This is a genomic window from Anaerosoma tenue (assembly GCF_023161965.1).
GTDB classification, from domain to species: Bacteria; Actinomycetota; Coriobacteriia; order Anaerosomatales; family Anaerosomataceae; genus Anaerosoma; species Anaerosoma tenue.
On the sequence record NZ_JALNTY010000001.1, the window covers coordinates 775,515 to 1,006,200 of the forward strand.

The window sequence follows — 230,686 nt, forward strand, 5'->3', positions numbered from 1 at the left end:
CGCCTTGTCGGCCAGCCGCGGCGTGAGGTCCTCCTTGGTGAGGAGCTTGATCACGTCGTTCATCGTCTGCAGGATGCCGTGCGGCCCCACGTGCATCGGGCCGAGGCGGATGTGCAGGTGTCCGAGCACCTTGCGCAGCAGGTAGATCATGAACACGCCGTTGGTGAGCATCAGGCCGATGATCGACACGAGCTTGACGACGACCTCGAGGGCGGGACTCATCGATCCACCTCCCCGAGCATGATGTCGGTGGAGCCGATCATCACGCAGCCATCGGCGATCAGATGACCCGGGATGATGTCCTCGAGCGCCTGGAGCGCGTAAAGCGACGGGCCATGGTAGTGCATGCGGTACGGTGACATGCCGCCATCGGTGACGAGATGGACCCCCACCTCGCCTCGTGCCGACTCCACCGACGCGTACACCTCTCCCGCAGGCGGTCGCAGGACCTTGGGCACCTTGGCGGTGTGCTCGCCCTCGGGCATGCCCTCGATGCACTGGCGGATGATGCGGTTGGACTGCCGCATCTCCTCCATCCGTACGGAGAACCGGTCCATCGCGTCACCCGTGGTGCCGAGCGGGACATCGAAGTCCATCTCGTCGTAGGCGTCGTAGGGGCGCCGCTTCCGCAGATCGAAGTCCACGCCAGCGGCGCGAAGGTTGGGGCCCGTGAGGCCGAAGGCGAACGCCTTCTCGGCGTCGATGACGCCGATGCCATTGAGGCGGGCCTGGAAGATCTCGTTGCCCGAGAGGATGGCGTCGTGCTCCTCGACGTACGTGTCGAACGCGTCGCAGAACTCGCGGATCTTCGTGTCGATGCCCACGGGGAGGTCGGCCACCACGCCGCCGGGGCGCACGTAGTTGAACATCATGCGGGCGCCGCTCACCGCCTCCAGGATGTCGAGGAGCGACTCGCGGTCGCGCATCGCATACAGGAACGGCCCCATGGCGCCGGTATCGAGCCCCATCGTGCCGTACCAGAGCAGGTGGGTGGCGATGCGGTTGATCTCGGCCATCATCACGCGTATCCACCGCGCGCGGCGTGGCACCTCTATCTCCATCAGCTGCTCCACGGCGAGCGCCACGGCGGTCTCACCCATGATGCCCGACACGTAGTCGCCGCGATCCATGAGGGTGCCGATGGCGTCGAACCGGCGGTGCTCGGCGAGCTTCTCGATCCCGCGATGCAGATAGCCGAGCGTGACCTCGGCGTTCTTGATCTCCTCACCGTCGAGCTCCACGAGCAGGCGCAGCACGCCGTGGGTGGAGGGATGCTGGGGGCCCATGTTGACGATCAGGTGCTCGGTGGCGAGGTCGTCGACGCCGGTGGGCGCCCGTCGGATACCCGCCGGTGGCGTTCCGGGATCGTGCGTGCCCTCGGCAAGAAGGCCGACGGTCACGATGTCGTCGCGCGCGTCGCTCACCGGTTCTTCACCTCCTCCTCGCTGCGGATGGCAACGTCCTTGCGCAGCAATGGAGGGATACCGTCGGTGGTGAAGAGCCGCTTGGGGTTAGGATGCCCCGCGAGACGGAGGCCGAGAAGCTCGGCGGTCTCCCGCTCGGGCATCAACGCCGAGGGGTAGACGTTCCAGGCGGAGTGGATCTCCGCGTCATACGCGACGGTGGTCTTGAGGTACGCCTCGCAGTCCATCGAGTAGGACCGCAATCGCCACGTGAGTTCGATCGCCTCACCGGTGTCGATACCGTCGAAGTCGACGAGCGACTCGTAGCCGCCCGCGCTGAACGCCGAGAGCGCATCGATCGCATCGTGAGCCGCCACGCGGGCCACGACGCCGAGAGCGGCGTCCTCCGCCTCGACCGCCACACCGGCCGCCGCGACAAGCGTCCGGATGTCATCGATGCCGGGCCGCATTGCGCTCCTCCGTCTTCGCTCTGATCTTCTTGCGCAGTTCGATGAAGGCGTACTGCACCGACTCCGGGCGCGGTGGGCATCCGGGGATGTAGACATCCACCGGGAGAACCTTGTCCACGCCCATCACCACGTTGGGGTACTCGCGGAAGGGGCCGCCGGTGGACGCGCACGCCCCCATCGCCACGACCCACTTCGGCTCGGGCATCTGTTCGTACAGGCGGCGGACTGTTTCGGCCATCTTCACGTTCACGGTGCCGGCCACGATCATCACGTCGGCCTGACGCGGCGAGTTGCGGAAGAACACGCCCGAGCGGTCGAAATCGAACCGCGGGCCCGAGGCGCTCATGAGTCCTTCGATCGCGCAGCACGCGATGCCGAAGGAGATGTACCAGAGGCTGTTGGTGCGCGCGAGGTCGAAGAGCTGCTCGCTCTTGATGAACAGCAAGGAGTTCTCGCCCGTGAGACGGTCTAGCGCCATCTGAGCGCGCCCTCCTTCCAGGCGTAGGCCAACCCGGCAGCGAGAATCGCGATGAAGACGACCATCTCCACAAGGATGAAGAGCGGGAGCTGGCCGTAGGCAACGGCCCACGGGTACAGGAAGACGGTCTCGATGTCGAAGACCACGAAGAGGAGCGCGTAGACGTAGTAGCCCACACGGAACTGCACCCACGATGGACCCACCGGCTCGGAGCCGCACTCATAGGGCTCGAGGCGGTCTGGCGCATCTGCTCCCTTTGGCGAGAGCAGGTTCGAGACCCATACGACGAGCACGACGAAGGCGACGCCGAACAAGAGGAACACACCCACCGCCAGATGATCCAGCCCGGTGGCACCCGTCAACGTCCCGCCTCCTTCCCGCTCTCACACCCGGCACCCTGAGGTGGCAGGTGGCCCGTGGATACAGCGGCGCCCTCTCAACGGGCAGAGCATACATCCCGTCAGGGGCGCGTCGCGACAAAGTAACACGAGTTACATTCTCGCGCAAGAGGCGTGTGTGAGGCGTTTGACGCTAGGGTACGAGGGCGCTCACCGTAGCGGGAATGGCAGCCGAGAGCGCGCTCGTACCGCCGAAGTACTCGACCTGCCGCACTGTCTCGCCGTTTGCCGCGATCAGCCCGGCAACAGGAGCCGAGAGAGCGCTCGGTGCCGTGAGCAGGAGCGGTCCGCCGCGGTGGGCCATGACAGCGCCACCCGCCAGCGCATCGGCGTAGCCGGCGCCCGAGGCGAGACCGATGTCGGCCATCGGGATATCCCACACCTCCATGGAACGGATCACGACGGTCACGCCGGTCGAGTACCGATCGCTCCCCGCCCATCGGACCACGGTGACGCCCGGGAGCGCGTCAACCGTCGCCTGCACCGCGGCTCCCACCGCAGCCGTACCGCCGGCGATGTACACGTCCCGGGTGCCTGCGTTCACGAGAAACGTCCTGGTCTCCGCGCTCAGAGCGTCCGATGGCGTGAGAAGGACGGGTACTTTCTCCTTGGCCGCGATCGATGAGACCGCGAGCGCGTCGGCGAAGTCATCCCCTCGCACCAGGAACGCCTGGCCCGTGACGGCGCCCAGGCTGACGGCTTTCTCGGCCACGGCGCGCGCGGTGGCGTAGCGGTCCCGTCCGGCGATCCGCTCGGCGACGATGCCCGAACCACACAGCCGCTCGAGCACGGCATCCGAGACGACGCTCCGGCCTCCCACCACGTACACCTTCTTCACGCCGAGCGTTCGCAGCGCGGCGGAAGTCGCACCGGGCAGCACATCGGTGCCCGCGAGCAGGATGGGTCCGTCCACGGCGCCGGCGAGCGGCGCGGCGGCAAGCGCATCCGCGAACGAGCCCCCGCACGCGATCACGGCGGTCGACGCGCCATCCGAGAACGAGTCGATCGCCGCCTCCGCCGCAGTCTCATAGCGGTCGTCTCCCGCATACCGCGTGGAGATCGGGCCGGCAAGCGTGTCGCCAGGTGGGACCACCGGCGCCGCGAACGTCGTAGCCGGACCGGTCAACGCGCCGAAACTCGTGCGGAAGACCACATCCACGGCGGCGCTTGTCCCCTCGGCGTAGATGTCGCCGGAGAGGCGGACGTCATACTGCTCCCCCGCCTGGAACTCGCACAGGTCGTCGGGGTCGGGGCGGAAGATGAACGCGTTGCGCGCGTCACCGTAGTAGCTGAAGTCTGTGGTGAAGAACTCGCCCCATATGTCGGTGTCGGACGCATCGAACGTCCAGGTGCGCCCGTCCGAGACGCGCCTCAGCGTCACGACGTACGCGAGCCCGTCCCCGTTCTTGTCGGTCCAGTCGTACCGATCGGGGTTGAGCGTGATAGACCACGGCGTGACGCCAGACGAGCGGATCCCCTCGGCGAACTCCACCGGAAAGATGCCGGGGGACGGCCAGGCGATGAAGTCGTAGGAGACGTCGTCAGCCCGGGAGCGGTCCGTGGCGTATGTGGTGATCCTGGTGGTGTAGCCGTCACCCGCGAAACCGATGCCGGTACGCATCATCGACGGGTTGAGCAACCACCGCCGGTGGCCGAGCGCGGGGATGTTGCTCGAGCTGGAGTCGTCGAGGCACGCACGCTCGAAACTCTCGGCGTCCGGGTAGCCCAGCCCGATGTTGCTCTTGGAGGTGGCCTGATAGCCGCGCTCGTAGAACTCGTCGCCCATATCGTCCGGCTGGGCCGGATAGTGCGTGAGGGACGTGCAGGTGGCCAGCAGCACGGCGCCGTACTGCCCGTCGAGGTTGAACGTCGGGTCGGCCACCACATCCGAGGGCAACCCGGCGAGGTAGCGCCCGTAGTTGATGATCCCGAGCCCGTCTTCCACGAACGCCTGCGTGGTCTCGCCGGGCGCGTACGGCGCCACTATAGACGGGACCCGCACGTACGGCGTCCCCTCGTACGTCGGCGCGAGCGCCTCCCAACGGGTCCGCAGATCCGCCTCCGTGCGCGCGTACGTGTCAACGGACCAGACGGCGGCGTGCGCCGCCGGCGCGAGGGCTGCGGGTGCGAAAAGCGATGCAACGGTGACCGCAAGTGCCGCCAGACGCAGACGGCGCGGACCGAGGATGGGTCGGCTGTGCGAGATCATGGACCTCCCGGGGGTCATCGCCGACAAGGGTAGCAAGGATAGTGCCGCCCGCGGGACCCAGGGGGCACCCATCCGACAGACGGTCGGAGCACGGGCAGGAAAACGAAGACCCGCGGGAGGCGAACCTCCCGCGGGCCGGTCTTCTGTGGAGCCGACGAGCGGATTCGAACCGCTGACCTGCGCATTACGAGTGCGCTGCTCTACCAGCTGAGCTACGTCGGCATGACGCCTATTCTGCCGGAGCGGACCCGCTCTCCGGACGCGGCCGGCGGCGTCTCCGCCTCCGCCCGCTACTGCTGGTGGTACCACCCTCCGTGGAGGGCGTCGTGCCCTGCTGCTTCTGCGAACGATCGGTCCGCTTCTGCGTATCCTGCCCGGACCGTCCGGACGACTTGCCGCTCTTCTTCTGACCGCCCTGCTTCTGCTGCCCGTCGCTCTTCTGGGCGTCCGGCTTCGACCCGGGCTGTTGGCCGCCGCTTTTCGAACTCCGCCGCTTCCGCCGAGACGACTTGGGGCGCTGGGAGGACTTCTCCTCCGTGATGCGCTCCGCCTCTCGCAAGGTCGGCGTCGTCCCACGAGCCACCGCAACGGCCGCTGCCTGCTGCTCCACTACCGCGGTGTCGAGCTTGCACGGACATCCTCGCCCGGCGCTGCAGTCGAGCGCCGTGAGCGGGACCGTCAGCTCCGGTCCGCCCTGCTGCCGGACCGTCAGCGTCTCCCTGGGTACGTTCATCGACGAGATCTTGCCGAACGTACCGTCGGAGAAGTCCACCTGCGTGCCACACTTGGGCGCCCGCTGCTTGAAGTCCTTGTACGCCTCGTACTCGTACCGCAAACAGCACATGAGTCTGCCACACAGCCCGCTGATTTTCAACGGGTTGAGCGGCAGGTCCTGTTCCTTGGCCATGCGGATCGAGACCGGCTGGAACTCGCCGCCGAAACGCACGCAGCATAGCTGCTGACCGCAGTGGCCCAGACCGCCCACCATGCGCGCCTCGTCGCGCACGCCCACCTGCCGCATGTCGATCCGATTGTGTATCTCGGATGCGAGCTCGCGTACGAGCTCGCGGAAGTCGACCCGCTCCTCCGCGGCGAAGTAGAAGATCACCTTGGAGTCGTCGAAAAGGTGCTCCACGCCGATGGGCTTCATGTCGAGGCCGTGCTTGCGCACGAGTTCGCGGAACCGCTCGAACTCCTCGGCCTCACGTGCCCGGTGGCCCTCCTCCGTCGCGTCGTCCTCGGCCGTGGCGATGCGAAGCACAGGCTTCAGCGCCGCGGGGACGTCCTCGTCGTCGACGTCGCGCGGCGGGAGGACCACCTCCCCGTACTCCTGGCCTCGCTCGGTGGTGACTATGACGTTGTCGCCCTCTTCGGGCTGCGTACCGGCCGGGTCGAAGTACAAGACCTTGCCGGCGTATCTCAAGCGGACTCCCACTACCGTGGGCATCGTAGAACCTCCTGTATGTCGAACAGCATGGCCTCGACGGCCAGCTGGGGGCTCACATTATAGGCCATGCGCTGTCGCGCGCGACCCACCGCATCCAGCGCGCGCAGCGCGGCGGGCGTGCTCAGCACCCGCGCCACCTCGGCGGTAGCGTCCGCGGCATCCACGTTGTCTACCAGCTCAGCCGCGCCCCGCGCCATCACCAGGCAGTCGCGCACCCAGCTCTCGGTGACGCTCATGATCTCGGTGACGCCTTCTCGCTCACGTGCCGTGAGCTCACGCTTCTGACGCTTCTCGAGATCGCTCATCACGCCCCGGGAGAGGAACTCGCGGACGCGCTCCGCCTCCTCGGCCTGAGCCGACTTCATCTCCTCCACAGGCGCACGCACCGCACCAAGCAATTCCCGGGCCGCCATGAGCACGTCGTGCCCATCCATCACCGCGAGCCGCTTGAGGATGCCGAGTATCGTGGAGCGCGCGTTGCGCCTGCCCGGGGAACCGAGGAACTCGATCGCCCGCGGGATCACACCGTCCGATGCCGCCAGCGCGGCCTGCGCCTCGGTCTCGCCGGCTCCGCTTCGCTCCATCACGAGGGCCCGCGCCACCGATGGCGGCACCGGCGCGAACCGCACGATGCGGCACCGCGAGGCGATCGTCGGCAGCACGTCCTCGAACTCCCGGGCGATAAGCACCATCACCACGTCGGCGGGCGGCTCCTCCAGCGTCTTGAGGAACGCGCTCGCGCTCGCGTCGTTGAAGCGGTCGGCGCCCTCGATGATGTACACCTTTCGAGACGCCTCGGCGGGCCTGAGGTGCACGTCGCGCACGATGTCGCGGATCTGCCCCACCACGTAGGTGACGCCCTCGGGGGCGAAGATGTGGAGGTCGGGGTGCGACCCGGCGCGCACACGCCGGCAGTCGCCGCACGAACCGCATCCGCCGTCGTCGCAGAAGAGCGTGCATGCCAACGCTCGCGCCGCGCTCTTCTTCCCGGCGCCGGTGGGCCCGACGAAGAGGTACGCGTGGGCGACCGTGCCGCTCTCGGCGGCCCCTCTCAGGTGCGACACGACCCGCTCCTGGCCGATCAGCCCGTCCCAGACGCAGCGCGTCATGGCGTCAGCCTCGCGAGCAAGGGCTCGACATGCCGCCACACGACCTCGGCCACCGATGCCTCCGAGCTGCGCGGAACGACCTTCACACGCCCGGGCTCCGCCTCGGCGATGCGCAGATAGCCTACGCGCACGCGCTCGTGGAAGTCGAGCCCTGCGGCCTCCAGGCGATCCATGCCTGCCAGGGCCGCCTGCGCGAGACCAGCGGCCGGGTCCACATCGAGCAGCAGCGTGAGGTCGGGCACGAGCCCGCCGGTGGCGATCCGGTTGAGCTCGTGCACCTCCTCGACCGACAAGACGGCACGGCCGTACCCCTGGTAGGCCACGCTGGAGTCGGCGTACCTGTCGCAGAGCACGATCGCGCCCGCCTCAAGGGCCGGACGATAGTGTGCCGCAACGAGCTGCGCCCGGCTCGCCTCGTACAGCAGCAGTTCGGCGCGAACGCCAAGCTCGACATGCACCGGATCGAGGAGGATGTCGCGGATGCGCTCGCCGGGATCGCCCGGGGCCACGCCGCCGGGCTCGCGGTACGTGCGCACCTCATGGCCGAGCGACCTGAGACGCCCGGCGAGCAGGGCGATCTGGGTCGACTTGCCCGAGCCGTCGCCGCCCTCGAAGGTGATCATCAGTCCGCTCACTGGTCGTCCACCCCCTCTCCGGTGGTTGCCGGTCGTTCAGCCGCGCCGTTCGAGCCGATGCGCGCCTCCTCGTACAGGTCGTTCCCGGCTGCGTCGAGCGCCACCCACGCCGGGAGCTCCTCGAGCTCCATCCTGACGAGCGCCTCGGTGCCGAGGTCGCCGTAGGCGACCGTCTCGGCGGAGACGACCTTCGTGGCGAGCAGGGCGGCGACACCGCCCACGGTGGCGAGATACACCGCGCCATGCTCCATGCACGCCCGTCTCACCTCGGCTGAGCGTGTCCCCTTGCCGATCGTGGCAGCGATGCCCGCCTCCAGCAGACGGGGCGTCCATGCGTCCATGCGGCTCGCCGTCGTGGGCCCCACGGCGCCCGCGGAACGCCCCGCAGACGGCGGGGTGGGACCCGCGTAGAAGAGCACCTGGCCTTCGAGCCCGAACGGCAGCGTACCCGCCGCCCCGAGGTCCTCGATGAGCCGTACATGTGTCGCGTCACGGGCCGTGTACACGGGTCCCGAGAGCAGCACGCGGGTCCCCGCACGCAGGGTTCTCAGGCGGCCGGCGTCGTCCGGCAGCCGTATGCGGACCGCCTCACTCATCGGCGATCGTCCTCTCCTCGTCTCCGGCCGTCGACGTACGCCAGTCGAGCGTCCGGTACGCATAGTATGCCGCGCCGAGGACGATCAGTGACGCGAGCTGAAGCGTGACACGGGGCCCGCTGAACCATGACGGATCGGCCATGCCTTCACTCAGACCGCCGATCAATGCGGCAAGCAGGTCGGCAAGGGGGGCCACGACCACCATCGACAGGAGAAGCGAGACCCTGATCACCGACTCCATCGCAGTGAACACGCGGCCCCGGAGCTCGCCGGTGACGGTACGGGCCACATAGGTGTTCCCGGCGACCGTGAGCGAAGCGATGCAGAAGCCCGCCGTGATGGCGAAGAGCAGCGATACCCAGTACAGGCTCACGCTCGCGAACACGAACATCCCCACCCCGAAGACGGCCACCGCCCCGAGGAACAGCAGCTGCAGCGACACCCGATCGGCGATCTTCGGCGCTATCACGGCGCCGGCAGCCATCCCCACGGCCATCAGCACCAACACGAAGGTCTGCGGCGCGGCCACCAGTCGCTGTATCGCCTCGAACTGCTCGAGGATCGGCACGCCGCGGGCAAGGATGTCCTGTACGTACGCGAGACCGACGGTGATGATCGAGCCGCCGCCGAGTATCGCTGTCGCGATCGTGATGAGCAGACCGCGGAACTCGCGGTGCTCGCCCATGAACCTGAACGACTCCAGCATATCCTTGCCGATGAGCGAGAACTGAAAGCGCCCGGTTGCGTCCCGCCGGGCTCGCGCATCCACCTTGATCCTGCGCAGAAGCAGCGCCGAGGCGACAAAGGTGAGGCTGTTGAGGATCACGCCCGCACGCGGCCCGAGGAGCGCGGGAGTGAACGGTCCGACGAACACGTCCACCAGCGGGAATCCGCTCTCCAGGATCCACCGCACGAGCGCCTCGAAACCGGCAAGGATACCGCCGGACATCGTGAGCCCGATGAGCATGCTCGCCTGCTGTGTCGTGTACGCAAGTCCGTTCGCGACAGCCACCTCATGATCGGCGACGAGATCCGGGATCAGCGCATTGCGCGCCGGCGAGAAGAACAGCGAAGCCACCTCCATGAGCAACACCACGAGGTAGATGACGGCCAGGCTGTTGGTGGTGAGCAGCAACAGCGTGAGCAACGCGCGGATGATGTCGCAGGCGATCATCAGACGCCGTCGGTCGAAATGGTCCACCAGAGCGCCGATGACCGAAGAGAACAGCAGCGACGGGATTATCTTGGCGATCATGATGCCCGCCACCGCGAACGCCGACCCGCCGGAGAGCGTGGTCACGAGCGGGATCAGAAGTCCCACGACCAGCCAGTCGCCCAACCCGCTCACGAACTGCGACAGCCAGAGCATGCGGAAGCGTTTGTTGCGCAGGACCGCTGTGTACGGCACCTTACCGGGCCGCACCGCGCCTCCGACGCCTGTTGACGTGGCGGCCACTCAGCCGATCTCCACGGTCACGGTGCGCAGCGATGAACAGCCGAGGTTCACCGCGACCGGCAGCGCGGCGATATGGCACGGCGCGGTGACCACGTGCACGGCGAGCGCCGTCGTTGCCCCACCGAGACCGGCCGGACCGATGCCGAGCGCGTTCACGTCGGCCAGGAGCGCGGCTTCCAGCGATTCGGTCTGCTCGTCCAGTGAAGCGGAGCCCACCTCACGGAGCAGCGCCTTCTTGGCAAGCTTGCCCACCGAGTCGAACGTCCCTCCCACACCCACGCCCACCACCAGCGGCGGACAGGCGCTCGCTCCCTTGGCGGACACCGTGTCGAGCACGAGACGGCGCACGCCCTCGATTCCTGCCGAGGGCTCGAGCATACGCACCACGCTCGCGTTGTCTGATCCGCCCCCCTTGAGCATCACGTGCACGGTAGCTCCCGTGCCCGGTCGAAGCGTCACGTCCAGGAACGCAGGCGTGTTGTCGCCGGTGTTGCGCCGGTCGAAGATCGCGTCTCTCACAACGCTCATCCGCAGAGCGCCCTCGCGGTACGCGGTACGCACGGCCTCATCCACGGCGGCGGCAAGATCGCCGCCCAGCCGCTCCTCGAGACTGAGCTCCACCCACACCCAGGTGGCACCCGTGTCCTGGCACAGCGGCACGCCATCGCGCTCGGCTATGGCTGCATTCTCCAGCATCTGGGAGAGCACCTCGCGACCACGGGCGGACGATTCCGAGACAGCCGCCCGCTCGATCGCCGAGCGCACGTCGGCGCGGAGCGACGTGGCGGCGATGCCGATGGCGCTGCGGACAGCCTCCCCTATGTCCCGCGAGGAGATCACGCTCATCCCTCGGCGCGGCCGACGGCGTCGGCGATAGCGGGCACCACGCGCTCGTCGAAGATCGAGGGGACGATGCGATCGGGCGATGGATCCTCGATGAGAGTCGCGAGCGCCCGGGCAGCCGCGAGCTTCACTGCGGTGGTCACGTGCGACACGCGATGGTCGAGCAGGCCGCGGAACAGGCCCGGGAAGACCAGCGCGTTGTTGATCTGGTTGGGGAAGTCCGACCTGCCCGTAGCTACCACGGCAGCGCCTCCGGCGCGAGCCTCATCGGGCATGATCTCCGGCACGGGGTTGGCGAGCGCGAACACGACCGGCTCCGACCTCATGCGGCCGATGTCCTCAGCGTTGAACAGGCCGGCTTTCGACACTCCGATGAAGACGTCGGCGCCATCCAGCACGGTGCGCCCCTGCTCCCACGTCTGGTCGGCGGAACTGAGCGCCAGCACCTCGCGCTGGTCGGGATTGATGTTCTCCCGGTCGGACGTGAGCACGCCCTTGCTGTCGCTTATCCTGATGCACGTCATTCCGTACGCCACCAGCAAGTGCGCGATCGCCAGACCGGCCGCCCCCGCTCCCGATATCGCTATGCGGACATCGGAACCCTTGCCGGTCACCTTGAGCGCGTTGATCAGTCCTGCCAGGACCACGATCGCCGTACCGTGCTGGTCGTCGTGGAACACGGGGATATCGAGCTCGGCGGTGAGCCGCCGCTCGATCTCGAAGCAGCGGGGGGCCGAGATGTCCTCCAGGTTGATGCCGCCGAAACCCGGGGCGAGATAACGCACGGTGTCGACGATGGCCTGAGGATCCTTCGTGTCCAGGCAGATCGGCACGGCGCTCACACCAGCGAACTCGGAGAAGATGGCGGCCTTGCCCTCCATCACCGGCAGTGCTGCCTCCGGACCGATGTCACCCAGACCGAGGACGGCCGAGCCGTCGGTCACGATGGCGACCATGTTCTGCTTGCCGGTGAGGTCGCGCACCGTGCTGCGATCCTCTGCGATGACCCGCGACACCTCTCCTACGCCTGGCGTGTACACGATGCTCAGGTTGTCGCTGGTGAGTGTGAGCGTGGACACCATGGCGACCTTGCCATGGGCATGCCGGTGGAACGCGATCGGGTCGGACGGCTGGACCATTGATCTCCCTCTTCTGACGACGCCCGTCCCCGGTGGGATGAGCAGGATGCGACGTGGAACGACCCCCGCGATTCTACCATCCGCCCGCGTGCGCCGATTCAGCCGAGATCGGCGGGGTAATCCACCTCGAGCTTCCGTCCCTGATGGGATGCCACACGCTGCGCCAGCAGCGGCGGAACCTGGGGCATGGGGTCGGGAGACTCGGGCGGTCCCACGGGACGATCCACATCCGCATACAGAACGTCGTCGCCGGTGAGCGCCTCGGCCAGCACCTCGCCCAGATAGACGGCCGCCGAGCCGCCGTGGCCCGGCTCGCCGGGGTCGGCGCCGTCGGTGCCTACCACGATCACCAGCGATGCGAGCGATGTGCTGAGCGCGATGGCGAACTCGAGCGTCGCCTCGGCCTGGATGTCCGACTCGGCATGCGGCGCGAGCACGAGCACACCGGGGGCATGGGCACGCGCGCATGCCAACGCCTCGGGGGTGAAGCATGAGTCGCCGGTGAGTATCGCAGTGACTCCCGGGGTGTCCTGATCATCGAGGGCCGAGCACGACTCTCCCGGCTCGACGTATGCGGCGGTGACCGCCACCCGCGGCGCATCCTCTTCGAGCCGCCGCCAGAGTTCGTCGTTGAGCGGACTTTCGGCGACCGCCGGGACCTCGGGTAGCACTACCCACTCCGCACCCCTTGCCCCGGCCCGGACCACGGCGCCAACCAGCGCCTCGAGGTCCTGGGCGGGCGCCGGACGTACAGCGTGTTGCACGACCGCGATCCTCACGTCACGCTCCTTCCGGTTCGGCCACCATGGGGTTCATCCCCCGGCCGGGCCATCGGGTCACGCGTCGGACGGCTTCTTACGTGCAGCCCGCTTGGCGCCGGTGGTCTTCTTCGCGTCCGCGGACGATTTCTTCCCCGCCGAGGACTTCCTGCCGCCCGAGCCCCGCTTGCCCGACGAGGAGGAACCCTTGCCGCCGCGAGCGCCGCGGGAGCGCTCCGGCTTGAGCGGGCAATCAGGATCGACACAGATCTTCCACGGGCCCTTGCGGGTATGGACGATGACTTTGGGCGAGCCGCACTCGCACCGCTCCTCGGTGGCTTCGATCTCGCCCTGCTGCGGCAACGGGTACGCCGTCTTGCACTCCTCGTAGTTCGTGCACCGGACGTACCGGCTCCCCACCTGCGAGTACGCGACCTTGAGATCCCCGCCGCACGTGGGACATCCTCCGGGCGCCACCATGATCTCGGGGCCCTTCTTGGTGGGGCAATCGGGATTGAGGCACATGATCCTCGGCCGCTTCTTGAACTGGATGACACGCACCTGGGGCGTGCCGCACACCTCGCACAGCTCGTCCACCGCCTGGTACTTGGCGTTCTTCGGCAGCGGGTAGGTGACGGCGCATTCGGGATAGCCTGAGCACCCGACGAAGTAGTTGCGGTTGCGGGGCGAGTACTTGATCAGCAGGTCGTGCCCCGACTCGGGGCACTTCCCCACCTTGGCATCCTCGTCGACGGCGCCCTTCAGCAGCTCGGCGATCGCCTCGACGTTCTCGAGCAGTTCGTCCACAACCGTGGCGAGCGCGTTCTGGGAGTGCCCCACAACGACCGGAAGCGAGGAGCGGCCGTTGGCGATCGCGTCCATCTCACGCTCGAGCGATCCGGTCATCTCCGGGGTGGTGATCTCCACCGCGTACGTGGACAGCGCCTCGATCACGGTGCGCCCCTTGTTGGTGGGCTCGATGGGGTCGTTCTGCACATACTTGCGGTCGTAGAGTGTCTGGATGGCGTCGTGTCGTGTCGCCTTGGTGCCCAGGCCCAGCTTCTCCATCTCCTGGATGAGCTTGCCCTGCGAGTACCGGGCGGGAGGCTGGGTCTGCTTGCCTTCCATCTCCGCTCCACGGAACTCGATCTCGTCGCCCTCGGCGATCGTGGGAAGATTCTCGTCCTTGCGCGACCCATACGGGTAGATCGCCCGGAAGCCCGGTGAGACGACGACGTCGCCCTTGGTCTTGAACTGCTCCCCTGCCACGTCGAGCGTGACCTTGGTGCTCTCTACGACGGCAGCGTCGGAGAGCGTCGCCATGAACCGCCGGGCCACGAGGTTGTAGAGTTTCCACGCACGAGGCTCGAGCTTGTCGGGATCCGGCGCGCCTGTGGGATGGATCGGTGGATGGTCGGTCGACTCCTTGGAGCCCTTCGTCGGCTCCAGCTTGCCCTTGGCGAGCAGCCGCTGGGCGTGCTCATGGTAGAAGGGCACATCGGACAGCGTCTTGAGGATGCCGCGCAGATCGAGGCTCGGTGGATAGACGGTGTTGTCCACGCGTGGATACGACATGTAGCCGCTCATGTACAGAGACTCGGCGATGCGCATCGTCTGCGCGGGCGTGATGCCTTCCGAGGCCGCGGCGGCCATGAGCGCGGTGGTGTTGAATGGCGCCGGAGGCTGCACCTTGCGCCGCGAGCGGTCGACCCCGGTGACCTGCGCAGTGGAGGCGCCCGCGATGGCGTCCATCACAGCCCTGGCGGCGGCCTCCTTCTTGAACTTCTCGGTCGCATGTCCGGCAAGGAACTCCTCGTCGGCAGCGGCGAACGCACCGCGCACCACCCAGTAGTCCTCGGGAACGAAGGCGTCGCGCTCCTTCTCCCGGTCGACGATCAGCTTCAGCGTGGGCGTCTGCACACGTCCTGACGACAGCACATCGCCGAACGGCTTGCGGGTCTTCGTCTGGAGCGCGAGCGTCAGGTACCGCGTGAGCACGGCGCCCCAGATGAGGTCGATATCCTGGCGCGTCTCACCCGCCTGCGCGAGTTCCTCGGACAGCGTGTCCTCCTCGGCGAATGCGCGCTCGATCTCGTCCTTGGTGATGGCCGAGAACCGCACGCGCGATACCGGGACGTCCTTGTTGACCGACCGGACCACGTCGCGCGCGTCGGCGCCGATGAGCTCGCCCTCGCGGTCGAAGTCGGTGGCGATGATGACCTTCTCCGCCTTCTTGGCGAGGTTCTTGATCGACTGGATGATGCCCTTCTCCTTGGGCACCTTCTCCACGTGGACCCGAGTGAGCACGGGAAGGGTCTCCAGGCGCCACTTCTTGAGGTCGATCTCGCCGTTGGCCTCAAGCAGGTCTTGCGCTCCGGCGCCCAGGACGCGCGGGTCGTTCGACGCGAGCTCGCGCACCGCCGTCTCGTCGAGCACCGGCGCGAAGTCGACCTCCATGATGTGGCCCTTGAGGCCGATGGAGACCCAGTCCTCACCGTCGCGGCGGAACCGGTAGACGGGCGTCGTGTAGACCTTCTCGGCCGTCGGCTTGCCCACCGCCAGGATCTCTGCGATGCGGCGCGCTGCTATGTTCTTCTCCGAGATGATGAGCTTCATGAAGGCGTTCTCCGCCCGGTCGGTGGCGACTCCTGCCGAGTATATACGGGGCGTCAAGCCGGAACCGGAACGGATCCTTACCGGAGACGGATCACGGGCTAGAGCCCGACATCCCCGGAACGCGCCTTCATGGCGTCGAGAGCCAGGGCCAGGAACTCGTCGCGCTCGAGGCCGATCTCCTCGCAAGCGGCCATCTGCTCGCGGCTCGCTCCACGGGCGAACGCCTTCTCCTTCCAGCGCTTCCTGAGCGACCTCAACTCGACGTTGGCAAGCGCCTTGTCAGGCCGCACGAGCGCCGCAGCCACGATGAAGCCGGTGGTAGGGTCGGCGGCGTAGAGAGCCGCGTCCATGACCGTCTCCCGCTCGACCTTCCCGGCGTGCGCAAGGATGGCGTGGATCTGCTCGTCGTCGAGTTCGTCCGCCAGCAGCTCGGCGGTCACCACGCCGTGACGTTCGAAGTCCTCCGCCGTCTCGGCGTAGTCCAGGTCGTGCAGCAGCCCTGCAAGCGCCCAGCGCTCCACGTCCTCATCAGGCAGTCCAAGGTGGCGGGCGAGCGCCTCCATGATGATCTCGGTCGCCACGCAGTGGTTCACGAGATTAGCCGAGGGGATCCGCTCGCGTACGAGCTCCAGCGCCGCGGCCCGGTCCATCATGACGCGTCACCGTCCCTGGCGGCATCGATACGGGCGGCAAGCCACTCGGTCCACGCCGCCACGCCGTCACCCGTGGTGGCCGACATCGGGAACACCGGCACCTGGCCGTTGAGACTGCGAACGACCTCACGGAACTCCGTCTCGTCGAAGTCGAACACGCTGAGCGTGTCGTACTTGTTGAGGATCACGGCCTCCGAGACCTGGAAGATGTTCGGATACTTGTACGGCTTGTCGTGCCCCTCGGGCACGGACAGGATCATGACCTTGGCACTCTCTCCGAGATCGAAGTCGGACGGGCAGACGAGGTTGCCCACGTTCTCGATGATGATGAGGTCGATCTCGTCGAGGTCGAGCGTCTCCACTGCCCGACGCACCATCGCAGACTCCAGGTGACACGCGCCTCCGGTGTTGATCTGCACCGCCGGGATGCCGTGTGCCCGCACCTTCTCGGCGTCCACCTTGCTTGCGATGTCGCCCTCGATCACCGCGATCGAGTAACGGTCGCGCAGCGCAGCGATCGTAGCGAGGATGGTGGAGGTCTTGCCGGCGCCGGGAGACGCCATCAGGTCCAGGACGAACACGCCGTGCTCGGCGAAGAGCCGCCGGTTGGCTTCGGCGAGCTCGTCGTTGACCGCGAGGATGCGCTGTTCGATGTCGACCTTCACGCGTCGCCCTCCTCATCGATATCGATGCTGTCGATCTTCAGCTCCCGCCCGCGAAGCAGCGCCACGACCCATCCTTCGCATGACGGGCACTGCGCGCCGGAGTAGCGGTCGTGGGCCCACTCGTGACCGCAATCGGCGCAGCGCGACACCGGTGCAACCATCGTGACCGTGAGCGCAGAGCCCTCGGCCATCGTCTCGGGCGTTATCGCCTCCCACGCGAACTGCAGCGCATCCTCCATCACCTCGGTGAGCTCACCGATGGTCACGAAGACGCGGGTGATACGCGTGGCGCCAGCGTCTTCCGCCGCGTCGAGCGAGGATGTGAGGATGCCTTCTGCGATGCCCATCTCATGCATGCGATGACCCGCTAATCGTCTTCGTCTTCGTGTTCGATGTCCGGTATGGCTGACGCCTTGATCTTGCGGCGGAGCATCAGCCGCACGATGAGCATGCTGGCCTCGAAGAGCGCGATCATCGCTCCGGAGAGCGCCGCCATGCTCCAGGGGTTCCAGTCGGGGGTGATCATCGATGCGATGATCACGATCGCCACCCACACGACCCGCCAGTTCTTCCGGAGCTTCGCGTAGGGGACCACGTTGAAGTAGACGAGATAGAAGACCACCACGGGGACTTCGAACGCGAGGCCGAAGCCGGCGAGGAACCACATCGCGAACGTCATCGCGCTCTGGGCGCGCAGCATCAGCTGGAAGGTCTCGCCGCTCTGGTCCACGAGCCACTGGGCGCTCGGCTCGAGGATGAACGCGTAGCAGAAAGCGACGCCCGCCAGGAACAGGAGACCCGCCGCGATCGCCGTCCACCCGAACCAACGCCGTTCTTTGCTCTTGAGCGCCGGAACGAAGAACGCCAGGGCCTCGTAGATGATGAGCGGGCTGCTCACCACGACCGCCCCGAAGATGCCGAGCCGGAACCGGTTGGCCATGGCCTCGAGGAGGTCGATCGTGTAGCCGCCCTTGTCCCCCATGACCGGGAGCATCGGCCCCAGCAGGAGGCGGTAGATCTCATCGGAGTAGTAGTAGCCCACCAGGGTCAGTACGCTCAGAACGGCTATGACCACGGTGAGGCGCTTGCGGAGTTCGTTCATGTGCTGCATGAACGGCATACGCTTGGGAGAGATGGGCATGGTGTCGCGGGGGAAGGCTAGGCCTTCTCCGCTCCCTCCTCTCCGTCGTCGGAGGCTTCCGGCTTCACATCAGGCGCAGCCGTGGCCGCTTCGGCGTCTTCCGCCGATGAGGTGGACCCGGAGGCCCGGTCCGGGCTCTGCGCGGCAGGCGCCTCGTCAGACGATGTGGCGCCCTCGGCGGCAGGAGTCTCTTCAGACGAGGTAGCACCCTCGGCGGCAGGCGTCTCGTCAGACGCGCTCTCCTGCTTGGCCTCGGTGGGACCCGGACGCGTGAAGCCGCCGCTGCCCACCTTCTCCCCGAACTCCTTGCCCTTCTTGAAGGGGTCCTTCTGGAGCTTGGGGTCAGCGGTGAACACCTCTGCGCGGATCGTCGACTCCATCATCGACTGATAGCGCCGGAAGTCGCGCATGAACCGGCCGATGGTACGGGCGAAGTCCGGAAGCTTGTCGGGGCCGAACAGCAGCAGCGCCAGCACCGCGATGATCATGAACTCCCAGCTGCCGATGCCGAACAAGGGTCAACTCCTCTGTGTAGTACCTGGCCGGTGCACGGCCCTGACGTGAGTCACGAAGCCTGCTGAGCGCGCGAGCAAGACCCGCGAACTAGAAGCCTCTGGCCTCCTCGACGCTTGCGAACAGCGGGAAGACCTTGTCGAGTCCGGTGATCCGGAAGATCTTGAGGATCGAATCGGCGGTGCACACGAGGCGCATGGTGCCGCCTTGTTCCTTCACGGCCCGCAGCGCGCTCACGAGCACGCCCAGACCGGAGCTGTCGATGAAGCCTATCTTCTCGAGATCGACGATCACGTCTTCGCAGCCATCGTCCATCACCTGCGCGATCTCCCGCTTGAGCGTGGGCGACGTGTAGACGTCGACCTCACCCGCAACGGTGATCACGCAGCTCCCGTTCTCGCGTTCAGTCTTGATGTCCAGTTCCATGACCGGGGCACCGCTTTCTCCCGAAGGCACGTGCGTGCACGATTGTACCCGCACCCCGTGCGAGTGACCAGCGCACCCCCGCAATCGTGTGAACGCATGTGGCAAGGGGTAGTAACAGGGTGGCCGGTTCGCCGTTCTGGGGGTTGTGTATGTCGCTTACGATCCACCTCGATCAGGAAGAGCAGCGGTGGACTCTCTCGTTGCAGGGAGAGCTCGACTACAGCGAGTGCGCCGCATTCCGCATGACGATCGACCGCATACTCAAGCATGCGCCGCCGGCCACCGTCGTGGATCTCTCCGAGTTGGACTACCTCGACAGCTCCGGCCTCGGACTGTTGTTGGCCCTATCGAAGGAGTACACCGCGCTCGGCGGGAGGCTCATCCTCGTGACCAACGAGTCGGTGGACAACATCCTCGACCTCACGCGGCTCTCGGGCATCTTCTCCTGCGCCTCAACGGTGGATGAAGCGTGCCTGATGCTCGAAGACGTGGACGACTGAGATCGCTCCGGGATCATCGCGTACATGAAGAACGGCCGGCCCTCATGGACCGGCCGTTCCTGCTTCTCAGGTGCGATGATCAGGGTGTGGTGGTCGTTTCGCCCGATGCTTCGACCTCGGCAAGCATTCCGCGGGCGTTCTCCACCTGCTGCGCCAGGTCGGCGTTGTCGGCCGCCCCGTCGATGAACGCGCGCAAGCCTTCTGCGGCGCTCTCATCCTGCGCGTAGTACAAGGCGAACGCCTTGTTGCCGAGCGCGATGTCGTTGCCCGGATCCAGGGCGAGCGTCTGGTCGTAGAAGCTCACCGCCGCCAGCCACATCGGCACCGAAGCCGGGTACTGGCCGCTCTCGTACAGGGCCACCGCCCACTCGAAGTACGCGTGCCCCACCTGGATCACGATGTCCGGGTTCTCCGGGTTGGACTCGACGGCGACCAGCGCCGCGTCCACTCGCGGCTGGAACTGCGACGTGATGGTGTCACCGCTCGCGGCGCCGCCGTCGGCAGGGGCGGCGCTGCCGCCGATCCCTGCGGCGACCACGGCCACACCGCCAAGACCGAAGGTGATAGCCAGCAGGATGACCACCACGCGCATCCACGCCGGGGTGTTCGACTTGTCCACGGCCATCGGTGTGCGTGTCGACTTCTTCGCCATTGCGCTCCTTACACGATCACAGGCGTGGACCGTCCGGCCCCGCCCTCTGATATCACTACTCGCCGGTGGTCGGCGCCTCGTCCGTGGCCGACGCGTCCGTCGATCCGCCCATGTCGCCGACCGGAGGATGTCCTTCCGGCAGTTCGCCAGTGTCCAGCTGGTCCGGACTGAGTTGTGGCGCTGTAGAGCCCGTAGCAGGCGTCGCGGTCCCTGAAGACGAGACCGTGCCGCCGTCGGGGATCACGAACCCGATGATGACACCCAGAAGCAGACCGATGACCGTCATCAGGGCCGCCACGGTCAGACTCACCTGCTTCTCGATGAGGCTTCCACCTGCGGCAGGAGCTGCAACGGCTGCCGAGCCGCGCGGCGCCGCCTTGGGTTCGCTCTTGCCTGAACGCTTCGGGGCGCTTTTCTGGGGCTGACGGGACGAGGGCTTCGGGGCCTTCTCGGCCACCTCTTCCTCCTCGTCGAAGAAGAAGTCCTGGTCGCTCAACGTACCGATACCTCCTCGATAGTAGGACGACCGCCAGCTCACGTATGGCTGCGGTCCCGCGAGATTATAGCACCGACCTTCGGGGCGAACGCCGCGTCCCCGGCCAGCCTGTGCTCCGCGTTGCGGATGCCCAGCATGGCGATGGTGGCGGACACGAGCGCTCCCACGACCCCGGCCGTCTCCGGCTCGAGACCTGCCCACGGTCCAAGCAAGAAACCCGCCAAGTAGCCGGCGAGAAGCGAGAAGACCGGCACCAGGAAGACGGCGGCGGCGGCGCGCGCGCGGATCGTGTCGGGGATCACCACGTCCACCACGTCGCCGACAGTGGAACCCAGCGCGTCGGCGACCTCGTGCATCACCGTCTCCCCGCCCTCTTCCCTCGAGCAGAGCGTGCACCCGCCGCATCCCGCCGAGACCTGCATCAGGACGTCCACCGACCCGTCGTGGACGGTGATGACCTTGCCTCGCTCACGCATACGTGTCAGTCCCTGATCTTCCGCCGGATAGCCTGGAAGCGTTCGCGCATCGGCTCGGTCTCCACAGACAGGTGTTGACCGCGCTCGTAGAGCGCCCTGCCGTCCACCATCGTCAGCAGCACGTCTTCCTGGTTGGACGTGTGCACGACAGCGCTGTACGGGTTCTCGGTGGGCACCTGATAGCTATGCGAGAGGTCCACCGCGATGATGTCGGCACGCTTCCCCGGCTCAAGCGAGCCGGTGATGTCGTCGAGCTTGAGCGCTTGCGCACCGCCGATCGTGGCGAGACGCAGGAACTCCTCGGCGGTGAAGAAGCCCTTGCTGCCCAGCAAGCTGCGCTGGACGAGCAGACCCGTGCGCATCTCGGCGAAGAAGTCGATCGTGCTGTTCGACGCCGGTGAATCGGTACCGATGCCCACGCGCAGCCCCTTGGCAAGGAAGTCGCCGAGGGGGGCGGTGCCCATGGCGAGCTTGGCGTTGCAGCGAGCGCACAAGGCCACCGCCACGTCTGTGCGCTCAAGGATGGCGATATCATCCGAGTCGACGTGCACGCAGTGGACCGCGAGCACGTTGGGGAGCTCGAGCACGCCCCACTGGTACACGTACCGCACCGGGCTCACGCCCGTTGGCATCCATGCCTCTTCGCCCCATCCGGACTGTGTTCGGAAGTCCTGCCCGAGCGGAGACGATCCGTACTTCACGAAGTCGTACTCGTCCCTGCTGCCGGCCAGGTGGAGCGAGACATGCGTGTCGTTCGTTCCCACAGCCTCCGCCACCGCCTGGAACAGCCGCGGGTGGCACGTGTACGGGCCATGCGGCGCGATACCGATCGACATGCGCGCCGAGTTCGATCGCGCCTCCCATGCCCGCATGTCGTCGAACGCGGCGGCCACCTCGGCCTCGGCCTTCCCGGCGTCCATCGACGAGACCTCGCGATAGATGACCGCACGCAGGCCGGCGCTGTCCGCCGCCTCAAGGGATGCGCCCGAGTACGTCACGTCGGCGATGGTGGTGATGCCCGAGCGGATCGCCTCTGTCGAACCGAGCACGGCCGATTCGCGCCAGTCGTCCTCGGTCAGCCGATCCTCCAGCCGCTGCACCTCCATCTTCCAGCGCGTGTACGGCAGATCGTCCACGACACCGCGGAAGACCGAGTACTCCAGGTGGGTGTGCAGGTCCACGAAGCCGGGCATCAGAGCCGCAAGACCGTAGTCGGTGACCCCCTCGTCCGGATACGCGGCGAGGAGTTCCGCCCGCGTGCCCACCGCGACGATGTCGGAGTCGCGGATGACGATGCCCCCGTCCTCGATGTACGGAGCGCTCATGGGAAGAACGTATCGCGCCAGAAGAAGCATCGTCACGACCTCCGCAGGTGGGTTCGCCAGGCTCCTATCCTACATGCTCGCGCACGCGCGCTCCAACGCGGAACGGCTCGCGTCACTTCACCGCCACATGCACCGCCACGATACCGAAGGTGAGGTTGCGCCAGGTGACCTCCGAGAAGCCCGCCTTGTGAAGCTCGCCCGCGAGAGCCACCTGTCCGGGGAACGAAAGGATGGACTCGTTGAGATACTCGAACGAGGCGCGGTCGCCGGTGAGCTTCTCGCCGAGGAGCGGGATGACCGTGCGCAGGTAGAAGTGGTAGAGCACACGGAACGGCGGGAACAGCGGGCGGCTGAATTCGAGCACCACATAGCGCCCTCCGGGGCGCAGGACCCGGAACACCTCGCTGAAGTTCGCGGAGCGATCGGGCATGTTGCGCACACCGAAGCCGACGGTGACCACGTCGAAACTCTCGTCGGGCATCGGCAGCGCCTGTGCGTCGACCACGTCGAACTCGATGGTGGTGGGGCCCTCGTAGACCGCGACCTTGGTCTTGGCGACCTCGAGCATCTCGGGGACGAGGTCGGTGGAGAGGACCCGCGCCGGACGCCCTTGCTCTGCGAGGGCGAGCGTGAGGTCGCCCGTGCCCGCCGCCAGATCGAGCACCTCTGATGAGCGCCTCAAGCGCGCGAGCCGCACCGTCGTCCTCCGCCAGAGGCGATCGAGCCCCATGCTGGAGTACTTGTTGAACCGGTCGTACTCGGATGCGATCGTGGAGAAGATGTGCCTGGTGCGCTCCTCGCTCGGGCGCCCCGCCTCGGACGCGTGCCGTCCGCGCGCCATCACGCACCCTGCTTCATGTAACGCGTGTCGCGCTCACGGAGCGCCGGGATGAGCGTCTCGGCGATGACCCTGAAGAGCAGGCCGGCGTTGTTGAAGATGTGGCCGGCGTTCATCTTGGCGGGCCAGTTGAGCTCGGTCTTCTCGCACACCGTGCTCTCGTTGAGGAGGGCGATCTCTTCCTTGTACTCACCCAGCAGCCGCCCGCGCTCCGGCTCCTCGTGGCGCATGATGTCGTCGATACGCGCCATGGCGATCTGCGCCTCGAGGATGCGCCGCTCGGTGGCCATCGCGGTCTTCTGGTCGATGGCGCCCACCTTGGCCTTCACGCGGTTGATGCCCACGGCGGCCTCATAGGTGGCGTCCACCATCTCGTCGAGCGTCATGGCGTCCGGGATGTAGTTGAGGATGTGCTTCCACGAGGGCTGAAGGAGCAGCTGGCGGTGCTCCTCGAGCGTGCGGGCGCGGAGCGTGTACCCGAACTCCTCGGGGTTCTCGAAGACACGCGATCCCGGATCCAGGAACGGAGCCATCGGCCCGATGAACGGCAGCAGCTTGGGGTTGTTCCCGATGCGCGCATAGAGTTCCTCAACGGCCGCCGCCGTACCGAGCACCGACTCGGCCGTCTGGGTGGGGATGCCGGTCATGAAGTACAGGTCGAAGCGCTGGCAGTTGTGCTTGAAGGCTTGCTCGATCGACTCCGACAGCGCCTCCCACGTGTACGGCTTGCCGAAGGCGGCGCGCACCGCGTCGTCGTGGCTCTCGGCCGAGACCTCCACCGAGTAGTCGTTGAGGTTCTCATCGAGCAGCGCGTAGAAGTCCTCGCTCGGCGGCGTGAAGAACTCGAAGCCGATCGGATTCTGGAAGTCGATCTTCCGGAGACCCGTGATGAACTGCTTCACGTAGTCCTCGCCCGCCTGGCGGAAGTCGTTGAGCACGAAGACCGGCCCCGGGATGTGCTTGGCGATGTGCGCGATGTCCCTCACCAGGAGGTCGGGATCGCGGAACGCCACTCGATCGCGGCCGAAGTGCTCGCGGAACGCGGTGGCCGAGCCGCCGCACGTGGCGCAGTTGCGCGTGCATCCGCGACAGGTGAGCGACGCGGAGACCGGGTAGCTCAGCCAGCCCTTGAACGGCAGCGACGAGGACATGTCAGCCGAGCGGATGACCGAGCGCATCGAGAAGCTGTAGTCGAGCTTCACGTGATCGAACTCCGGGGGCACGCAGGTGAAGGGGTTCACCACCACCGCGCCAGAGGCGTCCTTGTGCGTGAGGTTGGGGATGTCGGCCACGCTGCCTTTGCGCTTGAGCGCATAGACGAGCTGCGTGAAGGGGTCCTCGGTGGAGTCGCCGCGGATAACGTAGTCCACGCAGTCGTACCGCACGAGCTCCTCGTGGAAGTACGACGCGCTGAGGCCGCCGAACACCACCGGCGTGTCGGGATGGTGCTTCTTGCAGATGCGCGCGATCTCGATGGAGCCGTGCGCGTGCGGCGCCCAGTGCAGGTCGATGCCGAAGGCCACCGGGTCCATCGATGCGATCGCCTTCTCCACATCGAACTTCGGCTTGGTGAGCATCAGTAGCGCGAGGTTGCTGACCTTCACATGCAGGCCGTGCCGCTCGAGGTACTCGCCGATGGTGGTGAAGCCGAGCGGATACATCTCGAAGATGGGGCTCGAAGGCACGAGATCGGAGACCGGTCCGTACATGATGGACGTCTCGCGGAAGTCGTACACGCTCGGCGCATGGAGCAGGATCAGGTCCGGCTTCGACATCGGATAGGGGCCTCCTCGGGCCATAACACGGGCGGCGATGCCGCCCGGGAAGAGACAACGGCGCAGTATAGCACAGGCGCACGGCACGCCTGCCGCGGCGGACAGCGCCCTGCTAGCGGAGCTCTCCTTGTGCCGAGGCCTCCACGCGATCCACCAGCCAGCCGCTATCGTCCTTCACCAACGTGTACGTCGTCTCGTAGCTGACCGCGAGCGGCTCCGTGAGATACGTCAGCGTGTCCAACGAGAAGTACCGGTAGGTCCAGTCCTCACGAGCCGCCACCACCGCGGTGGTGGCCTCTTCCGAGACGGAGCGCACCTCCATGTTCTCGATGGACTGCTCTATCCCTTTGCCGTCCATCAGGTTGAACTGGATGTACGCATCTACGCGCACGAACTCCTCCGGGGTCATCGTGGCGGTCGGGATGCTCGAATCCGCCATGCGATACGAGTAGCTGATCCAGTCGAGATACGAGCGCACAGCCGATTCCGGCGTGCCAAGTTCGTGAGGCCGCGGTGCCACTGGCGCCGGAACCTCGCTCGCGGCCGACGACGCGGAGTCGCCGGGGTCGGTAGCGGCGCAACCGCTCACCAGGAACGCGAGCGTGACAGCGGAGCACAGCAGCACAGTGCGGCGGAGCAGGGCGGCCGGGGTCAACGTGCGGCCTATCTCGTCCCGACAGCGCCGGCGGAGACCCGGCAACGGCACGCGAGGCTCTTGAGGTCGCATGGCATGCGGAGCTGCGTGACGCTCATGCCCTCGGGCTTGCGCAGGCGGATGATCGGCGTGAGAAGCAACGCTCCCGTGACTCCCGCGTTGGACAGCAGGTCGAGGGTGATCTGCACCCATCCGGGCGAGCATGCCACAAGCGCCACGCGCGCGTTCAGCTCCGGGTCCAGACGAGGGATGTCGGTGAGATGCCGCACCGTGAGGTCGCCGATCACGGCGCCGGCGTCCTCCGGCAGCTCGGAGAAGTACGCCACGGGCTTCACGCCGTACTGCTCGGAGGGGAACACGACCTGGAGCGCCTGGAGCATCTCGGCGGTCCCTACCTTGATGACCGGGTACTCCTCGGACAGGCCGAGGAACTTGGTGATCTCGGCGTACAGGAGCACGGGGTCGTACCCGGCGCCCGGCCGCCCGATGTCGCCGACGAACGATATGTCGCGGCGTACCGTCTCCTCCTTGATGTTGAGCTCCTCGGCTATCTGGCGCGAGGTGATGCGCTCGGGGGCGCCCACGCGGAGCAACTCCCCGAGGTAGCAGTGGTAGAGCGAAAGGCGATACAGCGTTGCGTCGGGCGTGTTTTGCGGGTCAGCCATGCCCATCCCCCTCGAGTGAAGCCGATGATTCGTAATCTTACCGCGTCTTTACGAATCCGTGAACGAGTCATCGGCCTGACGTGGGATGATTCTTGAGCGAGCGATGGGCAAGCCGTTAACTGCGAACGGACTCAGCCACGTTCAGGTTCGATGGGGGCCGGTTCACGGGATCCGGCAGGCCCGGATGCGACCGCTAGTGGAAGTACTCGGAGTGGAGTGATGTGGTGAGGAACGAGGTGAAGAACAGCGACAGTATCGCAAGAACGAACCCCAGCAGGAGGAGCATCGCCGCGCTGCGGCCCTTCATGCCGTAGAAGCGACGCGCGTGGAGGTAGATGCCGTAGACGAACCAGGTGACGAGCGACCACGTCTCGATCGGGTCCCACCCCCAGAAGCGGCCCCAGGAGTAGTACGCCCATATCGCGCCGGTGAGCATACCGATACCCCAGAACGCGAACGTGAGCCCGGCGAACCGATATGACTCACGATCGAGCGTAGCCGCATCCGGCACGTTCGCGATGCGTTGCACGAGCGTGGTGTCGCGAGCGATGTACAGCACCCCGTGGCCGAGAGAGATCAGCGCCGCCGCGAACGCCACGAAGTAGAAGCACACATGCAGCACCAGCCACACCCCCCTGAACGTGAGGGGCAGCATCTGGACCTCAGGACCGGTGTAGACGGCGAGTCCGAGCAACAACAGGACCGCCGGGTAGATCAGCGTGGTGAGGTACGCGCTCCCGGGACGCCGCCAGCGCAACGCCTGCATGAACGTCATCGCAACCCAGGCGTTGGACGACAGCACCTCGTAGCGGGTGAGGTACGGCCCGTGCCCGGTGCCGTACCAACGCAGCCCGAGCGCCACGGAGTGCACCGCCAGCCCCACGAGCGCCAGCGTATGACCCGCGCGTGCGACACCCGGCTTCGACATCGTGACCCCGAAGACGACGCATCCTGCCGCGATCGCATAGGCCACGAGCGCGAACACGTGCAGCGGAGTCTCGATCGCGAGGGCCTGCTCCATCACACATCCTCTCCCGGACCGGCATCGAGCCCGAGTATCGCATCCCGCTCGGCCACGTACGCGCGTGACATCCTCGCCGCATGCCAACCGTACAGCACACCGTCGCCCGTCTCCACGAGCACGAGTTCGCGGGGGATCCACCCGTACAGCATCAGCGAGCCCAGCGCGATGATGCTGAAGCCGATCAAGAGGACGGTCATCCCCGGCTCGCGTTGGATGATGAAGCGGGCCCACTGCGCGGTCCCGATGTACTCGACGGTGAGCCCGGCCACAGTCCCGGTCCCGCCTTCGGCCAGAGTGACCGGCTCGGAGGAGTCGTCACCCGCCGGGCGCAGGCCGAGCGGCTCGGCCGCACGCACCGCGTACGGGTCCCACCGCGCTTCGACCGCCACGCCTCCAACGTCGTACGGCTCCTCCGTGTACGCGACATCACCCTGCTCGATGAACGGGAACTCGATACGGACGGGGTGCTCGACGCCTTCGTCCGTGCGGAAGACCACGAACGCAGCATCGCCGAACTCGCCGGGCTGGGCGTAGATGGTGTGGCCGTTGAGGCGGAGCGGATGATTCACGCTCACGACCCGGGGCGTCCAGGAACCCCTGCCGTCGCGCGTGGACAGCGTGGCGCTCACCTCACGAAGGCCGCCGCCCGGCCATGTCGCCACCGTCACGCCATCGAACCGGATCGGCACGCCGATCTCGGGCACCGCCTGCGCATCCTCCACGGCCCAGTATGCGTCTCCCGGAGAGTGCACCTCGCCCTCGGACAGGTCGAGGATCGCCCCCCGAGTGGACCCGAGAGCCACCGCAGCGGCGATGAGTGACACGAACATGCCCACGTGAAGGATCGCCGACGCCCATACGCCGACACGATGGCGTGCGAACACCCGCGCATCACCCGCGACCCGACGCTGGCGGTACCCGGCCGCCCGCGCCCGTGCCGCGATGTCATCAGCAGAGACCCCCGCGATCGCCGTGCGCGCGACGCGCCCCTCCCCCGACCAGGCGCGCCATGCGCCGGCAAGCATGCGGTGGGTCGCGATGCCCAGGACCACAGCGAACACGGCAAGCATCGCGAGGAACCACCAGGAGCTGAAGATGGCGTGCAGCCCGAGCGCGTCCGCGACACCCGCGAGCATCGGATTGCGCGCCCGCCAGGCGGCGATCGTCGCCTCACGCCCGGGTGACGACTGCGGGATGTACGCGCCGATCGCGCCGCAGACGGCAACGAACGCCATCAGGGCGATGGAGGTGCCACGGGAGGTCAGGACGTCCAGTAGTCTGCGCATGCGGATGATGGTAGCAGGTGGCGGCACGGACGCATGCGGAACAGCCGGCTACCAGTTCTCCATCCCGGTCGCGGTGTTGCTCATCGTGTGCTTGTTCGCCCCACCGGAACACCCGCTCGAACTCGAAGAGACGAGGCAGTCCGAGAGCACGTAGTCGCTCGGGTTCTGGCGCTTGTTGAACCCGCTCACCCACATGTTCGAGAGGTTCCCCTGATACGCAAGCCTGCTTGGCATCGTCTGGGCGTCACCGATCAAACGGGACACCTTACCGCCGTGCGGCACCAGGATGTGGCACCGGATGCACGGGTAGTTGGAGTGGGCGCCCTTGCGATGGACGATGTTGTCGCGCACCTTGTCGGCCGGATGGCAGTTCGTGCAGAAGACACCACCCGAGGTGCCCGAGAAGTTCTGCATCGAGCTGATCGTGATCAGCGTGCCCTCAAGGGCGCCGGTGCCGGGACCCCATTCGGGCCAGCTGGTATGCGGTCCACGGAGCGAGAACCGCACGGTCGCGCCATGCGGACCCTGCGGGACCGTGACGGCCGCGGGGTTGGTGACCCAGTTGCCCGAGCCCGCAGGGCTCTCCACCATCGCGTACGGAGCGGTGGAATCGCCGTGGCAATCGGAGCACATCATCGTGTCGCCGGGATCCCAGCCATACGCGACCTGGTCGGCGATGAGCGTCGATGTCTGGTACGTTGCCGGATCGGACAGCTTGTCGAGGTAGCCGGGAATCCTCACCTTCGAATCCGTGGAGAAGCCGTTGGCGAGGTCGTACTCATAATCGGCCTCGGACTCGTAGTAGTAGCCGTCGAGTGTTGCGAAGACCGGGTGCCGCGAGTTGTTGCCCACGTTGAAGTCTTGGGCGACGTTGGTCCAGTTGTCGACGGCCGCATTCGTGCCCACGGTCCACGACGACCCCGTCCAGGAGTCCCACACCATGTCCCCGCCCCAGCCGGCGAGGTCGGTGTTGGCGCTCGAGTGGCACTTGAAGCAGACCTCGTACTCGTACGCGGCCATCTGCCTGTATACGAGCTCCACTCCCGCTCCACCGTCGTGTGCGTAGTCGATCGTAGCGGGGTAGTTCTGCGTGAGCAGCGTACCCAGCGTCGTTGAGACCGCAGCCGCGTCAACACCGAACCCGACACCGCGCACGCCCTTGAGGGCGTCGGACACGAGGTTGGTGGTGCCGTACACGTGACGCGCCTTGCCCACGATATGGTGATTGTGGCAGTCGGCGCACTCCACGTGTTTGTTTGCGCTGATGTAGTCCTGGGTCTCATCCACCGACGAGATCAGGTGCTTCATGTAGTAGTCGGCGGGCTTGTGCCCGAACGGGCTGTTCGCGGGATCCATCTGGTCGGCTATGGCGCGGTTCGCCGCACCCATCGCCTGCGAGCCGTAGTAGTCGTAGTTGCTCGCGCCGATCTTGTCCGTTGAGTTGCTGTGACACCGGAAGCACATGTCCTCTTCGTTGATCGCCGCTTCAGAGGCGTCGCGGATCTGACCGAGGGCGTTGAGGAGCCGCTGCTCGGGTGAGTAATGCACCGTGAACGAGAACGGTGTCGTCTCCGTGTACTGCCCGGGCTCGAGCGTCCCGTGGCACTTGGTGCAGTTGCCGTGGAACTCCGACCCGTCGGCGAAGTAGGCGGTCGCCGAGTAGTTGTGCGGGGAGTCCGCCCAGTAGTCGTCTTCAACGCGCATCACCGCGGTCGCCGGGAGCGCGTTGTCCGCCTGGCCCGGCGGCGTGGGGGTGATGCCGTCCACCGAGCGGAGGATCCTGAACGGCAGCGTGTACGAGTGGCAGCTCAGGCAGAGGCCCTCGTCCGTGTTCGATGCTGTGGGGTTGGCATCAAGGCCGCTGCTGCGCAGGTTGTACGAGTTGCCGAGGCCCTCCCATTCGGTGTGGTCCACGTGGCAGCTGATGCACGAGAGATCCTGCGTGGTCTCGCCGAAGACCGGATACAGGCCATCCTCGCCGGGCGCCTGATCGGGGTCCGCCGCGTTGAGCACGTGATGATACGACAGGGTGGAGTCCACCATGTCGTGCAGCGCGCTGTGACACGCGCTCTCGAAGCAACTGGTCTGACCCGCGGGAGAGCCCATGGGAGCATGGACGTCGCCGTGGCAAACAGTGAGACAGTTCTCGGTGTCGTCGCTGTCGTGGCCGGAGCGGATGTCCCACAACCGCAGCTGGTTCCTGTCCGGATCGCCCTCGGCCTTAGGTGCGGCCCGCAAGAGCCCTGCCACCTCGGCGGATGCGCTCACGGGCACGTAACCGCCGGCGCCGGAGTTCGCTTCGCTGTCCCAGCCGTACGGCCTCCCCGTGCCGGCATCCACGTCGGCGGTGGTGTGACAGGTGAAGCAGAAACGCCGCACACCCGCGTCGGTGCCCGTTTCGAGCGACGAACCGAGCACGTCCGAGAACAGCGTGGCGTTGCCCCGCGTGGAGCCGTGCGGATTGTGGCACTCGTAGCATGGGAGCGGCGAGCCCACGGGCAGGTCACCGCCCGCCGTCATGATGCGGTGGCCGTTGGTGTCGTTGGCGTTGTGGACCGTGGTGAGAGCCGAGCTGGCGATATCGGCCGCAGCGGACGGCGTGTCGAAGGTCATCCCGCTTGCCGGTGTGGCCGAGTGGCAGCGGAAGCACACCGCCGCGTAGTCGCCGTCCACGGTATCCGCCGCGGTGCCGCTCGAGCCGCCGAACGTATCGATCAGGCCGTCGTACTCGCTCACGCCACGATGTCCTGAGTGGCACCAGAGGCAGTCGCCGGCCACGCGTGTCGCCTCACGACTGGCGAACACCCAATCGTCCATGGAGCCCGACGGGATCGCCGTGTGCGGATTCGCCACCGGGTCCGCGTAGGTGGTGGCGCCAGGGAACGTGCCGAGGGTGGGATAGCCGGTGGCGTTGCGTGTAGGAGCCGCAAGACTCGGATAGACTCCCGTGCCGCGCGAGCGATACCAGCTCTGATCGTCGTCATGGCACGCGTAGCACCATGTGTTGTCCGCACCCGTCACGGTGCGGGTCTCCACCGTGACCCCGTCCGGCAGCGTCACGTCTATCGACCGCTGCGGGATGCGGAACCACTCAGTGGAGTCTTCATGCGGATAATGGCAACTCGCACAGGTGTCGGTGAGATCGGCGCTGCCGCCGGTGCATGCCGCCGCCTCGAGCGCATGACCGCTCGTGCCCGCGAACGAAGCGTTGCTGGATCCCGTCTTCACGTTGACCGCTGCGGTGCCGTCGTGGCAACCGTAGCAGAACGTGACCCCGTCGAACTCGCCCGTTCCTCCGCCAAGGTCCCTGAGGATGTTGTCGCCGGCCGCCTGGTGAGGCACGTGACACTGGGTGCACGCGTCGGTCTCGCTCGAGTACGTGGTATGCGGCGTTGCCGCGAGGGCCGGTGGGGAATCGATCGCAACGAGCGCCAGGGCCCACACCGCCGCGACGATGACGGCACGCAGAACCCGGCGAGAGCGCGTCCGGGAGTCTGCCCCCGCAGTACACGCGCTATCCCCCAGCTGTGCCGATGGAACCTCTATGCAACGGTCGATATGCTGCAATCCCCAGCTCCTGTGCCGCACTGCACGCGCATGTGGCGCGCCGCCCCCGAAGCGCGCAGCGAACGGGACAAGCTCGATGCCTGCCTTCACTGACATTGTGACAGAGCCCACACGGCTCTGCCAGACGTCACGACCACTCATGGGGAGCCGCTTCACCGCGCTTCCCTGATCCCGTAGACCATCACACGCCCCGTGCCGGCGTCCGTGATGTAGAGACGGGAGTCCTCAGGCACCCACGCCATACCTCGTGGCGACACGAGGCCCCCCGACGGGACCGACACCTCGTCGATGGAGTCCACGATCATTCCATCGGCATCCACGATGGCCACCCTGAGAGCGAGGGCATCGAGGACCGCCATCCGGCCGTCTCCAAGCGCCGCGATCGAACGGGGGGTCATGTGAAGACCCTCGTGCAGAACCACCCGTTCCCCCGAGTCGGGATCGAGAACGATCAATCGACCGGCACCGGGGTCGGTCACCACGAGCCCCTCGGCCGTCACGGCGAGCCCCGCGGAGAATCCCATCGGGGCCTTAGCGTCGGCTCCCAGTACGCGGGTGTAGGCGCCCCCGGTGTCGTACACCTTGACCGTACCGTCGGCAGCGTCGGCCACGAAGAACTCGCCCTCGGCATACGTGACTGCGGTGGGCTGGCCAGGCGCCTGACCGCTTGAGCCGAGAGTAAGCGTGATCGTCGCGGGTGTGGCGGGCTCGGCATCCACCACCACCGCACGGTCCGCGGCGTTGTCTACCACGACGATCCGGCCGTCCGCCACGGCGACCACCGACGGATACGCGGAAGCGACGCTGCTGGCCGAAGGGATGACGATAACGCCCGCGTCACCCCCCTCGGCATCGAATATGCGCACGACCCCCGCATCCGACTCGGCCACGTAGAGGAACTCGCCGTCCCAGGCTATCCCGATGGGGTTGGCGAGCGGCGGCTGCTCCGCTCCGGGGAACATGCCCGCAAGCATCACCGTGGCCATGGTATCGCGTGAGAACTCCGCGAGCTCCACCTGCCCCGGCCTGCTCTCCTGCAGCAGGATCGAGACCGTCACCGCCACGGCGACGAGCACTATCACTGCGAGCATGGCGAAGACGACCGTGCGTGGACGCACCGCCCGTGGAACCCCCTGAGGCGCCATCAGAAGTCGACACCCACGATATCCCCGGGGGTCACCGCATGGCAGATGAGGCAGTTCCCGTCGAGCGGGGAGTCGTAGTAGCGGAGCATGTGGTTGTGATCGGTGCCGTGAGGGCCATGGCACGTGGTGGTGCAGGTGAGATCGGTCTTCGCGTTCACGTCGTAGTAGACCGGCCGCACCGGATGGTTCTTGTAGCCGCCCGCATGATCGTCATAGTCCGCACGTTCGTGACACGGGAAGCACACCTCCGGCTGTGCGGCCTTCAGCAGCGGACCCCAGTCCGAGCCGTGCGGCGTATGGCAGCCCCAACATGGCGTGTCCACATGCATCGAACGGTCGTAGCTCGCCTGGATCGGCGTGGCGTGGCAGTCGTAACAGATGCCGTTGTCATCGTCGTAGAGCAGCGCGCTGTAGTTGGTGGCGTGCGCATCATGACACCCCGTGCACTGCAGTGAGATCGTCCCCACCGGGTGGTGGCTCGCCTTGAGGAAGTCGGTCTCGATCCCGGGGTGGCACATGTAGCACAGACGTGGCTCCTCGGCGCGCAGGAGCGGCATGTGGTCGGAGCCGTGCGGTTCATGACAGTCGGTGCAAGCGTCGTTGAGGTAGGGCCCGTGCTGCACCGCCATGCCCGAGAGCCGGGCCACCGACGGATGACAGGTGAAGCACAGGTCGCGCTGTGCATCCACAAGGATCCCCTTGTAGGCCGAGCCGTGGGGGTTGTGACAGTCGGTGCAGTGGAAACCCTGCACGGGCGCGTGCACCTGCATACGTGAGAGTTGCGGACCGAGAGGATGACAGGTGATGCACAGCGACTCGACATCGGCCGTGAGCATGCTCGCGAAGTCTGACGCGTGCGGATCGTGGCAGTCGACACAGTGACCGTTGGTGAACGGCGCATGCGAATAGGCGGTGTTGCGCATCGATCCCATGTCGCCGTGGCAGATCCAGCACAGCTCGTTGCCCGGCAGGACGAGCTCGGACCGCTCACCCTTCACCGGCGTCTCGGTGACGCCCTTGATGTCGCCACCCTCGGACCCGCCTGCGTCATCCTCGGCGTCGAACACGTCAAGCGCGATCTTGAGGGGCAGCCATTGGACGAGCGTGCGGGTGCGGTTCCAGAACTGGGAGACACCCTCTATCACCGTCTCGGCCTCTATCAGCCCGTGCGGCGTGTGACACGTGGTGCACTGCTCGGCCATGAACGGGTTGTGGACCACATCGCGATCGAACTCCGGGATGAGCTCGGCGTGACACTGGAGACACTCGAGGTTCTCGATGACTCCACGCACCACCTGGTCGTCTCCCTGCAGGACATACGTCTGCGCGATCGTGGTGACGGCGCACAAGAGGAGCAGGAGCAGCACGACGGCGGCGAACACGCCCCGTCCACGGCGGTCGCGCCCACCCTCTGTCACCGCTCCATCCGCGGCGTTCTGTACCGCCTCAGCGTCCTGTTCGCTCAACACGCCTCCCCCGGCGATCTGGTCGTGCATCGTGTCCGTGCATCATTCGTGTCGCGAGCACGCTACCCTCGCGGCTGAGTGTGACAGTTCAGGCATAGGTCGTCATCGGTTTCCACGAGGAAGTACGGATTGTCCGACTCGTGAGGGAACACCTGATAGCGAGGGTTGTCTCCCTCGACGGCCCCATCGACACCGGTGATCGCGAACACCTCGGACGCATCGATCGTCTGGGCTGTGATGTCACCCACGCTCCGTGCGTCCTCGTGACACTGCTGGCAGATCGGATCGTGTCCGTTCTGGTTGCTGGTGCGTGGATGCGGCATCACGTAGCCGTTGTTGTTGTAGCCGAGAGTACCCATCGTGTTGTCGGGGTACACGATGTTCTCGTACGTGTAAGGACTGGCGGGGTCAGGCTGCGTGATCTCCGAGTCGACCGGATGGTTGTGGAGCGTGGTCTTCGACAGCCGGCCGGCATGGCACGATCCGCACCAGTCGGAGCCGTAGACGTCGATGGCGGCCAGGCCGCCGGTAGGCTCTTGCCGGAGCAGACGGTTGGAGACGATCTCGTTGCCTGTGGCGCTGGGCACGCTCGTTCCCGAACGCGCGCGATCCCCGGTGAACGCAGCGACCGTGCTCGCGCCGTGCGGGCTATGACAGTCGGTGCATGTGAGGCCTCCGGCGGTGCCGGAGAATGCGGCGGTTCGAGAGCCGCCGCTGGTCCCATCGCCACCAGGGATCGACGTGATGGGATCCACGGCCGTGTCGAGCATCGTGTGCTCAGCAGCCGGCGCTACGCCGGTGCGCGCCTCGATCACGCCGTACACGCCAACGCCGCCGGTCCCGTCGTGACACGTCTCGCAGGTCGCCAGGACGGTGGCGGCGGGGAGGAGCACGATGCCCCCGGCAGGCGCCTTATGGACCGAGTGGCAGGCTGAGCATTTGTTGCTGGTGGTGGTGTAGTCCGCATGAGGACCGTACGGCTCCGACTCCGCGAGAGCGGCCGACGTCCCGTGACAGGTCTCGCATGGCGTCTCCGACGTGGCCGCACCCGAGGGATCCTCCGTGTAATACGCATGCGCAGGCGCCGCGATGCACAGCATCGCGGCGGCGATCATGCTTACGGAGAGTATGCGCCTCATGGCCACATCCCGGTACGACCGCCTCCCCCAGTCAACGGCGTGTGCGAAAGATCACATCGATGATAGCAAACGAACAGGTCGGAGACAGCACCGGTCAGTCGATCAGACGTACGAGTTGGATCCGCTCATTACCCTTATCGGCAACGACCAAGAATCCCCTGAAAGCAGCGGCGTCGTTCGCGAAGTTCCACTGGCCGGACTCCACACCGCGCTCCCCGTATCTGACCAGCACCTCTCCCTCGGCGGATATGCGTACGAGATCGAACCCGAACGCGTCCACCACCAGGAGCGATCCGTCCGCCATCACCTCGATGCCACGGGGCAGCTGCAGCTCGGCATCGCTTTCGGCACTCATGCCTTCAGGCGGCGAACCCACCTGCCACAGCACCGTTCCGTCCACGCTGAACGCGGTGACGCGCGCGTGATTGGTGTCCGACACGTACACCGTGCGCCCGTCCTCGCTCACCGCGATGCCGTTGGGGTGGTCGAGGTCTCCCGGACCCGCCCCGGGCTTGCCCCACTGGTCGAGCAGCTCGCCGTCGGTGGAGAAGACCAGCACCTGATAGGTGTCGGTGGCGTAGACGCGGCCGTCGCGCACTGCTACATCGGTGACCGCGATACCCCGGCCACCGAAGCCGGAGCCTCCCCGACCCACGATGATGTCGGGATCGGGGAACCGCCGGAGCGGCGTTCCGTCGGCGGCGTACACTTCGATCGAGTCGTTGTAGAAGCTCGCAACGTAGACGTTGCCGTCCTCATCCACGTCGATCCCCACCGGATAGTTGAGCTCGCCGGGATCATAGGTGGCGGGATTACCCGCCGAGGGCTTCGCGACCCCGAATCCGCCGAACTCGAACCGGAAGCGGCCTTGTTCGTCGAAGACGCAGACCCGGTTGTTCCCCGAGTCGGTCACGTAGATGCGATCATCCGCGCCGACCGCGACACCCATCGGCCCGGCGAACCGCGGCGTCTCCCCTTCGCCGGGGCCGTACGTCTCCCAGACGCCCTGCACACCGGCTACCGAGTCGCCGGACACACCCGGAAGAGCCTCGGGTCTGCCGAGATACCAGTACAGGTAGACGACCAGCCCGACCAGGACCAGCGTCAACAGCACGGCGAGCGCGGAGAACGCCTGCCGCGCCGTGAAGGCCCCCCTGCGGATCCCGGGCGTCGTCATCGGTCGTCCTCCAGCCTCTCGAGACCCTCGCGCGCCTCCACGTGGTCGGGCACGTACGTGACCGCGCCCCGGTAGTAGGCGATCGCGGGGTCCGTCAGGCCGAGCTGCTCGCAAGAGTATCCCGCGAGGTACTGGAGGTCGGCGAACTCGGGCCGCATCTCGATCACCGGCTCGAGCGCGGTGAGTGCCGACTTGTAGTGCCCCCGGCCGATGTAGTACTCGCCGAGCGCCTTGGCTGCGAGCACGTGGTCGGGCGTCACCTCGAGCACGTCCCACAGCACGACCTCGGCCTCATCGCCCCGGTCGAGCGCAAGGAGCGCCACGCCCTTGTTGTAGAGCGCCCCGGGGTTGCCCGCATCGAGTTCGAGGGCCCGATCGTACATCTCGAGCGCCCGGTCGTAGTCGCCGCCCTGCTGGTACGAGTAGCCCAGGCCGATGAGCGCATCGGGGTCAGAAGGATCCGCCTCGACCTCACGTTGCCAGTCCTCCAGCGCCATCTCGGCCACGCTGGCGGGCGGCTCATCGACGATGAGACCGCGGATCACGAAGCCGGCGAGAACGGCCACGGCGAGCAGCAGCGCGAGGACGAGCAGGGCCAGCCACGCCGGCACGAGGTCGGCGTCCGGGCCGGATGCGATCTCGTCCGCATGCACGAGATCCGGGTCGTCGCTCACGCTCACGGCGTCTCCGTTCCGCTGGTCATCGCGGCCTCATAGGCCTCGATCGCCTCGAGGCCCGAGCTCGCGGCCGCGTTGCCCGGCTCACGTTCCAGCACGTACTCGTACGCCGTGCGGGCGTCTTCCACGCGACCCGCAACCCGGTAGGCGTCGCCCAGCCGTGCGTAGGCGGCCAGGAACCGGGGGTCGAGGTCCGTGGCGAACTCGAGATGCTCGATGGCGAGCGCGTGGTCGCCCAGGGAGAGCGCCGCCGATGCCAGCTGGAACCGCACCGCCGGACCGTACTCCTCCACCTCGATGCCGGCACGGGCCACCTCTATCGCGTGCGTGAAATACGCCGGATCGAGGTATGTGCCGGCCTCATTGTAGAGGCTCGCATAGAAGACGTACGTGTCATACTCCTCCGGCTCGTACGCCATCATCTCCTCGTACGCCAGCGCCGCATTCTGCAGCGCCGTCAGAGCGGCTGCCCTGGCCTGTTCGTCGGGCGTGCCCGCGTCCACGGACTCGGAGTACACGCGCGCGGTAGCACGCATGACGTCCTGCCACGCAACGCCGAGCTCGAGCCGGTACATGTCGTTGTACGGGTTCAGCGAGATCGCTCGCTGGATCGTCTCCACCCGGTCGTACCCCTGCTCGACCATTCGGCCACGGAGGTACACGTTGTCGGCAACGATGAACCGGACGTTCAGGACGCTTCCCGCCACCACCAAGGCCACGATGGCCGATGTCAGAAGGACCGGCCTACGCGCGGGAGCGGCCTCGTGCTCCGTGGCTCCCGGGCTGAGCAGCAGTCCCATGGACAGCCAGAGGAAGATCGTCGACCCCGTCACCGAGAGACCGAAGAGCAGATGCACCACGTATCCGGCGATCGCGGCCCAGAAGCCGGCGAGCAGCATCCGCTTGGCGCCCTGACCCCGCCCGAACACCATCCGTGCCGAACGCGCGAGCACCCATACGATGAGCCCGTACATCAGCAGGACGCCGGGGATGCCGATGCCGGTGGCCAGCTGGAGCGGGTAGTTGTGCACGTTGTCGGCCACCGACAGATAACCGGCAGCCTTCACGTACTCCGCCGGCTTGAACATCGGGAAGAGCAGTCTGAACGTGTCGGCGCCCCACCCCAGCAGCGGCCGCTCGGCGATGGCCGCAAGGGCCGCCTCCCATATCTGGAACCGCGTGAGCGCGCTCCCTTGGTCGAACTGGAAGATGGAGACCACGCGCGTAAGGACGTTCCTCACGGCGTCTGGCCTGAGCGAACTGGCGATCGCGGCCACTCCGATCGTGGCCGCGCCTGCCCCGATGAACGCCTTGTCGATGGTGGAAAGACGCGTCTCGGTCCCCGAGCGTGACCGCAGATACGAGACCACCAGGAGGATGAGCGACACGGTGGCGCCGATCCACGCGCCACGCACATAGGATGTCACCCCCACGAACGCGTTGAAGAGCGTGAACACCCAGTAGATGGCACGCCACAGCCGGTGATCCTCGGACAGCGCGAGCCCGATCACGACGGCCCACGGGAAGATGAGGTAGCCGCCGAGAAGGTCGGGATTGCCGAAGGTGGAGAACGCGCGGTGGGTCTCGAAAGGCAGGGTCCCCCAGCGGACGGGGTCCAGTGCCACCACCGCGGCGCCCGATTGCACCGCCGCATCGAGGTTCTGCGCCAGACCGGCCGAGAAGAACACGCCCCCCACGGCGGCCAGCGCGGCGCCGATGAAGGCGGCCTGCCGGGCCTGGGGGTCGTCGTGCAGCTTCGTGAGAGCCAGCGTCACGAGGGCGACAGGCGCCCCGATCGTGAACAGCACGCTGACCGGCTGGAGCACGCGCGCCACGCCGATACCCACGGTACCCATCACCTGGATGGCGCCGTACAGGGCGACCACGAAGCCCGCGACCCCGAGCGAGCGCGCCAGCGAGCGGATACGGGATGCCCGGTCGCCGAGCTGCAATGCTAGGAAGAAGACGGAGGCATACGTGAGGAAGGAGATCAGCCCCTCGAACCGCCGGTACTTGCCGAAGATCGCCGTCGGCACATGCACGGAGAACGCGGTGGTGAGCACCAGCCAGGCGACGAACGCCAGCACCAGCCATCCCACGCGCGTGGTGCGGACCTTGCCGCCGCGGAGCACCAGCCCGATGATCCACGAGCCGAGCGCCAGGAGCACGAGTCCTCGCTGCACGAAGACCTTCAGGATGTCGAACTGGTCGTAGGTTATCGGCAGGCCGTTGCCGCTCAGTGGACCGAAGTTCGACATCGCGAGCGGCACCAGGACCACGAGCGCATGGAGGAATATCCACGCGATCCTGTCCCACACGTCCATCGTGCTCATGGGGGATACGTGCGTCGGCCGCTTCGCAGCCGCGCCGGACCTGGCCGGCTTCGCGCCTGCCGGTCGCTTCCGCTTCTTCGCCACTCGTTCTCCTATCGCGCACCGCGGCCGGTAAGGACCACGCGGATCGTCTCGGCCATGATCTGCACGTCCATCAGCAGCGTCTGATGATACAGGTAGATGAGGTCGAACTTCAGCTTGCGCTCGGGTGTGGTGGCGTAGCCGCCGCTCACCTGCGCGAGCCCGGTGACGCCGGGCTTCACGCGGAAGCGCTCGCGGTAGCCGGGGATCTCGCGCTCGAACCGCTCCACGAAGAAAGCGCGCTCGGGACGCGGCCCCACGAAGCTCATCTGGCCCACGAGGATGTTCACGAGCTGGGGCAGCTCGTCGATGCGGTACCGGCGGAGGAAACGGCCTACCGGCGTGATGCGCGGGTCGTCCTCGGTTGCGAGCACCGGACCCGACGCCGCCTCGGCATCGCGCACCATAGTGCGGAACTTGTGGACCTTGAACGGATGCATGTCCCGTCCCACGCGCTCCTGCGAGAAGAAGACCGGCCCGCCCATCGTGAGCAGGACCGCCAGCCCGGCGATCAGCAGCACCGGGCTGAGCAGCACGAGCAACAGCGCCGAGAGGGCCACATCGCCAAGCCGCTTCACCAGCCGGTACCAGCCCGGCACCGAGGAGTGTGTGAGCGCCATCAGCGGGATGTCGGCGATCGTGCTATCCACCGTGCCGATGAGGATCTCATAGAGGTCGGGGATGACCTCAACGCGAACGTCGCTCTCGTTGCCGATCGCCATGTCCTCGATCAGCTCTCGCAGAGCTACGGGACTTGCCACTATCACGCGGGTCACGCGCTCGGCGGCGACGAGCGCGGGCACGTCGGCCACGGTCCCGAGAACGGGCACGTCGCAGTCCGAGTCCTCGGCCTCGATATCGTCGCGGCGGACGAGGCCCACCACGTGGTAGCCCCATCCCCGGCGCTCATCGATCTCACGCGCGAGGTCGCATGCGAGCGGCGTGGTGCCCACCACGAGCACCCGCTGTTCCGGCCACTGGATAGACGTGGTCCGGAGCACGGCGAGCCGCCACAGCGTCAGGAGCGCGGCATCCAGCGCCCACGCGATCACGATGGCCAGACGTGAGAAGCTGAAGAAGCGCGGTCCGGCGAAGAACGCCACCGCCGCCACCAGCACGGTGCCGAGCGTGACCGCCTGAACCGCACCCCGCACGATCCCCCAGGCGCCTTCGATCCGCTCGGGCTCGTAGAGCCCGTAGATGTACGCGGACGCGAGGTAGAGCAGCGTGATGAGCGGCCACAGCCCCAGGTACGCACCGAAGTTGAACCGGGGGAGCTCCCCGCCGAAGCGGAGCACGAAGGCCGTCACGATGCCCGCGTTCACCAGGATCGCGTCGAGCACCACCGAAAGCGCTATGAACCGGCCGCGGGACACCTAGACACCACCCCGGGCCTCATCGTAGACGGCGCGCGTGTCGGCGACCATACGCGCGATGGTGAAGTCGCGCGCCGCCCGCTCCGCCGCCTGTGCTCCGAGGCGAACGCGGAGCGCATCGTCGGAGACGATCTCGTGAAGCGCCTCGGCCAACGCGCGTGCGTCGCCGGGCGGGACGGTAAGGCCGGTGACGCCGTGCTGGTTGACGAACGGCACTCCTGTGGTGAGACGCGTGGAGACCACCGGCGTGCCCGCAGCATGCGCCTCGAGCTGCACAAGCCCGAACGCCTCGGATCGGGCGACGCTCGGCAGACAGAAGACATCGGCTGCGTGGTACCAGGCCGCGAGCTCATCGTCACCCACCGGGTCGGTGAACCGCACGCGATCCTCGATGCCGAGCGACGACACCAGCTCGTCAAGCTCGGCGCGGAGCGGCCCGCTCCCGATCATCACGAGGTCGGCGTCGACCTCGGCCATGGCGCGCACAAGCACGTCGGCGCCCTTGTAGTAGATGAGACGGCCCACGAAAAGCACGACCGGCCGTTCACCGCGTGACGGTGTGCCCTCCGTGCGGAGCTCGGCGGCGCGGGTGGTGCGCTCGGGGGTGGCGGCGAACCGCTCCACGTGGATGCCGAAGGGCACCACGCGGCACTTGGACGCGACGGGCGCGAGGTACTCGCTGTGCTCGACCATGTCGGGCGATGACGCGATCACCAGATCCACGCGGTCGAGCACCCGCCGCAATAGCGGCGCATAGGCGCTGCCGAGCACCTTCTGGCGCACGATGTCGCTGTGATAGGTGAGCACGGTGGGGACGTCGCTCCGGGGACGCCAGCCCGAGAGGGCGCCGCGGCCGCCACGGGCGGCGAGCCACGACACCTCGCCCCACGGATACGGGAAGTGCAGGTGGAAGACGTCGGGACGATCGGGGCGCGCAGCCTCCTCGGCGATGGCGCGCTTCATGCCGGGGGCCACCGGCGTGGACGCATAGGCGAAGAGCCGGGGCAGACGCGTGACCGCCACGCCGTCGAGCGTCTCGAAGACCCCCTCGGGGCCTTCGTTGGCGACGATGACGTGAACGCCGTGACCGGCCTCGGAGAGCGCAACCGCGAGATCGCGCATGTGGTATTCGATCCCACCCAGATGTGGCGGGTAGTACTTGTTGAGCATCGTGATGCGCATGCGCGCCGGATCCTCCGTCTTCCGCTACGCGTCGTTGGCGAGCAGGCGCCCCGCGGCCAGCAGCTCGTCCACGAGCTTGAAGTCGGCGGCCTCGGCGTACACGCGTACGAGCGGCTCGGTCCCCGAAGCGCGCAGCAACAGCCAGGCGTCGTCGGGCAACAGGAACTTCACGCCGTCGGTGCGAATCACCTCGAGCACCTCCATGCCGGCCAGTGTCGTAGGCGCGAGCGTGGGCATGGCCTCCACGAACCGGGACATCGCTGCGGGCTCCAGGCGCATGTCGAACCGGCCGTACTCCATGGCGCCCACGGTCTCGAGCAGGTCGTCAACGAGCGCGCCGAGGCCCTTCTCGTGACGCGCCATCATCTCCACGAGCAGGAGCGCCATGAGCAGGCCGTCACGCTCCCGCACGTGCGACGGGATGCCGATGCCGCCGCTCTCCTCCCCGCCGATGAGCACGTCGCCCTTGAGCATCTCCTCATAGATCCACTTGAAGCCCACGGGCGTGGTGGTGACCTCGCTGCCGAGGTGACGGGCGATACGGTCCACGAGCACGCTGGTGGAGAGCGTCTTGACGATGCGGCCGCTCATGCCGCGACCCTCCACGAGGTGCCGGGCGACCAGCGCGATGATGCGATGCGGATTGACGAACGTCCCGTTGCGATCCGCCGCGCCGATGCGGTCGGCGTCGCCATCGGTGATGAACGCGGCGTCGAGCCCGTGCTCGCGCACGTACTCCTGCGCCTCGACGATGTGCGGCGGGATCGGCTCGGGGTGCAGACCGCCGAAGCCGGGGTTGCGCTCGCCGTGCAGCTCGGTCACCTCCACACCGAGTCCGCGCAGGGTCTCGGCGAGGTAGGTCTGGCCCGCGCCGTACAGCGGATCCACCACCACGCGGAGCCCGGCCTCGGCGATTACCTCGGCGTCGACCATGGCGCGGAGCGCATCAAGGTACGGGCCCATCAGGTCCACGGTCTCAACGAGATCGTCGGCATCCGCCGGGGCCGCTGGCGGCTCGGCGGCGAGGGCGGCCTCAACGCGGTCGCTGAAGGACTTGGGGCTCGCTCCCCCGTCGGCCATCCGCAGCTTGAAGCCGAGGTACGGAGCGGGATTGTGGCTCGCGGTGAGCATCACACCGCCGATGGCCGCCTCGTCGTGCGCCACCGCCCAGCAGAGCGCCGGCGTGGGCAGGTAGCGGTCCGAGAGCCCCACACGCAGGCCATGCGACGCCAGGACCTCGGCGGCCGCCCGAGCGAAGCTCTCGGCCTCGAACCGGGTGTCGTAGCCCACCAGAACGAGCCCGCCAGGATTCTCGGCGGCATACACGCGCCCGGCCGCATCGGCGACCCTGCGCAGGTTGTCGTAGGTGAAACCGGCACCGATCACGGCGCGCCAGCCGTCGGTGCCGAAGCGGATGTCGCTGGTCATGGTCCCCTCCTCGTGTCGGGTGGCCTCCACAGCATACCCGCACATTGTCGCCTATCGTGCGCCGGATGCCCAATCGCGACGCAGCGGCCCGCACCGCCGGCGGCTGCGCGCACGCGGCGCGGTATACTTCACTCCTGTTCCATACACGTACCGGTTCCACGCACATCGGCACGCGGAGGCCCCATGACCGAGCGCACACGCATCCCGCACCTGCACGCCCTGATCCTCGCCGGCGGGAGCGGTACCCGGTTCTGGCCGCTCTCGCGCGAGCTCTCCCCCAAGCAGTTCGTGGACATCTTCGGCGGCGTGAGCCTCATCACCCAGGCGGTCACCCGCGTCTCCCCGCTCGTGGCCGAGGACGGCATCCACGTGCTCACCAACGAGCGTCTGCTCGACGAGCTCCGCAACCACCTCAAGTCGCAGCCGTCACTTGGCGACATGAGCGTGGAGTACCTCGCCGAGCCCACGCCCCGCAACACGGCGCCCGCGATAGCGCTCGCCGCCGCGTATCTCGCAGGCATCGATCCCGACGCGGTGATGGTGGTACTGCCGTCGGACCACGTGCTGGAGAACGGCGAGCGGTGGGAACGCATCATGCGTGTGGCGGCAGGTCTCGCCGCGCAGGACTTCCTCGTGACGATCGGCCTGGAGCCCACGCGGCCCGAGACCGGTTACGGCTACATCCGCATGGGCGAGCGGATCGCCACGCCTGCCGAGAACGGCACGACAGGCCATCGCGTTGCCGCATTCGTCGAGAAGCCCGACCGCGCCACCGCCGAGTCGTATCTGGCCGAGGGCGGCTACCTCTGGAACTCGGGCATGCTCGTGGCCCGCGCCGCGACCGTGCTCGTGCAACTCGAGAGCGCCGGGAAGCGCGCGTCCACTCCCGACAGCGCGCCGGCCGCCGCTATCGCCGCAGCCGCACGCGACGTGGCGGCGATGCCACCTGCCGAATGGACCTCGGTGGCGGTGCGCGAGGCCTTCGAAGCGCTGCCGTCGGTGCCGTTCGACAAGGCCGTGCTCGAGGTCAGTGACGCCGTGGCCGTGGTGCCCGCCGACCTCGCGTGGTCGGACGTGGGCTCGCTGGTGGCGCTGGAGGACGTCGCCCCCGCAGACGAGCGGGGCAACGTGCTCGCGGGCAACGTTGTGGACGTTGATTCGCACGACACGATCGTGTACTCGGCGGATCGGCTTGTGGCTACGATCGGGCTGAGCGGCCTCATGGTGGTGGACACCGCTGACGCCACGCTCGTGGCGCCCAAGGACCGCGCGCAAGACGTGCGGCTGGTGGTGGAGGAGCTGCGTGGCCGTGGCGCGCGCGAGATCGTGGAGAATCGCTCGTCGCTCCGCCCGTGGGGGTCGTGGACGATGCTCTCCAAGGGCGCCGGCTTCCAGGTGAAGACGATCGAGGTGATGCCCGGCCAGCGGTTGTCGCTCCAGAGCCACCGGCACCGCAGCGAGCACTGGGTCGTGGTGGAGGGAGTTGCGCTGGTGGAGGTCGATGGCGAGACGTTCCGCGTGACAGCGAACGAGTCCAAATACGTGCCGTGCGGCTCGGTGCACCGGCTCACCAACGACGGCGACTCGGTGCTGCGCGTGGTGGAGGTGGCGGTGGGCGACTACCTCGGCGAGGACGACATCACCCGCTACGAGGACGACTGGGCTCGATAGGAGCCGCTCTCTGCGTCACGCACGACCGGCAACGTCGCGATAGACCGCAACGAGCTCGTCGGCCATCCGCTCCAGCCCGAAACGCTCGCGTACGATCCGTTGCCCCGCCTCCCCCATGCGGGCACGCATGGCAGGATCTTCGAGCAGCCGGACGATAGCGTCGGCGAGTCCAGCAGGGTCGCGAGGTGGGACGAGGAGGCCGCTCACGCCGTCTTCGACGACTTCGGGCAGACCGCCGGTGTTCGTGGCCACAACGGGCTTGCCCAGCGCAGACGCCTCGGCGGCAACGAGGCCGAACGCCTCGGACAGCGACGGCACCACGACGACATCGAGCGCGTTCAGGAAGCCGGGTGCGCACGACACATCGCCGATGAGCGTGACGTCGGCTTCCGCCGCGAGATGCTCCAAGCGCGAGCGCTCGGAGCCATCGCCCGCGACTACCAGAGCAGCCTCCGGCACGAACTCATGCACGCGGGCCGCCGCAGCGATGAAGGATCCGGTGCCTTTGACCGGCTCGAGGCGGCCCAGCATCCCCACCAGCGGATGGCCCTCCGGAAGACCTGCAGGAGGTTGCTCGCGCGCACTGGCGATGAGCGCATCGACATCGACAGCCGGGTATATTGTGCGGATCCGCTCGGTCGGTACGCCGGCCTCCACGAGCCCGCGCTTCACCGCATCGGAGACCGCTATGAAGCGGTCCGTGCGCCCCCGGGCCACACGCCCGGCCACCGCACGCGCCCAGGCGCCGAGCACGCGACCGTCGCTACGCGCCGCATCGGGCAGTACCTGCACGGTGTTCACCACAGCAGCCGTGCAGGGAGCGATCATCCGCACGAGCAGGTTGGTGAGCATACCGCTCCCCTGCACGATGTCCGGGCGAGCGTCTCGGACGAGCCGTCGGAGCGCGGGAAGCCGCGTGAGCACGCCCGGCGGCAACAGGTCATAGTACACCACCGACGAGCCCGCCGCGGCAGCGCGCCTTCCCACCTCCGCGTCGGGCAGGCACACCAGAGTGGTCTCGGCCCCCGCGGCCCGGGCCGCCTCGATCATCCGCAGCAGCACCACCTCGCCGCCACCGACAGTGGGTCCGCCGAAGACGTTCAGATAGAGGATGCGCACACCCTCGAGGAGGGATGCATCTGTGCCGGTTGCATGCGGGTGGGCCACAGGCGCGCTCCTATGGTATGCGCTCCATGCCGCGCAGAGCGGCTGCAACGCGATGGACGGCCGACATCCACAGTCTACCGCTCGCGTCCTGACGCAACGAGAGGCCGCATGGCATGGTCCCGGTGCCCGCAGAGGCCGGCAACGGCATGCACCGAAGCGATGCAAGGGATGCCAGGATCACCGCTCCGTGGACACGTATCGTGAGAGGGCATTCTTCCATGGGAGCGACACTTCGCCAGACTCGATCGAGCGTGAGCCGAGCATGGTCTCGATCTGGACAGCCAACCATCTCGAGTGCTTCTCAGCGCCCCGCGTGTTCAGGTGCGTCCCATCATAGAAGTCCGTGGCGTAATCGAGTCCGAAGTCATCAGTGAAGTCCTCGGCGTTCAGGATTCGCACTGAAGGGTAATCCTCGGCTAGATCAGCGCTGAATCCTTCCATCCATTCATCATGCAGGTGTGGACGGGAGCTCGGACTGACGAACAGCAGAACCTCAGCCTCTGCCGCGTGGGCCCGCTCGATGATTCGTGAGACGTACTCGTAGTTCTCCTCGTACAGCGTGTCGTCGTATGGCTTACGGGTGCTCGAGACCACCTGCGCCTCCACCCTGTCCGTGCTACGGAAGCCAAGGTACAAGTTGTCTCGCGTCCGGGTCCACTTCGCCGGATCGAAATCGGAACGTCGCAGCTCTGACCAACGCGAATGGAACTTCTCCAGGGGAATCAGATACCTTGTCCACTCGGTACTCGGAAGCGCTTCAACCACAAGCCGCAGCTTCGCCTCACCGAGCGGCATCATCGTGAGACTGCTGTTCTTCTGGATCTCGGTGAACTCGTGATTCTGACGGCTCAGCATGCGGAGCTCCAGAACCACGAGATCAGGCGATTGGGTCGTGAGCGCCTCCTCGAGATGCCAGTAGGTGAACAAGAGGGTTTGCGCAGAGCCAGACAGATCGTACGAGCGAATACCGGTCTCCTCCCAGATGATCACCGGATTGATGTTGGAGTGCACCGGCGAGGCGCCCAGGAAGAGCACCTCGACCGACCCCGCCGGAAGGCTTTCGTACTGCGCCCAGACCAGGTCACGGTCGTAGCGTGGGGTCATGATGAACTGCAGCGCCGCCATCAACAGCGTCAAGAGCGCAAGGAACAGGACCGGCCTTGCGAATCGACGGATCTTAGAACCGGAAGTAGACGAAGTCTGCCGCATTGTAGGTGCCTCCATAGTGGCCGAACACCACTACCACGAGAATCAGGCCATAGTAGACGAGCCAGCGGAACAGCAGGTGCTGACGGTTGAAGTGTAAGAGCAGGTCGTAGCGGAGCGACAGCCAGTCGGTGATCCACACCACACCGATCGATGCGAGCGCCACCAACAAGTCAGCGTAGCCGAGTCCCTGCTTGAGCAACGTGCCGTCAGTGAAGATCCAGACGGTGGGGATGAACATTCGCGGCACTATATACGCCGCGTCAGCGAGCGAGTCGGCCCGAAAGAAGACCCACGCGAAAGTGATCAATCCGAAGGTCAGGACCGTTTGAGTGACTCGATGAGCGAATGTCGATCGGTCCACTCTCATGAAGTCGAGCACTCGCTGACGCACCGGCGCCAACAACTCCCCGGTGATCATATAGAGCCCGTTCAGCGCGCCCCAGATGATAAAAGTCAGGCCTGCTCCGTGCCAGATCCCGGAAACCAGGAACACGGCCATGACGTTGATGTAGCGCCGACGTACTCCCCTGCGGCTCCCGCCCAACGGGATGTAGATGTAGTCGCGCAACCAGTCCATCAAGGAGATGTGCCACCGGCGCCAGAAGTCGCGGACATCACGAGCAAAGTACGGTGCCCGGAAGTTCAGGGGGAGATCCACCCCGAACAGCCGGGCCGAGCCGCGGACGATGTCGGTGTAACCCGAGAAGTCGCAGTAGAGCTGGATAGCGAAGAACACCGCGGCCACTGAGAACAGCAAACCATCGACGACGCCAGAATGGTCGTAGGGATTGTCGAAGACCGTGTTGACGAACACTGCGATACGGTCAGCGACCATGAGTTTCTTGAAGAAGCCCCGGCCGATGAGAAGCAGACCCGACTGCATCTTGGAGGCGTCGAATCGGTGCTTCTCCTTGAGCTGCTGAAGAAGCACATGCGCCCTGGTGATGGGACCCGCAGTGACCACCGGGAAGAACATGACGGCCAGCGCGTAGTAGAACGGATTGCGCTCGGGGGTCACAACGCCGCGATATACATCCACCAAGTAGGCGATCGTCTGGAAGGTCCAGAAGGAGATGCCGATCGGCAGCGCAAGTTGCAGCACAGGCAGACTGACCGGGGCAGGCAGGATCTGGAGGAAGCCATTGCCAAGCTCGGACAGGAAGCCCAGGTACTTGAAGACGATCAAGGCCCCGACCACGGGAATGATCCCCACAGTGAGCAAGATCCTGTCTCGTGCTCCCGGCGGCGCGTCGGCACGCGCTGAACCACGCGCGCCGATCACCCGGCCGATCACATAGGTGTACGCCGTCACCGCGATGAGGACCCAGAACCATCGTGGCGAAAGCGCCAGATAGAACAACGCGCTGAGACTCAGCAGCCATGCCGTCCGGGTCCTCACCCCGGGAAGAGCGAAGTACACGACGACCGCGAGTGCGAGGAAGGCCAGGTACGCGATACTGGCAAACTGCATCAAGCCCGTAAACCCCTCGAAGAACTGCAGCACGCATCGCCTCCATCTTGCGGGTTCCTGGCATCACCAGCATGGACACTCGAGACCTGTCAGCAGAGATGAGGCGGTCATTGCGCTGGCATGCACCCGAGCGCCTCGCCGCGCTAGATTCTCACTCCCGATACCCGAGCGCAACTCGTGGAAGCCCGGGCACCGCCGCGGGCCAGCGAGAACGACGCCGTCCTCTCACGTATACTGTGAGAGCATTTCATGCCCCCACCATTAGGATCAGCCAGTGCCCAGCAGGATCATCCACTCGATCAACGAGTACCTCCGCATCAACGCCATCCGGCGGATGCTCCGCATAGTCGATGTCACCCGCATCGAGGTCACAGGACTCGTGATCTTCGCCGTGCTCTTCGCAATCTTCGAAGGCATCGGCATCTCGCTGCTGCTTCCCATCCTCCAGTTCGCCGAGAGCGGCGGCGCATCGGCTTTCCAGGGATCAGGTTTCATATGGGAGGCACTCGACCGATTCATGGTCGTCCTGGGGCTACCGGTGACACTCCCCGTCTTGCTCGCCCTGGCCTTCCTGCCGATCCTTATGCGCCAGGTGGTCTTCTACTTCAAGACATGGTACTCGGCCGTGGTCTCCAGCCGCATCGGCATCCGGATGCGGATGCAGACGCTCGACACTGTACTCGACGCCGACCCGGAGTTCTTTGGACGCCACTCTGTGGGCAAGCTCGTCAACGTGCTGATCACCCAGACCAATGCGGCCGGAACGGCGATCCTCAACGTGATCGGACTGCTATCGGTGGGGCTTCTGATGGCGCTCTACATGGCGATCCTCCTCGCAATCTCGGCCCCCTTGACGCTCGTGACACTAGTGTTCGCGCTTGTGGTGTCTCGCCTGATCAAGACGATCATCCGTCATATCCGCGAATTCGCCGTCGAATCCGCAGCGATCAGCCAGGAGATGATGGGCAAGATCGTGGAGCGCATGGGCCTCATGCCCCTGATCAAGCTCCGCGATATGAAACGTCATGAGTCGGAGAACATCCGCGAGTACTCCGAGGAGATGCGCCAGCTCGGCATCAAGAAGTCCCGCCTAGGAGCGCGCATCGAGGTCACGACCGACCCGCTTCTCATGCTCTCGGTCTTCATCACGCTCTACATCGGCATCAGCGTGCTGGGGATGACACTCGCCGAGCTTGGCCTCGTCGTGTTCGTGCTGAGCCGCCTGAACGCCAAGATCAAGGAGTTCAACAACGGCCGGCAGGAGATCTCCAAGAACATCGCTGGCCTGCTGCTCGTGCAGCAGACGGCCGAGGAGGCCGAGCGCTCCAACCGCATCATGAGCGGACCCGTGCCCTTCGAAGGGCTGCGGCAGGAGCTGGCGCTCGCCGATGTGTCGTTCGACTACCCCGACTCATACAACGCAGAGGGCAAGATGCTTTCGGCCGGCAAGCAGGTGTTGCGCGGCATCTCGCTCGAGATCCCCGCCGGCTCCTTCACCGCGCTCGTGGGACGCTCTGGGGCCGGCAAGTCGACTCTCGTGGAACTGCTGCCGCGGCTGCGGGACGCCACGAGCGGCACCATCACGTACGACGGCACCGACATCCGCGACTTCAATGTCGGCTCGCTCCGCAAGGGGATCGGCTACCTCACGCAGCAGGCCATGCTGTTCAATGACACGGTGCGGGCGAACCTGGTCTACGGTCTCGACACCGAGCCGACCGAAGAGCAGGTCCGCGACGCACTCGAAAGGGCCTACGCAACCTTCGTCTACGACTTGCCCAACGGCCTCGACACACACCTGGGCGACCAGGGCGTGCGCTTCTCGGGCGGCGAGCGCCAACGGATAGGCCTGGCGCGCGTCCTGCTTGCCGACAGCAGCGTCCTCATCCTCGATGAGCCCACAAGCGCACTGGACTCGGAGTCTGAGGCGTACATCCAGAAGGCGCTGTCAGAACTGCACGGAACCAAGACCGTCATCGTGATCGCCCATCGACTAGCCACCGTGATCAAGGCCGACCAGTTGCTGCTCATCGACGACGGGCGCATCGTGGAACGCGGCACTCACGAGGAGCTCGTCGCCATGGGCGAGACCTATCAGAAGCTGTTCGAGACGCAGCTGCTCGCGTAGGGACCGGGACTACCTGGCGCTCTCCTCTGCCACCCGCTCCAGGGGCTCCGAATAGCGCGCAGCCGAATCTGAGCGATCGAACTCGGACACGACATGCTGACCGGGTACCGGCAGATTCCCTTTCTGCCACTGGGTATGCAGGCGCTCCAGCGCGGCAACGGTACCGACCGTGTCGTCGGGGTACACCGCCCTCGGCAACGCTCGTGCGCGGCCCCCACACTCCTGTCCCGCGCGATCTAGAACAGTATCACCTAGGAGCCTCCCTGCCCCGAAAAGCCCTCGAGGCCCCTACCGGGATGCGCCGTCCAACACCCTCCCCACCTCGCGCAGCACGATCTCGAACCGAGCATCCCAGGAGTTCTCGCGGGCATATTCGAGTCGGCTCTCGATCTCCCCTGACGAGGATCCCAGGCCATCGAGCAATCTCCGCAGCCGTTCACAGAACTCGTAGCGTTCGCAGAGATCCACCGGCGCCTTCATCGCTTCTAGCTCCGGCCAGCGTATCGCTACGACCGGCAATCCTGCTGCAAGGTACTCGTAGACTTTGATGGGATGGATCGCGTCCACCATCGTGCTGCGCACGAACGGCACGATTCCGACATCGCAATGGCGCATATAGCCAGGAACGCCCGCGTACGGTCGGCTGCCGAGGAGATGCACATTGCCGAGTCCTTCGACGGCCTTGGTCACACGCGCCGACTCCGGCCCCAGCAGCACGAACGACACGTCAGGCAGCTCGCGGGCACACTCGGCTAATAGCGCGGCGTCGAACCAGTACTCCATCGCACCTACGTACAGCACACGCGGCCCGGGAATCGAGGCCAGGTCGGTCGGCTCGGCTACATCAACGTCGAAGCGTTCGAACTCCACGCCGTTCGGCAGATGCACGACGTTGGCGAAGCGTTGCGCGAGGCGATCGCGCACCGAGGAGGCCACCGCAAAGATAACGTCTGCGGCGGCAAGCGCTGCTTCTTCGAGTTCACGCAGCGATTCGGGCACGTTCTCGAACGCGGTGGCGTCGTCAGCGACACGCACGACGCGACATCCCGCCTGAAGACGCTCAGCGAGCGGCTGGTAGATGGGGTTGGTGAGCCAAACGAGGTCAGGAGCGTCGAACCCGCGTCTTCGGAGCATCCGGTACGCGCTCGGCACTGTCAGCCTCACGCTCGTACGCGCCACCCCACGCGAGCGCAGTAGTGGGAGCGGAGCAGGAGGCAGCAGCGCCATCGGGTTGTAGTAGGTGAGTCGTCCGTAGTCGAGCGGACCGGCTCGCCACGAGCGCATGCGGACCTCAAAGTCCCGCTTGACCGGATGGACGACGTGCAGAGGTGATAGCGGGTGTGAGAGCCACATCGCGTCCCAGTCGTGCGCGAGCAGACGTGCCGCATAGTGATGGCTGCCCACACGGAACGCGCTCTCGTACGGGAGCGACTCGAGGAGAACGGCTCTCACTGCGCACCACGCTCATCGCTCTCGCGCCAACCGTAGCCCGGCGAGAACGACGGAGTTGCCTGCGTATCCGGAGGCAGCAACTCGACGCCTGAATCCTCAGCCCAGTCGGTCACCACGACCTGACCTTCGTCGAACTCTACAAGTCGCCAGACCCGCACCCCATAGCCGTCGTGATACCCAGCGAACCCCTGGTCCCCGAAGTAGACGCACCGCGCCGCCGGATCGTCCAGACGGAAGACGTCGAAGTCCAGCGACGCGGGCTCGCGACCGGCAATGCGCGGCGCGTTGTGCGCGTGTACGGACCGATACCGATTACGTCGCTCAGGTAGCGGCGTGTAGACGTAGCTGCCCGGATCGCTCGCCTCGAGACGCCCGTCGACCTCGAGCACGATACCGAGTTGATCGTTGTGCGCATGTCCACCGCGGCCACCCTGACCTACCGCCCCGCACCGCACCGCACAGTATGCGCGATCACCCCGGAAGACGTACAGACCGAACGCCGGATAGCCACAAAGACTCGGAAACGGTGAGGCATGCTCCGTGCCGAGAGAGAAACGCTGTACCACACGCCTTCCCGCACCAAGGTCCTCGCACACCTGCACCGCGCGATCAAAATCGGCTCGGTCACCGATGCGTACCTGCCCAGCCACGTCCCGCTCCGCCACAGGGTCCAGCCGCCCCCCTGCCAAGCTCACCACAAGATGCCGGTCGACCCACCGGTCCTCACGCTCCGCGAGGTCGTGGCGCGCCACTAGGCCCGCGACCGCCGCAATCACGTGCCGATGGTCGCGCTGCTCTTCAAGCCAGTAGCGCGAGTCGGGCTCACCGTCCATGCCACGCAGGTTCTCATAGCGCGCCTTCGCTTCTCCGAGCGTGTCCCACCGATATCGCACACCCATCTTGAGCAGTCGGCCACTATCGGCATCCCCGATCTGTGGATCGCACCCGCACGCCATCGCGCTATCGCGCACGAACTCCGCCATGCGTTCCAGACGGGCCACCGTCGCAGAGGGCACAGCCTCCGTCCCTTCGATCCTCACGATGAGCGCGATCGCCCAGACCGCCATCTCGGCTGCAAGGCGATGGTAGCCCGTGGATGCCTCGAAGCTCGTCCCTTCATCGTGAAACTGAGCTTCGATCTCAACGAGCACGGCAGCGGACGCGAACGCCCACCACTCACCAGTCTCTCCGGTTCGCGGCAGATATGCCGCACAGAACAGCAAGCCGACGAGGTCAGCGAGATAGTGATTGCCGCGGAACTCATCATCGCCTTCCAGGTTCCCCCGGACATGCCGCCCGTGTTCTAGAACCGAGCGCTCGAAGACGTCCTCGAACCCGTCGTCGAACTCCATGCCCGCAGCCCGGAAGAGCTCGTATGCCATGAGCCAGTTCGTTATTCGGATACCCACGTCCATTGCGCACGCCCAGTTCACGCCGAACCGGGGCGGGTTCGTTGCGATGAAGTCGAGCACCTGATCACGAAACTCACGGGCAAGGTCGTCGCGCTCTCCAGCATCGGACCACGCGGCCAGCAGCGCCATCTGTGGGAGGTGATGGCAGCGTGCCAGCTCCCACGGCACCTTGATATCGGCACCGCGATCGGGCGCCGCCACGATGTCACGGTACCAGGTGCCCTCGTCCCATCGGTAGCCGGACTTGATGTCGAGGTACCAGTCGATGGGCTCGTGAACCTCGCTTACGAGCGCCCATATCCGCCTGCTTTCCTCCAGGTTCGCCGCCGTGACTCGCCCAGTCAGCCATGAGCCGGAGCGAGCGGCCACCAGAGGTGCTCCCTGCTGGAACACCACGCCCTCGAGCCCGCGGCATCGCATGCCGTGGCGCACGTGCGTCCAGCCGGAGCCGAGCACGTCGAAACGGTGCGCCATGTACTCCTCACAGACCGGCTCGAGCCACTCAGTCCCCGACACGCGCGAGGGTACTGATACCAGCAACCGAGCGAGCGGCCCTTCGGGTGCCTTCGCTGCGTACGTTGTCGCGTTCGCGTCCGCCCGTCGCTGCTCACTGTCACGACTGGCGGCGCCTAGGCGCTTGAGCGCCTTCGCGCACACCACCCTGAGCGGCAACTCGCGCAGACGATGCAGGATGTAGGCGGGACGTGGGATCACTTGGCGCCGCCGTCGTTCACACGCAACCCCTCGTACATTGCGATGAGCCGACCTGACTCAACCCCCCAGTTATAGCGCTTCTCGGCAAGACGCCGAGCCCGCCGACCCATCCGGTATCTTGACTCCGCATCACCGATGAGCGTTGCGAGTGCAGATTCAATCGAGTCCTCGTCGGCCGGATCGAACACAACGCCGACTCCTTGTCCGGCAACCACATCATGCAATCCCGGGAAGTCGCTCGATGCTACCGGGACACCAGCCATCAGGTATGCCCACAGCTTGTTCGGCGCGGCGTAGTAGTTGTTGAGAGAGATGTCCTCGTAGATGACGACGCCGACATCCGCGCCGCACGCATACGAGTGAAGTTCGCCAGGTGCTATGTGTCCCATGAAGTGGACTCGGTCGAGCACACCCGCATCGGCGGCAGCCTGACGCATGGGTTCACCCAGAGGACCCGAGCCCTGGATGACGACGTGTACGCCAGGAATCCGCGCCGCGGCGCGCACAAGCCGCTCAAGCGCACGCCCGACAATGAGGATTCCCTGGTAGAGGACGATGGGCGAGCCCTCGCCAATATCCAGCTCGTCTCTGAGACGATCGGATCCTGACAAGGGCTCAATCTCAGGAAGGTTGAGGAGGGTCTCGAAAGGCACACCGTAACGCTCGCTCAGCAAACGCGCACGAATCCCGTTTGCGGCGATGCAGAGGTCGCAGCGAGGAATCCAGCGACTCTCCACGCGGCTCCAATGTGCTTGCGCGAATCTGCCCCTAGCGTGACCTCGAATCTGTTCCAGGAAGAGTTCGTGGGCATCATAGACCAGTCTCGCGTTCGCCGCGCGGGCCACCGCTCCGCCTGCAGGCAGCGTATCGGTATCGTGGCAGTGCACGACATCGGGAGACTCACGAACGGCAGCGGCAATGAGCGCACGGTTGCGACGACGCATCTCTGTGAGCTTCCCGAGCAAGTCGCCCGGAGGTGAGGATGTTGCATCGGCCACGCGTCTGATCGTGTAGCCGTCGCGAACCTCGACCTCGGGCAGACCTTCGCCTCGCAGGCACACCACGGTGACCCTCCAATTCGCCGAGGCGAGCGTCATGACTTCCTTCATCACGCGAGAATCAGCAGTGAAGTCGTTCAGGAGAAGCATGACGACGTGCTGCCTGCGGCCGACGTGTCCGCGCTCACACGCCACGCGACTCATCGCCCATCACCGACTCAACCACCTCTACGAAGCTCTTCCCCTGCCTACCGGCGGCATACCGCGCACACGCAGCAACCGAGTTGGCCTTCATCATCTCAATAGCGTCACGATCCGAAGCGAGGGAGCGGATCGCGGCGGCGACCGCATCCGATCCTGTCGGCTCGAACAACATGCCGCAACCCTCAGCCTCGACTATGTGCCGAATCCCCGGCAGGTCCGACGCCAAGACAGCTAGCCCCGCCGCCATGTAGTCGAGGAGCTTGATGGGCACTGTCATCTGCAGATTCAGGGTGTCTCCCCGATAGTTGATGACTCCGACATCATGGTCCGACGCGCACCTCACCACTCTACGTACGTCACAGGGGGGGATGAACTCGATCCTGTCTTCTGCCTTGAGTTCCGAAACCAGCCGACGCAAACGCGCTTCCTCGACCCCGAAGCCCTGCAGGGCGAGCGTCACCTCGATGTCGTCGAGACCCGCGACGCCGATGATCAACTCATCCAGTCGACGGTTTGGTGCGAAATTGCCCTGAAAGAACAGCCTCAGCGGATGATGCACGGGCTGCGGCTCATCAACGCACTCAAACGCTCCACTGTAGATGGGCACCAGGCACGGAGCTGAAGGGTAGCGCGCGTGGAACACCTCGGCGAACAGTGGACTGACCGTGGTCATGGCATCGGCGCGACGCACCATGAACGCCTCAACACGCCGATAGAGGCTCACGAAGAGCCCGGGGTAGGGTCGTCCAGAGTCAAGCGCCAGGTCGCGCACGTCTAAGACGAGCGGGGTCCTGACTCTTCGCTTCACGATGTATCCGGCTATCCATGCCGTGAGGTCTGATGCGATTACGACGTCGGGTTTCGCTTTGACGGCGGCACGGGCGAGCAAGTGGTTCTCACGCAGCCTGCCCATGAACATACGGATACCGAGGAGGACCGCACTTTGCCTTTCGGGCTGGCCACTCGACATGGCTACCGTGAGCTCCCGCTCCGCGTGGAGGTCTTTCGTGGTACGAACACGCACTACCCGCCCGAACTCATGCTCCTCATGAAGGGGTTGGGATGAGCGAGTCATTATCCCGATAAGGGTCACATCGAACCCGGCCACATGAAGCGCATCCGCCTGCTTGAAGACGCGCGAGTTGTGCGTCATGTCATGGAGTGCGAGGATCACGGCTCTGCGTGGCGTACTCGGATTCGGAATGGGTGGGCCTGGGCTCACAAGTGTCTCCCCGTGTCCGCGTCAGTTCTAGCTTTGCCGCATCCGCGTTTCGAACGCATTCTCGCACAGCGCCGTGGACACAAGACCGACCGGTCACACGATCATGGCTCCGTGGCGGATAACAGCGCGCGGCAGACCGCTCAGCTCCGCTCGAAATCGAACACGTACACGACTGTCGTGCGCGCATCTCTTACAAGCCGGTCCGGCACCCACACCGGCAAGACATGATCGCGCAACCTACCCGAACGCGGTACGAGGAACCTTCTGACAGGCCTGACGCCTAAGGTCCATTCCTGGAACACGCGGTGAGTAAGGCCGTGATGATGTGGACTGTGCGGAGAGTGCCATAGATAGGGGAAGGAGAGTATGGCCTTGCGGCTCACTCGGACAACTTCACGAAAGGCGTCCTGTTGCCCCCCCTGCAAGTGCTCCCACACCTGCAGCGCGACGAACAGGTCGTACTGCTGATCGGGTATGGGAAACGGTTCTCTCGCATCGTGCTGGTAGGTCAACCCCGGATACGGCTTGATGTCCATCGTGTCGGAGTCTTTCACCAAGCGGAACCCATTCGTCCCGAGCTCAAGGCATGATTCGAATTCGATTCCCCTCATCACGTCAATCACCGCGCTCATATATCCCCAGCGCCCCACGAAGTACTTGTCATCCAACTTCTCGAAATCCTCGCGCGTGGCAAATCGCTCCATGTCGACTCCTACATCGATCCGGTAGCCACTCCCCGTACGATGCGACCGGTGTCGCACCGTCGAGGATGTCACTCGACTGGACCCCACAGTACACACACGACCAATGAAGACGCTACCCATGAGCTGTAACATCAAGGTCCACCCGGGGAGATCGAGGAACTGGGCAGCGGCTGAGACTCATCCTCGCCGGTACGGTTGACCGGCTCCCCGGCCTGACCGTAGAGTGGGCAGCGCGCCGTCATCCGACTTCACCCACCCTAGGACCATGACCATCGACGCAGTGCTCATAGTGGCCTTCAAGTACCCGCCGTACGCCGAGGTGGGCGGTCGGCGCTGGGCTCGACTTTCGCGTCACTTCGCAGATGCTGGCATTCAGGTTCATGTGCTCACCGTGAACTGGGGTGATGACGGCTTCGGGGCCATGGATCTGGTGAGACACCCCAACATCCACATCCATCGCATCCCGTCGCTCTGCTTCCACCGCCTGAGAAGCAACAGGCTCCACCTGCCGAAGAGAGTCCACGGACGCCTGGTGCGCCTCCTGAGGAAGCACGAGATGCTCGAGGATGCACGGCACTGGGGACTCGTGATGGTCCCTCACGCCCGACGTCTGATACGTCGGCACGGCATCAAGCATGTAATCACCACCGGGGCTCCATACTGGGCGAATTGGTGGATTCTGAAGCTTAAGAAGACCGATCCCCATGTCGTCCTCACCCAGGACTTGCGTGATCCCTGGACAGATCACCCCTTCCGAATGCGAAGCTACTCCCAGCGGGCGATTCTTCGCGCGCACAGGATGGAGGCTGAGGTTCTGGCAAAGTCGGACCTCATCGTCACGATAACGAATGCAGTGCGCGACCTGCTCTCCGCCAAGAGCGCCGCTCCCGTCCGAGTCGTGGAGAACGGATACGAGCCAAGAGAGTTTCCCGAACCTGGACCTGCCGCGCCAAGGCCGTTCTGGCTGATGCATGCCGGCACTCTGGCGAGTGGACGTGACAAGCCTCTGCGCAACTTCCTGCGTGCGGTTCGCACCGTGACTCCCGAGATGCCCGAACTGCGCATCCGCTTCTGGGGGCCGATGCGCCCAGACGTGACCGCGGAGTTTGCGGACCTCATCGAACGCCGTGTGCTCGAGTTGCACGACTGGGCCCCGGTGGACGAGATCACTGAGGAGATGCGCGTCAATACGTACGCCTGCCTGCACTTCATCTCCCGGGAACTGTCCCCTTTCCTCCAGTCCATGAAGGTATTCGAGTATGCGTTCTCCCACCGTCCTATTCTCAGTATCGATTACGGTGGAGAGATGAGGCGACTGGTGGAGGAACACAGACTGGGATGGAGCGTAGATGGGGACGATCAGTCCGCGATGCAGGCAGCACTGAGGCTTCTTCACCGCGCGTGGGCCGATGATCCTAGCGCAGAGAATCAGCCACTGGACCTGGATAGATTCGCATACTCGAATCTATCGAAGAGGTACCTCGCACTCCTGGAGGAGGCCGAAACCGGTGGGGCCCAGAAGACCCTTGGCGTATCCAGCTAGACGGCCTCACGGTTCAGGACACCTTCATACACACGAACGAGCCTGCCCGCCTGCACTGACCATTCGTGGCGCCGCGCTGTCTCCAACGCAGCCCGCTTCATGCCTGTGATGCGCTCGGGATCATCGATCAGGCGCGCCAGGTCGCGCGCGATCGATCCTGCGTCGCTCGGGTCGATGAAGATGCCGGCTCCCGTGCCCTCCAACACGCTTCTGTGCCCAGGCAGGTCGCTCACCGCAAGAGCTAAGCCCGCGCCGAGGTAGTCCATGAGCTTGTTGGGCACCGTCGACTCGAGGTTCAGCGAGTCGCCCCGATAGCAGATGACTCCCACATCGTACTCTGCGGCGCTCCTTACGACATCAAGCGGGGCGGCGGGCGGCACGAAAGTGACAACGTCACTCAGCGACAAGCGGGCGACCATGTCGCGCAACTCCTCCTCGACTCGCCCAAAGCCCTGCAGAGTGAGTGTCGCCCGTCCCTCAAGAATGCACATGGCTTCGATCAATGAACCGAGATTCCGGTTGCGCCTGTAGGCACCTTGGAAAAACAGCCGTACTGGTTCATGCACTGGACGCGGTGTGGGCACCACCTGATCCGGTCCGTTGTAGATGACTGTCGGCCGCGGGATTCCGTATCGCGAGCTGAGAATGTCGGCGAACACCTCAGAGACCACGATGGTCTGATCGACCTCATGTATCGACGCCGCCTCTGCGCTGCGGAGTCGCTCCCGCGTCTCTTCATCGTAGTACTCGACATCAGCAAAGAGGTCCCGACAGTCATACACGACCCTCGCGCCCGATATCCGCTTAGCTCTCGTTCCAACAGCGATGGTGTGGATGTTGTGCGCGTGAATCACATCCGGCCTGGCCGCTATGGCGGCGTCCAGGAGTGCCGGACCGTTGAGCGTTGCCAGACTGGATGCCTTGCGCAAGTACCACTTCTCACGCGCCTTCGTGTAGGTGAGGTTCACTGCGACACGCAGCGGCCACCAGATGTCTGCCTCGCCAAGCCGGGGCACCCTGAAGCGCTCGATGATGCGGACGTCGTAGCCGGCCGCCACCAGATCCTCAGGTGCCGAGGGGCCTACCCATACGATGGTGACCTGAGCACCGGATCGAGTGAGCGCTGCCGCTTGTTTGCGGACCCGTGCATCGACATGAAGGTCGGATACACCAAGCATACAGACCCGGACACCACTGAGGGGTCCGGCCCCACTTGTCGGCGGCTCCTGTGCATATGGACTCTCTTGACTCTGAGACATTCGCTCCCTGTTTCGCCTCGGAAGACGACTCCGGTGCGCCTACTCCTCGCACAGGCAGACGATCACCCACCACGTGCTGACTGGCATCCGGCAAGCGGCAGCTATAATGGTTGCACCGCTGTGCGGATCATTGTGCTGTACTGATTCTATCAATGCCCTGCGACAATACCCTCCGAGACCTGGTGAGGCCATCATGGGAAGACCGAACCATCAAGGTACTTCGAACCTGCGGGGCGGCGCGTACAGAGTACTGAAGGACGCCTATGTTCGGGCCAGTCTTAGACTGGCGAGACCGGTCTCGCGCGAGATTCATGACGACGTATCACGCATAGTCGAGCGACACACCAATCGCCAGATGCGCCACACGCACGCGGTGGCACGGGAGTCGTACCGACAGGTCGAAGCACTTGTGGGGCTCTATTCGACTCTCGGCTTCACGCTGCCGCTCCCACCGATGCGCGGATACGCTCTTTCTCCCGATGCCGCAGTTGAGATCGTTAGACTGATACATGAATCGAGACCGTCTACCATCCTCGAACTCGGCAGCGGCGTCTCAACGCTGATCACAGCATATGCGCTTAGGAGATTCGGTGGTGGGCGTGTCATCTCTCTGGAGCACGATGCCGCATGGCACGAGATAGCCACTGGCTACATCGTGGAACACGATCTTAGTGACTATGCTGAAGTCCGGTACGCTCCGCTGGAAGAGATTGAGATCCAAGGACACCCCTGGAAGTGGTACGACCCGTCAGCACTTCAGGGAATCGACTCCGTTGACATGCTTGTCGTCGATGGGCCGCCACGCAGTACCCAGCCTCTTGCACGATACCCGGCATTACCGCTGGTGGGTCATCTTCTCACACACGAGGCTATGATCGTGCTCGACGACACGGTTCGCGAAGATGAGCGGAGCATCATCAGAATATGGGACTCAGAGTCGGGGCCGTTCCGCATAGAGGAGTTTGCCGCTGAAAAGGGTCTCACCGTGATGCGCCGCTGAGTGCGCCACAAGCGGGTCGTATCGGACAGACCGGGCGTCCGAGAAGTGTCTCGCTAGCCAGCGGGGACAGCATGTGCGGGATCTGGCTGTTCACTTGCCTGCGGCCCTGCTGCGTTTCCGTAGCCGCACGTTCTCAAGGACGGGGAACACCCGGCGAAGCCGCCTGATCGACTCGGCGACAAGTGCGCGCGCACGCACCTCAGCCGCGTCCGGTATCGCCTGTCGGGCGCGGAAGGCGTCCCTGAGGAGATGCGTGCGGTCTCCGGCAGCCACTCTCCGCTCGAGATCGGCCCAACGCCTTGCGGCGATCCAGCGCCGCATGTCACGGTTCTTCGCCCTGGCGATCGCGATCTGCCGTCGACTCAGTGATCCCGACGCGATGAGATCGTTGCGCGCCTGGATGGCGCTAGCCTCGATCCGCATCCTATCGGAGGTCATCTGCCCTTCGCTCACCCTGTAACGGGCGAGCACCTTCGGAAGGTAGATGTGGGTCGCCCCGTGCGCCAGGGCCCGGATCCACAGGTCGTAGTCCTCAACGTAGATGTCGGACCGGATCCCGCCGACGAGGTCGAGGATCGAGCGGTCGAACACGGCAGTAGTGAACACGCGGTTCCACGCGAGCATCTCATCGAGATCGACAGAGACCACGCGCTCGAAGCGTGGTCCACGCAACCGGAGCATGGCCGAGCCGTCCGGATGGAACCGCTCCCCGTTGCACGAGTAGATCCCGTGACCGGGGTGAGCCTCGATGAACTCGGCGAACTCGGCCATGTACTCCGGCAGGTACAGATCATCGGAGTCGAGCCGGGCGATGTACGGTGCTCGAGCGATGCTGGCGCCAGCCCCGCGCGCCGCACCGCAACCGCCATGCTCCACACGTAACACGCGGATGCGTGGGTCACGACTGGCATACCCGGTCGCGATCTCCCACGTTTCGTCAGTCGAGCCGTCGTCAACGACGATGAGCTCCCAGTGACTGAACGTCTGCGCAAGCACGGACTCGATCGACTCGGCGATAGTCTCCGCCGAGTTGTACGCGGGCATCACCACCGAGAAGAACGGTGTGTCATTCGTTGCCGGGATGGTGCTCTCCTGCGATCTCGGTGCGGCTTCGGCGCACCTGTCGACATCTCCTGCCCATCTCTGCCGCGCCCGCCAGCCGCCTCTACTCGACCCGCGGCTCCACTGACTCCGTCACGGCTCCACCGAGCACCCGCTCGAGGCTATCCCGCAACTGCGAGCCGAACTCCTCGGTCTCGAGGGCGAGCGACACGTTCGCCTCAAGCCAGGAGAGGATGTTGCCCGTATCGTATCCCGTGGAGTCCATCGTCACCGCATAGACCTCCTCGTGCTTGAGAAGGTCCCTCAGGGCGTCGGTTAGCTGGATCTCGCCTCCCCTGCCTTCTTCCACGTGAGGCAGCAGCTCCATCACCTTGGGAGTAAGGAGGTATCGCCCGAAGATGGCGAGGTTCGATGGCGCCTCGTTGGCCGGAGGCTTCTCCACCAGATCGGTGACCTCCCACACGCCGGGCTCGACCTCACGACCCGCTATCACGCCATAACGGCTCACGTACTCCCGCTCCACGGGCTCCACTGCGATCACAGAGGCGCCGTACTTCTCATGGATCTCCTGCAGCCGGGGGAGCACGTTGTTGTCGGGGACGATCACGTCGCCCAGCATCACGAAGAACGGCTGGTCGAGCGTGTGCGGGGCGGCGCATAGCACCGCGTGGCCAAGCCCGCGGGGCCGGCCCTGCCGCACGTAGAACACGTCGGCAAGCTCTGAGATCTGACGCACCTGACGCAGCTTCTCGGTGTTGCCGGCCCTCTCCAGAAGGTCCTCAAGCTCCGCCGAGCGGTCGAAGTGGTCCTCGATGGCGCGCTTGCCGCGCCCGGTCACCACCAGCACGTCGTCAACACCGGCATCCACCGCTTCTTCGACCACGTACTGGATCACCGGCTTGCCCACCACCGGCAGCATCTCCTTCGGCTGCTCCTTGGTGGCCGGAAGGAACCGCGTGCCGAGACCCGCCGCTGGGATGACCGCTTTCATCACATCTCTCCTTCGCTCCGCCCTGTGCGAAGCCGCCGGAACGCATGGCGCGGCACGGGTGCCCCGTGCCGCGCCCACTAGCCTACACCACGCGGCGCGGACTGCAAGAGAGAAGGGCCGCCTGAAGGCGACCCTTCCAGCCTGTGCGAGTACGCCATGCGTTACAGCCCCGCGAGCACCTCGGCCGCCGCTGACGTCATCGCATCGATATCGTCGTCGCTGTGCGCGAGGCCCACGAACGTGGCTTCGAACTGGCTCGGAGCGAGTACGATGCCGCGCTCCATCATGCCGCGGAAGTACGCTGCATAGCGGTCCGTGTCGCTCGTGGACGCCGTCTTCCAGTCGCGGACCTGCTCGGCGGTGAAGAACATCGTCGCCATGGCCCCCACACGCGTGAGGAACGCGTCGATGCCCGCCGCCTCGACTGCTGCGCGAAGCCCGGCCTCGAGCCGCGCGCCCTTGCGCTCCAGCTCGTCATACACCCCGGGCTTGGCCAGCTCGGCCATGAGCGCGAGACCGGCAACCATCGCGATCGGGTTGCCCGAGAGCGTTCCCGCCTGATAGACGGGGCCGATGGGCGCGAGGTGCTCCATGATCTCGCGCTTCCCGCCGAAGGCGCCTACCGGGAAACCGCCGCCGATGATCTTGCCGAGCGTCGTAAGGTCCGGCATGACGCCATAGCGCTCCTGCGCCCCGCCGCGGGCCACGCGGAAACCGGTGATCACCTCGTCGAAGATGAGCAGCGCGCCGTGCGCGGTGCAGAGCTCGCGCAGCCCCTCGAGGAAGCCGCCGGCCGGGGGCACCACGCCCATGTTGCCGGCCACGGGCTCCACGATGATCGCGGCGATCTGCTCCGGATACGCCTCGAGCGCCTCGCGGACAGCGTGGATGTCGTTGTACGGCAGTACGATCGTGTCGGCCACAGCGCCCTGCGTGACGCCCGGCGTGCCGGGGATGTTGAGCGTGAGCAGACCGCTGCCCGCCGCCACCAGGAGCGAGTCGGAGTGGCCGTGATAGTTGCCGTCGAACTTGATGAACTTCTCTCGGCCGGTGTAGCCGCGGGCGAGCCGGATCGCGCTCATGGTGGCCTCGGTGCCAGAGGAGACCATCCGCACCATCTCGATCGACGGCACGGCCTCCACCACGGCTTCCGCAGCGAGCACCTCAACCTCGGCGGGCGCGCCATAGCTGGTACCGCGATCGAGCTGCTCACGCACCTGGTCGAGCACCACGTCCGGCGCATGGCCAAGGATCATCGGGCCCCACGAGGCCACGAAGTCGATGTACTCGTTGCCGTCGGCGTCCCACACGCGCGAGCCCTTCGCGCGGTCGTAGAAGATCGGATCGGTGCCCACGCTCCGGAACGCGCGAACAGGCGAGTTCACACCGCCCGGGATCGTCTTCTGGGCGCGAACGAACAGATCCGAGGAGTGTGCGTGCTGCATGTGTGCGATACCCCCTGAGGAGTGGTTGACGGTCGAAGCGCCAGTATATCAGCCAGCGAAGCGGACAGATGCCGAGGTCTCGAGCGAAGCCTCCGCAGGCGCGGTCCGTGCGCCGAGGACAGCGAGCGAGAGGCCTACGGCATCGGCTCCGCGAGTCAGTCCCCTTCGGAGAAGAACCGCATCGACGCGCGCTTCAGCTCCCGCAACGGATACGCGATCCGGGGCGCGTCCAGGTTGGCGGCGCTGCGGATACGCTGGACGGTGCGGTCGAGAGCGGTCCGGTCGGGCGTCTCCACGATCGCCACGATCGCCCTGCCGCTACCGGGCACCCTGCGGTCGAAGCAGTGCAGGACTTCCGGGAAGGCGGAGATGAGCGCTCCTGCCTCACCGGCGTCGTGCGGGTTCACCCACACGGTGAGCGCTATGCGCCAGGGCTCCGTGCGCTCACGAACGGTGGCCGAGAATCCCCGGACCACCCCGGCGTTCACGAGCTCCTGCACATCCCGCAGGACCTGCTGCTCGTCAGCGTCGTAGCCGCAATCGGCGAGCGTGGCAGCCATCCGCGAGAACGGACGCTCCACCAGCGGCAGGTCGCCCTGGAGAAGACGCACCAACGCCCGGTGGTCGTCGTCGAGCGGCTCGACCGGCGGCACGTCAAGCCGCTCGGGCTCCGGGGCGCCGTCGGCGTCGAACGACGCCGTCACGCGATACTCCTCGCTCCGGAGTACCCGGAAGCGGTCGGCGGCGCCCAACCGCGCCGCCAGTTCGCTCTCGGCGATCTCCAGCCGCGCGGCCGACGGCGCGGAGAGCACGAACCAGAGCCGGTAGCGATCGTCCATCTCGAACGCATGCGTCACGTTCGGCACGTCGGCCAACAGCGAGATCACGTCATCGACCCGCTCCTCGGATACTGCGACGGCACACAGGCTCGCCTTGTAGCCGAGCGCAGCCGGCGCCAGCGTAGCGCCCACGCGCCGTATCGCGCGCGCATCGCGCATCGACCTGATGACGGCGAGCACCTCTTCGCCGGTCATCCCGATGCGTGCGCCCAGATCCGCGAACGGACGGAGCGTGACGGGAAACCCGTCCCCGAGCACGGCTCGGAGTTGCCGGGCTTCTGTGTCCAGCTGGTGATGCATGAGAACCTCCGGGGCCGACATGCGACCCGTGTACGTCCTTACTGTGCAGGTGTGGAGCCATCCTCGCCAGCATCCGGATCCCAGCCGGGCGGCTCGTAGATGCAGTACGGCTCTGACGCGAGGTAGTCGCCGGTGACCTCGAGGGCCCGGGCGCGGCATCCGCCGCAGACGGCCTTGTACTCGCACGCGCCGCACTTGCCCTTGAGTAGCGAGTAATCCCGGAGCTCGTTGAAGACCTTCGACTCGGTCCAGATCTGCGAGAACGGCTGCTCTTTCACGTTGCCGAGCTGCATGTCGAAGTAGCCGCATGGCTGGATGTCGCCCACGTGGCTGATGAAGCAGAACGTGATGCCGCCGAGGCAACCGCGGGTCATCGCGTCGAGACCGTACTCCTCGCGGGTGACCTTCTTGCCCTCGGCCTTGGCAAGCTGCCGGATGATCCGGTAGTAGTGCGGCGAATCGGTGGGCTTGAAGTGGAGCGGGCTCGTCTTCTGTCGGTGGTACGCCCAGGTGAGCACGCGCTCGTACTCCTCGGGCGGAAGCTCCTTGTCGAGCATGTCGCTCCCCCGACCCGTGGGCACCAGCATGAAGATGTGGAACGCGTCGATGCCGAGCTCCTCGGCGAGATCGTGAACGTCGGCCACCTTGGTGTGGTTGAGCGTCGTGACCGTCATGTTGATCTGCACGCCCACGCCGTGCGCCTTGGCCATCTTGATGCCGCGTATGGACGCGTCGAACGCCCCCGGCTCGCCGCGGAACGCGTCATGCTCCTCGGCCGTGGGGAAGTCGATGGAGACCGAGATACGCGGGATCCTGTGCTCGGCCATCTTGGCCGCGATGTCCTCGGTGATGAGCGTGGCGTTGGTGCCGATGACCGGCATCGCGCCCTTCTCGTGCAGGTAGTCCACGATCTCCCAGATGTCGGGCCGCATCAGCGGCTCGCCGCCGGTGAGGATCACGATCGGGTTGGAGATCGTGACGATGTCGTCGATCGTCGCCTTGATCTCGTCCAGCGACAGCTCGCCCTCGTATGCCCCGAACTCCGCCGCCGCGCGGCAGTGTGCGCAGCTCAGGTTGCAGCTGCGCGTGATCTCCCAGGCGATGATGCGCGGCGCCTTGATGCCCGTGCGCTCCTCGTACGCGAGCGCCTGCGGACCGCCGCCGGGCCTGAAGCCCACCGAGCGCGCGCCGCCGTGGCGCTGGCGGTCCATGGGGATCCCCGCAGGGTGCCCGCCGGGGTGCCGCGCCGGGGAGGCCGGGAAGTCCGACGAAGCCTCTGCAGCCGCCGAAGGCGGCGAAGCCAGCGAGGAGGGCTTTCCGGCCTCCTCGGCAGAGGCCGTCAGCGGGATGCCCACACCCACCTCGCCGCACCCGGCGCCGGCATCGGCAAGCGTCTGCTCCAACTCGATATCAGCTCGCGTATCCGCATTGCCTACGTTCTCCGCCATCTACTCGCCTTCCTTCAGCCACCGCGCCGCGTCCTTGGCGTGGTACGTGATGATCATGTCGGCACCGGCCCTCCGCATGCTGGTGAGCGTCTCGAGCACGACGCGCTTCTCATCGATCCAGCCGTTGCGCGCGGCGGCCTTCACCATCGCGTACTCGCCGCTCACGTTGTACGCGCAGGTGGGATAGCCGAACTCGTCCTTCACCCGACGCACCACGTCGAGGTATGCGAGCGCCGGCTTCACCATCACGATGTCGGCACCCTCGGCGATGTCGAGCGCCGTCTCACGGAGCGCCTCATCGCCATTGGCGGGATCCATCTGGTACGCACGGCGGTCGCCGAACGACGGGGCGCTGTCGGCCGCATCGCGGAACGGGCCGTAGTAGCCGCTCGAGTACTTGGCCGAGTAGGCCATGATCGGCACGTTCTCGAAGCCCTCGGCATCGAGCGCCGCGCGGATCGCGCCCACACGGCCGTCCATCATGTCGCTGGGCGCCACCATGTCGGCGCCGGCCTCGGCATGGCTCACCGCGGCCTGTGCGAGCATCTCGAGCGTCACGTCGTTCAGAACGCAGCCCTGGTCGTCGAGGATGCCGCAGTGGCCGTGGCTCGTGTACTCGCACATGCACACGTCGGTGATCACGGTGAACCCGGGGTCGTGCGCCTTGATCGTGCGGATCGCCTGCTGCACGATCCCCTCTTCGGCATAGGCGCCGCTGCCGGCCTCGTCCTTCGTATCGGGGATCCCGAACAGGATGACCGCCGGGATGCCGAGAGCCTTCAGCTCGTCGACCTCGGCGGGCAACTGGTCGAGGGAGACGTTGAACACGCCGGGCATCGACGAGACCTCGCGGCGAACGCCGGAGCCGAACTCCACGAAGATCGGATAGATCAGATCGTTCGCGTCCAATGACGTCTCACGCACCATCGCGCGCAGCGTCTCCGTGCGGCGCATGCGTCGTGGGCGATAGATTGGGAACTCCATTCTCTGCCTCCTTGATCTGCTGATCGTGTTCGCGGTGGCGCTACTCGGCGCCTGTGGGCTCTTCGTCCGCGGCGGCCTGCGGTTCGCCCTGCTTCGGCGAGCCCTGACGGACGGCGGCCATGAACTCAGCCTGCAGGCTGTCGCGGACGATGTCCTCGGCCGAACGACTCTCGCCGGTCATGTGCTTCACGTAGTCGGAGTAGCGGCGCACCGCCACTACCGCTGCACCGGCGAGGACGACCCAGAACGCCATCTGCACGAACACGTACATCATCTGTCCGTACTGCGCGAACCAACCTACGAAGCCCGTTGCGGTGGTCACGTGCGATCACTTCCTCCCGCTTGGAAACCCTGTCCTAAACGACCGGGGCGCCGCATGATCGCGGACGCCCCGGCATGGTATGTCTGGTGGAGATGAGCGGGCTCGAACCGCCGACCTCCGCGTTGCGAACGCGGCGCTCTCCCAGCTGAGCTACATCCCCATCTTCTGCGGCCGACCCCATCGGGGCCGAACGCAGATGTATACAATGCCGAGCCATGCTCGCTTTGTCAATCGCACCGCCGCACTCTTCGCGGCGGCGCGTCACGCTCTCACCCGTAGTACTCCTCCAGCGCCGCCACGAGCGCCGGTGTGGTGTACTCGGCAGGCTCCACGTCCACGCGCAGCCCTACCGAGCGCGCCTCTCTCGCGGCGATCGGGCCGATGACCGCTACCACGAGATCGGACAGGTCGAGTCCTGCGGTGAGCTCGAGGAACCCTCTTACCGTGGACGGAGACGTGAACGTCACCGCGTCGGCCTCCCCTGCGCGTAGCCGCTCGAGCACCGCCGGGTCGCCCGGGCCGGTCACCGTCTGGTAGGCCGGCACCACGTCCACCCGCACGCCGCGCTCGCGCAGCCCGTCGGGCAACACCTCGCGAGCTTCGAGCGCCCGAGGAAGCAGCACCCGAGTGCCCTCTCCCACCCCGCGTTCGCACAGCCCCTCGAGCACGCCTTCACCCACATGCTTGGCCGGCACGAAGTCGGCGACCACACCGTGGCGCTGGAGCGCACGCGCCGTTGCCGGGCCCACCGCCGCCACGCGCACGCCGTACAGATGCCGCGCGTCCTTGTCGGCAAGCGCCATGCGGGAGAAGAAGCGCCCAACCGCGTTTCTCGAGGTGAACACGACCCAGGAGTACACGTCCAGACCCTTGATCGCCGTATCCAAGGGACCCACATCGGGCGGTTCGACGATCTGGATCGACGGGAACACGAGCGGCTCGGCGCCGGCAGCCTCGAGCAGGGCCCCGAGCGTACCCGCCTGCTCGCGTGCCCGCGTGACCACCACGCGCTTTCCCGTCAGTGCGCCCATGGTCTCACCGGCCTCCGGTCACGTGCCGAGGAGCGAGTCGAGCGAGCCGTCGGGAGCCACTTCGCGGATCTCGGCGAGTATCTCATCCGCGCCGAGCGACCGCAGGACCTCCACCATCGCCTCGCCGAGCGCCTCCGGCTCGCCCGCGTCGCCGCACATCTGGTGCCGGATGATGCGCTCGCCGTCCACCGAGCCCACCATCGCGTCCATCGTGAGGGTGCCCTCTTCGTAGCGCGCGTACGCGCCGATCGGGACCTGGCATCCGCCCTCGAGCTTGCGCATGACCACCCGCTCGGCAGTGACGCACTCCATGGTCTCCGGATGGCCGATGCGCTCCAGCGCATGGAGCATGAACTCGTCGTCCTCGCGGATCTCGATGCCGATGGCGCCCTGGCCCACGGCCGGCACCATCTGGGTGACCGGCACGTAGCTTGTGATGCGGTCTCCCCAACCCATGCGCGTGATGCCCGCTGCGGCGAGTATCACCGCATCCACCACGCCGTCCTCGGCCTTGCGCATCCGGGTGTCGAGATTGCCGCGCACATCCACGATCTCCAGGTCGGGCCGGAGGTGCACCACCTGCGAGCGGCGGCGCAGGCTCGAGGTGCCGAGTTTCGCCCCCTGCGGCAGCGTGGTGACGTCATAGCCCGCGCCCGAGACGATCACGTCGCGCGGGTCCACCCGCTCCGGCATGGCCGCGATGACGCACCCGTCGGGCAGCTCGGTGGGCACGTCCTTCATGGAATGCACGCACAGGTCCACGGTGCCAGCCAGCAGTTCGACCTCGAGCTCCTTGGTGAAGAGACCCTTGCCGCCGACTTTCGCAAGCGGCACGTCGAGGATCTTGTCGCCCGTGGTCTTGATGACCTTCAGGCTCACCGGAAGCCCGGTGACCTCCTCAAGCTTCGCCTTGATGTACTCCGACTGCCACAGCGCGAGTTTGCTCCCGCGCGTGCCGATGACCAGCTTTCTACGCTCCACAGTCGCCGATACCCTCCCCTGTCTCTTTCTGCTTCTCTACGATCTCGCGCGCACGAAGGTTGAGCAGGTTGCGGAATGCGCCGGGACCATGCTTGTCTTCAGAATCCTCCAGCCCGTACAACATCCGGGCCGCCTCCACGTACATGTAGCCGTCCTTATCCGACGACACCTTCTTGAGCCGGGCCGTGGGCCCGTGGAGCATCTTGTTCACGATCGCGCACGTGAGCGCCTCCACGGTCTTGCGCTCCTTGTCGGTGAGGTCCAGCCTCTTGAGCGCCTTCTCGAGCTCCATCTTCCGGATGACCTCGGCCTTGGCCCGGATCGCCGTGACCGTGGGCACGACCTCCATCGACTCCACCCAGGTGAAGAACGCCGCCATCTCCTCGTCGATGATGGCTTCGGCGCGCCGCGCCTCGGCCATGCGCTCTTCGAGGTTCGCTTCCACCACGCCGGAGAGGTCGTCGATGTCGTACAGGAAGACGTTGGGGAGGTCGTTCACCGCAGGGTCGATGTCCCGCGGCACCGCGATGTCGATCAGGAACAGCGGTTGCGCGCGATGTTTCGCCGAGGGTGCAAGAGCCGCTTTGGTGATCACGTGATCGGTGGCCGCCGTGGACGAGATCACGATGTCCGCGTCATGCATGCTGTCGTAGAACTGCTCGAACGGCACGGCCGTGCCGCAGAAGCGCGATGCCATGTCCTGCGCCCGCTCGAACGTGCGGTTGGCCACCAGCACGCCGGTCACGCCGTTGGACACCAGATGCCGCACCGTGAGCTCGCTCATCTCGCCGGCGCCGAGCACCAGCACCGTGCGACCGTCGAGCGTGTCGAACACCTTCTTGGCGAGCTCGACCGCCGCATAGCTGATCGACACGGCCGATTCACCGATCGCGGTCTCCGTGCGTACCCGCTTGCCCACTTCGAAGCTCTGACGGAACAGCTTGTTGAGCACCCTGGCGGTGGCTCCGGCCCCGAGCGCGTGCTCGTAGGCGGACTTGGCCTGGCCGAGGATCTGGGCCTCGCCCACAACCATCGAATCAAGCGACGCCACGACCCTGAACAGGTGGCGCACCACGGCCTCACCGGTCTCGATGTAGAGGTAGCGCGCAAGCTCGTGGCGGTCGGCGTCGCAGTGGTCGGCGAGGAAGTCGATGACCGAGTCGACCCCGATGTCGGTGTCCGACGCCACCGCGTAGACCTCCGTGCGGTTGCAGGTGGACAGGATCACCGCCTCGCGGATCTCCTCGATGCCCGTGAGCGTCGCGAGCGAGCTCTCCTGCGCGTCGGCAGGGAAGGTGAGCCGCTCCCTCACGACGACGGGCGCTGTCTTGTGGCTGAGGCCAACGAGTACGAAGTGCATCAGGAGCGGATCGCCTCCATTGACGGACTGTGGGCGGATGGTCTCGTGCGCTGTGCGCACGTTCGTGGGCTGGGACGCCCCCGCCGGTGCGGTGCGTTGTTGTTCAGGCAAGCAGGCCCGGCGGGGGCGATGTGGTGAACCGTACGCACCACCTGCGCATGCCTGAACGTGATCCGGGTAGTGCAGACTGCGGGCGCCATCGGGCGTGTCTGGCTAGTGCGCTGCATCGGAGCGCACCCCCTCACGCCTCGCTGCGGCGACCTTGCCGTCGAAGAGCCGGTAGAAGAGCTCCGGCCAGACGCCCTCGATGCGGTAGAGAAGCCGATTCGACATCCCGTGAAGCACAAGGAACCTGCCGCGCTCGATGTCGCGCACGAACTGCCGGGCGACCTCCGACGGGTCGATGGTCTTGGCGATCCCGTTGATGGCGGCCGTCTCGCGGGGCTCCGTGGCCACCTCCCGCGCGTAGCCAGGAGTGTCCATGTTGGGTGGGCACAGCAGCGTGACTCCCACGCCGTGCGGCCTGAGCTCGCTCCGTAGCACCTCGGCCAGTCCGGTCACGCCGAACTTTGCCGCGCTATACGCCGAGTAGCCGTACACGCCCACCAACCCGCCCATCGACGACACCAGCCCGATGTGGCCGCTCCCCCGCTCGATCATCGACGGTACGACGGCCTTGGCCGCGTACACGCTGCCGAGCAGGTTCACATCCAGGTGTCGCTGGAACTCCTCGACGGGGGTCTCGACGAACCTCCGGGGCTCGCAGAAGCCGGCGCACGCGGCCAGCACGTCGACCGGACCCAGTTCGGCGGTCACACGGCCCACGACATCGTCGACAGCGGAGCGGTCCGAGACGTCGCACGCATACGACAGCACGCGCTGGGAGCCGGTGGCGCACCGGGCGCTCACCGCCTCGCGGGCGGCCTCCAGGCGAACCTCGTCGCGCGCCACCAACGCCACGTGAGCGCCGGCGGCGGCCACGAACTCCGCGGTCGCAAGACCAAGCCCGCTGGAGGCGCCGGTCACAAGGACGTTCTTGTCAGCCCAGTACGACACTATCCTCCCGTCACAGCCCGAACACGTGGAAGCCGGCCGGGATCGTGCGAGCCACCACGGCGAGAACGACGACGAGCACGAAGCCCGCGAGCAGGAGATACGCGCCGCGCCGGCCCTGCCATCCATGGCGCCAGCGGAGGACGAGGTAGGCGGCGAACACGAGCCACACGAGCCCCGAGAGGACCACACGGATGTCGGCCCACCACAGGCTCACATCGGTCTCGATCGCCCGCAGGACGCCGAGTATCAGGCCCGCCGAGTACAGGGGGAACGCCCACAGGACGGAGCGCCAGGCAACGCGCTCGGTCTGGGCGAGCGAGGGCAGACGGCTGAACAGCTTCGTGGCCTTGCGCGCCTTGAGTTGCCGCTCCATCAGCACGTACATCAGAGAGGCGGCGGCGCCGATCGCATATCCGGCGTTGGCGAACGAGATGAGGGCGACGTGGATCCCGACCCGCCAGTTGTCGAGCAACACCGCCTGCTCGGGCGTCACGTCGGCAAGCACGCCCCTGCTCACGCCGAGCACCTGCGCGATGAGCATCATCACCAGCGCGGCAGGCACCAGGAGCGCCCCGTACGTCTTCACCTTCATCAGATGCTCGACCAGGAAGTAGACGAGCACCAGCGCCCATGCCATCAGCACGAGCACGTTGGCGCCGGTGAGCTCCGTGCCATCGGTGGCCGACGAACGAAGTCCGATGGATGCGGTGTGCAGAAGGAAGCCCGCGCCCGTTGCGAAGGTCGCGTACCACGACAGCACGGCACGTCTGGTGACCACCTGATAACCGTAGAGCACGGTCGCGGCCACATAGAACGCCATTGCCAGCCAGAATGCGACGAACGCTACCTCGAGCACGGTGCCTCCTCAGTGATGCGCGGTGCCGGTGCCATCACTCGTTGCCGGAACGACGGGCCACTGCGGCCTCAAGCACCTCGAGCTGCCGCGAGAGGGCGCCGAGGCGCTTGAGCGCCATGCCCACGTACACGACCATCCCCGCCCACAGAAGGGCGTAGGCGCCGGCCACGAGCGGCCACTGGGTCAGAACGAGCGAGTAGACCTCTTCGAGCGTGGGATTCACAGCGATCACCTCTCCAGCAGGGTCTTGGCCTGTTCGATACGGTCACGCAGCTGCACTTCACCCATCCGCAGCTGGTAGATGGCGTAACCGAGCGCGATCATCCCGATCTGGGCGACGATGAACGAGATCAGCATCGGCCCCTCGAGCCCGCCGCGTTCGATGACGGGATGGTTCGACGGGATCAGCCGGGTGATGAAGAACGAGATCGGCACGTCGATGAACGCCAGGATCGAGAACACCGCCCCGTACACCGCCCGGCGCTCCTCATCCTCGACCGAGTTGCGCAGCACGAAGTACGCGACCACGAGCAACGTGAGGATGAAGTAGGTGGTGAGCCGCGGCTCCCAGTCCCACCACACGCCCCATGCCGCCTTGGTCCACAGGATGCCGGTGGCCATCGTGAGGCCCACGAACACCAACGTGACCTCCATCGAGACACGCCCCTTGGTGTCGTACTCGCGGTTCCGTGTCATGAGGAACCGGACCGCGTAGAACGCGGCGAAGGCGAACACGATGAACGAGATCTCGGCCACCGGGACGTGGAAGTAGAAGATCTTCTGACCCCAATCGGGACGGCCGTACTCCGAGCCGAAGACCGTGGCCGTCTCGAATGTGGCAGCGACGACCGTGACCGTCCCCGAGTCTGTATCCAGCGTCAGGGAGTCTTCGTCGGCGGAGGTGAGCTCGCCCCTGAACGTCTGGCCGCCGTCCCCCACCACTTCGACGCGATATCCCACGTAGTTGCCGAGGTACCTCGCTTCGTCGATCGTCTGCTCGAACGGCCCCTTGTACCGGACCGAATCAACCTGCTCGGCCGTTCTCACGAAGCCGAAATCGGGCACACCGGCCCAGAAGAACGCGCCAAGGAACGCGCCGAGGGTCAGCACGCCTCCAAGCACGAGCGCGATCATCGCTCTCGTCGTGAGGGACTTCACGGTATGGTCAGCCTCCTATCGAAGACGCGCCGACGCTCATGCGCCGACGATGAACTCATACAGACCGTACGATGCGAGGAGCATGATCACGTCGTATCCTACGACCCACCCCATGCCGGTCCAGAACACCCCCACACCCTCGGCCCCGCCCACGATCGCGCCTCCGGTGGCGATGACCGCCCCGAGCAGCAGCGGATACATCAACGGGATGAACAGCATCGCGAGAACGAAGTCCTTGCCCGATGTGTTGACCGACATCGTGGCCAGGAGCGTACCCACGCCGGAGATGCCCACCGAACCCGCCAGCAGGATCAGTGGCAGCAAGGCGAGCGAGGACGCATCCATCTGCTCACCCTGCAGGAACAGGAAGCCGAACACCGGCAGCGTCAGCAGTTCGACCGCCAGCAGGAAGATGAGGTTGCCGCCTGCCTTGGCGAAGAAGATCACCGGGCGGTCCACGGGCGAGAGCAGGAGCGCCTCGAGGCACCCCTGATCCTTCTCGTGGACCAGTGAGCGGTTGAGTCCGAGCATCGATGTGAAGATGAAGGCGAGCCAGAGCAGTCCGGCGGCGATGTCACGCGGATCGAAGCTCGAGCCCGCCTGCGACAGCGCCACGAAGTAGACGACCATCGTGAGCAGGGCGTAGAGGCCCATCGACATGATCATCTCCTTGGTGCGGAGCTCCATGACGATGTCCTTCCGGAGCATCGCCCGCAACTGCCGTCCGGAGAGTCCGGCCATCTACGAGACCCCCATTCCAACGGTGGAACGGTAGGTCTGCCGGAACGCGGCGTCATCGATGTCCTCGCGCCGTTCGAACATCACGACACGACCCTTCGCCAGGATCAGCGCGTGGCTGCAGAGCTCCAGGCCCTTGTCGAGGTCGTGACTGATCATGACGAACGTGTGGTTGCCGCGGATCTGCGCGATGAGACCGTCGAGGATGTCCATGGCGTGCGGGTCGAGGCCCGAGTACGGCTCGTCCAGGAAGAGCACCTCAGGCCGGTGGAGCAACGCGCGCGCGATCGAGAGACGCTGCAGCATGCCGCGCGAGAACGTCCGCGTGAGGTCGAGCTTGCGGTGGTCCAGCTCCACGGCCTCCAGGAGCTCGGCAACGCGCGCCTCCGGCTGTTCCACGCCGTACATGTCGGCGAAGAACAGCAGGTTCTCCTCGGCGGTAAGGTCCGGATACAGCAACGGGTTATGGCTGATCAGCCCGATGTGCGTGCGCAGTTCGACGGCATCGCTGACGACGTCCATCCCTAGGACCTGCGCCGTGCCGTTCGTCGGATTGAGCAGCGTGGTGAGCACCTTGATGAGCGTGGTCTTGCCGGCGCCGTTGGGGCCGAAGACCGAGAGGAAGGCGCGCTCCGGGAGGTCGAGGTCGACCCCGTCAAGCGCCTTGCGCACGCCAAAAGCCCGGGTGAGTCCCCGGACCTCCAGCGCGTTCTTCTGGTCATGAACCTCGCTCACACGACCACCCTCACGCCGCGAGACGGGACTTCTTGGGCCACGAGGCGATGCCGCTGCCGATGATCAGGATGGCGAAACCGGACCATACCCACCACTGCATCGGGAAGAACTTGATCGTCACCACAGCGCTGCCGGTGTCATCAACGCCCGAGAAGGAGATGAAGACGTCCTTGAACACCTCGCTCAGCAACGAGACGTGCTGCGTGCTCTGGTTCTGCTGCGCCAACTGCTGCGGGAAACGCAGCTGCGGACGCATCGTCTTGATCGCCCGGCCGTCCTTGCTCACGTCAAGGTTCACCGTGTAGACGGTGTCGCCCTGGGTGGCGCCCACCCGCACGTTCTCCTGCGTCTGGTCCAGGGAGACGAACGTGAACGTGTACCCCTCGGCCTCATACGTAGCGCCCGGCTGCTGAGGGATCTGCGCGTTGTGCGTGCGAACGAACATGGTGGAGCCCACGAGCCCGATCAGGATGATGCCCATGCCCAGGTGCGCCAGATAGCCGCCCGTCTGGGTGCGGGCCTTGGTGACGATCCATCCGAACGCCGCACCGAGCGACTCGCCCCTGGCGGCGGCACGCTTGCGCGCGCCATCGAAGAACAACCAAAGCGGAAGACCGATCGCATACCCTGCCACGATCACACCGCTGACGGCGAGGAAGTGGTGCCACCACTCGGCCGTGGCGCCCGTGGGCGTGAAGTACGGAAGCATCGCGAACACGTAGACGGCGAGGAAACCGACCGCGATCGGCGTACCCACGGCCAACGGGCCTTTCGCCTTCTCCCACAGCTTCTTCATGTCGCCGCCGCCCCACGCGAGGATCGGGCAGAGCGTCATGACGAGGATGTAGAAGATGCCCAGTGGACGAGCGAGCGCGTCGTAGGCCGGCGCCTTGATCGACTGGCCGCCGAGCGGCATCCACTCAGGGAACGCCGACGCCATGGTCATATACGCCACGAGCACGGCCGAGATCAGCATGAGCACGTTGTTGAAGTAGTACGAGCCCTCCTTGGACATGATCTGCTCGAACCCGTCGGCCTCGCTGCTGAGCCGGTTGCGCCGCATGATGACGCCGGCCGCCATGACCGCTATCGAGCCGATCATCATCAGCAGGAAGAGCCAGAACGAGAGCGGGTCCTCCTGGAACGCATGCACCGACTGCACGATGCCCGAGCGGGTGATGAAAGTCCCCAGGAGCACGAACACGAAGGTGAACGCCGCCATCATGAAGGTCCACATGCGGAAGCCTTCACGCCTGCGGTACACGGTCATCGAATGGATCAGGCCCACACCGGTCAGCCACGGCAGCAGGGAGGCGTTCTCCACCGGGTCCCAGGCCCAGTAGCCGCCGAATGCGAGCTCGTAGTACGCCCACACCGACCCCAGACCGATGCCGATGCCGAGCAGCAGCCAGGAGAAGACCGTGATGCGGTCGGTGAGCTTGACCCAGGTGGCCGACACGTCTCCCGTGAAGAGCGCCGCCAACCCGAATGCGAACGGGACGGTGAGGCCCGCGTAGCCGATGAAGAGCGTCGGCGGGTGCAGGACCATCGCCCATGTCTGGAGCAGCGGGTTCATCGCGGCGCTCGTGAGCAGTGCCCCGGTGGCCGGATCCACGAGGCCCGCGGGAGCCGCCTTGAAGGGGTTGTTGGTGTCGATGAACAGGGCCGCCAGGAAGAACAGCTGCACGAAGTTCACGATGGCAAGGCCGGTCGCGCCGAGCTTGCTGTCGTTCTTCATGAACTTGCCGGCAAGGAAAGCGCCGTAGATGGCGAGGATCCACTCCCAGAACAGGAGCGAGCCTTCCCGGCCCGCCCATACGCCGGAGAGACGGTACACCCACGCCCACGGCCCGGTGACCGTCGGATGGTTATAGATGACGTACTGGAGCGACCAGTTCTCCGAGAGGAACGCAGTGGCCAGCAGGATGATCGCCAGCGAGATGAACCCGAAGACACCGAAGGTCATGAGATGTCCCGCAGTGCGGGTGGCGCCTCCCTCACGGCTGCTGAATGCGTATGCGCCGATCGAAGCGATCGCCGAGACGCTGGCCAGGCCGAGCAGAAGGTTGCCGATGGTCCCGAGGTCCATGCATGAGCTCCGTTCTTGAGAGAGACGATCCTACGTTCTACTGAGCCGCCTGATCGAGCGCGACCTCCGTGCACTGGAAGATCCCATCCGCCTCGATCGAGCCGGTGATGACGGCCTTCGCGCCACCAACGAAATCGTCGGGCAGTCCGCCGCCCCACGCGACGGACAGCGGGTTGTTCGCCGCGGCGTCATCGGCGAGCTGGAAGCGCACCGCCGAGCCGGCCGGCGCGATCGAACCCTCCACCACGAAGCCGGTGACCTTGACGGTGACCCCCAGGAGCTCGTCCTGGCGGTTGATGGTGTCGTTCACCGTGAGCGCACCGGTAGCCGACTCGTACTTGGAGGGGCACTTGGTGACGAGGTACTTGGCGTCGATCGAGCCGTCGTCGGCGAGGACGCCTGTGACGGTGGCCGTCGTGCCGTCGCCGAACGAGCCCGGCACGACATCGTTCCAGACGATGCGCACGCGGCCCGCGTCTGGCTCTGCACTGTCCTCGATCTCGAAGACGAACGGCGAGGATCCGGAGACCCAGGATCCGGCCACCACCTCACCGGAGACCTCCACCTGCTTGCCTACCAGAGACTCGTTGGTGAGCGCCTCGGCGACCGATGCCTTCGTGGCCGTCCCGCCGCTGAAACCGGCGAACATGATGAGTGCACCCACGGCTACGAAGATCAGGATGGTCACGCCGATGAGACGCTGCTTGGCTCGCTTGTTCACTCAGCAATCACTCCCTGCCCGCCGCGCGGGCGCGCGGCGACACGATGATGGAGCGCGAGCGGGGCCGGAACCGGCCGCGTGGCGCACCGCGACTACCTTTACTTGCCTGAACGTTCGAATCGTACCACACGCGCGCTCGTGAGCCACTCACGAATGGAGAGCGGCGTCGAGCCCGCAGGGCTGCCATGAGCAATCCCTGTGCCGGGGGAAACGAACGGATCAGGAGTTGCGCTGCCAGACGAGCGCCAGGCCTCTGAGCGTGAGATCGGCGTCGACCTCGCCCACCGTCTCGCATAGCGGAGCGATCATGCCGGCGAGACCACCGGTGGCGACGACCGCGCACTCGCCCCCCATCTCATCCCACACACGGCGCACGAGTCCGTCGATCATGCTCGCGTGCCCCATGAGGAGCCCCGCCTGTACCGACTCGCGGGTGTTGCGGCCGATCGCCCGTGACGGCGGCTCGAGATCCACCGCCGAGAGCCGCGCCGCCCGTCGGAACAGCGCCTCGGCGCTCGTCTCGATCCCCGGCGCGATGGCGCCCCCGAGATAGGCACCCGACCCGTCCACCACATCGAAGGTGGTGGCGGTGCCGAGGTCGACCACGATGACCGGGGCCCCGAACCCGTCCACGGCTGCCACCGCGTTGACGATCCGGTCGGCGCCTATCTCGTGCGGATTCTCGTATGCGATGGGCATGCCGGTCTTCACGCCCGGCCCGATGACGAGGGGCGGCTTGCCCGTGGCGCGATGGGCGAGATCCTCGTACGCGATCGTCAGGGCCGGCACGACCGAGGAGATCACCACACGTTCGATACCGTCCCACTGCTGCCCGTCGAGCACGAACAGGCCGCCGATGTGCACCCTGATCTCGTCGGCGGTGAGCGTAGGGTCGGTCGAGACCCGCCAATGGCTCTCGATCCCCGAGGGACCGATCAGACCGAGGACGGTCTGGGTGTTGCCGATATCGACGGCGAGGATCATGGTCCATCCTTTCCCTGGCGGCGCCGGCGCGAGGAGCAGACCGGCGGAGCCGAAGCGTGACGACCCGGCAACAGCGTGGACGGCGCCCACGAAGCCCGGTGGTATCATCGCGTATGACCTCGATACCCGGAGGACGTACCGTGACAACGACACCAGCCCGGATCCTCGTCGTCGATGACGAAGAGTCGATCCTCCAGTTCGTATCCTACAACCTCCGCAAGGAGGGTTACGAAGTGACCGTGGCCGCCGATGGCGACACGGCCCTCGCGCTTGCGGCCGAGAACCCGTTCGACCTCATCGTGCTCGACATCATGTTGCCGGGCACCGATGGCTATGAGGTGTGTCGGCGACTCCGCGCTTCGAGCGATACTCCCGTGCTGTTCCTCTCGGCCCGGGACACCGAGCTCGACAAAGTGGTGGGGCTCGAGCTCGGCGGCGACGACTATCTCGCCAAGCCGTTCGGCGTACGGGAACTGATCGCCCGCGTGAAGGCCCTGCTGCGCAGGAGCGCCGGGCGTGCGAAAGAGGGTGCCGATGAGGCGCGCACGCTCAAGGCCGCGGGCATCAAGCTCGACGAGGGCTCGCACCTCGCCTATCACGGAGACACCGAGATCGACCTTACCCCGCGGGAGTTCGAGCTTCTGGCGTGCCTGATGCGGCACGCAGGCCGCGTCCTGTCGCGGGAGCAGCTCCTGAAAGAGGCGTGGGAGTGGCAGTACGTGGTGGAGACGAAGACGGTGGATACCCACATCAAGCGCCTCCGTGACAAGCTGGCCGCCGCCGGAGTGGACCCCGCCGTCGTGGAGACCGTGCGCGGCTACGGGTACCGTCTGGCAACGTAGCGGCGGATCGGTATGTCCATCCGCCGCCGCCTCATCGCAGCGTTCCTCGCGGTAGCACTGACGGTAGCGGCTGCGCTCTCCGTCTACTTCCTCACGGAGCTCGAGGACTACAGCCTCCGGAAGATGGAGGAGCGGCTCACCAGCGAGCAGATGCTGCTGTCGGCCACGGTGAGCGCACAGATGGCCGCCGCCGGCCGCAGCTCGCTCACCGATGGCCAGGCCGCCTCGCTCGGCGCGGTCCTAGAGTCGGTCGACCAGACGGCCGTCTCACGGGTGCGCATCCTCGACAGTGACGGCGTCTCGTTGGTGGACTCGGCCAACGAGGACGTGGGCGTGGGATATGCCGAGACCCCCGAGGTGGCTCGCGCCCTTGTGGGCGAGCGGTCATCGACGCAACGCGCGCTGCCTGACGGGAGGGTCGGGATCTCGGTGGCCGGCCCCATCGTCGTTGACGGACGGGTGACCGGAGCGGTCTACACATCGGGCGCCACCTTCTCCATCACCACGCTGCTGCGCGAGTACCGCACGGAGGTCGCGATCGTCGCCGCCGTGTTCGTGCTGGTCACGATCGTGCTCACTGAGACGCTCGCGCGATGGCTGTCCCGTCCTCTGCAGTCGCTCGCCCAGGGCGCTGTGGCGTTCGCCGACGGCGACCACTCAGTGCGCGTCCGGCCTACCGGCTCCGCCGAGATCCGCGCGCTCGCCGACGCGTTCAACGCGATGGCCGACGAAGTGCAGGCGGCGCTCCTTGAGCTTCGCGAGGAGGAGAGACGTAAGTCGCGTTTCGTGTCAGACGTGAGCCACGAGCTTCGAACACCGCTCACCGCCATCCGCGGGGCGGCGGAGACGCTCCTCGACGGCGACGTGCCGGAGGAGGACGCGCGTCAGTTCCTCTCCACCATCGCTCGTGAGTCGGAGCGGCTCACACGCCTGGCGAACGATCTCATCACGCTGCAGCGTATCGAGGGGGCCACGGGCGAGTTGCCGCTCTCGAAGATCGACCTGGAGGTCGTGGCCCGCCAGGCGATCGAGAGCCTTGCGCCCCTCACGGAAGCAAGGAACGTCCGGGTGGAGGTGACGGGCACCGCCGAACCCGTCCTGGGCGACCGCGACAGACTGCAGCAGGTGCTCGGCAACCTGCTCGACAACGCATCGCGCGTGACTCCCGAGGGCGGGACCATCGCGGTGGAGCTCGCCACGGAGGACGGCAGGTCGGTCATCCGCGTGATCGACGAAGGTCCGGGCATCGCCGAGAAGGACGCCGAGCGCATCTTCGACCGCTTCTACCGGGCGCAATCGAGCCGCGATCGCGGCTCCGGAGGAGCCGGCCTGGGACTCGCGATCGTAGCGGCGATCGTGTCATCGCATGGCGGCACGATTACAGCGGCCGCCCGTCCCGGGAAGGGCACGGTGTTCACGCTGAAGCTGCCCACGATACCGAAGGACTGACCGCTAGCCGATGCGGTCCAGCTCGATCACGGCGTGATCGCCCGCGACCTCGGAGAACACCGCGGCCGTCTCAGGATGGCACGTGAAGAACACGATCTGGCGTTGCTCCGCGAGCTGGGACACGGCCTCGGCGGCGCCTCGCCTACGCTCGGGATCGAAGTTCACCAGGACATCGTCCATCAGGACCGGCAGGGCGGCGCCCACGTCACCGAGACGGGCGATCAAGCCGAGACGGATGGCAAGGTAGAGTTGTTCGGCCGTGCCGCGCGAGAGCAGGTCGGAGGTGTGGGCGGCGGAGTGCGCGTCGAACGCCTCGATACGGCCGTCGTCGAGCGGCACGCTCAGGCTCGTGTATCGGCCATGCGTCATCGTTGCGAACAGACGACCGGCCTCCCGGACCACCTCGGGCTGCCGCTCGCGCTCGTACCGCTCCTGCGCCTCGGCAAGGATGCGCGCCGCACAAGCGCGGACGAGATACCGGTCCACGGCGTCGTGGATACGCTCCACCGTACCGGCCTCGGCGAGGTGAAGCTCCGCCCTCCGCTTCTCGCGAGCGGCCTTCTCGAGACGCCCCTCGAGCCCGCTGATCTCTGAGACGACCTGCTCAAGGGCCTGTGACGCCTCGCCCTCCTCCTGCCGGGCGGCCTCATGGAGAAGCCGCAGGTCATCGGCGCTCCCGCCCTCGGCAAGATCGAACCGCTCGAGTATCCCGCGAAGGTCTGCGGCGGCGTTCTCCGCGCGCTCCTGCTCTGCCGCGATACGGGCGTCCGCGTGACGCAGATCCCGTGAGAGGTCCTCCATGCGCGCCACCGCAGCACGCTCGGCCGCGATGCGCTCCCGCAGGCGGCTCGCCATCAGCGGGAGATCGTCGCGTCTGGGCTGCTTGGACACCGTCACGAACGGCGACACGGCGGCCGCGAACCGGCCGGTGAACTCGTCCGCGGCGGCCCTGCGCCGCTCCAGGTCCTCCCGGCGCTCCGCCGCAGCGGCCTCGGCGATCCGCGCCTCGCGTGCGTACCCGAGCACCGCCGCGACCGCGCCAGGCGTGAGGTCACCGTCGAGACCGCGGTCGGCGAGCCATGACGTCCAGAGCGCCATGCGGGTCTCAACCGCCCCTTCAGCCAGCTTCGCGTCCCGCGCCGCCTCTTCGCGTACCTCGGCGGCCCGCTCGACCGACTCCACCGTGCTCCGCGCCAACTCGAGCGAGCGGCGCATGCGCGCGAGATCGAGCGGTCCCGCGCTGGCATCCAGACCCAGGATCCGCAGGTAGCCTCGTGCGTCGTCACCGGGTGAACCGGTCGCGCCGGTCCGGGATCTGTACAGGAACCACGCACCGGCGAGAACGAGCACGACGCCGATGCCGACCGTGACCCATTCGCGCAGGTAGACACCCGTGGCCACTGCGGCCAGCCCCGAAACGAGCATCACCATCGACGGGAAGTCGAGGCCGTGCCCGGACGGCGCACGCACGGACGCATACAGCGTTTCGAGCGCATCGAGAGCAGAGAGCCGTTCCGCGATCGCGTCTTTCGCGTCGGGAGCCACGATGCCGAGCGGCCGCAGCGTCTTCTCAGCCGCCGCCGTTGCCTGTGCCAGCGCTTCTTCGGCCCGCCCGAGCGCCTCGGTGCGACTCTCGAGCTGCAACCGGAGCCTCTGCAGGTCTTCCCTCGCCTCTTCGATCTCTGTTGCGTCCAGATGCGCGCTGCCGAGCGCGTCGAGCGATTCACGCGAGAGACCGCTCCTGCGCGCGGCTTCCTCCGCCTGAGCGGCGGAACGGTCGACGATCGCCTCGGCTTCGACCAGCGACCTGATCGCCTCGATGTGCGCGGGGGCCTCCTCCAGGAGTGCCTCAAGATCGGGTATCGCGGCGCGCAGCGACTCGTCGATGTCGAGCGACCGCGACTCCTCGTCCAGACGTTTGCGCTCCTGACGGAGGTGCAGGAGCGCGTCTTCCTGCGCCTCGATCACCGCTCGCCGCTCCTCGGCACGCTCCACCGCAAGCGCGAACTCGGTCGACCGCGCCCGCGCCCGCTCCAGTCCCTCCCGGAGCTCCGGCAGCCTCGCGCTCAGCGCCGCAAGCGTCTGCTGCTCGCCGACGAGCTGCTCGGCCTCGGCCTTCGAGGAGCGCAGATCGGATCGCGTCGAGCGGACGTCGGCCAGCAGCAGGTTGAGCTCTCGCTTGCGGCCGGAGGTGACGTAGATGTCTCCGGCCTCCTTCTCGATGGCCGTTCGGACCTCGTGCGGGCTCACACGCAGCCCGGCGCTCGCCGCGTACAGTCGCGCCAACACGTCGTCGCCGGCAGCGCGCTGCTCCTCGATCGCGGCCATCTCATCCAGGCCGAAACCGAAGACGACCCGATAGGCCAGGGCGCTCACGCCCTCGGTGATGTCGCCGAGAAGACCGGGACGATCGTCGCCCCACAGCGTGTTCGTGTTAACCACGCCGCCGTGCGCGCCCTCGCCCCGCTCGATCACCCACGCACCGTCCGCGTCCTCCATCACGAGTCGCGCAAGCCGGCTGCCGCCGCCCGGGACGAAGTACCCGGGCTCCTTCATGGCCGCGGTGGGATATCCGAAGAGGACGTGGCGTACCAGCGAGGTGTACGTGGACTTGCCCGCCTCGTTGGGCCCCAGGACGACGGTCAGCCCGTCGCCCAGGTCGCCGAGCGTGGCGCCCGTGAGACGCCCGTATCGCACCGCCTCTATGCGCCGGAGCCTCATCGCCGCTCCTCCGCGAGCAGGCGGTCAAGCGCCAGGTCCCGGGCGCGCGAGATGATGTCCCGACTGTCGACCGGGGGCACGTCCCGTGCGTCGAGAGCGCCGAGCACCGGGCGCATCACGCCGTCAAGGCACGCTGCTGCCGCTTCCTCGTCCGCCAGCAGGGCGTCGGTGAGCCGGACCAGATCCGCCGCGAAGTCGGATCCCTCGCGTACGAGATCGAGGTCGAGCGCCGGACGCGTGCGGTCGGTCAGGCGATCGACCCACACCCACGGCTCGCGTTCGAGGCCCGCCGACCGTACATCGGCGAGCAGGTCGTCAAGGATGCCGCGGCGCGCGAGGGTGGCGTGTGTCTCCGAGCGCCCGTGAAGCTCCAGCCGCACGACTGCGGGGATGCCGTCCGCATCCTGAGTTGCCCCGTCCATCGCGGCGACGAGCGCTTCACGGAGATCGTCCACCGTGAGCAGGTCGTCGGCCGCGACTGACGCGGCGTCCCAGATCAGGCGAGCTGTGGACACCCTCTCGACTGCGGCTCCCGATCCGTCGAGCGTGACGACGAAGCACCCGCGAGGGCCGTGTTCTCCGGGATGCAGCCCCTGGGTGCAGCCGCTGTACACGATCGGAGGGTCTTCCAGGAGGACTTCGGGCTTGTGGATGTGCCCGAGCGCCCAGTAGTCCATCCGGGCCGCGCGGAGGTCGTCAAGCGAGCACGGTGCGTATGGCTCATGCCCCGGACGGCCGCCCACGTTCGTGTGGAGCACGCCCACCGCAAGCGCGTCATCGTCCTGCCGGGCGAACCCTAGCGCGAGATTGGCGGTCTCGGCAGCGGTGCGGAACGAGCGGCCGTATACCGAGCAGATCGGCTCGCCGTCGCGCTCCACCACCACGCGTTCGACCTCATCAGCCGGGAACACGTGTACGTTGGACGGCATCGCAAGCGCGGCAGAGCGCCCGCTCGCAGGATCGTGATTGCCCCGGGCGATGAAGACCCTGATCCCGGCTTCTTCCAGCCGCTCGCACGCGTCGCGGAACGCGAACTCCGTTCTGAGCGACCGCTCGGCGCTGTTGTACACGTCGCCTGCGAGCAGCAGGAAATCGACCTCGCGATCAAGACATGTGGCGACCACCGCGTCGAGCGCCCCGAGCGGCGCCGCCACCAGGTCCTCCCGGACGCGTGGATCGCTGGCGTCGATCCCCTTGAAGGGGGCATCGAGATGCAGGTCTGCGGCGTGTACGAACCGCACCGGACCGCTCACTCGCTCTCCCTCCCCGATCGTCAGGCCGACACGACTCCCATAGTAACGGCGTACCCTGACACGCGACAGACCGAGCTGTCGCTAGCCGGCACGGGAGACGCCGATCGGACGGTGCGATGCATCCCCGAGCCCGGCGGCCCGCACGCCGCGGGCGACCATAAGGGCCACGGCCGCCTTGAGGATGTCCGGAACCATGAACGGCGCGACCGCGACCGGGAACGCCTCGGCCATGGTGGTGCCGGTCACCGTGGCGAACCGCGACCACCCACAGATGTAGGTCACCGCGATCAGGACCGTCATGGCCAGCAGGTCGCCGGCCACGGCACGGGCGGGCATGGCGTGGGCCACGGCCCGGCGGATCGCGGCGCCCAACGGAGCGGACACGATGAACCCCGCGATGAACCCGCCCGTGGGGCCGAGCAGCACGCCCGCACCGGATGCACCACCCGAGAACACCGGCAGGCCGAACACACCCAGTGCCACGTAGACCGCCATCGCCGCGAAGGCCTCCACCGGCGGGAGGACGAGGGCGGCCACCGCCACCACGAGGACCTGCAACGTCACGGGGACCGGCCCGAGCGGAATGGTGATAAGCGCCCCCGCCGCTACGAGTGCGGCGACCAGCGCGGGTCGTATGAGTGCCGAGGTGCGACGGGGCGCCATGGATAGCCGATCGTCAATAGGCGTACATTGAGGGTTGACGATAGACGTCCGCCGCCGTGACCGCCAATCGCGGAGCGTGACCTCTCCCGATACGATCCGCCGCTGGCCATCCTGTGCGTGAAGGACGAGCGCCCCGTCGGGGCCGACTCCCGCCACCCTGCCCTCGGCCACCAGCGAGCCCATGTGGTCTTTCACGCGCACATCGCATCCGGTGAGCGATGATCGCGCCTCGTACTCCTCCAGGAGCGGCTCGAACCCGCGCGCCAGGAACTCGCGGTACGCCCCGGCGATCCCGTCGAGGACCGCCGCTGCCACGTCGGCGGAGCCGACCGCCGGCGCAACGTCCCGCACGCGCGTCGCGCCGGGATGCGGGACGTCCGCGACGTTGATGCCGCACCCGACCACCACCCACTCCACCCGGTCGCTCTCGGCGGCCATCTCGACGAGGATGCCGGCAAGCTTGCGCCCGCGGGATTCCACGTCGTTCGGCCACTTCAGCAGCACGTCCATGCCGAGCGTGCCGAGACCTCGCGCGAGACCCACCGCCGCGGCAAGCGGCAGCGCGCTGAGCGCCGATGGCGGCAGGGTGGGGCGCAGGACACACGACACGTACGCGCCGCCGCGGGGAGACTCCCACTGTCGCCCCATCCGTCCGCGACCCTGGGTCTGCGCTGCCGCCGCCACCACCGTCCCTTCGGCCGCGCCGGCACGCGCGAGCCGCTTGGCTTCGTCGTTGGTGGATCCGGTCACAGGGCCGCCGAGGCACGACACCCACAAGGCGTCCGCGAGCCGCGGCCACACTTCCTCCGGGATGCACAGATCGGGGGCGGAAAGCAGCCGGTACCCCACGCGCGGTGACGATGAGATCTCGTACCCGAGCCGCCGGAGCGCCTCCACATGGCTGTGGACGGCAGCGCGCGAGATACCCAACCCGGCGGCCACCGCCTCACCCGAGACGCCCGCCGTACCCGCCTGTGCGAGCGCTGCGGCCACTGCCACCCTACGGGACGTCGTGACCATGAGCCTCGCCATCGCCCGACGAGTCCGCACGGGCCTCGTCCGCCTCGTCCTTGGCGGCCCGCTCGGCTAGCAGATCCACCTTGCGCTCGATGTAGCGGTGGCGGCCCCAGAGCACGAGTCCCACCATCACGACGAGCAGGAGCAGCCCGAACCAGGTGATGTTGCGGGCCACGGCGATGGCGCGATCGAAGTTGTCGGCGAATATGCGGCCGAGCATGACCATCAACGTCGTGTACATCAGCGCGCCGATGAACGTGTACAGCTCGAAGATCCATACGCGCATACGCGACACGCCCGCGATCACCGGCACGAAGTTCTTGAAGCCGGCCGCGAAGCGGGAGATGAGGACCGTCTTGTTGCCGTGCTGCTCGAAGTACTCCTCGGCCGCTACTATGTGCTCCTGGTCGAAGAACTTCCCGCCCCACTTGATGAGCGCCGCGCGGCCCCCGCGCCGCCCGAACCAGTACGAGAGGTTGCTCCCGGTCAGAGTCCCCACCATCGAGGAGACCCCCACCAGCCAGGGGTTCAGATGCCCTCCGGCCGAGACGAACCCGGCCGCCATGACGACCGTCTCGCCCGGGGTGAACGAACCGATGACGAACAGGTTCTCGGACACGGTGAACGCGATGACGATGAGATGCCCCCAGACATCGAGGAGGCCGAGGAACCAGTCGAGAGGCGCGAAGCCGGTCTGGGGCATCAGGCGCTCCCCTCGGCGGTGGCGGCCCACGCCACCCACTGGTCGTATCGCGGGAACAGCAGCCACAGACCGACGAGAGTGACCACGAGCATGGCGTAGTAGTCCCACACCTGACGCGTCATGATCGAGAGCACTGCGCCTATCACCACGGGAGCGATCGCGTAGACGACGAGCTTCCACGACAGCGAGGCCATCGCGGCCACATCCAGGGGCGTGCTGGCAGTGTCACGCGTGCGGATGTTCCTGCCCACGACCACCGAGGCGACCGCCACCGAGATGAACAGGTACCGCATGGCCCCGCCCGCGGGCACCGGGTCGTCCCACCACGCGGCCGTTGATGCCGCTTGTACGAGCGCGGTGGTCGCAAGCGGCAGCGCCAGCGTCGGCGCGGCACGCCGCAGCCAGCGGACGTACCCTTCACGAAGGTCCGGCGAGGTCACTGGTCTCCCTACCCTGCGCAACGGGGCGGATCCCCGATGCGTGTGCAGAGCGTATCATCCCTCACTCCGCATCGAGACCGAAGTCGAGCGGACGCGCCATGGTGAGAGCGCTCGATGAGACGCGGTCCACCCCTGTGGCCGCGAGCGTCGAGAGCCGCTCGAATGTGATACGCCCCGACGCCTCGGTAAGGCAGTCCCGGTCCCCTGCGGCCTCACGGACCGCGGCCGCGGCACGGGTCAGCATCTCGTCGTCCATGTTGTCCAGCAACACGTAGTGGGCCCCCGACCGGGCCGCCCCCACGGCCTGCTCGACCGAGTCGGCCTCACACTCCACGAGGAGCTCCGGGTGCATCCGCCGCGCCGCCTCCACCGCTGCCGCGACGCTGCCCGCATGCGCGATGTGATTGTCCTTGATGAGCACCATGTCGTACAGGCCGGTCCGATGGTTCGCCGCACCGCCCACCCTCACCGCGTACTTGGAGAGCGCGCGCAGCCCGGGCATGGTCTTGCGCGTGTCGGTGACCACGAGGGACGGACCCGCTTCACGCTGCCACCGCCGCGCCTCGGTGGCGATACCCGAGAGGATCATCAGGATGTCGAGCGCCGTGCGTTCCCCGGCAAGCACCAGCCGCGCTGAGCCCGTGATCTCAAGGACCGCCTCACCGGGCACGACATCGGCCCCCTCGGCCACGAGCGGGAAGCACTCGGCGGGCGCCACATCCGCCGCCTGTGCGAGCACCGAGAAGACGCGTTCGACGAGGGGCAGTCCGCAGACCACGCCCGTCTCCCGGGCCACAACGCACCCAGAGAAAGTGACACCGGCGCCTACAGTCGAGGTGGTGGTGACATCCGCATCGAGCGGCGACCGTGCTCCACGCCGCCCCAGGAAGCGTTCGGGCTGCATCCCCAGGTCCTCCGCGAGCGCCATGGCGACCAGGGTGTCGCTGGGAGGGATCGGCGGGTTCATCGGACATCCTCGGCGTTGGGGATCGTCTCCGGGCCTTCCACCGGCTCCAGCCACGGCGCCTCGCCGCGCCGCCAGACCACATGGACCCTCCACGTGGCGTCATCACGGTCCGGATGGTCGGTGCGGAAGTGCGTCCCCCGGCTCTCCTCCCGCAACCGTGCCGCACCGGTCACCAGCGCGGCGTTCACGAGCAGGTTCCGCGTCTCGATGTCGTGGGGATGCTCTCCGCCGAGCAGGGCCGAGAGGTTCTCGAGTCCCTCAGCGGCCTTCGCGAGCCCTTCGGCGCTCCGCGTCACCGCCACGTGGTCGCTCATGAGCTGCTGCAGCGCGGGGCGCACGGCACGCGAGTCCGCTGAAGCGAGCGGCGCGCTCACCCTCGCGTAGATGCGTCCTGGTCGCTGTCTGACACGCTCCCCCTCGAGCACCCGGACGATGCGACGCGAGAACACCAGGCCCTCCAGGAGCGAGTTGCTCGCCAGCCGATTGGCGCCGTGCAGGCCCGACGCCGCGCACTCTCCCGCAGCGTAGAGCCCCGGCAGCGAACTGCGCCCGTCGATGTCGGTACGCACGCCGCCCACGAGGTAGTGAGCGGCCGGGGCGACCGGTATGAGGTCGCTCGACAGGTCGTACCCCGCTTCCCTGCAGCCTTCGGTGATCGTGGGGAACCGGCTTGCCAGGAACCCGGCGCCGAGGTGACGCGCATCGAGCCAGACGTTCGGGCGGCCGCAGCGGTGCATGACCTTCTCGATCTCACGGCTCACCACGTCGCGCGGCGCAAGCTCGGCCAGCGGATGGAGGTCGGGCATGAACCGTCTGAGCTCGCAGTCGAGCAGGTGTGCGCCCTCGCCGCGAAGCGCCTCGGTGATCAGGAACCGTACCGCCGCATCGCTGTCGAGCGCCGTGGGGTGGAACTGGATGAACTCCATGTCGGCGATCTCCGCGCCGGCCCGCCATGCCGCCGCCACGCCGTCCCCGGTGGCGACACCCGGGTTCGTCGTCACGCGGTAGGCCTGACCGGAACCGCCCGTGGCGAGGATGATGGCGTCGGCGATCAGCGCCATGGTGGCATGGCTGCCGCGATCCATCACCACGGCGCCCACGCACCGGTCTCCCTCCGTGAGCAGGTCCACCAGGAAGGCGTCTTCGACCAGCCGGATACCCTCGGTGCGCCTCACCACGGCGGAGAGCGTGTCCTGGACCTGAGCGCCCGTCGCATCCCCTGAATGCAGCACCCGCGGCAGACTATGACCGCCCTCACGCGCGAGTGCGACCTTGCCCGTGACGCCGCGGTCGAACCGGACACCGAGGTCCTGGAGCTCCGCTAGCGCCTCGGCGGCCTCTCCCACCACCGCGCGCACCACCTCGCTGTCACACAGCCCCTGCCCCACCACCAGGGTGTCGGCCAGGTGCAGGTCCACGGAGTCGGCCTCTCCCACCGCTCCGGCGATCCCGCCCTGCGCGTACCACGTGTTGGCGTCGGTGACCTCGGACTTCGTCACGAGCGTGACGCCGCCGAGCCGCGACGCGTGCAGGGCTGCTGTGAGCCCGGCGATCCCGGACCCGATGACGAGCACCCCCGTGCGTTCCACGGGCATGGCATCGGTATCGAAGGAGACGACGTAACGCGTATCCAGCACCGCGGGAACGGTGTCCATGACGCGCCCCTATCCGATCGACGTCATACGCTCCAGTGACGCACGGGCGGCATCGGCCACGTCGCGTGGCACCGTCACACGCCCCGTCATGCCCTCGAGGGCGTCGCGCACGTCCTCGAGCCGTGTCAGCTTCATGTCGGCACAGACCATCGGCGGCGTGAGGCCCACGAAGCGCTTCGCGGGCGCCACTTTGGCGAGACCGGTGAGCAGTCCCGCCTCGGTCACGACGATCACGGTATCCGCATCGCTCACCTCCACCCACCGCAGCATCTGGCTCGTGGAGAGCACGGCGTCAGCCTCGGCGCTGACCTCAGGCCTGCACTCGGGATGAGCGATGACCGGTGCACCGGGATGCTCCTCCCGCGCCCTGAGGACGGTCTCCAGCGAGACCGTGTCGTGGACCGGACAGCAGCCGTCCCACACGCTCACCTCGACCTCGGACACCTGTCCCGCGACCCAGCGCCCCAGATTCCTGTCGGGGCCGAAGAGCACGCGCGACACGCCAAGCGAGCGCACCACCTCGACCGCGTTGGCCGACGTGCAGCACACGTCGGTGAGCGCTTTCACCTCGGCCGAGGAGTTCACGTACATCACCACGGGCACGCCGGGGTTCCCGGCCTTCCACGCCGCAAGCTGCTCCGCGGTGATCATGTCGGCCATCGGGCAGCCCGCCTCCGGCACCGGCAGGAGCACCGTCTTGTCCGGAGCCAGGATGGCCGCCGTCTCGGCCATGAACCGCACGCCCGCGAGCACGATCACCTCGGCGTCCGAGGCCGCCGCGAGCCGGGCGAGCTCGAGCGAGTCGCCCACCACGTCGGCGACCGCCTGCACCTCCGCGGCCTGATAGTTGTGCGCGAGGATCGTGGCGCGACGCTCGCGCACCAATGCCCGGACCTCCGTCATGAGCGCTTCAGCCGAGCCGGACACCTAGCCCACCTCCAGTGCGATGTTGTCGATGAGACGCGTCCCGCCCACCCGCGCAGCCACCAACGCGCGAGCCGGGCGGTCGCTCAAAGCCGTGATCGGCTCCAGCGTGACGGCGTCGACCACTGCCGCGTACTCGATCTCGGCCAGCTCTTCCGAGGCGACCGTGTCACGCATCGCGCCCGCCACCACCGCCGCGTCGCGCTCGCCGTCGAGCACGAGCGTCTCGGCCGTACGGAGCGAGCGGTAGAGCACGGTCGCCGCATGCCGTTCCTCAGAGGAAAGGTAGACGTTGCGGCTGGAGAGCGCGAGTCCGTCGCACTCGCGAACGGTGGGACAGCCGATCACCTTCACCGGCAGGTCGAGGTCGCGAGCCATCGCGCGGACGATCGTGAGCTGCTGGTAGTCCTTCTCGCCGAAGAACGCCAGATCGGGGAGCGCGATCGAGAACAGCTTGGTCACCACGGTGCACATGCCGGAGAAGTGTCCGGGCCTGACCGCTCCTTCGAGCACTCCGCCGAGCGGCCCGGGGTCGACCGTGACCGCTGCGTCGGAGGCGTACATGATCTCGGGGGTGGGGGCGAACACGAGGTCCACGCCTTCCGCGCCGAGCAGGTCCATGTCGCGCTCGATGTCGCGCGGGTACGCCTCGAAGTCCTCCTCGGGACCGAACTGCGTGGGGTTGACGAACACCGAGACGACCACGTAGTCGGCACGGTCCCTGGCGGCGCTCACGAGCGACAGATGCCCCTCGTGCAGCGCACCCATCGTGGGAACGAGCGCCACGCGCTTTCCCTCGCGGCGCGCCTCGGCCACCGCCTGCCGGACCTCCTGCTTCGACGCCAGGCGCTCCACGTCACTCCCCCTCGCCGGTGAACGGCACCATGCGGTCGAGCTCGGCGGCCACTTCGGCGTCCAGGTGCGTCGACTGCTCCTCGGCCGGGAACGCACCCGAGCGCACGTCGGAGGAGTACTCCGCAAGTGCTGCTGTGATCGCCTCGCCGATCTCCGCATACCGCCGTGCATGACGTGGCGTGAAATCGCCGATGCCGAGGAGGTCATGGAAGACCTGCACCTGACCGTCGCACGCGGCGCCGGCGCCGATGCCGATCGTGGGGATGGTGAGCTCCTCGGAGATGAGACGCGCAAGCTCGACAGGCACCAGCTCCAGCACCACGGCGAACGCGCCCGCGGCCTCGAGCGTCAGGCAGTCCTCCACGAGATCCACCGCGCTCTCGGTGTCCTTGCCCTGCGTCTTATAGCCGCCGAAGACGTTGACCGACTGCGGCGTTAGGCCCACGTGACCCATCACGGGGATGCCCGTGTCCACCAGGACGTTCACGAGGTCGGCGACCTCCACGCCGCCTTCGAGCTTCACGGCCTGCGCGCTGCCCTCCACCAGCAGCCGCCCGGCGTTGCGCACGGCCTCGTCGATGCTCACCTGGTAGCTGAGGAACGGCAGGTCCGCCACCACGAGCGCGCGCGATGCGCCCCGCGAGACCGCCGCCGTTGCGCGCACCATGTCGCTCATGGTCACCGGCAGGGTCGAGTCGTATCCGAGCACGGTCATGCCGAGCGAGTCGCCCACGAGGATCGCGTCGACGCCGGCGGCGTCCGCCGCACGGGCGCCGGGCGCGTCGTACGCGGTGACCATGACGATGCGCTCACCCGCGGCCTTCATCTCGGCAAGCCGTGTCGTCGTGACGCGCGCAGCGCGCTTGTTCGACGGTGTCGTGCTCATAGCGCTCCTTCCCTGCGGTACCGGCCCTCCCGGGTCCGGGCCGCCTTCTGAGATGGAGCACGAGTATACACCGCACCGTATGCGGGGCCGGTCTCAGTCGCCGTCGGGCCCGCCTCGCACATCGTCCTCGTCGATGACGACGGGCGCCGAGCGGACCTCGTCGAGCAGCGTCCGCGCCCGGTCGGCATAGCGTGACGGCACGAGCAGCTTGTACGTGCGCGGCATGAGGTAGAGGTTGTACTCCTCGGCAGGTGGCAGCGGGTCCCACGCGATGGGGATCCCCTCCTGCTCGAGTACCGACGCTTCGAAGCGGAGCTGTGTGGCGTAGGTGAGACCGCCCGCCACGTTGAACTGCGAGGACGCCACCTGCTCCCAGGAGTCCTCGCCGCCGCCATCGGCGGCATGCACGCGTGCGGGCAGCGGCGTACGGTCCTCGTAGCCCGGCACCGGGCCGAGCACGCGGGACACACGGCCCTCCGTCGCCCCCTCGCGTGCGATCGCCGAGCCGTCGGGCCACCGTACGTCGGGCGCTATCTCCAGCAGCGGCGTCACCGCGAAGTCGCGCTCCGCGAGCCGCGGATGCGGGATCTCGAGGGCGGGCGTCTCCCACTCCTCGTCGCCGTAGAGCAGGATGTCGATGTCGATCACACGCGGACCGTAGCGCACGCCCGCTGTACGGCCGAGTCCCGCCTCCAGCTCCTTGAGCGCCACGAGCAGGCGATCGGCGGGGATCGCCGTGTCGACGCGCGCCACCGTGTTGGCGAACGCGGGCTGATCGGTCACACCCCACGGCTCCGACTCCACCACGTTGGCCACTGCGAGCACGTACGTGGCGTCCAGCGCAGCGATCCCATCGAGCGCGCGCCCGAGCGTGGCCATGCGATCGCCCAGGTTGCAGCCCAGTCCGAGGAAGACGTCAGCGCTCATCGCCGACCCCCTCTACGCCCGTGATCGCTCCGAGCATCGCAAGCGACTCGGCGGTGGCGGAGACGTCGTGCACGCGCACCACGTCGGCGCCATGGCTGGCCGACCACAGCGCCACGGCCGTGCTCCCGTGCACCCGCTCGGACGGCGTCGCCACCCCGGTGACCTCACCGATGAACCGCTTGCGCGACGCCCCGACGAGCACCGGATAGCCGAGTGAGGCGATCTCGTCCAGCCGCCGCAGCAGCTCAAGGTTGTGCGCTGTGGTCTTTCCGAACCCCAGACCGGGGTCCACCGCGATGCGCCCGGGCGCCACGCCGGCCTCCTCGAGCATCCGCGCCTGGACGCCCAGGTACTCACGCACCTCGGCCACCACGTCGTCGTAGCGGGGCTCGGCCTGCATCGTCTTAGGCTCGCCGAGCATATGCATCACCACGAGTCCCGCATCGCATGCGGCGGCCACCGCCACCATGGCGGGGTCGCGAAAACCGGAGACGTCGTTCACGATGCTCGCCCCCGCGGCAACGCACGCCTCGGCCACCTCGGCCCGGCGGGTGTCCACCGAGAGCGGGACGTCGAGGCCGTGCGCAAGCGCCTCCACCACCGGCACCGTACGCGCCAGCTCGTCGACCACGCTCACCGGGTCGGAACCCGGACGCGTCGACTCGCCGCCCACGTCCACTATGTCGGCGCCCTCAAGCGCCAGCCCTTTGCCGTGCCGGAGCGCCGCGACCGCGTCGGCGTGCTCACCGCCATCGGAGAAGGAGTCGGGAGTGACGTTGAGGATGCCCATCACCAGGCAGCGGTCGAGGACGAGCGAGAAGCGCCCACACCGCCAGACGCGCGCGCCGGGGACGCTCATCGGCCTACCTCGCGCCCTTGATGAGGCTCATCGCCTCGGCCCTCGTTGCGGCGTTCCGCTCGAAGATGCCGCGCACCGCCGAGGTGGTGGTCACCGTGCCCGGCTTGCGCACGCCCCGCATCGACATGCACAGGTGCTCGGCCTCGATCACCACGAGCACGCCGGTAGGGTCGAGCTGATCGAGGAGCGTGTCCGCGATCTGGGAGGTGAGCCGCTCCTGCACCTGCGGGCGCTTGGCGAAGACGTCCACCACGCGCGCGATCTTGGAGAGCCCGCAGATGCGTCCGTGCTTGCCCGGGATGTACGCCACATGCGCCTTGCCGAGGAACGGCACCAGGTGATGCTCGCACACCGAGTACAGCGGGATGTCCCTGATGAGCACCATCTCCTGATGGCCCTCGTTGAACGTCACCGTGAAGTGCTCCGCCGGATCCTGCTCGAGCCCTGAGAAGATCTCCTCGTACATGTTCGCCACGCGGCGCGGGGTGTCGAGAAGCCCTTCACGCGCCGTGTCCTCGCCGATGCCTTCGAGGATGAGTCGGACGCCTTGCTCGATACGGATGCGGTCCATCGGGGCTCCAGAGTGGTCGGGGGTGTCGGAACCACCAGTATCCACCATCTGACAAGCGCGGCGAAAGGCTGCCTGTCGCACCCGCTGTCGCGCGCCCGGGTGTGCGCCGATCTAGAAGAGCGCCTTCGCGATGGAGACCACGGCCGGGCCGAGGATCACGATGAGCGTGGCGGGGAGGATGCACAGCACCAGCGGGAACACGATCTTCACCGGCGTCTTCTGCGCCTGCTCCTCGGCCCTCTGGCGGCGTGTCAGGCGCATCTCCTTCGACTGCACGCGCAAGACGTTGGCGATCGGTATGCCGAGCTGCTCGGCCTGCACCACCGCGGTGGCGAAGGTGTTGAGCTCGGACACGTCGGTGCGCGCCGTCAGACGCTTCAGCGCGTCTCCACGCGAAGAACCGGCCTGGATCTCCTGGAGCATACGCGCGAACTCGTGCGCCAGCGGCCCGTGCGACATCCGCACTATCTTGGCGATCGCCTGATCGAACCCGAGCCCGGCCTCCACGCTGATCGTCAGCATGTCGAGCATGTCGGGCAGCTCGATCCTGATCTGCCGCTGTCGCCGTGACACCGCGGCAGAGAGCCACGCATCCGGAAGCCAGTACGACGCCACGCATACGACGATGCCCACGAGCCACGCGAATGCCGAGGCGCGTGAGAGCACCGCCAGCGCCAGCACGAGTCCGGTCACGAAGATAGCGGAGAGGGCCTTGAGACCGAGGAACCGGCCGACGTCTATGCCGCCGGGGTTACCCGCGAGCGTCAACTGGGTGCGGATGCGGTCGCTCACACCCTTTGGCGCCGCCGCCGCGACACCGTCTCGCACACGTGACCATCCGGGCGACAGCACGCGGTCGGCGAACGGTCGCAACTGCGGGTGAGCCACACCGGCCTCGACCGTCTCGTAGGCGGTGAGTCCGGCCAATCGCTTGCTGACCGACCGCTCCTCGGAGAAGAACGTGGACAGCACGACCCAGACGATCAGGCCGATCGAGAGGAACAACAGCAGCGCGACCGCGTACTCCATATCACACCTCGATCGTCACGATGTTGCGAAGCCACACGGCCCCGACGACGAGCAACGTGGACCCGATCGCGATCATGACCAGGCCGGGCACGGTGGTGAAAAGCCCGAGCATGTACGCGGGATTCAACACGGAGAGCGTGAACACAAGCACGAACGGCAGCACGAGCAGGATCCAGGCCGAGAGCCGCCCCTCGGCCGTGAGGCCCGAGATCTGCCGCTTCAGCGCACCGCGGTCGCGGATCGTGGCGGCTACCACGTCGAGGACCTCGGCGAGATTGCCGCCCACGTCGCGCTGTATGCCGATGGCGGTGACGGCCCATGAGAAGTCCTCGCTCTGCGTGCGCCGCGCCACTGTCTCCAGCGCCTCTTCCACCGACCTGCCGAGGCGTACCTCGGTCTGCGCGCGGGCGAACTCGGAGGAGACGGGAGGGCTCATCTGCTCGACCACGAGATCGATGGACTGCTGAAGACCCCATCCTGCCCGGAGCGCACCTGCGATGAGGTTCAGCACGTCGGGCAACTGCGCCTCGAACGCGGCGTGGCGACTCCTGATGCGCGCATCCACCACGATCAGCGGCACGATCACGGCTGCCACCACCACGAGGATGCCGACGAGCACGCTGCCGCTCACCCACATCGCCAACACGCCGGCGACGATCACGATGGCCAGGTGCATCACGATGTACTCGGTAGGCCGCAGCGGCCAGCCCGCCCGGTCGAGCTGCTCGTACACGAACGTGTTGATGCCGCGTTTGCCGGCAACGTAGTCCACCGCTCCCATGACCGAGGACGTCACACGGCTCGAGTACTGCTCGGCCACGTCACCGCCCTCGGCGCCCTCCTGCATCTGGTCGTAGTATCTGATACGGTCGAGCGCGCTCTTGGGACGCACGAGCACGAGCGCCACCCCCGCTACGAGCGCGAACACCGACACGAACACGAGGGCTCCCGCCCCCGCCAACGTGACGATGCTCGCCGGCGGCACCGGATCGAGCGTTCGAACCTCCCGCTCGGAGGACGCGTCGAACAGCGGGTTGGGCACGAGCGTGGAGCCGGTACGGGCGCTATCGCCCTCACCGAAGGTGATCTGCACGTCGATATCCTTGGTGGACGGCCTGCGGCTCACGAACGTGACGTCCCACGTGGTCTGCAGCCCGCGCGCCAGGTCCTGGTACACCTCCGTGAGCGCGTCGGCTTCCGCAACCCCCACGAAGCGCCCACCGGTCTGCGCCGCGATCGTCTCGAGCACCCCGGCGTCGGCCTCGGCAGAGGGGAGCGCCACCACCAGCACGGGTACGCCCGCCGATCGGAGCGCTTTGACCGCGTCGTCCAGCGTGGTCCTGCTCACGGTGTCACCGCCGTCGGACAGCACCACCGCGATGGGCCGCTCCACGCCGGCAAGCGCGGCTTCGTCGGCCGTGAGGCGCAGCGCGTCGTAGAGGGCGGTCTCACCGCGCGCTTCGAGCGCGTCCACACCCGTGCCCACCGCTGCGGCGTCCACGCCTCCGATCGGCGCCACCACCCGCGCCGTCTCGGAGAAGGCCAGCACCGCCACGCGGGAACCGTTCTGCAGCTCCTCCACGAAAGCGAGCGCGGCCGACTTGGCCGCGTCGAGCGAGGCGCCGCGCATCGAGCCGCTCGTGTCGACCACCAGGAAGACGTCCATCGGGTCAGCCTCGACCGCCTCGGCCGAGAGGATCTCGGCTTCATGCCCGTTCTCGAGGATGCGGAAGTCGCCGGCGTCGGCGCCGTCGCCCGCTGGCACGTCCACCTGCATCCACACGCGGGGGAACTCCGCCACGCTCACGTGGCGCACCACGAGGCTGTCACCCTGCGCGAACGCGACACCCGCGCTGCACACCAGAGCCGCCACGAGCGCGATGGATGCGATCCGCCGACGCACCGCTATCGCCTCGCCGGCGCCTGGTACTCGAAGAGGTTCGCGGGGAGCGCGATACCCATGTCTTCGAGCCTGCGGGTGAACTTGGGCCGTAGGCCCGTGGACTTCAGGTGGCCGAGATGCTTGCCCGCTTCATCAACCCCCATCGAGTAGTCGAAGTAGAAGATGTCCTGCAGCACGATCGTGTCGCCTTCCATGCCCTCCACCTCGGCGACCTTGACCACGCGGCGACTGCCGTCGCGGAGTCGCGCGAGGTGCACGAGGAGGTCGAACGCAGAGGCCGCCTGCTCGCGGATGGCACGTACGGGCAGGTCGTAGCCCGCCATGAGCACCATCGTCTCGATGCGTGAGAGCGCGTCGCGCGGGGAGTTGGCGTGGACCGTGGAGAGCGACCCGTCGTGGCCCGTGTTCATCGCCTGCAGCATGTCGAGCGCTTCCCCGCCGCGCACCTCGCCCACGATGATGCGGTCGGGACGCATACGCAGGGTGTTGCGCACGAGATCGCGTATCGTGACCTGCCCGGTCCCTTCGATGTTGGGCGGACGCGACTCCAGCCGGAGCACATGCTCCTGGTGCAACTGAAGCTCGGCGGCGTCCTCCACCGTGATGATCCGCTCGTCCCCTGGCACGTACTGCGAGACCACATTGAGCAGCGTCGTCTTGCCAGTGCCGGTGCCGCCGCTTATGAGCACGTTCAGACGGCCGCGCACGCACGCCTCGAGGAACTCGGCCAGGCTCTCGCTCATCGTCCCGAACCCGATGAGATCCTCGATGGTGAACGGCTCCCGTGAGAACTTGCGGATCGTGAGCATCGGTCCGTTCACCGCGAGCGGCGCGATGATCGCGTTCACGCGCGAGCCGTCGGGCAGCCGCGCGTCCACCATCGGGGACGCCTCATCGATGCGTCTGCCCACCTGGCTCACGATCTTGTCGATGATGCGCAACAGGTGTCGCTCGTCGAGGAACCGGCGCTGCGTCTCGTGGATACGCCCCCCGCGCTCGATGTAGATGCTGTCGGGGTTGTTCACCATCACCTCGGTGATGGTGGGGTCGTCGATCAGCGACTGGATCGGACCGTAGCCGAGTATGTTGTCGAGCACGTTCCCGGCGATCTCTCGACGGTCTGCGGCCGACAGCGGCGCCGTCTCCTTGGCCAGGAGCTCGTTCAGCTTCCGCTCGATCTGCTGCCGAAGTCCCACGTCGGATTCCGTGGTGGCCTCGAGACGCGGACCGAGTTCCTCCACGAGCAGGTAATGGATGTTGCGCTCGATCTCGTCGCGCACCGAAGCGCTCATGTCGGTCGACTCGGGACTCCCGTTCTCTATCTGCTCGATCCCGCTTGCCGTGAGCCGCGATCTAAGCGACATCGCCCTGCGCCCCCTCCCGCTCCGCCACGATCGCTTTCGCGGTCTCCTGCAGCACACGCGCCGGCTGGCTGCGCGGCGCGTCCAGCACCACCGGCACGCCCTTGTTCACCGAACGCGGCACCTGCAGGTCGGATGGCAGCCGGTACTTGATCGGCATGCCGATGGCGTGCTCGACCTCCTCGACCTTGAGGAACACCTTGCTGTCGGCCCTGTTGAGCATGATGTCCACGAGCGTGCCGTTGTATCCGAGCTGCCGTAGCTTCTGGAGCGACACCCGGCTGTTCTTCACCGAGGCCACGTCCATCATCGTCACAACCACCACGCGGTCGCTACGGTCGAGCGCGGTCAGCACCGCCTCGTCCAGCGAGGGCGGGGTATCGATGATCACGTAGTCGAACATGGTCACCAGCAGCCCGATGATCCGGTCTATCCTGCTGGCGGTCACGATCTCGGCGTCTTCAGGAAGCGTCGGCGCCAGGAGCGCGTGCACGCCCGACGAGTGCTCCACCATGAAGCCGCGGAGCATCTCGGCATCGAGGCGGTCACCGCTCTGCACGGCGCCCACGATCGTCTGTACCGGCTCGAGGCCGAGCATGATACCCACATCGCCGAACTGGAGGTCGAGATCGACCAGCGCGACCGACTTGTCGAGGCCGGCGAGCGCCACCGCCACGTTCGACGCCACCACGGTCTTCCCCACGCCGCCTTTCATGCTGAGCACCGTGACGACGTGGCCTTTCTGCGGCGTCGCCCCGGGCTCATCGCTCGCGCCCAGCCGCCGACGCGCTCTGCGGAGCGCCTCTTCGAGCACCGACGTGGTCTCGACCGAAGGCGCACCGGACGGCACGACGTCGTCCACCCCGGCGCGGAGCGCGGCGTGAAGCAGCTCCCGTGTGACTTCCGAGGGCGCGAGCACCACGCCGATCCGGCTTCCCTCGTCCCTGATCTCGCGCACCGAGACGAGTGCGTCGTCGAGGTCGACGCCCGGGCCCACCACGAGCAGGTGGACGCCGCCCGCGCGCACCTGCTTGCATGCCTCGGTCAGTCCCGACGCTCTCGTCACCTGGGTGTCCGGAACCTGCACGAGAGCCTTGGAGACCGTCTGCGCGTAGGCGGACTGCGTGTCGCATACGAGGATCGACATCATCGCAGCCCCCTACTCGAACAGCGTCGTGAGCGACCTGCCGGGCGCCTCGGGGGGCGTTTCGGCGGTGGCCGGCAGGAGCGTAATCCAGACGCTCCCGACCTCCTCACCGAAGATGAGCTTCTCCGCATCGGCCGGAGAGACGGCGAGCGTCATGACCGAGGGGACTTCGTTCGGCGTGTTCGACGAGACCAGCGCGCCTCCTCCGTCCCCTTCCGCGTCCTGTGTGGCGGTCTCCGCCGTGAGAGCAGCGCCCATCGCAACGACTCTCGCCTCGGGGAGCAGCAACCTGGTGACCTTGCCGCCTTCGCTCTCTTCGTCGTCTTCATCCGCGTTCTCGATGGTCACGAACACCGCGACACGGTCGCCGGGACGCACCATGCCCGAGATGCCGCGGACCTCGTCGACCGGTATCGCGATCGCGACCTGATCACCCGGGACCGAATACGCAAGACCGGCTGCACTCGGCAGGGAGAAGCGAGCCGTGGTCACCTGCTCGCCCTTCGAGAGCGGGGTGTTGAGCACCTGCCCCTCGATCGCTCGTGCGCTCGAGATGGCATCAGCCGCCACGTAGCGTTGGGGCACCTCCTCGAGGAGGATCATCTCTCCCGCCACGAGCTCCTCGGCGGAGAGGCCGCGCGGGATGTCCTCCTGCGCTACCAGCACTTCCACCGGCTCGCTCGATGCGGCCACCTCGCTCCGGGCGCTGTTGATGTAGTCCACCGCGAGCACCGTTGCCACACCCGCCAGGACCAGGGCTATCACGATCACGATCGCTTTGGCCCGCATTGTGCCTCCCCCCGTCATCCGTGTGCCCGCTTAGAACTCCAGATGCTCGCTGGTGAGATGGACCGCCTCGATCACGAGCCCGCCAGCGGGCGGGTCGTCGGTGACGAGCCACCCCGGCGCCGTCCACTCCACGAACCTGCCCACTACCGGATCTTTGTGGCCGGGCAAGGGCTCCTCGATCAGGAAGGTCGCGAAACCCACGATGCGCACCGGCTTGCGGCCCAGCACGTCCTGCATCCGCTCCACGACAGGGACGATCATCACCTGTTTCGTGTTCGGCCGATCCGCCGCCTCCCACTCCGCGAGGGTGAGCATGTCCACCCCGGCGAGCCGGTCCGCGATACCCTTGCTCGTCTTCTGAGCCATGTCACCGGGCTCGACGTCGACCATGTCGTTGATGTGCACCGCGAACTCGATGTCCCCGACGATGCAGTCGCCGTAGGCATCGGCGCCAGGCCCGAACGGTGGAAGCGGCGTGTCCGGATACCCGCAATCCGAGTGATCCAGCGTGCCGAACGCAAGGGCCCCGAAGCTGCCCGGCGTGATCGACTCACCGCCCTCGACCTTGAGCTCGTACTGCACGTTGTACTCGAAATCGAGCGTCTTCACGCTTACGGCCACGCTCTCACCCGGGCGGACCGCAGCGGGATGCGCCTGGACGTCTTCAAAGATGTAGCTCGACGGCCGCAGCAGCAGCGTGCATGCTGCGGTCTCACCCTTCTTGCCACCGAGCTGGACCGTGAGATCCTGGTGCTCGGCGGGGTGGAGCTTGGCCGGATAGGCCACGGGCACGTTGGCTTCATACGCACCCGAGAGCTGCAAGACCAACTGCACGGAAGCCGCGCCCGCCTGCGCCGTGAGGGTCTCCCCGGGCTCGAGCGGCTCGCTGAGACGAACAGTCACACGCACCGACGGATCACCCTCGGTGAGCGTGGTGCTGTCCACATCCATCGCGATGATCCGGCCCGCCGGGTCGAGGGCGCCGACGGTCACGATCGCCGGGAACTCCTCGGTGAAGCCCTGGGCGTTGGTCGCGCGCAGGTCGAGCGGGCCGGGGCTGACCGATGAGAAGGTCCTGGTCCAGTAGCCGTCAGCACCCTCTGAGAACTCCAACCACGGACCACCGCCGATGCTCCCGGTGAGCTCGCCGATCCGGAGGATGGTGAGCCCGAACGGCACCGGCGACTTGGCGCCTGCCAGGAATCCCACCTTGGCGACCGACTGCGCCCGAATGAGCGTCGTCCCCCGGTTGAGGATGAAGTGGGACAGGAACACGGGTGCGTCAGTCTCACACGTCACTTTCACGTAGTCGGCGCCGATCTCGGTCTCGGCGACTCGTGAGACCGGCGACGCATCGAGCGGGGTGGTGAAGTTGCCGTCAGCGAACGAGCTCACCGCCTGCTCGATCGCGACCGTTCCCGCCGCCTCCGAAAGCTCCCGGCATCCGGCGAGCGCCGCCGCGTCGGCCGCCGACTGCAGCTGGCGCTTGGCCGTGTACCAGAACCCAACGTCCACAGCGAGAGCCGCGAACGCCACGATGACGAGGAGCACGATGGCGAAGGTCACCGCCACAGCGCCCGAATCGTCTGAGAACCACCGCCTGGACATCGTTCTCACTCCAGTCTCTGAACGGCTGCGCTGCTGATCGAAGCAGGCAGCACCACGTCCGGGATAGGCACGAGCTGGGTCCGGACGTACGTGATACGAACGCGAACGGAATCGCTCGCGGGATTGTCGATGGCAAGAGTGACGCGTGCGGGATCCAGGCCGGGGGCCGCGCCGATCGCGTGCGCCTCCACCGTTTCCGCTGTGGCGCCGAGCGCCGCCCACCGCACGCCCTCGCGGGCGGCATGGGCGACTGAGACGTATTCGAAGAACGTGTAGCCGAACTGGATCACCGCGAAGATCAGCGTGAAGAGGAGCAGCGCGACGAGCGCGAACTCGACGGCGGCTGCACCGTCGTCATGGTGACGCGTACGTCCTTCTGCGCTGCCCATGGTCCCCCCAAGGACCTCGTCGGCCTCATGACCGGGGCCCAGTCGTAGCCGGATGCACCGATAGCGACGACTGGGCCCCACTCAACACGCGCCAGCGCCCGAAGGCGCAGGCACTGTCATCAGGTGCTGATCGCGAGCTCCTCTGCAATGAAGTCGAAGATCGCGTCCAGGTTCGTCCCTACGAGCGCTACCGCAGCAATAATCACCACGGCGATCAGCGCGACCATCAGGCCGTACTCGACTGCCGTCGCGCCCTCGTCGCGCTCAAAGAAGTTCCGCGTCCGGACATACAGCTTGGTCAACATGCGAAACACCTCCCCCCGCTCCCGCGAGTCTGTCAGACACCTCCGACGGCTCCGATCGGGAGCCGGCGGAGCGCCGCGCTTCCCAGAAGACCGTCCATCTACTAGAGAGTGTCCCCCGTCACAGAGTGCTGACTAGCCGCTTATGGTATGAGCAAAGGATGAGATCGGCTCATACCGATGGGGGATGCCGAGGCTGCGAACGGCCTACCCGGCGTCACCGTCCGGTGACGCGACCAGCCCTGCCCGCACCGCGACGAGCGCCGCCTGGGTGCGATCGGGGGTCCCCATCTTGCGGAGGATGTGGCTCACGTGCGTCTTGACCGTGGCCTCGCTGATCCACAGGGCATGCGCGATCTGCTTGTTGCCCATCCCCTCGGCCATGAGTTGCAGCACCTCGAGCTCGCGGTCCGAGAAGCGCGACCGCAACTCCTCGTCAGGGTCGGGACCCCGATCGGGCTGCCCCGCGATCACCCGGGCGGCGATCTTGGAATCGAACACGGCCTGTCCCTCGGCCATAGCACGCACCGCCTGGACCACCAGCTCCGGGCGTGTGTCCTTGAGGATGTAACCCCCGGCGCCCGCAGCGAGCACCCCGAAGACCTCGTCGTCGTCACCGAAGCTGGTGAGCACCAGCACCGACACGTCCGGCTCGCGCTCCTTGATGAGTCTGCACGCTTCGATCCCGCCGATGCCCGGCATCCTGAGATCGAGCAACACCAGGTCCACCTGCTCGGACCCCACGGCGGCCACAGCGCCCTCACCGTCCGGCGACTCCCCCACGACCTCGATGTCCGACTCGTCCTCAAGCAGCATGCGCAGCGCATACCGCACCAGTTCGTGATCATCGGCGATGAAGACACGGATCGGATCCATCACTCCTCCTTCAGAGGAAGCACCGCACGGACCACCGTGCCCGTACCGGGCTCGCTCGAGACCTCCAGCCACCCGCCTTCGGCGGCCATCCGCTCCCGCATGTTGCGCAGCCCTGTGCCGGTCCCCTCGAGCCGGGGCTCCGTCCCCCCGTGCACGATCCCGTTGCCGTCGTCGCTGACAGTGAGCGCCACCACGCCCGGCGCGTAGACGATCCGCACCGCGATCCGTCCGCCACCCGAATGCCGCACCGCGTTGCTCACGGCCTCCTTGCCCACCCGGTACAGACACGCCTCGTGCGACGGCCTCAGACCGCATGCCTGCCCCTCCACCTCCACGACTCCCCGCACGCCGCTCCCGCGGGTGGCTTCGCTGACCCAGTTGCGCACCGAGTCCACCAATCCCATCTCCTGGAGCTTCACGGGCCGGAGATCGTAGATGAGGCGACGCAGGTCGCTCGCGCTCGCGCTGAGCTGCCCCTCCAGGTCCTCCAGGGTCTGTCTGGCCTGCGCGGGATCCTTCATCACCTGCTTCTTGGCGAGTTCGAGTCCGAGCGAGACCGAGAACAGCGACTGGGAGATGCCGTCGTGCATCTCGCGTGCGATGCGTTCACGCTCGCCGGCCAGCATCGCGTAGCGTCCCTCCTCCGCCAGACGCGCGTTCGCTATGGATACGGCAGCGAACGCGCCGAGGATGGAGAGGAACGCCGAGTGCTCGGGCAGCAGCGAGTGGTCGAGAGCGTTGATCGCGATGAGGATGCCGAGGGGCTCGCTGTGCACGCGCACGGGTACGGCGAGCAGCCACGCCCCCCGCTCACGGTCCACCTCGAACGTCGGGTGGCCCTCGCTGAAGACCTCCTCGGCGATCTCCGTGAGATGCTGCCCCCACCACGCCTGGACGTGCGTGTCGCGAGCGCCACGGACCACCAGCGTGGCCTCGTCCATCACCGGGCCGTCGGCGTACTCGTCCACGAGGCAGATGGCCACCTTCTCGGTGCTCGTGAAGGACTTGGCCGCATCCACGATCACCGTCATCACGTCACGGACGGTACGCGCCGAGGAGATGGATTCAGACGTCGAGGTCAGCGCATCGACCAACGCCTGCTGCGCTACGGGGGTCCTGGGCAGCAGGTCACGCTCCCGCGCCCGGATGCGGTTCGGCCAGATCCTGTGGATGGTCCCGCGCAGATGCCCCTGCTCCGCCACGCTTTCACGGCCCCTCTCCGCGCCGTCTGTATGTTGGTACCCAAACGCGCGGAAGGGCTTCGTGATGGCGGTGGCCTAGCTGCCGACGCCCATCCTCTCCGCCAGCCATGCGGCCGTCGCTCGGACACCGTCCATACCCGGCGTGTCCGGGAAGGCGAACTCCTCACCGCGAGCGAGCCGCTCGGGCAACGCCGCCAACTCGGCATCGAACGGGACCTCGGCCACGAGGTCGAGTCCCTCGGCGGCCATCCGCTCACGTATCCGGCGAGCGCCTGAAGCCGAGAGATCCGCCTTGTTGAGCACGACGGCCACGGGCAGATCGAACCGCCGAGCAAGCGTCACGAGCCTCATGAGGTCGTGTTCCCCGGAGAGGGTCGGCTCTGTGACGGCTACCACCAGGTCCGTGCCGGTGAGCGCGGCGATAGCAGGACACCCCACGCCGGGAGGGCCGTCGATCCACATCCGGTCGATACCGTGCTCCACGCCGATCGCGTCGGCGCGTGTGCGCACCTCGGTGACCAGCTTGCCCGAGAGATCCTCGCCCGCAACGAGCTGGCCGAACGCCATCGGGCCGATGACCGTCTCGGCCGTGTGGACCTCACCCGCACGCGACTGCTCCATCGTGATGGCGTCGTGCGGGCACGCCGGCACGCACGCCCCGCATCCCTCACAGGCCCACGGGTCGATCACAAACGCGCGCGTGCGCCAGAAGTCTTCATCAGCAGCGATCGCCTCGAACCGGCAGACCGGCTGGCAGGCGCCGCATCCCCGGCAGGCATCCGCATCGATCACGGCCTTCGAGCCGCCTGCGAACGGCTCGCTGCCGGTCACGGTGGCCCGGAGCGCGATCGGCAGGTTGGCCGCCTCCACGTCGCAGTCGGCCAGCACCAGCGGCCCGTCTTCCGCGGCAAGACGGGCGGTGATCGCCGTGAACGTGGTCTTGCCGGTGCCTCCCTTGCCCGACGCGAACACCACTCGCCGCATCACGCCTCCTCCTCCGCGAGCTCGCGAACGGCGCTCAGCAGCCCGCCGAACCAGGCGGCTCCGTCCGGATGCTCGTCGATCACCAATCCACCGTCCGCGTACACCTCGGCGACACGCCGGTCGAACGGTATCCGCGCAAGGATGGGGATGCTCTCTCCGGCGCAGTAGGCCGCCACGTCGGCCGAGCCGGCCCCGTCCCGGTTGATCACAACGCCGAGCGGGATACCCATGTCCCGGCCGAGGGCGACCGCGAGCTCAAGGTCATGCATGCCGAACGGCGTGGGCTCGGTCACCAGCACCAGCACGTCGGCATCGCGCACACCGGCCACGGCCGAACACGCCACCCCCGGCGACGCGTCGAGTATGGTGACCGCCCGGTTGAAGACCGCGGCCCGCTTCCGTGCGGCCCTGATGACCGTGGGCGCCTTCACCTCACCGATGTCCAGCCTGGCGGTCACCACGTCCACGCCTGTCGGCGCCGTCAGCGCACCGCCCACGGACCCCCACTCCACCTCGCCCACCCTGGCGGGCCGTTCGCTCAGAGCACCAGGACGGCACACGCGAACGCACGCGCCGCAGTTGTGGCACAACTCGGGGAAGACGATGACCTTGCTGCCGAGAATGCGTATGGCGCCGTACGCGCATGTGCGACGACACGCGCCGCAGAGCGTGCACGCGCTCTCGTCCACCACCGGGAGCGGCACTTCCACGGGACTCGCCTGTGGCGCGTCAGGCGCCAGGAACAGCGCGTCGTTGGGTGCGTCCGCATCGCAGTCAACGAGCGCCACAGGCGAGCCCGATCGGGCCGCGGCTACCGCGAGGTTGGTGGCCACGAGCGTCTTGCCCGTGCCCCCCTTGCCCGACGCGATCGCTACGGTGATCCGCCCCACATGCGGTGCCGAGTGTGCGGTCATGCTAGTGCCCGCCGCACACGAACGAAGGGTCGATCACGTCCACCTCGCCGGTGGCGACCTTCTCCGCAACGGCCCCGACCTGCGGGATGGTGGTGTCGAAGTACACGGTGATGCCCACGTCGTTGAAGCCCGCGAGCGGCCTGCCGCCGATACCGCCCACCACGAGCGCGTTCACACCCTCGCCCTTGAGCAGGTTCACCGGGCGGAGACAGCCGCCCTCCATGTGCGGCGGGTTGTCCACCACCCTCGTGGCCACGATCGAGCCGCCCTCGATCTCCACGATCGTGAAGCAGTCGCAGCGGCCGAAATGGCCCGACCGCTCACCCTCGAGACCGCCCGCGCCGTTGGTGGGCACCGCCAGTACGATCCGTCCGTTGTCGCTCACGTGTGTGTCCCTTCGTCGGCCGGCGTCAGCCGGCGTGCGCTTCCCCTGCCTCGGTCAACTCCCGCAGCTCTCCTGCTTCCAGCGCCGTGAGAGCGTCCTTGACGGTCTTGCCGCTACCCTCGTAGCCCGGGATGCCCGCCGCCTTGAGGGCGTTGAACGCGTTCGGGCCGAGGTGACCGGTCACGACCGCCTCGACCTGATGATCAGACATCAACTCGGCCGCACCGATGCCCGCACCGCCCGTGGCGCCCTTGTTCACCGCGTTGTCCACCACCTCGATGCCGTCGCTGCCGGTGTCGGCGATGATGAAGTACTGTGCGCGCCCGAAACGCTGGTCCACCATGGCGTCGAGAGTGGATCCGAGAGCCGAGACCGCTACCTTCATGACAACCTCCCTGTCCGTGACCCGGCTACGCCGGGGATGAAGCGGAGCGAGCGACATCGATCAGCACGTCGAGTGCGTGCCGCCGCTCCTCCAGATGACCGATCCAATGCTCGAGCAGCAGGCGCCCGTCTTCCGTGATGCTGTACGAGCGGCGCTGGGGGCCCGAGTCGCCCTCTTCCCATCGCGACACCACGAACCCGTCACTCTCCAGACGGCGAAGGATGCGGTAGAGGCCGCCGATATCGGGCACGACCTCGCCGTCCGTCATCTCCTCGACCGCGTGCGCGAGATCGTAGCCGTGTCCCTCCGATCGCACTAGGGCTGCGAGCAGCGCGGGTTCCACGAAGGCGCCCCGCCCGCCGGCCGCGCCGCGACGTGTGCCATCAACCGACTCGCAACACCTGCGGCGCCTGCAGCCGTCGTCCGTGGCCGCCGCGTCTCCAGGCGCTTGCGTCGCGGGTGCGTCTTGCTGTCGTCCGGTCAGATCGCCGGGGCACATGATCGTCCTTCCGTGGACTCGAACTGCTATATGTATAAGACATATATCTGACGGGGTCAATCGAATCGCTGTGCACCGTCGGGTGAAGTGCCCGGAGCAACGAGCGAGGCGCCGCCCATCGGACGACGCCTCGTCTGATCACATCCTGTGGCGCCCGTCACGCACGCCAGCGCGCGTCACGCTCCGCCGGGGTCGCCGAGCGGCGGCGGCACATCGACGATGGGCCGGTCGTCGGAGGGCGCCTCGGCCTCAGGTTCCTGCTCCTCGACCTGCTCCTCGACCTGCTTCTTGGCGCCACGCTTAGGCTTCTGTTCCTTCGGCCGCTCAGCGGCCTTCGCTTTCTCCTGCTCCAGGAACGCGGCCCACGTGCCCTCCAGCAGCGCCTCGAGCTCGTCCTTGTCCACGGTCTCGCGCTCAACGAGCACGTCGGCCATGAGGTCGAGTTGCTCACGCCGCTCGGTGAGGATGCGGTACGCGGTCTCGTACGCCTCATCGATCAGACGACGCACCTCTTTGTCGATCTCGAACGCGATCTCCTGCGAGTAGTTCGGCGTCGCCGAGAAGTCCCTGCCGAGGAAGACCTCGTGCTGACCCTCCCCGAGGGTCATCGGCCCGAGCTTCTCGGACATGCCGTACTGGGTGACCATCTGGCGCGCGAGCTTCGTGGCCCGCTCGATGTCGTTGCTGGCGCCCGTGGTGATATCGCCGATGGCGATCGCCTCGGCGACCCGACCGCCCAGCATCATCGCGATCTCGTCGAGCATCTCGCCCCTGGCGGAGAGGAACTTGTCCTCCACCGGGAGCGCGAGGGTGTAGCCGAGCGCCCGTCCGCGGCTGATGATGCTGATCTTGTGGATCGGATCGGTGTTGGGCAGCACGTGCCCCACGAGCGCGTGACCAGACTCGTGGTAGGCGATGACCCGCTTCTCCTTGTCGGAGATGATGCGGCTCTTGCGCTCCGGGCCGGCGATGACCCGCTCGATCGCGTCCTCGAGCTCCACCATGTCGATGGCCTTCTTGCCGTGACGCGCGGCCAGCAGCGCCGCCTCGTTCACCAGGTTGGCCAGGTCGGCGCCGGTGAATCCGGGCGTGCGTCGGGCCAGGACCTCGAGGTCGATGTCGTCACCGAGCGGCTTGCCCCGGGAGTGGATCTTGAGGATCTCGTGCCGGCCCTTGAGGTCGGGACGGTCGACCATGATCTGCCGGTCGAAACGACCGGGGCGCAGCAGCGCCGCATCAAGCACGTCCGGGCGGTTGGTGGCCGCCATGATGATGACGTTGTCCTTGATGTCGAAACCGTCCATCTCCACGAGCAGCTGGTTCAGCGTCTGCTCGCGCTCGTCGTGACCACCGCCGAGTCCGGCGCCGCGCATGCGGCCCACGGCATCGAGCTCGTCGATGAAGACGATGCAGGGGCTCGCGGCCTTGGCCTGCTCGAACAGGTCGCGCACGCGGCTCGCGCCCACGCCCACGAACATCTCCACGAAGTCCGAGCCGGAGATCGTGAAGAACGGCACGCCGGCCTCGCCGGCCACGGCGCGCGCCAGGAGCGTCTTACCGGTACCCGGAGGGCCTACGAGCAGCACGCCCTTGGGGATCTTGGCGCCGAGGGCCTGGAACTTGCCGGGGTTGGCGAGGAACTCCTTGATCTCCTCGAGCTCCTCCACCGCCTCGTCCACGCCCGCAACGTCCTTGAACGTGATGCGCGGCTGGTCACGCGTGATGCGCTTCGCCCGGCTCTTCCCGAACGACATCACCTTGGAATTGCCGCCCTGCATCTGGTTGATGAGCCAGAACATCACGATCACGATGATCACGATCGGAACGAACGAGGTGAGCAGGCTCAACCAGATCTGGTTGTCCTGCATGTTGACCGTGTAGCCCTCGTTCGGCTCGTAGCGCTTGAGATCCTCCGTGAGCGCGGCGCCGTCCAGGTAGTTCGTGACGAACACCTTGTGCTCGCCCTGTGCCAACGCGTCGTCGTCGGGATAGTACTCCCCTTCGATCTCCTGGCTGCGCGCGAAGACCTCGGCGCTCACCACACGCCCAGCCTTCAGCGCGGTGGTGAACTCCGAGTAGCTCAACTCGTCGGTCACACCCGCGGGCTGCAGCGTGTTCGCGAGGAACAGCAGGCCGAGCACGATGAAGAACAGATAGAGCAGGGCCGTCCTGAGATTACGGTTCACGCGTAACGACTCCTTGTCCGCCGTCAGTCGGCGTAGATCTCATGTTTCAGTACCCCGATATACGGAAGGTTCCTATACCGCTCGGCATAATCCAGACCGTACCCCACCACGAACTCGTCGGGCACGGTGAATCCAACGTACGCGCACTCGATAGGCACCTGCTGCTTGTCTTCCTTCTCGAGCAGCGTGACCACCTCTAGGCTCTTGGGCTTGCGGGACGCGAGGTTGCGCAAGAGATACTTGAGCGTAAGGCCGGTGTCGAGGATGTCCTCGACCACGAGCACGTCGCGTCCCTCGATGTCCTCGTCGAGGTCTTTCAGGATCCGCACCACGCCCGACGACTTGGTCGTGGATCCGTAACTGGAGACGGCCATGAAGTCCAGCTCCACCGGGCCTTCGATCGCGCGGGCCAGGTCGGCCACGAACAGCGACGCGCCGCGGAGCACGGCCACGAGCAACAGCGGACGGTCACTCCCGGCATACCGCTCCGAGATCTCCTGCCCGAGCTCGGCCACCCGCCGCGTGATCTCCTCTTCGGCGATGATCACGCGATCGATGTCGTCGTGGATGCTCATGCTCACTCCCCGTCACGCTGTCGGACCGTCACTACCCGAAGATGGCCGCCGCCACACGATATCGGCCACGCGGCGCGTCTCCGGCGTCACCCGGCACTGGTCGGCCGGCCGCACGCCCGCCAACCACACGATCTCTCCTGCGCTTCTCACCACCGGCGTCGCCTGCCGCAGGCGCCTCGGCACCTTGGCATCCACCAGGATGTCCGAGACCTTCTTCGTACCCCACATGCCGAGCGGACGCATGCGATCACCTTCAAGCGGCACGTCGACCACAAGCGGCCAGACGACCGCATCGGCGTCGATGGACACCTGGTCGGGCCCGGTGACGTGCGCACCCGCCTCACCTTGTGTGCATTCCAGCGTGCCCGCCGGGCCCAGATCGAGCCTGTCCGGACAGTGGAGCAAGCCCGGTACCAGAACGGGGACATCGGAGTCCTTGCGAGAAATTCTAAGTGTATCGTACTCGACCTCCGCCCGCAGACCGAACGGCAGATCGCGGGCGAAGCCCGGATCGCCGATTCCGTCCACCAGGGCCTCTGAGTGCTCGAACTCCAGACGTGATGCTTCCGGGAAGGCCGCGAGCACCGCCGCCCGCACGGTGCGTCGCGCCATCGGCCGCGAGAGCGTCTGCACGGGCGCGCGGTCGATCACCAGCACGCCATGTTCGACCCGGGTGAAGTCACGGGCGAACGCGTCGGCCATCTCGGCCAGGAGCGCATCCTCATCGGCAAGCACGGTCATCGTCCGCAGGGCCGAGCGGGCGAACCCCGGATCGCGCTCTTCGATCACCGGAAGCAGCTCGTGCCGGACCCACGAACGCTCACGGCTCGTATCGGCGTTCGTGGCGTCCTCGCGCCACTCCTGGCCGAGCGATGCGAGGTATCCGGTCACGTCGGTCCGGCGTGCATCGATGAGCGGACGAACCACGCGCCCGCGAACCGGGGCGATAGAGCTCAGGCCGCCCTTCCCCGCCCCCGACACGAGGCGGGCGAGGAAGGTCTCGATCCGGTCGTCCGCGGTGTGCGCCACCGCGATCCGTCCGGCCGTGCGCGGCGCGCCGAAGGCGTCGCAACGCGCGTCGAGCTCGCTCTCTGCGAACCGGTAGCGGATGCGCCGCCCGGCGTCCTCGAGATTGAGCCCCTCGGCGTCGGCGTATCCACTAACATCGTGGCGCACCACCGTGCACTCCACGCCCAGCCGCGCGCACAGCTCGCGCACCCAGGCCTCATCGGCGTCGGACTCCGATCCACGGAGGCCGTGGTTCACGTGCAGCACCGACAACGCCGCGACCTGCCGGAGCTCGCCTGCGGCGAGGAGCCGTAGCAGCGCGACCGAGTCGGCTCCCCCGCTCACCATGGCCAGCACGACGCAGCCGTCGTCGAACATCTCGTGACGGTCGACGCTGGCGCGGGCGATATCGGTGATCGTCGTCATAGGACCAGGGTAGAGTGCCAGGACGATAAGCGCCACAGTCGCGCGGGACGCGCCGCACGATGACCAGTCACCGGGCAGGATTCGTAAGCTCGGATAATGATGCATAAGATGTGGCACTGTACGAATATTGAAGGGTTCACCGTATGTGGAACGAATAGCCCGGATTGGGGGCATTCTGTAGCGCAGACACTTTGCAACTTCTGTTACACATGTGATACGCTCTGCGCCTGGTAAGGGGGTAGCGTGAGAGTCGGCATACTCTGCGCATCGAACAGGACAGTGCACGACGAGCGTCACGGTCGCGCCGCATAGGCGGCTGCCCGTGGCGTTTTTTTGTCGTGCACTGTCCGGCGGGCACCCGGCCGCCGCGTTCTCTCTTACCACGAGACCTTGTCATGACGGGGGTCTGCACGCAGACCCATGCAGCCCGGGGCCCAGGGGGGCCGTCCGGGAAGCGTGATGCGAGCGAGGAAGGAGGTGCAGCGAGAACGCTCCAACGTGGTTCGACACATTCGAATCCGATCACAGACGTGAAGTAGGGAGGGAAAGCGTGAACCTTTCGAGGCGAGGATTCTTCAAGCTCACCGGTGCGTCATTCGCCGCCGGTGCGCTGGCCGAGCTGTTCGGCCCCTCGAACGCGTTCGCTGCTGATGAGGTTCCGGAGATGCGTATCGCCGGGGCCACGGAGTCGACATCGATCTGCTGCTACTGCGGTGTCGGCTGCGGGATGGTCCTGTCCGTCAAGGATGGCGAGCTCATCAACCTTGAGGGCGACCCGGACCACCCCATCAACAGAGGCGCGTTGTGTTCAAAGGGCAATGCCCAGTTCAACATCCGCAACGTCTACGATCCCGAGACCGGTGAGCTCATGCTCAACCCGGCTCGCGTCACCAAGGTGAAGTACCGCGCACCTAAGGCGACCGAGTGGGAAGAGGTCGAGTGGGATTGGGCGATCACGGAGATCGCGAAGCGCGTCAAGGCGACCCGTGACGCGAACTACACCGCCGTCGATGAGAACGGCGTGACCGTCAACCGGTGCGAAGCCATCGGTAACCTCGGCGGCGCGGCGCTTGACGGCGAAGAGGGCTACGTGGTGCAGAAACTCGCGCGCGCGCTCGGCGTGACGTGGATCGAACACCAGGCCCGTATATGACACAGCGCCACGGTCCAAGGTTTGGGCCAATCATTCGGGCGCGGTGCCATGACGAACCACTGGGTGGACCTCAAGAACTCTGACGTCGTGATGGTCAACGGCAGTAACGCCGCAGAGAACCACCCGATCTCCATGAAGTGGGTGCAGGAAGCGAAGAACGCCGGTGGCAAGCTGATCGTGGTCGACCCGCGCTTCAGCAGGAGCGCCGCGGTCGCCGATCTCTATGCCCCGATCCGTACCGGCACCGACATCGCCTTCTACGGCGGCTTCTTCAATTACATCATGGAGAACGGTCTGTACCACGAGGAGTACGTCAAGAACTACACGAACGCGTCCTACATCGTGAAGGAATCGTACTCGTTCGAAGACGGCCTCTTCTCGGGCTACGACGACTCCAAGCGCAAGTACGACGCCACCGCGTGGGCATACGAGGTGGACGAGGAAGCGCCATGGGACACGTCGGAGACAGGCGCGTACTCATGGGTCAACAAGCCGGGCACGCCGGCTTTCGCTCCGCCGGTCTACAAGAAGGCGAAGACCGACCCCACGCTCCAGGATCCGCGCTGCGTCTGGCAGCTCATGAAGAAGCACTTCTCCCGCTACACGCCGGAGCTCGTCTCTTCGATCACCGGTATGCCGCAGGACGTCATGCTCCAGGTGTGGGACCTCTATGGCAGCACCGGTCAGCCCGGCAAGGCCGGCACGATCATGTACGCGATGGGGCAGACGCAGCACACGTACGGCTCGCAGAACGTGCGCTCGATGGCGATCATGCAGCTCCTGCTCGGCAACATGGGTATCTGCGGCGGTGGCGTGAACGCGCTCCGTGGCGAGTCGAACGTTCAGGGTTCGACCGACATGGCGATGCTGTTCCACATCATCCCCGGCTACAACCCCACGCCGAAGGCTGCTGATCACCCCACGCTAGCCGCGTACTTCGAGAAGACCACGGTGCCCAACGGCTACTGGACCAACCGGCCCAAGTTCATCGTGAGCTACCTCAAGGAGCTCTACGGCGACTACGCCACGCTCGAGAACGACTACGCGTATGACATGATGCCCAAGCTCGACGGCACCAACCACAGCCATATCGCGATGTTCGAGCACATGGAAGCCGGCAAGATGGAGGGTCTGTTCCTCTGGGGTCAGAACCCGGCCGTTGGTGGCCCGAACTGCTCCCAGGAGCGCAGGGCCATGGAGAAGCTGAAGTGGATGGTTTCGATCGACCTCTGGGAGACCGAGACCGCCATCTTCTGGAGCGACAAGGCCAACGTCGATCCCACCACGATCGACACCGAGGTCTTCATGCTCCCCGCCGCTTGCCACTACGAGAAGTCGGGCGAGGTCGCGAACTCGGGTCGCTGGATCCAGTGGCGCTACAAGGCCGTCGAGCCTCCCGGAGAGGCCAAGGACGACCTCGAGATCGCAACCGAGATCTACCTCAAGATCAAGGATCTCTACGAGGCCGAGGGTGGCGCGAACCCCGAGCAGATCACCAAGCTCAACTGGGACTACCTGGACGCAGACGGTCACGCCGACGTCCGCAAGGTAGCCCGCGCGATCAACGGCTACACCGTGGCGGACAACACGTTGGTGGCGAACTTCACCAAGCTCGGCGCCGACGGCACCACCGCATGTGGTAACTGGATCTACAGCGGCTACTACAACAAGGAGGAGAGCTGGGAGGATCCGTCCACCCAGCCCACCGGTGCACGCGACAACACCGACAACCCGGGCGATGGCCTGGAGAAGCCGATCGGTTCGTATCTCGGCTGGTCGTTCGCGTGGCCTGTCAACCGCCGCATCATCTACAACCGCGCTTCAGCGGATCCCTCGGGCAAGCCCTACAACGAGGACAAGGTCATCGTTGCGTGGGATGGCGAGAAGTGGCTCCGCAACGACGTGCCCGACTTCGGCTGGAACAAGGTGCTGCCTGACGGCACCAACCAGGCGATCCCGCCCAACACCACCGCGTTCATGATGAACGCCGAGGGTGTCAGCCGGTTCTTCGCCTCGGGCAACGCCGATGGTCCCTTCCCGGAGCACTACGAGCCCTTCGAGTCCCCGGTGGAGAACCAGATGTCGAGCACGCAGTTCAACCCGGCCGCAGTGGTGGTCGAGTCGGCTGCGAAGACGCGCGGCACGTACGAGGACTTCCCGATCGTCATGACCACCTTCCGTCTCACGGAGCACTGGCAGACCGGCGGTCTCACCCGCAACCTGCCGTGGCTCGTCGAGACCATGCCCAAGATGTTCGTCGAGCTCTCCAAGGAGCTCGCCGAGGAGAAGGGCATCGTCTCCGGCGATAACGTGGTCATCCAGAACAACCGCGGTGCGATCACGGCGTTCGCCATGGTCACCAACCGCATCAAGTCGCTCGACGTTGCGGGCAAGAAGATCCACCAGATCGCCGCTCCGTGGCACTGGGGCTACGGCTCCACCTGCTCCGTGGGTGGTATGGCCAACGACCTGACCCCGAACGTCGGTGATGCGAACACCTGGATCCCCGAGTACAAGTCGTTCCTGGTCGATATCCGGAAGCAGGAGGTGTGATAAATGGCTGAGACGGCAATCATGTACGACAGCTCCAAGTGCACCGCCTGCAAGGGTTGCCAGGTGGCGTGCAAGCAGTGGAACCAGCTTCCTTCTCCACTGTCGAGTGAGTTGTTCGAGTACACGGAGAGCTTCCAGGCTCCGAGAGACCTCGGTTCGAACACCTGGCTGATCATCAACTTCAGCGAGGAAGACAAAGAGATCGGGATCGACTGGAACTTCATGCGCAACTCGTGCTTCCACTGCACGGATGCCGCGTGTGAGATGGCCTGCCCCGTGGGCGCCATCTCCCACAAGGACAACGGCGCGGTCGTGATCGATCAGGACAAGTGCATCGGATGTCGCTACTGCGTGGCGTCCTGCCCGTTCGATGTCCCGCGCTGGGACGAGGCCAAGAACAAGACCTTCAAGTGCTGGCAGTGCTTCGACCGCACCTCGGCCGGACGCGCGCCCGCATGCGTGAGCACCTGCCCCACCGACGCCCTGCAGTTCGGCGATCGTGCGGAGATGCTCGGTCTGGCCAGGGAGCGTGTGAGCGAACTCAAGGCAGCTGGATTCGACAAGGCTGAGATCTACGGCGAGGACGAGCTCGGCGGCCTCCACACCATCGTGGTGGCTCACCGGGGTCTCGAGGCCCACGGCCTCATCCGCGACCCGAAGATCGGTCTCACCGACTTCTGGCAGTTCCTTAAGCCGCTCGGCGCCATCGGCGCTGGCGCGACCGTTCTCGGTCTCGGCTTCTCGTACTTCATGGCACGCGACTACGATCGCGGCGAGTACTCGTACGATGAGGCGACCGACACCGTGTCCGTCAAGGAGGTGGAATAGTGAGGTACATCCAAAGGCATAGCGCGTTCGCACGCGGCCTTCACTGGATCCACACCATCGCCTGCTTGTCGCTGTTCGCGACCGGACTGATCCTCTTCATTCCGTCCGTGGCGGCGGCCGTTGGCACGGCTACGGTCCAGGGCGCGCGCATGGTCCATCGCGTGATGGCTGTGATCTTCATCGTGGCTCCGATCGTGTCCATGATCATCAGCCCCAAGGGCTTCGTCCACCTGTGGAACAGCCTGTTCTTCAAGTGGGATGCTGACGACAAGGAGTTCATGAAGAAGTTCTTCCCGTACTTGCTCTTCGGCGCGAAGCAGCACATGCCGCCGCAGAAGATCAACAAGTCGGGTCAGGGTGCTGTCGACGGCGTGCTGATCTTCGCCTCCGTCTTCATCTCCCTCACCGGTGTGGTGCTGTGGTGGCCGGAGTTCTTCGGCGGCCCCACCAGCGGGCTGTTCCAGTGGAGCCTCGTGCTGCACTCCGGCCTCATGATCCTCATCGGGGTCATCATGCTCGCGCACATCTACCTGGGCGCTGGCATCTTCCAGCCGTACAAGGGTTCCGGCAAGCTGATGTTCGGCAACGGTCGCGTGACCGAGTCGGATGCTCTGTACCACTGGGGCCACTGGGCCAAGGACGAGCTCAAGAAGGGCGACAATGTGATCGTGGAGTAACCCTCCACAACGTTCGCCCAGCACGACGAGAGGGCCGGATCCCGACGGGGATCCGGCCCTCTCCCTACGCCCCCCTTCGGGGAGCGATACGCGTGCTACTCGGCCTCGGTGCCGCCCGTCGTGGGAATCTCCTCGCGGGGACCTGCCGATTCACCGGTGACATCGGCGATGCCACGCTCGATGAAGGTCACCATGTTCTCCTCGGTGGCCGCCCCTGCAACGCGGTCGAGCTCGTTGCCCTCACCATCGAGCAACACGAACGTCGGAGTGATGAACACGCCGAACTCATCGGCCTTCGCAAGGCCTTCGGGCGTGGAGACGTCCACGATCTCGAACTCCTGGATCTGGGGCTCATACTCCTCGCGCAGACTGTCCACCGTGGGCTCCATGGCCTGGCAGAACGGACAGTCCGGGTCGAAGAACTGGATGAAGTGCAGCGGCGCCTTCTCCTCCGCCTCGGTCCCCGACCCGTCACACCCGGCGAGTCCGAGCACCAGCATCGCGGACAGGGCCAACGCCAGCACAACGATTACCGATCGCCTCATGACACCCTCCCATCGTGCCGCGCAGCGCGCGGCGTCCCCTTACCATTCCTTCTCCGGCCCTGGCTACTGGCCCGACTGCTCTTGGTACAGGTCGTCGACCTCGACCTTCATCGCCTCCACGTCACGCGGCTCGTTGAGCCCTGTGTGCTGCGTGAAACGCACCACACCCTCCTTGTCGATCAGGAAGCTCCAGCGATTCGCGATCTTGGTTCGGGGACTGAACGCTCCGTATGCCGGCATGACCGTCCTGTCCCAGTCGGACAGGAGATCGAACGGGAGCTCCAATTGCTTACGGAACTCGGCGTGCGAGGCCCATCCGTCAGCGCTGATGCCGAAGACCTCTGTGTCGCGCTCCTGGAAGTACTCGTAGTTGTCACGGTACCCGGACAGCTCCCCTTCTCAAACAGGAGTGAAATCGGCGGGATAGAACACGAGGATCACGTTCTTCACGCCCTTGTAGTCAGACAGCGCGACGGTGGACTGCTCCTGGTTCTTGAGACGGAAGTCGGGCGCCACCGTGCCCACTTCCAGCCCGTTCTGCTCGCCGACATCGCCGTTGTCGGCACTGCCAGATCCGCTCTCTCCCGCGCTGCAACCACCGATCGCCAGTACGGCGGTCACAGCAACGGCGACGATGAGAACGACCGACTTCGCCCTCATGCCCCATCACCCCCTGCCAAGGTGTAAAATGGCCCGGTTGGCCTGTTTCTCATTGTAACCCCCTGGACCCGCATCCGGCACATGCGACTCGGCTTCACCAGGGTGGTACCGGCCAGGGTAAGGGACCCAACAGAAGCCATTGGAGGTACTATGACCAACGCCGCACGCAGTAAGGCGATCGAGCACTACGTCGCCGCACGACCCGACTTCGAGCAGCAACTCGGATTCTTCGAAGCACTGTGGGCCGCCCAGGACGAGATCGCCACAGACGCGGTCGAGTACGCGCCAGCTTCCACCGAGGAGACCGTCAGCGCGCTGCGCAAGACGCGCACGCTCTTCTCACTCGTTCCACCCACGATCCCGCTCGAGCCCTATCGCGCCGCAGTGCGGCGCATCGCGGGACTGATGGCCGAGCGCGCCGGACTCCCGGAGGAGCAGAGCGCGGGCCTCGTAGAGGCGGATCTCGCGGACGCCATCTCCGAGGAGGGCCTCGATGCGATGCTCTCCGGCTTCGACGCCTTCGTGAGCGCTGTGATGGCCGAGGTTGATGACGACCGCCTTACCGAACCGCTGGTGTTCTTCGTCCTGTCCGAGGCGGCCACGCCGTTCTTGCGTCAGCCCGCCGCCGATGCGGTGAAGGCCGCCGGCGACTTCGACTGGCTCCAATACGACTCCGGACTGTGTCCCGTATGCGGCACTCCCGCTGCCTCAGGCGTGGTCCGCGATGAGGGCGAGCTGCAGGGTGGCCGCAGGTGGCTGAGCTGCCCCACCTGCCGCACGCAGTGGGAGTACGCCCGCGTGCGCTGTGCGCGATGCGGCCATCGTGAGCAGGCCAACCTCGAGTATCTCTACGACGAGCACGACCCCGGACACCGGCTCCACACCTGCAAGAAGTGCAACGGGTACATCCCGGTGACGTTCGAGAAGCAGACCACCGTGATCGCCGTCCCAGAGGTCGAAGAGGTCATCATGGTCCCGCTGGAGCAGGTGGCCACGTCGCGCGGCCTCTCCCCTCTCGGCGACGATGTGACCGAGACCGCCAACTAGGACCAGCGCGAACGCGCATGACGAACCGCCTGCGGCCAGCCTGCGGGCGGTTCGTTCTTGTGCTCTCTCGGGTACTCTTGTGTAAGTACCTCTGACAAGGAGGAGTCGCATGGACGTGTGGTTCTGGATCTGGGCCGCGCTTGCGGCCGTATTGATCGTGGGCGAGATCTTCACCGCCGGGTTCTTCCTGCTGCCGTTCGGACTGGGCGCGGCCGCTGCCGCGGTCCTGGCGCTCGTGGGTGCCTCGATCGGCTGGCAATGGGGCGTCTTCCTCGCCCTGTCCGCCGTGCTCCTGCTCAGTCTGCGGCGCTTCGCCGACAAGATCACGCACGAACCTCCCGAGAAGGTCGGTGTCGACCGGCTCATCGGCAAGGAGGGCGTCGTCATCGAGACGATCGAGCCTGGTGACGGCACCGGCCGCGTGCGCATCGAGCGCGAAGAGTGGCGGGCCGACTCGGCCGGGGGCCAGAGCCTCGCAGTGGGCGCGCATGTCGCTGTGGAGCGCGTCTCCGGAACGCACCTGATCGTACGAGCGGCACACGAGATCGCCGAGACAAAGGAGTAGCCATGGAAGGCGCGATCGCATTCGTCATCTTCTTCGGCCTGATCGTCCTATCGGTCCTGTTCATCTGGGCGATCGCCGGTATCCGCATAGTGCGCCCGTACGAGAAGGGCCTGATCGAGCGGCTCGGCAAGTACCAGCGCACAGCCGACTCGGGTCTCACCATCATCGTGCCGGTCATCGACAAGATGACCAAGGTGGATATGCGCGAGAACGTCGTCGACGTGCCGCCGCAGGAGGTCATCACCAAGGACAACGTCGTGGTGACCGTGGACGCCGTGGTCTACTACGAGGCCACCGACCCGGTGAAGCTCGTCTACAACGTGGCGAACTTCTACCTCGCGGCCACCAAGCTCGCCCAGACCAACCTGCGTAACGTGATCGGCGAGATGCAGCTGGACGAGTCGCTCACCAGCCGCGAGCAGATCAACGCCGCCCTGCGGCAGATCCTCGACGACGCCACCGACAAGTGGGGCGTGCGTATCGTGCGAGTGGAGCTGCAGCGCATCGAGCCGCCGGTGGACGTGACCGAAGCGATGCACCGTCAGATGAAGGCCGAGCGCACCCGCCGTGCCGTCATCCTCGAGGCCGACGGAGACAAGCAGGCCGCGATCACCCGTGCCGAGGGCTCCAAGCAGTCGGCGATCCTCGAGGCCGAGGGCCAGGCGGAAGCGATCAAGCGCGTGGCGGAGGCCGACAAGTTCCAGAAGCTCACGGTGGCCGAGGGCGAAGCGCTCGCCATCAAGAGCGTGTTCGGCGCCATCCACGAGGGCGACCCCAGCAACGACCTCATCGCCATCCGCTACCTGGAGGCGCTCAAGGCCATCGCCGACGGACCCGCCAACAAGGTGTTCCTGCCGATGGAGGTCTCCGGGATCATGGGCTCGATCGGCGGGATCGCGGAGCTGTTCAAGGAGAAGACGGAGTAGGGCCTCACGCGGAGGTCGCGGGCTACGGCAGCTGCGACATCGGATGGCAGTTGAGGCAGAGATCGTCGTACTCCTCAACGAGCATCCGGCGGTTCTCGGTCTCGTGCGGGAAGTTCTGGAACATCGGGTTGTCCGCGGTCGCGGTCGTCCACTCCGAGAGTGTCCAGTCCCACACGACACCATCGCCATACTCCACAACGAACGGCTCGGCCCGCGCAGAGCCGTCGGCTGCAAGGTCCCCTACGTAACGGCTGTCCTCGTGACACTGCTGGCAGATGGGGTAGTGACCGTCCTGACCGCCGTCCCCGGTGGTGCGTGGATACGGCATCAGATAGCCCCGGTTGCCGAGGTCGAACACGGCGCTCCCGTGCAGTGATGGCGCGACCGACGTCGTCCTGCCGAGTCCGTCGATCACGGTGTTCGACGTCAGCACGTCCACGGCGTCGAGCACCGGGAGCGCGTCATAGACATACGTGGTCTCCACCGGATGGTTATGCACCGGCCCATCGGATCCGCGACCTGCATGGCACGCAAGACACCACTCGCTGCCGTACTCTGCAACGGATCCCGTAGCGCCGCCTGGTGAACGACGCAACAGCTTCGTCGAGGTGGGGTTGGAGAGATGGTAAACGGGTTCGTCGAGCGGAGCATCGTCCCGGTTGGCGGCGCGGACCCTCACGCGCTCTCCCGTGAACGGCGCCACCACATCGGCGCCGTGAGGGCTGTGGCAGTCGGTGCAGACGAGGAAACCGCTCGCGCCGCTGAACACCCGTGTGTCGTCGCTACCGCCAGAGATCGGATCCCCGCCGGGCACCACGTTCGTGACGTCGATGCGATGCCCTCCGCCGGAAGCCGCCCCCGTTCGCGCCGCCACTGTGCCGTACACTCCCCAGCCGCCCGTTCCATCGTGGCAGGTCTCGCATGTCGCCTTGATGGTCGCGGCAGGGAGCAGCAGGACAGCGTTGGCGGGCGACTTGTGGACCGTGTGGCAGTTCTGACACTTGCTCGTGGTCGTCGTGTAGCCCTGATGGGGTCCAGCCTTCTCGGCGAACGAGTAGCCCAGCGAGCCATCGGCGCCGTGACACTCGGTGCAATCGCCCGCGGACGGATCGATGGTCGGAAGAGGATCGAAATCGTCATGGCACGTCCAGCATGAGTACCCGTCACCTGTGATGTCGTTGGGCTCGCGATAGGCGTGCGCGTGCGGACCGCACGTCGCCAAGAGGCCCAGGGCGACAGTGACTATGGCGCACGCCCGTACAACGGGCGTGCGGAAGCGGCTCGCGCTGGTGACCATGTTCCCCCTGTTAGGTGCAGCCCCGCTGCCAGTACCTGTTCGGCGCTGACGTCCGTGCTCCTGCAGGATACCGTAACGTTCGCTCGAAGTCCCTGCGGCTACGCGGCCATCACCACGAACACAAGGCCGTCCCGAGCGACGACCGGATACGTCCGTACATCGGCATCAGGATGGTCCGTGTGCCCCGTTCGGACGTCGTACCGCCAACCATGCCATGGGCACATCACCTCGTAGCCGTCGAGCGTGCCGCCGGAAAGCGGCCCGAACGCGTGAAGGCATACATTGGAGAGCGCGAAGAACTCGTCACCCACGCGGGCGACCGCTATGTCGGTGGTGCCGATCTTCACCAGCTTCATGGAGCCGGACGGGATATCGGCCACCCGGCAGACGGGCACCTCCACGGGCGTGCCGGGCTCGGGCTCCTCGATCACGCCGAGCAGCGCATCGGGGTCCTCCACGTCGCTCCGCACGAACAGCCCGCACCAACACTTGCCCATACCCGCGAACCGCACCGCGTGGAACACGATGCAGGGGCAGACGATGCGCGCATCCTCCTTGGGGTTGCCGGTGCGCATGCGGCACGGGCAGTACACATCGCCGGTCTCCTCGAGGATCTCGAGTTCCGATGAGAGCACGGCATCCACGAACTCGACATCGGGGTTGAACACGTAGCCGAGCGATGCCGCATACGGCCCCATGTACGCCTTGAGGTCCTCCGCCGAGGTCCCGGGCGCGAAGCGTCGGCGCACCGGACGGTCGTCTTCCCCGCTCACAGGTCCAGCTGCTTCTTCATCGCCGCCTTGTTGAAGCCCACGATCACCTCGTCGCCGACCAGCAGCACCGGGAACGAGGTGCCACCCGACAGCCGCTTCACCTCGGCCACCACGGTCGTCCGCTCATCGCCCTCGAGCAGGTCGACGTCGATGGCGTCGTACTCGACCTCGTTGTCATCGAGGTACTTCTTCGTCATCCGGCAGTACGGGCAGGTGGAAAGCGCATACAACATGACGGACACGGCTGCCTCCTTGCGTGGGTCGGCTTGTCAGTTCGTGAACGTGCTGACAGGCGGTTCGTCCTTCTCCATCTCGATCTTGCGCCAATGGTAGAGATACAGAGGCCCTGCGATGACCACGAGCGCGATGTTGCCGGCGAGGTCGAGCACTCCCTGGCGCGTGGACTGCGCCTGCCAGCGACGCTGCTGCTCCTCGATGTCCGCCTCGGTCATCTCCCCGCCGACCTTCACCGGCGCATAGGGGTCGAAGTACGCCCCCGGGTCGGGATACGCAAGCTCGACGGCGGTGCGGACCACGCCGGCGGCCCCGACGATCACCATGATGAGCGTGATCAGGCATACGACGTACAGATAGATGTTCCTCAGCGACCACCGGGCGTCTGACACGGCAACCACCCTCTCACGCCGCGCCGGGGGCGGCAGGCTCTGTGGACCGGGGCTTCTCCAGCTCGATCTTGCGCCAGTGGTAGACGTAGATGGGGCCCGCGATGAAGACGTACGACAGGCTGCCGACGAGCGAAATCACCGCATATCGCCTGGCCGAGTCCTCCTGGGTCTTCTGCTGGCTCTCCCACTCCTCGTCGCTGTAGAGCGGGTCGCCCTCCTCGTCCACAGGCCGCTCCATGTAGTAGCCCGGGTCCGGATAGATCATGTCAACGATGCTCCGCACCGCCGTTGCCGCGCCCACGATCACCATGATGAGCGTGATCAGGCAAACCAGATACAGGTAGATGTTCCTGAGCGACCACCGATCGTTCGCCATCACGCGCTCCTCGTCGTTCCGGGTGCCGGCGCCGCGCACCCCGCGCGGACCGAACGGACGTGTGGATGTCCGTGTTGCGAGTGTATTCCCCCAGCGGGCCGGAGAGCCACACCACATGTCAGGCGGACGCGGTACAATCCCTCGCATGTCCAAGCACATCACCATCGAGGCGCACCGGTGCGCCTGACCATTCTCGCCTCCGGTTCGTCCGGCAATGCGGCCCTCGTCGAGTCGGGCGGACGGGCCATACTCCTGGATGCGGGCATCTCGGCCCGGGAGACGCTGCGCCGCCTCACCGTGGCGGGCGGCGCCGACGCGCGCATCGAGGCGATCGTGCTCACCCACGAGCACTCCGACCACGTGCGCGGCGTCCGGGTGCTCGCACGCAAGCTCGGCGTACCCGTCTACGGCACTGCCGGCACGCTCCAGGCGATCGCGAGCTCGCTTGCCGACGTGCCGGAGACCGTGACGATAGACCGTCGCGACCGGTTCTCCCTGGCCGGCATGAAGATCACGGTGTTTCCGAGCGCTCACGACGCCGCAGACCCATGCGGGTACGGCTTCGAGAGCAGACGGGGGCATCGTGTGGTGGTCACCACCGATACGGGCGTGATCACCGCCGAGGCCGCCGAGGTTCTCGCAGGCGCTCATGTGATCGGCATCGAGGCCAACCACGACCGCCTGATGCTCGACACCGGGCCGTATCCACCGTTCCTCAAACGGCGGATCGCGGGAGGCACCGGCCACCTCTCCAACGACGCCGCCGCGGACGCCCTCAGGGCCGCTGCATGGCGCGGGCTCTCGCAGGTCTTCGCGATGCACATCTCGGAGCAGAACAACTCCCCGCAGGCGGCCCAGACGGCTCTTGCGCGCACGCTCCGCAGCCAGTCGCAGACGGCGCTCGAGATTGTGTGCCGGGGGCAGATCGCGGGCTGCTCGCTCTAGAACTCGATCCCCTTGCGAGCCGCCACGCCCTGATCGAACGGATGCTTCACCAGCGTCATCTCCGTCACGAGGTCCGCTCGCTCGATGACGGGCTCCGGGGCTCCCCGCCCCGTGAGCACCACTTCCACCGTGGGATAGCGTGCATCGAGCACCGCGAGCACGTCGTCGGTCTCCACGAGGCCGTATCGCATCGCCACGTTGATCTCATCCAGCACCACGAGGTCGTACCGGTCGCCGGAGAGGGCGTCTTTGGCGATCGACCACGCCTCGGCCGCAGCGGCACGGTCATCGTCATGGATGCCATCGCCGAGGAGACCGGTGGGGCGCTCGGCAGGACGCTCCACGCGCACGCCCATACGCTCCAGCACGCCAAGCTCGCTCGAACGGTCGCCGCCCTTGACGAACTGCACGAACGCCACGCGCAGCCCCGCACCCGCCGCCCGGACGGCAAGCCCCACCGATGCGGTCGTCTTGCCCTTGGCGTCTCCTGTGTAGACCTGTATCAGCCCGCGCTCGAGCGCTGCCATCACGCCTCCGTCCGTATGAGGCGCTCCACAGCGCCCGCCGCCTCTGCTTCTGTGTCTACCCGCACCGCCCCATGCGCGAGCGCCGTCTCCCAGAGACGGGTCGCCACGCCGCCGGTGAAGTCGCGGCCGCCGTCCATCCCGCCCACCAGCACGAGCGGCCGCCCGCTCGCGACCGCCGCGTCCAGATTGGGCAGGTTGGCGCCGCCGAAGGGTGTTGGACAGACCACGACGCACGCACAGCGGCCGTAGCCCTCGCGGACACGGATCGACTCCGCTTCGCCGATCTGCCCGAACGCGGGCAGCAGCTCGATCACCGCGCCCACGGCCTCGGCCACGGCCTGATCCACGTCGCCCTGGTTGAGCGCGCCCGCGTACAGCGGATGGCCGGCGAGCGCGAGCTGCCGCATGATGCCCGCACCCGTCCCGGAGCCGCAGACGAGACCCACCGGGGGCCCGGCCACAGCCGGAGCGAGGTCGGCGCCACGCACCACCGGGGTCACCGCCACGCTCCCCGTGACAGGATCGGTGCGCACCACGGCCCTCACGCCGAAGACATCGGAGACCACTTGCGCATCAAGCGCTTCGGCCGGGGGCGCCGGAGAGGTGACCCCTCCGTCCGCCACGATGCTTATGCGGTCCGCATAACGCGCAGCCAGGCCGAGGTCGTGGAACACGCCGAGGACCGCCATGCCGTCATCGGTGAGCGAGCGCACCAGCTCGAGCACCTGGAGCGCGTGGTTGAGGTCGAGGTGGCTCGTGGGCTCGTCGAGCAGCAGCACGCGCGGCTGCTGCGCGAGCGCCTGCGCGAGCGTGAGCCGCTGCAGGTCGCCGCCCGAGAGCTCATCGGCGGCCTCATCGGCCAGACGGGCGGTGTCGGTGCGTGCCATCACGTCGTCCACGATCGCACTGTCAGCCGGACCCGGATCCGCCAGCCTCCCGAGGTGCGCGTGGCGTCCCATCTCCACATACGCGCGCGCTGTGAACGCGAAGGACGCGGCCTGCGTCTGCGGCACCACGCCCACCAGTCGCGCCCGCTCCCGCTCGGCCATACGCACGAGGGAGACACCATCCCACGTGATGTCGCCCGCGGTGACCGTGGCGTTGCCCGTGACGGCGCGCAGCAACGTGGACTTCCCCGCCCCGTTGGGGCCCACGAGCCCCACGAACTCGCCGGGGGCCACCGCGAACGAGGCGCCCGTCACCACGGCGCGCTCCCCGTATCCCACTGACGCATCGCGGAACTCGAGCGCGTGGCCGCTCATCGCGCACGCTCTTTGCGAAGCAGGATCCACAGGAAGAACGGGCCGCCGGCGAGCGCCGTGACGATGCCTACGGGGATCTCCACGGGCGCAAGGACGATGCGCGCCAGGAGGTCGGCCACCACGAGCACGATCGCCCCTGCGAGCACCGAGGCGGGCAGCAGCAACCGGTGCCGGGGACCGAGCGCGAGTCGCACCATATGCGGCGTCATGAGGCCCACGAAGCCGATGAGACCCGAGACCGACACGGCGCCTGCCACGACGAGCGAGGCCGATGCCAGCACCACCATCTTGAACCGCTCCACCGACACGCCCAGCTGCCCCGCACGCTCGTCGCCGAGGAGCATGAGGTCGAGCTCGCGATGGTAGAGCGCGGGGACCACCGAGCCGATCGCGAGCATCACCGTGAGCGTGCCCACGTGCTCCCACGAGCGGTTCTGCAGTCCGCCCATCATCCAGAAGACGACGCTCGTCATCGACTCGCGATCCGACACCAGCACGAACGAGGTGAGCGCCGAGAGGATGTAGGAGACCGCCATGCCGGCGAGCAGCAGCGACGTTGGGTCGATACGACCACGGCGCGAAGCGAGCCGCACGACAAGCAGCATCGTGAGCCCCGCCCCCACGAACGCTCCTGCCGGTACGCCGATAGCGCGCAGCGCGTAGCTCGAGCCGAGCGCGTACATCGCGAGCGTGGCGCCAAGCCCCGCCCCCGACGACACGCCGAGGATGTACGGGTCGGCGAGCGGGTTGCGGAAGAGCGCCTGGTAGAGCACGCCCGCCAGCGCCAGCGCGGCGCCCACGAGCGCGGCCAGGAGGACTCGCGGCAGCCGCAACTCCATCACCACGGCGTCGGAAAGCGCGCTCCCCTCGCCCGCGATTGCGCGCCCCACCGCCCCGACGACCTCCCCCGGCGAGATCGGCACCGCGCCGAACCCCACGCCCGCGATGATGGCGAGCGCGAGCACCACGGCGAGCCCCGTGATGACGGCTGCGGTACGCGATCTGCCGGGGACGGGCGTCATCGGCTACTCGTCGAACGCTTCGGGATGGAGCGCCTCGGCGATCAGGCGGAGTCCCTCGGCTATACGCGGACCGGGTCGGCTCACCAGGTTGTCATCGAGCACGTAGACCCTGCCTGATGCCACCGCACTGATGGCGTCGAACCCGGGACGGCCCTCGATGTCGCTCGGGTCGCTCATCGAGCCGAGCGTGGCGAGGTAGACGTCGGGGTCGGCCTGCACGAGTTGCTCCACCGAGTACGCCACGTAGCCCTCCTCGGTGACCACGTTCTCGCCGCCGGCGTGCTCGATCAGGTCGTTCAGCAGCGTCCCTGAGCCCACCGTGAAGAGCGGGTCCTGCGCGATCTCCAGGAAGCACCGCACCGGTGCGCCCTCTACCCGCTCGCCAATGTCCTCCACCTGCAATTCGATGGAAGCCACGGTGTCCGCCGCCGCCTCAGACTCGCCGATCACCTCGCCCACGGTCTCGATCGCGCGGCACACGCCGTCGATGTCCTGCGGGTCGATCACCACCACCGACGCGCCCAGCGCCTCGAGCTGCCCCACCACCTCGGCCTGCACCCCGGTGGTCAGGAGCACCACATCGGGATCGAGCGCCGCGATCGCCTCGAGATTGGGGCCGATGAAGTCGCCCACCTTCTCGATGTCGGCCACCTCAGCGGGATAGTCGCAGTACGTGGTGACTCCCACCAACCGGTCGAGCGCGCCCAACTCGGCCACGATCTCGGTGTTGGCGGGCGCCAGGCTCACGATGCGCGCTGGTCGCGCCGCGATCGTCACCTCACGTCCCACGTCGTCGGTCACCGTCACGGGGAATGCGGCCCCGGGAGAGGCCGCCTCTTCCGGCTCCGCGCCGCCGCTGCAGCCGGTGAGCGCGGTGAGCGCCACCAGGAGCAGTGCGGTCCATACAGCGATACCGGTTCGGACCGTTCGTGCCATCGTTCCTCCTTGCGTCTCAAGCCTGCACTTCGGCCGAAGTACTGACGCGCCCCGGACACGAAGAAGACCCTCGCCTGATGGCGGGGTCTCCGTGTCCGAGGTCTCGGTCTCGAAGCGCTGGCTCGAGCGCTGCGATCATGCCTCGTACCACGAAGGCCGCGTCGCACGGTGTAGGCAGGTCTCCTGGCTCGAGGCTCGTTCGCCTCTCACAGTGGCGGGTCCGCGCCGGACTTGCACCGGCTTCCCTATTCTCCCGGTCTCCCGGGCACCTACGCCGTCTTCGGTTGTCCCGGCCATCATAGACCTCTCGCCGAGGCCTGAGAAGTGCGGACCGTTCGGGCGCGCCGGTGAGCCGACGACCGGCGACATCGGCGCTCGCACAAACCGTTACAATGGTGCGACGGCGCTCTGCCGGGGGGCACATACCCGCACGAAAGGCTCACATGGACATCTTCCAGAAGACTACCGACTTCACCGAGGCGCGGGCGGCGCGGGCGTCGGGCTACTACCCGTATTTCCAGGTGATCGAGTCGGAGTCGGACTCCAGCGTCTTCATCGACGGCCAGGAACTGGTGATGCTCGGCTCCAACAACTACCTCGGCCTCACCACGCACCCGCACGTGCGCGAGCGGGCCGCCGAGGCGCTCGCCGCATACGGCACCTCATGCACGGGATCGCGCCTGCTCAACGGCAACCTCGACATCCACGAGGAGCTGGAGGAGCGGCTGGCGCGGTTCGTGGGCAAGGAGCGCGCGCTCGTGTTCTCCACCGGCTTTGGCGCCAACATCGGCACGATCTCGGCGATCGCGGGCCGGCACGACACCGTGGTGATCGACAAGGACGACCACGCCAGCATCTACGACGGCTGCAAGCTCAGCTACGCCAAAGTGGAGCGCTTCGACCACAACAGCGTCGACGGCCTCCGGGCCGCTCTCGACCGCGCCTCGCGCAACGCCAACGGCAACGGCGGCGCCCTCGTGGTGGTGGACGGCGTGTTCTCGATGGAGGGCGACATCGCGCCCCTGCCCGAGATGCTGCCGGTGCTGCGCGAATATGGCGCTCGGATCATGGTCGACGACGCGCACGCGTCGGGTGTGCTCGGGCCGCAGGGCAACGGCACCGCGGCCCACTTCGGCGTGACGGACGACGTGGACCTGATCATGGGGACGTTCTCCAAGAGCTTCGCCTCGCTCGGCGGCTTCATCGCCGGCGACGAGCTCGTGATCGACTTCATCAAGCACAACTCGCGGCCGTTCATCTTCTCGGCGGCCATGGCGCCCCCCAGCGTGGGCGCATGCCTCGGTGCGCTCGACGTGATGGAGAGCGAGCCGCAACACCGCGAGCGGCTCTGGAAGGTCGTAGACCGGATGCAGGCCGGGTATCGCGAGCTGGGCTTCAACACCGGCACGAGCGAGACGCCGGTCATCCCGATCATCCTCGGCGACGAGATGCTCGTGTTCGAGTTCTGGCGCCGGCTGCTGGGCGAGGGCGTTTTCGTGAACCCGGTGCGTCCGCCGGCGGTGCCCCAGGGGCGCGCGCTGCTGCGCACGAGCTACATGGCAACGCACACAGACGCGCAGATGGAGCGGGTGCTCGAGGCGTTCGCCAAGGTGGGGCGGGAGCTCGGAGTGCTGCCCGCGTAGCGGCTACTCGCTCGTCGGCTGCTCGACGCTGCCCCGGCGCGCCACCAGGATCACGATCGCCAGCGCCGCCACCGCGATGCTGCCCACCATGCCGAAGAACCCCACGATGAACGCCGGGTCGCCCGAACTGAAGACCGGGCTGTCGGGGTGGAAGAGGTTGGGCAGCACGAGCACGAGGTACCAGAGCGTCCCGGCCAGTAGCGCGTCGAGCGCCGCCGGCACCTTGGGATGGTCGAAGATGAGCTGCAGCGCGAGGATCACGATCGCCGCGGCCAGGATGCCGAAGGTCATCAGCAGTCGCGGCTCGTCCCACAGGATGCCGCCCCACAGAAGCTGCATCGACAGGATGCCGAGCACGGTGTTCACCACCCACAGCGGCAGCGAGAACCAGCGGAACGCCTCGGCCCAGCGGACGGCTCCCTTCGCGCCGAGCACGTATGCGATGCCGAGGACGCCGGCCAGCGTGAAGGTGCCCATGTTCACCCAGGTGGACGCGCCGTGGAACATCACGAAGCGCACCATCGTACCGAGCCTCGCATCGGGCGGGATGCTCAGGATCGAGACGGCGCAGCCCACCACGGCGATCGCGATGGCTGCATAGAGCGCGGTGCGGGTGGTCTTGACGAGCGGCACGGGGTCTCCTCCGACGATGGGCGCCGCCGGATCGCGGCGCACAGGTGTGGTGCTGGGGCACGGTCAGGGGCATTCTACCAGGACAGCGGCGCTGACCGGACGCGCGGGTCCCGGGTAAGCGCCGAACGGCCGCCGTGCGGTCGCCACCTGCAGGCTACGCGCGCCTTCGCGCCTTGCGGCGGAGCCGTGGCAGCGCGGCGCGCATCGCGATCTCCCCCTGCTCGACGGCGAACGCGACCCGGCCGTACTCGATGCCGGCGAGGTCGTGGACCTCCGGCGAGATGGCCACGTCGGCCTCGCGAACCGCGTAGTGCGCGAGCCGCCCCTCGAACGCCTCGGACACCGCGCCGAGCACGTCGAGCCCCGACGTGCCCCGTTCCACCGTGCCGTTGCCGGTGACCACGGCATGGAGGTCCTTCAGCTTCACCGCGCCGAGCTCGTCCTTCTCCTGGGGCAGCCCCACCGTGCCCGAGCCGCAGACCTCGACCGCGAGCACGGTCTGTCCGCCGAGGTTCCGGGCGAGACTCACGGGAACCGGCTCGGACACATAGCCGTCGACGAGGAGCATGCCGTCCATCCGCACCGGCACGAGCGCGAGCGGCACCGAGATGCTGGCCCTGACCGCGCTGATGAGGTCCCCCGAGGTGAAACGCACCGGCACGTTGCGCACGAGATCGGTGGCCACGCACCCAAAGGGCATCTCGAGTTCCTCGAACGTCTCGGGCAGATGCTTCCGCAGGAACTCCTGCACCTTCTGTCCCGAGAAGACCGCGCCCTTGCTGAGGGCGATCTCGCCGACGCCGGTCACCGAACCGGGGTCGAAGTCGAGTGCGATCCGCTCGATCTCGTCTGCGGGGATGCCGGCCGCGTAGAAGGCGCCCACGAGCGCACCCATGCTGGTGCCCGCGATCACATCCGGGCGCAGCCCCTCGGCCTCGAGCACCTTGAGCACGCCGATGTGCGCGAGTCCGCGCGCGGCGCCGCTACCGAGCGCGAGCCCGATACGCCTTGGCCCGAACAACGACATCGTCGCTCACTCCCCGATCCTGGCCAACTTCACCGCATACTGCCATGACGTCACGAGGAATACCCCGGACAGCGCGATCGCAAGCACGATGCCGATGATGTCGAAGGGAAGCAGGTCGCCAAGAAGGGGCGCGCCGCTCACGAGAGGCGTGAGGAACCATCCCTCGGCGAACATGATCGCGATGTTCACGGCCACGATGATCGCGCGCATCTCCGTGGGGCCGAACGTGCCGAAGCTGATCTTGAACACACCGTCCACGGCGGTGCGGATGTAGACGTGCACCGACATGAGCAGGTAGCCGATCATGGCGAAAGCCGCGATGTCGAGGCGCAGGAACGGCGACATCCCGATGCCGATGATCGTGAGGAACTCGGTGACCGCGTCCACGGTGTGATCGATGTAGAAGCCGAAGCGCGGACGCTCGATCTTGCGGTAGCGCGCGAGCGTGCCATCGAGGCTGTCGCCCACCCAGTTCACGAAGAAGCCTGCCGAGGCGAACAGCAACCACCACACGCTCTGACCCGAGAGCCAGTAGCCGGCGAAACACATGGCCGAGCCCACCACGCCGAGGCCGGTGAGGAAGTCCGGTGTCACCCACCGCGGGGCGCGGGCGGCCATCCACTGCAGCGCGGGCCGCTCGAGCGGACCGAGGAGCGTCTGGTTCACGCGGGTGTGCTTCTTGATGTCATTGGTCTCGGACATGCAGGCTCTCCTTGCTGGTGGTGCGTGGATGATGATCCGGCGCGGCCGGACGGCCGGAAGCCCTGTCAGAAGCGTACCGCACCCGCGCCCGGACGTGTGCACGGGATCGGGCGGCGGCGCATCATGGCGCCTCCACGTCGGGCCACACCACGTGGGGCATGGACCACTGGACGGGGTCCTCTGTGATCCAGCGCTCCACCGGGGCGAGCACCGCCTCGGCGTTGGCGCGCAAGACATCGGAGGTGGGGCGGTCGCCCACCATCGGGACCGGATCGGCCTGCAGGAGCTCGTAGCGGCCGTCGGGCCTCCGCCGGCCAGTCATGGGAACGACCGGCACGCCCGCGCGCATGGCCAGGCGCACGTGCAGGAGCGGGAGCGGCGCGGGGCGGCCGAAGAAGCGCGGCTGCACCTTGTCGGGCTCCGGCAACGGGCGGTCCAGGCCGGTGAGCACCGACGAACCCGACGCGAGACGCCGCGCCGCGGTCTTGAGCGAGTCCATCGACACCGGGGTGACCTCGAAACCCGCCCGGTTGCGCATCTCGTTCTGCCACTGATAGCTGCCGCCGGGGTCGGCCACGGAGAGCACCTGCATCCGCCATCCGTTTCGGCCCAGCAGGCGTCCCACCAGGTCGAAGTTGCCCATGTGCGCGCCCACATAGACGAACGGACCGTCGGTGCGGTCGCGCTCGATAAACGCGTGGAACGCCTCGTCGCGCACCACCGCGGCGTCCTCGGCGGCGTCCCTGCCGAGGACCCGGTAGAGGTCGTAGAGGAAGAGCGCCATCGCACGCACGTTCTCGGCCACGGCGGCATCGAGGGCGTCGCCCGTGAGCGTGCCGCCAGAGGCGACGTACTGGTTGGTGCGTGACGCCCTCGCGAGCGCGGAGTCGGGATCGCGGGCGATCCGGCGGGCCGCCGCCGACGCGAGAGTGCGGGCGAAGCCGGGTGGCGCCACACGCGCCGCCCCCACCGCAACGCGCATCCCCGCACGACCTATGACAGCTGCCACACGCCTCACGCGTCCTTCCCGGATATCAGCACAGTGTACCAGCACCACACGCAGTGCTACGCTCGTTCGCGACACCTGCGAAGGAGGAGCGATGAACGAGGCGGCCGGCCCGCTCCGGATCGACGAGATCCCGCTCGGGGACCCGCGGATGAAGGAGTTCGTGGCGTTTCACTGGAAGCTCTACGAGGGCAACACGCACTGGGTCCCGCAGTTCGACGCAGACCTCCTCGGCAACAGGCTCCTCGGCCTCACCGGACTTCTCACGCCGCAGCACCCGTACCACAAGTCGTCGGTCGCCACGCACTTCCTGGCCCTGCGCGGCAAGGAGACCGTGGGGCGCATCTCGGTGGTGGTGAACAACCGCTTCAACGAGTACTACGACGTGCGCGTGGCGTTCTTCGGCTTCTTCGAGTTCGTGGAGGACTACGCGGTGGCCGAGGCGCTGCTGGATGCCGCGCGCGAGTGGGCCACCCGCCACGGGGCCACCGTGATGCGTGGGCCGGGCGAGTACTGCAACATCACCCATGAGCGGCAGGGCTGCCTGATCGACGGCTTCGATCAGGACGTGTACGTGGAGCACACATGGAACCCGCCGTATTACCAGGAGTTCATCGAGCGGTACGGCTGCGAGAAGGCGATGGACTACCACGCGTACATCATCGACCTCTCGAAGCCGATCACCGACCGGCTCGACAAGGTGGCCGACGGGGTGCGCCACCGGGGCCACCTCGAGGTGCGCCCGCTCGACATGTCGCGGTTCAACGAGGACCTCAAGCTCGTGATCGACATCTACAACCAGGCCTGGGCGCAGAACTGGGGCTTCCTGCCGATCACCGAGTGGGAAGTGGACGCGCTGGTGGAGGCGCTGAAGCCCATCATCGACCCGGGCCTCTGCCGGTTCGCCTACTACAAAGGCGAGCCGATCGCCGTGCTCGGCGCGTTCCCCGACCCCAACTACGCCACCCGGCCGCGCTGGAAGCTCTACGGCGACAGCGACTACGCCCGCATCGCGCGGCTGTTCGCCACGCGTCGCTCGATCCCCCGCGTGAGGCTCATCTTCTTCGGCATCCTGCCGGGGTTCCGGCGGCTCGGCGCCGACTCGCTCCTCTACCAGGAGGTGCACCGCTACGCGGTCTCCAAGGGGTACAAGGCCGTGGACGTGTCGTTGCTGCTCGAGGTGAACGACCTCGTGATCCGCGCTGCCGAGTTCATGGGCGGTACGCGCTACAAGACGTGGCGGATCTGGGATCTCCCGCTCGAGGAACCCGGCGGGGACGGCGCCGCCAGCTGACGCGGGCTGATCACCGCCCGGCTGCGATGCCCGTGACCCGGGCGACGATCGTCCGGGGAAGATCGCCGGTGTCCACCGTCTCCTCCGCTGCGCCGAGGCCGATCGCGGCCTCGGGCATGCTGGCCGCCGCCGCCGAGCGCGGTGACTCGACGATCGTCCGGCCGCCCGCGCGGCGGATCTCCAGCAGTCCGCGGGCGCCGTCGTTGCCGATGCCGCTCAGCACCACCCCGATCACGCCGTGCCTGAAGACCGCCGCCGCCGAGGTCATGAGCGTGTCGATCGAGGGGACGTAGAACGCATCGCCGCTGTCGGCGTCGAAGCGGATACGGGCCTCGGCCGGGGTGCCCACGATGCGCATGTGCCGGCCGGCCGGCGCCACGTAGACGGTGCCCCGCACGAACCGCTCGTGCTCGCGCGCCTCGCGCACGTCGAGCCAGCAGAGCTTGTCGAGCCGGGCCGCCCACTGGGCGGTGAAGCCGTCGGGCATGTGCTGGCAGACGGCAACGGGCGCCGGAAGGTCCGCCGGGAGTGCGCGGAGCAGCGACTCCACCACCGGCGTGCCGCCCGTGGATGCGCCGATCACCACCGCCTGCATGGCGAAGCCTGTGAAGGCTTCCATCACGGCCCGGCTTTCGAGCGCGGCGTGCGGGCGAAGGCGAGCGTGCCCGCCGTGACCACCGCCGTGAACTGCGCCAGCGGGCCCGCCACGAAGAGCAGCACGAGCCAGGCGATCTTGGAGGGCTGTGAAGCCCACAGGAGGAGCGGTACCCCGAGCTCGGCCGCATCGACCGCAGGGTCGAGGAAGACCGGGATCGCGCCCGCCCACACGAACACCAGGACGACGAGGGTCACCACCGCGAGCGCGGCGGCGTGCGCGAGAAGCGAGCGGATACGCGCGCGTTCCACGGCGGGGCCCCCGGTCTCGGGAAGGCTCTCGGGCAGCACGTGCGGTCCCCGCCTCACGAGCCACCAGCCCACGCCGAAACCGTAGAGGACGGCCAGGATCGGCAGGCTGAGACCGATGCCGATCGCGAAGACGTCGATCAGGGCGATCACGATGTACGGGAAGTTCTGACGCCAGAACGGTGCGCCTGCCATGGGACACCTCACATCGCAGAGGGCGGTCGTCTAGGTTGTAGAGGCCGATCGTCTAGAACGGTAGCAGACCCGGTGACCCCGCGTCGTCATACCCCCGCCTGCCGACGCATCTCCTCAAGAAGGCACACCATCGCGTAGGTATCCAGACCGCAGTACTCCGTGAGGTCGCGGACGGTGGCCGCGACCTCGTGGGCATCGGCCCTACCGGTGACGATGCGCAGATAGCGCACGCTCGCGGTCTGGCCGTCGGCGATCGGCATGTCAGCGTACGAGAGCGTGGGGCACCACGCCGGCAGCACCTGCTTGATGCTCGTGCGTCCCACGGTGGCAGGGTGACGCGTGTTGGCGCTGATCAGGGGCGCGAGGTCCACCAGGCGCTCGATGACGCGCCGGATCGCGGGCGCGAGGCCGGGCAGAGCGGTCGCAAGAGCCTCGAGCTGCGTGCGCTCGTAGCGCGTGTAGTGCGTGACGGAACCCGTCTCTCCGACATCCGCCAGCAGGTGCTCGGCGAGCTCGCGCCGCGGGTCGCCGGGGCCGGCATGCAGGTACTCGCTGTGCTCCACGTCGCCGCCCTCGTGATGCGTGTGGATGGAGTACTGGAAGGGGATCTGTTGATACGGCCGCGTGCCCTGCCAGAGCGGCAGCGCGGGATTGACCGTCTCGAAGTCGAGATGATGCACCGGCCACCGCAGCCGCGCGAGATCACGCGCGAGCCCGGCGGCATCCACGTACGGCTGTCCGGTCTTCACGACAGCCACCACCTCGCGTTGGGCCGTGGTGAGGCCCGGGAACGAGTCGGGCACGTCACGGATGCTCGTGACCCCCGCATCGAGCAACGCGTGGAGCACGGGATCGGAGATCCTCGGCAGCGCTGTGACCGGGTACTCTACGGGCAGGAACGCATGGCAGTAGCCGACGAAATCGCAGGTGTACGGCGACGAGCACTGCGAGCCGATCCGCACCTGCGGCTCGGGGCCCTCGAGCATCGCGCCGAGCCGCGCCAGATCGCCGGGCACCGATGCCATGGCAGCGCGGGCGCGATCGGTCACGTCGGCTATCGTGAAGAGCGCACCGGGGTCGTACCCGCCGCCGTCGTAAACATACGACGTGTCGATGTGGACGATGTTGATGGTGCGGAGCGGCAGACCCGACCCCTCCACTGCGTACGCCTGCACCGCGGCATCAGTGATGTGAACGTCCTTGACCGAGCCGCTCGACTTCACCTCGTAGAGGTCCCATCGGCCATCGCCGGCGGCAGCGAGGATGTCCACACGCGCGAACGCGCCCCCGTACGAGAAGGCCGGTTCGTAGAGCGCGGTGGCCCCTTCGGCCAGCAGCCGGCGTGTGGTGGCGAGAGCCTCGTCCGGGTGCCGGTGGTCCTCGGTGACCTCGACGCCGCCCGGGAACAGCTGCTGCGCCAGGCGGCCGACCTCGCTGCCCTGGTCGAAGATCCACTGCTGCGACTCCGTGACCGGCGCCGCGAGATCGCGCCGGTGCACTGCAAGCCAGAGCGCCTTGGGGCACTGCAACCCTTTCTGGAACCGCGACTTGGAGAGACTGCTCACTCCCACACCCCCTTCATCGCGCCCATCGTACCGCTCGGCTATGACACGGTCCTGCACTCCAGACACCCGGATGCGTTGCCGATACACTTGGCGAACAGTCGTATACGCAGAGCGGGCCGGTGACCGTGGAGACTGCACAACATCAGATGGGGATGCGCCGCTTCACCATACAGTTGGTGGTAGCGGCTATCGTCTTCACCGCTCTCACGTTCACCGCCATCTACGCCCGATCACGCGCGCTCCTCTACGAGTCGCTCCGCGACCAGGCGGCGAACCACTTCGATCTTATCGTGACCGCTCGCGCATGGAACGCGCATCAGAACGGCGTGTGGGTGGTGATGCGCGATGGCGTGGAACCCAACCCCTACCTCGACGACCTCGGCGTGGACGCGGTGATCGAGACGACAGACGGGCGACAGCTCACGCTGCGGAATCCCGCCATCATGGCCGATGAGATATCGCAGCTTCTCAAGACGCGGCGGGGTATCACCTACCACCTGGTGGCGCTCGAACCGGTGAACCCCTACAACACGCCGGATGAGTGGGAGCGGGATGTCCTGCTCGGCTTCGACGACAGTGACGAGCCGCAGTGGACCATCGACCACCAGGAGCAGATGTTCCGCTACATGCGTCCGCTCAAGGTGGAGGGCGCGTGCGTGCCGTGCCACCAGGCGCAGAGCTACGAGATCGGCCAGGTGGCGGGAGCCACCACCGTGGAGATTCCGATGGCGTCGCTCAACGACCGCCTTCGCGGCAACGTGGTGACGCTCGTGATCCTCGGAACGCTCTCGGCGATGGCGGCGACCGGCTCGATCCTGCTGATGACGCGCAGACTGAACGCGCAGGTGAGCGATGCGCGCAACCGGCTCGTGGACGTGGCGCGCACCGACGAGCTCACTGGCCTGCTCAACCGCCGCGGAACGCTCGCCCGGCTGGAGACCGAGGTTGCCCGCTCGGCACGCACGGGCACGCCGCTCGCCCTGGCGATGCTCGACCTCGACCACTTCAAGAACGTGAACGACACGTTCGGCCACAGCGTTGGCGACGAGATGCTCCGCCACTTCGCGCGGCTGGTGGATGACGAGAGCCGTTCGTACGACATCGTCGGCAGGCTGGGCGGCGAGGAGTTCCTGCTCATCGCGCCCGAGACCGACCTGGAGGAAGCGGCGATCGTGGCCGAGCGCATCCGCACACGAGTGGCCGCTGAGCCGCTCCGCATGAACGGCGAGCCCATACCCATGACCGTGAGCATCGGCGTGACCGAGCTGACAGACGGTGAGGATATCGACGCGCTGTTGTTGCGGGCCGATGCGGCGATGTACGCCGCGAAGGACGCCGGGCGCGACCAGGTGGTGGCCGGCTGACGGCGACGGCACGGGCGCATGCGGAAAGCGCTCCGGGGTGCTGCGCGGGGAATCGGCCGAACGGCCTGAGAATAGAGGTGTCCCGAGAAACCGCTCCTACGAAGATCCGGTACTCACTAGCTTCCCGTTTCTTACCATTGGGCGCTGAGAACATCCGGCCAGCTTGCGCGTGCCTTCCGATCCAACTCCCGCCGGCAGCTACTGGTACGCTACCTTTCGCGGTTCTCCCGGCTCGACCTCTCGGGACAACCACGACTCTACGGCATGCAACGGAGCTGCGCAAGGGCAAAATCGCAAAATGTCGAGGATGCTGACGAACGGTATCTACTCGCCGTTCTCCGGCTATCTTGGAACGACAAGCGGTTTCCACCGAGGACGGGCGGGCGACTGCACACGCCACGGGGCGTTTTCGGGGTCTGAACGGCCGCTTCACGCATCGGGAGCCCGCAGGCTACACTCTTCACAGCGTTGGACGACTCTCGCCGAGGAGGCCGCCATGAAGCGGATCGCAGTGTTGGTGCTTTCGCTCGTGCTCGTGTTCCTGGTAGCGGGATGCAGTGGCGGCGCGGAGCCCGCGGACACGGGCGCAGCCGACGACGACGGCGCTCCGGCGTCGTCGGGCGACATCGACATGCTTGCCACGGTCGACGACCTGAGCGCGGCGCTCGAGCGCGACCACGCGGACGCCGAGTGGTACGGCGACATCACCGACATCACCGTCGACACGATGCTCGGCACCCAGGTACTCGTGGTGCATGTGGCGTGGGGCGGCACGGACCCCGACTATGAGACCACCAACCGCAAGGCGCAGGGCATCTCGGATGCGCTCTTTGCCTACAGGCAGACTATCGCGCCCAATTACGCGCTGATGCATGCCGACGGGAAGACGCTCTACATGGGCTCGTCGAGCGACCTCGACGCCACGCCGATGGACTCGGTCTTCACACTCCCGGCGGCGCCACAGACGGCCGAAGAGGTCTCGGCATGGTTGGATACGGTCTACGGGTCCGGTGGCATCGTGACGCTCGGCCCCGATGAGACCTGGTACGGCACGATCGAGTCGATCACCGTCTCACAGAAGGATTGGGGCTCCGGGCCGACAACGGTGCTCGAGGTGACCACGTCGCCAGCATCGCCCACCGACGTGAGCCTGCTTGGCGTCGCCCTGCAGACCACCGGCTCGCCGCTGCTGGCGAACTACAGCATCGTCGTGCCGGACGGCTCCGGCCCCGGCGGATCGGCCACGACCAACGGCCCGGGGACGGCCGGCTGGTTCTACCTGGCCGAGTAGCAGCCGCTGCTGACCGGGCGCGTCCGGCGCCCGGTCGCGCGACCGCCGCTACTTCTTGAACATCTTGCCCACGAAGCCCATCACGTCGTCCACGGCCGAGCCGTCCTTGTCGGCATCGAAGGCGGTGTTGAGTATGCCGAGAAGGTCGGGCGCGTCCTCGGCATCCTGTTGTTTGGCCGAGCCGAGCATGGAAGCCAGTCCGCTCGCGTCGAGCCCCTTCTCACGCTGCGTCTTGCCGAGCATGCCCATCACGAGCGGCGCGGCGATGGTGAGGATCTGGCCGATCTGATCGCCGGACAGACCGGTCTTCTGCGAGAGGCCCTTCTCCACCACCGGGCGCTTCTGCCCGAGCGCGTGCTTGAGGATGCCGGGCCCCTCGCCCGCCTGCGGATCCTGCAGCAGCCCGCCAAGGTCGCCGAGCACGGAGCCGTCGTGGTCTTTCTGGAGCGCGCGGAGCAGGTCGTTGGCGCCGGACGGCTCCGACGCGTTGTTGGCGAGCGCGGAGACGAGCAACGGCATCGCTGCGGAAAGCGCGGACGACGCCTTGCTCTCATCGACGCCCACGGTCTTGCCGATCTCGGAGAGAGCGCCCGAGGAGAGCTGCTCCATGAGGTCACGGGTGAGTACGTCCATATGCGTCCTTTCAGAAGCCCGCTGTGCGGGCACGGCAGTGCTATACGATAAGGAGAGCGGCGCGCTGAAGCGCTAGCGCTTCTTGATCATCCCGTAGACCACGAGCACGAGCACGGCGCCTGCGGTGGCCACGAGCAGCGTGGTGAGGTTGAAGCCCGTGATGGCCTCCTTGCCGATCAGGCTCATGATGCCGCCGCCGAGGAGCGCGCCCACGATGCCCAGGCCCGTGGTGAGGAAGAAGCCGGCTTTCTGATCGCCCGGCATGATCCACTTGGCGAGAAGCCCGGCGACGAGGCCGACGACGATCCATGACAAGATGCCCATGAGATGCCCCCTTTGGGTGGCTTGCGGTTACCTGGAGTACATACCCGAGAAGGGCCGCCGCAGAGTCTCGAGGCGCGCAGACCCGGCAGATCAAGCGGCCGGCACCTCGCCCCCGGCGCTGCCCATCTTCGGGTATATAGGCCACACAGGCGCACCGGCAGCTGTCCGGGAGAACCGGCGCGTGACATCACGACCCACGGGGGGTGGGCTCCATGTCCGATCCTGCAGCCGCACGCGCAGGCGAGATTCCCGGCGTGCGGTCTACGACCACTGTGTTGCGCTCCGGCGCGCGCTGGGCGATCGCGATGATCGTGGCCGGCGCGCTGCTGTATCTGCTCATGGGAGTCTTCTCGCTCGCGGTGCTCGTAGCAACGATCGGTCGACCTGACCCGAGGACCGTGCTGCTCGGCGTCGAGTGGGTGACGATCGTGCAGAATCTGCTCTACCTGGCCGGCGGGATCGTGGTGCTCGTGTGGCTCAGGGGCGTGAACGTGCGCCTGCGTGCAGCCGGACGCCAGGGGATGAAGTTCTCTCCGGGCTGGACTGTGGGGTGGTTCCTCATCCCGTTCGCCAACTTCGTGTTTCCGCCACAGGTCATGCAGGAGCTCTGGCGCGCTTCCGCACCTGAGGCCGGACCCAACACGTGGCAATCATCGAAGGGCTCACCGCTGCCGGCGCTCTGGTGGTATCCGTTCCTGGCGGGCAACATCCTGGGGAACGTGGCGACATCGCTTGCCCCTGTGGTCGGCACGCGCCTGCTGCTGATCGGGAACGTGATCACCACGGTGCTCCTGGGCGTGGGAGCCTTTGCGGCGGTGCGCTACATCCGGCAGGTCGGCGCCAGGATGTCCGCTCTCGAAGGGACAGAACGCGCCGAGCGGCCATCGGCGGGCCTCGCACTCCTTGGCGCCGCGGTCGGCGGCGCAGTGAGCGTCGGCGCGTACACCATCCTGTTCAACACGCTGGGCATCATCGGGCTTCTCCGCGGGTCCAACGTGCTCATGTTCCTGGTCGCGTTCATCGCAGGAGCGGTGGTGGGTTACTGGACCGCCTTTGGCGCAGGCGGAAGATCCCCCGTAATCGCAGCGATCGCCGGTGTGACAGCGTATCTCGCGCTGTCTTCCAGCGAGGTGATCCAGGAGATGAATCGCTTCATGGGATTCGCGTTCGATCTCGAACGGTTCACCAGGTTCTCCGGAACGATCCTCCTGCGAACGTTGACCAACCCTTACGTCATCGGGGCGTCGATCGCGGCCGCACTGGGTGCGGTCGTCATCGCACTCGTGCGGCTGCCGTTCGATCCGTGGCGTGTGCGCCGGGTGGCGTCGACCAGCCCTGCAGCGGTCACGGAGACGCCTGCGCCGATGGCGGCGGCAGTGAACGCCGTACCGCCCGTTGCGCCGAACGAGGCGCAGACCGCTCCGGCCGCCCCGCAAGCCGAGACCACCGCCGCGCCGATGCCGTCGGAGGACCCCGCCGCCATCGCACGCAAGCGGCGCACCGTGATCATCGCCGTCGCCGTCGGCGTGGCCCTGCTCCTGGGGTGCGGACTCTGTGCGACAGCGGCCCTGGTGGTTCCTCAGATCATGGCCGATCGCGGAAGCGCGCCTGCCGAGGTGACCGCGCCTGAGGTCCCGGTGGAAGTGCCCGCCCCCGAAGCGCCCTCCGAGCAGGTGGAAGAGGTGGAGGAAGAGCCGTGGGAGTCTGCCGAGGAACCCGTGGAGCCGGACACGGCGTTCATGGCGACGCTCCTCCCGGATCAACTGGTCATCGTGCTGTATGCGGCAGCGTCTGCCGGCGACATGCCTGTGGTGCAGGCGGCGTTCGCGCAGCCCTCGGACTTCGACCCCGCGATGCTCGCAACCTGGGGCGATCCCGACTTCGCGGTCGAGGAGGTCACCGACGGCGAGGTGGGCGACGAGTACCTGCTGCAGGTCCGCGAGGCGGGCGGCGGGATCTCTGACGAGGACACCGTGACCTACACCGTGCGCCGGATCGACGGCAGTTGGCTCATCGTCGACTGGAGGCCGGGCGGATTGGCCGAGTAGCGAAGGCCGAGGGGTACGCCGGACCCTCCCGAGGGTCGGGGTGAGGCCGGCTGCGCGCCCTGGTATCCTGAGCGCGGACAGCCTCGGACCTTCGAACGGAGACCGCTGTGGGCCTCTACTCGATCGGCTACATCGCGTACGGGTTCCTGCAGGCCGCGCTGGCCGTGTGGGCGTTCACGCTGTGGCGCCGCGACCGCACCGCCGGCGCGTTCATGCTGATGCTGCCGATCGCCACGGTCTGGTACGACAACCTCATCATCGGCCTGGGCAGCACGATCGGCGCAGGCGCCACGCTCGAGGCGCTCACGTTCCCGCGGTTCCTCGGGCACTCGCTCTTCACGCCGAGCTGGATCGTGGCGGCCGTGATGCTGGCCACGCGATTCGGCGCGTTCCGCGGCCGCGAGCGCATCGCGAAGATCGGGTCGTGGGTGCTGTACGCCGCGATGGTGGCCGTGGGATTCCTGAACGAGGTCATCTCGTTTGAGGGCGAGCTCGTGGCCGAGGCCGACGTGCTCTACTACACCAACGTGGGGCGCCTGTTCACGCCTCCCCCGCCCTCGCTCACGATGACGATCGTGGTGCTGCTCGCCGGCATCTACATCGCCATCCGCACCAAGGGCCGCTGGCCGTGGATGGCGCTCGGCGCGGTGCTCGTGCCGGCAGGACAGTTCGTGAACGCCGAGGGGCCGATGTTCTTCGTGGTCAACTTCGGCGAGATCCTGATGTCGGCGTCGCTCGTGGCCACGCTCGCGTACGTGATGCGGCGGGAGCGGGCGGGAACGCGCGAACGATAACGGGTGCGATCCCTCGCATCCGATGTTAGTAACAAGCGATGTTAGTAACGTGCGATGTGAGTGAAGATGCCACGAGCCGGAAGCCATCGCTGCGAGGCCTTACCGGCAGTTGTCGCTACGCCTTCTTCCCGCGCTTGCCCTCACCGGCTTTCTGGCGCTGCTTGTACTCCTCGTACTCCATCGCGCCGACGGCCTCGAACTCAGGCGTGAAGAACGTTTCGTTCGCCAGCAGCGCCGTACCAGCCCGCCGGTAGCCGCGTACATTGCGCGACATCCGCAGCATCGTGGCCGACGCCTGCTCGGGCGTGGCCTCCCAGTTCATGGCACGATCGGGTGCGATGCCGATCCGCTGGCTCGCCGCGTAGGAGTCCTGGTTGGCGCCGAGGTAGATGAACTCGTATCCCTTGTCCTCGCGGCGATCGCTGATCATACGGAAGACCGCACGCTGGTCGAACTCACGGCTGGAGTTCTCCTGGCCGTCGGTCATGATCACGAAGAGGACCTGGTCGGGGTGATGCTGCGCCACGTAGTCGTCGGTGATGCTCATGGTGTGCGCGATCGCGTCGTAGAGCGCGGTCATGCCGTCTGGGTGATACGTCTCATGGTTGAGCGGGGCCACGTGCCGCACCGGCACCGCCGATGCGACCGTCTCGAACCGCGTGTCGAACAGCGTGAGCGTCATGCGTGCGTCGCCGCCCTCGCGCTGCTGATCGCCGAGGAACTCGTCGAAGCCCGAGATGGTGGCCTCCCGGATCGAGCTCATCGACCCGCTCTTGTCGAGCACGAAGTTGATGAGGATGCTCCGCTCCTCCTGGCGCCTCGGTGTCGCGTTGCTGACCATGGTGGACCCCCTTCTTCTCATCCGCCCTGCCGAGTATGGCCGGTCGGTCTGACATCCCTGGCAATAGGTGTTTGCCAACCCTGTCAAATGGATAGTACCCACCCTTTGTCATTTCTGTCAAATCATTTGCCAGAGGTGTAGAATGGGACCGTACGGAGCAGCGAAACGGATGCGGGGGTTGGTGATGAGCGAACTCGAGTTCGGCCGGAAGCTTCGCGCGCTCAGGCACGAACGCAGCGAGACGCTCGAGGACGTGTCTGCGGCCACGGGGCTCTCCGTGGCAATGCTCTCGCGCGTGGAGCGCGGCCAGCGGCTCCCCTCCCCCGAGAGCGTGGAGGCGCTGGCGCGGCACTTCGGTCTGCCCACCGAAGAGCTCATGCGCGAGACGATCGCGAGCAGGATCGTGAACAGTTACGGGCGTGAGTGGACGGGGACTGTAGCCGAGGAGGCGCCGGCCGGGCCGGTCCTCGCCAACAGGCTGGGGTCCTACGGGGACATCCTGCCGAATCGTGCGGTCGCAGCGCCGAGTGTTGCGAGTTCTGCGAACCGGGCGCCGGAGGTTCATCGCATGGAGTTCGCAGATTCGCTACAGCCCAGGTCAGCGGATGTGCGAACCACACCATCGAGACGCGCCGGGACCGTGTTCAGCGCGCGGCCCGTGGAGGAGTTGTTCGAGGGGGACGCCGCGCGCGACTCGCTTGTCGACGCGGCCCGCGTGGCCGAGGTGGCACTCGAGAGTGCGATGCGCGCAGTGCGCCGGGCGCAGGCGAGCGGCGACCCCCGGCAGGTGGAAGAAGCCGGGCGGGTGCTCCAGCGGCTGCGGGGGAAGATCGGCTAAGGGCCTGACGCGAGTCGTGGAGAACAGCGGCTACGGCCCCAGTGTAGTCAGGGCTCCTGCAGTCGCAGATTTCGATGTCAAGATCGGGCGATGGGCACCCATGACCGACCCGCTACTCGTCGCGCATGAGTTTGCGCAGAGCGGCTGTGGTTGGCTGAGGGTTCTCGATCAGGTCCCCCACGGCGTCGTACGACTCCGGCGAAAGCACGAGCGTGTCGACCTCCGACTGCACCTGCCCCCACGCGGCCTGGGCCTCGCGGGCGACCTGGATGGTCTCGATGGATCGCGAGAACTGCGGGTGCGCCTTCAGAACCGCCATCGCGGCATCAAGAATCCGAAGCTCCTCGATAGGCACGACCGCGGCCACGTCCGCGTCGTGGCGCGTCACGATGACGCGCTCCTTGCCGTAGGAGGCGCGGTTGAGGATCTCTGAGAAGTCGCGCCGCGCCTGCGCGGCGGTCACCCGTGTCATGGCTGCCTCTATCCCCAGTTCTGGACATCGAGAGAAGGATAGCACCATTGTACGTTTTGTACTCTTTGCACGTTCCCTTGAGCTTCGTGTGCCGCCAGCCGGCTGGTCCATCACGACACCGCGTGGCGCAGCGCCGGATCAATGAGCGCCCGCGCGACCACAGCGCCCTCCTCAAGTGTCGAGGCCTGCAGGCCGAGATCCTTCGCCAGCGCTCGATACTGTGACTCCCATGCACGCCGCGGTTCGGGAAGGTGAAGTGGCATTTCGCACGACAGGTCAGCCTCGAATGTGGCGATGAGCGCCGCACGCAACTCGAGTGGATCAACACTCGCTGTTTCCGCGATCAGGACGATGTCGACCAGGTCCTTGACCCTGCTGTTGTCCCGCCCACCTCGCGGACGAACGAGGGCATGTACCTTCTCCGCGAGATGCTGGCCGAGCGGGAAGCACGGGAACTCCACTGGCGGGATGCCAGCGAACTCAAGAAGCGACGACACCAGAAGATGCGAGACCGCGCCTATCCGTTCCTCCTCACATCCCAGGTCGACGTGGAAGGACTCGAACACTCGGCCGGCAAGCACGGAACGCACGGCGCACCGTAGCGGCGCGTCCACGGTGGATGGGCGCGCCACTTCGAACCTGAAGTGGTCGCCAAGATCGAGCAGAGCAACCGAGACGAGCAGGTTGAGTGCGGTCTCCGCCCGCTCCCGCGTGTGCAAGTCGATATCCCTGGTCGTGCGCGCCCGGTCCTGAAGTCGCAACTGGAGCGCCAATCCGCCCTTGAGAACCCACGCATCCGGCTCCTGCTCGAGCAGCCGTGCAAGCAGCCGATCGAAAGCGACCGTCTTCCGCAGTCGTGAAAGCGCTACGCCGGTGGCAAGCGATTCGGTTCGCAGCCGTTCTTCGAGCGCCATGCGGAAGCACGACGCGCTCTCGTACTTCATCGCTGCGCGCGTTCCAGCAGAGACCGCATTCGTCCGCCACGCTTACGAGCGTACTCACGGAGTCGTGACGTTGTAGTAAGCCCACGGCCGAGGGCCTCGTCGATAGCCTGCAGGACGATCTCGTCGGAGAGTCCGCTGCGAGCAACGTCTGCGATCGTGCGCTCCACAGTCGTGACCCTCACACCGTCACGTTCCGTGATCTCGCCTGCCTCGAGCCTGCCGGTGTGGAGCCTCAGACCGGGTCGACGCCGCGAGGCGGTCCGGGGCACTGTGACATGCACCTCGCCGGGCAGGATGTCCGAGAGGTCCCACAGCACGAGCGCACTCTCGTGCGAGACTGCCGCCGAATCCCCGGTGCGCAGGGAGGCGACCACGAGATCCGAATGCGGAGATTCGGGGTAGCGCCGCAGGCGGTAGATGCCGTGGTCGACCCGCTCCAGATTCCCGGCGGCCGCGTGATGCGCCAGCAGCGCCCGCGAGTATCCGGCCTCCGCCGCCTGCGCCGTAGTGAAGTAACCGGCGCGAGTCTCAGCAGTGAGGTACAGCGCGTCCTCGCTGGGAGAGCCCTCTGAACCGTTGTGTGCGTAATGTATCGCTTTCTTTGACATACCGCACACATTACTCGCGTTGAGAGCGAAGAGCAAGGCTCATGAAACGCGAAACCCGCCAAGATCGACTTACGGCCTGAACCCCACCGGATTCCGCGGCTTCAGCGGCGGCGCTGTCAGGGCTTGGATTGCTTGGATGATGACTCTGAACTGCTCGTCGTAGCGCAATTCCATGTCGTCGAGCCGACGTGCCAGATCAGCGTTCTCCGCGAGGATTTCGCGGAGCCGCACGAACGCACGCATGATCTGCACGTTCACCGCAACCGCATTGGGGCTACGCAGCACGCTGGAGAGCATGGCGATGCCCTGTTCTGTGAAGGCGAGCGGCGGTGTTCGGCGCCCGCCCCAGCCATCGGTGGTCGATGCCGCGCTCCTGAGGGCCGTCCACTCCTCCGGTGTCAGCTCGAACATGAAGTCTGGAGGGAAACGGTCGGGGTTGCGGCGGCGAGGTCAGCATCAAGGATGACCCGCGTATCCCGGGCGACACGAATGCGCAACTCCGCAGCCTCAACCGGTATCAGGGCGGTTTCGTCCGTCATCGCTCCCCCCAACTTGAAATCACAGTTTGTGATGTCAAGATCGTTTCCCCTGGTCACAGGGTTGACTTGAAATCACAGAGTACTCCCCCGTCGCCCATGATAGAACACGTGTTCGATTGGTCAAGACGCCGAAGATGGTGAGCCGCCCCCGCCCCTCTGCTACCCTGGTCTCAGCCCCATCCGCTCCCCCTCACGGAGCCGCCGATGCTCGTGTACCAGGCCACCAAGCGCGAGTTCATGGACGACGTGGAAGCCGACGCCATCGCCGATGCCATCACGGCGGCCTTCGAGCGCAAGCTGCACCGCGCCAACCCTGCCGAGGTGACGAGCTGGCGCAACTCGATGGAGTACATGTACAAGGTGCTCAACACGCCCGCGCTGCCCGACGGCTGCGGCGTGGCGATCGAGTTCAGCGTGCCGTACACGTCGAGCCGCATCGACTTCCTGCTCACCGGCCGACAGGGCGGCTCGCGCGACGCCGCGCGTAGTCAGAGAATCCGCTCGAGCAGCCGCCTCAGCTCTGCCCTATCGCCCGTCGGCTCCAGCGGAATCGCGCCCACGCCCTCCAGCGCTCCGGGTGCAACCTCGTAGAACCGCTCCTCAGTCCCCGGGTACAGAACCCACACCGTCGCGACCCGCGCACCCTCGCTGCCGAGGGCGTCCTTGTACGCATGCATCTTGTGGATGTCCGCGTTCTTCCACCAGCCCTTGCTGGCCACTCCCGCGCGGTCATCGGCCTCGAGCTTGTCGAGCTCCTGGCTGTCGAGCTCGGTCGGCACATCCCATCGATCGACCCGGAACTTTGCATCGAACAGGTGCAGCGTGTCGCCCACCTTGAGCACGATGTCTGGACGGAGCGGCACTGAGTACGAGCGCCACGTGCTGTTCGACCGGGAGAACGAACGGTTGTAGTGGAGCTCAATGCCACGCGGGAACACGGCCTTGATGCCCTCAGCGAGAAACGAGTGCAGATCATCACCGGAGACAAGCGCCTCGGTCGGGCGTCCGAGCAGTGAGGCCAACTGCTCCGCGAGCTCGAAGAAGCACCAGTACTCGTACAGCAGGCTCGCGCTCTTGGTCTCGATGATGCGGCGCAGGTCCTCTGCTGCCACGGGGTACCGCGAGGCAAGCACAAGTGCCTGGTGATGCAACAGCAACTCGCGATAGCCTGCTCGCTTCTGCAGCACTTGCGAGTGGACCGGGAAGCGCTGCATCTGACCGACATCACGCAGGAAGTCCGCGCCTTCCATCGCGCGCAGCTGGCCAACAAGCTCGTCGGCATCTTTCAGCAGCCGCCGGTCGATGCCCTCAGTAGCCAGGAGCACCGCACGCGCACGCTCCGCTAACTCAAGCGCGAGGTCGACGAAGTACTTCGCGAATCGATTCTCGGGGTTGTCGATGCAGGTCTCGGCGGTGACTTCGACGACCTCCGTGGGGAAGTATGTGCGTCCTCGCAAGTCGGTGAGCTGCGAGCCGAGAGCGGTGGTTGCGAGCGGTGACCCGGCGGGCAGATGTGCCCAGGACTCGGGGTGCGAGGCGATCCGCTCGAGCGTCCTGGGCGTCACGCTACGAGCATCCCACGGCGTCACGCGCCGCTCTTCGCGGATGAGCGTCCGGTGCGGGTCCGCAGCCACCAGCGCCCATGACTCCTCGAGCGATGGCCGCGCGAACCACATCGCCCAACGGAGGTAAACGAGCGCGTGATACAGGCGATCACGCTCATCAAGCGCCTCGCGGGCGAACGGGACGAATGACGGCGAGTTGATATCGAACGGCAAGTTCGACACTCGGTCGGTGATTTGCAGCAGCAGGGACTCGAATCCACCGGAATCGAGCTTGGACGAGCGGACCTCGACCAGCTGATCGCCGAGCCAGAGTAGACCGATGTAGTCACCGAAGTTGACCAGCCCACGCCAGATGTCATCGCCTGGGAGCTCGCGCTTGAGACAGCCCTCCGGCACCGTCGGCTTGCTGTCCGCCTCGATCACATACTCGCTCCAGCAGTCGAGGATGATGCGGCCACTCTCGGAGGGGAGGCACTCCTGATCGGAGCTCTTTCCGGCGAGGATGCGCATGCTACTCGACGAAGCTCACGAAGCCGACCGCGCGAACGGTGGTCAGCATCCGACTGACCTTGGCCGCGGACATATTCAGTCCCTCGCCCTCCAGATGCTCCAATAACGCCTCAAGCGGCTTCTCCAACTTCGCTCTGCTGCCCGAGAGCTTGGGCAGCACTTTCTGGAGCACCTGCAGGTCGAGTGCGAAATCGAGCTGGTCTTCGCCGACGAATTCCTTCGTCAGTGCCAGATATCGCGCAATCTCGTTGGCAACCCGGTAGCCGAAGTGCAGGTTGAACTCGGCCATGAGCGAATGGATCGCCCGGATGCGCTCCTGCGAGCGAGTCGAGATGACGGCCCAATCCTCAGGCCCTGGACGGCGTGACGCAGCGAGCAGTGCTTCAAGCGTCACATCGTCACTCAGACGGAAAGCGTCGGCGAGATCCGCTCCACCACGGCCATACTCGTCGAGATCTACTGAGTTGAACTCGATGGTGTTCGCCCGATCCAGCACCTTGGGACTGAACATGTACGTTGTCTCGTCCACGTTGACCGTCCCGGTGAAGAAGACGTTCGTTGGCACCTTCAGCCTGCGGGGAGGCAGTGGCTCCTCGGCGTCGGCCTCGTCGTCCTCGGCGTCGTGCAACACCATCTCGGTGCCCGACTCCATCGCCGAGAGGAAGTCCGAGAAGTAGTACTCCACCTTGGCCAGGTTCATCTCATCGAGCACGACGAAGTGTGGCTCATCGGGGTTGGCCTCGGCGCGCAACAACAGGCTGAGCAGCTCGGTTCCCTGATAGCGCTGCAGGAGTGGATTGAAGTAGCCAAGAAGAGCGCGATTGTCGGTCCAGTCAGGCCGCACGGACAGGAAGGCTACGCGCTCAGATAGCACGCTCTCCATGCGTCGCTCAGATCGAACGACGCTCAGTTCGAGCTGAAACTCGGGGCTATCCGAGACAGGGGTCGTAGCCAGCTCGAGCAGGTCACCCATCTCAGCGTTTGCCCTGAACCACTCGTACAGTTGCGGCTTCATGTGCACCTGGTAGTTGCGGGCACTCGAATGTGCGTACAGACGCGCCTCGAATCGCTGACCACCCGCACGCACGATGAGGTCGCTAATCGAGTTCGGCTCCGGGACGACCACGCCGTCAAGCAGGACGTTGGGAATCGTCAGGCGCCGGTGCTGGAAGGCACTGGGGCGGATCGAGACTCTCACTGCGCCTTCGAGCTGTGGTGCCCGCGAGGGCTCGATCACCACTTCCCTATCCTGCACTGGTGCCACGAACTCGCTCACCAGCTGCGCCATCTTTGTCTTGCCAGTGCCCGAGATGCCCGAGAGGATCACGAGCGGCTTCGTGGCGAGGGAAAGCACATAGTCTGTCACCAGCCAGGCCGGGAACTGATAGCCCTTGCTGCGGATGTGTTCGTACACCGTCGCTGCGTGTGTGTCAGTCTGCACGCGCTCCCCCTCATCCTCAGCGCCTGCCGTCGCCGCCATCGGCGGCTCACCCGCCCGGTAGGCGACCCAGATGTAGCTCTGGATATCCAGCATCGTCTGGGGCTCGAAGGGCGCGAGCTGCTCTCGCAGATCTTCCGCGGCCTCTAGTATCGATGCGTAGACTTCACCCGATGCTTTCGATCCGAGTTTGAGCGAGACTCCCATCTGCTTGAGGAACCACTTCGTGGCCTCAGGCTTCACGAAGATGTCAGTCTCGGGGTACATCAGCATCAGTAGATACGTCGGTAGCGTCCACTTCACTGGCAAGCCCTGCGCCCTCGCGTACGACGCGTAACGCTCGAGGCGCTCAGGGCTCGACCCCTCGCCATGCAGCAGATCGTAGAGTGCGCGTGAGAACGCTGCAGAATCGAAGTCCTGCCAGTACAGGATCGAAAGGTCGCCCTCACGGGGCATGCGCAGCCAGAGTAGGTTCGTCGACTGCGCGACCTGCTCGACGAGCTGTACCACCTGGTCGTAGTCCTCGCTGTCTATCAACTGCCGAAGCGTATCCGCGCCTAAACGTTCCTGAGTCTTCGCCGAGGCATCCATCTTGTAGGTGGTCTCGTCCCGGATGAAGCGCTCATCGGCGAAGCTCTGCCAGCCGGGGTATGCGGCCCTGAGGCGTTCCAGGAGTGGGGCATTCGCTTCCATCACGCCTCCCTGAAAACGGGAATTCCACTGCACGACCAGCTCCGGGATCTCATAGAAATCAAAGCCGGGGCCATACGTCGGCTCCAGTGACTTCCGGATCTCCAGAATCGCTTTGTCCTCATCCATCGCGGCTGCTGCCTCAGGTCCGCCGATGCGGTCAGCGAAGGCATCGACAAGCGCCTTCTTGTCGTTTCGAGCCACCGCACGTTCGAAGGCCTCGGGGAAGACGAGGTGGAGGAGGGCGTTGCGCTGAAGCCAGGCGCTTCTGTTATCAACCGAGCATATCTGCTCCCTGAACGCCCAGGGCTCAGACAGCGCCTGCACCAGCGTCGAAGGCTCCAGGCGCTTCCAGGCGAGCATCCACTCGATGAAGAACCTCAGATGGGTGTCGCGACGGGTGTAGAAGTGCGTTCCGGGAGAAGCGAGCCCATAGTCCAGCGCTGCGTCTATGTCAGGAGGAATGACCACCGGGTCTCGCATCCAGCCCAACACACGCGAGATGCGCAGCCGCTTGGTATCCGCGCTCATCCCATGAACGACCAGGAGATGCATCAGGAGGAGTTCGGCCATGAGCTGCTTCACTGTGTCGCTCGCACCATCAATCTGACGTTCCAGCTTCTGATCAAAGGAGTCGGACGAGTGGTCGGGGCTCAGCACGAATCGCTGCTCCAAGTCCTCCAGCGCGGGAATCGTCCACACCGCGCGGCCAGGGGTCAGCAACGACCCATCGCGTTCCAGTGCCTGCTCGCGGAACAGCTGGGCAACCGCGTAGATCTTGTCAGCACCTTCACGCTTCAGGATTGCCATGCGAGTCCACCTCCGGCCCATCCGCAGAATCGGTGGGCTTGGGCTCCGTTTCCGCCTCTTCCTCTATCCATTGGTCCTTCACTGCGGCCGCCTTGCGCATGATCAGCTGCCGAATGTCATCAAACTCATCTGCGGCGACACCGGCCTCTTGGATCAACAGCTCCGCGATGCTCTCCGCAATGTGCAAGGTCGCGTAGAACGCCTTGTCCTTCGTGGTGAAGTACGCCGGAAACTCGGTGTTGGTGTAGATTGCGAGCCCTTCTTCGGCGCTGAAACTCCACTGATACCAGGCTTCCTTCTCCCCGAGCGGCGCGAACTCGTGATCGAAGTCGACGCTCTTACCTTTGACCTTCACCGCATGACGGGGTTTCTGGTGCGTGACCCGAGGGACTCTCTCACGACTCGACTCCGTCGGTTGGGTGCGGGGAGCCGACGGCTCAGGATTCTCGGACCTCTCCCTTTGCTCGACCTCGATTTGCTCCTGCGCCTCGTCGCTTTCAGAGCGCTCGTACTCGCTCAGGGTGTGCACGGGGGACGTGAAGGGCTTCAGCTCTCGGGCCATCAGCGCCCGTGCGATCGAATCCTTCCAGCGCTCAAGTTCGTTGCGTACCGCCTTGGTGATGCTGTCCGACGAAGCACGCTGACGGGCCTGCCGCAGGAGGTCCTGCACCTCGATTCGCAGCGCGTCAACAGCAGCATCGTACTCCGCGGTCTTCTCCCACTCCCGCTTGTTGTGCGTCGGCTGCAAGTGGTCCAGATGCACCTCGCCGATGATTCGGGAAATCGTCGGGTGCTCACCGATTGCCATCTTGTCGAAGGTGGTGATCATCCGGCCGAGCCGATAGGTGTGGAATCCGTAGAGTCCTTTGTTAGAACCTTGCTTCAGGAGTCCATACCAGCCGTAGATCCGGTTGCCCGACGCGTCCGCGATTTCGAACTCAATGCGCGTATCCTCGAGCAGATCGAACTCCTCTGGCTTGCACTTGCGCTTGTTAACCCGCAGCTCGACAGTACCGTCGTTGATGAACGGCGCGAATCGCTGCTGCAGGTCGCGTTGCACCACATCCACAACGCCGGCGTAGTACTTGTACAGCTTGGAGATCTCCACGATCGTGTAGTGGCCTCCGGGGTCGGCCAGCTCGGTCTCGAGCTCCATCTGCCACGAGCTCCCCGCGCTCACCCAGTCGTCCTCGTCATAGAACACGGAGTAGGCGTGCGGGTCACCGAGCCGCGACGACATCACCTTGAACCGCCTACCGAGGGCCGTGCACGATGTCTTCAACCCGAGACCGAATTCACCAAGCATGTTCCTCTTCGACGACATACCGAGGATCATCGCCTTGTGAATGTCGTCACGCCCCATGCCGGTGCCGTTGTCCGCGACTGAGATCCCGTGCTTGCCTATCTTGACGGCAACAAGGAGCGGGTACCCCTCGATCCGAGCGTCGATAGCATTGTCCACAAGCTCAGCGATCGCTTGAGGGATTGAGTAGCCCGTCTTGCCAAGCTTCGGCATCAGGGTCTGATGCGGAGTGATGTCTATGACCTCGACGCTCTTCGACACGATGACCTCCTCAGAAGTAACCCTTCAGGTGGTCTGGCACACCCCTACCAGGGTCAGCGGGTGGCTCCGATTGCTCATACTCAGGCTTGGCCGGCGCAAAGAGCCCGCTTAGTCCCTCGCGCCAACTATGCAACGACACACTGACATGCTCGAGTCCGTCGGCCAGCTGGTCGATGTGGTCGACAGTGAGCCGTATGCCTTTGCGAGTCGGACCGGTGTAGTTGTCGCTGGTGACGAACTTGCGCACGTCCAGGAATTGCCCGTCGGGCCGCGTATCATGCACCAGCACCTGGACCAGCCAGTTCGCCGTACGCCCGGCATCAAGAGAGGCGTACTCACAGGGCGGAGCGCACAGACCGCGCTCCAGCTCATCAGACAACCGCCTGAGAACGGGAATCAATGCGTCAACCTGATACCGAGGCATGTCGATCCCCGACTTGGTCGGGCCGCAGTACTTGTGGTTGTTGCGGAAGATCCGGGCAGACCCAAGCCGACGCTTGCCGAGCGAGTATGTTGTGAAGCACAACTCGAACTCGTCATCGATACGTGCCGTATGAAGTAGCTCGACTTCGGTTGGCTCCATACCGCCCCCAGCGTCCGAACCGGTCGCCCCGATGCCACCCAGCCTTCACTCAGTACTTCGGCCTATCCTATGACAAGCTTGACTCCCTACCCGTACACGCCCGCCTCTTCTCGTGCCACCACGGTATCGTACAGGCCGTAGTGCGTGAGCCCGGGATGACTGTCGATCCCCGTGTACCGCAGGGACGCATCCTCGTACCGTCGGAATGCGAACACAGCCTGGTTCATCCGTTCTGTGTTGAACACACGCAGTCTCACGAGCAGGTGGAAGTCCTTCACCGTAAGGCCGGTGACAGCGAGGAACAGGTCGGGCTCGAGCTTGGTGATGACATCTTGGAGGGTGTTCTCGCGGAAGTCCGTCAGATACATGAAAGCGGGAATCCGCGTAGCGAACTTGATCAGCTTCTCCTGGACCAGCTTCCTCTGCGACTTGAACTCCTTCTCCTCCGCGGTAAGCTCACGCTTCTCCTTCGCGGTGAGACCGCTCTCCTTCGCCTTGTTCTTGAGTTCTGTGATCTTCTCGCTCTTGTTGATGATGGTCTCGATGACGTTGTCGCCGAGCGCGCGCCAACCCTCGATGCGCTCCACGGCAGCAAGCGCTTCGGGGTCGTCCAGGATCCGGCGCAGGGTGTCGTTGTCGACATTCACCAGCAACGCAGACTCCCACTTCCGAGCCAGCAGCGTTCCCGAGGTACCGGCCATGGCGATGTCGAGGATGCTACCCGCATCGATCTGCATCATGTTGGCGCCGTCGTAGGCGAGCACCGGCAGGAATGAGATCAGGTCCTTGACGGCGTTCTCCGGGTTGGATTCGCCGGGTGAGAGCCCTAGTCCGTACTCTGAGAGCTGCCGAAGAGCGCGCGTGGGCGCGAAGTCGAACACGAAGCAGACCGGCTTGAGGATCTCCTCCTCGTTCGGGTCGTCTCCGTTGGGATTGCGGATCGACCACGGCGACTGCACCCGGAATGCGGCCTGGAAGTAGGTCTCCGGCGAGGTGAGGTTGCGTAGCATCAGTATCGAGTACCACTGCGGCACGGTCACGCCCGTCGTGAGCTTCCCGCAGGACAGCGTGATGGTCTTCGTCTCGAACCCGCTTCCGATCGCTGAACGGACCGGCGGCAACGCCTCAAGGCCGATACCAGCGGACGCGCCGGCTGCGACCACCACTGCGTAGTCGTGCCAGAACGTGTTGTGCTTCTCCGCGAGCAGGTTCGCCATCGCGTGACACGCAGCGACATCAGGCAGGAACCAGAACGAGTGCTGCATATAGGGCAGCAACCGATCATCCGAATACGGCCAGGGTGGCCGCGTGCCGGACTTGAGGTTCTCGATCCTGTGCGGCGCGTATGAACCGCGGATGATATCCAGCCACTTCTGCACGTCACTCTTGTGCTGGAACTGCGCATTCTTGCCCGTTCCCGTCGCAGTGAAGAACGCGTTCAGGTCGAACTCATCGAACTCCCCTGCGCTGGCTATCGCCAGCAGCTCATCAGGCATCTGGTACGTGAGCAGACGCATCTGTGGCAGCGCACTATAGGGATTCCATGCACCAAGGTGCGCCGCTGCGAACTGCTCCTTCGCGCGCTGCTCATCGGTGTATGTCCAGTTGAAAATCTGCTCCTCGATGAACTCGCCCGTAGCCAGTGCCTTGAAAGGCGTGCCTGACAAGTAAAGGTATGCCTTGGTCGTGATGGGAAGGAACTCCGTCTCCTTCTCGGAAAGCTCGCTCAGGTCCTGGTTCATCTCCTCCAGGCTGGCGGTGTACTCGAGCTTGGCCTCCTTCTTGGCTACCGCGTCATCCTCGCCCTCGAAGAGCTCCTTGGCGGTCTCTCGCCATGCGCCGAAGTGGTACTCATCAAAGACCACGAGGTCCCACTCAACCTTGTGCAGCCATTCGTTCTTCGCCTTGATGTTGCCGGCCTCATCGCGGCCCAGAAGGTCCTGGAAGGAGCCGAAGTAGACAAGCGGCGTCCTGCGACTAATCTTGGTGGGGTCCATATCGGAGTGACGGGACATGTACCGCCACCCGTTGAAGTCCGTGTGGGTCTCGAGGTCTGTCTGCCACGCGTCCTCGACCGCCGGCTTGAATGTCACCACCAGGACGCGGCGCGCCCCGAGCTTCTTGGCCAGCTGGTACGTCGTGAACGTCTTGCCAAAGCGCATCTTCGCGTTCCACAAAAAACGTGGAACAGCGTGCATGTCCTCAGCCCATATCGAGTGGAAGTAGGCGTGCGTCTTCTCCACGGCCTCGGCCTGTTCGCGGCGCATGGCAAAGGTCTGGTGATGGGTACCCGCGAACTTCTGGCCGGTGCGCAGCTCAGCCAGCACGGTCTGCACATCAGCAACCGTGCAGCGCATCCACTCCAGGTCGACGTTCTCGAAACCCTTTCGAACAAGCGCTGCGCGCACCTCGTGGTCGGTGAACACGGTCCCATCGTCACGTTCAGCGGATTCATCTAGCTCAATAGTGAAGTTCTTGATGGCGGCTGTCTTCAGCTGGTCGGCGATGCGCTGCTTCACATCGCGGGTGGTCTGGCCGACTTTGAGAAGACCGGCATGGGCCTCATCGTGGATGGTGTAAGCGTAGATCCGCGGACGCGCCTGCGGCTTGGGTACGAGAATGTCCTCGATCGTCCTGGTCATTCTTCGAGACTCCGCTGGAAGTCCATCGGACGCACGAGCTTCTCGATGAAGGCAATCTCGTCTTCAGAGATGCTGTATTTCTCGTAGAGATCCTTGTCAGTCCACACCCTCGTCCATTCCTGAGTCGGCACGAAGGTGTAGACCTTGCGGCTCGTGTGCTGAGAGGGCTTATGCAGGAGTACGAGGAGGCGGGTCAGTCGGCACGTGAGATACGACAGGGCACTTTCGGCCTCTGCCCGAGTATCGAACGGCCCAATGCAGAGGTAGGTCTCCGAAGACACGGTGCCAGGCTCTCCGACGAATGGAGTGCTTAGCACCCTGTGCGGATAGGTATCCCTGTTGCCGGTCCCGGGCGCAGCGGCGCCGACATAGACCTTCCACTTGTCAATCAAGTTAGTACCCGCGGTGATCGAGGATCGGTCGGCATACCCGATTCCACCGTTCTGATGAACGAGAAGGTCGTCGGGTGACTTGGTTGACTTGCCCTGAAAGAACGTGCGGAGTCCGAAGGGCTTGCTCGAGCTGACCAGCTGGTCAAAGCGCTTGCCCTCGGGAAGGGATATCGAATCTGATTGTCCGCTCTCCGCCGCGACAACCTTCTTGAGGATGGAGAGCCCCTCGTTGAAGCGGATGAACACATCCGCGCCGGGCTCGAGCAGCGCACGAGTGCTGGTAGAGACCGGCCAGTCCTTGAAGTGCGTGGAAACGGTACAGGGTCCGGGGTTGTCGCGGTCCCAGAGGAAGTAACACACGCCGCCCTTGAGCCCGACGCCCGGAAAGACATCCGACGCACTGAGGTGATCGTCGATGGACCGCAGGCGATTATCGGAGAGCATCGATTCCCTGAACTCATCGAGGCCCTTGCCACCGGCGAACCAACGCGCGGGTATGACCATGGACAGATACCGCGGCTCAAGCGCCTTCGCTTGGTCAACGAACAGCTGATAGATCGGTGCTGCGCTGGTGCCGTAGCCACCGTCATCCAGCTGGTACGGCGGGTTGCCGATAATCACATCGAACTGCATGTCTCCTCCAAAGAGTTCGGCCACCCGGGCCTTCGTGTCGTCGGCGTGGATAAGCGCATAGGCATGAGTCTCAAGCTGATCGCCTCGCGCCAGAGTCTTCTTACTGGCGCCGCAGTATCGACAGCGGCCGTCGACCCAGGTGTGCTCGGTGCGCTCGAACCAGATGTTGCCGTGGTCGCTCGAGAACGACGTGACGACGGAGTGCTCGCCCTGGGCGTGCTTCGAGCAGTACAAGCTCCTGCGCGCAAGCAGGCTGGTGAGCTGCGTGATCCCGATCCCGAACACCTGCTTGGTCAGGATGTGGTCGACGCGCTCCTGAAGGTCGGGAATCTGGTCGGCAAGACCCCTATTGAGGCGGCTTGTGATCTCACGGAGGAAGACCCCGGATTTCGTGACCGGGTCAAGGAACCTGACCGACGGGTCCGACCAGATGTCTGCCCCGTTGTTGTCGGCCATCCATGCATTGGCGAGAGTGTCGAGCATCCTGTTAGCGAGCTCGGGAGGAGTGAAGACCTCATCATTCGAGAGGTTCGCAATGCACGTAAGCACATCGGGATTGCGACCGCGGAGTGAGAGGTTCGCCTGACCGTTCATTCCGCCCTCCCAAACGTATCGCTGGTGCCCACCTCGGCCAGCTCACGCACCGTCATTGGTGGGTAGGTCTTGGTCGGCGTGAGGATCTCGTGCTTCTCGAGCTGAGAGAAGAGCGACCCCTCAGCGTGGAGCGCAGCCATCTGGGTGAGGGCGTCTAGCCGGAAGTCACGCCGCTGGAACCTACCTTTGCCCAGGTAGCCCCACTCCGCGAAGGTAATGGCCTGGTCGTCGCTGGTGCGCATCGTGAGCGCGTTGCCACGAACCAGGTTCAGCGAGAGCACGTAGGAGGCGGCGCGGTGCAGGTCTTCCGATTCTTCGAGCCGCAGGTAATCGGACAGGACCTCGAGCATGTTCGCGCGACATTCGGCGACGTTGTCTTCGAGAAGCTCGATGCCGTAGCAACACATCAGGGCGAGTAGGGTGAAGTGGCGCTTGTCGAAGTCGGACTTCTCGAACTTCAGCTCCACGGCGGCGAGCTTGCGCTGTAGAATCCGGACGAGGAAGTTGCCACTCCCGCACGCTGGCTCCAAGAAGCGCGAGTCGATCCGCTCAGTCTCGCCTTGCACGAGATCGAGCATCGCATCGACCAGCCACGCGGGCGTGAAGACCTCCCCGTGGTCGACGACGCGCTGTTGTGACTTGATCAGGCTCATGCGACGCGGACAATCCGTCGTGGATCACACGGGCCGTGCGCGAATATGCTGTGTGAACGCTCAGCCATGGACTGCGCTCCCAGTACGCTGCTGATGTGCCTGGGGAAGTTAGATAGCCTCGCCACCCCGATTGAGTCTACCTCATGCCGGAGTTGGTGATGGCCAAGGCGGCCATGGCAAACATCATAAGTCTTCGTACTGGCGGAAGCTCAAGCGACAATCGAGACCGCCTCTTCGCCCGCCTTGAGAATGCCACGAGCCCAGGCAGGCAGAAGATCCAGGCCTTCGCGCAGACTTCCGAGCACCGTTCGACCAGCACCCAGCATGTCACCCGCGGTTGCTGTCTTGTGAATCCACTGGCCCTTGACTGGAGGCGCGACACGCCTCGCGTCTTGCACTTCATGGAGTGGGTCTCGGTCGGTGACTTCCATGTAGCTGTCGCCGAAAGCTGCAATTTCGAGCCGGAGCAGCCGCTTGAAGGCGTCCTCAACACCGGTCTCCGCATCGTTAGCCGTGAGAGCCTTGTCCAGTTCGCGGATGAATGCGTCCTGGCGCAGGGCACCACACGCTTCATCGATGAACTGCCGGTAAGCGTTCAGATTCGGCTTCCCGGGGCGCCTAAGGCGGACCTCGAGAAGCGCCTTCAGCGTCGCGACAAACAGCAGCCACTCGCGAGATCCGTTAGGTTCCTGCACTTGTGCCTCCATCCGTATCGACAGAACTCGACAGCAACGACATCCGCCTCACCCTCCGGCTCACCGACGGAGTCGCAACTCCGTGCATGGCTCGCTGCCGCGTGACTGTGGAGGCGCTCGCGCTCATCGCGCCTTCTGCTCGCCGCGACCGAGACAGAGAGCGGAGAATCCCGTGTGAATATCCAACGTGTTTGCGCTTCACCTGAAGCGCGCCCCTTCGCCCTTCCTGCCCGAGTCCACCGGACTCGGGCAGGCTTTCTGGCGAAAGCGCGGATTACCCACCCGTCCTGTCGTACGGGCTGGCCTCATCGAGCACGGAGTCACGCCATGCTGATAGCTGAGGGACCAAGTCCCCGAAGAGCGGATAATCCATAGAGGTGAGGATCTGCAGTGCGTTTGTCAGCGGGTAGGAATCCTGAACTCCCAGCGCCACCAAACCATCGTGGGTTCTTTGGGCGCTGCTACTGAGCGGTTCGGACCACTCGTCGCAGTGCTTCCACCAGTTGGCGGCATGGTTTGTCAGCCGGGCAATCGTTGCCCCCGTAGGATGACAACGCCCCACATCAAGAGAGGCGGTCTTGGAGACCGACATCTCTGAACACACGCCCGTGATGTATCCCTGACACGCTGCGAAACCGAGCCCGATCACGTACTCGATGAGCTCGGGAATGTCCAACTGGTCTGCGAGGTCGAAGTCACTCTCGACTCGCTTGTAGTGACGGCGGAGTGCTTGATCGACTAGTTGACACGCGTGGTCGAGGAACTCCATACCGTAATCGAATGACCAGTCGAGCTTGATGGGGACCAACTCACGGTACCTTCCGATCGGAGTGCCCAACGTCTGACCGATAACCTGCGAGCGAGGCGCGTCCGCTCGACCCCCGGGCTAGGACGACACCGTGATCACTCACCGTCGCCGTCGTCCGACCAGTAGTCCTTGTTCACAACTACATCCTCGAGTCTCTCACTTGCAATCCAAGAGATGAAGCACGAGGGCTTCAGCCATTTGGTGCCGAAGTGTCCCGTGTGAATCAGGTAGCAGCGCTTTCTTGTTCGAGTCAGTCCGACAATGAACCTGCATATCTCCATGTCCTTCACGGCAGCGGGATCGCCTGGGAGTTCGCCGTCGTGAAGGCCAGCGATGAAGACATGCTGTGCTGAAAGCCCCTTCGACCCCTCGAAGGACGTGACTCTCACAAGCGGACGCTCGTCCTCATCAGCGGGGTGGCCCTCCACGTCCACGTCGTCTGGCGGCTCGAAAGCCGCGGCCTCTTCCATGCAGGGCTCGCGGTACTCCGCTGGCAACGTGTCTACGAGGGCCACTGAACCGTCAGCGGTGGCAGCAATGGATGCGCTCCCGAACGACGGTTGGTCGCAATGCAGAAGGATTCTCCATCCTAGGCTTGAGCCCGGGTCTTCCTTCAGGATCGCAAGCCCAGCAGCCCGCTGAATCCCGCTCGCAGGCTCGACCCGCGTCTCGATGCGATAGCCGCTCTCTTGAAGGTGCTCAACAATCTGGTCACGATACGGACGTGCGACTATGACAAGAGCAGCCGGATATCCAGCGGCAGCTGCGGCTTGCACCTCATCCGGCGGGATTACATCAACGGCTTGAGCGATGAACCGACCAATGTAGTTGACCTTCTTGCTTTGCACCGAAGTTCGCACATTGGCGATTGTGGGGTACTTGGCGCTGTCCTCGCCCTTCGCCAGCGGAAAGTGTTTGTATGGCTTGTCGATTCTGCCGTCGAGACAATGCTCTTCGCGAGCTCTGGAGATGATGTCGGCGACTGCATCGACCAGCACTTTCGGACATCGCATGCAGTACGGCAGGGTGAAGACCTCATACTCCCCGGCCTGGCTCAGTCCTCTGATGTAATCGCAGCTTGCGTCACGGAATTGGCTGTACAGTGCCTGGTCATCGTCACCAGCGACCAGCATGTTGCTGGTCTCCCCAAGAGCATCAATGATGGAGGCTTCGAGCCGATTGAAGTCCTGATACTCGTCGATCAGAACCAGATCGTACGAATCTGGCGAGGCGTGACCTAAGGCGTACGCCGCGTGCACGCGATACACAGAGTCGTCAAAATCCACCGCATCGTAGTAGTCCCCGCGGGCGAGATAGAAGTCGAGGTTGTTCCCCTCAGCCAGAGCGCGCATTTCTGACACGAACTTGGGCGCCTCCGTCTGGTGGATTATCTCCCAGTCCTCCGAAATCAACGAAGCCAGGTTTGGACAGCATCGTGCGTCTTGGGTCAGCGCACCCCTGAGCGAGGGAGTTCGGTGCAAGAGCCCTAGGCAGAAGGAATGCAGCGTATGGGCGTGTGCAAGGTGACCGAGATCTGCCTCCAGGTCGCTCTTCAGGTTGTTGATGAAGGTGAGGACGATGCGTTTGTCCGGGTCATCGGGTGAGGACTCGAGAATCAACTTGAAGAGCGTCGTCTTCCCGGTTCCAGGGCCGGCGACGACCAGCTTCTTGGGACTCGGCGACTCCACCACCGCGTCGATTGCGGCCTTGAGTTCCGCTTCCTCTGGAGTGAGTCCGGGCTCGTCCGTCACCGGGCATCCCCCTGTGCTTGTCCTAAAGTCACGGCGCTTCAGCTGTGCGCCACTGACTTCCCTTCACAGCTTACCGGTTGTGCCGTCGGCTGAAGCGCTTGTTAGGCAGGCAAATTCAGAAGGGGATTCGGTCGTCCCAGTCCAACGCATGGCCAATCTCGCGATCAACTCGACTCTCAACCGAGCCCAAGAACCAGACGACCGACGAGACATGCGAGAACACCAGCACACTCTCATCGTGGTCCATCAAGTCGTTGTCGTGCGCCAAACTACGCTCGTTGCGAGCGCTATTGAGATCCTCGAGGATTGAGATCGTCGACCGCAGTATCCGAAGCGTAATCTTTGATTCGATGGGACCCTGTTCACGCACTGCCTTGGAGTACTCGCCCATTAGGCTATGGAGGGGCTTGTCCCGGGTCACCTCTATGCCCCGACGCGTGCAGAGCCGACGCAAGTACTTGACCATGAAGGTGTGCAGCCGATCTATTGCGGCCTCAGGCTCATTACGCTCAATCGCTTCGCGAACGTGCCGTGCCACGGTAACAAATGCCTCGTCTGCACCCACCGGGGCCGCAAGCGCGCTCGTGTCCACCACGGGGCCACATCCGCGCAATCGTTCGATGATCGCAAGTGCCTCTCGAGTAGGCGGCTTGAAGCCAACCGTAGGCAAGTATTCCCAGTTCTCCAATAGTGTACCGAGTACAGTGGCAACGGTGTAGTTGGGCTCAAGCTCCCAGAATGCGCGCATGCGATTGGCCTTCGAGGTCCCCCCGCGAGCGTACTTCGCGTCATAGATGTCTATGTGCGCGACATCCGCGAAGAAGTCGCCGAAACTGGCGTTGGAGAACTCCAGCACGTAACCGTTGTGCATACCGAGCAGCCGCTCTAGCTTCCGCTGCTCGATCGCGCTGAGATCACCCACGGCATACTCCCCGATTTGCTCTGTCGAACGTGTTTCGGCACCACCTGCGGCGCGCCGCTCGATGTCGGCGACTGAAGTCTACCGCACGCGCACCTTCGGCGTGGATGCCGGGTTTAGGCCGACTTCCGAGTTGCCGCCGCGACCTCGAGGACTTCGATGGCGTGCCGCCGGAAGCCATCAATCATCGTTTCGATATCAGCAGGACCCCACGGGCCGAACGTGGTCACTTGGTGCGAGAACTCATCAATGGTCGTCGTCCGACTGAGCGGGTCCGGAGCATCCTTCGCATTCCTCTCGGGGAAGCCAGAGTGCTTCAGGTGATTGACAAGCGCACATAGATCGCGGCACTCGGGTGAATCCCAGAGATTCTTCACCGCGGTTGAAACCGCTTGGAGGCTGCTATCCTCCGCCAGCTTGACTACAACATCCGAGGGAAGCTTCTTACTGTCGCGGTCGACACCGAGCTCGAACACTGCGTTCAGAAGTTGGGCTAGGGCATCGATGCCCGCGTGCAGTGAGCGCAGTGTCGCTTCAGTCAGCCACCAATCGAAGTCCCACCGATGCACACCAGTGAGTGTCTCGTGCGGTGGAACCCGGGAGACATCAGCCTCGTTGAGTTCCTGCGAGTTGAGCGCGGAGCGAACCCGATACTCAAGCACCTCGCTCTTGAAGGCCGCATCGATGGCCCGGACGATGCTCTGCATATCCCGACTCACGTCCAGACCGTCCAAGAGGGTTGGCTGCGTTTCACGCCACCGAAGCAAGTCCGAATGCGCTTTCTGGAATCGCGGAACCATGGTCCTCCGCCTCCGGGCATCGTGTGGGAGTACGGCCTGACCCGCACTACTCCACTTCGCATGACACCATACCGCACCACGCTGACACCCCGCTGCTAGCAGTCCATCTCCATCACAAGCGCAATCGCCGCCAGCACATCGTCCATATCATCAGGACTCAACCCGCCGATGCGCTTGGAGAACCGCTCTAGAGCGATACCTCGCAGTTGTAGAACGTCGACGCACCCGTCCTTCGTCAGTCCGTTGGCCTTAGTGGGTCGCACCTGCACGAGCCAGGGATGGCTCGCTCTGCTCGGCGGTCTGCCGGTGATCGGCGCGATGAGTTTGATTGCGAGCACTCCGACATCGTCGGAGCTCAACACCACGACCGGTCGCTTCTTGTTGATCTCATCGCCCCGAGTCGGCTCGAGGTCCGCCCACCAGATCTCACCGCGAATAGGGCTATTCATGCTCGTGATCCCATTCGCCCAGGTCCGCATCCAGCCACGCTTGGTCGATCATGGCGTTGTACTCCGCCGCATGCGCCTCAGCCTGTGCTCGCATGTAAGCCCTGCGCTCGGCAAGCGGCAGCCTCAGGAGCGCACGGCGGTCGATATCCTCCGGTGCTGTTCGACTGCTGACGGCAGGGATGTACTCGGCCAGCGCCTCCCGCGCGATGAGTCCTTCGGCGGCCGCGCGATGCGCGTGTGTCTCCACCCACGTGGAGTGCTCCCGCGGCTCCTCGCCTGGCTCCTCCGTGCGCCAGCCGGCGCGGTTCACGAACATGCACCACCACTTGTAGCTGGTCTCGTCAATCACCTGGAGATCGCGGAGACGGCGAAGCACACCCTGAACGCTCATCCCCCAGCGCTTCTTGGCGGCCAGAAGCTCGTCGACGGTGACGCGGCTGCGGCGTGCACCGAACTCGGTCTGGACTGCATCCGCCGGGTACAGAAATGCCCCCGCGAACCGACGCGCCGTCGCCTCCTCATCAACGCTCTCAGTGACTCGAACGGCCAGGTGACCGAGCTCGTGTGCGTGGCTCATTCTCTGCCTGGCCTGGGATACCTCAAGGCGAGCCGCGATGCCACATGCAACACGCTTGCCGGTCTCGTCCGTCGCGATCACCGTAAGCCCATCGAACTTCCGCTCGGTATCGACATCGATCAGGTGCACACCTTTGGACTCCAGGGTATCCACGACGCTCGCGATTGGGGCACCGCCGAGATTCCATGCGTGGCGTAGCTCCTCGGCGGCATGTTCCACCTCACGAACATCATCCCTGATCTCCAGCGGTTCACTAAATGGGTACTCGGGGGTGATACCGAGTTTGTCCATGAGGGTGAGCCGACGTTCCAGCTCAAGCTCGACCGCGCTCTCGATCGTCTCCTGCTCCTTCTTCGGCAGTGAGGCCAGCGCGCGGTATGCAACGGGCTCGAAGTGGTACCGCGGCTCGGACATGAGATGTGCTGCCCTCACGTCGAGCGCTTTGGCGAGTGCGATCAGCACCGTGGGGCGCGGCGTGGCGCGATCATGCTCGTACTTGGACAAAGCCTGCTTTGAGACAAGCCCGCCCATGCGCTCGGCGAGCTCGTCGAGCGTGTAGTTGCGGGCCGTTCTGTACTGATGCAAGCGCGCGCCGAGCGACATGAAGCCTCCCCTTGGTTGACGTGCAGATAGACTATACCAACTTTTGTCTACCAAACACAGGTGCGCTTCGAAAGGAGGTGCGCGCAGTGGCGAAGTCGCTCAAGCCCGGCCAGGCAACCCCGGCATCCGGCCAGTACGAGGAGATCGGCCCCCGGGGCGGCCGCACCGGGCATGAGGTCACGTCAACGAAAGGTAACCCTCTGCCCCCGACCAGCAAGACGGGCAACGGATTCATCCTCGTCGACAAGACCAAACACTAGGGAGTGAACATGCGCAGGAGGGGGCTCAGGGCCCGCTGACGGACTGTCGGCGGGCTTTAGACTACCCCCGCCACACGCTCTCGCCGTGCCACGCGAGCAGTTCCCTGCTCGGCTGCATCCACTCGGCATCGGGCACCACCACACGCCGATCCCGCTCGGCGTAGTACGTCCTGCCGTTATGGAAATCTTCAGCAAGCGCGTCGGAGACCTTGAAGCGGTACTCGGGCGTGACTGTCACGTAGCCCAGGTCGAACAGGCGGTGGATGTCGCTTCTGAGCAGCAGCCCGTTGGTGACGTCGTGTGTGCCGCCGTCGGCGTACGGCATGATGTGCGCCGCCTCGAGCACCGGCAGCGAGTGCTCGCCCGTGACCGCGCACGCGCGGTCGTACGCATCGAGTACCGACACCCGGAAGATGCCCTGCCCGAGCCGCGGCTTCACGAGCGTCGGCTCGCCGTAGCGGGGGCGGTCCGGCTCGGCGAGAAGCGTCGGAACGCCCAGCTGCTGCGCCCGCTCCAGGCACTCGGTGAAGATGCGCAGACCCTCGCCGCGCGTGAGGTCCTCGCCGCGCCCGCGCACGATGTTGGGTGCCCAGTCGGCCGGCTCGCGCACCCAGAGCTCCTGCGGGAAGAACACCGGGCTTGCCACCATGATGCAGCCGATCGCATAGTCGCCCGGCCGCCCGGGGTCCGTCGCGCCGCTCCTGCGACGGTAGCGCTCGATCCGCGCGCGCATCTCGTCGAAGTCGGCGGCGCCGTTGGTGCGCCCGAAGCTCTCCCACGCGAGCCACGCCGGAAGCGCGCTGTAGCTCGCGAAGTACCCGAAGCCCGCGATCGCGTTGTGAGGCGACTTGAGGCGGAAGAAGAACGGCTCCCCCGGGCTCACCACGCCGAACCTGCCGCCGCCTCCCGACGGCTGCCAGAAGTTCACCTCGTCGATGTCCGGCTGCGCCGCCAAGAAGCGGTACCAGTCGTAGTCGGTGTTCCCGATGAAGCCGCGCATGGGCGGATCCTCTCGGCGGGCGGGGCGTGATGCCAGTGTAGCGCAGGGGATGCGTGGGGTTTGGATTCCGGTGACATTCCGATAAGCGCCTCGTACGAGACTCGGCCTGTCAGCACCGACCGCATCGCTTGACAGGGACCGCGAGCCGATGGAATATCGTCGTATCTTTACCCCGCTGGATCAGCCCTCGGGCCACTGGCGGGGTCAGTCTTTTCTCGGAGCAGAGCGCAGCGCCGCACCTCCCGTGCCGGCCATCCTCCGCACTCATGTCTTCTTCGACGGCCAGAACCTGTTCCGCTCGGTGAAGCACTGCTTCGGCTACTCATACCCGAACTACGATGTGGTAGCCCTCGCGCAGCTGGTATGCACGCGTCAGTGCCTTCAGTGCGCCGGACTTCACTTCTACACCGGCATCCACAAGCCCGGTGAGAACAGGTTCTGGTACGACTTCTGGAGCCGCAAACTCACCGTTCTGGGTACCCGGGGTGTCGACGTTTACTCGCGGAACCTCGCCTACGCAGACGAACCTGTGATCCTGCCCGATGGTACTCGCGCTTCGGTGCGCATCGCCCGTGAGAAGGGCGTCGACGTGCGGATCGCACTCGACATGGTCCGCCTGGCGCGCGAGGGTGCCTACGATGTCGCAGTGCTCTTCAGTCAGGACCAGGACCTCAGCGGGGCGGTGACGGATATCCACAGGATCCGTGCGGAGACCGGTCGCTGGATGAAGGTGTACTCAGCGTATCCCGTGGCCGACGATGGAAGGCACACGCCGGCAATCAAGGGTGCGGCGCCGCTCCCCATCACGCGCGCGGAGTACGAGCGCTGCATCGATCCGCTCGACTACAGGGGCCAGAGGGACGGCCGCCCCTAGATGCCGTACCAGACAGCGTAGCCGCGCTTACGGAGGCTCAGCGCACGCCGCTCCTCGGCGCGCTCGGCCTCCTCGCGCGTGGGGTAGTCCTGCCAGCTGCGATAGAGCCGGGGCATCAGCCGCGTGCCGTACTTGTGCGCGAACGCGTTCGACTTGTAGCCGGCAAGGTGCTGTTGGAACCGCTCCTCAGGCGTAAGCGCTGTGGACCCGACGTACACGCACGGCTTGGCCGGGTTCCAGTCGGGGTTGGCCGTGCGGAACTTGGCGCTGCTGTACACCTCGTCGTCGAGTTGGATCACGTAGACGGTGTAGACATGCTGCGCAGTCACGAACCTGCCCCCTCGGAAGGACTGACCCGAGTCTAGCGCAGGGGCATGCCGCAGCGCGGGCCCCGGTCACCTCTCAGAAAGCGCCGTGCGGGACACCCGGCCAGTCAGCGCCTACCGCGCCGAAGACGGCCGCAAGCCGCCAACGGCGTCACCCCGCCCGCTACGCTACGACGTACCACTCCCCGCGCTCCGCGTGCGGATCGCCCATCCGGCGAGCCCCACGCCGGCAAGCACCCCGGCCACCGCGAGCATCCACCACGGGAAGCCGGACTCGTCGTCTGCAGGCTCGTCGGCCTCGGGCTCGTCGGCGGCAGCCGCCTCATCGGCGTCTTCGGCTTCGGCATCGCCATCATCGGTATCCTCGGCGGGCGCGTCTGTCTCGGTCGCAGTATCGCTCTGGGCGTCCTCATCGGCGGTCGCGCCAGAATCCTGCTCGTCGGGCGACGTCCCGCCGCTGCTGGTCACCGGAGGGCTGTAGGTGCTCGTGGGCGGCTGCTCATCCGCAACCTCGGCCACTGTGATCGTGATCGTTTCGGAGTCCGACGCAGTGCCGTCCGAGACGGTCACGGTGATGCTGTACGTACCCGGCCCCTGCGCCTCGGTGGGCGTCCAGGTGAAGACGCCCGTGGCGCTGTCGATCGCCGCCCCCGCGGGCGCACCCGCGCCGAGCGAGTAGGTGAGCGTGTTCGCGGGCACGTCCGCATCGGTCGCGCTCGCTGTGAACGTGAGCTCGTCGAGCTCATCCACGCTCTTATCGCCGATCGCGCCGAGCACGGGCGCCGTGTTGACCTCGGCCACGGTGACCGTGATGGTCTCGGAGTCGGTCAGCTCCCCGTCTGAGGCGACGACCGTGAAGGCGTGGGCGCCATTCTGGGCCTCAGTGGGCGTCCAGGAGAACACGCCGGTCGTGCTGTCGATCGAAGCTCCGGCAGGCGCACCGGCGCCGAGCGAGTAGGCGAGCGTGTTCGCGGGCAGGTCGGCGTCGGTGGCGCTGGCCGTGAACGTCAGCTCGGCGAGCTCATCGACCGACTTGTCGCCGATGGCGTCGAGCACGGGCGCGGCGTTGACCTCGGCCACGGTGACCGTGATGGTCTCGGAGTCGGACGCGGTGCCGTCCGAGACGGTCACGGTGATGTCGTAGCTCCCCGGCCCCTGCGCCTCGGTGGGCGTCCAGGTGAAGACGCCGGTCGTGCTGTCGATCGAAGCTCCCGAAGGCGCACCCGCGCCGAGCGAGTAGGTCAGCGTGTTCGCGGGCAGGTCGGCATCGGTGGCGCTGGCCGTGAACGTGAGCTCGGACAGCTCGTCGACCGTCTTATCGCCGATGGCGCCAAGCACGGGCGGGGCGTTGACCTCGGCCACGGTGACCGTGATCGTTTCGGAGTCCACGCCGCCCTTGCCGTCGGTGACGACCACGGTGATGTCGTAGCTGCCCGACCCCTGCGCCTCGGTGGGCGTCCATGAGAACACGCCGGTCGTGCTGTCGATCGAAGCTCCCGCGGGAGCACCGGCGGCGAGCGAGTAGGTCAGCGTGTTCGCGGGCAGATCGGCGTCTGTGGCGGTCGCCGTGAACGTGAGCTCGGCGAGCTCGTCGGCCGTCTTATCGCCGATGGCGCCAAGCACGGGCGCGGCGTTGACCTCGGCTACTGTGATCGTGATGGTCTCGAACGCAGACGAGACGCCGTCGGTGACGATAACGGTGACCGGGTAGCTGCCCGGGCCGTGCGCCTCGCTGGGCGTCCAGGTGAAGACACCGTCGGGCGTCATCGCTGCTCCCGCCGGAGCGGGGATGGCGAGCCTGTAGGTGAGCGCCTGCGCCGGGATGTCGGCGTCGGTGGCGCTCGCTGTGAACGTGAGCTCAGAAAGCTCGTTCACGCTCTTGTCGCCGATCGCACCGAGCACGGGCGCGCTGTTCACCTCGGCCACCGTGACGGTGATCGCCTCGGAGTCCACGCCGCCCTTGCCGTCGGAGACGGAAACGGTGACCGGATAGCTTCCCGGCCCCTGGGCCTCGGTGGGCGTCCAGGTGAACACACCGGTGGCGCTGTCGATCGCCGCTCCCACTGGCGCGCTCGCGTCGAGCGAGTAGGCGAGCGTATCGGCAGGCACGTCCGCATCGGTGGCGGTCGCCGTGAACGTGAGCTCGGAAAGCTCATCGACCGACTTGTCGCCGATCGGGCCGAGCGCCGGCGGCGCCGCCAGAAGCGTGGGAGCCGTGAAACGGCTAGGAGCATCCGCACCGAATCCGAGATGGTCCTCGAGGTTGTAGCCCCACAACCAGGCGCTCCCGTCGGTCTTGAGAGCGCCGGAGTCGTTCACCCCTGCTACCGGGAACGCCCAGTCCGTCCCGATGCCGACCTGCGTGGGCACCAAGCGGTTGTTCAGATCGCCGAGACCGAGATTGCCGGCGTAGTTGTTTCCCCAAGCCCACAGCGTGCCATCCGTGCGCACAGCGATCACGTGCCGGGAACCGCCTTCCACTCCCGCCCAGTCGCTGTCCGTGTCCACCTGTGTAGGCGAGGTGCGATTTGCCGTGTCGCCTTGGCCGAGCTGCCCGGCGGTGTTGTCACCCCAGGCCCAGAGCGTCCCGTCGCTTCGGATGCCCATGGCGAAACTCTCTCCACTCTGGACCGTGACCCAGTCGGTGTCCGTGCCCACCTGCGTGGGAGAGGTGCGATTGGCTGTGTCACCGAGACCCAGCTGCCCGTAGTAGTTGTAGCCCCACGCCCACAACGCACCACCGGTCTTGATGGCGTAGCTCGAATAGCCATTGCCAGCCGCCTGCGCCCAGTCGGTGTCGGTGCCCACCTGCGTGGGCGAGGTGCGATTGACCGTGTCGCCTTGGCCTAGCTGTCCGAAGGGGTTGTAGCCCCACACCCACAACGTCCCGTCAGCCTTGATCGCGAGCGAATGATGCCGTCCCACAGTGACTGACACCCAGTCGGTGTCCGTGCCCACCTGCGTGGGAGAGGTGCGATTGGCTGTGTCACCGAGACCCAGCTGCCCATAGTTGTTGTAGCCCCACGCCCAAAGCGTGCCATCGTCTTTCAGTGCGAGCGAATGTCCCACGCCGGCATAGCCGCCCGCGGCGACCGAGACCCAGTCGGTATCGGTGCCGGCCTGCACAGGCACCAAGCGGTCGGCTGTGTCGCCGAGGCCAAGCTGTCCGTTGTTGTTGTAGCCCCACACCCAGAGCGTGCCGTCGCTCCGGATCTGCAGCTTGTGTCCCCCGGAACCCATCGCGAGACTCTGCCCCCCGGGCGCTGCGTGCGCCAACATGGTCGGCGCGACCGCGAGAGCCACTGCCAGGAGCGTGAGGATGGCGAGGCGCATGAACCCCGCCGGGTACAGGGATCGCGCGGAGCGTTCCCCCTGGAAGCCTGTTCGAGTCCTCGTACCAGTCAGCGAGCCAGCAGCCATTGAACTTCCCTTCTTGTGCAGGAGGCCTGTCAACCGGCGGATCTCCCCCACCACAGACGATCTCTTCCCGAGAGTGACAGAGCGCCTCGCGTCTGTCACGCCGGCTGCGCCCAGCACGCCCGCCACGCTTGCCGTGCACCCCGCTCCGTGCGTCAGCCCCACCCCCCGCCTTGGGTACATCCCTTCTGTACGCCGCTCTCACGAGGGGGACTCGCGATGGGATGCTGTCTGGGTGCCGTTCTGCTTGCGGGCGCGCCGCGCCTGGCACTGGTGCTGTGGTGGTTCTTCGACCCGGCGCGCGTGGAATCCACGTTCAGCTGGACCGTCGCTCTCGGCAGCTGGACGGTGCCCGCGTGGCTCTGGGCCGTGCTCGGCTTCGTGTTCTTCCCATGGGTCGCGGTGGCGCTCGTGTTCACCTCGCCCGGCGGGATCGTCGGGTTCGACTGGGCGATCATCGTCATCGCCCTGCTGTTCGACCTCGGCGCATTCGGCAGCGGACGGGAAGCGCAGCGCCGACGGACGTGACCGCGTCCCCTACTGCAGCCCCGGCGGTTCTGGAAGCTCGCCGCTGTAGCTGCCGAGGATGACGACGGCGCCGGCCGTGGCCTGCACCGGGTAGGACTCGGCCACCGGCCCCTCGAACCACGCCTCCACCACCGTGCCCACCGCGATGTCGTCGACTGCTGCGTCGGTCACCGATCCGTCCGCCGCACGAGTGAGGATCTCCGTGGCGGCGTTCGCGGTCACCTGCGCGGCGTCGTAATCTTCCTGCGCGCCGACGGCGTCGTCGTTCATCCACACCACCCGGAACGACGCCCCGTCACCTGCATCCGAGACCGACGTCACCACGCCCCGGATATCCGGCTCGGTGCTCGGCGGCTCGGGCGCGCTCGTTGCGCACCCCGCAAGCGCCAGACCAGCCGCTACCGCCACGATGACCCACCCGATGCGCTTCATGTCACCCTCCACGATCTCGCATACAGTGCCACCCGTATGACGTTACCCACGGCGCACGGGTTCGGATGGCACTCCCTGGTCAGACTCCGGTGACATCCCGTTAAGCGCCTTGTGTGAGACTCGGGTCGTCCTGCACGAGTCTTCGGAGGTGTTAGAATTCAGACAGTTACCTGATATATCCCACGCCATCCGCGCAGGGAGGCCTCACGTGCTCATCAAGCCGTCCACCGCCATCCGCCAGGACTACACCGGGCTGGCCGAGCTCTGCCACTCGATCGACGAGCCGGTGGTCCTCACCCGCAACGGCGAGGCCGACCTCGTGGTGATGAGCTACGAAGCGTACAGGCGCGCCGAGGCCCGCGTGAAGCTACAGGCGCGGCTCATCGCGGCGGACCGCCAGGCCGGGGACCCCACGGCGCTGCTCGACGCTACGTCAGTGTTCGACCGCATCCGGGCGAGGATCGATGATGCCGAGGCGTAGCCTGCGGGTCGTGCTCACCCGCGCGGCAGCAGACGATCTCGACGAGGCGTTCGCCTACGTCGCGGAGCGCAACCGCCAGGCGGCGCTCGACACGCTCACCCGCGTCGAGACGGCAGTCCGCACGCTCGGCGAGTTCCCCGACATGGGCGCGCCACTCTCCTCCGAGGAGTACGGGCTCCTGCCAGCGGGCATCCGCTTCGTGGTCGTGGAGCCGTACGCGATCTTCTACCGCGCGTCGGCCGATACCGTGACAGTCCTCCGTATCCTGCACCTTCGGCGCGACTTCCTCGGCGAGATGCTCGGGTAGCGCCGCGACAGCGCCCCCTACCGCACCACGCCGTCCACGGTGGCCTTCACGGCGCAGCTCACCGCGCTGTCGCCGCCGAGGTAGCGAAGCGACCGCACCTCGGCGCAGTCCGCCGCCAGCCGCGCACGCACCGCATCGGCAAGCTTCGTGCCCTGCGTGAGCAGCAGCACCGAGCGGCTGCGGCCCTGCAGCACGCCGCCCGCCAACGCGTCGGGGAAGTCGGTGCCCACGGCGATCGCGGCGCCCTCCCACTGGAGCCCCTCGGCCACCGCCCTGTCGGCGATTTTCGCGGCGGTCTCATAGCGGTCGGCGCCGGCGATACGCTCCACAGCAGCGCCACCGAGCCACGCCTCGAGCGCGCTCTCCACCGGCGCGCCCACAACACCGGTGCCGCCCAGCACCACCGCCTGCGACACGCGCATCTCCTCCATCGCGCGCGCCGTGGAGTCCGCGAGGCCGTCCGGAGGCGTGAGCACGAGCAGCCATCCCTCGGCCGCCGAGAGCGGCGATGCGGCAAGCGCATCCGGGAAGCTCGCGCCGGTGGCCACGAAGCACTGCCCGCCGTACCCGTCGCCGAGCGCCGCACGCGCGGCGCGCGCCACGAACACGGAGGTCTCGTACCGGTCCGCCCCGCCGATGCGGGTCACCGAACCCGGGCCCAGCTCGGCCACAAGCGCCTGCTCCACCGCGGTCGACACGGCTCCGGCGCCGCCGAGGATCACCACGCTGCGCGCCCGCAGTCGGCGGATCTCGGCCAGCGTCTCTCCCGGAAGCGAAGCAGTGCGGGTGAGCAGGATAGGCGCGTCCTTGGCGCCCGCGAGCGCGGCCCCGCCGAGCGCGTCGGGCCAGTTCTCGCCGGTCACCAGCACCACTGTCTCCGCCGAGTCGAACGCCGCCGCGCTCATCCTGGCCGCGGTCTCGTAGCGGTTGGAGCCTGCGATGGTGGTGAAGGCCACGGACGGATCCGCGGCGTCGAAGTCGATCGTGAAGGTCACGCTCCTTGTGGCGGTGTTGCCCGCGCGGTCGGTCGCCGTGATCGTGAGCGTGTGCTCGCCCTCGGCGGAGATCGTGGAGCACGACGCGAACGCGCTGCCATCGAGGGTGGCGTTCACGGCGGCGAGCGAGGCGTCGGAGGCGGTGAATGCAGGCGTTATCGGACCCGCGTAGGTGGCGCCGTCGGCCACGCACGCAAGCGTGATCACGGGCGGCGTGGTGTCGGCGGGCAGGTCGTGGAAGTGGATGAAGCCGCTCACGGACGACGCGGTGATCGTGCGCCTCGTGTAGCCGCGGTCCACGCTGTAGTTGTAGTCCTCAACGACGATCGTGCCGTTGGCGTTCACGGCCTCCACGTACGCCACATGGCCGCTGGAACTCACGGTTCCGGCCGCCCACCAGGCTATCGCCCCCACCTCGGGAGTGCGGTCCACGGTGATGCCGAGGTTTCGCGCGTTATTCGCCCAGTTCCCGGCATCGCCCCACCGGCCGCCGTCCATGAAGTTGGTGAAGCTGCCCTCGCCCGCGTTCTGGTTCATCCGCCACGCCACGAACGACGTGCAGTAGCCCTTGTAGAAGCCCCACGGATCAGTACCTGTCTGGCCCTTGAACGGGTAGTCGTCAACGGCCATCGCGGCGGACGGCGCCATGATGAGCGCGGCTGTGATGAGGAGCGCTATGCCGAGGCGTGCCCGGGGCGAACGAGACAGTCCTGGAATGCCGATCACCGTCCTCGGCGAGCGTGCAGTACCAGGCCATTGTAGGGAACCGGACGGCCCGTGCAACACCGCCGAACGGACTGTCACCCAGACGTGTCAAAGGGGGCGGCTGCGCCTTGCCGGACTTCCCCGCAGACACATCCGCCCAGGCATAGTACGATTCCGGCACGGCCCGTATCCGGGGGCAAGGGAGGCGATCATGAAGGCAAACGGCACAACCATCGCGATCACCGGCGGCGGCAACGGCATCGGCAGGGAGCTCACGCTGCAGCTCCTCGACAAGGGAGCGCGCATCGCGGCGCTCGACATCAGCGAAGAGGGGCTGGCCGAGACAGCGAGACTCGCCGGCGCCAACGCCGATCGCCTCACCACGCACGTGGCCAACATCACCGATCGCGCCGCGGTGGAAGCGCTCCCTGCGGCGATCATCGAGGCGCACGGACAGGTCGACGGCCTCATGAACGTAGCCGGCATCATCCAGCCGTTCGTGAAGGTGAACGAGCTCGAGTACTCGGCCATAGAGCGCGTGATAAACGTGAACTTCTGGGGCACGATGCACACCATCAAGGCGTTCCTGCCGCATCTGCTCGAGCGCCCCTCGGCACACATCGTGAACGTGTCGAGCATGGGCGGCTTCCTGCCGGTGCCCGGCCAGTCGGTCTACGGCGCGTCCAAGGCGGCCGTGAAGCTGCTCACCGAAGCGCTCCACTCCGAGCTCACCGACACGCCCGTGCGCGTGACCGTGATCTTCCCGGGCGCCATCGGCACCGACATCTCCAAGAACTCCGGAATCGACGCCCCCACCGCCGCGGAAGCGGCCGAGGGCGGCAAGCAGGAGTTCAAGACCACCTCCCCGCAGGATGCCGCGCGCATGATCATCGAGGCGATGGAGGCCGACAAGTTCCGCGCCACCATCGGCAAGGACGCCGCGATGATGGACAAGCTCTCGCGCCTGATGCCCGAGCGCGCGGCCGCCATCATCTACAAGCAGATGAAGAGCCTGCTGGGGTAGAGAAGCCCGCGAACTGCGATGGCCGGGCGCATCGCTGCGCCCGGCCATCGAGGGTACCTACGCGGCCCCCGCAGGGGTAAGGGGGTGTTCCGCCGTCTCCCAAGGAGGTGTACCTGCGCGCCGGCATGCGCGCTGGTGCTGGTTGAGACGACGGGCGGTCGGCCGCGGCTGACCCTACTGCTCGAGGAAGTCCAGGATCGCCTCCTGCTCCTCGCTGGTGAGTTCCAGTCCGTGCGACTCCTGCATGCGGCTCACGACATCGAGCCACGACGTGCCGTTCTCTGCCTGGTACACCTTCTCCAGGGAGTGGCAGTCGGTGCACTTCTCGGCGATCAGGGTCTCGGCCTCCGAGGGTTCGCGGGATGCGAGGTACTGCACCACGGCGTTCGCCTCATCATCGGTAAGCACCACCTGATGGCTCTCCTCCATCCGCTGGACCACCATGTCCCAGTCCAGCCCTTCTTGCGGACCGCCCACGAACGCGGCGGTGAAGGCCATCTCGCTGTGGCACTCGAGGCAGACGCTGTCCGCCACTTGTTCGCCCTCCGCTACGACATCGTCTTCAGACGTGGCGGGCGACTCCGTTGCGTCCTGGCCGCCGTCAGCAGGCTCCTCGGCAGGGGCGGAACACCCGCCCATCGCAAGCAGTCCCACGATCAGCACGGCCACCAGGACCACGATCATGCTGCGTGTCTTCATCACATCGGTTCCTCTCATCAGCTGCCGACCTGGGCAAGGCGCTCACCGATCAGCGCGCGGGCGGCCTGCATGCACTCGTAGCCTGTGGAACAGGAGCCGTACGCGGCCTTCACCGCCTCGGCCAGTTCGCTGTCTCCCAGGGGTCCGGCGAGCCACTCCACCAGCCCGTCCGGGTCCAGGCACGCGTCGTCGGCGCCGAGGAACCCGTGCACCTGCGCCAGGCTGAAGAGCCTGCCGCCCACGCGGCTCCGTCCGTTGATGCGGAAGGCCGCCACGTAGTCACCCGGCCTGACCGGACGCATCACGCGCTCGGCCACCTCCGGAGTAGGAGTGTTGAGGGTACCCATCATTCACCACCCAGCTTTCCGGCCGCTTCCAGCGTGTCGGCCACGTGGCCGAGGTCCACGCCTTCGAGCGTCTCGCGTGTAGGCCATCCTGTTGATACGTCCCAGCCCTCGAGCTCGTAGAACATCGTCTTGACGTCCTCCATGCGTTCGCGATCGATGACCCTGCCGGTCACGAGACGGTAGTCCCACGTCCCGTCCTCGAAGGTCGGCATCCAGTACGGCCCGTACAGGTGTCCGCCGTACGGGACCTCGTAGAGGTACTCCGAGTACTTGACCATGTCGCGGTGACGGCCCTGGATCGTCCAGATGGCGTTGTCCAGGTTCCAGATACGCCGCCCAAGCTCCATGCCGTCGGTGAAGCTCATGCCGTCGCCGGTCACGGCGTTCCAGAAGAGCGGTTCGCCCTCAGGGGTGAAGCCGCCGCGATCCTCGGTCTTGGGGCTGTAGAAGTCCGCGAACCGGTAGTCGCAGTAGAGCGCCGATTCCTTCCAGAAGCGCGTGTAGTGACGGTGCCACGCGGTGAGCTTGACCTGACCCTCGGAGTACATGCCGTCCTCGGAGAAGTCGAGCATCATCGGGTCGGGGTCGAACGGAAGCATCCGCTCCGCGAACTTGGTCACGAACTCCTCGGCTTCCATCCAGCTGGGGATGCCGTACCACTTGGCGATCGACGGCTTCCAGAACAGGTTGTTGAAGTCGTGCTCGTTGATGTCGCGGTCGCCGAGGATGCTGCCCCAGCCCCAGTACGCCTCAGCGCGAGGGTCGTAGCCGTGCTCGGGCAGACCCCAGTACGAGTAGTGGAGCACGCCGCTGGCGGTGTCCTCCTCCAGGCGTCCCCAGTGCTCGGCGGCGCGCCACATGCCCTCGGCCAGGATGTCGCCCGCCCCTTCGCGGTCGGCCACCATCCTCTGGTAGGTCTCGATGAACTCGCGGCTGCCGTACGTGTCCCACGGCAGGTCGATATCCACCTGCTTGCCTACGCCGGCGATGCCCTCCTGGTAGAGGTGGTAGAGCCAGTTGAGACCGTGGTCGATCTCGTAGACGTTGATGCCCAGGCGCTGCACCATCTCCGCCGAGTACCGAACGGTCGGCGTGGTCTGACCCTGGTTGTACATCATGTCCGCGAAGAAGTAGAAGTACGTCTCCTCGCAGCTCGACTCGTTGCCGAGGCCGTCGCTGAAGCGCGCGCGGCACGAGGAGATGCAGCTCTGGCAGGCCTGTGGGCGCGACCCCACATCGGTGGGCATCGGGTACATGACCGCCGGCGACGGATTGCCCGAGAAGCGCGCCCAGCCAAAGCCGTCCTTGGGCTCGTCCACATTCACGCCAAGATCCTCACGCGCCGAGAAGCGCGCGTTAAGCAGCGCCGCCGCGTCGGCCACGTCGATGTCCTTGGAGCCGATCACGCTGATGGCCTTCAGGTTCTTGGCGCCCCACACACCGCCGAAACCGCCCTGCGCGGCCGCGTTGCCAGCGTCGTGGATGAGAGCGCCCACGCGCGACTTCTTCTCGCCCGAGGGGCCGATCGTGATCACGGCCGACTGCAGCGCGGCGCGCTCGCCCGACTTCGTGCCGATCTCACGCCAGCCGTCCGAGTTGGCCACCTGGAGGTTCCAGATGCGCTCCTGCGTGTCGTAGGTGTCGAGACCCCAGAGGCCGTCGGTCTCCGCGTCGCGCAGGACCACGCGGTCGTTCTCGATCTCGATCCACGTCGGCTTGGAGGCCGCACCTTCGAGCACGATGCCGTCCCAGCCGGCGAACTTCATCATCGTGGCGAACCGGCCGCCCATGTTCGAGCGGGTGAACCATTCCGGCGTGGACTGCACGCCGATGCCCTGGATCTCGAGCCGCGAAGCCGACGGCGCCAGCGTGCCCGCAAGCGGCGAACTCATGATCGTGATCACATTGGCCGGGTCGAAGCCCGAGATCGTCTTGTCCGCGCAGAGGTCCCAGAAGATGGCCGAGCCCATACCGTGGCCGCCACCCCACTCCCGGTACTGCTCGGTCTCGATCTCCGAGACCGTGCCCGCGGTGAGATCCACCCGCAGGATCTTCCCAGCGTATCCATTACCCATAGCGATAAGCGCCTTTCTCTCGTAAGAGTGCGATCGGGCCTAGCCCTCGATGTCGGCCACGTAGCCGAACGAGGCCCAGTTCTCCGTGCGGAGGTTCGGCGAGTAGCCGTCCTCTGTCTGCTCAGGAAGGTCAGTGGTGAACTTGATGGCCCGCATCGGGCACACGCTCTCGCACGCGCGGCGACCATCGATGCCGCCCTCGTCGTCCATGTACGGCGTGTCGAGGCACAGGTCGCACTTCTGAGAAGCGTGACCCTCCTCGCTCCACTGCACTGCGGAGACCGCGCGCGGGCATGCCGCCACGCAGCGCAGGCATCCGATGCACCGCAACTGATCCACGGTACGCACGCCCGTCTCGGGGTCCACGTGCATCGCGCCGGTGGGACACGCCTGAACGCACTCGTCGCACTGCCAGCACTGCACCGGATCGATGTCGTAGGGGAACGCCTTGAACGGGTTCTGTGTGATCTGGATACGGGAAAGCGAGTGGTTCGCCGCGCCATGGTGTGCGATCGCGCAGGCGGCCATGCACGTGGAGCAGCCGGAGCACTTCTTCTGGTCCACGAGCAGGAACCCGCCCGAGACCGGATAGGCGATCACCTCATCGGGAAGCAGGAACACCTGGGCGACCGCGCCACCGATGACGCCGAGCGCGCCAAGGGCGCCGATACCGCCCATGAACTGCCGGCGCGATAGACCTCTGGCGCCGTCTTCAGCCGGATTGACGTCTTTGATGTCCGACATGGCTACGCCTCCTTTCCGGTGGTCGTGCTCTCGGAGGCGCTCAGGCGCTGATACCAGCCGGCGTGCTCCTTCTCCGCGTACTCGCGGGGGACGTAGCCGGTGAACATCGAGCGCAGGACAGGCCATGACATCGGCAGCACGCTCGAGAAGAACACGTGCGCCACGAAGAACAGCAGCATCGCGATCGTGGAGACGCCGTGGACGGGGGTCGCCGCCGACACGAGCCAGGCGGGGAGATCCATCAGGTGGGCGAGCACCTTCACGATCCCGCTCAGGATCACACCCACGCTGGCGAGGATGGCCAGGATGTACGCCATCTTCTCGCTCTCGAAGTACTTGTCCTCGGGCGGCATGGTGAACTTCTTGATGCCGAGGAGCTTGCCGTAGTGCTGCACCGTGAACGAGAACGCGTTGCCGGTGGGCAGGTGCTCCTTGAAGCGATAGGCCGAGACGATCGTGTTGGCCGCGTAGTAGAACGTGCCGAACAGGAACACCACCACGCCCACGAAGTGCAGGTTCATCATGAGCCACACGCCGTCGGTGTCGCGCACGAGCCGGGGCACGAACAGGAAGCCGAGCCCCACGCCGGTGGCGAGCAGCAGGGCCGTGCCGAGGCCGTGGGCCCAGTGCTCCAGGCGAGCCGCTCCGTCGTGGCGGAGCACCCTGTCGCCCTCGATGCGCGGATCCTGCCTGCGAGTGAGCCCCGCGGCAAGCACGCCAAGGAACGGTGCGAGGAAGACCAGCCACCAGGCTGAATCGAACAACAGGCCACCGCCCTCGCTGCGGGTAGCCTGCACGGCCCACAGACTGCCGAGCCCGAGGGCCAGCGTCAGGCCGAGCACGGGTAGGACGCCCTTCTTCATACTCTCTCCTTCGTTTGCCGGAACGAACCCGTGTACAAGAAGCGGCGCAGAGCTGTATGCTGTCAATATTCGATAACTGATAGTTTTAGAATCGCCCTGGTAACGTACGCTATTTCAGTTCGATTCAAGTCAGGATTCGGTCAGTTTTCGAGGCTTTCTATCAGTCATTGATAGAAAGCCTCGCGCGGAAGGGAAGCCGCATATGAGTCCCATGCACGACCGAACGCTGCTCGATGGACTGCTCGGCCAGATCGGCGGCACCCGCCTTGAGGACACGCTGCATCGAGCCAACAGCCCGTACCTCTTCCGCACCGAGTTCCAGCGGATGCCTCTGCCGAAGGGAGTGGACCAGGACGCCGCCTGGCGTCTGCTCGACTGGGCGCGACGAGTCTGCCGACGGACGATCGTGACGGTGCCGGGCAGGGACGAGGTGTGGTACTTCCCCACCGACGAGATCACCCGGTGCCTGCATCGCATCGACATGCTCGCGGGCTGGCCGATGCAGTCTGCGCTTCGCGGCCTGGGCGCGGAGCAGACGCGGTTCTCGGGCTCGGCCGCGATGAAAGAAGCCGTTGCGGCATGCATCGACCGGGACCACGCTCACCTGGCCCCCGACCTGGTGGCAGACCTGAAGCGCGGCGCGCAGCCGGAGACGGTGCTCGGGCAGCAGATCGCCAACTACTACGACGCGGTATCGCGCATCGAGGAGTTCGCACGGTCGCCGTTCGACGTGGCCTTGCTGAAGCGGCTACAGGTGGACCTGTCCCGGGGACTCATCCTCACCGAGGACGAAGCGCTGCGGCTGCGAGAGACGCCCAACGCCGACGAGGGCCCCATCGACGAGTGGGCCAAGTCGGGCCCCACGGCCCCGGAGAGGATCGAAGCGGAGATGCAGCGCATCGAGGCGCTCTCCGCTGACTCGGGCGGCTTCCTGCACCCGATGATCAGGGCCATGGTGATCTACTTCTGGCTCGAGGACATGCGTCCGTTCGCGCACCGCCAACCGGGGATGGCGCGGCTTGCGTTCCTCGTGTTCCTGCGCCAGCAGGGCTACGTGAACCTCGAGCTGGTGCCGCTCGCGCAGATCACCCTCGAGCGCGGCGGCGAGCTGCCGCGCGCCTGGCGCGCCGCCATCGTGAACGAACGCGACCTCACCGGGTTCCTCACGTTCAACCTCCAGGCGCTCGTCGGCGCCCTTGAGGACATGCAGCAACGGATCGAGATGGCGTCGCGTCGCTACGACGCCGTCCGGCAGGCGCTGCGCGCGAAGGAGGACCTCAACCACCGGCAGGTGTCCATTCTCGGGCGCGCGCTACGCGTCCCCGGCGCGACGTTCACGATCGCCTACCACAAGCGGGCCTACGACATCGCCTATGCCACCGCACGCGGCGACCTGCTCGATCTCGTGGACAAGGGCTACCTCGAGTACGAGCGCGTGAGCCACGAGTATGTGTTCACGCCTGCGCCGGGGCTCGGCAAACGCCTGAAGTCCGGCGCCGGCGGGTGATGCGAGCCGCTCCGGTGGAGCGGGACGCCGTAACGTCCACGCCCCCCCTACCGCCGTCCAGCGTTCAACACCCGGAGGATGGTGTCGAGCCTGCGGTACGACAGGCGGCCGCCCGAGGCCATCACGAGCTGCCTGAGCGGCATGTCCTCGATCACGCGCTCCACCATCGCCGCGCGCGTGGGATCGCCGCCCGCGATGCCCGCCATCTGCTTGCGCACCATCGCCATGATCCCCTTACGCAGCAACCGTCCGCGCCAGGTCTGCGCCAGGTCGGCGATCGTGGTGTTGCGCCGGTACGGCAGCGGCCCCTCGGCCTCGGGGATGGGATGGCCGAGCATGGCGGCGAACGCCACCTCGCCGGCCACGCGATCGGGGTGCACGGGCGCCTCGGCATCCACACCGTCGCCCGCCACGACGACGGTCGCGCGTACGCGCACATCGTCCACCGATCCGCCAAGGCGCAGCTCGTAGACGCCACCGGGGGTGCGCCACGCCCCGCCCGCGGCGTCCCAGTACTGGAACGCACGTGGCCCGATCTCCACCACCGCCTCGCGGGTCTCACCGGGCTCCAGCCGGAACCTGGCGAAGCCACCCAGCACCCGGTCCGGGCCGGGCACACCGCCTTCGACCCGGCGCACGTATACCTGCGTCACCGCGCTCCCCGCCCTGGCGCCGGAGTTCGTCACCGGTACCGTCACCGATAACCCTTGGCCGGGCGCGATCCTCTCGGCGGACAGCACCGGCGTGCCACCACGGAACGTGGTGTACGAGAGCCCGTGGCCAAAGCAGAACCGCACCGGCACGTGGGCCGTGGTGAAATAGCGGTACCCCACGTTCAGACCTTCCCGGTACTCGACCTGCCTCGGCGCTCCGGGGAAGTTCTCGTCGGCAGGCACATCGGCAAGCTCTACCGGCCAGGTCTCGGCGAGCCGCCCCCCGGGCTCCGCATCGCCAAAGAGCACGTCGGCCACCGCCGACCCGCCCGCTTGCCCACCAAGATACGGCAGGAGGATCGCCGCCGGCTTGTGCGCCCAGGACATCTCCACCGGCGAGCCGGCCATGAGCACCACCACAGTGCGCGAGTTGACCGCCGCGACCTCCTGCACCAATCGGTCGTGGCAGGCCGGCATCCGCATCGTGTCGCGATCGAAGCCCTCCGACTCGTACACGGGCGGCAATCCCACGAACACGAGCGCTACGTCGGCAGTAGCGGCTGCTGCCACCGCATCCGCCACCCCGCCGGACAGCTCCGCGCCGCACACCGGGTCGTATACGGCCGCGTAGGTGACGGCCGCGGTCTCGGCGCGCTCGCGGATCGCGTCGAGCGGCGTATCGAGGCGCGTGGGCGCGATCTCGGAGCTGCCGGCGCCCTGGTAGCGCGGGCGCTCGGCAAGCGCTCCCACCACCGCGATGCTCGACGGCCACCGGAGCGGGAGGACTCCGTTGTTCACGAGCAGGACGGTGCTCGCTGCCGCCGCGCGTCGCGCGAGTTCGTGGTGTGCCTCGGCGTCGTACGGCGCCGAGGGGTCGATCTCGGCCGCGCCCGCGAACGCGAGCGTTGCCACGCGGGTGGCCGCCCGCCGCACGTCGGCCTTGTCGAGGGCGCCGCTCACCGCAGCCTGCAGCACCACCCCGGCGTTCGCCCCGGGACCGGGCATCTCGAGGTCGAGTCCGGCCCGTACGCCGGCCACGCGGTCGTTCACCGCACCCCAGTCGCTCATCACGAGCCCGCCGAAGCCCCACTCGTCGCGCAGCACCCGGGTGAGGAGCCAGCCGCTGTCAGAGCAGTACACTCCGTTCACGCGGTTGTACGCGCACATCACCGCCCAGGGCTCGCCCTCCCTGACAGCGATCTCAAAACCCGTCAGGTACAGCTCCCTGAGCGTGCGCGCATCCACGATGGCGTCCACGGTCATCCGGGCCGCCTCCTGGTTGTTCGCGGCGAAGTGCTTCACGCACGCGCCCACGCCCGCCGACTGCAGCCCTCGCACGAGCCCTGCCGCCATCTTCCCGGAGAGCAACGGATCTTCCGAGAAGTACTCGAAGTTGCGGCCGCAGCACGGATGCCGCTTGAGGTTGAGGCCCGGCCCGAGGACCACCGACACGCCATTGGCCTTCGCCTCGGCGCCGATGGCACGTCCGATCTCCTCGGCCAGCGCGGGGTCCCATGAACACGCCAACGTCGCCGCCGGCGGGAAGCACGTCGCCGGCACGCTCTCGGCCAGCCCGATCTCCGCCGGATCGCCGAGCTGCTTGCGGAGCCCATGCGGACCGTCGGCCACCCAGATGCGCGGCACCTCGGCTATGCCGCCCACGTTCCACATGTCGCGGCCGGCGAGCAGCGCGACCTGCTCTTCGAGCGTCAGCCCGGCCACGAGTTCCTCGGCGTCGGCCGCCGCGCTCCCGGGGAACGCCGTGTCACCCGCACTCACCACTGCACCTCCACATCGTGCGCCGGCACCTCCGGCGCGCCCGCGCTATCGGCCGCGCGGGTACAGCATGCGCTCGGCGGCCAGAGCAAGGCGCGGGTACCGCGCCGCCTGCGGACCGTCCAACGCCTCATCGCCCTGCGCGAGAGCCACGGCCACGGCGGGCGCCGCGGCTACCGTGCACCTGCGCAGGAAGTAGAGCGGGATACCGCCGAACACGAGCAGGTTGAGCAGCCCGGCCGCCAGGCTGATGCCAAGCAGCATGACGCTCCCCCAGGCCACCGCGGTGGTGAACGACGCGCCGCTGGCAAGAAGCCCGTCGGCGATCGCGTGGAACTCCATGTGGCCGATGGGTTCGAGCACGTCTCTCTGGATGGGGAGCCAGGGGATCAGCGCGGCCACCGAGATCGCCGTAGCCGCAAGCCCCGGCCCGAAGCGTCGCGAAGCCTCCAACGCGCTCCGCTCGGCATCGGCGAGCACGGTATCGTCGACTGCAAGAGGCGGCTCCACACGCACGCCCACCGCGCGCGCCATTGGCACCCACCACGAGGCCGGACCGCCGAACACGAGGTACAGCGAGCGACGCTCCCAGCGTCCGATACCCTGCGGACCGTCGTTCTGCGCATCGGCCATCGTCTGTTCCTCTCGCGAGCAAGCGCCGCTTGTCCTTATGTTATCGGACTCCGGGGCCGTTGCCTTGATAGGCGTGACGACTCATTGTGGGTGGGGTACCACCTTCTCTGGACCCCATGCACGATAGAGATTGGAGAACCGTGTCCACATCGAACATACCCGTACTACGGGTGCGGGAGCTCACCAAGCGCTACGGGGAACTCGAGGCCGTCCGCGGCATCGACTTCGACGTGGCGCCGGGAGAGGTCTTCGCCCTCATCGGCCCCAACGGAGCGGGCAAGACCACCACGCTCCGGATGGTGGCCACTATCCTCCGCCCCACCTCCGGAGAGATCACCGTGGCCGGCGCCGATGCCGTGAAGGACCCGGCCACGATCCGCGAGAACATCTCGTATCTGCCTGAAGAGGCGGGCGCGTACAAGAACCTCAAGGCGATCGACTACCTCAAGTTCGTTGCCGACATCTTCTTCGAAGACCGCGCACGTGCGGCGAAGGCGGTGGAGGTGGGCCGAGAGGTCTCGGGGCTTGGCGACCGGCTGAACGACAAGCTCGGCAGCTACTCCAAGGGAATGACCCGCAAGCTGCTGCTGGCCCGGACGGTGATGACCGAGCCGGCGCTCGCCATCCTCGATGAGCCCACGAGCGGACTCGACGTGATCAACGCGATCGAGCTGCGCGAGCGCATCAAGCAGATGGCGCGCGAGGGCATGTCGGTGCTGCTCTCGAGCCACAACATGCTGGAGATCGAGTTCCTCTCAGACCGCGTGGCCATGATCGCCCAGGGCCGCATCCACGCCACCGGCACGCCCGCCGAGCTCAAGGAACGCTACGGCGCCGAGAACCTCGAGCAGGTCTTCGCCCGCGTGGCGCGCGACGGACAGGAGGTGCCGGCATGAGGCGCTTCCTCGTCCTGTTCAAGAAGGAGCTTGCCGAGCTCATCACGCCGCAGATCATCCTGCCGTTCGTGGTGGTGGTGCTCATGTTCGGCATGCTCGGCCAGACCATGTCGAGCATCGGCGCCGAGCAGCCATCCACGTTCCCCATCGCCGTTGCCGACCGCGACGGAGGGCCGCTTGCCGAGGTGGTTCTGGGCGCGCTGGAGCAGTCGGGCTTCGAGCCCACGCTGATCGATGGCGCCCCCGATGAGGACACCGTCGTCTCGATCCTCGATGATCTCGACGCGAACATCGTGATCGAGATACCCGAGGGCTTCTCGGCCTCGCTTGCCGCTGGCGAGCCCCAGCGGATCGAGTCGTGGACGCGCGTACGCAACTTCTCCTTCGTGGGCAACAACGACATCTCGTCGTTCGCCGGCGCGATGGAGGTGGTGAACTCGGCGGTGGCGTCGATGATCGCCGCCGAGGCGGCACCCAGCGTTCCCGCGCAGATGCTGCAGCGCCCGGTGATGGCCGACGAACGCGTGGTCGTGGGCGACCGCTCGGCCGAGACGTCGGCGATGACGGTGATGGCGTTCGTGAGCCAGCAGACGACGTTCATCCCGATCGTGCTGTTCCTGGTGATCGTGTTCGCCGCGCAGATGATCGCCACGGCGATCGCCACCGAGAAGGAGAACAAGACGCTTGAGACGCTGCTCTCCTACCCGGTGAGCAGGGCGAGCCTCGTCACCTCCAAGATGACCGCGGCAGGCCTCATCGCTCTGCTCGCCGCGGGCGCGTACATGCTCGGCATGCAGCGGTACATGGAGGGCATGACGCAGGGCCTGGGTGGTGACGCGGCGGGCGACGCCATGCAGGCATCCGAGGCCGCGATGGCGCAACTGGGCCTCACCTTCGGGCCGTCGGACTACGCGATGCTCGGTCTCACGCTCTTCGCCGGCATCCTGGTGGCGCTGGCGATCGCGATCATCCTAGGCGCATTCGCCGAGAGCGTGAAGTCGGTAGGCGCTCTCATCACCCCGCTGATGGTGCTGATGCTCATCCCCTACTTCCTCACGCTCTTCCTCGACCTCTCGATGCTGCCCGACGCCGCGCGCTACGCGGTGCTGGCCATCCCGTTCACCTATCCGTTCATCACCGGGCCTAACCTCTTCCTCGGCAACTACGGGATCGTGTGGTTCGGCATCGCCTACCAGCTGGTGTGGTTCGCGGTGTTCGTGACGATCGCCGCGCGGGTGTTCTCGAGCGACCGCATCCTCACGATGAAGCTCTCGCTGGGACGCAAGAAGCGGTAGCGGCGGGAGATGCGGCGATCCGTCGGCGGCACGGACGTCCGGGGGCCGCAGGTAACGAGGCCGGACCCACGTCTGGGTCCGGCCTCTTGTATGCACACACAGCGGCCCCGCAGGTAAGGGGGGTGTGGAAGACCCGCCGCTCATTGGACGCCGTGAGCCGGCATAGCATCACGGGTCAGGACGGGATCTCATGCACTCGGGGGCACACGCTGCGTGATACCTGGATGTGTGGTGGATGGGCGGCCAACACCAGGCGGCCCATCCACCATTGAAGCCCCTACTCGAGCTCCGCTCCCGCCGCATCGGCTGTGCCGTCCGCCTCCGCAAGCACCACCGTGGCCTCCTCGAACCTGGCAGCCATCGCCACACGCGCGGGACCGGCCACTTTGAAGGCCGGTACACCCTCGCACGCTTCGTGGATAGCCGCCGCAAGGCCTGGGTCGCCAAGGTTGCCGGAGACCCAGTCGGCCAGCGCGTCAACGGAGAACACGGGCTCGAGCACCTGCGATACCTTGAGGAACTCCTCGGCCGAACAGACCGGCACCTGCTCGAATCCGCCGTGCTTGCCGATCACACTCACGGTGAGCCGCTTGTCGTACGGCTGCCGTGCAACGAGCCGCTCGGCGGCCTCGGGCGTCATCGCAGCCAGTTCCGCCATCGCTAGCCTCCCAGCTTCCCGGCCGACTCGAGCGTGTCGGCGACCTCCGGGAGTCCGACCTCTTCGAGAGTCTCCCGCGTGGGCCAGCCTGAGGCCAGATCCCAGCCTTCGAGCGTGTAGAAGCGGTCCTTCCACTGCTCGAAGCCGTCGATGTCGAGCGCGCGGCCGAGCGCGTTGATGTACGTCCACTCCCCGTCCACCTTGCCGGCGAGCGGGTAGAACGGGCCTACGAGGCTCGTCTCGAGCGGGACCTGGTACATGTACGGCGCAAGCTTCACGATGTCGCGGTGGCGACCCTGCAAGGCCCAGATGGCGTTGTCGAGGTTCCATATCCTGCGGCCGAGTTCGATACCCTCGGCATAGGTCATGTCGTCACCGGTCACCGCGTTCCAGAAGAGCGGCTCACCATCGCCGGTCATACCCACATCGTCGGCGGCGGCGAAGTTGGCCAGGTCGGGCCAGCGGAAGTCGCAGTACAGCGCGCTCTGCTTCCAGAAGCGTGTGTAGTGCCGCTGCCACGAGACCAGCTTGGCCATCGACTCCGAGTAGATGTTGCCGGTGCTGAAGTCCACCATGTCCATGTCGCCCTCGTAGGGGACCATCTTGGCGGTGACGATCTCGGCATATCGCTCGGCGGAGATCGGCACGTCGAGCCCGGCGCCCATGTGGTTGATCACGGCCCAGAAGTGCGCGTTCAGACCATGCTCGTTCATATCGCGCTCGCCCATGATCGAGCCGTAGCCCCACTCCACCTCCGTGCGCGGATCATACCCATGGTTGGCGTAGCCCCAGTACGGGAAGTCGAGGATGCCCGTCTGCCAGTCTTCTTCCAGCCGGCCCCACTTCTCAGCTGCGCGCACGAACCCTTCGGCTATGTCCTCGCCGATGTCCTCGCGCATCGCGACCTTGGTGATGAAGTCCACCGCGAATGAGGTCTCGCCGATGGTAGAGAAGTCGAGTTTCGTGTCGATCTCGAGACCGGGGCCGAGGATTCCCATCTGGTTGAGCGCGTACAGGTAGCTGAGACCCCGGGCGAGTTCGTAGGAGTTGATGCCATACCGCTGCACGAGATCGGTGGCGATCACCGACGCGTCGGTGTGCGCGCCGTGCTTGAGCGCATCGAACGTGGTGTACACGCCGGTCTCCTGGCACGACGACTCGTTGGCCAGCCCGTCGCTCCAGCGCGGACGGCACCCGGCGATGCAGCCCTGGCACGCTTGCGGGCCCATCGTCACCTCGGTCTTGCGCTTGAAGAACAGCGTGGGTGACGGAGCCCTGCCGAGCGACGGTCCGTTTGGCGGGGCCGGCTGGCCCGTCTCGGCACCGAACTCGTCCTTGGCAAGCATGCGGGCGTTGAACAGGGCGATCGGATCGGCGATCTCCACCGAACCGGTCCCCACCACGCTGATCGCCTTGAGATTCTTCGAGCCGAAGACCGCGCCGAAACCGCCCTGGCCAGCGCCGTTGCCAGCGTCGTGGATGAGGCAACCGAGGCTTGAGAGGTTCTCGCCAGCGGGACCGATCGTGACGACCGCCGACTTCTGCGTGGTGCGGCCCGCATCGCGCGCGGCACCCACGTTGTCCCAGCCGTGGGCCTCGTCGTCCTTCTGCCCCCAGATGAGCTTCTGCGTCTCCTGAGTGTCCTTGCCCCACAGGTCAGCCGCATCGCGGAACTCCACGGAGTCGTTCACGATGTCGATCCACACGGGAGCCTCGGACTTGCCGGTGATCACGATGCCGTCCCAGCCCGCGTACTTGAGCTGCCCGCCGAACCGCCCGCCGAAGTTGGAGCGGGTGAACCAGCGGATGGGATACCCCGCCGCGCCGATGCCCTGGACCTCCACACGTCCCGAAGCCGACGGGACCATCGTCCCGGAGAGTGGCGACGTCATCATGGTGACCACGTTCTTCGGGTCGTCCCACGCGACGTTCTTGTCTTCCACGAGATCCCAGAAGATCGCGGACCCCATGCCGTGACCGCCGCCCCACTGCTTGTACTGCCCGGTGTCGATCACCGAGTGCTCTCGAGCGGTGAGATCCAGCATGAGGATCTTGCCGCTGTAACCGTCCTTCGCCATTGCATTACCTCCCGGTAGTCACTGCGTCATGCAGCGCGTGTTCGCGTGGTCGTCTAGTGCGAGGCCGTGGCGGCCGCGGGGTTCTCCGTGCCGGCGTCGTCGATCGGGTAGCCGATCTTCGCCCACCCGGCGTCGCGCAGATTCACCACGTAGCCCTCGTCCGACTGCAGCGGAATCTCCTTCGTGAAGCTGATGGCGCCCGTGGGGCATACCTGCTCGCACGCACGCTTGCCGTCGGGTCCGCCCTGCTCGTCCCAGTAGGGGGTGTCCTTGCACAGGTCGCACTTCTGCGCGTGCTTGTCCTCGGTGTTCCAGATCACTCGGCTCGTATCCATCGGGCATGCGTTCACGCACTCCTGGCAGCCGATGCACTTGGCCACGTCCACCGTGCGCACGCCTGTCTCGGTATCCACGTGCATCGCCCCGGTGGGGCACGCCTCCACGCACGCCGGGTAGGGGCACTGGCGGCACTGGATGATCGCCTTGTCGTTGGGGAACGACTCGAACGGGTCCTGCACCACCTGGATGCGGCTGAGCGACAGGCTCTGCACGCCGTGATGCGTGAGCGAGCACGCCATCATGCAGGTGCTGCAACCCTGGCACTTCATGGGATCCACCAGCAGGTAGCCGTCCGAGGCCGGTATGGCGATCACCTCGTCGGGCAGGAGGAAGCCCTTCACCACGAGGCCGCCGAGGACCAGGCCGAAGCCCGCCCCGCCGACGCCGGTGATGAACTCGCGGCGTGAGACGCCCGTGCTCTCGGCGGCAACGCCGGTCGTCGTGTCCTTGTCCACCATCAGTCGTTTCCTTTCGCTCTCGTCGGCCCTGGGTGCGCCGGTGTGTCGTGAGATGCCTGGTGCCCTCCCGCTGCGACCACCGCGACGGATGGCTCGTCGCCGAGGGAGGCCAGCCAGCCGGCGTGTTCGTGGCGTGCGTACTCCAACGGCACGTAGCCGGTGAACATCGAGCGCAGCACCGGCCAGCTCATCGGGAGGATCGCGGCGAAGAACACGTGCGCGAGGAAGAACGCCAGCATCGCGATCGTGGCGATGTCGTGCGCCGGCGTTGCGACGGCCATGAGCCAGCCCGGTACATCGACCGCGTGAGCCGCGACCTTGAGGAACCCGGTGACGATGATGACCGCCGTGGATACGAGCGCGAGGAGGTACGCCATCTTCTCGCTCTCGAAGTACTTGCGCTCGGGTGGGAACGCGAGCTTCTTGAACCCGAGCAGCAGGCCATAGTGGCGGCGCGTGAAATCGACCGCGTCGCGCGTGGGCAGGTGCTCGCGGAAACGATGCGTCGCGAGCAGCGTGTTGGCCCCGTAGTAGAAGGTGCCGAACAGGAACACCAGCACCGCGACGAAGTGGATGTTCATCGCCGCCCGCACCGGCGCCCCGCTTCCAAGCAGCGTGGGTACGAACAGGAAGCCCAGAGCGATGCCGCTTGCCAGCAGCGCCGCCGTCCCCACGCCATGGGTCCAGTGCTCGACGATCGCCGCGCCATCGTGCCTGAGCACGCGGTCGCCTTCGATCACCGGGTCCCTGCGTCTCGTGAGCCCGGCGGCCAGCACACCCGCGAACGGTGCCAGCCACACGAGCCATGTCGCCGAGTCGAACAGGAGTCCTGCCCCCTCGGCCGATGCCGAACGCACCGCGTAGGCGATGCCGACGATGAACGCCAGCACTGCGAGTGCTCCGGCGATGGCACGTCGTGCCATACGCACACCCCTTCCCTTGTTCCATTGACGGACTGGCCGGATCCGTGAAGCCACCCCAGCAAAGCAGGGTCTGAACTACTAGTCAAGGTCATACTAGTATTTAAAAGGCCCCCCACCCCGATTCCGGGCCTGGAAACGGCAATCTGCAGCTACCGTTGTCTTCACCAAGGTGTACAGATTCTAGGTTCAAACAGCAGAATCCAACCTTCAAACCCAGCGCTCGCTTCCATGGCAGGAACCTTTTCCCCTAGAATGTCGATTATGGTAGTTGGCGAGTACACCAGCGCACCTCATGCCGCAGAGCGCGCGTCGAGGAATAGCCAGCGTGATACGCTGCGACCATCGTCTCAGGGGACACTGATCGAGAAGGGGCTCCAGCGCTCGATGACTGAGGACATCGACAGAGATATCGCGATGCGGGTCATCGAGGCTTTCGAGTCGGGACGCCTCGACTACCTGTTCGCGGAGACGAACATCCAGTACTTCGACCGTGCCGACTTCGAGGGCATGCGGTTTGGCACCGGACTACCACGCGACTCGATCTGGCGGCTCCTCGCCTCGGTGCGCAGGGCAACCGGTCTCGTGGTCTTCGAGAGCGCCTGGGGCGACGCTCAGGTACGTGTCTCACTCACGGCACAGCTCCTCAAGGCACTCTCTGAGATCGACACCTGGCCGCGACGCAGTCTGTTCGGCCGCAGTGGACTCCCCGCAGACGAGGAGGGGATCGTCAGGGATCGGCTGCTTGTTGAGGAGGCCACCCTGATCGGGCTGTTCAAGACCGGCGCCGATCCCACTGCCAGCGCAGCGTTGGAGGAGGTGCGCTCATCGGTGATCGCTTCGGTCTATGACGGGATACCGCCCGCCGACGAGGCATCATCGATCGCCACACGCTTCTACGAGATCTCGCGCGAATTGCCACACCTGCTCAACGACCCGCCAACACCGGATGACATCCGCGGCATCCATGCACGACTCCGAGGCGACGCGCCTGACGCCGGCCGCTTCCGAACCGCAGCGGGCGACCCGGACGGCCTTCGTTCCGCACCCGGTGTTGCGCCCGAGCGGATCGAGCGTGAGATGGATATGCTGTGCGCGTATGCCGGCAGCACAGACGTTCCATTCATCCACCCGCTCATCAAGAGCATCGCTATCGCCTGGTGGATCCGATACGTGCAGCCGTTCGACGAGTACAACTACCTGGTAGGCCGCCTCGTGTCTCTCGGCTGGATCGTGCATCAGGGCTACACGCTGCTGGGCATCGCTGACCCACACTACCGCTTCAAGTCGGCAACGGTCGCTTCGGGCGACCAGACCGCGAAGTTCATCCGCCATCTTGAGGTCATCAGAGACGCGGCGAGTCTCGGTGAGGAGCGCCTCGAGGAGCGTGTCGAACGCTATGCGATCGTGATGGGTCGTTTCGGTCATCTCGACATCAACCACAGGCAGGCGTTCATCCTCGACCGTGCCACGCAGCGCCCGGACACCGAGTTCACGATCAAGCATCATGCGCGCACGCGACAGCTGTCCTACGAAACGGCGCGCCAGGACCTCCTGCGCTTGGTGGAGATGGGATACCTGGAGCAGAGCAAGCGCGGCCGCGCCTTCGTGTTCACGCTCGCCCACAGCATGGTGGACCAGCTCGGCCGGGACGCACGGGGCTGACGCCAGACTCTACCCGAGCGCGCGCACGATCCGGTCGAGCGCCTCATCGAGCACGGCGCGCGTGGTGGCGAAGTTGAGGCGCGCGAACCCGTGGCCATGCACGCCGAAGTCGGGCCCTGACCCGAGCGCGACCTTCGCGTGCTCCACGAGCCACGCAGCGGGATCGTCACCCAGGCCGTGGTCGCGCAGGTCGAGCCACGCGAGGTAGGTGGCCTCGGGGGGTGTCATCCGCACACGCGGCAACTCCGCCCCCACTCGCGCCCGAACGTGGTCGCGCTGCGAGGCGAGATAGCGCACCGTCTCCTCGACCCACGGCCCGCCCTCGGTCCAGCCCGTGTACGAAGCCACAGCGCCCGGCGTGCTCACCGCCCCGAGCATATGGCCCGGCAACTCGGCGATGCTCGCTTCGATCTCCTCCGCGCCGATGTGCGCCACCGCGCACCTGAGGCCCGCCACGCTGAAGGTCTTGCTTGCTGCCGAGGCGGTGACGGTACGCGCTGCCGCCCCGTCTGAGAGCGATGCGAACGGGACGTGCTCATTCCCGTCGAAGATGATGTCGGCCCAGATCTCGTCGCTGATCACCAGAAGGTCGTGCTGGAGCGCCACCTCCGCGATCGCCTCGAGCTCTCCCCGGCTGAAGACGCGGCCGGTAGGGTTGTGCGGATTGCAGAGCAGCACCGCGCGTACAGGCGTCCCGGCGCGTTCCGCCTCCGCTATCGCCGCCTCGAGCCGGCCGGACTCCAGGCGCCACGTGTCCTGATCGAGCGGACAGTCCACCGCCACCCTGCCGATGCTCTCCACACAGCGGAAGAACGGCGGATAGACAGGGGTGAAGAGCAGAACACCGTCGCCTGGCCTGGTGCCGAACCACAGCGCAAGATCCACCGCCTGCAAGACGTCGCTGAACACGCGCACGCGCTCCACGTCGGGCCGCCAGCCGTGACGTGCCGCCTGCCACTCGGCCCAGGCATCCGGAAGCGCGGCGGGTGCGCTGAAGTTGTAGCCGAGGTCGCCCCGCCTCACCAGGTCCGTGAGCGCTTCTGCGATCACCGGCGCGGTCCCGATGTCCATGTCGGCCACCCAGCACGGCAGCACGTCATCGGGATAGCGGTTCCACTTGATGCCGGTGAGGCTTCGGAGCCGCGCGAGGTCACTGGCGAGGTCTGTCACTGCGCTACGTCCCCTCGCTCCGGCCCCACTCGAACGCCATGGCGTCGATGCGGTCGATCAGGTCGCCGGCCGAAGGGCTCTCGCTCGACGACAGTTCCTCGGTGATGATCCGCATGGCCTCAACGAGCGGCGCATCCTCGGCGTTGGCGGTGTGGAAGACCAGGCACGTGACCTCGGCCATGCCTGCGGCGAGCAGCTGGAGCAGCGACATGAGCACACGATTGCCGCCGAACGCGCCGCAACCCCAATAGCCGGTGTGGATCGCAACGGGGGCGCCAGGCGCCAGGCGCTCCGACTCGGCCACCGCGGCGGCGAATCCCGTGTACGCCGTCACCAGGATGCGCTCGATCATCGAGCGCTCGTACCTTCCGTTGCGGTAGGTGGGCGCGGCCATCGCGATGATGTTGGTGATCGTGGGCGGGTCGATCCGCTTGGTGGCGCGCTCAACGGCCTCGGGAGAGGCCACGGCGAACTCGTTGCCGTAGAGTCCGCGCGGGCGGCCCTTCTTGGCGTTCATGTTCGTCTTGACCTTCACGCGACGCTCCACACCGGTCACCAGCACGGGGGTGGGGCCGTCGGCGGTCTCCGTCACGGCCCTGTGTCCGTCGGCACGCAGCGCTTCCACGAGCGCGCCCAGCGCCGGATGCTCGGCACACTGCATCTCGTCCTGCGCGAAGAGACCGGAACCGTACGCGAAGAACAGCATCTGGTCGGCGAAGTTCACGTGCCATTCCACCACGCCCGGGAGGTCTTCCACCGGCTCGTAGTCCATGATGCCGCAGCGGCTCTCGAGCGCCTCAAGCCCGACAGCGGGCTTCACGTGCTCCGGCAGCGGGAACGCAGGCCACTGCGTGTAGCCGATCTCGCCCGAGCACTCGCGTCCTTTGCCGCACGCGATCTCGAACACCACGCGCTTGTTGGGGTGATGGATGAGCGGAGGATGCTCGGCCATGAGGGTGGCGACATCGAACGTCATGCGCTCGAGGGGCTCGGGAAGCGGCATCTCAGGCGTCCTCTCCTTCGTGCGTCAACGCGGGCCGATGTGACTGCATACTAGCACGCGTGGGACCCCGGATATCCGGGGTCCCACACCGCGAGCGGCCACCTGCTCATCCGCTCACTCGAGCGGCGCCTCAGGCAGCGGCGCCTGCACGCGTACGGCCATGTACGAGCCGTTCTTGCGCGTGGAGGTCGTGTCGAGCACCTCGATCCGAGTGCCGGAGTGCGGGTGGTCCACGCTGTTGAGCGGGATCGCCTCGTCGTAGTAGTCGAGCGCGTCATCGAAAACGGGGTTCGCCCTGAGGCTCGGGATCCTGTACTCCCTGCTGTAGTAGTGGAGCGTGAGCGCATCGGTGTCCTCAAGACCGAACGTCGCGTCGTAGGTCTGTACCCGGTTGCGCCACGCGTTCTTGCCGTCGCGCATGATCGCGTCCGGATGGGCGTCCACCGGCAGCGCGATGCCCTGCCCGGGGTGGTTCGCCGTATCGTTGTTCGGCTGGGACGTGTCGCAGTACCACACCAGCAGCCCGTCCTGATACGCGAACTTCTCGTTCCAGTCGGGCTCCGCATCCCTGCCGTACAGCCACCCGAAGTTGTAGCAGTTGGCCAACGCCACGTCGTAGCCCCAGTACTGCCGGTACTCGGCCAGGTAGTAGTGCCAGTACCAGCCGCTCTCGTAGCCGGTGGTCGTCTTGAAGCCGTCGAACTCCCATCCGGCTTCGGTTTCAGCGCCATCGAGCGGCAGGCCGGCGACCACGATGTCATCCACCATGAAGCCCACCTCGGCCACACCACCGTCGGTCACGTACTGGAACCCGAGTTCCACGTCCTGCCCCGCATATGCCGAGAGGTCGACCGTGAGCGGCACCCACTCGTCACTGAACCCGTCGATGCCGTTCTCATCGACGGTCGAGTTCGAGAGGCTCGTGGGCACGGTCTGCCACGGACCGCCATCCACCGAGACGATCGCCGCCGCGTAGTCATACCCCTCCTCGATGCCGTACCGGACCATCGCGCTCAGACCGGCGCCGGTGGCCGGCAGGCTCACCGGCTTGGTCATGCTGTTGCGCAGGTTGTCGCCCTGGCCGCTGTAGTAGAACGCCTCGCCGGCGTACGGGTCCCCGATGTCCCAGTCCTTGAACTTCTTGCCGAGGTCCACAAGCAGCGCCTGCGGCTGCGTGGAGTTGTACTCGGCGGGCCCGAGCGTGAGCTCCGTGACCTCGCCGGGCGTGGCCACCTCATACGCGAGCCAGCCGAGCTGCAGCTTGATCCACGCGTCCTCGTGGCACGGCGCCGACCCCAGGTCGTAGTCGTTGTCCGAAAGCCACGAGCCGCTCGACATCAGCGTCCAGAAGCCGGTGCCGTTCTCGCCATAGTAGTCGTAGAGGTCCGGGGCGCCGAGGTCATGCGTGAACTCGTGCGTGAACACGCCCACGCCGCCGTTCTCGGGCTGGATCGTGTAGTCGCCGATCCAGTAGCTGCTCTCGCCCACGCGGATGCCGCCGAGCAGGTACTCGGCCGACGGACCCGTGGTCCCGATGTCCTCGTAGCAGGCGTACCAGCTGTGGCTCCAGATCGCCTCGTCACCCAGCGCGCCGCCGCCCTCCTCTTCGCCCTGTCCCGCATGAAGCGACTGGTAGTGGTCGATGTAGCCGTCGGGCTCGTCGAAGACCCCGTCGCCGTCCCAATCGTAGCGATCGTACACGTCGAACTGCGCGAGGTACGCGTCGATCTCGGCTAGCGTCTTGCCGGCAGCGAGCTCGGACTGGTACCAGCTGTCGAGGCTGTCCTCGAGGAACAGCCACACGTTCTCGGAGGTGTCGTTCTTCGCATCGCCGTCGTCGTAGACCTCGTGCGTCTCCGGCACCATCACCCAGTCGACGCAGTCGCCGTCCACTGTGTAGCGCCCGCTCGACTGCTCGAGGAAGTACTCGGCCATCGAGTTCACGTCGACGCCGCGCGCATACAGCATCTCGTCGTAGTACGCCTCACTGAAGTCGTCCATCCACAGCGTGGAGTTGTCCACGGAGCGGTCCGGCTCCTCGATGCTGTTGTGCGGGTAGTCGGGGAACTCCCCGGGGACCGTCCACACCATGCCGGCGCCCTCGAGCTCGAGGTCCACGAACTTGCCCGGAGCTGCCTCGTACACCGGTCCCGGCGCGTGGCCCGACACCCGGGCCTCCAACGCCACGGTCCGCAATGCCGCCGCCTTCTGGCCGAGCGGGTGCGGACGCTTGTCCTGCCTCATCTGTCCGGCACGCGTGCCGACCTCGTCGCGCGGCACCGCGCCCATGGCGGCCGCTGCCGAAAGCAGCAACGCGAACGCCGCCACGATCGCCACAAGCCTCGTCGTTCTCCTCGTCATCGCTCTCTCCTTGCCCCTCGATCGTCACCATCCGTGAGCCGGGTGCAGCGTTCACGGCGAACGTGGTGGAGAGGGGCCGGCACGCCGGCGCGCGCGAAGGAGGCGGGAGCGTGCGGAACCGTGGAGACCGTGAGCCTCCACCGGCGCGGTGCCGCGGGAACGCGCTGACCCGATGCGCAGGGAACGCATCACTCCGTACCCCCATGCCCCTGGAGTGCCCCCTGTGCGTCCGTTCCCCCGCAGACGTACTGATTACACTACTTCCCCATCGCGGCCGTACACTCACGCCGTTCGTCAGGTCTTGCGCGCTATCTGTCGGCCCAGAGGCCCCGTTCGACGGCGCGAGCCTCGGCCTGCAGGTCCTTGAGCACGCCCGTGTACTTGACGTTGGGCGGGTACGTGTACGCGTTGGCGTACCCATCGAGGACGATGCGCGCGTTCAGCATCGTTGTCCGAACCTCGGCGGCGTCGCCGGCCTGCGGCCGCTCAAGCCAGACGTACGCGAGCAGGCGACCGTACCGGTCGCGACGTTCGGCGTCTGTCTCCAGCCACACGGTCGCGCCCAGCGGGATCGCATCGGCCGTGTACGCCGCGGCCTCGCGACCGTAGGGCTCGGCCCGCTCGCCCACCTCAGGGGTATCGATGCCGATGAACCGCACCTTCTCCTCGGCTCCGCCCTCCAGGCGGAAGTGCGCGGTATCGCCGTCGGTGTGGCGGATCACCACCGCTCTGGTGACATCCGGCGCGCCGGGGAGCGGGTCGGCCGTGCCGCTGCCGGTGGCATAGCACCCTGCGAGCATGGCGAACATGACGGGGACGGCTGCGGCGAGGAGTGTGCGACGGATGGCGGTAGGCATGCAGCGATTGTAGCGCAGCGGGTATACGTAACCATCGGCCCAGACACCCGAGGAGGAGCCATGCGCGGATCGCGGATCACGATAGGCGTACTGGTGGCGCTCGCCGTGGCGCTCGCGGCGCTGGGCGCCGGCTGCGAAGCCGAGGTCACGGAGCCCGTGGCCGAGGAGACGACCACGCCGCCGCCCTCCACGCCCGAGGAGCCGCCTTCGGCGGAGCCCCTCCCGCTCGACGAGATCGAGATCGCGCTCGAGCCGGTGCTCGACGGCTTCTCGCAGCCCCTGTACGTGACAGGCGCGGGCGACGGGTCGGGTCGCCTCTTCGTGGCCGAGAAAACCGGCCTCATCTGGACGGTGGAGAACGGCGAGCGGACGGAGGTCTACCTCGACCTCACCGGCGTGGTGAGCACCGAGAGCGAACAGGGGCTTCTCGGCATGGCGTTCCCTCCCGGCTTCAAAGACGGTGAGGACCAGGTGTGGGTGAGCTACACGCGGGCCGACGGCAGCAGCGTGGTCTCGAGCTTCGCGAGCGACGGCGTGCTCGACCCGGCATCCGAGCAGGTGTGGCTCACTGTGGAACAGCCGTATGCCAACCACAACGGCGGCATGATCGAGTTCGGGCCCGACGGGTACCTCTACGTGGGCCTCGGCGACGGCGGCAGCGGCGGCGACCCGCACGGCAACGGACAGAACACGCTCACACTGCTCGGCTCGATGCTGCGCATCGACGTGAAAGCCGACACGGACGACCCCCGGCCGCCCTACACCGTGCCCGCCGACAACCCGCTCGTGGGACAGCCCGACGTGCGTCCCGAGATTTGGGCGTCCGGTCTGCGCAATCCCTGGCGGTTCAGCTTCGATCGGGTCACCGGCGACATGTGGATCGGTGATGTGGGGCAGAACGCGTGGGAGGAGATCGACTTCCAGCCCGCGTCGTCCGGCGGCGGCGAGAACTACGGATGGAAGGTGTTCGAGGGCACCCACCCCTATCCGCACGATGCCGAGCCGCCCGCCCCGGAAGGCTTCACGATGCCCGTGGTGGAGTACGATCGCGACGCCGGCACCTCGGTCACGGGTGGCTACGTGTACCGCGGCGAGAGCCAGCCGGCGCTCCGGGGGACCTACCTGTACGGCGACTTCTCGGTGGGGCGCATCTGGGGGCTGCAGCAGGAGGTCGACGGCAGCGTGCGGACGCGGCTGCTTCTGGACACGGACATGATGATCTCGAGCTTCGGCGAGGACGATGACGGGGAGATCTACGTCGTGGACTTCAACGGCGCGATCCACCACGTCGTCGCTCAGTGAGCGAACCGGAGGCCGCTCCCGGCGTCCCGCACGCGCACGCTAGCCGACGAAGCGCTTCTCCACGTACGGAGACGTGAAAGCGGCCAGCGTCGCCGCATAGTTGGGCACGAACTCGATCGCTTCACCCAGGCCGGGAGGCTCGGGAAGATCGTGCACGTCCACCACGAGATGGTCGCTCGACGCGCCGAGGACGACCACGCGCGGATCGACCGGCGTGAGCCCCTCGGGCACAGTGTCCTGGCGGCCCATCGCGAGGATCGCCCGGCGGCGGTCGCCACGGTCGAGGAAGACCGGACGCCCTCCGAACGCGTCCTGCGCGGTCGTTCCGCGCGGCATGCTCGGCTTCACGAGGCATTCGATCACCGGCGCGCTCACGGTGACAGCGTCGGTGTGGAGGTCGAGGATGGGCTCGCGGGTGACCGTTGAGACGCCGAGCAGGATGGACTCGCCGATACGCAGACTGTCGATCCGATCGGGCAGGATGCCTCCCACCAGCGCATCGAGCGAGCTCGACATGCCGCCGCTCACATGAAGGCGCCTACCGAGGCTCGCTTCTGCGGACTGCGTAAGCGCTACCAGCTCGCCGAGGTTCCCGGCGTCCGGCACGATCGCCCCGTAACAGGTGAGGCTGGTGCCGACGCCCAGGACCTCGATGTTCGCGAGCTCCCCGGCCGCCTCCAGGAACGCCGGCAGGTCGGCCGGCATCATCCCCTCCCGCAGATCGCCGAGGTCGACCATCGCGATGATCCGGTGCGTGGCGCCGAGAACGCGGGCCGCCACGTCGAGCGCCCGAACGGTCTCGATCTCGCTCTCGAGCGACACGTCGGCAAGGCGTACCACCTCTTCGACTCCCACAGGCGTGGGAGCGCGCAAGCTCCAGAACTCGGCATCGATGCCCGCCTCACGCATCCGGGCGATGTTCTCCAACCGGGAATCGGCGATACCGGCCGCGCCACCGGCGAGCATGGCCCTCGCCACCTCGGGAGCGCCACACGTCACCTTGGTGACGCCGTACACGTCACGCCCCCCGAGCGCATCCACCACCCGGCGCGTGTTGGCGATCACTTTGACGAGGTCCACGGTCACGGAAGCTCTGGCGCTCACGGCTGCTCCTCGGCGCATAGGACTCACCGGGGCGTGCGCCGCCGGCATCACCATGGTACGACAAAGCAAAGGAGGCCCCGCGGCATCGGGGCCTCCTTGGCGTGACGGTGAGGACCCGGCCGTCCTCCCGCCACAGGGGAGAGGGGTAGCGTGGGTCGCATGTGCGACCTTTGCCGCCTCGTCTCCCGGGCGATGCCGACGATCCCGGTCGGGGAAGAAAGAAGCCTTCCCCGCTACGGGAAAGGCAGTCCGGAGCGCCAGGCGCCCCTTGGATCTCCTTTCCAAGCGGGAGGCCAGCCGGTTTCCCTGCTGACCCTATCGGCCTTGCGACCATGGGGATTCGCTTCCTGTAGGTCGCAACGCTCGGAGACATCTTTACTCTAATGCTCTCCTTAGCGTCCGTCAACATGGGTATCTATGGTGATGGCGGCGTCTGACCCCGGCCGGTCGGCGCACTCCTTCAGGCAGGCTGTCGCGCACCGGCGCGGGCCACCGCCGCACAGCACTCGCACCGCGCCTCACCGCGCGGATGCGGGCGTCTGCACCGTACCGGCTGTGCGGCATGGAGGAGGAGCTATGGATGGCAACTGGGGTGTAGCGTTGATGGTGGACCTCGGCACGGGCGAGGTGTCGCGCCGTGAGCTGCCGGAACAGTGGTTCGACGAGTACATCGGCGGTGAAGGTGTGGCGATGCGCCTGTTCGCCGAGCTGGTCGACTTCGATGACCTGCCTCTCGAACCCTCGCAGCCGCTGATAGCGGCGGCAGGACCCCTCAGCGGGACCGCCGCTCCTTCCTCGGGACGCACCTGCTTCGTCTTCCGCTCCCCCGCCTCCGGCGCGATCGGCGCGTCCAATGTGGGTGGCCATCTGTCGCCGGCGATCAAGAAGGCGGGGTACGACCTCATCGTGTTCACCGGGGCCGCCGACAACCCCGTCTACGTGGTGATCGATGACGACACCGTGGAGGTGCGGAACGCGATCGGCCTCTGGGGCAAGGGGGTGCAGGACACCGAGGCCGCGATACGCGAGGACCTCCACGGAAAGGGTTGGCAGCTCGCGGTGATCGGCCCCGCCGGCGAGAACGGTGTGATGTTCGCGTCGATCATGACGGACACCGAGCGGGCCGCCGGCAGGGGCGGAAGCGGAGCAGCCATGGGCGCCAAGGGGCTCAAGGCGTTCGCGGTACGTGGCACCAAACCGCTCCCGATAGCGGATCCGGATGCGCTGAAGGAGGCGTCGAAGAAGGCCCGCGAGGAGTTCCTCACCGAGGAGTTCGTGGCGGACGAGCTCAAACCGTACGGCACGCCGAGCTTCTACGACTCGATCAGCGCGCTCGGCATCCTGCCCACGCAGAACTGGAGGCGGACGACCTTCCCGGAGTCGATCGAGACACTCGGCCATGAGGCGTACCACGCGAACCTCGACGTGAAGCCGTACGCCTGCTACGCGTGCCCTGTGGCCTGCGGACGCGTGACCACGATCAAGACCGGGCCGTATGCCGGTGAGACCGGCGGCGGACCCGAGTACGAGACGCTCGGAGCGTTCGGCGCCAAGTGCTTCTGCACCGACCTCAACGCGGTGGTGAAGGCGGGGCACCTCTGCAACGACCTGGGACTCGACACGATCGCGGCCGGACAGGTGATCGCGATCGCCATGGAGTGGTACGAGAAAGGCATCCTCGACACTGAGACCGCCGACGGGTTCGACCTTACCTGGGGCAACGGCGAGGTGTTCCCCGCGCTGCTCGAGAAGATCGCGCGCCGAGAAGGGCTGGGCAACCTGCTGGCCGACGGCTCGAGGCGCGCGGCCGCTGCCCTCGGCGGCGATGCGGGCGACTACACCTTCGAAGTGAAGGGCGTGGAGCTGGCGAGCTGCGGGGTGCGAGCGAGCAAGGGCGAGGGCGTCAGCCACGCGGTATCGCCACGCGGCGCCGACCACCTGCGGCCGTACGCGTCGGTGGTGGATGCCTTCGGGTATCGCAACGAGGAGCTCGGCCTCACCTACGACGTCGACTTCCTGGATGACGGCAACCAGCAGTGGGTGAAGCCCTTCATGGAGTTCTCGATGGCCACCAACCTGCTCGGGGTGTGCCTCTTCTCGGTGATCACGCTCGCCGTGCAACCGTCCACGTGGGCGGCCACGCTCTCGGCGGCCACCGGTCGCGAATGGAGCGTGGAGAGCATGCTCAAGGCGGCCGAGCGGGTCATCAACCTCGAGCGGCTCGTGAACGCCCGCTTCGGGTTCACGCGCGCCGACGACACGCTGCCCAGGCGGATCACGAGCGAACCTGCTCCTGACGGACGTGGAGAGGGCCAGGTGGCCGATCTCCGCGTCTCGCTTGACAGCTTCTACGCGGCGATGGGCTGGGACCTCGAGAGTGGCGTCCCCACTCAGGAGACCATCGACCGGCTCGGGCTCGCCGGCGTGGTGTAAGGCATGCGGCACAGCTTCGGGGCGTCTCGCGTTATGCGGGGCGCCCCGTACGCGCGTGCGATGGGCCAAGGCGCCCGGTCAGCGCGAGAGCGCCGAGGTGGCCCCGCCGATCGGATCGGGCATGAAGATGGGCGAAGCCATATACCCGTCATCGGACGCGTAGACCAGCGTGAGGAACACCATGCCGTTGCCGTCGGTGTCGGGTCCGATCACGCGGAATCGCACCGGCCATGCACCGCTCTGGCCGTCGGTGGGACCCACCGCGAGCACCTGGACCGTCGTGCCGGGCTGCATGCCGAGAAACGCCTCGGCGGTCTCACGGATCGCGATCTCCGCCGAGTACGGGTCCGGTGATCCGGGCCAGTAGGTGCCCGGGCCCGAGAACAGGAACTTGATCCAGTCGCCCGCACCGCCCGCATCGGGGGCGCCTCCGTCTACGTCGGGGCCGCCATCGGGCACTACCCCGCCGTCCGCCGGAGTCTCACCCGGCGTGCCGTCACCCGACACGGCGGCGTCGTCGGGAGGCGTCCAGCCGAGATGCTGTGCGATCGCGTCGTCGACCCAGTGGTTCCGGTAGGGGTCGGAGCCGGCTGCGGGCGTGTCTCCCGATGTCACGACATCCATAACGAGCTGCGTCGCGGCAGCGTCCACCTCGCCCGGATCGAGACCCGGATCGGCTCCGGACACGGCAGCCCGTGCACCCTTGAGCTTCGCCTCCACGATCGCCTGTTCCACCGGGGTCGACAGGTCGCGAGGGACCTCCAGGCCGCGGAGCTGCGCCAGGAGCGGATCGGCGCCGGGATCCGTGATCCCCCACGAGCTCATAGCCGTGTCGCCGAGCTCCCAGCCGGTCTTCACGTCCCAGGCGAACTTGGCGGCCGTGACCACCGCGCCACCCTGGATCGGTGTCAGGACCGCATCTCCCACGTTGTTGGTGACCGCCACGAGCAGATCCTTGTCGGCGGCGCCTGAGAGAGACCCGGCAACGGCATCCATCTTGTCGGCATGCGCACGCATAGCCTGGGCCTGCGCCGAGTCGTCCCCTGCCGTGCGCTGGCGGATGTCGGCGGCCACGCCCTGCATGTGCCCGGTGGCTTCCTGGATGTCGCTGCGGTTCATCACCGCAGCCGTGGTGCTCGAACCGCCGACGATAACGGCCGTGGCAACGCTGGTGATGAGCAGGATGGTCGTGATGGCGAACCCGTCGTCACGTGAGAGCGTGGTCCTCACTCGGCCACCTCCGTCACCTGGATGGGCGCGGTTTCCGCGGCTACCAGCCCGCCGTCGGCGAACGTGCACGAGACGACCCCGCTCCACACCATCGTGCGCACGTCCTCATCAAGACCTGCATCGAGCGTGGCCTCGCCGCCCGGCGGATGTCCGAGCATCGCGGTCACGTCGCTGGCGCTCATCCCCTCGGCGAACGATACGGGCGACACTGCCGGATACGCGAAGGCGGCCCGGTCGAGCACGGCGATGTCACGTGTGCCCACCACCGCGCCGTCGCGGAACAGGACCCGGACGCCCATGGTGTGGTAGTCCCACGCCTCCACCCGATGCGTCGAGGGGGCCTCACCGGTCCCGGCGCTCTCCACGTCCTCCCCGTGCACCACCGAGAACGTCTCGGGCAGCCCGAACTCCTCGGCCACACGCCGTTGATCGGAAGAGAGCGAGGCCGTCTGCACACCGTCACCGCCAAGCAGCGAGAGCAGGCCGCAGGCGGCGGCGCATGCGAAGAGCACGCCCAGGCAGCCGAGAGCCCATGCCCGTCCGCGCCGGCGCGGGCGCTGCGGCGGGACCTGCTGGTGCTGCGCGGGCGCGGGAGAAGGGTACGCCCCCGGAGGCTGGGCGGAGGGTGCGCCAGGGGATTGTGCAGCGGGCGCTCCCGTGGGCTGGGCGGGAGGCGTGCCGGCGGCTGGCGCTGGCGGCTGCTCAGCCGCCTCGAACCGCTGACCGCACTGCGTGCAGAAGCTCTCCGTGCCAGCCCTCGGCGCGCCGCACGAGGTGCAGAACTGCTCGCCCATAGGAGACTCCTCGATCGTGGGTCTGCTCAGAGCATAGCAAAGGGGACCGTTCCGAACGCGCCACCGGCACGAAGACTACTGCCACCACTCCAGCCCGCCGCAGAACTCCAGGCTGTGGGTCTGGTCGCCGATGTCGGCGAAGGGCACCCCCGCGTAGATGCCACCGCCGGGGCGGGGGTTGCTCATCATGCCGTAGACCGCTTTGCGTGCCTCTTCCTCCGAGGAGAACGCGCCGGTGAGCGGCACCTTCACGAGCGGCACATCCGGGTCGATACCGCCGCCGGGGTATGTGTACGCCATCTCGTCGGCCTTGAACCGCTCCACGGTGGTGATGTAAATGGGCTCCCAGCCGAAGTCCTTGCAGTACCACGCGATGTAGTACGTCTCGCGCGCCTGCTCCACCGGGACGCTGCCGTCGGGCGAGACCGCGGCACCCACTCCCTGGTTGTTCAGCGTATCCGCCGCTTCGCCTGCGACCTCTCCGGCCGACTGCCCGCCCGCTCCCGCCGCCGCGTTCGCATCCGCTCCCACGTTGGCCTCCGCCCCCGCACCGGCGCCCTCATACTGCTCGATCGCCACCTGCGCGGCCGACATCGCATCGGTGAAACCGATCCCCACGGGGTTCACGGGTAGATCGGGAGACGCGATCGTCTGCGCGGCCATCGCAACCTTGGCGGTGCCCACCACCGCGTCGGTCATGCCCTCGGTCCGGGCCTTCTGTATCTCGTCCATGTCGGTGGACTCGTCGTGGAACCGATCCTCCACCGTCCGGGCGGCGCTCGCGTAGCGGCTCATGCCGCCGCCGGCCTGTATTGCGCCGAGCGCGAGCGCGGTAGCGGTGAGCGCAACCAGCATCACCTTGCCCGCTAGCACCACCAACGCAACCATGCCGCACCCTCTCAGTAGGTCTGGACGGTGTACACCCTGCCGTCGAGGTAGCCGATCAGCAGACGGCTCCCCTCGTATGCATACGCCTCGTAGCCGTCGAACACGGTGTCGACCTCGGCAAGCCCGATGCCCGACTCGCCGAGCAGGTCTTCCACATCGGATGCGCGCATCGCTCTCCCAAAACGCCAGGGAGCGCTCGATGTGCCGGCGATCGGCTCGGTGAAGGTCATCTCCTCCTCGGCCACCTGACGCCCGTCGATGAAGTACACGATCGCGCCGGTCTCCGGGTAGAGCCATTCCTCCATGCGTACGTCGTCCTCGCCCGGGCCACTGGGACCGTCGGCCACCACGAACGCCGCCGGTGCGCCGTACGAATCGATCACGACCTGCTGCTCAGCAGTGGGCACCGCGATCTCACCCCAGTTGGTGATGAAGCCATACGCGAACCCGCCGACCGTTGCGATCACGAGGGCAGCGGCCCAGATGCCGAGCCAGAGGCAACCGCGCTTCTTGCGGGGCCCGGGGACGGGCGCCTGCTCGGGACGCACGAGCGTGGCGCCACAGTGGTCGCAGTAGACCGGTCCGGGCGTGGGATGCCCGCACGTGGGACACCGCCACGTCTGTTGTGCTGCCGCAGGAGTCGGCACCTCTGGCGACACCTCGTCACCCCCCCCTCATCCTGGTATACCCTTTGCGGCGCGTCGGCGCCAGGCGTTATCTCCGGCCGTTAACCGAGGCTCTCCCGCATCAGCGCCACCACGCGCTCGGCCGGGAAGGCCGAGGCCAGCGCACCGCACGCGGCGAACACGTAGTGGTGATCGATCGCCACCCGCGCGTCGGCGGGAGGGAGGAGACGCTCGCCCTCCGGGCCGCTCGCACGCACCGACGCCAGCATCGCCTCTCCGCCCGGAAGGCGCGTGAGCGCGCCTCCCGTGCCGATCACCAGGCGGCAGGCCGTGAGGTCGCGCCCGCGCGCCACCGTCTGACGGCCCCGCGGCGTATACAGGTGCGCCAGCCGTCCCGCATGCCGCTCCACGCCCGCGCGTGCGGCGGTCCGGGCCAGCAGCACGGCCGCTGCGGTCTCCTCGGGCGTGGTCGGGATCGCGGGAGGCAGCAGCGGCGGCCGGTCCTGCTCGGGGAGGAGCGCCGCCACATGTGCGGCGCTCACGTACGTGCCGAGGTCGCCCTCCACCGTGCGCTTGGCGTGCGGCTGCGGGTCCGTGGCGATCGCCGCGATCTCGGCAGTGCCGTCGGTCACCGAGTGGACATCGGTGGTGGCGCCGCCCACGTCTACCACCACGAGGTCGCCCATCTCCTCGGCAAGAAGTTCCGCGGCTATCAGGACCGCGCCGGGCGTGGGCAGGATCCGCCCGCTCACGTACCCGGCGATGCGCTCCATCCCGGGCGCATGGGTGATGTGCTCCTCGAACGCATCGTGGATCGCATGCCGGGCCGGCACGATGTCGAGCTCGTCCACGCCGGGATACACGTTGCTGGTGACCCGCACCGGGAACCCCGCATCCTCGAGCACAGCTCTCGCCTCGCCGGCCACCGCCGAGTTGCCCCCGTACACCACGATCGGGCGCACCGACAGGCGCGAGAGCCGCGCCGCATTGTAGAGGACCACCTCCGAGTCGCCGCCCTCCACCCCGCCCGCGAGCAGGATGAGCCCGGGGCGCGCCGCCTCGATCAGCGTGAGGTCGTGGTCGCGGAGACGCCCCGCGGTGACCACCTCCACCACGCCGCCCGCACCGAGCGCCGCCTCACGCGCGGCCATCGCGGTCATCTGCTGCGTGAGCCCGTGCACGGTCATCCGCAGACCGCCCGCCGCCGACGAGGTCGCCAGCGTCACGCGCGGATCGAGCGGGCCGACGGCCTCCTCGAGCGCGACGCGCGCCTCGTCCACACCGAGCGTGACGTCCCCGGTGGCCACGCTCGTGGGGGCCGAACCCTGTCCCACGAGCCGCGGTGGGCGGGTCGCATCCGCGTGGAGTCCGTCGAACGCCGAGAGAACGGTCGTGGTCGATCCGATCTCGGCCACGATCGCATCGACCGGCATGGCCTCGGCCATCGAGCACCCCTTCCATTGAGCGGACCGCGTGCGCACCTCACCCCAAGCATACGACTCCGCTGCACGAGTGTGTCCATCAGAACGCACACGCTCCACGACGCGCCAATCGGCTAGACTTGCTGTACCGGCCGAACAGGGAGGACCGATGCGTACACGTACGATCGTCGCCGTCGTACTCGCACTGCTGCTTATGCTGGCGCTTCCGGGATGCGCATGCAGTCCCGATGAGCCCGGTACACCCACCGACACCGGCGCCGAGGCCCCCGCTCCTGAGCCGGACACCGAGCCCGATAACGAGCCCGAACTTCCGCCGCTCGAGAACGAAGAGCAGTACCTCGCCCTGCTCGGGATCGGCCTCGAACTCTACGGCCTCACGCCCGCCGACGGTGAGGTCGTCGTGCTGGAGAGCATGGAGGGATACGGTGCGCTCCAGTGGTCCTCCGGCGACCACGTCATCACGATCACCCTCCGCGACGTTGAGAACGACTGGCGGTGGGACTACGTGGACGACACCGTGAGCGTGGAGGGCGCCACGCCCGACCCGATGACGGATGCCGAGCGCGCGAGCTTCCTCGAGCTCGCCGCGCGTATGGTGGAGGCCGTGGGAGGCGATGGCGCCACCGTGGTAGAGCAGTACACGTGGAAGGCCACCGACGGCATCAAGCAGGGCAACTACCTCTTCGGCTCCCTGGACGACGAGCGCGTGCTGCACATCGCCACCGACGGCGAAGGCCACCTCGGCTACTCGTACATGACGCACGAACTGTAGGAAGCGGTGCCGCGCGCCACGCGAAGCCCGGGCGGCCCGACCGGGTGCGCTAGAGCGGCACCACGAGGGGCACGTCGTCGACCGTGGTCACGCTCACGGGCACGCCGTACACGTGTGAGACGTTCTCCGACGTGATGACCTCGCGCCCGCCGCACGCATGCACCCGACCATCGGCCAGCAGGCAGAAGGCGTCGGCGAAACGGAGCGCGAGGTTGAGGTCGTGCATCACCGCGATCACCGCCACGCCCTGCGCCGAGGTCACGCGCTTCACGGTTGCGAGCACGTCGAGCTGGTTGCGAAGATCCAGGCTCGAGGTGGGCTCGTCGAGCAGCAGGACGCGCGGCTCTTGCGCCAGCGCGCGCGCGATGACCGTCTTCTGCAGCTCCCCGCCGGAGAGCTCGTCGATCGGACGCATGGCGAGCTCTTCAAGCCCCAACTCGGCCAACACATGCTCCACCACGTGGTGGTCCTCGTGCGAGGCGCTCCACGTGATGTGCGGTGTCCGGCCCACGAGCACGGCGTCGTACACGGTCATGTGACTCGTCTCGGCCCGCTGGGGGACATGGCCGATGCAGCGCGCACGCTCGCTGCCACGAAGCGCGTGTACGTCGCGTCCGTCTAGATAGACCGCGCCCGCATGCGGGCGCACGATCCGCATGATGCATTTGAGCAGCGTGGACTTGCCGGCGCCGTTGTTGCCGAGCACCGCCAGGAACTCACCGGGATCCACCGACAGGTCGACGCCGTCGAGCACGGGAACGCTGCGGTAGGCGAACGTGACGCCATCGACACGAAGCATCATGCCGATCGCCTCCTCGCCACCAGGAGGTAGAGGAAGAGCGGCGCGCCGAGGAACGAAGTGATGGCGCCGACCGGCAGGACCACCGGCGAGATGAGCGTGCGGCCCACGGTGTCGGCCACCAGCAGGAGCAGTGCGCCTGCAGCCGCCGACGCGGGAAGCAGGAAGCGGTGGTCGCTCCCCATCACGCGGCGCACGAGGTGCGGCCCCACCAGCCCGATGAACCCGATGATGCCGAGGAACGCGACGATCGCCGCCGTGGCGAAGGACGCGGCGAGCATGCCGAGCAGTCGTACGCGCTCCACGTGCACGCCGAGCCCGTGCGCCGACTCGGCGCCGGTCTCGAGCGCGTTGTAGTCCCAGCGGTGCCAGAAGAAGTACGTGACGCACACGCCCACGACGACCGCCATCAGGCCGATGTCGCGCCAGGCGGCTCGGCCAAGGTCGCCGAACGTCCAGAAGACGACAGCCGCCACCTGCGTGTCCTCGGCAAAGTACTGCATGAGCGCCGTGGCCGCTGAGAACAGCGAGCCGAGGGCGACACCGGCGAGCACGATGGTCTCCGGAGTGGCCCCGCGCGTGCGGGAGATGGCGAGAACGGCGAGCGTGGCCACCATCGCACCGGCGAAGGCGAACCCCGCCACCGACCACACGTTGGAGATCCGCACCGCATCGGCTGCCGCCGTGCCGGTGGCGCCGGCGCCGAACCCGATGATCGCGAGCGCGGCGCCGAAGGCCGCCCCCTGGGAGACGCCGAGCGTGAACGGCGAGGCGAGCGGGTTGCGGAGCACGCCTTGCATCACCGCTCCGGACACGGCAAGCCCGGTGCCGGCCACGATAGCAGCCATCACCCTCGGCAGCCTGATGTTCCACACGATCAGCGAGGCGGTCTCGTCACCGGTTCGCGCCAGTGCTCGCAGCACCTCGGACAACGAGAGCCCGGACGAGCCCGCGTACACGGCGTAGACAGCCGCCAGCACGACCGCCAGCGCGAGGCCCGCGGTCACCGCGACCTTGCGCCTGGTGTAGGCGGCATACCGGGCCTTGTAGTCGTGCTCGTGCGACACCCTCACTCACCGCCGAGAAGGTCGATGGGGCCGAAGCCCTGCCCGTAGATCGCGGCCAGGCGTTCGTATACCGGCTCGCCGACGAGCGCGGTGGCGATCTCGTCGGCCTTAGCGGCGGGATCGATGTCAGCGAAGCGCTCCGGGAAGAGCACGGTCCCGGCGTAGTACGCGTCAGCGAGCGCCACCTCCACGTTGGTGGAGTAGTTGTTGAACGGCAGCTGCGCATGCACGCGACCCTCGCGGACGGCGGTGAGGCCTTCGTAGAAGCCGCGATCGGCCCGCACATCCTCGCGCACGAGCGCGAGCCCGCCGAGGTCGAGGAAGATGTGGTCCGGGTCCCAGGCGACGAGCTGCTCGCGGTCGATCATGACCGAGGCGGTCTGCTCTACCGAGCCGGCCACGTTCGACGCCCCGATCGCGGCCAGCGGCAGATACCTGGGCTGCGTGCTCTCCATGCCACGCGCACCCTTGAAGCCGAGAGCGCCCACGTAGGCGGTGGCCTTGTCGCCATCCGGCACGTCGGCGGTACGAGCAGCGAGGTCGCCCAGCGCATCGCGAACGAAGGTCACCACCTCGGCTGCGCGTGCGCTCGTCCCCATCACCTCGCCCACGAGGTCCATCGACGTGAAGAACGGCTCGTCGAGCGTGCCGAGACTCCCGTAGCTCACCACGACCACCGGGATGCCCGTCGCCTCCTGGAGCCTGTCCGCGCTCTCGGCATCGGCGATCTGGTTCACGAAGATCACGTCGGGTGCGGCAGCGAGCAGCCGCTCGGCATCGGGCGTGGAATCGGGACCGCCCGCGCCTATCACCGGCAGCTCGAGGAGACCGGGGTTCGCGAGCGTGTAGGGACGCGCCACGGGCGGACGCGTCTCGAACTCCTCGATGCCGACGACGCGATCGACGCCGCCTGCGTACACCACCAGGCGCAGTGCGCCCGAGCCGATCGCCGCCACGCGCTCCACTTCAGCGGGAACGCCCACCTCACGCCCGGCGAGGTCGATGATCGTACGCTCTGTGGTGTCTCCGGCGGACGACGCAGTCTCCGACGATCCGGCGGCGCCGTCTCCGCATCCGGCCGATACCGACAGACCGAGCGCCAGCGTCAGCGCCAGAACACCGGCGACCGCTACCCTGATCGACTCCTTCACGTGCGTCTCCCCTCGGACGTCGCGCGTCTGGCGCGCTAGACGTTGATCTCCCAGCCACGGCCGTACCGCGTGGAGCACGGTATGCAGCACGGCTCGCCATCGCGGACCCGGGCCCGCGGCTCCATCACTGCCTCTCCGCACACCGCGCAGGTGACCGAGGGGAACGAACCTGCCTTGGACGGCAGGTCCACGCTCACCTCGCTGACGGCACCGAACCGCTCGGCAGGGAGCTCCAGCAGTTCGAACACGCGGTCCGTGCTGCTCCGCTGGTACTCGGCCCGCTCGTCGTCGGTGGCCTCTCCCGACAGCACCCGGCCCTTGAGGCGCGTACGCTCCGGATCGGCGCCGAGCGCGTCACCGCCAAGCGCGACACGCACGCCCCGCCCGTCGGCACGGCGCACGAGCGTGAACACCTGCTTGCCGTGATCGCGGAAGATGAGGTTGCCCTTGCCGAGCGTGCAGCCGGTAAGGTACTGAAACGCATCGATGCCGCAGGCGTCGGTCTCCACGATACCCACGAGCTCCTCATCGGAGCCGCGTGTCGCACCAAGACGCTCCATCGCGATCACCGCCGCACGATAGCCGATGGTCAAGCCGGGACACAGGTGGCCATGGAAGTCGACCGCCCCCAGGAACTCGGCGGGCAGGCGGTCCCGCACCGCGGTATCAAGTCGCCCCGACGCCCTCGCCGATTCTGTCATGCCGCCCCCTTGTCGCCCTGCATACAGAAAGGCCACGGCGACGTCATGTCGCGCGCGGCCTCTCGTGGCCATCGTGTGTGACGATCAGTGCAACGGAACGTGGATCTGCTCCACCTGTGTGCGCCTTCGTGACGCACACACACATCCTATCCGAGATCGACCTCCTCGGGCAACGGACCACCCAGGAGGCCCGCGTACTCCTCGCCGCACCGCTCTTCGATCTCAAGCGCGACCGCCTCCACGGCGAACGCCCCCTTGTGCCCGTGACCCTCGGCATCCGCGTGGGCCTCGGCAGCCTTCAACTGCGCCTTCACATCCTCGGCCGGCTCGCCTGCACGCGCCATCACGTACGCCCGCCTGGCACGCGCCCCCGTGACAGCCTCCACGTCACCGGCACCGCCGGCCACGGCCTCGGCCCGGTCGATGGCCCCGAACGCGGCCTCATGATCACCGGCATCGGCCAGCATTAGCGCGTGCAGCGCGTGAGCACGCGACTCCACGGCCGCGTTGGGCGACTCGGCGAGGGCTTCGAACACTTCGCGCATACGCTTCATCGCGTTGGTGTCCATGAAGTGCTCACGCAGCCACAGCGCATGAGCCTGGATGAGCTCTGGGAGCCGCTCGATGGCGCCCGCGCGGCGGAACGCCACGGCCGCCTCGGTGAACTTCACGTCGGAGCTGAAGTCGGACATACGCTCCCGGGTCGCCAGGGCCTGCTGGAGCAGGCACTCCCCGAGCGCCAGGTGATCGCCCATCTCACGCAGGATCGGCTCTTCCTCTCGCCACGCTTCCAGCGCCTGGTCCACGAGCCCCACGTGGAGCAGCGCCGCCGCGTGCTCGTGAAGCGCCTGCGCCAGGCGGTCCCGCTCCTCCGTGTAGCGGAAGGCGCGCTCCGCCTCGCCGTAGCAGTCGCTCGCGTGCGCATCCTCGCCCGACCGGATGTACGCGCGAGCGAGCGTGAGCATCACGGTCCCGAAGAGGCCCGGGTCCCGCTCTTCATCAACGGTGTCGAACGCCTTCCAGTACAGCCCGAACGCCTCGTCATTGTCACCAATCCGCTCACGGATCGCGCCGCGGCTCAGGTACACGCTGACGATCGCGGCGCTCTTGTTGTCTTGCGCGATCCGCTCGGCTTCATCGAGATGCCCGTTGGCCTCTTCATACCTGCCGAGGTTCACGAGCGCGATGGCGCAATTGAGGTGGGCGTCGATCTCCTCGTCGGGGTCGTCGACCACAAGCGGCAGGTACTCTTCGTAGACGGCGAGCGCCTCCTCATGACGTCCGGCCGCCGTATGGGCGATGCCGAGGTTGCCGAGCGCGAGCATGAGTCGCGTGCTATCGCCCGCTTCCCGCGCCAGTTGCGCGCCCGCCTCGTACGCCTCGATCGAATCGTCCTTCTCTCCCGCGAGCCAGAGCGCCCATCCGCGGTTCACTGCCGCGCCCGCGGCGAGGTCGAGCAAGCCGTTCTCCCGCGCGATCGTCTCGGCCTCCTTGAACGAGCCGACCGCAGCCGCATGGTCGCCGCTGCGGGCCTCGTCTATGCCGCGTGCCGTGAGTTCGCGCGCACGCGCGCCGTCGTTGGTGGTGTCATGCGTGTCGTTCGCGTTAGCCATGCTCGCCTCCGGATCGTAGGGATCGGACACACATCGTTGCTGGCGCATGCGGTCCGTCGGCAGCTGAACGTCTCAGAGGTATGGTACGCCAAGCAGCAAGGGGAGGCATCAGCCGCCCGCTTCGATCACAGTGCCCACTCCCACAGGTATGTAATCGTCACCGAACTCAAGAGCGAAGCGCGCGCGTGCCGCGTCGCCGGTGCAGTGCGTGGGCGCCATCCGCATCACGCCGAGCCCACGAAGATCCTCGACCGTCTCCGTGATCTCACGCTCATCGGCGTCCTTGAGGTGGAATCCCCCCACGGCCAGGGCGACCCGGTCGCCTGCTGCGGCCGACCGCACGATATGGGCGATGCCGGGATGCGCACAGCCGGTGATCACCACGAGGCCCTCGGCCGATGGTGCCACCAGCGCCTGCTCCACGATCGAGGTGCCGAGTTCGCCCGTCGTGCGCGCATGTTCACCAACCGACACCTGCCCGGTGACTTCGACGACCGTGATCCGCGCCGCCAACCTTTCGCGGAACTCATCGCTGAAAGAGCGGGGCACATATGCAACAGGCCGAGCACCCGCGTCGAGGAGCGCGTCGATCCCACCCACGTGGTCCCAATGCTCGTGGGAGATCACGAGGGTGTCGATAGCTGTCGGGTCGATGCCGAGGGCATCCATGTTGGCGATCAGCATCGCCCCATCGCTGCCGGTGTCGAACAGTATGAGGTCGTCGCCCGTCTCCACCACACACGCAAAACCCCACGCGGTGCCGAGCCGGAGGATGGGATGTACGCCATCCGGGACCGGGCCGTTATTGTCCGCCACGACCGTGACCCGGACCCGTCTCCCGGCCTCTGCGTGTGCCATGGACTCCCCCTCCGCCATAGCTCGAACGCACCGACGTCCGAGCGGGTGTCTGCCGTGCATAGTGTACGCCCCGGCCGGAGATGGCGGCCGGGGCGTACTGTGTTGCGCTTCAGCCTACTGGATGACCGTTGGCGACGCGGTGAACACCGGATCGGCCAACGCCTGGTTGTGCTCGACCTCGTACGGCATGATACGCCGGAAGAACGTGTCCATCTCCACCTTCGAGGGGTCTGTCAGCAACTCAGGCGGGATGCCTTCGTCGTTCCATACCACGAACGCCTTGGACGCATCCGCGCTCAGCTTGACCTGCGCCTCACCCTGCATGGAGTCGCCCTTCGCGAGGTAGAAGGGCCGGAACGTGGTCTCGCCGGCGTAGTTGCCGTCGCTGTCCGGATTCACGGTCTTCTCCTCGAGCACCCACGTATCACCCCAGTCGAGGCTGTAGGTGTACTGCAGGTCCAACGGCATCTTGCCGATATCCTCTTCCTCCTCCTCGCTGTCCCCGTGGATCACCGCATGGGTCGCGCCGGTGCCCCACGTGAGCCAGATCGTCGAGAGGCTCGACACGTCTTCGGGATACGATGAACCGGCAACGGCCGGACCCGGCGGGACGATCCGCGGCTCGATACAGTTGATCTTGTTGTTCTTGTACTGCGTGATGTTGCGCGCCGGTTCGAACTCGCCCGCGGGGATGGACAACTCGTAGAGCTCGGTCGTCCCCTCCTGCGGGTTGCGGAACAACTCGGACCAGACGGCGCCCTGGCCGTTGTACTCATACACGCCGTACGGATCGCTCGCGGGTGTGGTGGTGAAGGTGCGGCCACCGTCGAACGAGCGGCGTACGTACAGGTTGTAGATGTCGTTCGCATTCCGCGCCGACCGCCAGTTCGGCGTCCAGGTGTACCCGAGCACGAGCAGGTCACCTCGGAGATAGCCCCGTTGAGCCTGCGCGTTGTCGCCGGGATACTCCCATGAGTAGTCGTCCAGGTTGTCTGCCGTCTGATCCCAGCGGATCAGCTTGATGCCCTTGTCGGGATCGTCCTGGTCAGGGTTCTCCCAGAAGCCATCGACCCGCGGCGTCACAGCGCTCACGTTGGTGTCACCTGAAACGAGATACTTCACGTCATAGGGATTGCCCTTGTCGGCAGCCGCCACTTCCCATCTCCGGATGAAGATGTCAGATGGACCGCCGCGTCCGTCCTCGCCCTGCTTGTAGACGAGCACCATCACAGTCGCCTTGGCCGTTGATGGCTTGCCCGCTATGGCGAGCGACTTGCCCTGGACCAGGAACCGCGGCCTGCGTGCGTTCTCGTAGGCCGGGATCGGTTGTTCAAGGTAGTCGAGGATCGGCTGGCCCTCCTCGTCAACGAGGAAGAGATCCTCGCCGCTCAGGGGATCGACCGCCTGCTGGTTCAGGATGGTGCCGCCGCTCACCAGGTTGGGCGTCTGCCAGTCGAAGCTGTGATAGATGATGTTCTTGCCGATGTCAGGCTTGTAGCGCCTGCCGATGCCGTCGCCCGACTCATCGTCGCCTTCCTCGGGCTCCTCGCCTTCGGTGGTCACGTAGGCGTGCGCATCCGAGTGGCACGAGTAGCACTCGGTCTGGTCGCTTCCGGCCGCGTGGGCATCGTAGTGGCACTCCCAACAGCCCACCGTCGCGTCATCACAGTCCGCAGCCGCAGGGACCTCAGGGTCCTCGTCGGGATCGTCGACGTCCTCGTGGGGTTCGCCGAGCGGCCCGCCACCACCGGTACCCTTGCTTTCCTCGTAGCCCACGATCGCCCACGCGCTCTTGGTGCCATCGGGCTTCGTGTAGCCCTGCAGGAAGAGCGCCGGCCGGGTAGCTGCTGTGTCTCCGTCGAGCAAACGCCCGTCAGCGGTGATGGCGATCTGCTTCTCAACACCCTGCCAGTTGGTCGTGGCATACCAGTCGGCAATCACGCCCGGGGTCTCGTACGCGTAACTGTGTGTCCCGACCTCCTTGCCGGTCTCCTCGTCGATGATGGGGATGTAATCGCCATTCCCGTCGGTCATAGGAAGTCCGTCGCCGTCGAGCTCGACCTTGATGTTGTTCGAGTTGATCGTCTCGTTGTCACTGATACGGACAGGCAGCGAGAACGGCACGAGCGCCTTCGGTCTGCCGACGATGTCCTCGTCCCAATCGTGCTCAGGATCGCCACCCGACACCCAGTTCTCGTCGATCGTGGCGAAGTCCTCGGCTGCGATGTAGCTGTACCAGATGTCGGTACCGTGACTTGCGATCGCGCCGCTCCAACCCACACCCGATCCTTTGCCCTGACCGGGACGGATGCCTTCAGGATCTTCCTGCCAGGCGACAGCGAAGCCCGCGCCGTTACCTGCGGAGGCCTCCACAAGCTGCATGGCGTTGCGGCGTCCGGAGGTGAGGCGCTCCGGTTTGTACCAGGTGATGGCGCCGGTCGTCTTGTCGATGATCCCTCGCTGCGTCCAGACCACGTTGTACGGGATCTCGCCGACCTCGGGGAATCCCAACTCGGTGTAGTCGGTCGAACGCTGCGGTCCGCCGACACCCCATATGTCGTCAGCGTAGTAGGCGTCATCGTGCGGGTAAGCGTCTTCGGGGTCGGTCGCGCTGGTCTCGATGGAGTAGCGCGGCTTCCCGCCCCTTGCATACTTGCCCGTCCAGACGATCAGGACCATGTTGTTCTTCACGTGCAGCGACGGCTTCTCGCAGGCGCCGTAGTACTCCTCGCCGTTCGCGAGCGTGAATGACGAGCGGTCCGCGCTGCGTGACAGGTTGCGGCGCTTCCAGGTGTTGCCGTCATCGAGCGAGACGGCAGACCATACGTCGAGTGCGCCCGTCTCCGGATGTGCGTCGAGGTACGCCATGATGATCGGGCGCGCCTCGGTGCGGGTGCCGATCAGCTCGCCGTACTCATCGTGGTACTCGATCTCCGTCGCGTCGCCATCGGAACTGGTAGCCGGCACGTAGAAGGGCGCCAACTCGATACGCGACTTGGTGGTGTACTGATCCTGAGTCTTGGAGACGTTCTTGATGAACTTCGCATTCGTCTCCTCGAGCGTCTTGGCCAGATTCGCGATCGCCTCGGCCTTCGTCCCCTTGACCAGCGTCACGCCCTCCATGCCCGCGGTCTTGGCGATGGCCCCGTCGATGATGAACCCGATCATCTCGGTATCGGTGAAATCGAACCCCTCGAACTGCGCGTCTTCAGCGTCCTCCCACTCGGCGATCGTCATGCGAACCGCCTCATGTACCGCCTCGGGTATGAAGATGCGGTCCTTGGGATTGCCGTCCGCGTCCAGCGACTGGAGCAGCCACGCCATGTTGCCCACTTCGGGATGGCCGATGTCCGCCGTGTTGAAGATATCGAGCGGCGAGACCCGGTGCCTGCACACGGCACTGCCGATCGGATATCCGGCGAGGAAGAACGTCACCGTCTCACCGGGGAAGTACAGGAACGAGCCGGACACATCGGTGGCGCTGTCGAAGGTCTCGGTGGTGTACCCGAGCCCGCCCACGGGCGCATCGATGAAGTGCCCTCTCCGTGGGCGCTCGAGCAGGTAGCTGAACCAGGCGCCCACCGCGGGTGACTTCTCAACGAAGAAGCGGGCTCCTTCGGCCCATGCGCCTGTGGATTCACCTGTGGCGGGATCCACGAGCGATACGTGCACCGCGATGTTCTGCACGCGCTTGGATACGAAGGGAACGCCCCATGCCACGCCGAGATCACCGCGCAGATCGAGTACTTTGCGGTACTCGGCCACGGGCTCCTCATACTCCACCTTGTACGGGAACTGACCCGGGGCAGGCTGCCCCTTGAGATTCACCGGGATGGGCTCGTGACCGGCGTATATCTGCACCTCGGCGATCTGCCAGCCGTCCGGCAGCACGCTGACATACAGCTTCTGCTGGTCGTTGAAGACCTCAACACTCCCGACATCGGTGAGCTTGTTGCCCGCGAGCAGGTCCGCCGTGTGTTTCCCGGGACCGTAGTCGTGAACGGGCGCCGGATCGACCGCGAATACCGGTGGTGCGATCGATGCGACCAGTGCGAGCGCCAGAAGTAGCGAGACTACCTGTTGCGGGCGGGCGCTTCGTGAGATGGCGAACAGACCAGGCTCTCTCATTATCCCCTCCCTAGTGACGCGCCGTCATATGACGGTCCGGCTCCGAACGTGCCGACAGCTCAACGCGTCCCCCCTTCCGGATGGCGATCCTCGCTGCGGCTGACAAGACAAAGACCGACCCACTCAGGGTCGGTCTCACCATTCGCTCCCTGCCGGATCACGCGGTGACCGTGCTTCCCCCCACAGCAGCTCATAGCCCCCCGGACCTACACCAGGCCCGATAGGACGCTATGCCCCTAATTCGCATACGCTAACAACTCGGACACAGGACTTCTCGACGAACGGCCCAGCGCGCGCACACACGATAGGGTTATGCGCCGTTCGTCCTCGTCTATTCACCATTCGTCCGCCTGCGAACGAATGACGTCTCTACGGAAGCCGCGCGGGGCGTATCGCGGATGCGGCATCAGGCGTGGAGTGGCATCGAAACAGGGCCGGGTCCGTGAAGGACCCGGCCCGATCTCCTGTCGCAGCACCGCCGAGCGGTAAGGGGGCGCTCTTGGTGCGGTCCCTTGAGGATCTGCGACGAACCCCCGGCATGGGCTTCGGCGCCAGGACGGACACACCGAAAGCGGGCGCGGACAGGACTCAGGGAGCCAACGAACGAGGCGGCATCCGTGCGGCTCCCGGGGCAGTGGGCGCATCTGTGTCCCGCAGCCCCGGGAACCGGCGAGTGACCGCCGTCTTCCTGTGCCACCCCCCTTCATCCCGACGACGCATCGCGTGTGGCCCGGGTGACGCTCACCCCCGACCTTCTTGCTAGCGGAACGTGACGCCTGCCACCGTCCCGCCATCCACCAATATGTCCGTACCCGTGATGAACGATGCTCCCTGGCTCAGCAGGAACTCCGTTACCGCCGCGATATCTTCGGGAGTGCCGATCCGCTTCACACCGGACGCGCCGATCATCGCGCGCATCTGCTCACCCGAGGGGCCGGAGAGCTCTGCCTGCCCCATCGGCGTTGAGATGACACCGGGACTGACAGACACGGTCCTGCCGCCCTTCTCGCCCCAGGTGACCGACATGGCGCGTACTCGCGCCTGGTTCGCACGCTTGGCGATCGAGTACGCGGCTCCCCGGTCGAGATTCGCCGGATCGAGCGCCGGCAGCGCCGCAAGATCGGCGGTAGGAGTCATCGCAAGCGCCATCTCGAGTTCCGCGGGGATCTGCGCCATCGTGCCGGCCATGCTCGCGATGCAGATCGCCACTGAACCCGGTGTAGCCACCTCGGCGAACTCGTCGAGCACGTGCGCGGTGCCCATGACATCCACCGCCACGATCGCTTCAGGGCTCGCCTGAACGGGCGAAAGTCCTGCAGTGTGCACGACCGCCTTGAAGTAGCCGAGAGATGCGGCCTTCTGCGCCAACTCACGAACCGACTCGGCCTTGGAGACGTCGGTCTTCACCGCGTGCACGTCGTGGCCCTCGCCGCGGAGGATCTCAGCGACGCCCTCGAGGAGCTGCTCCGCGTAGTCGGCAAGCACCAGGATCCGGCCGGCGCCCAGACGGCGGGCGATCGCCACGCCCATGCCCCCCACTCCCGTCACGACCACCACTTCACGACCTGATGCCATGCGGCCCACCCCTTTCTGCGGGCAACGGCTCAGCCGCGCCCGGGATACACGCCAGGTGGTGGCCCGGAGGGAAGTGGGCCACCACCCGACGACACCTGATACGACTTACTGCCCCTGCAGGAAGTTGAGCGCGTCTTGCTGCTCCTGCTCGGTGAGGGCCGCACCGTGCTCTTCGACCATGCGGTCGATGATCTCCACCCAGTCGGCACCCTGTGCCTGGCGGGTGATGTTGTCGAGTTCGTGACACGTGACGCACTTGTCGCGAACGACCTCTTCACCTACGGACTGTGTCCGCGATTTCATGAACTCGATGATCGCCTGTTCCTGCTCCACCGACAGCAGCGGGGCGTCTCCGGGATGCGTCTTGGAGTGCTCCTCGTTCATCCGCTCGATGGTGGCAGACCAGTCCGTCGCATCGGAAGCGAGGTAGATCCTGGCCGCGTCATGGCACAGCGTGCACTGCTCCTCAAGCACCGTCTCCGCATCGGCGGATGGCGTTGCCGGCTCCTCGGCCTCGCCTGCCGGCTCCTCGACCGGCTCCTCGCTTCCGGTGGGCTCGTCCGCGGGCTCGTCGCTCGTGCAACCCACCACTGCGAACGCTGCGGACACCATGGCCAGGACGGTGAGAATGATGATCAGTCTTGACCTCACGACAGTCACTGCTCCTTCCCTGAGACCGCTGCGGCGTCCTCGCCGGTAGCGGGGTCGATGCCCAGAACCTCGTAGCACTGGAGAACGCGCGCGGCGAGGAGATGCCGCATGATGCGCATGCGCGGAGGATAGATGTTGGGGTCCTCGATCTTCGCCGCCTCCGCGTCGATCCCGTCGGCCAGCTCGGCGTCACCCACCACTTCCCTGACCCACCGCGAGAGTCGTTCGGGCGATATGTAGGAGACGCCCAGCTTGCGATCCTGGAACACCGCTGCTTCGTCCCCGACAGCATCGCTGTTGTCGTACGAGAAGAAGCTGAGCACCTGCTCCAGCGAGTAGAGATCCATCGGCAGGGTGCCGCTGGCCTTCATGAGGACGCCCACAAGCCGGTCCTCGAACGAGCACTCCTCAAGACACGCTCGAGCCAGCTGCTCCGTGGGTCTTGCGAGGGTCGTCTCGATAGTCACGAATTCCATCGCCATCACTAGATCTTCCCTGTGCTCTTGAGCTCGGCAGCAGCTGCGTCCAGGCCGTGCTTCTTGAGTGTCTCCTCTGTGGGACATCCATTCGCGTCCCAGCCCTCGAAAGCGTAGTACCGGTCGATGAAGTCCCAGTACTTGTCGTGATCGAGCGTGCGGCCCCAGAGGTTCTTGTACGACCATTCACCGTTCTCGTAGACCGGCATGATGTACGGGACCTCATAGGTGGAGTGAGCAGCTGGTGTCTGACGCTGGAACTGCCATTCGTCCAGCCTGTCATGTGCCCGCTCCCTGCCCTGCAGGTACCAGATGGCCCGGTCGAGGTTCCAGATCTTCGTGCCCATCTCAACGCCATCCTCGAAGCTCGTGTCGCTACCCGTGACAGCGTTGTAGAACCGCGGCTCGATCTCCGGTGTGAGGCCCTTGTAGCCCTCGGTCCAGGGGTTGAGCCAGTCGGTGATACCCCAGTCGCAGTACATGGCCGACTGCTTCCAGAACCGCGTGTAGGCGCGGTGCCAGCTCACGAACTTCACGAAGTTGTCCGAGTAGATGCCCTCGTCGGAGAAGTCGAGCATCATCGGGTCGGCGTACGGCAGGAGGGTGGCGCCGATCATCTCCACCATCTCCTTGGCGGGGAGCGCCTGCGGCACGCCGTACAGCGGCGCCATCGACGTGTGCCAGTAGAGCACCCACGTGATGTCGTGCTCGTTGATGTCGCGGTCTCCGAGCGCCGAGCCCGCGCCCCACTCGAACTCGGTCCGCGAGTCGTAGTGGTGCGCATAGCCGTGCATCGCTACCGCGAGGTCACCGGTGGTAGTGTCCTGCTCGTACCGGCCCCACTTGGTCGCCGCCCGTGCGGCGCCTTCCTTGAGGTCCGCGCCGATATCGGTGCCATTCACTATGGAGTCCAGGTATGCCTGGTTGAACGCGTCCGAACCCACCTGGTCGAACGGAAGATTCGAGTCGATCTCCATCCCGGGACCGAGGATTCCCTGCCTGTAAAGACCCACGAGCCACGGAAGCTGCATGCTCGGCTCCCACGCGTTGATACCGTACTGCTGCAGAATGTCGGTGTTATTCGGGCTGGCTGCGGGGTTGCCCCACATCACGCCTGACTGAGCCTGATACCAGCTGTCGAAGCAGCTGCTTCCTGGTGCCTGGGCACTTGATCCCCGGCCGCCATGGCACAGCTTCGAGCAGCCCATGCAACCCTGCGGGCGGTGTCCGCCGGTCGCAAGCGGACCGCCGACCATGTTGCCGGCACCGCCACCCTCGCCATACGAGTGCAGACCGGGCAGGCTCGGCTTGTAGTCGTCGAAATCGAAGTAGTTCTCGTGCCACCAGGCGCGTGCCTCCATGAGCGCCTGCGGATCGGCTACCTCCACCTCACCGGTGCCGATGACACTGATCGCCTTCAGGTTCTTGGAGCCGAACACGGCCCCGAAGCCGCCCTGGCCGGCGCCGCCGCCGCCCTCGTGTATGAGAGAGGCGTAGCGCACCAGGTTCTCGCCCGCCTGCCCGCAGGAGACCACGGCGGGGTTCAACGCCGAGCGGCCCGCATCGCGGGCGCCACCGTACAGAGTCCAGTCCACATCGCCTTCACGCACGAGCTTATAGATCTTCGACTCGGCATCGTAGGTGCCGAGCCCCCACAGACCGTCACCGGACTCGCTCGCGTCCCTGATGACGACGTCCTCGTTGCGGATGTCGATCCACACGGGCGCTTCGGCCTTGCCGGTCACCGCGATCCCGTCCCATCCGGCGAACTTCATCATGCCTGCGAAGCGTCCGCCGAAGTTGGAGCGTGTGAACCACTCGATCGGCCAGGGCTGCGGGCCGATGCCCTGCACTTCGCAACGCCCCGCGCCGAACGGCGCCAGCGTGCCCTGGATCGGGCCGGTCATGAACGTGACTACGTTGGCGGGATCGTACGCGGATATGGTCTTGTCCTGGCACAGGTCGAAGAACACCGCCGAGCCCATGCCGTGACCGCCACCATACTCGGCGTAGTCCGCCGTGTTCAGGCTGGAGATCTCGCCGCTCGAGAGATCGACGACGAGGATCTTCCCAGCGTATCCGTTAGCCATCTACTGAACCTCCTCGTTCACAAGCCGTCTCGGCATACCGGACGGCATCGGTCTGGTCGTTGCGCGGCTAGTGCCCACCCGCAGCTGCAGCGGCGCGCGCCGCGGCGGCCGCCTGTGCGGCAGCGATCTGTGCGGGCGTGTACTCCCCGTCGTCGCCGAGCGGCCACTTGCCCACCTGGGCGGTAGCATCGTGAAGCCGGAGGTTCACGTTGTAGCCCTTGTCTGTCTGCACCGGGATGTTCTTGGTGAAGGAGATCGCATGCATCGGGCAGACCTCCTCGCACGCCCGCTTACCGTCGGGGCCGCCCTCTTCGTCCCAGTACGGCGTGTCCAGGCACAGGTCGCACTTCTGGGCGTGCTTCTCTATCGAGTTCCACAGCACCCGCGACGGCGTGAAGGGGCATGCCTGG

Annotated in this window: 211 protein-coding genes, 2 tRNA genes, 1 pseudogene and 2 riboswitches (2 of these 216 only partly in view); of the genes and pseudogenes, 35 read left to right on the top strand and 179 right to left on the bottom strand. The window is 66.5% G+C overall.

Features of this window, described 5'->3' with window-relative positions:
* From nuoH to MSB02_RS03950, 22 genes are all read right to left on the bottom strand, one after another.
* Positions 1 to 222 carry the 5' portion of an NADH-quinone oxidoreductase subunit NuoH gene (gene nuoH / locus MSB02_RS03845; protein WP_267193882.1) on the bottom strand. Its footprint begins 813 nt before the window's first position, so 222 of the gene's 1,035 nt are visible here — the first part of the coding sequence; the start codon lies at positions 220 to 222; its stop codon lies beyond the left edge, outside the window.
* Entirely contained in the window at positions 219 to 1,424 is a 1,206-nt protein-coding gene (locus MSB02_RS03850) for an NADH-quinone oxidoreductase subunit D (RefSeq protein WP_267193883.1), read from the bottom strand. Before MSB02_RS03850 ends, nuoH begins: the two co-directional genes overlap by 4 nt.
* Positions 1,421 to 1,873, bottom strand: coding sequence for an NADH-quinone oxidoreductase subunit C (locus MSB02_RS03855; RefSeq protein WP_267193884.1), 453 nt, complete (start codon positions 1,871 to 1,873; stop codon positions 1,421 to 1,423). Before MSB02_RS03855 ends, MSB02_RS03850 begins: the two co-directional genes overlap by 4 nt.
* Positions 1,854 to 2,351, bottom strand: a complete 498-nt coding sequence (locus tag MSB02_RS03860) for an NADH-quinone oxidoreductase subunit B (protein WP_267193885.1) — start codon at positions 2,349 to 2,351, stop codon at positions 1,854 to 1,856. The genes MSB02_RS03855 and MSB02_RS03860 overlap by 20 nt, the downstream gene beginning before the upstream one ends.
* Entirely contained in the window at positions 2,342 to 2,713 is a 372-nt protein-coding gene (locus MSB02_RS03865; protein WP_267193886.1) for an NADH-quinone oxidoreductase subunit A, read from the bottom strand. The genes MSB02_RS03860 and MSB02_RS03865 overlap by 10 nt, the downstream gene beginning before the upstream one ends.
* 169 nt (positions 2,714 to 2,882) lie before the next feature.
* Positions 2,883 to 4,958, bottom strand: coding sequence for a cell wall-binding repeat-containing protein (locus MSB02_RS03870; protein WP_267193887.1), 2,076 nt, complete (start codon positions 4,956 to 4,958; stop codon positions 2,883 to 2,885).
* Positions 4,959 to 5,104: 146 nt separating this feature from the next.
* A tRNA-Thr gene (locus tag MSB02_RS03875) sits at positions 5,105 to 5,180 on the bottom strand.
* 7 nt (positions 5,181 to 5,187) lie between these two features.
* Entirely contained in the window at positions 5,188 to 6,405 is a 1,218-nt protein-coding gene (locus tag MSB02_RS03880; RefSeq protein ID WP_267193888.1) for a PSP1 domain-containing protein, read from the bottom strand.
* The gene (holB, locus tag MSB02_RS03885; protein ID WP_267193889.1) at positions 6,393 to 7,514 is read right to left on the bottom strand and encodes a DNA polymerase III subunit delta'; all 1,122 of its coding nucleotides are present in this window, start codon (positions 7,512 to 7,514) and stop codon (positions 6,393 to 6,395) included. The genes MSB02_RS03880 and holB overlap by 13 nt, the downstream gene beginning before the upstream one ends.
* A complete protein-coding gene (gene tmk, locus MSB02_RS03890; protein WP_267193890.1) occupies positions 7,511 to 8,149 on the bottom strand; it encodes a dTMP kinase in 639 nt (212 codons plus the stop codon). Before tmk ends, holB begins: the two co-directional genes overlap by 4 nt.
* The gene (locus tag MSB02_RS03895; RefSeq protein WP_267193891.1) at positions 8,146 to 8,745 is read right to left on the bottom strand and encodes a FumA C-terminus/TtdB family hydratase beta subunit; all 600 of its coding nucleotides are present in this window, start codon (positions 8,743 to 8,745) and stop codon (positions 8,146 to 8,148) included. Before MSB02_RS03895 ends, tmk begins: the two co-directional genes overlap by 4 nt.
* The gene (locus MSB02_RS03900) at positions 8,738 to 10,201 is read right to left on the bottom strand and encodes an MFS transporter (RefSeq protein ID WP_267193892.1); all 1,464 of its coding nucleotides are present in this window, start codon (positions 10,199 to 10,201) and stop codon (positions 8,738 to 8,740) included. The genes MSB02_RS03895 and MSB02_RS03900 overlap by 8 nt, the downstream gene beginning before the upstream one ends.
* The gene (locus MSB02_RS03905; protein ID WP_267193893.1) at positions 10,202 to 11,047 is read right to left on the bottom strand and encodes a fumarate hydratase; all 846 of its coding nucleotides are present in this window, start codon (positions 11,045 to 11,047) and stop codon (positions 10,202 to 10,204) included. It abuts the gene before it with no gap.
* Positions 11,044 to 12,183, bottom strand: coding sequence for an NAD(P)-dependent malic enzyme (locus MSB02_RS03910; RefSeq protein WP_267193894.1), 1,140 nt, complete (start codon positions 12,181 to 12,183; stop codon positions 11,044 to 11,046). The genes MSB02_RS03905 and MSB02_RS03910 overlap by 4 nt, the downstream gene beginning before the upstream one ends.
* A 98-nt stretch (positions 12,184 to 12,281) precedes the next feature.
* Complete coding sequence (locus MSB02_RS03915) at positions 12,282 to 12,962, bottom strand: carbon-nitrogen hydrolase family protein (protein ID WP_267193895.1); 681 nt, start codon at positions 12,960 to 12,962, stop codon at positions 12,282 to 12,284.
* 57 nt (positions 12,963 to 13,019) lie between these two features.
* A complete protein-coding gene (locus tag MSB02_RS03920; RefSeq protein WP_267193896.1) occupies positions 13,020 to 15,557 on the bottom strand; it encodes a DNA topoisomerase I in 2,538 nt (845 codons plus the stop codon).
* 98 nt (positions 15,558 to 15,655) lie between these two features.
* Complete coding sequence (locus MSB02_RS03925; RefSeq protein ID WP_267193897.1) at positions 15,656 to 16,210, bottom strand: HD domain-containing protein; 555 nt, start codon at positions 16,208 to 16,210, stop codon at positions 15,656 to 15,658.
* Complete coding sequence (gene hypB, locus MSB02_RS03930) at positions 16,207 to 16,875, bottom strand: hydrogenase nickel incorporation protein HypB (RefSeq protein WP_267193898.1); 669 nt, start codon at positions 16,873 to 16,875, stop codon at positions 16,207 to 16,209. Before hypB ends, MSB02_RS03925 begins: the two co-directional genes overlap by 4 nt.
* The gene (gene hypA, locus MSB02_RS03935) at positions 16,872 to 17,231 is read right to left on the bottom strand and encodes a hydrogenase maturation nickel metallochaperone HypA (RefSeq protein WP_267193899.1); all 360 of its coding nucleotides are present in this window, start codon (positions 17,229 to 17,231) and stop codon (positions 16,872 to 16,874) included. The genes hypB and hypA overlap by 4 nt, the downstream gene beginning before the upstream one ends.
* Before the next feature lie 11 nt (positions 17,232 to 17,242).
* The gene (gene tatC / locus MSB02_RS03940; RefSeq protein ID WP_267193900.1) at positions 17,243 to 17,977 is read right to left on the bottom strand and encodes a twin-arginine translocase subunit TatC; all 735 of its coding nucleotides are present in this window, start codon (positions 17,975 to 17,977) and stop codon (positions 17,243 to 17,245) included.
* A gap of 56 nt (positions 17,978 to 18,033) precedes the next feature.
* On the bottom strand, positions 18,034 to 18,531 hold the full coding sequence (locus MSB02_RS03945; protein WP_267193901.1) for a Sec-independent protein translocase subunit TatA/TatB: 498 nt from the start codon (positions 18,529 to 18,531) through the stop codon (positions 18,034 to 18,036).
* 88 nt (positions 18,532 to 18,619) lie between these two features.
* Positions 18,620 to 18,955, bottom strand: a complete 336-nt coding sequence (locus MSB02_RS03950) for an STAS domain-containing protein (RefSeq protein ID WP_044352227.1) — start codon at positions 18,953 to 18,955, stop codon at positions 18,620 to 18,622.
* A 149-nt stretch (positions 18,956 to 19,104) separates the two neighbouring features.
* Here MSB02_RS03950 and MSB02_RS03955 point away from each other — a divergent pair, with 149 nt between their 5' ends.
* On the top strand, positions 19,105 to 19,455 hold the full coding sequence (locus MSB02_RS03955; RefSeq protein WP_052515526.1) for an STAS domain-containing protein: 351 nt from the start codon (positions 19,105 to 19,107) through the stop codon (positions 19,453 to 19,455).
* A 79-nt stretch (positions 19,456 to 19,534) separates the two neighbouring features.
* On the opposite strand, the gene MSB02_RS03960 is transcribed toward MSB02_RS03955, so the two are convergent.
* The 20 genes from MSB02_RS03960 to MSB02_RS04055 all read right to left on the bottom strand — a co-directional run bounded on the left by MSB02_RS03960 (position 19,535) and on the right by MSB02_RS04055 (position 44,218).
* Positions 19,535 to 20,107, bottom strand: a complete 573-nt coding sequence (locus MSB02_RS03960) for a tetratricopeptide repeat protein (RefSeq protein ID WP_267193902.1) — start codon at positions 20,105 to 20,107, stop codon at positions 19,535 to 19,537.
* 55 nt (positions 20,108 to 20,162) lie between these two features.
* Positions 20,163 to 20,603, bottom strand: coding sequence for a hypothetical protein (locus MSB02_RS03965; RefSeq protein WP_267193903.1), 441 nt, complete (start codon positions 20,601 to 20,603; stop codon positions 20,163 to 20,165).
* Between the two features lie 38 nt (positions 20,604 to 20,641).
* Positions 20,642 to 21,079, bottom strand: a complete 438-nt coding sequence (locus MSB02_RS03970) for a SoxR reducing system RseC family protein (protein ID WP_267193904.1) — start codon at positions 21,077 to 21,079, stop codon at positions 20,642 to 20,644.
* Between the two features lie 5 nt (positions 21,080 to 21,084).
* Positions 21,085 to 22,434: an amidohydrolase family protein gene (locus MSB02_RS03975; protein ID WP_267193905.1), complete on the bottom strand. Its 1,350-nt coding sequence runs from the start codon at positions 22,432 to 22,434 to the stop codon at positions 21,085 to 21,087.
* Positions 22,435 to 22,516: 82 nt separating this feature from the next.
* Complete coding sequence (gene ubiE, locus MSB02_RS03980; protein WP_267193906.1) at positions 22,517 to 23,245, bottom strand: bifunctional demethylmenaquinone methyltransferase/2-methoxy-6-polyprenyl-1,4-benzoquinol methylase UbiE; 729 nt, start codon at positions 23,243 to 23,245, stop codon at positions 22,517 to 22,519.
* Entirely contained in the window at positions 23,245 to 25,017 is a 1,773-nt protein-coding gene (locus MSB02_RS03985) for a TIGR04190 family B12-binding domain/radical SAM domain protein (protein ID WP_267193907.1), read from the bottom strand. Before MSB02_RS03985 ends, ubiE begins: the two co-directional genes overlap by 1 nt.
* A gap of 112 nt (positions 25,018 to 25,129) precedes the next feature.
* Entirely contained in the window at positions 25,130 to 25,672 is a 543-nt protein-coding gene (locus tag MSB02_RS03990) for a hypothetical protein (protein WP_267193908.1), read from the bottom strand.
* 8 nt (positions 25,673 to 25,680) lie between these two features.
* On the bottom strand, positions 25,681 to 26,337 hold the full coding sequence (locus MSB02_RS03995) for a winged-helix domain-containing protein (protein WP_267193909.1): 657 nt from the start codon (positions 26,335 to 26,337) through the stop codon (positions 25,681 to 25,683).
* A 193-nt stretch (positions 26,338 to 26,530) separates the two neighbouring features.
* Positions 26,531 to 27,358 carry a cytochrome c biogenesis protein CcsA gene (gene ccsA, locus MSB02_RS04000; protein ID WP_267193910.1) on the bottom strand — a complete coding sequence of 276 codons (828 nt, stop codon included), beginning with the start codon at positions 27,356 to 27,358 and terminating at the stop codon, positions 26,531 to 26,533.
* Positions 27,358 to 28,674: a cytochrome c biogenesis protein ResB gene (locus MSB02_RS04005; RefSeq protein WP_267193911.1), complete on the bottom strand. Its 1,317-nt coding sequence runs from the start codon at positions 28,672 to 28,674 to the stop codon at positions 27,358 to 27,360. The genes ccsA (MSB02_RS04000) and MSB02_RS04005 overlap by 1 nt, the downstream gene beginning before the upstream one ends.
* 21 nt (positions 28,675 to 28,695) lie before the next feature.
* Positions 28,696 to 32,214, bottom strand: coding sequence for a cytochrome c3 family protein (locus MSB02_RS04010; protein ID WP_267193912.1), 3,519 nt, complete (start codon positions 32,212 to 32,214; stop codon positions 28,696 to 28,698).
* A 152-nt stretch (positions 32,215 to 32,366) separates the two neighbouring features.
* Complete coding sequence (locus MSB02_RS04015) at positions 32,367 to 33,332, bottom strand: NHL repeat-containing protein (protein ID WP_267193913.1); 966 nt, start codon at positions 33,330 to 33,332, stop codon at positions 32,367 to 32,369.
* A gap of 26 nt (positions 33,333 to 33,358) precedes the next feature.
* Entirely contained in the window at positions 33,359 to 34,825 is a 1,467-nt protein-coding gene (locus tag MSB02_RS04020) for a cytochrome c3 family protein (RefSeq protein ID WP_267193914.1), read from the bottom strand.
* A gap of 62 nt (positions 34,826 to 34,887) precedes the next feature.
* Positions 34,888 to 35,964: a cytochrome c3 family protein gene (locus MSB02_RS04025; RefSeq protein ID WP_267193915.1), complete on the bottom strand. Its 1,077-nt coding sequence runs from the start codon at positions 35,962 to 35,964 to the stop codon at positions 34,888 to 34,890.
* Positions 35,965 to 36,058: 94 nt separating this feature from the next.
* Entirely contained in the window at positions 36,059 to 37,141 is a 1,083-nt protein-coding gene (locus MSB02_RS04030; protein WP_267193916.1) for an SMP-30/gluconolactonase/LRE family protein, read from the bottom strand.
* Positions 37,138 to 37,821, bottom strand: coding sequence for a tetratricopeptide repeat protein (locus MSB02_RS04035; protein WP_267193917.1), 684 nt, complete (start codon positions 37,819 to 37,821; stop codon positions 37,138 to 37,140). The genes MSB02_RS04030 and MSB02_RS04035 overlap by 4 nt, the downstream gene beginning before the upstream one ends.
* Positions 37,818 to 40,235 (bottom strand): O-antigen ligase family protein, encoded by a 2,418-nt coding sequence (locus MSB02_RS04040; protein WP_267193918.1) that lies wholly within the window; start codon positions 40,233 to 40,235, stop codon positions 37,818 to 37,820. The genes MSB02_RS04035 and MSB02_RS04040 overlap by 4 nt, the downstream gene beginning before the upstream one ends.
* 8 nt (positions 40,236 to 40,243) lie before the next feature.
* A complete protein-coding gene (locus MSB02_RS04045) occupies positions 40,244 to 41,608 on the bottom strand; it encodes a sugar transferase (protein WP_267193919.1) in 1,365 nt (454 codons plus the stop codon).
* Positions 41,609 to 42,790 carry a glycosyltransferase gene (locus MSB02_RS04050; RefSeq protein ID WP_267193920.1) on the bottom strand — a complete coding sequence of 394 codons (1,182 nt, stop codon included), beginning with the start codon at positions 42,788 to 42,790 and terminating at the stop codon, positions 41,609 to 41,611.
* Positions 42,791 to 42,814: 24 nt separating this feature from the next.
* The gene (locus tag MSB02_RS04055) at positions 42,815 to 44,218 is read right to left on the bottom strand and encodes a phosphoglucomutase/phosphomannomutase family protein (protein WP_267193921.1); all 1,404 of its coding nucleotides are present in this window, start codon (positions 44,216 to 44,218) and stop codon (positions 42,815 to 42,817) included.
* Between the two features lie 183 nt (positions 44,219 to 44,401).
* Here MSB02_RS04055 and MSB02_RS04060 point away from each other — a divergent pair, with 183 nt between their 5' ends.
* Positions 44,402 to 45,889 (top strand): mannose-1-phosphate guanylyltransferase/mannose-6-phosphate isomerase, encoded by a 1,488-nt coding sequence (locus tag MSB02_RS04060; protein ID WP_267193922.1) that lies wholly within the window; start codon positions 44,402 to 44,404, stop codon positions 45,887 to 45,889.
* Between the two features lie 15 nt (positions 45,890 to 45,904).
* On the opposite strand, the gene MSB02_RS04065 is transcribed toward MSB02_RS04060, so the two are convergent.
* From MSB02_RS04065 to MSB02_RS04075, 3 genes are all read right to left on the bottom strand, one after another.
* The gene (locus MSB02_RS04065; protein WP_267193923.1) at positions 45,905 to 47,056 is read right to left on the bottom strand and encodes a glycosyltransferase family 4 protein; all 1,152 of its coding nucleotides are present in this window, start codon (positions 47,054 to 47,056) and stop codon (positions 45,905 to 45,907) included.
* Positions 47,057 to 47,233: 177 nt separating this feature from the next.
* A complete protein-coding gene (locus tag MSB02_RS04070) occupies positions 47,234 to 48,265 on the bottom strand; it encodes a hypothetical protein (protein ID WP_267193924.1) in 1,032 nt (343 codons plus the stop codon).
* The gene (locus MSB02_RS04075; protein ID WP_267193925.1) at positions 48,234 to 49,769 is read right to left on the bottom strand and encodes an MBOAT family O-acyltransferase; all 1,536 of its coding nucleotides are present in this window, start codon (positions 49,767 to 49,769) and stop codon (positions 48,234 to 48,236) included. Before MSB02_RS04075 ends, MSB02_RS04070 begins: the two co-directional genes overlap by 32 nt.
* Positions 49,770 to 50,010: 241 nt before the next feature.
* Here MSB02_RS04075 and MSB02_RS04080 point away from each other — a divergent pair, with 241 nt between their 5' ends.
* A complete protein-coding gene (locus tag MSB02_RS04080; RefSeq protein ID WP_267193926.1) occupies positions 50,011 to 51,864 on the top strand; it encodes an ABC transporter ATP-binding protein in 1,854 nt (617 codons plus the stop codon).
* 288 nt (positions 51,865 to 52,152) lie between these two features.
* Here MSB02_RS04080 and MSB02_RS04085 read toward each other — a convergent pair whose 3' ends face one another.
* The 5 genes from MSB02_RS04085 to MSB02_RS04105 form a co-directional block, all read right to left on the bottom strand.
* On the bottom strand, positions 52,153 to 53,316 hold the full coding sequence (locus MSB02_RS04085) for a glycosyltransferase (RefSeq protein WP_267193927.1): 1,164 nt from the start codon (positions 53,314 to 53,316) through the stop codon (positions 52,153 to 52,155).
* A complete protein-coding gene (locus tag MSB02_RS04090) occupies positions 53,313 to 55,442 on the bottom strand; it encodes a heparinase II/III family protein (protein ID WP_267193928.1) in 2,130 nt (709 codons plus the stop codon). Before MSB02_RS04090 ends, MSB02_RS04085 begins: the two co-directional genes overlap by 4 nt.
* Positions 55,439 to 56,590 carry a glycosyltransferase gene (locus tag MSB02_RS04095; RefSeq protein WP_267193929.1) on the bottom strand — a complete coding sequence of 384 codons (1,152 nt, stop codon included), beginning with the start codon at positions 56,588 to 56,590 and terminating at the stop codon, positions 55,439 to 55,441. Before MSB02_RS04095 ends, MSB02_RS04090 begins: the two co-directional genes overlap by 4 nt.
* A 34-nt stretch (positions 56,591 to 56,624) precedes the next feature.
* Positions 56,625 to 57,818 carry a glycosyltransferase family 4 protein gene (locus MSB02_RS04100; RefSeq protein ID WP_267193930.1) on the bottom strand — a complete coding sequence of 398 codons (1,194 nt, stop codon included), beginning with the start codon at positions 57,816 to 57,818 and terminating at the stop codon, positions 56,625 to 56,627.
* A gap of 188 nt (positions 57,819 to 58,006) precedes the next feature.
* A complete protein-coding gene (locus MSB02_RS04105) occupies positions 58,007 to 58,570 on the bottom strand; it encodes a hypothetical protein (RefSeq protein WP_267193931.1) in 564 nt (187 codons plus the stop codon).
* Positions 58,571 to 58,835: 265 nt separating this feature from the next.
* Between MSB02_RS04105 and MSB02_RS04110 the strand changes: the two genes are divergently transcribed.
* Complete coding sequence (locus MSB02_RS04110; RefSeq protein ID WP_267193932.1) at positions 58,836 to 60,113, top strand: glycosyltransferase; 1,278 nt, start codon at positions 58,836 to 58,838, stop codon at positions 60,111 to 60,113.
* On the opposite strand, the gene MSB02_RS04115 is transcribed toward MSB02_RS04110, so the two are convergent.
* A complete protein-coding gene (locus tag MSB02_RS04115; RefSeq protein WP_267193933.1) occupies positions 60,110 to 61,291 on the bottom strand; it encodes a glycosyltransferase in 1,182 nt (393 codons plus the stop codon). The two genes, MSB02_RS04110 and MSB02_RS04115, sit on opposite strands and share 4 nt — an antisense overlap.
* A 274-nt stretch (positions 61,292 to 61,565) precedes the next feature.
* On the opposite strand from MSB02_RS04115, the gene MSB02_RS04120 reads away from it, so the two are divergent.
* On the top strand, positions 61,566 to 62,372 hold the full coding sequence (locus MSB02_RS04120) for a class I SAM-dependent methyltransferase (RefSeq protein ID WP_267193934.1): 807 nt from the start codon (positions 61,566 to 61,568) through the stop codon (positions 62,370 to 62,372).
* A 90-nt stretch (positions 62,373 to 62,462) separates the two neighbouring features.
* Here the strand turns inward: MSB02_RS04120 and MSB02_RS04125 are convergent, their stop codons facing one another.
* The 20 genes and pseudogenes from MSB02_RS04125 to MSB02_RS04220 form a co-directional block, all read right to left on the bottom strand.
* A complete protein-coding gene (locus tag MSB02_RS04125; RefSeq protein ID WP_267193935.1) occupies positions 62,463 to 63,416 on the bottom strand; it encodes a glycosyltransferase family 2 protein in 954 nt (317 codons plus the stop codon).
* A 121-nt stretch (positions 63,417 to 63,537) separates the two neighbouring features.
* Positions 63,538 to 64,425: a UTP--glucose-1-phosphate uridylyltransferase GalU gene (gene galU / locus MSB02_RS04130; RefSeq protein WP_267193936.1), complete on the bottom strand. Its 888-nt coding sequence runs from the start codon at positions 64,423 to 64,425 to the stop codon at positions 63,538 to 63,540.
* A gap of 161 nt (positions 64,426 to 64,586) precedes the next feature.
* On the bottom strand, positions 64,587 to 65,870 hold the full coding sequence (gene hemL / locus MSB02_RS04135; RefSeq protein ID WP_267193937.1) for a glutamate-1-semialdehyde 2,1-aminomutase: 1,284 nt from the start codon (positions 65,868 to 65,870) through the stop codon (positions 64,587 to 64,589).
* A 155-nt stretch (positions 65,871 to 66,025) separates the two neighbouring features.
* Positions 66,026 to 67,009, bottom strand: coding sequence for an Lrp/AsnC family transcriptional regulator (locus MSB02_RS04140; protein ID WP_267193938.1), 984 nt, complete (start codon positions 67,007 to 67,009; stop codon positions 66,026 to 66,028).
* A 38-nt stretch (positions 67,010 to 67,047) separates the two neighbouring features.
* A complete protein-coding gene (locus MSB02_RS04145) occupies positions 67,048 to 68,457 on the bottom strand; it encodes a radical SAM/SPASM domain-containing protein (protein ID WP_267193939.1) in 1,410 nt (469 codons plus the stop codon).
* Entirely contained in the window at positions 68,458 to 69,441 is a 984-nt protein-coding gene (gene hemB / locus MSB02_RS04150; protein ID WP_267193940.1) for a porphobilinogen synthase, read from the bottom strand.
* A 40-nt stretch (positions 69,442 to 69,481) separates the two neighbouring features.
* Entirely contained in the window at positions 69,482 to 69,763 is a 282-nt protein-coding gene (locus MSB02_RS04155) for a hypothetical protein (RefSeq protein ID WP_267193941.1), read from the bottom strand.
* Between the two features lie 84 nt (positions 69,764 to 69,847).
* Positions 69,848 to 69,923 (bottom strand) — tRNA-Ala (locus tag MSB02_RS04160).
* Between the two features lie 109 nt (positions 69,924 to 70,032).
* Positions 70,033 to 70,794, bottom strand: a complete 762-nt coding sequence (locus MSB02_RS04165; protein ID WP_267193942.1) for a uroporphyrinogen-III synthase — start codon at positions 70,792 to 70,794, stop codon at positions 70,033 to 70,035.
* An 18-nt stretch (positions 70,795 to 70,812) separates the two neighbouring features.
* Positions 70,813 to 71,775: a hydroxymethylbilane synthase gene (hemC, locus tag MSB02_RS04170; protein ID WP_267193943.1), complete on the bottom strand. Its 963-nt coding sequence runs from the start codon at positions 71,773 to 71,775 to the stop codon at positions 70,813 to 70,815.
* 91 nt (positions 71,776 to 71,866) lie between these two features.
* Positions 71,867 to 73,135: pseudogene (hemA, locus tag MSB02_RS04175) on the bottom strand (glutamyl-tRNA reductase); the annotation flags it as partial.
* Between the two features lie 213 nt (positions 73,136 to 73,348).
* Positions 73,349 to 74,191: an SDR family oxidoreductase gene (locus MSB02_RS04180; RefSeq protein WP_267193944.1), complete on the bottom strand. Its 843-nt coding sequence runs from the start codon at positions 74,189 to 74,191 to the stop codon at positions 73,349 to 73,351.
* A gap of 10 nt (positions 74,192 to 74,201) precedes the next feature.
* The gene (locus MSB02_RS04185; RefSeq protein WP_267193945.1) at positions 74,202 to 75,047 is read right to left on the bottom strand and encodes a cytochrome C assembly family protein; all 846 of its coding nucleotides are present in this window, start codon (positions 75,045 to 75,047) and stop codon (positions 74,202 to 74,204) included.
* A 34-nt stretch (positions 75,048 to 75,081) separates the two neighbouring features.
* The gene (locus tag MSB02_RS04190) at positions 75,082 to 75,270 is read right to left on the bottom strand and encodes a hypothetical protein (protein WP_267193946.1); all 189 of its coding nucleotides are present in this window, start codon (positions 75,268 to 75,270) and stop codon (positions 75,082 to 75,084) included.
* 5 nt (positions 75,271 to 75,275) lie between these two features.
* Entirely contained in the window at positions 75,276 to 76,205 is a 930-nt protein-coding gene (gene ccsA, locus MSB02_RS04195; RefSeq protein ID WP_267193947.1) for a cytochrome c biogenesis protein CcsA, read from the bottom strand.
* Between the two features lie 36 nt (positions 76,206 to 76,241).
* The gene (locus tag MSB02_RS04200) at positions 76,242 to 76,946 is read right to left on the bottom strand and encodes a heme exporter protein CcmB (protein ID WP_267193948.1); all 705 of its coding nucleotides are present in this window, start codon (positions 76,944 to 76,946) and stop codon (positions 76,242 to 76,244) included.
* The gene (locus MSB02_RS04205; protein WP_267193949.1) at positions 76,947 to 77,678 is read right to left on the bottom strand and encodes an ABC transporter ATP-binding protein; all 732 of its coding nucleotides are present in this window, start codon (positions 77,676 to 77,678) and stop codon (positions 76,947 to 76,949) included.
* Positions 77,679 to 77,688: 10 nt separating this feature from the next.
* Positions 77,689 to 79,767 carry a heme lyase CcmF/NrfE family subunit gene (locus tag MSB02_RS04210; RefSeq protein WP_267193950.1) on the bottom strand — a complete coding sequence of 693 codons (2,079 nt, stop codon included), beginning with the start codon at positions 79,765 to 79,767 and terminating at the stop codon, positions 77,689 to 77,691.
* A 37-nt stretch (positions 79,768 to 79,804) separates the two neighbouring features.
* Complete coding sequence (locus MSB02_RS04215) at positions 79,805 to 80,488, bottom strand: cytochrome c maturation protein CcmE domain-containing protein (protein ID WP_267193951.1); 684 nt, start codon at positions 80,486 to 80,488, stop codon at positions 79,805 to 79,807.
* A gap of 219 nt (positions 80,489 to 80,707) precedes the next feature.
* Positions 80,708 to 81,472 (bottom strand): type III pantothenate kinase, encoded by a 765-nt coding sequence (locus MSB02_RS04220; protein WP_267193952.1) that lies wholly within the window; start codon positions 81,470 to 81,472, stop codon positions 80,708 to 80,710.
* A 140-nt stretch (positions 81,473 to 81,612) separates the two neighbouring features.
* Between MSB02_RS04220 and MSB02_RS04225 the strand changes: the two genes are divergently transcribed.
* Together MSB02_RS04225 and MSB02_RS04230 are read left to right on the top strand one after the other, a co-directional pair.
* Positions 81,613 to 82,314, top strand: a complete 702-nt coding sequence (locus MSB02_RS04225; RefSeq protein WP_267193953.1) for a response regulator transcription factor — start codon at positions 81,613 to 81,615, stop codon at positions 82,312 to 82,314.
* A gap of 12 nt (positions 82,315 to 82,326) precedes the next feature.
* Positions 82,327 to 83,763, top strand: a complete 1,437-nt coding sequence (locus MSB02_RS04230) for a sensor histidine kinase (protein WP_267193954.1) — start codon at positions 82,327 to 82,329, stop codon at positions 83,761 to 83,763.
* A 3-nt stretch (positions 83,764 to 83,766) separates the two neighbouring features.
* On the opposite strand, the gene MSB02_RS04235 is transcribed toward MSB02_RS04230, so the two are convergent.
* The 31 genes from MSB02_RS04235 to tilS form a co-directional block, all read right to left on the bottom strand.
* Positions 83,767 to 86,484: an AAA family ATPase gene (locus MSB02_RS04235; protein ID WP_267193955.1), complete on the bottom strand. Its 2,718-nt coding sequence runs from the start codon at positions 86,482 to 86,484 to the stop codon at positions 83,767 to 83,769.
* Positions 86,481 to 87,737, bottom strand: coding sequence for a metallophosphoesterase family protein (locus tag MSB02_RS04240; protein WP_267193956.1), 1,257 nt, complete (start codon positions 87,735 to 87,737; stop codon positions 86,481 to 86,483). Before MSB02_RS04240 ends, MSB02_RS04235 begins: the two co-directional genes overlap by 4 nt.
* Positions 87,738 to 87,818: 81 nt before the next feature.
* Entirely contained in the window at positions 87,819 to 89,420 is a 1,602-nt protein-coding gene (locus MSB02_RS04245; protein ID WP_267193957.1) for a biotin--[acetyl-CoA-carboxylase] ligase, read from the bottom strand.
* Positions 89,401 to 90,120 carry a DedA family protein gene (locus MSB02_RS04250; RefSeq protein ID WP_267193958.1) on the bottom strand — a complete coding sequence of 240 codons (720 nt, stop codon included), beginning with the start codon at positions 90,118 to 90,120 and terminating at the stop codon, positions 89,401 to 89,403. The genes MSB02_RS04245 and MSB02_RS04250 overlap by 20 nt, the downstream gene beginning before the upstream one ends.
* Positions 90,120 to 90,560, bottom strand: coding sequence for a hypothetical protein (locus tag MSB02_RS04255; protein ID WP_267193959.1), 441 nt, complete (start codon positions 90,558 to 90,560; stop codon positions 90,120 to 90,122). Before MSB02_RS04255 ends, MSB02_RS04250 begins: the two co-directional genes overlap by 1 nt.
* 61 nt (positions 90,561 to 90,621) lie before the next feature.
* Positions 90,622 to 91,527 (bottom strand): carboxylating nicotinate-nucleotide diphosphorylase, encoded by a 906-nt coding sequence (gene nadC / locus MSB02_RS04260; protein WP_267193960.1) that lies wholly within the window; start codon positions 91,525 to 91,527, stop codon positions 90,622 to 90,624.
* Entirely contained in the window at positions 91,524 to 93,182 is a 1,659-nt protein-coding gene (nadB, locus tag MSB02_RS04265) for an L-aspartate oxidase (protein ID WP_267193961.1), read from the bottom strand. The genes nadC and nadB overlap by 4 nt, the downstream gene beginning before the upstream one ends.
* A 9-nt stretch (positions 93,183 to 93,191) precedes the next feature.
* The gene (gene nadA, locus MSB02_RS04270) at positions 93,192 to 94,109 is read right to left on the bottom strand and encodes a quinolinate synthase NadA (RefSeq protein WP_323748498.1); all 918 of its coding nucleotides are present in this window, start codon (positions 94,107 to 94,109) and stop codon (positions 93,192 to 93,194) included.
* Entirely contained in the window at positions 94,110 to 94,961 is an 852-nt protein-coding gene (gene panC / locus MSB02_RS04275) for a pantoate--beta-alanine ligase (RefSeq protein WP_267193962.1), read from the bottom strand.
* Position 94,962: 1 nt separating this feature from the next.
* Complete coding sequence (gene panB / locus MSB02_RS04280; protein ID WP_267193963.1) at positions 94,963 to 95,847, bottom strand: 3-methyl-2-oxobutanoate hydroxymethyltransferase; 885 nt, start codon at positions 95,845 to 95,847, stop codon at positions 94,963 to 94,965.
* 93 nt (positions 95,848 to 95,940) lie between these two features.
* Complete coding sequence (gene folK / locus MSB02_RS04285) at positions 95,941 to 96,774, bottom strand: 2-amino-4-hydroxy-6-hydroxymethyldihydropteridine diphosphokinase (RefSeq protein ID WP_267193964.1); 834 nt, start codon at positions 96,772 to 96,774, stop codon at positions 95,941 to 95,943.
* Positions 96,764 to 97,633 (bottom strand): dihydropteroate synthase, encoded by an 870-nt coding sequence (gene folP, locus MSB02_RS04290; RefSeq protein WP_267193965.1) that lies wholly within the window; start codon positions 97,631 to 97,633, stop codon positions 96,764 to 96,766. Before folP ends, folK begins: the two co-directional genes overlap by 11 nt.
* 4 nt (positions 97,634 to 97,637) lie before the next feature.
* Positions 97,638 to 98,204, bottom strand: a complete 567-nt coding sequence (gene folE, locus MSB02_RS04295) for a GTP cyclohydrolase I FolE (protein WP_267193966.1) — start codon at positions 98,202 to 98,204, stop codon at positions 97,638 to 97,640.
* 111 nt (positions 98,205 to 98,315) lie between these two features.
* Positions 98,316 to 99,233, bottom strand: a complete 918-nt coding sequence (locus MSB02_RS04300) for a type II secretion system F family protein (protein ID WP_267193967.1) — start codon at positions 99,231 to 99,233, stop codon at positions 98,316 to 98,318.
* A gap of 1 nt (position 99,234) precedes the next feature.
* A complete protein-coding gene (locus MSB02_RS04305) occupies positions 99,235 to 101,136 on the bottom strand; it encodes a type II secretion system F family protein (protein WP_267193968.1) in 1,902 nt (633 codons plus the stop codon).
* Positions 101,137 to 101,138: 2 nt separating this feature from the next.
* Positions 101,139 to 102,500, bottom strand: a complete 1,362-nt coding sequence (locus MSB02_RS04310) for a CpaF family protein (protein WP_267193969.1) — start codon at positions 102,498 to 102,500, stop codon at positions 101,139 to 101,141.
* Positions 102,490 to 103,644: a P-loop NTPase gene (locus MSB02_RS04315; RefSeq protein WP_267193970.1), complete on the bottom strand. Its 1,155-nt coding sequence runs from the start codon at positions 103,642 to 103,644 to the stop codon at positions 102,490 to 102,492. Before MSB02_RS04315 ends, MSB02_RS04310 begins: the two co-directional genes overlap by 11 nt.
* A 12-nt stretch (positions 103,645 to 103,656) precedes the next feature.
* Positions 103,657 to 104,433: a Flp pilus assembly protein CpaB gene (gene cpaB, locus MSB02_RS04320; protein ID WP_267193971.1), complete on the bottom strand. Its 777-nt coding sequence runs from the start codon at positions 104,431 to 104,433 to the stop codon at positions 103,657 to 103,659.
* Between the two features lie 30 nt (positions 104,434 to 104,463).
* Positions 104,464 to 106,041, bottom strand: a complete 1,578-nt coding sequence (locus MSB02_RS04325; protein WP_267193972.1) for a pilus assembly protein TadG-related protein — start codon at positions 106,039 to 106,041, stop codon at positions 104,464 to 104,466.
* A gap of 5 nt (positions 106,042 to 106,046) precedes the next feature.
* Positions 106,047 to 106,430 (bottom strand): TadE/TadG family type IV pilus assembly protein, encoded by a 384-nt coding sequence (locus MSB02_RS04330; RefSeq protein WP_267193973.1) that lies wholly within the window; start codon positions 106,428 to 106,430, stop codon positions 106,047 to 106,049.
* 119 nt (positions 106,431 to 106,549) lie between these two features.
* Positions 106,550 to 106,735, bottom strand: a complete 186-nt coding sequence (locus tag MSB02_RS04335; RefSeq protein ID WP_267193974.1) for a Flp family type IVb pilin — start codon at positions 106,733 to 106,735, stop codon at positions 106,550 to 106,552.
* A gap of 204 nt (positions 106,736 to 106,939) precedes the next feature.
* Positions 106,940 to 107,608 (bottom strand): response regulator, encoded by a 669-nt coding sequence (locus MSB02_RS04340; protein ID WP_267193975.1) that lies wholly within the window; start codon positions 107,606 to 107,608, stop codon positions 106,940 to 106,942.
* The gene (locus MSB02_RS04345) at positions 107,608 to 108,810 is read right to left on the bottom strand and encodes a GAF domain-containing sensor histidine kinase (RefSeq protein WP_267193976.1); all 1,203 of its coding nucleotides are present in this window, start codon (positions 108,808 to 108,810) and stop codon (positions 107,608 to 107,610) included. The genes MSB02_RS04340 and MSB02_RS04345 overlap by 1 nt, the downstream gene beginning before the upstream one ends.
* 75 nt (positions 108,811 to 108,885) lie before the next feature.
* Entirely contained in the window at positions 108,886 to 109,794 is a 909-nt protein-coding gene (locus MSB02_RS04350; protein ID WP_267193977.1) for an ATP-binding protein, read from the bottom strand.
* A complete protein-coding gene (locus tag MSB02_RS04355; RefSeq protein WP_267193978.1) occupies positions 109,794 to 110,708 on the bottom strand; it encodes an ATP-binding protein in 915 nt (304 codons plus the stop codon). The genes MSB02_RS04350 and MSB02_RS04355 overlap by 1 nt, the downstream gene beginning before the upstream one ends.
* Before the next feature lies 1 nt (position 110,709).
* Entirely contained in the window at positions 110,710 to 111,093 is a 384-nt protein-coding gene (locus MSB02_RS04360) for a NifB/NifX family molybdenum-iron cluster-binding protein (RefSeq protein WP_267193979.1), read from the bottom strand.
* Between the two features lie 25 nt (positions 111,094 to 111,118).
* Complete coding sequence (locus tag MSB02_RS04365; protein WP_267193980.1) at positions 111,119 to 111,478, bottom strand: NifB/NifX family molybdenum-iron cluster-binding protein; 360 nt, start codon at positions 111,476 to 111,478, stop codon at positions 111,119 to 111,121.
* Between the two features lie 25 nt (positions 111,479 to 111,503).
* A complete protein-coding gene (locus tag MSB02_RS04370) occupies positions 111,504 to 111,821 on the bottom strand; it encodes a PadR family transcriptional regulator (protein ID WP_267193981.1) in 318 nt (105 codons plus the stop codon).
* A 332-nt stretch (positions 111,822 to 112,153) separates the two neighbouring features.
* Positions 112,154 to 114,163 carry an ATP-dependent zinc metalloprotease FtsH gene (ftsH, locus tag MSB02_RS04375; protein ID WP_267193982.1) on the bottom strand — a complete coding sequence of 670 codons (2,010 nt, stop codon included), beginning with the start codon at positions 114,161 to 114,163 and terminating at the stop codon, positions 112,154 to 112,156.
* A gap of 23 nt (positions 114,164 to 114,186) precedes the next feature.
* On the bottom strand, positions 114,187 to 114,732 hold the full coding sequence (hpt, locus tag MSB02_RS04380; protein ID WP_267194120.1) for a hypoxanthine phosphoribosyltransferase: 546 nt from the start codon (positions 114,730 to 114,732) through the stop codon (positions 114,187 to 114,189).
* Between the two features lie 18 nt (positions 114,733 to 114,750).
* Entirely contained in the window at positions 114,751 to 116,172 is a 1,422-nt protein-coding gene (gene tilS, locus MSB02_RS04385; protein WP_267193983.1) for a tRNA lysidine(34) synthetase TilS, read from the bottom strand.
* Between the two features lie 550 nt (positions 116,173 to 116,722).
* Here tilS and MSB02_RS04390 point away from each other — a divergent pair.
* From MSB02_RS04390 to MSB02_RS04400, 3 genes are read left to right on the top strand one after another with little or no spacing between them, the layout of a single operon-like run.
* On the top strand, positions 116,723 to 119,878 hold the full coding sequence (locus MSB02_RS04390) for a molybdopterin-dependent oxidoreductase (protein WP_267193984.1): 3,156 nt from the start codon (positions 116,723 to 116,725) through the stop codon (positions 119,876 to 119,878).
* A gap of 3 nt (positions 119,879 to 119,881) precedes the next feature.
* The gene (locus MSB02_RS04395; protein WP_267193985.1) at positions 119,882 to 120,706 is read left to right on the top strand and encodes a 4Fe-4S dicluster domain-containing protein; all 825 of its coding nucleotides are present in this window, start codon (positions 119,882 to 119,884) and stop codon (positions 120,704 to 120,706) included.
* The gene (locus MSB02_RS04400) at positions 120,706 to 121,383 is read left to right on the top strand and encodes a cytochrome b/b6 domain-containing protein (protein ID WP_267193986.1); all 678 of its coding nucleotides are present in this window, start codon (positions 120,706 to 120,708) and stop codon (positions 121,381 to 121,383) included. The genes MSB02_RS04395 and MSB02_RS04400 overlap by 1 nt, the downstream gene beginning before the upstream one ends.
* A 95-nt stretch (positions 121,384 to 121,478) precedes the next feature.
* Here the strand turns inward: MSB02_RS04400 and MSB02_RS04405 are convergent, their stop codons facing one another.
* Positions 121,479 to 121,928 carry a thioredoxin family protein gene (locus MSB02_RS04405; RefSeq protein WP_267193987.1) on the bottom strand — a complete coding sequence of 150 codons (450 nt, stop codon included), beginning with the start codon at positions 121,926 to 121,928 and terminating at the stop codon, positions 121,479 to 121,481.
* 63 nt (positions 121,929 to 121,991) lie between these two features.
* Positions 121,992 to 122,588, bottom strand: coding sequence for a redoxin domain-containing protein (locus tag MSB02_RS04410; protein ID WP_267193988.1), 597 nt, complete (start codon positions 122,586 to 122,588; stop codon positions 121,992 to 121,994).
* Between the two features lie 150 nt (positions 122,589 to 122,738).
* Between MSB02_RS04410 and MSB02_RS04415 the strand changes: the two genes are divergently transcribed.
* The 3 genes from MSB02_RS04415 to MSB02_RS04425 all read left to right on the top strand — a co-directional run bounded on the left by MSB02_RS04415 (position 122,739) and on the right by MSB02_RS04425 (position 125,126).
* Positions 122,739 to 123,635 (top strand): formate dehydrogenase accessory protein FdhE, encoded by an 897-nt coding sequence (locus MSB02_RS04415; RefSeq protein ID WP_267193989.1) that lies wholly within the window; start codon positions 122,739 to 122,741, stop codon positions 123,633 to 123,635.
* 109 nt (positions 123,636 to 123,744) lie between these two features.
* Positions 123,745 to 124,200, top strand: coding sequence for an NfeD family protein (locus tag MSB02_RS04420; RefSeq protein WP_267193990.1), 456 nt, complete (start codon positions 123,745 to 123,747; stop codon positions 124,198 to 124,200).
* Between the two features lie 2 nt (positions 124,201 to 124,202).
* A complete protein-coding gene (locus tag MSB02_RS04425) occupies positions 124,203 to 125,126 on the top strand; it encodes an SPFH domain-containing protein (protein WP_267193991.1) in 924 nt (307 codons plus the stop codon).
* Between the two features lie 22 nt (positions 125,127 to 125,148).
* Here the strand turns inward: MSB02_RS04425 and MSB02_RS04430 are convergent, their stop codons facing one another.
* From MSB02_RS04430 to MSB02_RS04450, 5 genes are all read right to left on the bottom strand, one after another.
* Positions 125,149 to 126,423 (bottom strand): cytochrome c3 family protein, encoded by a 1,275-nt coding sequence (locus MSB02_RS04430; RefSeq protein WP_267193992.1) that lies wholly within the window; start codon positions 126,421 to 126,423, stop codon positions 125,149 to 125,151.
* A 98-nt stretch (positions 126,424 to 126,521) separates the two neighbouring features.
* Entirely contained in the window at positions 126,522 to 127,196 is a 675-nt protein-coding gene (locus tag MSB02_RS04435; protein WP_267193993.1) for a Rieske 2Fe-2S domain-containing protein, read from the bottom strand.
* On the bottom strand, positions 127,193 to 127,429 hold the full coding sequence (locus MSB02_RS04440; protein WP_267194121.1) for a glutaredoxin family protein: 237 nt from the start codon (positions 127,427 to 127,429) through the stop codon (positions 127,193 to 127,195). The genes MSB02_RS04435 and MSB02_RS04440 overlap by 4 nt, the downstream gene beginning before the upstream one ends.
* A 36-nt stretch (positions 127,430 to 127,465) precedes the next feature.
* The gene (locus MSB02_RS04445; protein ID WP_267193994.1) at positions 127,466 to 127,822 is read right to left on the bottom strand and encodes a hypothetical protein; all 357 of its coding nucleotides are present in this window, start codon (positions 127,820 to 127,822) and stop codon (positions 127,466 to 127,468) included.
* A gap of 13 nt (positions 127,823 to 127,835) precedes the next feature.
* Positions 127,836 to 128,198 (bottom strand): hypothetical protein, encoded by a 363-nt coding sequence (locus tag MSB02_RS04450; RefSeq protein ID WP_267193995.1) that lies wholly within the window; start codon positions 128,196 to 128,198, stop codon positions 127,836 to 127,838.
* Positions 128,199 to 128,375: 177 nt separating this feature from the next.
* On the opposite strand from MSB02_RS04450, the gene MSB02_RS04455 reads away from it, so the two are divergent.
* The gene (locus tag MSB02_RS04455) at positions 128,376 to 129,143 is read left to right on the top strand and encodes an MBL fold metallo-hydrolase (protein ID WP_267193996.1); all 768 of its coding nucleotides are present in this window, start codon (positions 128,376 to 128,378) and stop codon (positions 129,141 to 129,143) included.
* Here MSB02_RS04455 and cobO read toward each other — a convergent pair.
* The 4 genes from cobO to MSB02_RS04475 are packed head-to-tail and all read right to left on the bottom strand — an operon-like array spanning position 129,140 to position 132,890.
* Positions 129,140 to 129,670 carry a cob(I)yrinic acid a,c-diamide adenosyltransferase gene (gene cobO, locus MSB02_RS04460; RefSeq protein WP_267193997.1) on the bottom strand — a complete coding sequence of 177 codons (531 nt, stop codon included), beginning with the start codon at positions 129,668 to 129,670 and terminating at the stop codon, positions 129,140 to 129,142. The genes MSB02_RS04455 and cobO overlap by 4 nt on opposite strands.
* Positions 129,670 to 130,932 (bottom strand): ABC transporter ATP-binding protein, encoded by a 1,263-nt coding sequence (locus MSB02_RS04465; protein WP_267193998.1) that lies wholly within the window; start codon positions 130,930 to 130,932, stop codon positions 129,670 to 129,672. The genes cobO and MSB02_RS04465 overlap by 1 nt, the downstream gene beginning before the upstream one ends.
* Complete coding sequence (locus MSB02_RS04470) at positions 130,929 to 131,954, bottom strand: FecCD family ABC transporter permease (protein WP_267193999.1); 1,026 nt, start codon at positions 131,952 to 131,954, stop codon at positions 130,929 to 130,931. Before MSB02_RS04470 ends, MSB02_RS04465 begins: the two co-directional genes overlap by 4 nt.
* 3 nt (positions 131,955 to 131,957) lie before the next feature.
* Positions 131,958 to 132,890, bottom strand: coding sequence for an ABC transporter substrate-binding protein (locus MSB02_RS04475; protein ID WP_267194000.1), 933 nt, complete (start codon positions 132,888 to 132,890; stop codon positions 131,958 to 131,960).
* Between the two features lie 156 nt (positions 132,891 to 133,046).
* Positions 133,047 to 133,178, bottom strand: a riboswitch (cobalamin riboswitch).
* Positions 133,179 to 133,333: 155 nt separating this feature from the next.
* Here MSB02_RS04475 and MSB02_RS04480 point away from each other — a divergent pair.
* Positions 133,334 to 134,533, top strand: a complete 1,200-nt coding sequence (locus MSB02_RS04480) for an aminotransferase class I/II-fold pyridoxal phosphate-dependent enzyme (protein ID WP_267194001.1) — start codon at positions 133,334 to 133,336, stop codon at positions 134,531 to 134,533.
* Between the two features lie 3 nt (positions 134,534 to 134,536).
* Here MSB02_RS04480 and MSB02_RS04485 read toward each other — a convergent pair whose 3' ends face one another.
* The 4 genes from MSB02_RS04485 to MSB02_RS04500 all read right to left on the bottom strand — a co-directional run bounded on the left by MSB02_RS04485 (position 134,537) and on the right by MSB02_RS04500 (position 137,904).
* Entirely contained in the window at positions 134,537 to 135,166 is a 630-nt protein-coding gene (locus MSB02_RS04485) for a hypothetical protein (protein ID WP_267194002.1), read from the bottom strand.
* Between the two features lie 154 nt (positions 135,167 to 135,320).
* The gene (locus MSB02_RS04490) at positions 135,321 to 136,193 is read right to left on the bottom strand and encodes a patatin-like phospholipase family protein (protein WP_267194003.1); all 873 of its coding nucleotides are present in this window, start codon (positions 136,191 to 136,193) and stop codon (positions 135,321 to 135,323) included.
* Between the two features lie 6 nt (positions 136,194 to 136,199).
* Positions 136,200 to 136,895 (bottom strand): CDP-alcohol phosphatidyltransferase family protein, encoded by a 696-nt coding sequence (locus MSB02_RS04495; protein ID WP_267194004.1) that lies wholly within the window; start codon positions 136,893 to 136,895, stop codon positions 136,200 to 136,202.
* A gap of 121 nt (positions 136,896 to 137,016) precedes the next feature.
* A complete protein-coding gene (locus tag MSB02_RS04500) occupies positions 137,017 to 137,904 on the bottom strand; it encodes a lysophospholipid acyltransferase family protein (RefSeq protein WP_267194005.1) in 888 nt (295 codons plus the stop codon).
* A 91-nt stretch (positions 137,905 to 137,995) separates the two neighbouring features.
* On the opposite strand from MSB02_RS04500, the gene MSB02_RS04505 reads away from it, so the two are divergent.
* Positions 137,996 to 139,195 (top strand): hypothetical protein, encoded by a 1,200-nt coding sequence (locus MSB02_RS04505; protein ID WP_267194006.1) that lies wholly within the window; start codon positions 137,996 to 137,998, stop codon positions 139,193 to 139,195.
* Positions 139,196 to 139,205: 10 nt separating this feature from the next.
* On the opposite strand, the gene MSB02_RS04510 is transcribed toward MSB02_RS04505, so the two are convergent.
* From MSB02_RS04510 to MSB02_RS04520, 3 genes are all read right to left on the bottom strand, one after another.
* A complete protein-coding gene (locus MSB02_RS04510; RefSeq protein ID WP_267194007.1) occupies positions 139,206 to 139,814 on the bottom strand; it encodes a CheB methylesterase domain-containing protein in 609 nt (202 codons plus the stop codon).
* Positions 139,814 to 140,293, bottom strand: a complete 480-nt coding sequence (locus MSB02_RS04515; RefSeq protein ID WP_267194008.1) for a hypothetical protein — start codon at positions 140,291 to 140,293, stop codon at positions 139,814 to 139,816. Before MSB02_RS04515 ends, MSB02_RS04510 begins: the two co-directional genes overlap by 1 nt.
* Positions 140,294 to 140,379: 86 nt before the next feature.
* Entirely contained in the window at positions 140,380 to 141,858 is a 1,479-nt protein-coding gene (locus tag MSB02_RS04520; RefSeq protein WP_267194009.1) for a DUF2779 domain-containing protein, read from the bottom strand.
* 125 nt (positions 141,859 to 141,983) lie between these two features.
* On the opposite strand from MSB02_RS04520, the gene MSB02_RS04525 reads away from it, so the two are divergent.
* Positions 141,984 to 143,222, top strand: coding sequence for a diguanylate cyclase (locus MSB02_RS04525; RefSeq protein WP_267194010.1), 1,239 nt, complete (start codon positions 141,984 to 141,986; stop codon positions 143,220 to 143,222).
* A 496-nt stretch (positions 143,223 to 143,718) separates the two neighbouring features.
* A complete protein-coding gene (locus MSB02_RS04530; protein WP_267194011.1) occupies positions 143,719 to 144,513 on the top strand; it encodes a hypothetical protein in 795 nt (264 codons plus the stop codon).
* A gap of 48 nt (positions 144,514 to 144,561) precedes the next feature.
* Here MSB02_RS04530 and MSB02_RS04535 read toward each other — a convergent pair whose 3' ends face one another.
* On the bottom strand, positions 144,562 to 145,146 hold the full coding sequence (locus MSB02_RS04535; RefSeq protein WP_267194012.1) for a DUF937 domain-containing protein: 585 nt from the start codon (positions 145,144 to 145,146) through the stop codon (positions 144,562 to 144,564).
* A 72-nt stretch (positions 145,147 to 145,218) separates the two neighbouring features.
* Positions 145,219 to 145,470, bottom strand: a complete 252-nt coding sequence (locus MSB02_RS04540; protein WP_267194013.1) for a GlsB/YeaQ/YmgE family stress response membrane protein — start codon at positions 145,468 to 145,470, stop codon at positions 145,219 to 145,221.
* 212 nt (positions 145,471 to 145,682) lie between these two features.
* Between MSB02_RS04540 and MSB02_RS04545 the strand changes: the two genes are divergently transcribed.
* Positions 145,683 to 147,518 carry a DUF4328 domain-containing protein gene (locus tag MSB02_RS04545; protein ID WP_267194014.1) on the top strand — a complete coding sequence of 612 codons (1,836 nt, stop codon included), beginning with the start codon at positions 145,683 to 145,685 and terminating at the stop codon, positions 147,516 to 147,518.
* Between the two features lie 107 nt (positions 147,519 to 147,625).
* Positions 147,626 to 148,312 (top strand): hypothetical protein, encoded by a 687-nt coding sequence (locus MSB02_RS04550; protein ID WP_267194015.1) that lies wholly within the window; start codon positions 147,626 to 147,628, stop codon positions 148,310 to 148,312.
* Positions 148,313 to 148,427: 115 nt separating this feature from the next.
* Here the strand turns inward: MSB02_RS04550 and MSB02_RS04555 are convergent, their stop codons facing one another.
* Positions 148,428 to 149,153, bottom strand: a complete 726-nt coding sequence (locus tag MSB02_RS04555) for a vWA domain-containing protein (protein WP_267194016.1) — start codon at positions 149,151 to 149,153, stop codon at positions 148,428 to 148,430.
* Between the two features lie 142 nt (positions 149,154 to 149,295).
* Between MSB02_RS04555 and MSB02_RS04560 the strand changes: the two genes are divergently transcribed.
* Positions 149,296 to 149,991 (top strand): helix-turn-helix domain-containing protein, encoded by a 696-nt coding sequence (locus MSB02_RS04560; RefSeq protein ID WP_267194017.1) that lies wholly within the window; start codon positions 149,296 to 149,298, stop codon positions 149,989 to 149,991.
* A gap of 112 nt (positions 149,992 to 150,103) precedes the next feature.
* Here the strand turns inward: MSB02_RS04560 and MSB02_RS04565 are convergent, their stop codons facing one another.
* The 4 genes from MSB02_RS04565 to MSB02_RS04580 all read right to left on the bottom strand — a co-directional run bounded on the left by MSB02_RS04565 (position 150,104) and on the right by MSB02_RS04580 (position 152,426).
* Positions 150,104 to 150,463, bottom strand: coding sequence for a type II toxin-antitoxin system Phd/YefM family antitoxin (locus tag MSB02_RS04565; protein ID WP_267194018.1), 360 nt, complete (start codon positions 150,461 to 150,463; stop codon positions 150,104 to 150,106).
* 110 nt (positions 150,464 to 150,573) lie between these two features.
* Complete coding sequence (locus MSB02_RS04570) at positions 150,574 to 151,407, bottom strand: nucleotidyl transferase AbiEii/AbiGii toxin family protein (RefSeq protein WP_267194019.1); 834 nt, start codon at positions 151,405 to 151,407, stop codon at positions 150,574 to 150,576.
* Positions 151,404 to 152,015 carry a type IV toxin-antitoxin system AbiEi family antitoxin domain-containing protein gene (locus MSB02_RS04575; protein ID WP_267194020.1) on the bottom strand — a complete coding sequence of 204 codons (612 nt, stop codon included), beginning with the start codon at positions 152,013 to 152,015 and terminating at the stop codon, positions 151,404 to 151,406. The genes MSB02_RS04570 and MSB02_RS04575 overlap by 4 nt, the downstream gene beginning before the upstream one ends.
* A 69-nt stretch (positions 152,016 to 152,084) precedes the next feature.
* On the bottom strand, positions 152,085 to 152,426 hold the full coding sequence (locus MSB02_RS04580) for an ORF6N domain-containing protein (protein ID WP_267194021.1): 342 nt from the start codon (positions 152,424 to 152,426) through the stop codon (positions 152,085 to 152,087).
* 332 nt (positions 152,427 to 152,758) lie between these two features.
* Here MSB02_RS04580 and MSB02_RS04585 point away from each other — a divergent pair, with 332 nt between their 5' ends.
* The gene (locus MSB02_RS04585) at positions 152,759 to 153,145 is read left to right on the top strand and encodes a hypothetical protein (protein WP_267194022.1); all 387 of its coding nucleotides are present in this window, start codon (positions 152,759 to 152,761) and stop codon (positions 153,143 to 153,145) included.
* On the opposite strand, the gene MSB02_RS04590 is transcribed toward MSB02_RS04585, so the two are convergent.
* The 14 genes from MSB02_RS04590 to MSB02_RS04655 all read right to left on the bottom strand — a co-directional run bounded on the left by MSB02_RS04590 (position 153,043) and on the right by MSB02_RS04655 (position 171,230).
* A complete protein-coding gene (locus MSB02_RS04590) occupies positions 153,043 to 154,629 on the bottom strand; it encodes a DUF2357 domain-containing protein (protein ID WP_267194023.1) in 1,587 nt (528 codons plus the stop codon). The two genes, MSB02_RS04585 and MSB02_RS04590, sit on opposite strands and share 103 nt — an antisense overlap.
* 1 nt (position 154,630) lies before the next feature.
* Positions 154,631 to 157,567 carry an McrB family protein gene (locus MSB02_RS04595; RefSeq protein WP_267194024.1) on the bottom strand — a complete coding sequence of 979 codons (2,937 nt, stop codon included), beginning with the start codon at positions 157,565 to 157,567 and terminating at the stop codon, positions 154,631 to 154,633.
* Positions 157,548 to 159,131 carry an ATP-binding protein gene (locus MSB02_RS04600; protein ID WP_267194025.1) on the bottom strand — a complete coding sequence of 528 codons (1,584 nt, stop codon included), beginning with the start codon at positions 159,129 to 159,131 and terminating at the stop codon, positions 157,548 to 157,550. The genes MSB02_RS04595 and MSB02_RS04600 overlap by 20 nt, the downstream gene beginning before the upstream one ends.
* A 10-nt stretch (positions 159,132 to 159,141) precedes the next feature.
* Entirely contained in the window at positions 159,142 to 159,714 is a 573-nt protein-coding gene (locus tag MSB02_RS04605) for a PC4/YdbC family ssDNA-binding protein (RefSeq protein WP_267194026.1), read from the bottom strand.
* A gap of 86 nt (positions 159,715 to 159,800) precedes the next feature.
* Positions 159,801 to 162,356, bottom strand: a complete 2,556-nt coding sequence (locus tag MSB02_RS04610) for a DEAD/DEAH box helicase family protein (RefSeq protein ID WP_267194027.1) — start codon at positions 162,354 to 162,356, stop codon at positions 159,801 to 159,803.
* Complete coding sequence (locus MSB02_RS04615; RefSeq protein ID WP_267194028.1) at positions 162,353 to 163,975, bottom strand: Eco57I restriction-modification methylase domain-containing protein; 1,623 nt, start codon at positions 163,973 to 163,975, stop codon at positions 162,353 to 162,355. The genes MSB02_RS04610 and MSB02_RS04615 overlap by 4 nt, the downstream gene beginning before the upstream one ends.
* A complete protein-coding gene (locus MSB02_RS04620; RefSeq protein WP_267194029.1) occupies positions 163,972 to 164,628 on the bottom strand; it encodes a DNA methyltransferase in 657 nt (218 codons plus the stop codon). Before MSB02_RS04620 ends, MSB02_RS04615 begins: the two co-directional genes overlap by 4 nt.
* 209 nt (positions 164,629 to 164,837) lie before the next feature.
* Positions 164,838 to 165,323 carry a hypothetical protein gene (locus MSB02_RS04625; RefSeq protein ID WP_267194030.1) on the bottom strand — a complete coding sequence of 162 codons (486 nt, stop codon included), beginning with the start codon at positions 165,321 to 165,323 and terminating at the stop codon, positions 164,838 to 164,840.
* 274 nt (positions 165,324 to 165,597) lie between these two features.
* The gene (locus tag MSB02_RS04630) at positions 165,598 to 166,131 is read right to left on the bottom strand and encodes a hypothetical protein (RefSeq protein WP_267194031.1); all 534 of its coding nucleotides are present in this window, start codon (positions 166,129 to 166,131) and stop codon (positions 165,598 to 165,600) included.
* A gap of 95 nt (positions 166,132 to 166,226) precedes the next feature.
* On the bottom strand, positions 166,227 to 167,882 hold the full coding sequence (locus MSB02_RS04635; protein WP_267194032.1) for a UvrD-helicase domain-containing protein: 1,656 nt from the start codon (positions 167,880 to 167,882) through the stop codon (positions 166,227 to 166,229).
* 115 nt (positions 167,883 to 167,997) lie between these two features.
* A complete protein-coding gene (locus MSB02_RS04640; protein ID WP_267194033.1) occupies positions 167,998 to 168,804 on the bottom strand; it encodes an abortive infection family protein in 807 nt (268 codons plus the stop codon).
* Positions 168,805 to 168,917: 113 nt separating this feature from the next.
* Positions 168,918 to 169,508 (bottom strand): hypothetical protein, encoded by a 591-nt coding sequence (locus MSB02_RS04645; protein ID WP_267194034.1) that lies wholly within the window; start codon positions 169,506 to 169,508, stop codon positions 168,918 to 168,920.
* Between the two features lie 188 nt (positions 169,509 to 169,696).
* Positions 169,697 to 170,050 (bottom strand): type II toxin-antitoxin system PemK/MazF family toxin, encoded by a 354-nt coding sequence (locus MSB02_RS04650; RefSeq protein ID WP_267194035.1) that lies wholly within the window; start codon positions 170,048 to 170,050, stop codon positions 169,697 to 169,699.
* On the bottom strand, positions 170,043 to 171,230 hold the full coding sequence (locus MSB02_RS04655; RefSeq protein ID WP_267194036.1) for a helix-turn-helix domain-containing protein: 1,188 nt from the start codon (positions 171,228 to 171,230) through the stop codon (positions 170,043 to 170,045). Before MSB02_RS04655 ends, MSB02_RS04650 begins: the two co-directional genes overlap by 8 nt.
* Positions 171,231 to 171,307: 77 nt before the next feature.
* Here MSB02_RS04655 and MSB02_RS04660 point away from each other — a divergent pair, with 77 nt between their 5' ends.
* Positions 171,308 to 171,490: a hypothetical protein gene (locus MSB02_RS04660; RefSeq protein ID WP_267194122.1), complete on the top strand. Its 183-nt coding sequence runs from the start codon at positions 171,308 to 171,310 to the stop codon at positions 171,488 to 171,490.
* A gap of 61 nt (positions 171,491 to 171,551) precedes the next feature.
* On the opposite strand, the gene MSB02_RS04665 is transcribed toward MSB02_RS04660, so the two are convergent.
* On the bottom strand, positions 171,552 to 172,490 hold the full coding sequence (locus tag MSB02_RS04665) for an HNH endonuclease (protein ID WP_267194037.1): 939 nt from the start codon (positions 172,488 to 172,490) through the stop codon (positions 171,552 to 171,554).
* A gap of 244 nt (positions 172,491 to 172,734) precedes the next feature.
* On the opposite strand from MSB02_RS04665, the gene MSB02_RS04670 reads away from it, so the two are divergent.
* A complete protein-coding gene (locus MSB02_RS04670; RefSeq protein WP_267194038.1) occupies positions 172,735 to 173,364 on the top strand; it encodes an NYN domain-containing protein in 630 nt (209 codons plus the stop codon).
* Here MSB02_RS04670 and MSB02_RS04675 read toward each other — a convergent pair.
* Positions 173,361 to 173,693, bottom strand: coding sequence for a GIY-YIG nuclease family protein (locus MSB02_RS04675; protein WP_267194039.1), 333 nt, complete (start codon positions 173,691 to 173,693; stop codon positions 173,361 to 173,363). The two genes, MSB02_RS04670 and MSB02_RS04675, sit on opposite strands and share 4 nt — an antisense overlap.
* 165 nt (positions 173,694 to 173,858) lie before the next feature.
* Entirely contained in the window at positions 173,859 to 177,023 is a 3,165-nt protein-coding gene (locus MSB02_RS04680; protein ID WP_267194040.1) for a putative Ig domain-containing protein, read from the bottom strand.
* Between the two features lie 303 nt (positions 177,024 to 177,326).
* Between MSB02_RS04680 and MSB02_RS04685 the strand changes: the two genes are divergently transcribed.
* Positions 177,327 to 177,635: a hypothetical protein gene (locus MSB02_RS04685; protein ID WP_267194041.1), complete on the top strand. Its 309-nt coding sequence runs from the start codon at positions 177,327 to 177,329 to the stop codon at positions 177,633 to 177,635.
* A 9-nt stretch (positions 177,636 to 177,644) separates the two neighbouring features.
* Here the strand turns inward: MSB02_RS04685 and MSB02_RS04690 are convergent, their stop codons facing one another.
* On the bottom strand, positions 177,645 to 178,067 hold the full coding sequence (locus MSB02_RS04690; RefSeq protein WP_267194042.1) for a DUF3221 domain-containing protein: 423 nt from the start codon (positions 178,065 to 178,067) through the stop codon (positions 177,645 to 177,647).
* Positions 178,068 to 178,275: 208 nt separating this feature from the next.
* Here MSB02_RS04690 and MSB02_RS04695 point away from each other — a divergent pair, with 208 nt between their 5' ends.
* Together MSB02_RS04695 and MSB02_RS04700 are read left to right on the top strand one after the other, a co-directional pair.
* On the top strand, positions 178,276 to 178,548 hold the full coding sequence (locus MSB02_RS04695; RefSeq protein ID WP_267194043.1) for a type II toxin-antitoxin system prevent-host-death family antitoxin: 273 nt from the start codon (positions 178,276 to 178,278) through the stop codon (positions 178,546 to 178,548).
* Complete coding sequence (locus MSB02_RS04700; protein ID WP_267194044.1) at positions 178,535 to 178,855, top strand: type II toxin-antitoxin system RelE/ParE family toxin; 321 nt, start codon at positions 178,535 to 178,537, stop codon at positions 178,853 to 178,855. Before MSB02_RS04695 ends, MSB02_RS04700 begins: the two co-directional genes overlap by 14 nt.
* A gap of 17 nt (positions 178,856 to 178,872) precedes the next feature.
* Here the strand turns inward: MSB02_RS04700 and MSB02_RS04705 are convergent, their stop codons facing one another.
* The gene (locus MSB02_RS04705; protein WP_267194045.1) at positions 178,873 to 180,576 is read right to left on the bottom strand and encodes a cell wall-binding repeat-containing protein; all 1,704 of its coding nucleotides are present in this window, start codon (positions 180,574 to 180,576) and stop codon (positions 178,873 to 178,875) included.
* Positions 180,577 to 180,766: 190 nt separating this feature from the next.
* On the opposite strand from MSB02_RS04705, the gene MSB02_RS04710 reads away from it, so the two are divergent.
* A complete protein-coding gene (locus MSB02_RS04710) occupies positions 180,767 to 181,579 on the top strand; it encodes an SDR family NAD(P)-dependent oxidoreductase (RefSeq protein ID WP_267194046.1) in 813 nt (270 codons plus the stop codon).
* 174 nt (positions 181,580 to 181,753) lie between these two features.
* On the opposite strand, the gene MSB02_RS04715 is transcribed toward MSB02_RS04710, so the two are convergent.
* Genes MSB02_RS04715 through MSB02_RS04735 form a run of 5 tightly spaced genes read right to left on the bottom strand, consistent with a single transcriptional unit; the run spans position 181,754 to position 186,307 of the window.
* The gene (locus MSB02_RS04715) at positions 181,754 to 182,278 is read right to left on the bottom strand and encodes a hypothetical protein (RefSeq protein WP_267194047.1); all 525 of its coding nucleotides are present in this window, start codon (positions 182,276 to 182,278) and stop codon (positions 181,754 to 181,756) included.
* Between the two features lie 17 nt (positions 182,279 to 182,295).
* Positions 182,296 to 182,625 carry a hypothetical protein gene (locus MSB02_RS04720; protein WP_267194048.1) on the bottom strand — a complete coding sequence of 110 codons (330 nt, stop codon included), beginning with the start codon at positions 182,623 to 182,625 and terminating at the stop codon, positions 182,296 to 182,298.
* Positions 182,625 to 184,700 (bottom strand): aldehyde ferredoxin oxidoreductase N-terminal domain-containing protein, encoded by a 2,076-nt coding sequence (locus tag MSB02_RS04725; RefSeq protein ID WP_267194049.1) that lies wholly within the window; start codon positions 184,698 to 184,700, stop codon positions 182,625 to 182,627. The genes MSB02_RS04720 and MSB02_RS04725 overlap by 1 nt, the downstream gene beginning before the upstream one ends.
* A gap of 39 nt (positions 184,701 to 184,739) precedes the next feature.
* Positions 184,740 to 185,444 (bottom strand): 4Fe-4S dicluster domain-containing protein, encoded by a 705-nt coding sequence (locus tag MSB02_RS04730; protein ID WP_267194050.1) that lies wholly within the window; start codon positions 185,442 to 185,444, stop codon positions 184,740 to 184,742.
* Positions 185,445 to 185,446: 2 nt separating this feature from the next.
* Positions 185,447 to 186,307, bottom strand: a complete 861-nt coding sequence (locus MSB02_RS04735) for a cytochrome b/b6 domain-containing protein (protein ID WP_267194051.1) — start codon at positions 186,305 to 186,307, stop codon at positions 185,447 to 185,449.
* Between the two features lie 202 nt (positions 186,308 to 186,509).
* Here MSB02_RS04735 and MSB02_RS04740 point away from each other — a divergent pair, with 202 nt between their 5' ends.
* Positions 186,510 to 187,814 (top strand): Fic family protein, encoded by a 1,305-nt coding sequence (locus MSB02_RS04740; protein WP_267194052.1) that lies wholly within the window; start codon positions 186,510 to 186,512, stop codon positions 187,812 to 187,814.
* A gap of 47 nt (positions 187,815 to 187,861) precedes the next feature.
* Here MSB02_RS04740 and MSB02_RS04745 read toward each other — a convergent pair whose 3' ends face one another.
* Complete coding sequence (locus MSB02_RS04745) at positions 187,862 to 190,246, bottom strand: glycoside hydrolase family 3 C-terminal domain-containing protein (protein ID WP_267194053.1); 2,385 nt, start codon at positions 190,244 to 190,246, stop codon at positions 187,862 to 187,864.
* Between the two features lie 45 nt (positions 190,247 to 190,291).
* The gene (locus MSB02_RS04750) at positions 190,292 to 190,876 is read right to left on the bottom strand and encodes a hypothetical protein (RefSeq protein WP_267194054.1); all 585 of its coding nucleotides are present in this window, start codon (positions 190,874 to 190,876) and stop codon (positions 190,292 to 190,294) included.
* A gap of 140 nt (positions 190,877 to 191,016) precedes the next feature.
* On the opposite strand from MSB02_RS04750, the gene MSB02_RS04755 reads away from it, so the two are divergent.
* Together MSB02_RS04755 and MSB02_RS04760 are read left to right on the top strand one after the other, a co-directional pair.
* Complete coding sequence (locus tag MSB02_RS04755) at positions 191,017 to 191,772, top strand: ABC transporter ATP-binding protein (RefSeq protein WP_267194055.1); 756 nt, start codon at positions 191,017 to 191,019, stop codon at positions 191,770 to 191,772.
* The gene (locus tag MSB02_RS04760; RefSeq protein WP_267194056.1) at positions 191,769 to 193,067 is read left to right on the top strand and encodes an ABC transporter permease; all 1,299 of its coding nucleotides are present in this window, start codon (positions 191,769 to 191,771) and stop codon (positions 193,065 to 193,067) included. Before MSB02_RS04755 ends, MSB02_RS04760 begins: the two co-directional genes overlap by 4 nt.
* 277 nt (positions 193,068 to 193,344) lie before the next feature.
* Here MSB02_RS04760 and MSB02_RS04765 read toward each other — a convergent pair whose 3' ends face one another.
* From MSB02_RS04765 to MSB02_RS04780, 4 genes are read right to left on the bottom strand one after another with little or no spacing between them, the layout of a single operon-like run.
* Positions 193,345 to 193,725, bottom strand: coding sequence for a hypothetical protein (locus MSB02_RS04765; protein WP_267194057.1), 381 nt, complete (start codon positions 193,723 to 193,725; stop codon positions 193,345 to 193,347).
* A 2-nt stretch (positions 193,726 to 193,727) separates the two neighbouring features.
* A complete protein-coding gene (locus MSB02_RS04770; RefSeq protein ID WP_267194058.1) occupies positions 193,728 to 195,803 on the bottom strand; it encodes an aldehyde ferredoxin oxidoreductase N-terminal domain-containing protein in 2,076 nt (691 codons plus the stop codon).
* Between the two features lie 53 nt (positions 195,804 to 195,856).
* Positions 195,857 to 196,600: a 4Fe-4S dicluster domain-containing protein gene (locus MSB02_RS04775; RefSeq protein ID WP_267194059.1), complete on the bottom strand. Its 744-nt coding sequence runs from the start codon at positions 196,598 to 196,600 to the stop codon at positions 195,857 to 195,859.
* A complete protein-coding gene (locus tag MSB02_RS04780; RefSeq protein WP_267194060.1) occupies positions 196,600 to 197,523 on the bottom strand; it encodes a cytochrome b/b6 domain-containing protein in 924 nt (307 codons plus the stop codon). Before MSB02_RS04780 ends, MSB02_RS04775 begins: the two co-directional genes overlap by 1 nt.
* A gap of 384 nt (positions 197,524 to 197,907) precedes the next feature.
* Between MSB02_RS04780 and MSB02_RS04785 the strand changes: the two genes are divergently transcribed.
* On the top strand, positions 197,908 to 199,185 hold the full coding sequence (locus tag MSB02_RS04785; protein WP_267194061.1) for a Fic family protein: 1,278 nt from the start codon (positions 197,908 to 197,910) through the stop codon (positions 199,183 to 199,185).
* A 9-nt stretch (positions 199,186 to 199,194) separates the two neighbouring features.
* On the opposite strand, the gene MSB02_RS04790 is transcribed toward MSB02_RS04785, so the two are convergent.
* From MSB02_RS04790 to MSB02_RS04805, 4 genes are all read right to left on the bottom strand, one after another.
* Positions 199,195 to 200,355, bottom strand: a complete 1,161-nt coding sequence (locus tag MSB02_RS04790; RefSeq protein WP_267194062.1) for a MalY/PatB family protein — start codon at positions 200,353 to 200,355, stop codon at positions 199,195 to 199,197.
* Between the two features lie 4 nt (positions 200,356 to 200,359).
* Complete coding sequence (locus tag MSB02_RS04795; RefSeq protein ID WP_267194063.1) at positions 200,360 to 201,358, bottom strand: poly(ADP-ribose) glycohydrolase; 999 nt, start codon at positions 201,356 to 201,358, stop codon at positions 200,360 to 200,362.
* A 114-nt stretch (positions 201,359 to 201,472) separates the two neighbouring features.
* Complete coding sequence (locus MSB02_RS04800) at positions 201,473 to 203,719, bottom strand: immune inhibitor A domain-containing protein (RefSeq protein ID WP_267194064.1); 2,247 nt, start codon at positions 203,717 to 203,719, stop codon at positions 201,473 to 201,475.
* 308 nt (positions 203,720 to 204,027) lie between these two features.
* On the bottom strand, positions 204,028 to 204,576 hold the full coding sequence (locus MSB02_RS04805; RefSeq protein WP_267194065.1) for a thermonuclease family protein: 549 nt from the start codon (positions 204,574 to 204,576) through the stop codon (positions 204,028 to 204,030).
* Between the two features lie 60 nt (positions 204,577 to 204,636).
* On the opposite strand from MSB02_RS04805, the gene MSB02_RS04810 reads away from it, so the two are divergent.
* A complete protein-coding gene (locus MSB02_RS04810; RefSeq protein ID WP_267194066.1) occupies positions 204,637 to 205,878 on the top strand; it encodes a PQQ-dependent sugar dehydrogenase in 1,242 nt (413 codons plus the stop codon).
* 39 nt (positions 205,879 to 205,917) lie between these two features.
* Here the strand turns inward: MSB02_RS04810 and MSB02_RS04815 are convergent, their stop codons facing one another.
* Positions 205,918 to 206,982, bottom strand: coding sequence for an alanine/ornithine racemase family PLP-dependent enzyme (locus MSB02_RS04815; RefSeq protein ID WP_267194067.1), 1,065 nt, complete (start codon positions 206,980 to 206,982; stop codon positions 205,918 to 205,920).
* Positions 206,983 to 207,240: 258 nt separating this feature from the next.
* Positions 207,241 to 207,363, bottom strand: a riboswitch (molybdenum cofactor riboswitch).
* A 195-nt stretch (positions 207,364 to 207,558) separates the two neighbouring features.
* Between MSB02_RS04815 and MSB02_RS04820 the strand changes: the two genes are divergently transcribed.
* Positions 207,559 to 209,415 (top strand): aldehyde ferredoxin oxidoreductase family protein, encoded by a 1,857-nt coding sequence (locus tag MSB02_RS04820; protein ID WP_267194068.1) that lies wholly within the window; start codon positions 207,559 to 207,561, stop codon positions 209,413 to 209,415.
* Positions 209,416 to 209,493: 78 nt separating this feature from the next.
* Here MSB02_RS04820 and MSB02_RS04825 read toward each other — a convergent pair whose 3' ends face one another.
* The 5 genes from MSB02_RS04825 to MSB02_RS04845 all read right to left on the bottom strand — a co-directional run bounded on the left by MSB02_RS04825 (position 209,494) and on the right by MSB02_RS04845 (position 214,398).
* On the bottom strand, positions 209,494 to 210,645 hold the full coding sequence (locus MSB02_RS04825) for a hypothetical protein (protein ID WP_267194069.1): 1,152 nt from the start codon (positions 210,643 to 210,645) through the stop codon (positions 209,494 to 209,496).
* Positions 210,642 to 211,439, bottom strand: a complete 798-nt coding sequence (locus tag MSB02_RS04830) for a hypothetical protein (protein ID WP_267194070.1) — start codon at positions 211,437 to 211,439, stop codon at positions 210,642 to 210,644. The genes MSB02_RS04825 and MSB02_RS04830 overlap by 4 nt, the downstream gene beginning before the upstream one ends.
* Before the next feature lie 75 nt (positions 211,440 to 211,514).
* Positions 211,515 to 212,327: a hypothetical protein gene (locus MSB02_RS04835; RefSeq protein WP_267194071.1), complete on the bottom strand. Its 813-nt coding sequence runs from the start codon at positions 212,325 to 212,327 to the stop codon at positions 211,515 to 211,517.
* Between the two features lie 11 nt (positions 212,328 to 212,338).
* Positions 212,339 to 212,974 carry a zinc ribbon domain-containing protein gene (locus tag MSB02_RS04840; protein ID WP_267194072.1) on the bottom strand — a complete coding sequence of 212 codons (636 nt, stop codon included), beginning with the start codon at positions 212,972 to 212,974 and terminating at the stop codon, positions 212,339 to 212,341.
* Between the two features lie 80 nt (positions 212,975 to 213,054).
* A complete protein-coding gene (locus tag MSB02_RS04845; RefSeq protein ID WP_267194073.1) occupies positions 213,055 to 214,398 on the bottom strand; it encodes a glutamate mutase L in 1,344 nt (447 codons plus the stop codon).
* A 145-nt stretch (positions 214,399 to 214,543) separates the two neighbouring features.
* On the opposite strand from MSB02_RS04845, the gene MSB02_RS04850 reads away from it, so the two are divergent.
* The gene (locus MSB02_RS04850) at positions 214,544 to 215,167 is read left to right on the top strand and encodes a hypothetical protein (protein ID WP_267194074.1); all 624 of its coding nucleotides are present in this window, start codon (positions 214,544 to 214,546) and stop codon (positions 215,165 to 215,167) included.
* A gap of 49 nt (positions 215,168 to 215,216) precedes the next feature.
* Here MSB02_RS04850 and MSB02_RS04855 read toward each other — a convergent pair whose 3' ends face one another.
* The 12 genes from MSB02_RS04855 to MSB02_RS04910 form a co-directional block, all read right to left on the bottom strand.
* Positions 215,217 to 215,969 (bottom strand): ABC transporter ATP-binding protein, encoded by a 753-nt coding sequence (locus MSB02_RS04855; protein ID WP_267194075.1) that lies wholly within the window; start codon positions 215,967 to 215,969, stop codon positions 215,217 to 215,219.
* On the bottom strand, positions 215,966 to 217,039 hold the full coding sequence (locus MSB02_RS04860; protein WP_407653141.1) for a FecCD family ABC transporter permease: 1,074 nt from the start codon (positions 217,037 to 217,039) through the stop codon (positions 215,966 to 215,968). The genes MSB02_RS04855 and MSB02_RS04860 overlap by 4 nt, the downstream gene beginning before the upstream one ends.
* Positions 217,036 to 218,184: an iron ABC transporter substrate-binding protein gene (locus MSB02_RS04865; RefSeq protein WP_267194077.1), complete on the bottom strand. Its 1,149-nt coding sequence runs from the start codon at positions 218,182 to 218,184 to the stop codon at positions 217,036 to 217,038. The genes MSB02_RS04860 and MSB02_RS04865 overlap by 4 nt, the downstream gene beginning before the upstream one ends.
* A gap of 35 nt (positions 218,185 to 218,219) precedes the next feature.
* The gene (locus tag MSB02_RS04870) at positions 218,220 to 218,885 is read right to left on the bottom strand and encodes an FmdE family protein (RefSeq protein ID WP_267194078.1); all 666 of its coding nucleotides are present in this window, start codon (positions 218,883 to 218,885) and stop codon (positions 218,220 to 218,222) included.
* Between the two features lie 146 nt (positions 218,886 to 219,031).
* A complete protein-coding gene (locus MSB02_RS04875) occupies positions 219,032 to 220,498 on the bottom strand; it encodes a tetratricopeptide repeat protein (protein ID WP_267194079.1) in 1,467 nt (488 codons plus the stop codon).
* A gap of 108 nt (positions 220,499 to 220,606) precedes the next feature.
* On the bottom strand, positions 220,607 to 221,356 hold the full coding sequence (locus MSB02_RS04880) for an MBL fold metallo-hydrolase (protein WP_267194080.1): 750 nt from the start codon (positions 221,354 to 221,356) through the stop codon (positions 220,607 to 220,609).
* 114 nt (positions 221,357 to 221,470) lie between these two features.
* Positions 221,471 to 225,484 carry a choice-of-anchor O protein gene (locus MSB02_RS04885; RefSeq protein ID WP_267194081.1) on the bottom strand — a complete coding sequence of 1,338 codons (4,014 nt, stop codon included), beginning with the start codon at positions 225,482 to 225,484 and terminating at the stop codon, positions 221,471 to 221,473.
* 759 nt (positions 225,485 to 226,243) lie between these two features.
* On the bottom strand, positions 226,244 to 227,059 hold the full coding sequence (locus MSB02_RS04890; RefSeq protein WP_267194082.1) for an SDR family oxidoreductase: 816 nt from the start codon (positions 227,057 to 227,059) through the stop codon (positions 226,244 to 226,246).
* Positions 227,060 to 227,164: 105 nt separating this feature from the next.
* Positions 227,165 to 227,710 (bottom strand): hypothetical protein, encoded by a 546-nt coding sequence (locus tag MSB02_RS04895; RefSeq protein WP_267194083.1) that lies wholly within the window; start codon positions 227,708 to 227,710, stop codon positions 227,165 to 227,167.
* A gap of 5 nt (positions 227,711 to 227,715) precedes the next feature.
* Positions 227,716 to 228,192 carry a hypothetical protein gene (locus tag MSB02_RS04900; RefSeq protein WP_267194084.1) on the bottom strand — a complete coding sequence of 159 codons (477 nt, stop codon included), beginning with the start codon at positions 228,190 to 228,192 and terminating at the stop codon, positions 227,716 to 227,718.
* A 2-nt stretch (positions 228,193 to 228,194) separates the two neighbouring features.
* Positions 228,195 to 230,276: an aldehyde ferredoxin oxidoreductase N-terminal domain-containing protein gene (locus MSB02_RS04905; RefSeq protein WP_267194085.1), complete on the bottom strand. Its 2,082-nt coding sequence runs from the start codon at positions 230,274 to 230,276 to the stop codon at positions 228,195 to 228,197.
* Between the two features lie 67 nt (positions 230,277 to 230,343).
* Positions 230,344 to 230,686 carry part of the coding region annotated (locus tag MSB02_RS04910) for a 4Fe-4S dicluster domain-containing protein (RefSeq protein WP_267194086.1) on the bottom strand (this coding region is incomplete at its 5' end). The annotated region continues 312 nt past the right edge of the window, so 343 of the 655 annotated nt are shown.

Coding starts and splice junctions, on each gene's coding strand:
- MSB02_RS03855 (WP_267193884.1), bottom strand. CDS start 1,873: ATGCGGCCCGGCATCGATGACATCCGGACGCTTGTCGCGGCGGCCGGT.
- MSB02_RS03860 (WP_267193885.1), bottom strand. CDS start 2,351: ATGGCGCTAGACCGTCTCACGGGCGAGAACTCCTTGCTGTTCATCAAG.
- MSB02_RS03870 (WP_267193887.1), bottom strand. CDS start 4,958: ATGATCTCGCACAGCCGACCCATCCTCGGTCCGCGCCGTCTGCGTCTG.
- MSB02_RS03880 (WP_267193888.1), bottom strand. CDS start 6,405: ATGCCCACGGTAGTGGGAGTCCGCTTGAGATACGCCGGCAAGGTCTTG.
- holB (WP_267193889.1), bottom strand. CDS start 7,514: ATGACGCGCTGCGTCTGGGACGGGCTGATCGGCCAGGAGCGGGTCGTG.
- MSB02_RS03895 (WP_267193891.1), bottom strand. CDS start 8,745: ATGAGTGAGGCGGTCCGCATACGGCTGCCGGACGACGCCGGCCGCCTG.
- MSB02_RS03905 (WP_267193893.1), bottom strand. CDS start 11,047: ATGAGCGTGATCTCCTCGCGGGACATAGGGGAGGCTGTCCGCAGCGCC.
- MSB02_RS03910 (WP_267193894.1), bottom strand. CDS start 12,183: ATGGTCCAGCCGTCCGACCCGATCGCGTTCCACCGGCATGCCCATGGC.
- MSB02_RS03920 (WP_267193896.1), bottom strand. CDS start 15,557: ATGAAGCTCATCATCTCGGAGAAGAACATAGCAGCGCGCCGCATCGCA.
- MSB02_RS03925 (WP_267193897.1), bottom strand. CDS start 16,210: ATGATGGACCGGGCCGCGGCGCTGGAGCTCGTACGCGAGCGGATCCCC.
- hypA (WP_267193899.1), bottom strand. CDS start 17,231: ATGCATGAGATGGGCATCGCAGAAGGCATCCTCACATCCTCGCTCGAC.
- tatC (WP_267193900.1), bottom strand. CDS start 17,977: ATGAACGAACTCCGCAAGCGCCTCACCGTGGTCATAGCCGTTCTGAGC.
- MSB02_RS03950 (WP_044352227.1), bottom strand. CDS start 18,955: ATGGAACTGGACATCAAGACTGAACGCGAGAACGGGAGCTGCGTGATC.
- MSB02_RS03955 (WP_052515526.1), top strand. CDS start 19,105: ATGTCGCTTACGATCCACCTCGATCAGGAAGAGCAGCGGTGGACTCTC.
- MSB02_RS03960 (WP_267193902.1), bottom strand. CDS start 20,107: ATGGCGAAGAAGTCGACACGCACACCGATGGCCGTGGACAAGTCGAAC.
- MSB02_RS03970 (WP_267193904.1), bottom strand. CDS start 21,079: ATGCGTGAGCGAGGCAAGGTCATCACCGTCCACGACGGGTCGGTGGAC.
- MSB02_RS03975 (WP_267193905.1), bottom strand. CDS start 22,434: ATGCTTCTTCTGGCGCGATACGTTCTTCCCATGAGCGCTCCGTACATC.
- ubiE (WP_267193906.1), bottom strand. CDS start 23,245: ATGGCGCGCGGACGGCACGCGTCCGAGGCGGGGCGCCCGAGCGAGGAG.
- MSB02_RS03985 (WP_267193907.1), bottom strand. CDS start 25,017: ATGTCGAAGCCGGACCTGATCCTGCTCCATGCGCCGAGCGTGTACGAC.
- MSB02_RS03995 (WP_267193909.1), bottom strand. CDS start 26,337: ATGGCTGACCCGCAAAACACGCCCGACGCAACGCTGTATCGCCTTTCG.
- ccsA (WP_267193910.1), bottom strand. CDS start 27,358: ATGGAGCAGGCCCTCGCGATCGAGACTCCGCTGCACGTGTTCGCGCTC.
- MSB02_RS04025 (WP_267193915.1), bottom strand. CDS start 35,964: ATGAGGCGCATACTCTCCGTAAGCATGATCGCCGCCGCGATGCTGTGC.
- MSB02_RS04030 (WP_267193916.1), bottom strand. CDS start 37,141: ATGACGACGCCCGGGATCCGCAGGGGGGCCTTCACGGCGCGGCAGGCG.
- MSB02_RS04050 (WP_267193920.1), bottom strand. CDS start 42,790: ATGCGCATCACGATGCTCAACAAGTACTACCCGCCACATCTGGGTGGG.
- MSB02_RS04055 (WP_267193921.1), bottom strand. CDS start 44,218: ATGACCAGCGACATCCGCTTCGGCACCGACGGCTGGCGCGCCGTGATC.
- MSB02_RS04060 (WP_267193922.1), top strand. CDS start 44,402: ATGACCGAGCGCACACGCATCCCGCACCTGCACGCCCTGATCCTCGCC.
- MSB02_RS04070 (WP_267193924.1), bottom strand. CDS start 48,265: ATGCGGCAGACTTCGTCTACTTCCGGTTCTAAGATCCGTCGATTCGCA.
- MSB02_RS04095 (WP_267193929.1), bottom strand. CDS start 56,590: ATGCTTCTCCTGAACGACTTCACTGCTGATTCTCGCGTGATGAAGGAA.
- MSB02_RS04105 (WP_267193931.1), bottom strand. CDS start 58,570: ATGGAGCGATTTGCCACGCGCGAGGATTTCGAGAAGTTGGATGACAAG.
- MSB02_RS04110 (WP_267193932.1), top strand. CDS start 58,836: ATGACCATCGACGCAGTGCTCATAGTGGCCTTCAAGTACCCGCCGTAC.
- MSB02_RS04115 (WP_267193933.1), bottom strand. CDS start 61,291: ATGCTTGGTGTATCCGACCTTCATGTCGATGCACGGGTCCGCAAACAA.
- MSB02_RS04120 (WP_267193934.1), top strand. CDS start 61,566: ATGGGAAGACCGAACCATCAAGGTACTTCGAACCTGCGGGGCGGCGCG.
- MSB02_RS04125 (WP_267193935.1), bottom strand. CDS start 63,416: ATGCCCGCGTACAACTCGGCGGAGACTATCGCCGAGTCGATCGAGTCC.
- galU (WP_267193936.1), bottom strand. CDS start 64,425: ATGAAAGCGGTCATCCCAGCGGCGGGTCTCGGCACGCGGTTCCTTCCG.
- hemL (WP_267193937.1), bottom strand. CDS start 65,870: ATGCAGCACGCACACTCCTCGGATCTGTTCGTTCGCGCCCAGAAGACG.
- MSB02_RS04140 (WP_267193938.1), bottom strand. CDS start 67,009: ATGCATCACCAGCTGGACACAGAAGCCCGGCAACTCCGAGCCGTGCTC.
- MSB02_RS04145 (WP_267193939.1), bottom strand. CDS start 68,457: ATGGCGGAGAACGTAGGCAATGCGGATACGCGAGCTGATATCGAGTTG.
- hemB (WP_267193940.1), bottom strand. CDS start 69,441: ATGGAGTTCCCAATCTATCGCCCACGACGCATGCGCCGCACGGAGACG.
- MSB02_RS04165 (WP_267193942.1), bottom strand. CDS start 70,794: ATGGGCGCACTGACGGGAAAGCGCGTGGTGGTCACGCGGGCACGCGAG.
- MSB02_RS04200 (WP_267193948.1), bottom strand. CDS start 76,946: ATGGCCGGACTCTCCGGACGGCAGTTGCGGGCGATGCTCCGGAAGGAC.
- MSB02_RS04210 (WP_267193950.1), bottom strand. CDS start 79,767: ATGGACCTCGGGACCATCGGCAACCTTCTGCTCGGCCTGGCCAGCGTC.
- MSB02_RS04220 (WP_267193952.1), bottom strand. CDS start 81,472: ATGATCCTCGCCGTCGATATCGGCAACACCCAGACCGTCCTCGGTCTG.
- MSB02_RS04230 (WP_267193954.1), top strand. CDS start 82,327: ATGTCCATCCGCCGCCGCCTCATCGCAGCGTTCCTCGCGGTAGCACTG.
- MSB02_RS04235 (WP_267193955.1), bottom strand. CDS start 86,484: ATGAGGCTCCGGCGCATAGAGGCGGTGCGATACGGGCGTCTCACGGGC.
- MSB02_RS04245 (WP_267193957.1), bottom strand. CDS start 89,420: ATGGTCACGACGTCCCGTAGGGTGGCAGTGGCCGCAGCGCTCGCACAG.
- MSB02_RS04250 (WP_267193958.1), bottom strand. CDS start 90,120: ATGCCCCAGACCGGCTTCGCGCCTCTCGACTGGTTCCTCGGCCTCCTC.
- nadC (WP_267193960.1), bottom strand. CDS start 91,527: ATGAACCCGCCGATCCCTCCCAGCGACACCCTGGTCGCCATGGCGCTC.
- nadB (WP_267193961.1), bottom strand. CDS start 93,182: ATGGACACCGTTCCCGCGGTGCTGGATACGCGTTACGTCGTCTCCTTC.
- panB (WP_267193963.1), bottom strand. CDS start 95,847: ATGAGCACGACACCGTCGAACAAGCGCGCTGCGCGCGTCACGACGACA.
- folK (WP_267193964.1), bottom strand. CDS start 96,774: ATGAGCGCTGACGTCTTCCTCGGACTGGGCTGCAACCTGGGCGATCGC.
- folP (WP_267193965.1), bottom strand. CDS start 97,633: ATGAGCGTCCCCGGCGCGCGCGTCTGGCGGTGTGGGCGCTTCTCGCTC.
- folE (WP_267193966.1), bottom strand. CDS start 98,204: ATGGACCGCATCCGTATCGAGCAAGGCGTCCGACTCATCCTCGAAGGC.
- MSB02_RS04300 (WP_267193967.1), bottom strand. CDS start 99,233: ATGGAGTACGCGGTCGCGCTGCTGTTGTTCCTCTCGATCGGCCTGATC.
- MSB02_RS04310 (WP_267193969.1), bottom strand. CDS start 102,500: ATGTCGCTTAGATCGCGGCTCACGGCAAGCGGGATCGAGCAGATAGAG.
- MSB02_RS04315 (WP_267193970.1), bottom strand. CDS start 103,644: ATGTCGATCCTCGTATGCGACACGCAGTCCGCCTACGCGCAGACGGTC.
- cpaB (WP_267193971.1), bottom strand. CDS start 104,433: ATGCGGGCCAAAGCGATCGTGATCGTGATAGCCCTGGTCCTGGCGGGT.
- MSB02_RS04325 (WP_267193972.1), bottom strand. CDS start 106,041: ATGTCCAGGCGGTGGTTCTCAGACGATTCGGGCGCTGTGGCGGTGACC.
- MSB02_RS04330 (WP_267193973.1), bottom strand. CDS start 106,430: ATGGGCAGCGCAGAAGGACGTACGCGTCACCATGACGACGGTGCAGCC.
- MSB02_RS04335 (WP_267193974.1), bottom strand. CDS start 106,735: ATGTTGACCAAGCTGTATGTCCGGACGCGGAACTTCTTTGAGCGCGAC.
- MSB02_RS04340 (WP_267193975.1), bottom strand. CDS start 107,608: ATGGATCCGATCCGTGTCTTCATCGCCGATGATCACGAACTGGTGCGG.
- MSB02_RS04350 (WP_267193977.1), bottom strand. CDS start 109,794: ATGCGGCGAGTGGTGTTCGCGTCGGGCAAGGGAGGCACCGGCAAGACC.
- MSB02_RS04355 (WP_267193978.1), bottom strand. CDS start 110,708: ATGACCGCACACTCGGCACCGCATGTGGGGCGGATCACCGTAGCGATC.
- MSB02_RS04365 (WP_267193980.1), bottom strand. CDS start 111,478: ATGAAGGTAGCGGTCTCGGCTCTCGGATCCACTCTCGACGCCATGGTG.
- tilS (WP_267193983.1), bottom strand. CDS start 116,172: ATGACGACGATCACCGATATCGCCCGCGCCAGCGTCGACCGTCACGAG.
- MSB02_RS04395 (WP_267193985.1), top strand. CDS start 119,882: ATGGCTGAGACGGCAATCATGTACGACAGCTCCAAGTGCACCGCCTGC.
- MSB02_RS04405 (WP_267193987.1), bottom strand. CDS start 121,928: ATGAGGCGATCGGTAATCGTTGTGCTGGCGTTGGCCCTGTCCGCGATG.
- MSB02_RS04415 (WP_267193989.1), top strand. CDS start 122,739: ATGACCAACGCCGCACGCAGTAAGGCGATCGAGCACTACGTCGCCGCA.
- MSB02_RS04420 (WP_267193990.1), top strand. CDS start 123,745: ATGGACGTGTGGTTCTGGATCTGGGCCGCGCTTGCGGCCGTATTGATC.
- MSB02_RS04425 (WP_267193991.1), top strand. CDS start 124,203: ATGGAAGGCGCGATCGCATTCGTCATCTTCTTCGGCCTGATCGTCCTA.
- MSB02_RS04430 (WP_267193992.1), bottom strand. CDS start 126,423: ATGGTCACCAGCGCGAGCCGCTTCCGCACGCCCGTTGTACGGGCGTGC.
- MSB02_RS04440 (WP_267194121.1), bottom strand. CDS start 127,429: ATGTTGTATGCGCTTTCCACCTGCCCGTACTGCCGGATGACGAAGAAG.
- MSB02_RS04450 (WP_267193995.1), bottom strand. CDS start 128,198: ATGGCGAACGATCGGTGGTCGCTCAGGAACATCTACCTGTATCTGGTT.
- cobO (WP_267193997.1), bottom strand. CDS start 129,670: ATGGCAGCGCTCGAGCGCGGGCTGATACAGGTCTACACAGGAGACGCC.
- MSB02_RS04465 (WP_267193998.1), bottom strand. CDS start 130,932: ATGAGCGGCCACGCGCTCGAGTTCCGCGATGCGTCAGTGGGATACGGG.
- MSB02_RS04470 (WP_267193999.1), bottom strand. CDS start 131,954: ATGACGCCCGTCCCCGGCAGATCGCGTACCGCAGCCGTCATCACGGGG.
- MSB02_RS04475 (WP_267194000.1), bottom strand. CDS start 132,890: ATGGCACGAACGGTCCGAACCGGTATCGCTGTATGGACCGCACTGCTC.
- MSB02_RS04480 (WP_267194001.1), top strand. CDS start 133,334: ATGGACATCTTCCAGAAGACTACCGACTTCACCGAGGCGCGGGCGGCG.
- MSB02_RS04490 (WP_267194003.1), bottom strand. CDS start 136,193: ATGTCGTTGTTCGGGCCAAGGCGTATCGGGCTCGCGCTCGGTAGCGGC.
- MSB02_RS04495 (WP_267194004.1), bottom strand. CDS start 136,895: ATGTCCGAGACCAATGACATCAAGAAGCACACCCGCGTGAACCAGACG.
- MSB02_RS04505 (WP_267194006.1), top strand. CDS start 137,996: ATGAACGAGGCGGCCGGCCCGCTCCGGATCGACGAGATCCCGCTCGGG.
- MSB02_RS04510 (WP_267194007.1), bottom strand. CDS start 139,814: ATGGAAGCCTTCACAGGCTTCGCCATGCAGGCGGTGGTGATCGGCGCA.
- MSB02_RS04515 (WP_267194008.1), bottom strand. CDS start 140,293: ATGGCAGGCGCACCGTTCTGGCGTCAGAACTTCCCGTACATCGTGATC.
- MSB02_RS04530 (WP_267194011.1), top strand. CDS start 143,719: ATGAAGCGGATCGCAGTGTTGGTGCTTTCGCTCGTGCTCGTGTTCCTG.
- MSB02_RS04535 (WP_267194012.1), bottom strand. CDS start 145,146: ATGGACGTACTCACCCGTGACCTCATGGAGCAGCTCTCCTCGGGCGCT.
- MSB02_RS04540 (WP_267194013.1), bottom strand. CDS start 145,470: ATGGGCATCTTGTCATGGATCGTCGTCGGCCTCGTCGCCGGGCTTCTC.
- MSB02_RS04545 (WP_267194014.1), top strand. CDS start 145,683: ATGTCCGATCCTGCAGCCGCACGCGCAGGCGAGATTCCCGGCGTGCGG.
- MSB02_RS04555 (WP_267194016.1), bottom strand. CDS start 149,153: ATGGTCAGCAACGCGACACCGAGGCGCCAGGAGGAGCGGAGCATCCTC.
- MSB02_RS04560 (WP_267194017.1), top strand. CDS start 149,296: ATGGGACCGTACGGAGCAGCGAAACGGATGCGGGGGTTGGTGATGAGC.
- MSB02_RS04565 (WP_267194018.1), bottom strand. CDS start 150,463: ATGACACGGGTGACCGCCGCGCAGGCGCGGCGCGACTTCTCAGAGATC.
- MSB02_RS04570 (WP_267194019.1), bottom strand. CDS start 151,407: ATGAAGTACGAGAGCGCGTCGTGCTTCCGCATGGCGCTCGAAGAACGG.
- MSB02_RS04575 (WP_267194020.1), bottom strand. CDS start 152,015: ATGTCAAAGAAAGCGATACATTACGCACACAACGGTTCAGAGGGCTCT.
- MSB02_RS04580 (WP_267194021.1), bottom strand. CDS start 152,426: ATGTTCGAGCTGACACCGGAGGAGTGGACGGCCCTCAGGAGCGCGGCA.
- MSB02_RS04585 (WP_267194022.1), top strand. CDS start 152,759: ATGCTCGTGTACCAGGCCACCAAGCGCGAGTTCATGGACGACGTGGAA.
- MSB02_RS04590 (WP_267194023.1), bottom strand. CDS start 154,629: ATGCGCATCCTCGCCGGAAAGAGCTCCGATCAGGAGTGCCTCCCCTCC.
- MSB02_RS04595 (WP_267194024.1), bottom strand. CDS start 157,567: ATGGCAATCCTGAAGCGTGAAGGTGCTGACAAGATCTACGCGGTTGCC.
- MSB02_RS04605 (WP_267194026.1), bottom strand. CDS start 159,714: ATGGAGCCAACCGAAGTCGAGCTACTTCATACGGCACGTATCGATGAC.
- MSB02_RS04610 (WP_267194027.1), bottom strand. CDS start 162,356: ATGACCAGGACGATCGAGGACATTCTCGTACCCAAGCCGCAGGCGCGT.
- MSB02_RS04615 (WP_267194028.1), bottom strand. CDS start 163,975: ATGAACGGTCAGGCGAACCTCTCACTCCGCGGTCGCAATCCCGATGTG.
- MSB02_RS04620 (WP_267194029.1), bottom strand. CDS start 164,628: ATGAGCCTGATCAAGTCACAACAGCGCGTCGTCGACCACGGGGAGGTC.
- MSB02_RS04645 (WP_267194034.1), bottom strand. CDS start 169,508: ATGCAGAGCATCGTCCGGGCCATCGATGCGGCCTTCAAGAGCGAGGTG.
- MSB02_RS04650 (WP_267194035.1), bottom strand. CDS start 170,050: ATGAATAGCCCTATTCGCGGTGAGATCTGGTGGGCGGACCTCGAGCCG.
- MSB02_RS04655 (WP_267194036.1), bottom strand. CDS start 171,230: ATGTCGCTCGGCGCGCGCTTGCATCAGTACAGAACGGCCCGCAACTAC.
- MSB02_RS04665 (WP_267194037.1), bottom strand. CDS start 172,490: ATGCGCGGCTTCATCGGGAACACCGACTACGACTGGTACCGCTTCTTG.
- MSB02_RS04680 (WP_267194040.1), bottom strand. CDS start 177,023: ATGCGCCTCGCCATCCTCACGCTCCTGGCAGTGGCTCTCGCGGTCGCG.
- MSB02_RS04685 (WP_267194041.1), top strand. CDS start 177,327: ATGGGATGCTGTCTGGGTGCCGTTCTGCTTGCGGGCGCGCCGCGCCTG.
- MSB02_RS04690 (WP_267194042.1), bottom strand. CDS start 178,067: ATGAAGCGCATCGGGTGGGTCATCGTGGCGGTAGCGGCTGGTCTGGCG.
- MSB02_RS04700 (WP_267194044.1), top strand. CDS start 178,535: ATGCCGAGGCGTAGCCTGCGGGTCGTGCTCACCCGCGCGGCAGCAGAC.
- MSB02_RS04710 (WP_267194046.1), top strand. CDS start 180,767: ATGAAGGCAAACGGCACAACCATCGCGATCACCGGCGGCGGCAACGGC.
- MSB02_RS04715 (WP_267194047.1), bottom strand. CDS start 182,278: ATGAAGACACGCAGCATGATCGTGGTCCTGGTGGCCGTGCTGATCGTG.
- MSB02_RS04720 (WP_267194048.1), bottom strand. CDS start 182,625: ATGGGTACCCTCAACACTCCTACTCCGGAGGTGGCCGAGCGCGTGATG.
- MSB02_RS04725 (WP_267194049.1), bottom strand. CDS start 184,700: ATGGGTAATGGATACGCTGGGAAGATCCTGCGGGTGGATCTCACCGCG.
- MSB02_RS04730 (WP_267194050.1), bottom strand. CDS start 185,444: ATGTCGGACATCAAAGACGTCAATCCGGCTGAAGACGGCGCCAGAGGT.
- MSB02_RS04735 (WP_267194051.1), bottom strand. CDS start 186,307: ATGAAGAAGGGCGTCCTACCCGTGCTCGGCCTGACGCTGGCCCTCGGG.
- MSB02_RS04740 (WP_267194052.1), top strand. CDS start 186,510: ATGAGTCCCATGCACGACCGAACGCTGCTCGATGGACTGCTCGGCCAG.
- MSB02_RS04750 (WP_267194054.1), bottom strand. CDS start 190,876: ATGGCCGATGCGCAGAACGACGGTCCGCAGGGTATCGGACGCTGGGAG.
- MSB02_RS04760 (WP_267194056.1), top strand. CDS start 191,769: ATGAGGCGCTTCCTCGTCCTGTTCAAGAAGGAGCTTGCCGAGCTCATC.
- MSB02_RS04765 (WP_267194057.1), bottom strand. CDS start 193,725: ATGGCGGAACTGGCTGCGATGACGCCCGAGGCCGCCGAGCGGCTCGTT.
- MSB02_RS04770 (WP_267194058.1), bottom strand. CDS start 195,803: ATGGCGAAGGACGGTTACAGCGGCAAGATCCTCATGCTGGATCTCACC.
- MSB02_RS04775 (WP_267194059.1), bottom strand. CDS start 196,600: ATGGTGGACAAGGACACGACGACCGGCGTTGCCGCCGAGAGCACGGGC.
- MSB02_RS04780 (WP_267194060.1), bottom strand. CDS start 197,523: ATGGCACGACGTGCCATCGCCGGAGCACTCGCAGTGCTGGCGTTCATC.
- MSB02_RS04785 (WP_267194061.1), top strand. CDS start 197,908: ATGACTGAGGACATCGACAGAGATATCGCGATGCGGGTCATCGAGGCT.
- MSB02_RS04795 (WP_267194063.1), bottom strand. CDS start 201,358: ATGCCGCTTCCCGAGCCCCTCGAGCGCATGACGTTCGATGTCGCCACC.
- MSB02_RS04800 (WP_267194064.1), bottom strand. CDS start 203,719: ATGACGAGGAGAACGACGAGGCTTGTGGCGATCGTGGCGGCGTTCGCG.
- MSB02_RS04805 (WP_267194065.1), bottom strand. CDS start 204,576: ATGCCTACCGCCATCCGTCGCACACTCCTCGCCGCAGCCGTCCCCGTC.
- MSB02_RS04810 (WP_267194066.1), top strand. CDS start 204,637: ATGCGCGGATCGCGGATCACGATAGGCGTACTGGTGGCGCTCGCCGTG.
- MSB02_RS04820 (WP_267194068.1), top strand. CDS start 207,559: ATGGATGGCAACTGGGGTGTAGCGTTGATGGTGGACCTCGGCACGGGC.
- MSB02_RS04830 (WP_267194070.1), bottom strand. CDS start 211,439: ATGGGCGAGCAGTTCTGCACCTCGTGCGGCGCGCCGAGGGCTGGCACG.
- MSB02_RS04835 (WP_267194071.1), bottom strand. CDS start 212,327: ATGGTTGCGTTGGTGGTGCTAGCGGGCAAGGTGATGCTGGTTGCGCTC.
- MSB02_RS04845 (WP_267194073.1), bottom strand. CDS start 214,398: ATGGCCGAGGCCATGCCGGTCGATGCGATCGTGGCCGAGATCGGATCG.
- MSB02_RS04850 (WP_267194074.1), top strand. CDS start 214,544: ATGCGTACACGTACGATCGTCGCCGTCGTACTCGCACTGCTGCTTATG.
- MSB02_RS04855 (WP_267194075.1), bottom strand. CDS start 215,969: ATGATGCTTCGTGTCGATGGCGTCACGTTCGCCTACCGCAGCGTTCCC.
- MSB02_RS04870 (WP_267194078.1), bottom strand. CDS start 218,885: ATGACAGAATCGGCGAGGGCGTCGGGGCGACTTGATACCGCGGTGCGG.
- MSB02_RS04875 (WP_267194079.1), bottom strand. CDS start 220,498: ATGGCTAACGCGAACGACACGCATGACACCACCAACGACGGCGCGCGT.
- MSB02_RS04880 (WP_267194080.1), bottom strand. CDS start 221,356: ATGGCACACGCAGAGGCCGGGAGACGGGTCCGGGTCACGGTCGTGGCG.
- MSB02_RS04885 (WP_267194081.1), bottom strand. CDS start 225,484: ATGAGAGAGCCTGGTCTGTTCGCCATCTCACGAAGCGCCCGCCCGCAA.
- MSB02_RS04890 (WP_267194082.1), bottom strand. CDS start 227,059: ATGGCATCAGGTCGTGAAGTGGTGGTCGTGACGGGAGTGGGGGGCATG.
- MSB02_RS04900 (WP_267194084.1), bottom strand. CDS start 228,192: ATGGCGATGGAATTCGTGACTATCGAGACGACCCTCGCAAGACCCACG.
- MSB02_RS04905 (WP_267194085.1), bottom strand. CDS start 230,276: ATGGCTAACGGATACGCTGGGAAGATCCTCGTCGTCGATCTCTCGAGC.